Below are 230,686 nucleotides of genomic sequence, written 5' to 3'. Positions count from 1 at the left end.
TAAAACCGGCACCATGGAAATCAAAAAGATCTGCGTGAGCGATTCAATGGCCCGCATGATCAAGATCGACACCGTTAAGGTATCGCAGGTTAAGGATGAACTATCACTAACCGGAGAGGTATCATTTGACGAGAATAAGGTGGTAAAAGTATTCCCATTTGCCGGTGGGCAGGTTACCGATGTTAAAGTATCCCTTGGCGATAAGGTTAGCAAAGGCCAGGTGCTTGCCATACTGCGCAGTGCCGATGTAGCCGGTAACTATACCGATCTGCAATCAACCCGTGCCGATGTGGCTATCAGCAAACGCCAGTTGGAACAGGCCGAGTATCTGTACAAGAACGGTATATCAAGCGAGCGCGATTACACCGAAGCTAAGGAGAATTACGCCAAAGCCCAGGCTGCCGACGAAAAGGTAAAACAACAAATATCAATTAACGGTGGCGGCAATACCAGCTCAAACGGTACCCTGATTGTTCGTGCACCACGCGATGGCTACATTGTTGAGAAGAACATTGCCGCGGGCAACTTCATCAGGCCTGATAATAACGAGAGCTTGTTCACCATATCAGACATGAAGGACGTATGGATAAACGCCAACGTTTTTGAGAGCGATATCGCCAAAGTAAAGCAAGGCTACAGTGCCCGTGTAACTACCATCGCTTATCCTGATAAGGTATTTACGGGTAAGATAGACCTGGTAAACTCGGTACTCGACCCGGACAGCAAGGTAATGAACGTACGTATCTCGCTACCAAATAAAGACTTGTTGCTGAAGCCCGAAATGTTCACCAACGTAATTATTACCAATAACGAGAGTGGTACCGCCGTGGCGCTGCCTGCATCATCGGTAATATTTGATAACAGCAAGCATTACGTGGTAGTTTACAACAACCGTTGCGATATGGAGATACGTGAGGTTAACCCGGTAAAAACGGTTGATAGCGTAACCTACATAGCTGGCGGCCTGAAACCCGGCGAACGCATTATATCTAAAAACCAATTGTTTTTATACAACGCCCTATTAGCTGAATAATAGCTTGATGAGCACCACTGCCGCTGTATCAAAAACTCCGGCGTAATATTTACTACAATGAACAAATTCATTAAAAGCATCATATATTTTTCGCTGCGCAACCGGGCCATGGTGTTCTTTTTAACTGCCGTGCTTGCTGTTGTGGGTGTATGGAGCTATACCAATACCCCTATTGAAACATTCCCCGATGTTACCAATACGCAGATCATTATTATAGCGCAATGGCCCGGTCGTAGTGCCGAGGAGGTTGAAAAAATGGTGACCATACCCATGGAAACCGTTTTAAACTCGGTACAAAAAAAGGTGAACCTGCGTACCACTTCATCCTTCGGTTTATCATACGTACGTATCATTTTTGATGATGACGTTGACGATTCCTTTGCCCGCCAGCAGGTATTAAGCCGCCTGAGCAATGCCGAATTGCCCGACGGCGTTAAGCCCGAAGTTGAGCCGCCTTACGGCCCAACCGGCGAAATATTCCGTTACACGCTGAAAAGCCGTACCAAATCACTGCACGAGCTTACCGCTATTCAGGATTGGGTGCTTGACCGCCAGTTCAAAGCCATCCCCGGTGTTGCCGATGTTAACAGCTTTGGCGGTGAGGAAAAAGATTACGAGGTGAGCGTTAACCCATCGCTGCTGCAAAAATACGGCCTTACCTCGGTGGATGTTTATAATGCCATTAACCGCAGTAATATTAACGTAGGTGGCGATATCATTGAAAAAAACAATCAGGCCTTTGTTGTGCGTGGTATTGGTTTGATCAATAACATCAGCGAGATAGAGAACATCATTGTTAAAAATGTAAACAATGTACCTATCCTCGCCAAAAACATAGCTGTAATAAAAGAGAGTGGCTTGCCACGTTTAGGTCAGGTTGGTCGTGATAAGCAGGATGATGTTATTGAGGGCATCGTAGTTATGCGTAAGGGCGAAAACCCTGCTGATGTACTGGTTCGTATCAAGGATAAAGTGCAGGATCTGAACGAGAACATACTGCCAAAGGATGTTAAGATAGATACCTTTTACGACCGTACCACCCTGATGGAGTTTTGTACTGAAACAGTTATACATAACCTGTTAGAAGGTATTGTGCTGGTAACCGTGGTGGTACTACTTTTTATGGCCGACTGGCGCACTACGCTTACCGTATCCATCATCATCCCGCTGGCTTTATTATTCGCCTTTATTTGTATGCGGATAAAGGGCATGACCGCCAACCTGATATCAATGGGCGCGGTGGATTTCGGTATCATTATAGATGGTGCCGTGGTGATGGTTGAGGGCCTCTTTGTAGCGCTTGATCATAAGGCCAAAGAGGTTGGTATGGAGAAATTCAACAAGCTTGCCAAACTGGGTCTGTTTAAAAACGTAGGTTCAGAAATGGGTAAGGCTATCTTCTTCTCCAAACTGATTATCATTACCTGTTTAATACCCATTTTCGCTTTCCAAAAGGTAGAGGGTAAAATGTTCTCGCCGTTGGCTTATACGCTTGCCTTTGCGTTGTTGGGCGCTTTACTGTTCACCCTAACATTGGTGCCTGCGCTATCAAGCGTATTGTTACGCAAAAACGTTCGCGAAAAGCATAACCCGATTGTGTTATTCTTTGAGAATGGCATTAAGCGTATGTTCACCTTTACCTATCGTAACCAAAAGTTGAGCTTATTGGTGGCTATGAGCGCCATGGTGTTAACTTTTATGTCGGCCAAGTTATTGGGTACCGAGTTTTTACCGCAGCTTAACGAGGGTGCACTATGGGTATCAGCACAATTGCCAATGAGCAGCTCGCTCGAAAATTCGGTAAATGTTACTAATAAGATGCGCGCCATACTGGCCACCTTCCCCGAGGTTAAGCAAACCCTGTCGCAGGTTGGCCGCACCAATGACGGTACCGACCCGAAAGGCTTTTTTAACGTACAAATACAGGTTGACCTATTGCCCAAAAAGCAATGGAAACGCCACATCACCCAGGATGAACTGATAGCCGAAATAGATAAAAAGCTGAGCCAGTTCCCGGGCATCGTGTTTAACTACTCGCAGCCAATTATTGATAACGTATCTGAAGCTGTGGCCGGTGTACCTGCATCAATGGCGGTAAAAATATTCGGTGCCGATTTTGATGTGCTGGATAAAAAGGCGGATGCCGTTATGTCGGTACTGCAACATGTAGATGGCGTAACCGATCTTGGCGTACTGCGCAATCTGGGTCAGCCCGAGTTCAGGATAGAGCTTGATCAGCGTAAGATGGCCTTATACGGCGTATCAACCGCTGATGCTAACGCGGTTATCGAGATGGCCATTGGCGGTAAAGCAGCCACTCAGCTATATGAGGGTGAGCGTAAGTTCGATATCCGTATACGTTATCAAAAGCAATATCGTGCTACGCAGGAGAACATTGAAAGACTGATGGTACCAACCCTAAATGGTTCAAAAATATCTATTAAGGAGATATCAACCATCCGCGAGATCACCGGCCCGGCATTTGTTTACCGTGATAATAACTCGCGCTATATTGCCGTAAAATTCTCGGTTCGTGGTCGTGATTTAGGTAGCACCATTAAGGAAGCTCAAGCCAAAGTGGGCAAAGCTGTACAACTCCCCCACGGCTACTCATTTACCTGGAACGGTGAATTTGAAAACCAGATACGCGCCTCAAATACCCTGGCCAACGTAGTCCCGGTTTGTTTGCTGGTGATATTCCTGATATTGTTTGTAACCTTTGGTAACAGTAAGGATGCCATACTGGTATTGCTAAACGTACCTTTCGCCCTCATCGGCGGTATATTGGCACTGCATATTACCGGTATTAACTTCAGTATATCGGCAGGTATTGGTTTTATAGCCTTGTTTGGCGTGTGTATACAAAACGGGGTGATACTGATATCGGTATTCCGCAAAAACCTGATGGAAGGCATGCACCTTGACCAAGCCTTGCTTGATGGTGTAATATCAAGGGTACGCCCCGTAGTAATGACCGCCCTGATGGCAGCCATAGGCCTGATGCCTGCGGCCATATCAACCGGCATAGGTTCCGAAACTCAAAAACCTTTGGCTATAGTGGTAATAGGCGGTTTGGTTACCTCAACCATACTTACCTTGTTAATATTGCCTGTAATTTATGGCATAGTATACAAGCTTATCCACAAGCGTGAAAACCGCAAACTATTAAAAAAAATTGGCGCTATAAGTTCATAGTAATTTAGCGCCGGTAATCAGCAAAATACCCCACGCCATAGTGAAGTTCGCTATGGCGTTTTTTTACTTTTCATTTTCACTGCTCATGAGCACAGGGATATGCTTTATTAACCGTTAGTGGTTGTCACTTTCTTTTTTGCAGAAAAAAGAAAGTAACCAAAGAAAAACTGCCGGCTACGCCCTGCCCGGTGAAAGTTTCTGCGTTGGCAGGGCTTGTGCTGCTCCGGGCATTTCTGATGCCGGTAATAGAGGTTATTTGCGGTTTGTGCTTTTGGTGCTTAGATATTAATACCCTCCCCATGGGAGGGTTAGGGAGGGTTCGCCGACTGTTACTTCCTACTATTTAATTTCTTTCTCAAACTTGTCATATCGAGCGCCAGCGAGATATCTGCACACGTTCATAAACAAGCGGACAGATTTCTCCTCGTACCTCGTCGAAATGACATTAATGTTTAAAAGTCCTCACCCTCGGGGAGGATTTAGGAGGGGTATACAAAACAATTAAGCCGGGGTTCTGCAATTAAGCTGAACACCCGGCTTCTTTTTTAATTAACCCCTTAACTAAAAAAAGGTCTTTAAAACTCCCAGCGCACAAAGGCCTCAATGGCTTCGTATTCGGCAAGGCCAAGTTCGTCGTATGCGCGGGCAGTTTCGGCTGTGCGTTGCTCGGCACGTACCCAAAACTCGCGTGCATCATCACCCGGGAATACCGGCAGATCCTTTTGCGACTGGTGTTTAAATATGGCCAAACGTTTGCGCATCACCTCCTGCGGCGAAAGCGGAACGGCCATTTGTATTTCGTGTATCTCAAACTCGTGCCATGCACCGCGGTATAACCACAGCCAGCAATCGTCAACCCAGGCTTCAGTGCCTTTAAGGCGCTGTAAGGCAGCAAGGATCACATCAAAGCAAACTTTGTGTGTGCCATGTGGGTCGGCAAAATCGCCTGCGGCAAATACCTGTTGTGGTTTTACCTTACGTAATAACTCAATGGTTTGTTGTATGTCATCCTCAAAACTTACATTGCTGTTAGTTTTCTGTCTGTCGTAAAACGGCAGGTTTTGAAAGTGAATATTCTCATCAGGTAAACCCGCGAATCTTGCACCCGCGATAGCTTCGCCTTTACGGATAAGGCCTTTAACCTCACGTATAGCTAACTGATCGGGCTGATTTGGCAATTTTTTGCCAATAAATTCACGACTTACTTTATAAGTATTTTCAAGCGAAGCGGTATCAAGCCCTTGCGCCTTGTTGAAATCGATGGCAAACTCCATAAAACGCAGCACATCATCATCCCAAACGGCAGTATTGCCTGATGTTTGGTAGGCTACGTGTACCTCATGCCCCTGATCGGCCAGGCGAATGAAGGTACCACCCATCGAGATAACATCATCATCGGGGTGCGGAGAGAATATGATAGAACGTTTTTTAGCCGGGTCCTTACGTTCAGGGCGTTGGCTGTCATCAGCATTAGGCTTACCACCCGGCCAGCCGGTAATGGTATGCTGTAGCTTGTTAAATATATCAATATTGATGTTGTAAACCGGCCCTTTTTCGATAGCCAGTTGCGCCATACCATTGTTGTTGTAATCTTCTTCGGTAAGCTTTAATATTGGCTTGCCGGTGGTTTTTGAAAGCCAAACCACAGCTTTTTTTATCAGTTGTATATCCCAAACACAATCACGAACTAACCAGGGTGTATCAAAACGGGTAAGCTCGGCAGCAGCGTCCTGATCAAGGATGAACTCCACCTTGTCAGACAGTTGCAGGTATGTTGCCGGTACTTCAGATGATACCGAACCTTCAACCGCTTTTTTAATGATGCTGGCTTTTTTAAGGTTCCAGGCCATCAAAATGATCTCGCGGGCTTTGAATATAGTACCCACACCCATCGTAATGGCTTTGGTAGGCACATTCTCTTTACCACCAAAATCGCGCGAAGCATCGCGGCGGGTCAGGTCATCTAAGGTTACCAAACGGGTACCTGAGTTTGGCGCTGAGCCCGGCTCGTTAAAACCGATGTGACCGGTACGGCCAATGCCCAGTACTTGCAGGTCGAGCCCGCCGTATGAATTAATTTTTTGCTCGTAGTTGATGCAGAATTGTGCTACTTCATCCTCGGCCAAAGTACCATCAGGTATGTGGATGTTTGCCGCATCGATATCGATATGATCGAACAGTTGTTGCTTCATAAAAGTAACATAGCTCTGTTCGGCATCAGGCTGCATCGGGAAATACTCATCCAAATTGAATGTCACTACATTCTTAAAGCTTAAACCTTCTTCTTTATGCAGGCGAATAAGTTCTTTATAAACTTTTACAGGAGTAGCACCTGTTGCCAAACCTAAAACGGTGGTTTCTCCACGGCTTTGTTTGTCGCGTATCAGCGTGGCGATACGGGCGGCAACACTATTTGAGGCAGCTGTTGAATCAGGGAATACCGTAACGGGTAGTTTTTCGTAACGGGTTTCTTCAAGCAGATTGAGTCGTGACATATATTGGGGTTGTTGTTTGATTACTCTACAAATTAAACAAACTTACTTATATTTTTTAAATATGAAATAAAACTTATTAAATTTTTTACAAAGTTTTCAAACCGTATTATTCCCTTAAACGCAATACTTTATACTATGTTTTAGGAATATTATTTTAAGCTGAGGCTTTGGCACTTGCATCGTGCAGTTTGTTAAAACTTTCCATCACCAATATGGCCGCGCCTATCAGTTCGGCATCAAAACCAATGTCTGATATAAATAACTCAGTACCCTGGGCCAGCCTTGGTATACAGTATTTGTTTAACGCCTGCTGTATAGGCGCAAGCAACAACTTACCAACCTTTACTCCCCTGCCGCTTAACACAATAGCCTTGGGGTTAAGTATATGTATCAGGATAGAAAGGGCACGGCCTATCTTGTAAGCCGCGTCAGACAATAGTTCAATAGCATACTGATCGCCTTTGTTGGCGGCATCCATCAGGGCACTGCCTACAGCCAGGTTAGAGTGATCGTCGGTAATGTATTGTTGCAGGCTCGATTTCTGGCCGCTCTCTACGCCTTCAATAGCTTTTTGCGCTACAGCCATTAATGATGCCTCGGCTTCAAGGCACCCTTGTTTACCGCAGGCACATAGCGCGCCTTCCTCAGCAATGGGTATGTGGCTGAACTCACCGGCAAAACCGTTCTCGCCCCTAAATATCTGTCCGTTAATGATCATGCCCAGGCCAATACCCCAGCCGATGTTGATCACCATAACATCCTTAATTGACTTGGCTATTCCGAACTTAAGTTCAGATAGGGCTATCAAACTCGAATCGTTATCGATATAAACCGGCAGCTCAACCGCGTCAGACAAGTATTCGGTAAGCGATTTATCTCCCGCATCCAAATAAGTATAGTTAATCCCTTCGTTTACGTTAACAAAACCGGGCATGCCTATACCTACACCAATTATCTTCTCCTTATCAACATTAGAATTTTCAATGTGGATATTGATCAACCCTACCAGCGAGTTCAGTGCTTTAGGATTATCTTTCAATTTAAGACTGATGATCTCAATGGGCGAAACAAAGTTATTAAGCAAATCAACAATACCAATACGGGTTGAAAGCTGATCCATAGCCACGGTAACTATATGCAACCTATCGTGCCGTACCGAATACATTAAGGGCCTGCGGCCGCCGCTGGATGGGGCATAACCCTGCTCAACAACAAAACCGGCTTCTATAAGGTGGTTAACCGCTTTGGTAACCAATGGAATACTTTTATCAATACGCGCGCTAAGCTCGGCGCTTGATAGCTGCTCACCATAATACAGTTGTTGTATTATTTCGGCATAAAGCTTAGCTGTTTTTTTGTTGGCGTTAAACATAAAGGTTTAAAAATCTCAATACAAACGGTTCCGGCTTACAAAAATTACAATAGCGTACAATTGCAACCCTTTGTGCTTACATTAACAATAAATATATAATTAATATATCAGACGCTAATATACATACAGGCGTTACATATTTTATTAACTACTCATCAAAAATTATAAAACCCAAAAAATCTTTTTAAATAAATTTTAAAGTTTGCGCTGCTTTTTATTAGTTTTGGTTTAACTGACTACAATAAACTTAAGCTGTTTCTCATCTAAAAGATATTGTGTAGTAAGATATTAGGCTTATGCCCCGCTGGCATGGGCAGGTTACAAATTAATCAGAACAATAAAATGAAACTTATTGCAGACAGTGGCTCTACAAAAACCGATTGGTGCCTTTTAGGCGACAACAACTCGATAACTTATTTTGATACCGAGGGGTTTAACCCATATTATGTTGATGCCGATTATATATATAATACCATATTATCAAAACTGCCTGCAAATGTTGATAGCAGCAAGGTAAGCGAGGTTTATTTTTACGGTGCCGGTTGCAGTGGCGACAAAAACCATATACTTGAAAACGCGCTTGGTCGCATATTTACACAGGCACACGTTGAGGTTGAACACGATCTGCTGGCTGCCGCGAGGGCTGTTTTAGGTAACGATAAAGGCTTTGTAGCCATATTAGGCACCGGCTGCAACAGCTGTATATACGATGGTAAAACCATTACCCACCAAATTGATTCGCTTGGTTTTATGCTGGGCGATGAAGGCAGCGGCGCCTATATTGGCAAGCAACTACTGGTAAGGTACGGCCGTGGCCAATTACCTGAAGATCTGCGTGTGGAGTTTTGGAACGAATACGGCCTTACCCCTGATGATATTGTTGAACACGCGCACTCAAAACCGCTACCCAACAGGTTTTGCGCGAGCTTTGTACGCTTTATAGCCCCACGTATGGAGCACCCTTATATTGCCGCCATCATTAAAAAAGCGTTTACCGATTGCTTTGAGAACATGATCTCTCTTTATCCCGATTTTAAACTTTACTCGCTAAACTGTGTCGGATCAATAGGCTATATGTTTTCGGCAATACTTAGCGATGTAGCTAAAAGCTATGGCATGACCACCGGTAACATTATAAAAGCACCTATTGAGGGCCTGATAAATTACCATGCCAAAGCTGCCGTGCAACCCCTGGGGGATGTTAACGAAGCTTCGGTATAAAGGTATTTACAGCTTAAAGTAATTTATCGGCAGGTTTTTTGCGACTGCATATATTTACGCGTTTAAACCAGGGGCGTACTTGCCCCTAAATGTATTTTTATGAGAAAAACGGTTTTAATATTTTTTATTACCATGATGATGGCCGCCACAACCATGGCGCAAAGCAAAAATCCATTTAATGCTGCTGATGTAAGGCTTACCTGGCAAATTGTTGAAAACCCTTATGCCAACACTACACAAGCCCGTGCTAAGGTTACTTTGGTTAATAAAGGCGCCAAACCGGTACCAACCAAAGGCTGGAAGATATATTTTAACGCCACCACCACCCGTAGCGGTGGTTTGGATAAAAACCTGCTGGTTGATCGTGTTAACGGCGACCTGTTTATACTTTACCCGGGCAGTGGCTTTAAAACGGTAGCCACCGGCGATTCCATATCATCAAGCGTACTGCAAAGCCATGTGAAGGATATTACCGATTACCCGAAAGGCTTTTATATTGTATTTGATAGTGAGCCTGAAAAAGGCTATCCACTACTTACTGATATTACCAATAGGGTAAACATTGATAAGAACGAGAAGGCGCTGGCCGAAAAGATATATCACCAGAACCAGCTGATCACGGATATGCCTGTAGCCAATCTGTCGCCGATATTGCCTACACCGGTTACTTACAAACGTGCCGCGGGTAGCTTTAAACTTACTCCGCAGGTAAAGATCATTAACGACCCTGCCTTTATAAAAGAAGCCGGTTATTTTAAGGATGAATTGGCCAAGGTATTCGGCAGCAAGCCGCAAACCGGTTTTACCGAAAAGTATAATGTTATTGTGCTGCAAAAAGGTGGCAACAATGGCCCCGAAGGTTACCAGTTGCAGGTAGCGCCAGGTCGTATAACCATTACGGCTACCAATGGTTCGGGTATATTTTATGGCTTGCAGTCACTTAAAAACCTGTTGCCTGCCGCAGCATGGACAGGAACACAAAAGAATTTTGATATCCCCTGCATCAATATAACCGATGCGCCCCGCTTTGAGCACCGCGCGTTTATGCTGGATGTGGCACGTAACTTCTTACCAAAATCGCACGTGTTGAAGGTGATCGATCTGCTATCGTTCTACAAATTTAACGTACTGCACATGCACATGGTTGATGATGAGGGATGGCGCATTGAAATACCGGGACTACCCGAGCTTACCCAAACCGGCGCGACACGCGGCCATAGCAGTAACGAACTAAAAAGTATTAACCCTGCCTACGGCTCAGGCCCTGATACCACCAATCAGGCAGGCAGCGGTTACTTTAGCAGGCAGGAATATATTGAGATACTACGCTATGCTAATGATCGCCATATAAAGGTAATACCTGAGATTGAAACGCCGGGCCATGCCCGTGCCGCCATTAAGGCCATGAATGCCCGTTACGATCGTTTTATGAAGCTGGGCAAAAAAGCCGAAGCTGAGCAGTATTTGCTGCGCGATATCAACGATAAATCTGTTTACCGTTCGGTACAAGGCTTTAGCGATAACGTGCTGAATGTTGGTCAACCATCGGCCTATGCTTTTTTAGAGAAGATTGCCGATGAACTGATAGCCATGTACAAGGAGGCCGGCGCGCCGCTTGAAACCATCCACTACGGTGGCGATGAGGTACCTGCCGGTGTTTGGGAAAAATCGCCGGTGATCGCCGATCTGATGAAAAAGGATTCGAGCATTAAAAACACTTCCGACTTATGGTTCTATTACTTCGGTAAGATCAATACCATGCTGAAAAGCAAAGGTCTTTACCTCTCAGGCTGGGAGGAGATCGGGCTTACCAGCGGTGTGGTTAACGGCAAAAAACGTTTGGTTATTGACCCTCGTTTCGCTAACGAAAATTTCCATACCGATGTGTGGAATAACCTTGTAGGTAATGAGGATCTGGCTTATAAACTGGCCAATGCCGGTTATAAAGTAGTGCTTACCAATGTTACCAATTTGTACCTCGATCTGGCTTATAATACCAGCTTTTACGAGCGTGGCCAATATTGGGGTGGTTATGTTGATCTGAATAAGCCATTCGCGTTCATCCCGTACAACTACTATAAAAACCAAAAGGAGAACGAGATGGGGCAACCGCTTAAGCCGGGACATTTTGATGGCAAGGAGCAACTGACGGAAGCCGGTCGCCGTAATATTGTGGGTATACAATCGCCGCTATGGGCCGAGGTTATCACCTCGCCTGAAAAGCATGAGTACCTGCTGTTACCTAAAGTGTTAGCTGTTGCCGAGCGTGCCTGGGCTCCCGATCCACAATGGGCCACCGAGCCTGAAATAGCTAAAAGCGAAGCACTATACAACCAGGCTTGGGCGGCTTTCGCCAACAAGGTTTCAAAAACCGAATTACCTAAGCTCGATCATTATGCAGGCGGTTTTGAATACCGCATACCAACACCGGGTTTTGTAATAGAAAATGGCCTGGTAAAGGCTAATATACAACTACCCGGCTTCACCATCCGCTACACAACCGATGGTACCGAACCCGATGCTAACAGCAGCGTAATAACCGATAGTCTTAACTACACACCACAACTCAACCTCCGCGCCTTCAACACCGAAGGCCGTGGCGGCCGTACAGTTAAGGTGATTCAATAGTGAGCGGGGAATGGTGAATGGTCAGTAGTGAATGGAGGTTGGTGGTTAGAGAATAGTGGTTGGTGAATAGTGGTTGGTGAATAGTGGTTAGTGATTGAAGATAAGTATTTAGGATTTAGAATTTAGGGCTTAGAATTTTAGAGTTTAGATTTTAGTATTTATAACTTACCATTTAGTATTTAACACAAAGGGCGCTGTTTTTGATGAACAGCGCCCTTTGTGTTATTTGGCGTTTATGTCAGTTATGTACTGATTTTTGGTGCCCCAGGTTTTGTCGGGCTTGCTGCTTAGGGTAAGGTTAAGCGTACCGCCCTTGCGCAGCTCGGCATAGGTTAACCAGTTACGTTCAAGCGGCTTGCCGTTAAGCGTAGCCGAGGTGATATAAATGTTCTTTTCGGCAAAGTTGGTGGTGGTTATGTTAAACTTCTTTCCATCCGGAAAATTGAACTTTACGCCCGAAAATAATGGCGCGTTCAAATAAAACACCGGCTCGCCAACGCAGGCAGGCATAATACCGCACGCGGTAAATACATACCAGCCGGAAAGGGCGCCACCGTCATCGTCCATAGTGCGTACATAAGTATCAGGCTGATTGCGGTATATCTTGTTCACAAACGGATCGATACCACGGCTGTTATCATTAAAGTAATATTGCACCACGGTATCGGCGGCGTATTTATGCGCCAACTGTTGCGATTTCCAAGGCTGCGATGTCATGTTGTACATAAACGGCGCCTGTATATCGGGCTCGTTGGCATGGTTATAAAGGTCGTTAGCAAAAAAGTAATCTAATTGCTCAATGTACTTTTGCTCGCCACCTACCAGGTTTATCAAGCCCTTAACATCAAACGGAACAAACCAGCGATATTGCCAAATAGTGCCTTGATATAAACCACGTGCCTGCATACGGTCTACATCGCGCTTGGTAATATCCTTAAAATCCTTCTCCCAATAATCTTTATATTTCATGGCGATCTCACGGAATTTGGTGCTCTCTGCCTTACGACCAGCGATCTCCATCAGGTGCGATAGCGCCCAGGCATCATAGCTTGATTCCAGTGCCTTATCAGGCTTGGCAAAATCTAAGCGGTTGCCCTCAGCTATCAACGAATCGGCAATGCCTTTAATGTCGACCTTGAACCCCTTACGCCAGGCATCCAGCAATACAACTATGGCATGCTCGGTACGTACTGTGTTTGATGGCTCGTGCTGGGTAGCATAATCCTTTTTGCCGTATTTATAGATTGATGCGATGGAAGTAACCATATCGGCATATTTATCCGGATATAGCAGCGACATTAAAGGTAATTGCGTACGGTAATTATCCCATATTGACCAGCCATTGTACACCGTTTTATTGGTTTTTTGCAACGAACCATCGGTACCACGATAAGCGCCGTCGGCCTCAGAAATAAGGTATGGCGATTGCACCGTACGGTATAACAACGAGTAAAAAAGTTTTTGTGTTTCCGTATCGCCGTTAACCTCAACCGTGCCGAGGGTTTTATTCCATTCGGTATGGCTGGCGGTTTGTAAGGCTTCTGCTCCATTAGTTTTAGCCGATGCTTGCGCATGCGCCACATCAACAGATGATATACCAATGTTCAACAGCACCGTGTTATCTGCGCTCTCAACACGGGCTATCAGTTTATGATCAGCATCCTGTTCAAACTTTACAGGCGCGCTAAAATTAATGTAATAATACACCCTGTAAACACCCGCGCCACAGGTAGTTCGTGCGTCAACCCAACCACTCAAACTGTTGGTGCTGCTTTTATGCTCCTCGGCCACAAAGCCATTGGCCAGTGTATGGCTAAGGTTGATAAAGAAGCTATGCTTGCTGTTAGCCGGAAAAGTATAAGCTTCGGTACCTGAGTTTTTATTAACGGCTACATTTACGTTGATACCATTCTCAAAACCAATGCGGTAAAAACCCGGCCCGGCGGCTTCTGATGATTTTAGCAGTTCGGTATCATCAGCGTTATCGCCCAACAAGGGTTTAATAAGGATACTACCACCGCTGCCCATACAGCCTACACCCTCAAAGCGGGTATGGGTAAAGCCAAGCACTTTTTTGGCATTATGCTCGTACCCCGCATGCAGGTTAGGGTAGGTTTGCGGCGCTATGCTCAGCATCCCGAAAGGATAGGATGCCGCGGGCGATAGCTGCCCATGATCGCCGGATGTGCCCAAAAACACATTCACCGCACTCGCCGGATCGGTTGCAGCCGTACCTTGCTGTGCATTAGCGCCCCCGGCCTGCAACAGCGTTACAGCGCATGCCGACCAAAGGATAAGTTTTGTAGATTTTTTCATTAGAGCTTTCTAAATAGTTTGTGATGAGCTAAAAGCTTTTATTTTCCACAACAATAATAGGCAAGCCCAACTTAGCAAACAAAAAAGCAAAGGATATTTAACTTAAAGATTTTGTTACGGAACCCCTCCTAAAATCTTCCCCGAGGGGGAGGACTTTGAATATCACTTTAAAATCGTGTCATTTCGAACGAGGAACGAGGAGAAATCTATCGCTTTGCTATGAACGTGTGCAGATTTCTCCTACGTCGAAATGACAAGTTTGAAAAAGTAAATATAAAAAAAACGCGTCATTGCGAGGTACGAAGCAATCCTCGAGCAACCTATCTTGTAGAATATCCTAAAGAGATTGCTTCGTACCTCGCAATAACGCAATTAAAAAATAAGGTCAATAAACTCAATACAAGCCGTAAATAACCCTTTCTACCGGCATCAGGAATGCCTGGAGCAGCACAAGTTCTTTATGATCACATTGCCAAAACATAAAAAAGCAGCCTCCACTTTCGCGGGGGCTGCTTAAGAAAATTAACTATTGGGTGTGATCAGAATTTATCAAAGAACAGTTTTGTGCTTACCTCATCCCCTCCTATCGCCGCGGCGGCGGTCGCATAGTTGTTGCCGTTTACGTTCTGCTCAACCACTGGGTAAGTCATCCGTACCGGGAAATCACTAACCGGGTTTGCGGGTGGCGGCAGTTGAGGGTAGTCAAGTCTGCGGTTCTCTATCCAGGCATCCCAGCCACGATTGTATAGCGCACGCCATTTTTGCAGGCCTATTTTTTGTTTGTAAGTACCTGTAGCTGTTAGGTAATTGACAGTAGGCTTAGCTAAATAAACAGTTGCCTGTGCCTCGGTACCACCCCAGTATTCAATAGATGCGGTTATGGCATTATTATAATGGGTTTGCGCGGAACCACCACCTACGCTGTAGCCACGCTCAACAGCTTCAGCCAAAATAAATTCAGTTTCTGAGTAATCCAGAATATCACCCGGAAAATTAGGCGCGGTAATTTTAGTTCCCGCTTTAGAGAAAGCGCCAAAACTATTGGTTGTGCCCATTTCTCCGCCCACATATTGGTTACTTGTACTGTTATTAACTGTAAAATAATTACTAAGCCGAGGGTCAGCATCAGCCTTTAAAGCATCGATGATGGTTTTTGCGGCTACAAAATCCTGACGGCCACTTTGCACCAGGTCAACCCATACCGGGTTAGTATTAGGCGAGCTGCTATCAAACAGGTAATCGGCATTATCATCGTTACTGGTAAAAACACCCGCTTGTACGGCGCTTTCAATAGTAGTGCGCGCCAGTTGCGAATCATGATCGGCAATGGTGATACCTAATTTAAGTTTCAGGGTATTGGCAAATTTTATCCATTGGCCAATATCGCCTCCATAAATCCTGTCGGCACCGCCAAAACCCGGGTATGATGGATCAAGTGCCTCAATAGCCGCATCAAGCCGAACAAGGAGATCTTCATACACAGTTACCGCATCATCATACTTAGGTGTTATGCTTTCTTTAAGCGCCTCGCTGTACGGCAAATCACCAAACGTAGTAACCAGGTAATACCAGGTATATATCTCCATTATCTCAATTTGGGCGTCATCATTCTTGCGTTCGTTTTCATCCAGCACATATTCCGGTAAACGCAGGCGCGATTGCTCAAAGTTGTTTAGCACATCGGTGTATAACCTTGTCCACTGCTCGTCAGGTATGGCGTTATCTTTTATGTTATAATTACTTTCGGTGTAATAGGTTGTTTCTGTCCAGTACTGCTCAAACAACCTGAAGGTATTAACATATACGTTTGTTGAGTGCAGGTTGCTGGCCAATTGTCTTTGCGCCTGAGTAAACAACGTGGATGCCGGTACCTTCAACGGGTTCTTCGGGTCGTCATTTAAACTGGTTATATCTTTTTTGCAGGCCCCCAGCAATAGTAAAGGGAGTACTGCTACTAATATTTTTTTCATGATAAGCTTTTTCTTAGAATCTGAATTTGGCGTTTAATGCAAATGTTTTTATTGCCGGGTATGCACCGCTTTGGTAGCCGGTAATGTTACCTGAGCTTAAACCATCCTCCGGATCAGCATAAGGCAGGTTTTTGTGGATGATCCACAGGTTACGACCGATCAGTGAAAGATCAACACCCTTAACCGGGCCTAATTTTGACACTACCGAGCGTGGCAAACTGTAGCTTAACGAAACCTCGCGCAGCTTAACAAAGCCCGCATCGTAAACAAATGCCTTGTTAGGCAGGGTTTCGTACCCATACAAACCGGTGTAAACATTTTCAACACGCACATCATTAGGCTGGCCATTCTCCTTAACGCCCGGCAATATCACACCTCCACCCTGATCAAGCGGGTTACGTGATGGATTGCCCAGATCATTCAGCCCGGCTGATTCAGGATACAAGCCGGTGTCCTGCCCGTAGTATTGATCTAACGAGAATACGCTGCCGCCTTTTCTGATATCGATCAAAAAGCTCAAACCAAAATCCTTGTAGCGGAAACGGTTGTTGATACCACCTATCCAATCAGGGTTAACATCGCCTATTACGTTGTTTGATGTTGCTGTTTGCAGGTAGTAACCATCCTCGCCAATAACTTTTTCGCCGTTCTCATTATAAATAAAATCAGATCCACGTAAGGTACCCAAAGGCTGTCCGAGCGTAGCATTCAAGGTAATATTACCCTGGAACGCCGCGGTTTGCATATTGGTAATAGGTGTTCCGGTTGGATCGGTAAACAGATCGAGCACCTTGTTACGGTTACGTGAGAAGTTTACATCAATACGCCACGAGAAATCGTTACTTTGAATTGGCGTACCATTTAAAGACACCTCGATACCTTTATTTTGTACGATACCTGAGTTATAGAATTGCTGAACATAACCATAAGCAGGTGATGTTGTTACCGGAATGATCTGGTTAACAGTTTTGTTAACATAGTATGTTGCATCGAGCCCTAAGCGATTGTTAAAAAATGCCAGCTCGATACCACCTTCAGTACTTTTTGAACGTTCAGGCCTCAGATCAGGATTGTTGCGCACCGGACTGATATAGGCTTGCGGTTGTCCTTGTATTGGTGCTCCGAAACGGTAGGTAGTAAAGCGGCTGTAGATAGGCGCATCATTACCTACCTCGGCATAATTCACCCTCAACTTACCGTATGATAACCATTTTTTATCCTGCATCAGCTCTGAGAATACGAAGCCACCATTGATAGATGGATAGTAAAAGGTGTTATTACCCTTGCCCAGCGTTGATGATACATCACGACGCAGGGTACCATCGAGTACTAAGAACTTTTTCCAGGTAAGTGTGGCACCGGTAAACAAGCCATTAACCTGCCTGCGCTGATCTTCTTCAATTGGTGCAAGCGGTGGCGTGAATGAGTTGGTGAGCGAGTAGATGCCCGGCTCAACCAAACCATTATTGGTTGAAGCTGATATGCTCTGGTAATCCTGCTTACGGATGTTGGTACCCAATAATGCTTTCAAATTCAGATCGCTCGACAGGTTTTTATCCATATTGGCGATCAAATCAAAGTTGGTTTCTGTCCAGCCCAGATCGCGGCGGGTATAGCCTGATATACCGGTACTACCCACGGCACGGCGCTCCTCCTGCAACTGGTTCCAATGGTCAACCGTTACACGGCCCATCACATTTAACCAACCGGTTACCTTATAATTAGCATTTACGTTACCAAAATAACGATGGCGTGTATCGGTTTCGTAATTTTGATAGCGCACAAAGTATGGGTTATCCCAGTAGATAGGTGTCGGATCATCAATATCAGATAGGTTCCAGGTAATGTTTTTGCCGCCTGATGAAAAATAAGCATCTTTTAACTGCTTAACATCATTGTTTACCTGCCACCATTGGCGAAAGTTTGACATGAGGTTGTCTGAATCGTAACCTGTACCGTAACGGCCTAAACCATCAGTACGGGTGTAATCAATATTACCGCCTACTGTTAATTTAGAGGTTGGATTATAAGTACCGCCAAGATTAATATTATTTTTAAGCACGTTACTGTTCGGTAAAATACCCGAGTCGTTATTACGTGTATAACCTAACTTGAATGTGCTGTTATCGCCACCATTGGTTATGAATATGCTTTGGTTATTTGATACCGCGGTTTGAAAAAACTTACTCGGATCATTAGCCGCGGCTACCCAAGGCGTTGCTTTTTGATAGTTTGGCAGGCCTTCGTAAAACGAATCCCAGTGATAAACCAGCAAGTTAGGATCAAACGGTGCACCATACGAGGCATCCTCAGTAAGTGGCACAATCAGATCGTCCTGCCCATCGCCATTGGCATCACGGAACCAGAAAAAACCCGAGTCGTCCTCATAGCCAGGGCCGTAACCGCCACCATATTCCTTTTGGTATTTGGCAAAGGTTGATTTATCAACCTTACCAACCGTTACACCTGTATTTACCGTAACGCCCAGGCCTTTGGCTGCTTTTTTAGTGGTAATCAATATAACACCGTTAGCGCCCTGCGAACCATACAAAGCGCTACCCGCTGCGCCTTTCAGTACCGTAACCGATTCGATATCATCGGGATTAAGGTCATTCACGGGGCTACCATAATCATAACCACCACCGGCACTTTTTTGCCCCGATGAGTTTACGTTACCGCCTGCCAAATTACTGGTGCTTGATGGCGAACCATTGTTAAACGGCACACCATCAATAACAAACAGGGCCTGGTTATTGGTGAATATTGATTTGCTACCACGCAATACTACGTTGGTCGATCCGCCTATGCTGTTATTCTGGCGTATCTCTAAACCGGCTACTTTACCTTGCAGGCCATTAACAAAGTTTGATGAGCGCTGCTTGCTAACCTCATCGCCCCCTACCTGTTGGGCTGCGTAGGCCTGTTGGTTACGGGTACGCGTTAAACCCAACGCGCCGGTAACCACCACCTCGCCCAGTTGCTGGCTTGATGATGATAAAATAACGTTTAGTGTGTTACCCGCGGCGGCAAGCTCCTGGCCGGCGTAGCCAATAAAGCTAAATACAAGCACGGTGTTTGCATCTGTTACTTGTATTTTGTAACTGCCATTAACATCGGTTACTGTACCGCTATTGCTGCCTTTAATTAATACGCTTACACCGGGTAGTGGTAAGCCATCCTCTTTTGCGGTTACCCTACCGGTAACTGTACGGGATTGTGCATAAACCTGCGTTATAAACAGCAGATTGAGCAAGAAAATCGGGAGTAGAGTTTTCTTCAAAGCATTCATTTTTCGTAAGGTGTGTAAATAGATATTGCAATTATAGAATTTTTTTAACCAAAATTTAACAAAACAATATTTTATTTGCAATTTATGTAACTATTGCGATACATTTTTGCATATGCACCAAAATTGAAGAACGCTTCAGGTAAATTTTTAACTCATATACTAATTTTCGTTTTTATTAATGCTTGAAGGTTCTTCATTATTCAGCGCCTCATTAATTTTTATGTGGATGTTGTGCACAATCTCATCCATTTCGCGAATGCTGGTACCTAACATGGGTATTATTTCGTCCTTATCCTTTTCTGTTTCGGCAACCTCTATCAAATTCATCAGGCCGAGCATGGTAGCAACCGGCCTACGCATCTGGTGCGAACTTAGCCAGGCCAGCTCGCGCAAAAAGTTGTTTTGCCGCTGTATCTCATCCTCTTTCTCTTTACGTGATGTGATGTTTTGGTAAACAGCAATGTAACCGCTGTATTTACCATCATCATTGTAAAAAGGTGTGAACTCTACTGATACCCAGATAGCTTGCCTATTAGCTGTATAAACAACTAAATCGGTTGTAAATGGTTTTCGTTGTTTCAGCTTATTGCGAAATCCGGGGCCAAGAACTTTCTCAAAATCAGGTCCGTTGAGAATTTCGTAAGGGGTTTTACCCACAATTTTGTCCAGCTTATGTCCCGTATTTTCTTCAAAGGCGTTATTGACCCAGGTTATTTTGTCGGCAACATCGGTAACAATTATCATGTTATTAACACGGGTTATCAGGTCGGCCAGGCGCTTATTTTCCTGGGTCGATCGTTTCAAGGCATCAATATCGCGTATGGCACCAATCAGCCTGATAGGTTCATGGGCTTCATTAAACACAAAATACCCCTGATCCATTATATACTTATACTGCCCTTTGCCACAGTAAATACGGTACTCGCATTCCCAATTGGTTTTGCGCATGGTTTTAACCCGCTCCTGGCTCAATACTACCTCATTAGCATCATCAGGATGGATAAGCCTGCGCCACCAGCTAAGGTTATACTGTATCTGATCTACCGGAATATTGATAAGATGGGTTAAACTGGTATTATAAATGATGTTATCGTTCACAATATCCAGATCGTAAATAACATCATGCGTAGCCTGTGCAACCAGCTCGTAGCGTTCAATAGCTTCCTTTAGCTTAATGTCCTTAAGTTTATCCTCAGATATATCCGAAAAATAAACTGATACACCATCATCCGTAGGGAAGGCCGCCATACGTATCCATTTATCAAGCACTTCTGAGTAATCTTCATTTTTGGTGATCACACCTTCTTCCAAAGCCTTTTTGTAATGCTTGTAAAAACGGTTACGCTCTTTAGGGAATATCTTGAATATGCTCTCTCCTACCACTTCGCTCGTTGGCAAACCCGTCATCTGTTTAAAAGCTTCATTTATCCGGATGATGCGCATATCCTTATCCAGCGCGAAAAACGCGTCGGATATGCTGTTCAGCGTATCTTCAAAATTATAGAGGTACTTATTCTTTTCTATTTCGAGCAATTTGAGCTCGGTAATATCCTGCGCCGAACCTACCACCTTCACTTCGGGCGTAGCGGCTTCGAGCCGGGCAAGTTGGCGCACATAACGCTCGCTGCCATCCATAGCGGTAATGCGATGGGTAACGTCCATTTGCTTGCCCTGGGTTATCAGCGCCTGTAAACCGGCAAGCATCATATCCCTGTCGTCAGGAAAAATATGGTTCAGATATATCTCGAATGCCGGGCGCTTATCAGCTTTGCTTACGCCAAATATTTCGTAAAACTCGTCAGACCATACCAGCTTATTGGTAGCCGGGTAAAACTCCCAACCGGCCACTTTTGATATAAGCTGGGTTTCGCTCAGCTTTCTCTTTTCGGCTTGCAGATAACGGTTTATCCTATCCAGAGATCGTTCATAAAGTATTTGGTCGGTAGTATCGCGCACCATGGCCAACATGTGAGGCTTACCATTAAATTGTATGTTATGTACCGATAGGTTAACATAAAAAACCGAGCCATCAACCTTAATATGGCGCAAATTACCATCGGTTTTAAGGGCTTTACTTATAGCTTGATCCTGATCGCCTTCGGCCACACTATCATCAATATAGGTAATATCGGCCATGGTTTTGGTCAGGAATTGCTCGTGGCTGTAACCATACACTGATGTGGCCGCTTTATTTACTGATACTATTTTTAGGCTTACGGCATCGTATATCCACATGGGGGCGTGGTTGGTTTCGTACATCTCACGATACTGGATCTCGCTCTGTTTTAAAGCCTTATCATCAATACGTATCAATGTATACAAAAACAGCCCTGTGCATACAATAAAGAAATACCCTTTAAAGGTACTGAGCATTAGTATGAAGTGGGTGTTATTGTCGTTCAGGAAATAAACCAATAACTGGTCGCTAAATGTGATCCAGATCAGGCTTATTATCAAATATATCAGGGCAATTTTTAACGCACCATACCTCATACAACAAAAAATACGCTTACGGCTAAAGTGTACGCATAAGCAAGTTATTGGTTACAACAAATTGGCTACAGGTATTAATCTGTTATTATTTGCAGATTAATATATTATCTACAAACATTAACCGAATTTGCTTTTACAACTATTAAATATTTTATTACTTTAACCCCTAACCATTAAGTTTAACCTTACAGTATGAAAAACAGCTTGTTATTTATTTTTTCATTTTTATGCACCACTACCCTTTTCGCACAGGATAAACCCGCCGAAGATTTCAGGGATGACTGGGCCGACCTGCGCCATTATGCCGCCGAAAATAAAACCCTACCGGCACCCGCCGCCAACGAAAAACGGGTGGTATTTTTGGGCAGCTCGATATTTGAATTCTGGAAAACCCGCATGCCCGAATATTTTGAGAATAATAAGAATTACATAGACCGTGGCATTAGCGGACAGATATCTCCCCAACTACTTATCCGCTTTCAGCAAGATGTTATTGCCCTGAAACCCAAAGCGGTAATAATACTTGCGGGGAGTAATGATATTTCGGGCTCTACAGGTCATGTAACCAATGAATCGATCATGAACAACGTACGATCAATGGTTGAACTGGCGCAAAGCCATAATATAAAACCCATACTTTGCGCTTACCTGCCTATTTATGAATATCCGTGGAGAAAGGGCTACCCGGCCGCCGAAAAAATAATCGCCCTTAATAAAACCATAGCCGCCTATGCCAAACAAAAAAAGCTGGTGCTGCTTGATTATTTCACGCCGCTTGTTGATGAAAAAAATGGCCAAAGAGCCGATTTAACGCTTGATGGCGTACACCCAAACAAGCAAGGCTACGAAATTATGGCCAAAGTTACCGATGAGGCGATAAAGCGAGCGCTGAAATAAATATCATTAAGGTTAAAAAAATATTTAATATTTTCTTTAAAATATAAAAAAGCCGTAACTTCAAGTATTCTTACACACCTATGAAGCTGAAGGAAATTGAAGTTGTGGTTGACGCACAGCCTGTGCCGTGTTTGCTTATATCTGTAAACCAACCGTTTGCCGTAATATTTGCAAATAAGGCATTTATAAAAGGCATTGCTGTTACCGAGATGGCAACAGGCAGCACTAACTATGCCGATGTAGTATCTTCTTACTTTGATCGTGGTTCGCAAAAGAGCTTGCTTAAGGCCGTAAAAGAGGTTCAACACTCCCGGCAATCGCAACCGGATAAACTTGTAGTTAATACCGGCACCAGCAATAAACCGCTTGATGTTGACACCTACCCCATGTTTAATGGCAATAACGAGTTGGTGTGCCTTGCTCAAAACTTCAGCACGCATATTTGCAATGTTGAAAACAACTGGCAGGAGAGTTTTGAGCTGTTTAACTATAGCCCCTTACCTACCCTGGCTTATGATACCGCTTCGCTCAGGATATTAGCAGCCAACAAGGCTGCCGAAAATACATTTGGTTATACCATTGATGAATACCTTACATTAAACCTTAAGGATATGTGGTATGTGCCCGATGCTGTGGCACTGCAATACTCTATTGATACCAAAGCCCGTAAGGGTTTATGTAATAAGGAACTGATACGCCTGGTAACCAAGGACGGACGGGTGCTTAGTACCGAAATTACCTCAACGCCGTTACCGGCATGGGGGCCAAATACCCGGCTGATGATGGCACACGATGTTACCGAACAGGTACGATCGGCACATAATGCCAAACTTTTGCGCTCGCTGGAGCAATTGGAACGCCATATACTTGAGCTTAACTCGCAGCCTAACACCCCAATGGAGGAGGTGCTGAATAATTACACCCGGGGTATTGAGGCCATGTTTCCGGAAATGACCTGCTCGGTTATGCAGATTAAAAACAATAAGCTTTATAACTGGACAACATCATCATTACCAAAAAACTATACTGATGCCATTGAGGCCTTACCGATTGGTAACAATGTAGGCTCATGTGGTACGAGTGCCTATTTAAAGCAACCCGTAATTGTATCAGACATTGCTACCGATTTTCGCTGGGCAAATTACTATGAGATCGCTCTGGGAAATAACTTGCTGGCCTGCTGGTCGTACCCGATACTAAACAGTAAGAATGAGGTAGTAGCCACCTTTGGTCTGTATTATAATAAGGTACGCTCGCCCGAAGAATATGAGTTAAAGATAATTGACCGCGCGGCGGCATTGCTTAAGGTAATTATTGAGAACAGGCAATACGCCAGCGATTTGAAAGAGGCCATGCAACTAATGAGCCAGGGCCAGGAGCTGGCGCAATTTGGCAACTGGGCATGGGATATTGTTGAGAATAAGCTCAGCTGGTCGGACACGTTATATAAAATTTATGGCCACACCCGGTCAGAGCTTGTATCAACCTTTGATAATTACCAGGAACTGCTGCACCCCGATGACAGGGCGCGGGTTTGCGGCATTATAAAAGGTGTATTGGCCAGTGGCAAGGATGTTAGTTTTGAGGAACGCATCATCAGGCCTGATGGCGAATTGCGTTACCTGCGATCATGGGCTACGCTTAAGTATGACAGTAACGGCGCACCGCTTAAAATGATAGGCGCATCGCTTGATGTTACCGAAAGCAAACGCATACAGCGAGATATGGAGGCATTGAAAAACCGCTACAGCGATCTGTTTCAGCTAAGCCCTCACCCTATGTTTGTGTATGATGTAAACACTTTAAAATATCTGGATGCCAACAATGCCGCTACCGAGATATACGGCTACAGCAAAGAGGAATTTTTAAATATGAAACTGCCCGATATAAGACCTGTTGAAGATCTGCCTGCCTTTGAACGGGTAATGCGCGATGAGATACAAGCAGGCCTGCCACATACCGGCATATCAAGGCACGTTAAAAAAAATGGCGACATAATAAATGTGATGACACGCGGCAACTCCATCAATTATGATGGCCGGTCGGCACGTATAGTTATCGCTATTGATTATACTGATAAGTTTAATGCCGAGGATGCGCTGCGTCGAAGCGAAAGCCGTTTTAAGGCGCTGATTCAGGAAGGATCGGACCTGATATGTATCACGGACGATAACGGGAAATATAAATATGTAAGCCCGAACTCCATAATTGTTACCGGTGTTGATGCCGATGAACTGACCGGCAGAAACATAGCCGATTACATGACGCCGGAGGATGCATCATTTTTAAAACAGGAAATAGCCAAACTTAATGAACAACAACGGGTTGAGTTAAAGCCTTTGTTATTTAAAAACGCTAATGGCCGCGAACGCTGGCTGCAAACCGTACTTACCGACTTGCGTACCGACCCGGCCATTAACGGCATTGTATTCAACTCGCGCGATGTTACCCAGCGAGTACAGCAGGATAATACTATTAAAGAACACCTTGAACGTTACAACATCGTATCAAAAGCTACGAGCGATGCTATTTGGGATTATAATATTGTTGAAGGTACCATTACTTGGAACCAGGGCATTAACGCCATATTCGGGCATCATAACTTGAACACCACCTACCAGTGGTGGTTTACGCACGTGCATCCTGATGATATTGACGATGTGATAACCATTGTGAACCTTTGCATCCTCAAAAAACACTCGCGCTGGCAAAGTGAGTACCGTTTTTTATGTGCTGATGGCAGCTACAAATCGGTATTAGACCGCGGTTTCCTGATATTTGATGATAACGATCGCCCTGTACGTATGATTGGTGCCATGCAGGATGTTACCGAGCGCATGAATTACATTCACGATATTGAAAAGCATAACACCCGGTTACAAGAAATATCGTGGACACAATCGCACCTGGTAAGGGCGCCGCTGGCGCGCATGCTTGGCTTGCTTGATCTGCTTAATAAAGGGCAGTTTGATACCGATACCAAGATGATGCTCGAATACCTCAACATATCAGCCAGGGAGCTTGACGATATTGTTCAGAATATCATCGTAAAAAGCCAGCCTTACACCATTGATGTGCCCTCTTATTAATTTACTCCCTTAAAAAAGCATCAAGCGCGGCGGTTGGTTTACCCGAAACATCGAACGCGCCCAGGCCATACCCCTTCCAACTGTTGTAGGCTTGTGGTTCCCAGTAAAACACACCAAGGCCTTTGGCGGCGGTAACTGAATTTACTTTATCAATAATATCAGTTAAAAAAGCTTTAGAGGCGGTTACTTCTGTTGCGGGCATCCCTACCTCGCATACCATCACCTGGCTGCCGTAACGGGCAACCATATCGTTCATATTAGTAAGGCATTGCACATTCAGTACTTGCCAGTTAGCAGCTGTTGGGTATAACGATATACCGATCACGTCCCACTTTGCGCCGTTGGCTTTAAGGCCATCGAACATCCAGCGGTACATTTCATTATCAAACCCGTTGGACAAATGGACAATAATCTTACTACCCACGCTTACTGATTTTACTGCCATATAACCGGCCTGTATCAATTCGGCAAAGTTTTTCATGTTTACGGATGCCTTGCCATCATCCCAAAGCATGCCATTGTTGGTTTCGTTGCCTATCTGCACCCACTCCGGCGTGATACCTTTATCCTTAAGGGCATTCATTACGCTGATGGTGTAAGTACTCAATGCTGATTTAAGTTCGGCAAAGCTAAGATCTTTCCATGCGGATGGTTTGGTTTGCTTGCCGGGGTCGGCCCAATTATCGCTATAATGCATATCGAGCATAATGCGCATACCTGCCGCTTTGGCCCTTGTAGCTTTGTTCACCACATCGGCGGTATTATTCCAGCCATCGGCAGGGTTTACCCAGGCACGCAAGCGTATGGCATTCGTGCCCTTGCCTTTCAGTATGGTAAACAGATCCTGCTCAGTGCCCGCATTATTGTAGAATTTGATGTTGGATGCCTCCATCTCGGTCAACCAACTAACATCAGCCCCTTTGGCGAAACCGCCGTTAAGCGTTGCCTGGGGTTTAGCGGGTTCATCAGCCCGGCTATTATTTTTTGAACACGCCATCCACAACCCTGCAAACAGCAAGGTTACCCATACATACATCCTGGTCACTACTTTTTTAGGTTTGCGGGCAATATAAATTACCCGATTGGTTAAAATTGATTATGCCGCTAATTTAACACTATTTATGCGGATGAATTATCCTTACCATTCAATACATCAAAATAAAAAAGCGCGACCTTTTTAATGATCGCGCTTTCTATCAGGTAATATGTTTTACTTCAGCTCGCTAAGTATAGGCTTGGCTAAACTTGTAAGCTCGGTTTGGTCTGGTTTGATGAGTTCAAATACCACCACCTCGTTCTTGCCTTGTTTAAGCCACTCGGCAGGTACATATATGGTTTGCTGAGGGCCAATGCTCCAGTAACGGCCAAGGTTATGCCCATTTATCCAAACCACACCCTTACCCCACTTGCGCATATCCAGATAGCTATCCTGTGGCTTATCCAGGTTAAACTCAGCATACTTCAATACCGGCTGATCGGCAACTGGTTTATCACCACTTATTTTAGTGGCATCAACCTGATCAAACGGTAATTGGAACATTTTCCAATTATAAACCGGCTGGCCGTTAAGCAATACCGCTTCGGTAATACCTTTCTTATTTTTTAGCAGGTACGGGCCAAAATTGATACGACCCATGTTTTCAACCAATATTTCAAGCGTTACATCACCGGCAGGCAGAGTTACCTGCATACTGTCCTGCGCCAAACGTCTGTCGAGCATACCTACTTTTTTACCATTGATGAATACCACACCGTAATCGCGCAGATCCTTGATCTTCAATAAAGTCTTGCTGCCACCTTTTACCGTTGAGCGATACAGCACATAACCGTAAGGCTGGTTCATATCCTCAAATGTAAACGGGGTTTTATTCTCTTTAGGCGTACCCAAAACGTTGAACACACTAACCTGTTTCTGAATTTTAATGGCAGGCATAGCCGCTGATGGTTTGGCCGCAGGTACATCAGGCAATTGCTGATCGGCAGGTAAATTCTTTTTGATCACCTCCCTGAATTGCATGAATTTATCGGTAGCGTTACCGGCCTCATCCAACGGGGCATCGTAATCATAACTGCTTATCTGTGGCTCGTAAGGCGTAGTGTCCTTATAATTAGCGCCATTCATGAAACCACGCGTGGTACCACCATGAAACATATACATATTGATGGAGATGCCACCTTTTAAGGCTGAATCTAAACGATTAACATAATCCTTAGCCGGTACGGTATGGTGCGGTGTGCCCCACCAGTCAAACCAGGCCGGGTACCATTCGGCAACAAAATAAGGGCCTTTGCCTTTATTGTATTTGTTAACCAGTTCCTTAACCTGTTTAGGGTTATCAATACCATTAACGCCGGGCAGCAGACCAGGCAAATGGCCGCCTTCAAGCGCAGGCACCGGGTCGCAGGTTGAAAGTATGCCATCAAATCCGGCTTCGCGGAACATCTGCTCGTTTATTTTCAGATACTCCTTATCGCTACCGTATGATCCATACTCATTCTCCACCTGTACCATCAGGATGTTACCACCGTGATTTACTTGTAGCGGAGCAAGTTGTTTGCCTACCTCGTTAATGTACTCGCGGTATTCCTTTAAATATTGCTTTTCCTTGCTGCGTACTTCAAGGCCTTTTTCCTTTTGCAGCCAGTACGGGTAGCCGCCAAATTCCCACTCGGCGCATACGTAAGGGCTTGGGCGTAACACCACCCACAGGCCTTCCTCCTGCGCTATGCGTACAAATTCGGCAACATCGTTATTGCCGGTAAAATCATACTGATCCTTATTGGGTTCGTGCAGGTTCCAGAACACGTAGGTGCCAATGGTATTCAGGCCCATAGCCTTGGCCATCTTCATGCGCGAGCGCCAGGCCTCGCGCGGAACACGCGGATAGTGCATCTCGCCGGATATGATCTGGAATGGCTTGCCATCAAGTATAAAAGTGCTATCGCCTAATGCAAAGGTATGTTGCTGCTTTTTTTCGGTCGAGCATCCGCCCAGCAGCGAGGCGACAAGCAGGCACATTAATAACGAGCAGAAAGATCGCTTCATAAGTATCGGGTTAAAAAATGATGGAATAATTTAAATGGTTTTGTTTTTTATGCGGATGACACGGGTTGTCAAACAGGCAAAATAAAGGGCCGGAGCCTTGGCTCCGACCCTCATCCAACCAACTTACTAATACCCGTCGTTTTGCTGTAACTGACCACCCGAAGCCTGAATTTCAGTTCTCGGTATTGGCAACCAATAGTGCTTGGTTTCAAAGTGGCGGCCATCAAGGGCAACTTTAGGTGTGTAAGTAAATCCGGTACCGCTTTGGGTAATGGTTATACCGGCAGCAGGTGCATTTTCAGTAGTATTAGCTATCATCCAACGGCGAACATCGTAAAAGCGATGCTCCTCAAAAGCCAGCTCAACACGGCGCTCACGGCGAATGGCCTCGCGCATATCACCCTGGCTGATGCCAGCGGCAATATCAGGCATCACCACGCTTGGGCGCTGGCGTATCATGTTAACCGCCTGCCTTGCCGACATGGTAGCCCCGCTTGGTACCGCATCCGGTCCGTAAGCTTCGTTGGCTGCCTCGGCAAAATTTAGCAACACCTCGGCGTAGCGCATATATATCCATGGCTGAAAACCGGCATTACCCCATGGGTTTTGCAGCGGGTATTCATCATTCATGAATTTTTTAAGGTAATAGCCTGTTTTGGTGGTATTCCAGTTATCAATACCATCGCGGCTATCACGGCCGCCGGGTACAAATGTTTCGATATTACGTTCGCGATATGCTGCGCCATTGTATAAAATGGTGGCGTAAAAACGCGGATCACGGCCTACGTAAGGAGCCTGGGCATTGTAACCTGATGTAGCATCGGTAATTGGTTTACCATTGGCCATCTCATAATCATCAACCAGGTTTTGCACAGGTGTATTGCCCGCCCAACCGCCGTAGCCATTAGGGCCATTGGCAATTTCAAGGTGGGTATGGTTAGCATTCTTGGTAAATAAGCGCTCAAATATCACCTCGTTGGTTTCGTTGATCAGGAACATGTTACGATATCCGCCCGCGTAAATACCGTATTTATTAAGGGCGATAACATCCTGTGCGGCAGTAGCGGCAGCGGCCCAGGTACCGGTGTTATATAACGGACTTGCCGCATACAATAACAACCTCGCTTTTAATGCAAGCGCGGCGCCTTTAGTAGCACGGCCAAGCAGCCAGGTACCATCATTGTTCAATGGCAGTTCGGCGGCGGCTTCATCAAGCTGCGCTACGGCGTAGTCAATACCATCCTTTATAGCGGCACGCTGAAACAGGGTGGCATCCTGCAAGTCATCATTCAAATTCACTACCCTGTCGCCCATCAATACCACACGGCCATAATTACGTATCAAATCGTGATAACGGAATGCGCGGATGAATTTCAGTTCACCATCCAATCGTGTTTTGTGGCCCTCGCTCATTTGCAGTTTAGGTAAAATACTCAAGGCATAGTTACACTCGCGAATGCTGCGATAGCTACGGCCCCACAACGCGCCGGCGCTGCCCAAATTCTCAGGAGCCAGCTGCCCACGTTGTATCAACCAGCTACCATCATCATTATTATAGATGGATTCATCGGTATATGAACTCATCATGCTGTACTCAAAGCCACGGCCAAAACCGGGGTTCGAGCCATCAGCCTCTTTATCCTGCAATTTAGCACCTATATAGCGGTTGGTTACGTAAGCCTCAAACACAGCCGTGTCCGATTCGATGGATGATGTGGCTATCCTGTCCGTAGGCTGAATATCTAAAAAGTCTTTTTTACAAGCCGTGAACGCCGTTGCACATATGGCCATCCACAGCAATTTGTTATATCTTGATTTCATGTTGTACTGCATTAAAATTTAACACTTGCACCTAAATTGATAATTCGCTGTTGCGGATAGAACTGGCCGCTGCCGCTTGAGCCTTCCGGATCATAATCTTTCACCTTGGTGATGGTGAACAAGTTGAACGCGCTGGCATAGATCCTTAAGTTAGATATACTGATCTTTGACAGGAATGGTGCCTGCACATTGTAGCCTAACTCAACATTTTTAAGGCGCAAAAACGAAGCATTGTTAAGCCAGAAGGTACTGTTATACAAACCACCGCTTATAGCGTTTGATGCACGCTCGGTTACGCGAGGGAATGTGCCCGAAGTGTTTGTTGGGCTGTAACGGTTATCGGCCCAGCTGCTGTAAAAGTTACCTACGCTACCGGCCTCCGGCAATACGTACTGGCTAACCTGCGATTGCCCTGAGAACAGTAAGGACAGATCAAAGTTTTTGTACGACGCGTTCATGGTAAAGCCGTAAGTTATTTGCGGTATGTTACCGTATTTGGTACGGGTTTGGTCGTCGGCTGTTATCTGGCCATCATTGTTGTAATCCTCATAGATCAAATCACCAACCTTAGCGCCTGTAACGTGCGGATAGTTATCCAGATCAGCCTGGGTACGGAATATACCTATCGCGTTGTAAAGCAGGTAAGTATTCAAAGGCAATCCGGTTTGGCGCTGATAGTCCAGCGTGCCGCTTGCTTCGTCAATAAATATAATCTTGCTTTTGGCTAAGGTGATGTTACCTGATATGCCCCAGTTAAAATCTTTATTGCTGGAGTTGTAACCTAAAGTAGCCTCAAAACCGGTGCTGTTTACTTTACCTATATTTTCTGACGGTACCAGCGGATCAGCGCCAAATGGGTTTACTATACCTGATGTTGCCGGTACCGAAGCATTACGGTTAGCCAGTATTGACGAACGTTTTTGCTGGAAGTAAATAGCCTCAACCGTAAAGTTGTTGAATAATATGGCGTTAATACCAAGATCAAGCTTGCGGGCAACCTCCCAGGTAATGTTAGGGTTTGCCAGTTTAACCAGGTTTACGCCCGATTGTATGGTTGAGCTGCCACTACCCGGTACGCTGGCCACAAAGCCATTACCCACCAGGGTATAGTTATCAAAGTATTGGAAATTGTTAACGTTATCATTACCCAGCGAACCGTATGATGCACGGATCTTCAGATCGTTAATTGCTTTTACGTTGTTTTTAAACCAATCCTCTTTTGAGATACGCCATGCAGCTGATGCCGATGGGAAATAACCCCAGCGTTTGCCTTCAGGAAATATGGATGAACCATCAATACGTAACTGGCCTTCAAACAAATACTTTTCATCGTAATTATAGGCCAGGCGGCTTATCACGCTTCGGCGGGTATAGTTGGTGCTGTAGCCCGAGTTTAAATAATCGGTAGCAGCTGTACCACCTTGCGATAGCTCAGGCAATTGTGTTGACAGGAAGTTGAAACGCTGCGCGTCAAAATACTCCAAATGGTTTTTGCTTTCCTCATAAGCCACAAACGTATTCAGATCGTGCTTGCCAAATTTACGGGCAAAATTCAGTTTGATGTTGGATGTAATGAGCGATTGATTGGTATGACTTTCGGTAAGCATTGCCCTTTGGTTGTTACCACCCGTTATTACCGAGTTATAAGTATCGGTTGATGGGGTGTAACTGTAAAGCACGTAAGGCTTTGAGAAATTCTTATTAAAGATGTTAGATTTATCAACAGAGTAAAAACCATCTAATGATAAGCCTTCAACACCCGGTATCAGGAAACTACCACGAAGTATACCGTTAAATACCTGTGTTGGGTTATCAACCGTACCGCCAATATCAGTAACCTGCACTGCCGGGTTATTATTTTCGATACCGGTTGTTGGTAATCCGTTAGGGTAATAAGCCGCTATTATTGGCTTAGCGCGATATATTGAGCGAAATACATCTCCGGCCCCTACCTGCGGGAACAACCTGTTCTCCTGCCTGCCCGATAGTGATAAACCTACCTTTAAACGGCTTGAAATGTTCGCATCAACATTTGAACGGAAGTTGTACTGTTTGTACTTGGTAACACCTTCTTTGTAAATACCATCCTGATAGATAGTACCCAGTGAGGTATAATACTTCACATTCTCGTTACCGCCGCTTATAGATAGGTTTTGCTGGTTTTGCAAGGCAACCTTTTTAAGGGTTTGATCTATCCAATCCGTATTAGGGTATAGTAGCGGGTTTGAGCCATCCCTAAACATTTGTATCTGCTCCTCGGTGTACGACTGGTTAAGCCCGCCGGATGGATTAGAATCATAAACTATCTCATTCATGATCTGGGCGTAGGTTGCCGCGTCGGCCATTTTTGGTAAACGCGTTGGCGAGCTAAAGCCCTGATTAAAGCTATAGTTGATGGATGGCTTACCGGTTTTACCACGCTTGGTAGTTACCAATATAACACCGTTGGCCGCACGGTTACCGTATATGGCTGCAGATGCATCCTTTAGTACCGATACGCTTTCCACATCGTTAGGATCTAAACGCTCTAAACCACCTATCTGGCCCGGCACACCATCAACAACTACCAATACGCTGTTGCTGCCTGTTGTGGCCAAACCACGAATGTTAATGTTCGAGCCATCGTAACCCGGCTCACCACTGCGGTTATTGATAACCACACCCGAAAAACGACCAGCCAGTGAGTTTGAAAGGTTGGGCTGCGGGCTCTTTACCAGATCCGAACCTTTAACCTGCGAAATAGAACCCGTTAGGGTGGCTTTTTTTTGCGTACCGTAACCTACTACTACCACCTCGTTAAGCGCCTGGTTATCGGCAATAAGCTGCACGTTTAGTTTGGCGCTGCCGCCAATTGGTTTCTCCATACTCTGGTAGCCGATGAATGAGAACACCAGCACATCGCTTTCGCTATTGGCTTGTATGGTGTACTTACCATTAACATCAGTTACGGTGCCTATGGTTGTGCCTTTTACCGTAACGCTAACGCCGGGTAGCGGCGCGCCTTTTTCATCAGTTACGGTACCGCTTACGGCAAATTTGTTTACGGTGGCATTAACACGGTGTAGCGGGTTAATTACAGCGGCATGCACCGGCCTCACTGCTGCTACCGAAAGCGACAGGATGGCGATAGCCAAAGCTGCTTTTGACGATAAACATGGAGGCGATAACTGGTTCTGTAGATTTTTTCTCATGCTCATAAAAGGTTATTAAAAAATTAATAATTGGTAAAATATCCGCGCTAAAGCAGTGGCCGGGCTTAAGCCTGTAACTCATCATCTGCCAGAAAAAGCTTAGCGGTTATTTTAGGTTTATGAAGCTAAGTTGGTATTAAAAACGCTCCTCAAAAAGGGGACAATAAGCAAAAAAAAGGGGGTAAACTGATAATTTACCCCCTGCCTGTTTATTACGAAAAACAATATTAAACACTAACTATCAACACATTACCTATACCGAACCAAATCAGGATTAACAGCAAGGTTGTTTGAGAAATTTTTGCGGTACTTTTTTATGTACTGCGATGGATTCATGTTAAACAGTTTGTTGAACTGCTCCCTGAAATACTTAGGATCATTAATACCTACCAGGTACGAGGTTTCTAAAATGGTGTTATCGGTGTTGATGAATATTTCGGCGGCTTTACGCAGGCGGATGAACCGGATAAAGCTGTTGGATGATTGCCCCGAAATGGACTTGATCCTTTTAAACAGATTAGAGCGCGACATGCCTATCTCATCGGCCAATACCTGTATGTTAAAATCAGGATCGGTAATGTGCTTATCAACCACGCTGATGCAGTTATCCAGAAACTCCTTGTACTCGGCAGATATGCGCAGGTTGTTGGTGTTGAGGGTAACCTCGTTATAAAAATACTTTTGCAGGTGATTTTTACTTTTAAGTATGCTGGCTACACGCGCCTTTAATATCTCCTTTTCAAAAGGTTTGCTGATGTAATCGTCGGCACCACCCTCAATGCCTTTCAACTTAATTTCGGGCGATGAACTGGCGGTGAGTAGTATAATTGGGATATGCGAAATAGCTACATCCTCTTTCATCACGCTGCAAAGTTCAATACCGCTCATGCCCTGCATCATCACATCACTCACCACCAAATCGGGCAGGTATTCGCGCACTAAACGCAAACCATCCTCACCATTATCGGCTTCGTAAATGCGATATTCCAGTTTAAATATCTGTTTCAGATACTCACGCACATCGTCGTTATCATCGATCAGCAGAAGCGTTTTTACATCTGATGCCAGCTTATCATCAAACAATAATTCTTCGGCTGCTTCCACTTTTGCGTTAGCGGTTATCTCATCCTCTATCAGTTCTTTCAAAAACTCCGACCGGGTGTTTACATCCTCTATCACCTCACACTCAGCTAAATGCGCTTTACCTTTTGGCAGCATTATGGTGAATATTGTTCCCTTATCTACCTTGCTTTGGTAGTTGATGGTGCCTTTATGTTTTTCAATAAAAGTGCGCACAATGTATAAACCTATACCAAAGCCACCCTTTAGCGAGTTGTTGATGCCCGGCTCCTGGTAAAAACGATCGTATAGCTTTTCGCCCGTAGTTTCGGGGATGCCGCAGCCGGTATCGGCAATTTCAATCAGCACCTCGCTGCCCCTGTCTTTAATGGTAAAACCTACCCTGCCGCCATCGGGTGTAAATTTTATGGCGTTCGATAACAGGTTGAACAACACGATCTCCAGCTTTTCACGGTCGGCATACAGTTCAACAGCATCGGTATTCGTATTAAAATCAAAGCGGATATTTTTTGACCGTGCCTGGTGACTAAAGCATAAAAACACCTCCTTACTCAGGTTCACCGCATTCAGGTTGGATACTTTGAGGCTATCGGCTTTCAGATCGGCTTTTCTGAATAACAACAACTGATCAACCAAACCCAGCAAGCGCCTTGCATTGCGGTAAACCACGTTGAGGTTGGTGGTATCTACATTTTTATCATCACGGTACAAAAGCTCCTTTACCGGGTTGATAATGAGTGTTAACGGTGTACGAAATTCGTGCGATATATTGGTAAAGAATGATAATTTCTTTTCGTTAAGCTCTTTTTCCTTTTCATTCTCAATGTGCGATATTTTGATCTCGTACTCCAGCCTTGCCTGCCTGTCGCGGTAGGATATATAGGCGTAAATAGCCCCGATAGCCGCAAGGGTATAAGCCGCATAAGCCCACCAGGTGAGGTACCACGGTGGTAATATAGTGATGATCAGCCTGCTGCCGGCCTTATTCCAAACCCCATCATTATTTGAGCCTCTAACTAAAAGCGTATAAGTGCCGGGGTTAAGGTTGGTATAGGTAGCCTTACGCTGACGGCCTACATAATTCCATTTTTTATCAAAGCCCTGTAGTTTGTAGGCATACTCATTTTTTTCGGGATGGGTGAAGCTCAGCCCCACAAACTCTACCGAAAACACACTTTGATGATAGTTCAATCTCACCTCTCCTGCAAGGTTAAGGTTCTCTTTCAATGGCGCATCCGGGCCAGGGATAACGGTTTTATTGAACACCTGGAAGTCCGAAAAATATACCGGCGGCACATGGTCGTTATACCTTATCTTAAGCGGATCGAAGCAGATAACACCATCATTACCTGCCAGATAGATACCGTTGCGCTTATCGTTATACATTACGCTGTTCACAAACAGTCCATCGGCTTCGTCAAAATTCTTAACCTCCTTTTTTACAGGATCTAAAACCGAAGCCCCCTTTTCGGTTAGCACCCAAATATTGCCTGCCTTATCTTCAGTTATATCGTTAAAAACATTGCTGGCAAAACCATCGCGGCGCGAATAGACCTCGAATGTGCCTTTCTTTTTGTCAAACCGGTTCAACCCATCAGGCGTACACACCCACAGGTTACCCCGCGAATCGGGGAAAATAGTTTTGATGATGTTATTGCTGATATTACCCTTAACGTTGTTGTTAGCCGTGTATGAGTAAAAACGACCGCTACGCCTGTCGAACCTATTAAGGCCTCCCCCATAAGTACCTATCCAAACCGTGTTGTTACCATCCTTCAACAAGCTGTACACATGGTTATTGCTGATAGAATACTTGTTATTTTTTTGGTTATAGTAATGCGTGAACTTACCGGTGTTGCTGTTAAATATCTTAAGACCGGCATCAGTGGCCAGCCAGTACTCGCCCGGCTCTACCTCTATAATATCCCTGAAAACATCCTCATTAAACAGGCTGCCAATAGCAGAATGGTGTTCGTGGTGAATGAATTTATTAGCCTGCTGATCGTACCGGTCAAAGCCATTCTCAGTCAGTACCCATATTTGTCCTTTGCTATCGCGATACAATTTGATGATATCATCGCTATGCAACGCGCCATTGGCTTTTGAGTGGAAATAAGCTTGATCCTTTCCGTTACGGTAATCGTACCTAAATAAACCATTGTTGGTACCTATCCACAGGCTTGAATCGGCAACCAGCATGGCTTTAACCGGGCGCTGCCCTAAAGCCAGTTTGAACAGGTTGAATTTGTATTGCCCACGGTCTATTTTAGTTAACCCGGTATTTGAGCATATCCAGATTATGCCATTCGTATCAGTATAGCTGCTACCGTTGGAGAAATTAGCGATATCGGGCAGTAACTGCCAGGTTTTGTTAGTGGTATTCAACCAGTAATAATGTTCGGAGCCTCCTATCAGCAGACTATTTTTGCCTGCCGCCATAATGCTGAAAACCGATGAATTTTTGCCTGCCGTGCAGGAGTATGAGGTAAATTTTTCGGTTAATGGATCGAAGCAAAAAAGCCCTTTCCAATAAGTGCCTACCCATATGCGCCCCTGCTCGTCGTAACATAATGACCATACATCGTTCGGATTTTTGTCACCCGCCGTATAGCTTTGCTGATAGTTGCTGAACTTCTTGGTTTTAACATCAAACTTATTAAGGCCGCTGCTCCAGTTGCCCAGCCAAAGGTTGCCTTGCTTATCCTCAACTATAGCGTTGACAGACTTACCCTTCATGGCCGTAGCTGATGCCGCCTCCGGCTGGTAAACCGTGAACTTATGGCTCCCCTCGTTATACTGATTAAAACCATCATCGGTACCTACCCATATCCGGCCTTTGGTATCGGCCAGCAGGCTCCATATCTTATTGTTGCTCAACGAGTGCCCATCCTTATCATCATGGTAAAAACGCACGAATTTCTCTGTCAGCGGATCGAAAAGGTTCAGGCCATCCATAGTGCCTACCCAAAGGCGGCCTTTGCTATCCTCAACAATGGCATTTACATAATTGCTGGTAATGGTAGTGCTATCGCCGGGTATGGTAACAAAGGTTTTAAAGGTATAGCCATCAAACTTACACAGGCCGTTCTCTGATCCTACCCACAAAAAGCCCCGCTTATCGGTAAACGCACAGGTAGTGGTTTTTGATGGCAGGCCATCATTAGTAGTATACGTTTTTAAGGCGTAATTACCCGGGGCATTCACCTTGTTTAATGATGCACGCCAAACCTGAGCCTGCGCCGTAATGCAAAACACTAAAGCATGCACCAGGCATACAATACATGATAATAGTTTCCTCATTTACGTTTATAATTACCGTAAACCGATCAAATAAAATTAAAGCTACCGGCAGGTTTATGTGCCGGCTATGATGTTTATAATTGTGATGGTAAAAATATTAATTATATACCCATACTAACGTATTAATACATAATTAATTAAACACTATAGTAGTAACCGAACGCGCCTTTAAACCCACTGCGCCCTTTACCTGCTGCACTGCCGATGCCTTCAGATCATCAGCCGCCGAGGTGGTGTAGGTACGGTATGTTTTTGCCCCTTTCAGGTTACTTAAATTCAGTTTTAAAGCGGTTGGCTTTTCGGTGTAGTTGATGGCCACAACTACCAGCTTGCTTTTGCCACCGGTATATGCCGATACCATAACATCCTGCGCCTGCTTGTACAGGTCAAGGCCATCATTACGATCAACCTGTACCCTTTTCATTTCCGGACGGATGAACAGGCTGTAGTTGCCCATGGCCCACAGGTTTTTGGTGATAGCAAATTCGCCATCGGTATACTCCTTATTGGGTTGCAGGGCTATGAGATAGTAACGGGTATCAAACTCGGCATTACCCGGCTCGTACGAGTTCCATAAATGCCAGGCCGAAGCATTGCCTACTGTCAGGTCGTGATGTATAATTTTGGCCAAAAACAGGGCGCAATCAATAGCGCTGCGCTTGGCTTTGGTGCCCTCCCTAAAACCATCAGCCAGCATAGAGTATTCAGATTGCCAGTATTCCAATCCATATTTTTTAGCGGTGTCGGCTACGTTTTTGCGCACGTTTACAATGCTGCTATCGCCACTATCGGTAAAATAGCTGTGCCCGGCTACTACAGGCGGTACAAATTTCAGCTTACTTATGCTCAGCTTTGAGGTATCGGTATACAATTGCTGTATTTGTCTTGATGATGCCGTTTTGCCTCCGTACAGGTAAGTAAGCATACCCGCCTCGGTAGTTAATATTTTGGTTGATAGCTTGTTTTTATCCAGTTCGGTATTCAGCGAGCTGATCACGCGGTGTATTTCGGTATTCGTCCACGGGCTGCCCTCCTGGCTGGCCTTACCCGGCGGGTTCGACCAATCCCACTGCGGCTCATTTACCGGACTAATGTAGCTGAAATGCAAACCCTCCTTATCAAAGTGCTTGATCACCTCGGTTAAAAAAGCGGTATAGGCATCATATTTATCTTCTTTCAGGTTTGATATGTAATCCTTTTCCGTTTTAAAACCACAGCCGTTTTTAGTGAACTGCACCGGCGGCGTATTTGAAAAAGCGATCAAATTTTCAACGCCGTAGCTTTTAGCCTTACGCAAAAACCATTGATAGCCCGCCTGTTTATTCCAATCATATTTTCCATCGGGCGATAAAAAGCTTTCCACCCTTTTCCTGAAATCAACAATACCGCTACTGTCGCCCTGCTCTGTTGTGCCGCCGCCAATATTAAAGCGCCATGCTGAAAGACCAATGCCTTTAGGATTACCCTGCGCATCAACCTCACGACTAAACAGCAATTCGGCTATCTTTTCGCGCTTGGCGGCAGGCCAGTATTTACCTATACCTTCAGAGAACCAGCATCCCGAAGCGCCAATATTGTGTACGGTTTGGGCGGTGTTCTTTCCGTTGATAGTTATGGTAAGCTGCTTTTCGGCAGTTTGCGCCCGTGCGGTAAAAGCCGTGCCGCATACAAACAGGGCCGCGAGGGTTAGGGTATTGATCTTCATGGTATCAGAGGGGGTATTTGTTTTTAGGTGATGTTATTGTTTTTTTACGGTTACCGGCTTTATTCCGTTATGCGTAGGTACAACTTGTTTAATGGTGCCGTCGGCATTAAAGTACATCCTGTCAATACAAACCTCACGGTTATAGCCGGCGGCATCGCCCATGGTAATACCTTTGGGGTAGTTAAAGCGGTGATAAACCATATACCATTCGTCCGTACCCGGAATTTGAATAACCGAGTTATGACCTGTACCATAAATGCCCTGCGCAACATCCTTCTTCAATATCAGGCTGTTTTGGGGGATGGTTATTTCGCCCAGTGGAGAATCGGATACACCATAAGCAACCCTATAGTCAGGGCTACGAGTATCATCCTCCGACCACATAAAGTAATATTTACCCTCGCGATAGAACACATAAGTGCCCTCACGGTAATCCTTACCCGGCTTTAATACCTTGGTAGTGCCTGGTTTCAGCGATACCATATCGTCATTCAGCTCGGCACCGGCCATGTAGCCATTGCCCCAGTACAGGTAGCTTTTACCTGTTTTAGGATCGGTAAATACGTCAGGGTCAATCTGCTGTCCATCTTTCACGCCATCCGGAAAAGCATCTATCAGCGGCTTGCCCGAATCAACAAATGGCCCCGCCGGATCATCGGCCACGGCCACCCCTATCTTTTGCGCGGCGCAGAAATAATAGTAGTATTTATAAGCGCCGTTCACTTTCTTCTCGATGATGCAAGGCGCCCAGGCATTGCGCTTGGCCCATGTTATATCTTTTTGCAGATCGATAATTACGCCTTCGTCTTTCCAGTTCACCAGATCGGGCGATGAAAAGGTTTTAAAATACTTGCCCGACCATCCCGTAAAGCCATCACTGGTGGGGTACAGGTAAAACTTGCCTGTTTTTTCGGCATACAATATATCCGGATCGGCATAATAGCCTGCCAGTACTGGGTTGTGGTTTTCAACAGCGCTTACTTTGTATTTTACAGGTGTTTTGCCTTTTATACTAACGGTAAATTCTTTTGCTCCTGTTGACAGATCAGCTACCTTTGGCGTAACCGTTATACCCGGAAATATGGCGAACTGCGGATTGAACGCTTTTAACGATGTACCTGGTTTTACAGCTAACTCCAATACTTTCGCAACGGTATCTAACTTAGTATTGATGGTTTTAAGCGCAGGGTTAGCGGCCGATAATACCACATCATCAGCGCTCATCCATTTTGCGGATAGTCTTTGAGCTTCGGCATCTGTGATAGGCATTACGGTACCGTGGCGCGGGTGAAAATTCATGCTCACATCGCCATCCACCACCTTGAACGTTTTAAAATCGGTGCTTTTGGTGAACTGGTAGCGGCCGCTGGCATATACATCGTACATTAAAATATAGCCGCTGCCATCATTCAGCTTAAACACGCCCGAACCTTCAACCGGCTCCTTGGTTTGCTGTACATCAACGCTTTGCAATTTATAGCCTTCGGTTAATTTGGTTGATGTGGCTATGTTGATGCCCAGGTTGGCGCCCTCGGTTTTGTAGAACAGGTAAAACAAGCCATCCTTATTCACTATCTCACCATCAATGCACGAGCCTTTGTCGGGACTAAAGAACAATTGTTTCGGTTCGGTTTCCAGATCGGTAAAGGCGGCGTTGGCATAAGCGTAGTAAATAATATCGCGCCCTTTCATGCCATGTTTCATCGACCAGTAGATCATGTACTTACCCTTAGCAGCATCGTAAATGGTTTGCGGCGCCCAAACACGCATCAGGCTATCATTACCCTTAAAACGCTTTTGTATGTTCACAACTGATGATGACCAGTTAACCAGATCGGTTGATTTGAGCAGCACCATAGCACGGTTCGAGTCCCAGCCTTTGTCCGACATCATATCGGTAACCACCATATAAAATGTTTTGCCATCGGCGGCACGCATGATATGCGGATCGCGCACACCACCGGCCTCGCTTATTTTGGCCGAGCTGAGTATAGGCTCATCATGGTTTAATGCCCGGTAGTGATACCCATCATTACTTATAGCGAAATGTATGGCTTCCTCGTTTTTTTGATTGCCGGTGAAGTAGGCAAACAGGTAAGCCGAATATTTTTGAGCGGATTTTTTCGGCTGTGTATAACACGGGCTAAATCCGATGGAAAAAATAAGTGTTAAATTTACAATTCTAAAAAAGGACGTGTTTTTTGACATTATATTCAGGAATTTGGTCTATACTTCCGAAAGTTTGAAGTTAATACTTTCATTGAAGTTTCAAATCCTAAATGATAAAATATTTATCAACCATCTATAAAATAGGTGGCGATTGAACACTTATTAAAGGAAAAGGCGCATCAGGCAACCTGATCATTTAACGGATACAGCTTCATTACGGTTGTATCCACAACAGGTTCACCGGCCAGTGCCTCAAACCGTTGGCGGGTAGCAAACAGATCGTTATCTAATTTTTGCAGTTGGGTATGTAAGTTGGCAAGGCCTGCCTTGTATTGGTTTAAATTAGCCCGGTGCTTATCAGCCTGTGCCTTTAGCCGGTTCATCGCGTCACGTAAAAGTTCAGTATTCACAACACAAATATTTATTGTGAGGGATGAAGCAAATTCTATTCCAATACTCTATTAATAGGCATATATTTTTAATGGTGTATTTGTATGTAACGACTCCTTAAACAATTCATTCAAATTCATACACGTTGCTTCCATCATACCCGGCCGATCTTGAAAAGCATCACTATCATACAAACATATTTCACTTAAAAAACCTGTTTCGCTGTCGTACAAATCCAAAAACTTTTGTTTTCCATCATACATTTCCAATATTGGCTTTTCTTCTCTATTCAATGCAGGGCAGAGTACATTGTCTATAAAATATACAACCTGTACCAAATCATTAGGGTTGAAATGTCCAATTGGATCATCATATTCTATACCAGTTGTAGACAAATCTCTTTCTCTCCGATACAAAAATTCAGGTTGAGTAGCATTAAATAATTTTTCTGCTAAGATTAAATCCTGTGACTTAGCGTAATACATAATCAGACCATACGTACCAAAATCAATATGCATACTCAAGTCTGGATTTAATTCAAATACTTTTCTTCGTGCCATTTCTCCCCTACCCTTTTTTATGATGACGATGGTGTTTGGTCAGTTCCATCTTGGTTTGGTGGTTCTCGTTAGCCGCGTCAATGGAGTGTGTACACAAAATATCGTCCTCTTTTTCGGCCAGATCTGACAGTTGCTCGTAAAATTTATGCAGCTTATTCAGTTCGTCCTCGCTCAAATCCTCAATATCAACCATACGGTTGCTGGCACCCTGGTGCGAGGCTATCAGTTCGTTCAGCTTAAGGTGTATAGCTTTTGAATCCTTGTTCTGCGATTTCTGTATCAAAAAAACCATCAGGAAGGTAATAATGGTAGTACCCGTATTGATCACCAGCTGCCACGTATCCGAATAGCCGAATATCGGCCCCGTTATACCCCAAACCACTATCACCCCAAATGCGATAATAAACGCGGCCGAGCTGCCGGTAGCGGCGGTTGCCCAATTGGCAAAGCGCTCAAACATATTCCTATTTTTTCCTGCTGGCATAATATTTAAAACAAGTAGTTTATAAACTAAAAAAGAGCGCCAGGGTTTAAACCGGCGCTCTTTTTATATCTGTTGTAAAGCGTATTATAATTTGCTTGTCGCGTCGATACAGTTAAGATCGCCAAAGGCAACAGTTAACCTTTTTACAAAGTTCTCCTCAGCCTTACGTAACCAAACGCGCGGATCGTAGAATTTTTTGTTCGGAGAATCATCACCTTCAGGGTTACCTATCTGGCCTTGCAGGTAAGCTTCTTTTGATTGGTAGAAATCTTTAATACCTTCCCAAAAAGCCCATTGCATATCGGTATCAATATTCATTTTGATAGCACCGTATGAGATAGCCTCGCGGATCTCCTCCTGGCTTGAACCTGAACCACCGTGGAATACGAAGTTGATAGGTTTTTCGGCAGCGATACCGTGTTTCTTTTTCAGGAATTCCTGAGAGTTGTGCAGGATAACCGGTTGTAATTTTACGTTACCCGGTTTATAAACGCCATGCACGTTACCAAAGGCAGCCGCAACAGTAAAGCGGTGGCTAACTTTTGATAGTTCTTCATAAGCGTAAGCTACTTCCTCTGGCTGAGTATATAAGCGTGAGCTATCAACATCGCTGTTATCAACACCATCTTCCTCACCACCGGTTACACCAAGCTCAATTTCAACTGTCATACCCATTTTGGCCATGCGCTCAAGGTATTTAGCTGAAATTTCGATATTCTCCTCGATAGGCTCCTCAGATAGATCGAGCATGTGCGATGAGAACAATGGTTTACCTGTTTCGGCAAAGAATTTTTCGCCGTGCTCTAACAAACCGTCAATCCATGGTAACAGTTTTTTAGCAGCGTGGTCGGTATGCAAAATAACCGCTACGCCGTAGTGCTCGGCAAGCAGGTGTACGTGCTTAGCTGCCGATACGGCACCTAAAATGCAAGCCTGTAGTTTTGAATTATCTAATGATTTACCGGCGTAGAACTGCGCACCGCCGTTTGAAAGCTGAATAATAACAGGTGAATTTACCGCTTTAGCCGTTTCCATAACAGCGTTTACAGTGTTTGTACCTATAACGTTTACCGCAGGTAAAGCAAACTGGTGCTTTTTAGCTGCCTCAAATAGCTCCTGCACCTGATCGCCGTGCAGAACGCCTTTGTAATCTTTTAAACTCATTAATTATTTAACGTTTGGTTTGGGCTCCGAAGATATAAAATTAAACTTGTTATATGATGTAATTAGCTTAATTATATGCTGTTTTTTATAAACATAGTGTAATTACTACACCTATATAATATCAGCCCTTGAAAACTCAATTTATTAGAAACAATTAAGTAAGCTATTTTTTTTGTTTCTTTGCATCACATTGACAGACACAGAAAACGATATGGCGTGGTTTAAACGAGAAATCAAGGGGATAATTACGACTACTCAGGAAAAGAAAGAAGCACCGGATGGTATCTGGAATAAATGCCCTGAGTGTAAAAAACCCCTTCATTATTCGGAGCAAGTTGAGAACCAGTATGTTTGCCACTATTGCGGCTATCATCTGCGTATCGGCTCAAAAGAATATTTTTCAATTTTATTTGATAACAACGAATTTACTGAACTATTTGGCAACCTGCGTTCGGGCGACCCTCTGCACTTTGAGGATACCAAGAAATATACCGATCGCTTAAAGGAAACCACTAAAAAAACAGGCCTTACTGATGCCTTGCGCTCAGGCTATGGTAAAATTGACGGGCAGGACATTGTGATCGCTTGTATGGATTTTAACTTTATAGGTGGCTCAATGGGTTCGGTAGTGGGTGAAAAGATAGCCCGTTCTATCGATTATTGCATCCAGCATAAAATGCCTTTCCTGCTGATATCAAAATCAGGCGGCGCGCGCATGATGGAGGCCGCTTTCTCGCTAATGCAAATGGCTAAAACATCGGCCAAGCTGGCGTTGCTGAGCCAGGCTAAATTGCCGTTCATCTCTTTGTTGACCGATCCTACCACAGGTGGTGTTACTGCATCATACGCTATGCTGGGCGATATCAACATTGCCGAGCCGGGCTCGCTGATAGGTTTTGCAGGCCCAAGAGTTATTAAGGAAACTATCAAAAAGGATCTGCCTAAAGGCTTCCAAACGGCGGAGTTTGTTCAGGAACACGGCTTCCTCGACTTTATTGTTGACCGCCGCGAAATGAAAGAAAAACTGGCATCATTCATTAAAATGCTTGCCCCGGCAGCTTAATTGCCAACAAATAATATTCTATACAAAAGAGGCTGCTCAATTAATGGGCAGCCTCTTTTGTTTGGTGTTATATCAGCTTTTGCAGGTTTAACCTTAGCCGTTATAAGCCGGATCAAACTCTACAATCCATTCAATACCATATTTATCCCTGAACATGGCGGCATAGGTACCCCAGGGGCTGTCGCCGATAGAGCCTTCCACTTCTCCGCCTGCTGATAATCCGTTAAATATTTTATCCGCTTCCTCACGGCTTTCAGCGCTCACATATATTTTCGAGCGGTTCTCGTTTTCGTTCACCGTCCCCATAAACGCCGGTACGTCATTAGCTATCAGCACATTGTTTTTACCAAGCGGCAAGCCGATGTACATTATTTTATCAGCCTCATCATCGGGTACCTGAAACTCGGCACTGGCTAAATCCTTAAAACGGGTGACTTTAGTAAACTCGCCGCCAAAAACTGATCGGTAAAAGTTGAACGCTTCTTCGGCATTGCCGTTAAAGTTGATCCAGGGATTAATTGCTCTCATGGTGTTTATTTTAAAATTGATTAATACTTGTTATGATAAAGTGGCTAATAATTCTTCCAGGTTTTTCAAGGTCATGGTGAAACCGATCTTGAAGCCTTCCAATAGTTTCTCCAAACGCTCAAACGATTCGTTATAGATAACAATATCAACCCGGGTGATGCCATTCTCCTCGCTAAAATTATAGTCCCAGTCCGAACCGGGCAGCTCTCTGTTCTCATCCTTATCGGCAAAGGTATTGTACATCTTAAAATTGGTTTTCGGAATAATAGAAGTGAATTCCTGTACCGACCAGCGCTCCTGCCCATCGGGGCTTATCATCGCGTAAAACCTGCGCCCTCCTTCCTTAAAATCCATATACTTGGTTTGGGCACGCATGGGCGCGGGCGCTCCCCATTGGTCAAGCAGTTCAGGCTTGGTAAAGGCATCCCACACCAAATCAAGCCCGGCATTAAATTCTCTGGTGATGCATACCGTTTTGGCGGCCTTGTCAACATTAAAATCAAATAACAGATCGTTGTTCATTTTTTGGGTTCTTTAATGGTTGATAATAGTTTGTCGAGTTGGTTGAACTGAGTTTGCCAGTTTTGCCTGAATTGAGCTAACCAGTGGTCAAACTCCTGCATTTTTTGCGCGTTAAAATGATAGTATATCTCCCTGCCCGAGTGTTCGGGCTTGATCAGCTCACATTCGTGCAATACCTTAATATGTTTTGATACCGCCTGTCGGGTCATATCAAATTTTTCGGCCATTAGGTTCGGCGTCATGGCCTGTACTGCAAGTAAGGTTAATATGGCCCGGCGTGTAGGATCGGCTATGGCCTGGAATATATCCTGTTTCATTTTACTAATACAAATAAGCAACCTTCAGGTTGCAAATATATTCGCAACTTTTGAGTTGCGCAAATTTATTTGCAATTATTTTATTGAAAATGAATACAATGGATTTATTATCTGCTACTGCATAGCTTCATCCAACAGGTAAAGTATCGATTCATAATCCTCCCCTACAGCGTGCGACATGGCCATTTCACAGGTTTTAGTGGATGAATAGTAGCCCTCGTATTGTTTCTGTTTAACCTCCAATGCTTCGGGCAAAGTGGCTGAGCTGGTTAGTTCGGGTACCAAAAAACCACGGTCGCCTGCCATACCACAGCAGCCCGCATGTACGGGTACATCAACATGGGCGGCATAGTGTTGCGCCAGCGCTGTAAACTTGCCCTGTGTATTCATTTTTTGCAGCGAGCATACCGGGTGCAGCACCACCGTACCCTTTTTGCTGATGTTTTGCTGCTTAGGCATCACCACATCGTGCAGGTAATCCACACAATCCAAAATGGTCATGCGGTCGAATTTCACCTTATTATCTTCGCTTAAATGGTGGCGCATATTTTTGATAGCGTAGGCGCATGAGCTTACATCTATCACCATTTTTATTTTGCCCTCATTGCTTGCCTGCCATATCCGCTCAATAAAAACATTGGCTATGTATTTATTGGCATCGGCATAACCTTTTGAGGAGAATATCTGGCTACAACAACTACCAAACACATTTTTAGGTATTGAAACCTTGATACCAGCTTTTTCAGATACGCTGATGAACGTATCCATCACGCTTTTTTTACCTGATACCCCGCTGCCCAGCATGCGCGATATACAGCTTGGGTAATAGATCACCTCGGCATCTTGCGGCGCCTTGTTCCGGCTTTGTTTTATCAGGCTTAAATTGGGTGGCGAGGCTAATTGCTCCGTCCATAAAGGCATGGCGGGTATTACACGTTTAAAGGCCGTAGTAAGTTTGGTCATGGCTTTAGCGCCAAATACCCTGTTTACCACACTGCCTGACGAGAGGGCGAAGCGTGCCGCGCCCATAACTATACCAAAGTTGCGGGCCACGGTAAGCGCTACCTTATTGGCCAAAGGCGAATGATTTTCACGGCGCAGGCGTTTGATCAACTCGCCGGTATTAATATCAACCGGGCAGGCTGTAGCGCAAAGTCCGTCGACCGCGCAGGTGTCCATACCATCGTACTGGTACTGGTCGAGCAGTATTTTATGGTTGGCGGCATCACCACTGAGCTCCATCTTTTTCAATTCCCTGCGGATAACTATCCTGCGGCGTGGCGTGGTAGTAAGGTTACGGCTGGGGCATTTGTGCTCGCAATAACCGCATTCAATACATTTATCAACCTCGTGCTCCACCGTTGGCAAAGGCTTTATATTTTTGATGTGTACGTTACGGTCGGCATTGATAATTACACCGGGGTTAAGCAGATTAGCCGGGTCAACGGCCTCTTTTATCTGCTTCATGATGGCGTATATGTCATCGCCCCACTCGGTTTGCACAAAGGGTGCCATGTTGCGGCCTGTGCCGTGCTCGGCCTTTAGCGCGCCATCATATTTATCAACCACCATAGTTACCACCTCCTGCATAAAGCTATCGTAGCGGGTAACCTCATCAGGCGAATTGAACTCCGGCGTTATCAGGAAGTGGATATTACCATCCCGAGCGTGCCCGAAGATGATGGCATTATTATATTCATACTTTTTAAACAGCGCTTGCAGATCAAGTATCGCATCGCCCAGCACAGGTACCGGAAAAGCTACATCCTCCAATATAACCGTCGATCCACTGGCCCGCACCGCTCCTACCGACGGGAACAGCCCTTTGCGTATCTTCCAGTAATATTCCAACTCCTGTAGGTTCGAGGTAAATACCGGGGCATGCAATAAAGCTAATGTTTCTACCTGTTGCAAAAAGTCGTTAACCTTTAGTTCGATCTCAGCATAGGTATCCTCCTGAAACTCCACCAGCAGGCACGAAGCCTGCTCGGGCAAACCTTTTATTACCGCAGGCAAATTAGGCATGTGCTCAATGGCATATAACGATGCCCTGTCCATCAGTTCAATAGCGCGGGCACCAGCATCATTAAGCGGCACAATGGCCTGGCACGCGGTATATATATCCGGAAAGTACAGCAACGCTGCCGATTTATAGGGATACTCAGGCACGGTATTCATCACCGTTTCGGCAATAAAGGCCAGTGTGCCCTCGGCACCAATCAGCAAATGGGCTAAAATATCTAAGGGGTGTTCATGGTCTATCAGCGCGTTAACGGCGTAGCCAACAGTGTTTTTTATCTGGTACTTGCCGCGTATCTTATTATACAGGTCAGTATCTGCCAATAACTTTTCGCGGGTATTTTTAAGCAGATGATAGAGCGGGTTACATTCCTGTTCAAAGCGACTGTAGTCAGCCTCCTGCTCAGTGCTGAAAACCTTACCATCAGGCAATACAAAACGGATATGCTTTACGGTATGATACGAGTTTTGCTTTACCCCGCAACACATTCCGCTTGAGTTATTGGAGAGGATGCCGCCCATCATGGCCGAGTTGATGCTCGCCGGGTCGGGGCCTATTTTCTTTTTATGTTTGCGCAGATAACTGTTCACCATACCGCCGGTTATGCCGGGCTGCACACGCACCTCGCTGCCATTATTTTCAATACTGATCTTATCCCAATGCTGACTCAGATCGACCAAAATACCATCCGTTATGGATTGCCCCGACAAGCTGGTACCGCCCGTACGAAACACCAACGGAATGTTGTTAGCGTGCGAGAATTTGAACAATTCAATAACCTCGCCGTCATTAACCGGTTGCACTACGGCCTGTGGCGTAAGGGTGTAAAACCCGGCATCCGAGGCGTATGAAACCAGATCGATCAACCTTGTTTTTACACGGTTAGCCGGCAATATGGCCTCAAGCTTATTTTGTATATCTACTATCACTTGCATTTACCTTACTAAGGTGAGATATATTTTTTGCAAAAGCCATACCCCGGCGTTTTTTGGAATAATTCCAAAAAACTTTAATTAATTTCTAATTAATTTACATCCAACAGCAATTTGTATCACCCGTGTTACAAAATATCATTTATTTATACTAAATACAGGTAATAATATATGTAATCAAGCATAAAATATTATCTATATTTATTGCATATAGTATTGTATATATTAAATTTAAATCTACCTTTATAGGTAAATAATTAAATTCCTAATTTAATTCAGACAATCGTCTATTTCAGTTGCCTGTATTTTAACCGATTCGTTCAGGTATGAAAAATAGTGTTTTACTAATTGAGAATGATGCGGCAATAGCTGATATTGTTGATTATATTTTAACCGAAGCCGGTTATAACGTAGTACAAACCCCTGCTTATCGTTACATCGAGGCGGTTAAAAACCTTAATCCGGGTTTAATATTGCTCGATTATTCATTAAGCGGTGATATTACCGGCGCTTCTATCTGCTCAAACATTAAAGCAAACAAAGCTACCGCTGATATTCCGGTGATCATTGTTTCGGCAGTGGTTGGCCTTGAAGAAATTGCCAAAGATTGCCAGGCCGATGATATTTTAACCAAGCCATTTGATATTGCCGATCTGGAAACGGTAGTCACCAAGTGGTTTAATAACGATCGTATTGCCAGTTAAGGCATCATATTCCTGTTCTTAACACCAAACCCTTCGCTCTTTTTTAAGTTGAGTATATTAGTCCGCAGATACACTACGAACAATGAAAATATACCAGCAACATATACGCCTTGCCGCCCGCAGGCGGGGTTTTCACCTCATAACTAACGATGTTTTACAAGCCCTGCCACAGCTTAGCGATATAAAGACCGGCATGTTGCAGGTTTTTATTCAGCATACATCGGCATCGCTTACCATAAATGAAAATGCCGACCCTACCGTGCGGATGGATTTTGAGATGTATTTTAACAAAGCCGTTCCCGAGAACGATCCGGATTATGAGCATGATTACGAAGGATCAGATGATATGCCAGCCCACCTGAAAGCCGCCATGCTGGGCAGTTCGGTAACTATACCCATAACCAATGGCCGGCCCGCGCTGGGCACCTGGCAAGGCATTTATTTGTGTGAACACCGCAACCACGGCGGCAACCGCACAGTGGTAATAACCGCCTGGGGCGTGTAAAACCTGACAATACGCTAACTATTGTTTGCCCGGTTATCCCTTAAATTTGTTTTATGAGAGTAGATATCTGGTCGGACATTGTTTATCCGTTTTGCTATATAGGTAAGCGCCGCTTTGAAAACGCCCTTACCGGTTTTGATGATAATGTAGAGATTGTTTGGCACAGCTACCAGTTAGACCCCGAAGCTAAATACGAGGAAGGCCAAACCGTTGATCAGTACCTATCAAAACGCAAAGGCTTCCCGCTCGAAAAGGCTAAGGAAATGAACGCCTATGTAACCGCGCAAGCTGCCGAACTGGGTTTAGATTATGATTTTGATACAGCCAAAATAGCCAACACGCTTGATGCCCACCGCTTACTGCATCTTGCAGCTAAACATGGTGTACAAAATGAGGTTAAGGAAGCCTTGCTTGCCGCCTACTTTACCCAGGGCCAAAACATAAGCGACACCGACACATTAGTAAAAATAGGCGAAAGCAACGGCCTTAACGCTGATGATATACGCCAGGCCTTAACTGCTGATAATTACAAACAAGAAGTTGAAGAAGACATAAATCACGCTCGCCAGATTGGTGTACAGGGTGTGCCTTTCTTTGTATTCAACAATAAATACGCGGTATCGGGCGCGCAACCTACCGAGTTGTTTAAACAGGTGCTTGATAAGGTTAAGAGCGAAGAAAAGCCACAGGTATTAAATGCCGACGGTGATTTTTGCGGCCCCGATGGTAATTGCTAAAGCTGACACTTTAATATATGAATGAGAAAGGGCCGGTAATATTACCGGCCCTTCTCTTTTTGTATCAAAATATCTTATGCTATTGCTCCTGGTACACTACTGATAGGTAGCGTTCCTCAACCGTGCGGTAAAACAGGGCCATCAGGGCCAGTACCGCGCATATAAAGAAGGTTACAATATGGTAATCGGCATTGTAAATGTACAGTGCGCTACCAACAACCAGCATACGCAAAAACTCAACGGCAAACACCCATTTCTTTTGCTCCATTATGGCGCCGCAATTTATCAGCGTTAATACGGTAAATGCCGTGAACAGGAATTTTTCCATCGCACCCAACTCAAACTCGAACAGGATGAAGAAGAAAAGCGTTACCAGCATAAATATCACCTGCCAAACTACGTAATTGTTCAGCCTTTGCTGCATAGGCTCCTCGTGCAGTTTAATGCCGAATATACGTTCAGCCTTTTCGCGCGCGGCGGGGTCTATCAGGTTAGGGCTTCCGAATATCATACGGATTTTGCCTTTCAGTGTTTTTTCCTGCTTAACCATAATCCATAACTCAATAAAGAAATGGAAATGCTGCCACATAATGCTGTAAGTTTTTAATTGGTGCGTTAAACCGTAAACCGGTTTCTCATCCTCCTTTTTAAAGGTACCGAACAGTTTATCCCAAATAATTAACACGTCGCCGTAGTTCTTATCCAGGTATTCATCGTTACAGGCGTGGTGCACACGGTGATGTGATGGGGTAACTAAAAAGTACTCTAAAAAGCCCAGCTTACCTATTACCTGTGTATGTACAAAAAATGGGTATAAACCGTGTATCAGCAGCATTACTACTATCATTTCGGCAGGGAAACCCAATATAGGTAACACGCTCCAAAAGGCGGTACGTACTATAGCCTGCAATAAGGTAATACGCGCGGATACGGTATAATTAAAATCCTCGCTTTGGTGGTGTACCACGTGTACGGCCCAAAGCACGTTCATTTCGTGTGCAAGCCTGTGGTACCAGTACCAAATAAAATCGGTACCTAAAAACAGCAATATCCACATGGCTATGGTTGGCTTTATGTGGAACAGGCCGTAAGTTTTTTGCAGATAATCATACACCCCGTAAAATACTGCCGCGGCAAGTACGTCGGTTAGGCGCTCTAATATACCAATGCTCACATTGGCTATTGAACGGTGAAGATCAAACAGCTTTAATTTTTTTTGTTTTGCGACGAAGTACTCCAGTAGCATGAAAACCACAAAGAGCGGTATAGCAAAAGCGAGGATGTTATATTTCATGACTCGTTTTTATTGTTTGTTTTAATGCTTATTAAAACCAAAAAACACTCAAAGATAATCTTAATTGCCGAACAAACACAAAATTTATGCCCGAATTGGCCAAATGCGCAGATGAAACGGCCATTTGTATATATAATGCAGATGTAAGGCTTATAATGGTTACTCCTAATTTAAAGGCATATAGATACAACAAATATAATAACCGTTTGGTTATGATTACATAAATTTGTTACATGGGAAAATTTGAGGTGCCTGATAAAGTGCTGTACATGTGCACCGGCAGCAAGTGCGGAAAGCGCGGAGGAAAGGATGCTTACAAAATGGCTTCGAGCTTTGTGAAGCACACCAAAAGTAAGATAGAAATTGAAGTGGTACGTATTGAATGCACAGACCGGTGCAAGTTTGCACCGGTCTGTAACATACAGCCTGAAAATATATGGCTGAAAGAATATTCTGAACGGGAGGTTTTACGCCTGTTGGCGGGCCTCATGCAGCAGCAGCAGGATTAAGCCTCGCTGCCGTAATGAATTTTAGGGATGTGGCGGTCAATTTCCCAACGGCCGGTACCTTCTTCACCAATGGTTTCAAACAGCTCCAGCGCGCGGCGGGCTTTGTATTCCTCTTCGCGTTGCTCTTTAAAGAACCAGTTAAGGAATTCCAGGGTTACATAATCCTGCTCTTTGTAGCAACGGGTTGCAATGGCTTTGATTGATTCGGTTACGCTGATCTCCTGATCAAGAGCATCCTCAAATATCTCGCGGAATGAGTTGTATTCAATTTTAACATTGGTAACCTCCGGAGAGATAGCCGTACCGCCCATATCAAGCACGTACTTGAAGAATTTTAGCTGGTGTGTTCTTTCTTCTTCAGACTGTTTGAAAAAGTAGTCGGCTGAGTTATCAAAACCATTGCGGTCGCACCATGAAGCCATGGCTAAATATACTGACGCTGATTGCGCTTCTTTCTTAATTTGTTGATTTAAAACTTCTTCTATCTCGGTAGATAAAAGTGATTTTATACGGATGATATCTTTCATGATCTTTACTTGTTTTAATCAATTACAACAATGCAAAGATAATGCTATAAAAGCCCAAGCGGCTAAAAATTAGCAATATGGAAGCAATCTAAGTACACTTAACAAGCCATGCGATACAGGCGATTGTAGATGATGTGGTTGAGTTCCAACATCACGAAAGTGCCCTGTAAAAGCTCTTTGAAGTGTATGATCTGGGTGAGGGTTAACACATAGGTATCATCGCAGGCGCAGATGAAGATGATCTCCATATCAGGCGATTGGGCATCCATCAGCTTTTGCTCAATATCAATATTGTTGATAGCTTTTTTTAGCTTAAGCAGGCAACGGTAATCAAAGCGGGCCAGCTTACCGGCAAAATCAATATACCAGCAACCTTCGCTGTCTGATTGATAGATGGCGCCATGCTGTGTGGTGAAAACCTCTGTAAAAATTGGATTATCAATTACCTCTTTAACCTGCATCCCCTTGTGTAGAAGTGTATACCACAAAAGTAAAACTATTTAGATTAAATCCAAATACATATATAGAAATTTCTTATCGCCTATCTATAATAGTTATTAACATTTTAGCGCAATACCCCTTTAAAGTGTATACCAATAAGTACACCCTAAAACCTTTTTGATGGTATTGAGTTTACATTAGGATTTTATGTGAACGATCAATAAACATCACCTACTGTGCAAAAACAATTCATCCACAATAAATTACAATACATAGTATTAATAGTATTACTATGTTTTATAGCCCCTGCCGGCGCTTTGGCGCAGGTTCAGGCTACTACTGATTCGCTTAAAACCGACTCGCTAAGAGCAGATAGTATAGCAAAAACACAGGCTAAAAGCTACGCCGGGCAGTATGATATCGGCGATCTGATACAGACATTGATCCACCCGAGCAAAAAACCTGATTCGTTAAAAAAGAAATCGGGCATTACGCTGATGCCCAACGTAGCCTCGAACCCGAGTATCGGTTTTCAGATAGGTGTAAAGGCTGTTGCCGGTAAGGTATTGGGCAGCGAACCGGGTACGTTGATGTCGGTAGCGGCAACGTCGGCATCTATTACTACCAAGGGCATTATTTACTTTTACCTGAGCCATAACGTATTTACCCCCGGCAACCACTGGAACCTACAAGGTAGCCTGGTTGCCGCCAAAACCCTCACGCCTGATTTTGGTATGGGTATAGGCCGTGGCGCTACGGGTAATAATGATGATATGATACTGACCAACCCCGACCGTAAAGGCTATGTGCTGCACTCGATGTATTATAACCTGCGCGAAAAGGTTTATAAACAGGTGACAGAGAACCTGTTTTTAGGCGCGGGCTTATCGTTTGATATCAGGCGTAGTATTGAGGATAGGAATAACCCGGCTAATGAAACCCGCACGCCGTACTATATTTACAATGAGCGCAATGGCTTTAACAATGGCAATTACAGCTCGAACGGATTACTGTTTAACGCGCAGTACACCACGCGCGATAATCAGAACCGTGCTTACAATGGTATTTATGCCGATGCCGGTATTCGTGTTAACCAAACCTGGATGGGCAGCACCAAAAGCGCCACACAGTTAACTACCGATTTCAGGAAATACTGGAGCCTGTCAAAACGTAACCCCGAGCATGTTATCGCTTTCTGGAACTGGACATCATTTGTGATGGGCGGTGCCCTGCCCTACCTGGAGCTGCCGGGTACCGGTCGCGACCCAAGCTTTAGAAGCGGTCGTGGCTATACGGTTACTTACTTTAAGGGCACGCAATATGTTTACTCGGAGATGGAATATCGCTTCCCTATCACCCACAATAAATTTATCAGCGGGGTAACATTCTTTAACATTCAAACCGCTAATGACGATGTAGGCACCAAGATAGGCCAGGTATGGCAACCGGGTGGCGGCGCTGGCTTACGTGTACTGTTTAACAAGGCAACCCGTACCAATCTTTGTATTGATTACGCCTTTGGTAAATATGGTGCCAAGGGCTTATTCCTTGGGTTGAACGAGGCTTTTTAAAGTTTGGGGATGCTGATATTGAATACATCCTTAAGCGCGCGCTTGGCGGCATTGTAACCGCACATACCATGCACACCACCACCCGGAGGGGTTGATGACGAACAGATATACAGCCCCTTAGCTGACGTCCGGTACGGCGACCAGCGCAGTGCCGGACGGGTGTATAGCTGACCAATATCAATAATACCGCCGTTGATATCGCCACCGATATAGTTAGGGTTGTGCTCCTGCATTTGGGCGGTGTTAAAGGTATGGCGGGCTAATATTCTGTCCTTAAATCCGGGAGCGAAACGTTCCACCTGGTTCTCGATTATGGCAGTCATATCCCTGGTTGATCCATTGGGTACATGGCAATACGCCCATACGGTTTGTTTGCCTTCGGGGGCACGACTGGCATCAAATATACTTTGCTGAGCCAGCAACACATAAGGGTTTTCGGAATGCCTGCCCGCGGCGGATGCTTTTTCTGAGGCCTCGATCTCCTCAATGGTTCCGCCTAAATGCACAGTACCAGCCTTGCGGCAATCTTCGGCCTTGAATGGCACGGGGCCATCCAACGCCCAATCAACCTTGAAAACACCATCGCCATAACGATAACGCTCTAACTGCCATTTGTAGATAGACGAAAATTTATGCCCTGCTATCTGAAGCAGTTGCTTTGGGGTAACATCAAAAAACACTGCACGTGCCGATGGCAGTTGCGCCATTGATGATATATAAGTATTTACCTCGATTTTTCCGCCTAATGATGTAAAGTACGATGCCAGCGCATTGGCAATACTTTGCGAACCGCCCCTGGGTATCACCCATCCACCCAAATGCCCGTTAGCTAATAACACCATACCGATCGCCGATGTAGCCAAGTTACTTAGCGGCTGTATGGAATGCGCCGCCATCCCCGCGAATAGCCCTTTAGCTTTAGCGGTTTTAAACTTTTTTGCCAGCATAGTTGCAGACTGCAATGCCGATAGCCCAAAATGCGCCATAGCAAAGGGCCTGGCCGGTATATGCAAAGGGCCTAATACATCGGCAGCCATGCCCGGCCAGCTTTTTACCAGTGGACCGATGAGTTTACGATAAGCATCGGCATCAGCGCCAAGCAGGGATGCAGTTTCATCAACTGAGCGTTTTAGTACAGCGGCAGTACCATCATCAAAGGGGTGGGCGGCATCTACTTCGGGTGCTATATATTCCAACCCATGATGATGCAAAGGCAATGTCTTAAAAAATGGCGAACCGGCGGCTAAGGGATGAATGGCCGAGCAGATATCGTGCTTAAAGCCCGGCAATGTAAGCTCAGCCGTGCGCAGGCCGCCGCCGATGGTGCCTTTACCCTCAACAACTAATACCTGTAGGCCTTGCTGCTGTAGCAATATGGCAGCCGCGAGTCCATTCGGGCCCGAGCCTATTACTACCGCGTCGTAATCTTTTTTTTCGGTCATCATCCGCTTAAATGCTGGCTAAATATGCAAAATAAAGGGGGATAAACATTGGTTTACCCCCCTGGCACTTTAACCTACTTGAAACTAATTATATAAATACTTTTTTATTGAACAGCAGTGCTGAACTATACACCGCCGATATTAACTCGCTTACCGAAAAACCATCGGCCTGATTACGGTATACGTGTTTGTACGTTATTTCGCGGCGGGCATCGGCTACGTATACCGCCGGTACCAATACATTTTTGTTTAAGCCCGACGATAGCCCGGCATGTATGCCCAACCTGTTGGCCAAGGCATTTGCTTCATCAACATAAAAACTCAGCGTAAGGCTGTTGAGCCATGCCATCTGGTCTAAATGCTGCTCGCCCCGGGGTATTACCACCAGCAAGTTACCGCCGTTGGCCTTTACCTCTGCCTGTATGGTATTGAGCGAACGCAGCAGGTTTAAACCTGCACTCCCCCATTTACCTGAATAAAAAGCCACCACAAGCGGTTTATTATTGAACTTTTTAAGATCAATATAACCATGTGTAATAGCGCCGTTATAATACTCAAACCAACGATCGCTATCGGCCGATAAGCGCAGATCATTATAATTGCCTGACAGCGCGTTATCTGATATTTGTTTTTGATTGATAAGATTACCGGCTCCGTTTACCGGCACATCTTCAAAGATTTTATACGAGTTCATTTAAAATTAGTTGTTGCAAAAAATAAAGATCAATTGAGTTTGTTATCCGATTTTGATCAATGGCAACAACAACACATACCGGCACTTGGTTGGCAGGTGCTCATAATATTTTTAACCGGTGTAAATTTCAATGTGTTCATGGTATAATGATACAAATGTATATAATATCTATATACAAAGTAGAATATATTTAAAAATCGTTATAAATAATATTCAGAAATCTCATTATCAGATAGATAAAAAAATCAGTGTGATACCGAAGAAGAAAATAAATTCATGATGATAACCCCTACCACTATAAAACCTATGCCGATGCAGGCGGGTGCATCTAACGATTGCTTGAATATGAATACCGAAATAAGCGCGGTACACACGATGCCTAATCCGGCCCAAATGCTATAGGCCACCCCTAACGGGATGCTTTTGAGCGCAAACGACAGAAAATAAAAGCAGGATATAAATGCTATAACAGTAATTACCGATGGCACAAGTTTAGTGAACTGTTTAGAAGCCTGAAGGCACGATGAGCCGATCAACTCTGAAGCTATGGCTAAGCCTAAATAAACGTACTTCATAGATATTTAAGGTTTGCGGCAAAGGTAGCTATATATAAAGGCAGGTTCGGGCAACACAGCTTTTATTCAATTTTTTTACAGAAACTATGTATTTATAGTGTTTATATTTGTTAAGCTACTAACACACCACTAAAAAAATGACGATCACTATTTTAGCATTTGGCGTGGCCAAGGATATTTTTAATGCCCCATCAATACAATTGGAATTGATGAACGATGCTACCGTAATGAGCCTCAAGTATACTTTGGAGCAGGAGTATCCGCGCCTTAAGCAACTATCATCATACCTGATCGCTGTAAACAATGAGTACGCCCTGCCCGAAGATTATATTCACCAGCGTGATGAAGTAGCCATTATTCCACCAGTTAGCGGCGGGTAATGATGAGCAGCACCCCTACCACCAACATACTTATTACTGATGCGACGTTGAACATTGCCGAATGCAGCCAATGGGTTATGACACCCGAAAGCGGCGGCATTGATGTTTTTATAGGTACCGTGCGTAACGCTACCAAAGGCAAAGCGGTTTTAAGGTTGGAGTTTGAAGCTTATGCCACCATGGCCATTAAAGAAATGGAGAAGATCGCCGCGGAAGTATATACAAAATGGCCGCTGCAAAAAGTATTGATACATCACCGTACAGGCACATTACAGGTTGGAGAGATACCGGTTATCATAGCCGTATCTGCCGCGCACCGGGACGCCGCCTTTGAGGCCGGCCGATACATTATCGACACACTAAAGCAAACCGTCCCTATCTGGAAAAAGGAGATTTTTGAAGATGGCGAGGTATGGGTAGCCGCGCATCCATAACACATCAATTATCAACCATTCTCATCAAGCCATTCGCTCAGGCCGCCTTTAAGGGATGTTACCTTACTATCGGGCAAGGCACGGCGGGCTATTTTAACAGCTTCGGCACTGCGTTTACCGGTGGCGCAGTAAAACACATTGGTTTTGGCGGGATCAATCTCGTGCAATTGAGCTTCCAGTTGATTTAGCGGGATATGCTTGCCGCCTATATTATGCGCCTGGCGTTCTTCGGCGGTGCGTACATCTATCAACTGAATATCATTATTGCCAATAATATCTTTCAGTTCATCCTGATCAATATCGGCAACATCGTCCTCAGCTACAGGCAGCGTGGTAATATTTGTTTTAGTGAACGAGCCTATCTTAATTACCCGGCTTTGCAGTGTTTGGGCATCAAACACCAGCAGTTTACCGCACAACAAATCACCCGTTTCGGTGATGTATTTTATTACTTCGTTAGCTTGCAGGCAGCCTATTATACCGGCCAGCGTTGGTATTACGCCTCCCTCGGTACAATTGGGTATTTGCGCGGCATTCACTTTTGGATAAAGATCGCGGTAGTTGGTTGTATGGCCGTTGCCGCTTTTGTGCGCCACATTCCATACAGCAACGTGCCCCTCAAACTGGTAAATAGCGCCATACACCAGGGGCTTGCCGGCTATAACGGCGGCATCATTAAGCAGGTATCGGGTTTCAAAATTGTCGGTACAATCAACCACGACATCATACTTCGCTATTATTTCGATAACGTTGACGGCTGATATCTTTTGCTCATACGGTACAAACTCCACCTTTGGGTTTTGCTGTTTTAGCTTGCGGCACGCGGTGGTGGCTTTGTTACTACCCGTATCATCCGGACCGTATAATACCTGGCGGTGCAGGTTACCTTCGCTAACGGTATCAAAATCGGCAATACCAATGGTGCCCACCCCCGCCGATGTGAGATACAACGCTGCCGGGCAGCCCAGGCCGCCCATACCCACAATAAGCACGCTGGCCTGCTGCAAGCGCTGCTGCGCGGCCTCGCCAAAACCAGGCAAGGCTATCTGGCAATTGTATCGTACCCAATCGTTATTCATCGGTCGCTATTTTTTGGTGTAGTTGTCGTTTAATACGGTCAAGCTCGTCGGGAGTATTCACATTGCTAAGCGCATCCGGGTTGGCGGGCGGCACAAGTGAAGTATCGCTATTGATAAGCACCTTACGCGGGCAGCTATACCCTTGCCCCAAAAACGCCAGTAGTTGCGGGTAGCTTTTAGGCTCCCAAATGGCTATCAAAGGCTCGGGCAGTCCATCGGCACCACCGGCATAAGCCGTTGTCATAGCCGACGGATTACGCAGGGCGATTAAATGTTGTATGGTAATATCATCCAGCAAAGGCAGATCGGTGGCTACTACCAGCCAGGCACTATCCGGTTCGCTGCGGAATGCTGACAGAATTGCCCCATACGGCCCCAGATCGGTAAATGTATCTACCAATGTTGGATACGCCCCATCTATCTCAGCCACCTGCCCGGCACGGCACGATATATATACATCGCGGCAATGGCGGCGCAACATATCTGCAACGTAATAGCGCTGCTCCTTATCATGCCACTTAATGGCGGTTTTATCAAACCCCATGCGCTCGCTTTTGCCTCCGGCCAACACCAGGGCATTTAGTTTGGGCAAGTTTTGTATTAGTTTACTTTTAAAAAAGGTGACTATGCCTTGCGCATCATCCACCTTAAGCATGGGTATATCGCGCCAATGGGGTAAGGCGTCCTGTATAAAATCAAATACCTCGTTGGTATTATCGCTCACCAATATCAGCTCCACATTAGTTAATTGCGATACTCGCTTTTGCAGGGATGCCTTCCTGTTTTCATCCAACACCAAAACCTGTGCTTTGGCCTGCTGATGATTGCCGTTCACCAACACAATATCGGCCTGATAAAAATGCTGCTTTAATTGAACTGGGGATAATGGCGTGGCGTAGCTCAACTGCGAATATTGTATCTGATCGGTATATTCCAGCATGGCACCGGCATTCAACCGGCCCGGCGGCAGTATCATATCATCGGCATGGGTAGTATCAGCGTAAGCGCCTTTATAATCGGGCGCTAAGGCACGCAGTACATCATCAGCCAGTAGTTTTATTACGGTGCAGGGCGCGCCTAATATGGCCCACTCGTTACGCCCAAAATTACCCAGCGACGGACGCGCCAGTTTGGTGTGTTTATTATGCCCGTTTAAAGTCATGCTTCCCTCCTGTTTTTTCAACAAGCCGTGTTTCCTTTATCACGATGTTATGGCTCAAGGCCTTGCACATATCATAAATAGTAAGCGCAGCGATTGATGCGCCTACCAATGCTTCCATTTCTACCCCGGTACGCGCGGTTATGGCCGCGGTACACTCTACCACCACCTCATGCTCAGCATTAAAGCTGATGGTTACCGAACAATTATCTAACCCCAATGGATGGCAAAGCGGTATCAGCTCGACGGTTTTTTTGGCGGCCATTATGCCCGCGATAATAGCGGTTTGAAACACCGGCCCTTTTTTGGACCGCAGCTCATCGCCATCAAGTAAAGTTAAAACTTCATCGGGCAATAATACAATACTTTGTGCTACAGCTTTGCGGGCGGTTACCTGCTTGGCACCCACATCAACCATAGCGGGGTTGCCCTTGCTGTCAATATGCGTTAAGTCCATATTTTATTATAACGGGTTGATGAGGTGTACACGATATACTTCGCCCTTATTAAATAATGATCTATCAGCAGGTAATTCCATAAAGGCATTGGCATCGGCCAGGTTGGCAAAATCGCCGGAGCCGTTGCCGGCTATCGGTTCGGCTACTAATTGCGCCTGCTCATTCACCAATAATTTAACCTGTAAAAAGTATTTTAGTTCGGGTTTAAATTCCAGATCGTTATTCAGCATCGCGTAAACCGGCGCAGGTTGTGGCTGACCTAACGTAGCATATAACCAGGGCATAAAATACCGGTGCATGCACATATATACCGCCACCGGGTTACCCGGAAAAGCGAATACCGGCACACCATTGCCATGTTTACCAAACCAAAGCGGCTTGCCCGGCCTTTGCGCTACTTTGTGGAATAACTGTTCGACACCCAACTCATTCAGCACCTTTGGCAGATGATCAAACTTACCTGCGGATACTCCACCTGCTAATACAATGGCATCATAATACTGAAAACATTGCGATAGCTGATTGCTGATCACTTCCGGATCATCGGGCAAATGCAGCACCGATGCCTCGTAACCCAATGATTTAAGGATGGCTTGCGCCGTATAATTATTTGATCGACGAATTTGGTAAGGCGTTGGGCGTTTATGTACCTCAATTACCTCATCGCCGGTAGAGATAACCACTATGCGCGGCACCTTTTTAACCCGCACCTCGGCCTCACCTACCGACGCTATCAAACTCAAAACAGCCGGGGTAATTAACTGACCGGGAACGGCAAGCACATCGCCCTGTTTTTTATCAGCACCTTTCAGGTGGATACTTTGGCCTTGTTCAATTGCTGTTAGGTTGATGGTGGCAGTGCCATCGGCGATGGTAATATCCTCATAACGGATCACCGTGTTTAATGATGCGGGCAAGGCAGCGCCGGTCATTATTTCGATACATTCATCAATACTATCTACCTCAATGGGTTGTTCGCCAGCCGCTTGTACAGCCTTTATTTTGTATGTGCGGATGCCTTGCTCAAAGGCGCTATAATTTATAGCGATGCCATCCACCATAACCCTATTATAGGGGGGCAGATCTCGGTCGGCACGGATGGTTTCGGCCAGTACACGGCCTGCCGAGGTATCAAACATGGTGATCTCGGCACCGAGGTCGCTTTTATTATCAAGTATTATCTGTTCAGCTTGTTCAACTGTTATCATAGTAAAATTTTATCCGCCAATGGCGGCCATTGATTGGTGAATAGACGCGGTTGACTGTGCCGCACGCTCTGCTTCGTGTCCATCGGCAGCACGGTTATTAATTGCTTGTAATAGCGCTTGTTTAACCTGTTGGTCAGTATTACCCCCACGCAACATATCGCGCAGATTTAGCACACCATCATCATACAAACAGGTTTTAAGCACACCCGTAGGCGTAACCCTGATACGGTTACAGGTACCGCAAAAGGTACGTGAATAAGCCGCTATAACACCCACGCTACCTTTATGGCCAGGTATGTTATAGTTGTATGATGTTGAGTAAGGTTCATCAACGGCCTTGGTTATGTGCGGATGGTATTGCCTGATCTCGTCCATAATACGTACATGATCCCACGTTATACCGCTGAATTGATGCCCATCGCCATTAAAAGGCATTTCCTCAATAAAGCGTACGCTTACCGGCAGCTCGCGGGTAAGCTCAACCAGCGGCAGTATATCCTGCGTGTTTTGGCCTTGCATTACCACCGTATTTATTTTTACGTCGATGTCGTGCTTTAACAATTCTTCCAGCGTGTGCATTACGGCTGCAAATTCGTCACGGCGGGTAATTGCGAAGAAACGAGAAGCATCCAATGTATCTAAACTTAAATTCACTGAGCGTATGCCCAAACTTTTCAGCTCGTTAACATAAGGTGCCGTAAGTACGCCGTTAGTGGTAATGGTTAATTCGTCAAGTCCGTTTAGTGCGGATAATGATGATAGTAATGGCATTATATCCCGCCGTACAAATGGTTCGCCGCCGGTGATGCGTATCTTGTTAACGCCCATACTTACCAGTAAGCTGCTGATGCGCAGCAGTTCCTCATAGCTAAGCAATTCGGTGCGCGATAGCCAGTTGAGGCCATGCTCGGGCATGCAATAAAAACAGCGCAGGTTGCACCTGTCTGTCACCGCGAGGCGCAGGTAATTTATTGGCCGACCATGGTTATCTATAAGCAAAAGCGTTTGTTTTTATTTGTAAAAGTAACGATTAAACAGCCGCTATGTTACAAAAAAGTCCCGCCGGTTGCGCGGCGGGACTTCAATTGTTACAAGCGAATGCTTATTTCTTTACCGTAAACTTATATATGGTATGTGTTTTATAGGTTTCGCCCGGTTTTAACACCGTGGTTGGGAACGTTGGCTGATTTGGTGAATCAGGGTAATGCTGAGTTTCCAGCGCGAATGAGGTGCGGAAATCATCCTTCTTACCATACTTCATCTCGTTTTTTGATTGCATGAAGTTACCGCTGTAAAATTGCAGACCCGGCTCCTCAGTATAAATATCCATAGTGATACCGCTCTTGTCGCCGGTTATTGAGGCTACAGATTTGGTGATGTCATGCTTGTTCAGCACAAAGTTATGATCGTAACCTTTACCATTCTTTAATTGCTCGTTAGCATTGGTATCAATACGGGCACCAATTTCGGTAGGCTTGGTAAAGTCGAACGGTGTACCGGCAACCTTATCAATACGGCCAAACGGAATCAAACCACCATCAACCGGGATGTAAGTATCAGCATCAACCTGTAAGGTATGTTTCAGCACATCGCCGCTGCCACAACCGTTAAGGTTAAAAAAGCCGTGGCTGGTAAGGTTACAAACGGTAGTTTTATCGGTAGTAGCTTCGTATTTAATATCGAGGCTGTTATCATCAGTAAGCTGGTAAGTAACCTTAACGTTCAGGTTACCCGGGAAGTTCTCCTCACCATCTTTTGACAGGTAGGTAAGCACCAGGGTTGATGAATCGGGCTGTGAACCATCCCAAACCACATACTGAAAGCCTTTTTTACCACCATGCAGCGTGTTAACGCCGTTGTTGGTGAACAGGCTGTACTCCTTACCTTCCAGCTTAAATTTACCTTTGGCTATACGGTTACCGTAACGACCGATCAGCGCGCCGTAATATGGTTCGGTTGAGTTTACAAAACCTGTGGCACTGACGGGTCCAACAACCACGTCGGTTAGTTTGCCATCCTTATCAGGCACTTGCAGGCTAACCAAACGGCCACCATAATTGGTGATGCCAACCTCGGCACCGCTTTTATTTTTAAGGGTAAATAACTGAACTTTTTTACCATCAATGGTGGTATCAAACGCGGCGGCTTGTGGTGCCGCTGTAGCGGTAGTACTGTCGGTCATAGTGTCGGTTGAATTTTTGCTTGCTTGCTGGTTACAGGCCGACAAATATATTGCACAAACCGGTAATGCCATTGCGATAGAACGCAGAAAGTGTTTTTTCATATGTTTGGTTTATTGGTTTTATTTTCCGTTAAGCTTCTTGATCAGGTCAAGCTCGGCCTGTTTGTATGGCGTACCGTCTTTTCTGAATATATCATGAAACCATAATTCCGGCTCGCTGCCATCAGGCATCGGTTTCTCCCACGAGTAAATGGTATTGGTTTTGCCTGCTACAAAGCCCCAGTTTATAGCGGCTACATTTTGCTCCTTTAACATTGGTGTTACGGTTTCAAAGGTACTGTTATGCGTGCGGGCCATATATTCGGTACAAATTAACGGGCGAGCGTTAAACTTCAATATCTTAACCATAAACTCATGGTTCTCCAACGGTTTGTAGTTATGGTAAGTAACCACATCCGAGTTATTGGCCTGAAACGCGTTCAACTCATACAATTCCCATTTCCACATACCGGCACTTATTGGTTGCGATGGGTTTACCGCCCTCGCCCACTTAAATACCTCAACCAATAACTCCATTGATTGATTGCCTTTATCGCGATTGCCCGGTTCGTTATACAAATCCCAAAGCAATATACGCTTGTCGGCCTTAAATGTTGTTAGTATGTCTGTAACATATTTTTTAAGATAGGCAAAGTCTTCGGGCTTCTTCACAATAAAACCGGGGTCCTGCATCCATCCCGAATTGTGTACACCAACCTTTGGCTCAGGCTGTTTACCCGGCTTGGCGCCCGCGTTCCAGCAGTCATCAAAAAACACGAACATTATTTTAATGTGATGCTTATCGGCAATGGTTAAAAACTGGTTTATGCGTTTTTTAAAGCCGGGTGCATCAGCCTTCCAGGCCTGGCTGTGTAAAAACACACGCATCAGGTTAAAGCCTATCCCTTCGGCCCAGCCAAATTCTTTGTCGATGGTCGCCGGGTCGAATGTATCGGCCTGCCACATCTCTAACTGGTTAATGGCATTGGCAGGTATGTAGTTGGCACCGCTCATCCACGGGTATTGGGCATACCAAGCATTGGCTTTTTCCATTGTCCAGCGGCCGGGAATAACCGGTGGCGTGGTGGCTGGTTTTTTGGCGGCATCCTGCGCGTTAACTACCGATGCAACGCATAGCATTGCGGCGGCTAAAATACTTTTGATCTTCATAATGGGGATATTAGGTTTATTATTTAATTCCGGATGGTTTGGTTAAAGGCTTGCTGGCATTAAGCGGAACGCCAAAATTGGGCGAACCATCTTTATTCCAGGTGAATTTCTGGGCACGTGGCGAACGTTTGTTGCCGCAGCCATCGCCGGGGTTTGAGTTGGCATGGTATAATATCCAATCCTCCTTACCATCAGGCGACTTAAAGAATGAGTTATGGCCGGGGGCGTAAACTCCCGTTTCGGGCGATTGCTTGAATACCGGCTCGGGCGATTTTGTCCACGATTTTGGATCAAGCAGATCAGCTCCCGACTTTGCGCGCAGCATACCCAGGGCGTAATTATCCGTCCAGCAGGCACTGGCCGAGTAGATCAGGAATATATCCTTGCCGTGTATCAATATCTGCGGGCCCTCGTTCACATCGAGGTGTTTACCTCCGGGCAGATCGCCATCCTTTTCCCAGGCGTAGGTTGGGGTAGCTATCATTACCCGCTCGCTGCTGATGGTCCAGGGGTTGCTCATTTTAGCTATGTAGATGTTTTGCTTCTCGTTAACATCACCTTCCCAGCCTGCCCATATCATGTACAGCTGGCCTTTGTGTTCAAATACAGAACCATCGATTGCCCATTTACCACTGGCATCCTTTACCTGGCCTTTAAATGTCCACTCACCCTGCAATGGGTCGGCCGAGGCATTCTCTACCACATACATGCGGTGGTTATCGTTATTGCCATCATCGGCCGCGAAATACATGTACCATTTGCCGCGGATAAAATGCAACTCAGGCGCCCAAATTTCTTTGGAGTACATGGTGTCCGGCGGCGGTGTCCATATAGTTTTTTTCTCGGCTGATTTAAGATCGGTAATGTCCTTAGTTTTCCAGATGGCCAAATGGCTGCCCGTGGTGTGGGTGTAATAATAATAGCCATCCTTGTAGGTGTTCCACGGATCGGGTCCACCGGGTAATAACGGGTTAGTGAACGTACCCGTTTGTTGAGCAAAACCCGCAAAAAATGCAAGGCATAGCCCTAAACATAAAAGTGCTTTCTTCATCGAGTAATTTAATTGGTATAGGCAAATATAATTTTCTCGACCAATTAAAAAATGTAAAAGTTACATTTATTTTTAAGCAGAATGATTTATTAGCTTAAAAACCGAAGCCTCCATCCTCAACCACAGCACTTTGGCATATATAAGTAGGTACTATGCCGGTTGAGTGAATATTTGATTCGGCATCCCCGGGAAGGGTGTTTCCTGATAATACCAGAACAGTATCCAACCCGAATTTATTGCCGCCGATGATATCGGTAAACAAGGTATCGCCCACCATCACAATATCCTTTTTGTTGATAGTGCGGCGCTCGCGTATCATATCATAAGCGAACATGAACATTTGCGAATCGGGCTTACCAAAGCGAATAAACTCCTTGCCCACAATACTTTCAATCATGTTAGCGATACCACCAATGGCCACGGCAATATCGGTAGCGGTAAGCGGGTAGGCATAATCGGTATTGGCTACGATGGCCGGGATGGGGCGCTTGCGTAAAATATTTACGGCCTTGTTGATATCCTCAAACCAGTTAAAGCCTTCGTCGTCCATAAAAACGAGGGCGTTAACCTTGTCAATATTGGTACCGTCAACTTCAGATACGGGCAATGTATGCCTCCCGTTGTTTTCGATATAATGTGCCGACTCCGGCGTACCCATAAAAGCTACTATGCCATCCTTAACTTTAAGATCGAGATACTCCTTAGTAAGCATACCTGATGATATGATACGCTCCGGATCAATAACCGTTAACCCTTTTTTGTGGTATGACTGGGCCAGTTCGGCCGGGCTGCGCGAGGCATCATTGGTAACTATGTAATACTCCTTGCCCTGTTTTTCGAGATATTCAAAGGTACGCTCAATACCCGGAACAAGGCCTTCATAGTTCTTTAAAACACCAAAGGCATCAAAAAATACAATTTCGTAACGGTCAATTATCGATTTAAAGTTGTCAATACGCTGCATTAAGTAAGCTTTAAGGCATCAATTATCTTTTCGGCATTAAAATCCCTGTCAACTGATGGCAGGTAGATATCAAATGCTTCGGCCTGTAACTTCTTTGCATACTGTTCATGAAAAAAGTACTTGCCATCCTTAATTACATAATTAAGGATAAAAAACCGATAAACCTCCTTTAAAAAGCGAATTTCGTCTGCTTTTAGCGGGTTAACCTTATGATATTCCTTTAAAAAGAGGATAAAACGATCCTCCATCATGGTATCGATCACGTAGCTGAACACCGTACGATCGCCAATGGTTGATACTACGCGGCTAAAGAAATAAAAATCGAGTATACGGTAACTCATCCTAAACCAGTCATAATCCCAACGTGAGTACAGCTCCAGATCGGGCGTTACCGAGAAGTTGCCGATGTTCCAGTCAATAAATACCGGGATGATCTCGAACGAGTTGAGGTTATATTTCGACCTGTTTTTCAGGAAAAGCTCGCAGTGATACTTAATATAGTCGGCCTGCATGCGGCTGCCAAACTGCTTCTCGTTATTGGTTATCTGCTCCAGCAGAATGTTGATATCAGTTCGTAGTGTTTTTGATGATTTGGGCAGTACATTCTTCACCCTCGAGCATGCCTTGTGGAATTTACCTACCTGTTGGCCAAGTTTCATGATATGCTCCTCCTCTAACTGGCGGGGCAGGCGTGTCATGATGCGGGTAGGGTTATAAAATACTACCCAAACATCGTTTTTACCATGCTTGTAGCGGTAAGTATAAACACGGTTATTTTTTAATAGTGATTTTGAAAGCAGTGTTTCAAACGGGTAAAGCAGATTATTTGATAAAGAATGTATCAGCCGGTGATCTTCCTTAAAATGCTCGTACTTACCAAAATATGATAGTTTGGCGATGATGATGTCGTCATCATCAAAAGTAATGCGGTATACGTGATTGGTTGAAACCTTCGCACTGATGTCGTCGATCGTTTTGATCGTTTTCGACGCATCGTATCCCTCCCATGCGGCCTTAATAATAACTGAGTAGTCCATTTAGAATTTATAATTGTGCAAAGATTGGGAATAATTTTGAGTTTTGCTCACCTATTATTCCCATATCTGCTTCATTATAAATTCAAAATCATATAGCTTCAAAGTAGCGTTTCAGCTCCCAGTCGCTCACGGCTTTGGCATATTGGCGATGCTCCCATATACGGGTATTGGTAAAATGATCAACAAAGCCTTCGCCAAACAGCTCCTTAGCTACCGCTGAATTTTGCATGGCGATTGACGCATCATACAAATTACTGTGCAGCCTGCCATTACGCAAATCCTGGTAGCCGTTACCCTCGGTTGCCGGGATAGTCAACTCCAATTTGTTTTTGATACCATACAAGCCCGAAGCCAGCGATGCCGCAATAGCCAGGTACGGATTAGTGTCTGACCCCGGGATACGGGTTTCCAGGCGGGTATACTTCTCACTATCATTCAATATACGGATAGCTGTTGTGCGGTTATCAAAGCCCCAGGTAATGGTTGTTGGGGCCCATGCCCCTTCAACCAGTCGTTTGTAGCTGTTAATGGTTGGCGCGTACATAGGCAGCAAATGCGGGAAACAATACAACTGCCCGGCAAGGTAATGCTTAAGCAGATCGCTCATGTTATGCTCGTCGGCAGCATCGTAAAACAGGTTGCCTTTCTTGTCTTTATCCCACAAACTTTGATGTATGTGCCCGCTGCATCCCGGCAAATCGGCATTCCATTTTGCCATAAAGGTGGCGGTTATACCATGCCTTGAGGCTATCTCTTTTACCGCGGTTTTAAACAACACGGCTTTATCGGCAGCGGCAAGGGTTTCATCGTGCACTATGGCAGCCTCGTAAACACCCGGCCCTGTTTCGGTATGCAAACCCTCTATCGGTATATCAAACTGCGTTAGCAGATCGAACAGATCGGTATAAAAAGCATTTTGTTGCGATGTGCGCAAAATAGAATAACCAAACATGCCCGGTGTTAAAGGCTGCATGTTGGTAAAACCCTTTTGCTCCAGGCTGTGCGGTGTTTCTAAAAAGTTGAACCACTCAAACTCCTGCGCAAACTCGGCATGGAAACCCATTTCGGTACATTGCTTAACAATGCGCTTGAGTAAACTGCGCGGGCATGCTTCCAGATCGTTACCATCAGCCTTACTAAAATCGGCCAAAAAGAAAGGAATATTATCCTGCCAGGGGATGTTACGTTTGTTTGTCAGGTCTATACGGCAATCCTTATCAGGATAGCCGCTGTGCCAACCGGTAACCTTTACATTATCGTAAGCGGCATCATTAATATCCCAGCCAAAAACCACATCGCAAAAGCCATAGCCATCCTGCAAACCATCCAAAAACTTTTGCACATTGATTGTTTTTCCGCGCAGGGCACCGTCAATATCGGCAAAGGCGAACTTTATTTTGGTAACGTTATTATCTTTTATGTAGGCGAGTAACTGGTCTTTATTCATGGGTGCAAAGGTATAGCCAAAAGTGAAATTAGTAAAGTTTTTGCAAAGCCGGTTATTAACCAATAAATTGGGGTTAAATGACTGACAACCCAAGCTTGCTTTTTGTTTACGGCACCCTGCTTATAAAGCATAACCAGTTTGGCGCGTACCTGCAAAGCCATTGCACGCTACTGAACAAAGGCCGCATTAAAGGCACTTTGTATGATATAGGCGAATATCCGGGAGCAATTACCGATGATTTAGGCAACTACATTTACGGCAGCATTTATACCATTGATAAGCCCGATGAAGTACTACCCATATTGGATGAGTACGAAGGCATCTCCCCTAACGATTCGCAACCGCATGAGTATCTGCGCTTGTCGCTACCTGTTGAAACTGATACGGGAATGATCACCTGTTGGGTATATATTTATAACTGGCCCGTTAATGGTTTGAAGGTTATTGATGGAGGAGATTATTTGAACTATGCAGACCGCTCCCCATTGTAAGCCAGCATCATAAAATTCAACAGTTCATCATTAACGTCATCGGCATTATACATCCTGAAGTGATGATTATATTGTTCATCGCCGGGTACCCGGGCAATTTTCTGGAAGCATAAGTTATCTTGATAAGGTTGCTTAAACGGAAATACCACATGGATAAAATTCTTACCTAATTGCGTTACCCATGCTACGCGCTTTTGCCCGTTGCTGATACCGATCATGGTTTTGGCAGGATGCAATTCAACAACCCCAACTTCATTAAACTTTGCCATGAAGTGATGGAATAAGCCAAGTGTATACTCCGACTTGCCTGCAAGAAAATTGTTAAGTTGATCATCCGTCTGCATATTATAAAGATATTATTTACATACTGATAACTTAGCGCTTGGTAATAAATACTAATGATAAATATATACCTGTACAGAATTTCAAATAAACTTTCTTATCCTTTACAAAATCGTTTTATCTTAACCAAAAATTCACCGTTACACCCATCACAATGAAATTCTCAGCATCTAAATTTGCAACCACCTTTCTATTATTAATAATCAGCTTTTCGACTCTTGCGCAGAAAAGACCAAGTACCAAACCATTTCATGATGTGGTAGCTCAGCACAGGCAAATTTTTGATAACTCCTGCATCCCCATGTCGATAGAACTTGTACTGAAATACCACAACAAAGTTTCTCCAGACTTTTATGATCTACAAAAACAATGGCAAAACAAACTGGACGGCACCTTTAGCAACTTTGACGGCAAAACCATAAGAGGGTTAAAATTCAAGCGTCAGTTTGATATGCCAAGGGGCGATAGTTTTCCTTTCAACAAGCTTTTCTCCACTATTGACAATGAACTAAAAGCGGGCAGAAAGGTAATCGTTTCGCTACCCTCTGGCGGTGGCATGTGGCACATGTATGTAATTGACAGAAAAATTGAAGGCGGCGATTATCTTGCTTACTCACGCGCCAATAACATGAATACCCACCTAACACTCGAATACATTAAAAGGTGGATCTTCGGCGTTAAAGGCACCGATATCATGACTTATTCTATTGTTAATTAGGTTGGATGATGTCTATTTGAATAGTTCATTACCTGTCCTCAATTTCTTTTGAACGATCAAAAGAAACAAAAATCGCCGGCTACGCCCTGCCCGGTGAATGGTTATGCTTTAGCAGGGCTTGTGCTACTCCGGGCATTTCTGATGCCGGTTGGATAGGTTGTTTACGGTTTGTACTTTTGCATTTGGGGCTATATTAATTCCCTCCCCCACGGGAGGGTTAGGGAGGGGTTTCGCAAACTATTACTTCCTAATCATATTCCTTAGCCAGCGAGAAATCTACACGCGTTTATAATCAGTCGACAGATTTCTCTCTCGTACCTCGAGCGAAATGACAAAATTTAAAAAGCGATAAGAAAAGCTCTCCCTTCTTCGGAGATGATTAGGAGGGGTAAAAAAAAATCCCCCGATCTTTTCAAACCGGGGGATCAAATTTTATAAAAAGGCTACAGATTAGATCTTAGCTGATTTTACAGTTTTGATGATAACTGCTGCTACCTTGTATGGATCGGCAGCTGAGTTAGGACGACGATCTTCCAAATAACCACTCCAGTTGTGATCAACTGCGTAAAGCGGGATACGGATTGAAGCACCACGGTCAGATACACCGTAGCTAAAATCGTGAATTGAAGCGGTTTCGTGTTTACCGGTTAAGCGCTGATCGTTATCGGCACCGTAAACTGCGATACACTCTGCAACAGCCGGACGGAAGGCTTCGCAAACTGCCTCAAATTTCTCTTTGCTGTTAGCAGTACGTAATAAAGTGTTTGAGAAGTTAGCGTGCATACCTGAACCGTTCCAGTCAAGCTGACCAAGCGGTTTACAATGCCAGTTAATTGATACTCCGTATTTCTCGCCAATTCTCTCTAACAGGTAACGAGCGACCCAGATTTGGTCACCAGCTTCTTTAGCGCCTTTAGCGAAGATCTGGAATTCCCACTGACCGGCAGCAACCTCGGCGTTGATACCTTCAACGTTTAAGCCAGCCTCTAAACATACGTCTAAGTGTTCCTCAACAATTTCGCGACCGAAAGCGTTGTTAGCGCCTACTGAACAGTAGTAAGGGCCTTGCGGACCTGGGTAACCACCAGCCGGGAAACCAAGCGGTTTGTTGGTAGCCGGGTCCCACAGGAAATATTCCTGCTCAAAACCGAACCAGAAATCGTTGTCATCATCCTCGATATGAGCACGGCCGTTTGATTCATGCGGCTCACCTTTTGAGTCTAACACTTCACACATAACCAAGTAACCGTCTTTACGTTGCGGATCAGGAATAACGAAAACCGGTTTTAAGATACAATCTGACGAGCCGCCTGGTGCCTGCTCTGTTGACGAACCATCAAAGCTCCAGTTAGGAAGATCCTCTAATTTACCGCTAAAATCTTTTTCAATTTTTGTTTTGCTGCGCAGGCTTTGTGTTGGTTTGTAGCCGTCAAGCCAGATGTACTCAAGTTTTGCCATTGTTTTATTATTTCTTTTTTAAAATTGTTGGGGTGTAATACAGTTTGGTGTAAATCACAATCAATTATTGAGGCGAATTTAATTTATTTTTGTAGAATTCATAATAATATAATAAAAATTTTAACTTTTTCTTGAGAATAACGTATAAATGCAACTTAAAATAACAAATAGTTACAATTTAACTTACAAAGTTCACACATTAGCTAAACTGCAAAATAATTAGCCATCTATATTTTTCCATAGTTGTGAAAAACGCGCACCTAAAATTCAGGATTGTGTATAGGCGTTAATCCAATCAAAATATCATATAATTATAAAAATGTGTGTAAACGTATGGTTACGTTTTAACAGAATGCAATCGTTTGTTGTATTTTTTTATTAAAATTGCCATGATTTAAAAATGCTCACAGGCTAAAATGATCCGATAAAAACGTTTAGCCGCATTTTTTAAATCAAAAACCGTTTAGGTTTTAATCAGTTAATATTTTTGGTGCCCGGTTATTTAACAAAAGGGCTTTTGCAGATAGAATGAACAATACTAACAGTGTTGCAGGCAGCTATGCCGATGTTGTTTTGATAGGCGCGGGTATTATGAGCGCTACTTTAGGGGTAATGCTTAAAGAACTCCAGCCCGACCTTACCATCGAAATTTTTGAACGCCTTGATGTTATAGCCGCCGAAAGTTCGGACGCGATGAACAATGCAGGCACCGGTCACTCCGCATTTTGCGAGCTTAACTATACCCCGCAAAAGCCGGATGGCTCTATCGAGATAAAAAAGGCCATACAAATTGCCGATCAGTTTGAGGTTAGCAAGGAGTTTTGGGCGCACCTGGTTGAAACCGGCTATATATCATCACCAAAGGAATTTATAAGCAAAGTACCGCACATGAGCTTTGTTTGGGGCGATGACAATGTGGAGTATCTTAAAAAAAGACAGCAAGCATTGATAAAGCATCACTTTTTTAAGGATATGCTTTACTCAGAAGATGCCCAAAAAATAAAACAGTGGATTCCGCTGACTATGGATGGCCGCCAGGCTGACGAAAAGGTATCAGCTACTTACATGGACATTGGCACCGACGTTAACTTTGGCGCGTTAACCCGTTCGTTATTAGATAAACTCAAAGCACAGCCCGGCGTTAACCTTAGCCTTAACCACGAGGTTGATGATATAAAACGCAGCAAAAGCAATAACAACTGGCAACTAAAAGTTACTGATAACAACACCGGCAAAACACGCAAGCTCGAAGCTAAATTTGTATTTGTGGGAGCAGGTGGCGGCGCTTTACCCCTGCTGCAAAAATCGGGCATACCGGAGAGCAAGGGCTTTGGCGGTTTCCCGGTGAGCGGGCAGTGGTTGGTATGTACCAATCCGGCCATAGTAGCGCAGCATAACGCTAAGGTTTACGGCAAGGCATCGGTAGGTTCGCCGCCAATGTCGGTACCGCATTTGGATACCCGTATGGTAAATGGCAAGCGCGAGTTGTTGTTCGGTCCGTATGCCGGTTTTTCAACCCGTTTTTTAAAGAAAGGCTCACTGCTTGATCTGTTCAAGTCAATCAAGCTGCATAATATAAAACCATTGCTATCAGTAGGTATGCACGAAATGGCGCTTACCAAATACCTGATCAGCCAGGTAATGCAATCCCCTACCGATCGCCTTAAAGCCTTGCAGGATTATTATCCGCAAGCCAAACAAAGCGATTGGAAACTGGATGTTGCCGGTCAGCGCGTACAGATCATCAAAAAGGATGATAAACTGGGCGGCAAGCTTGAATTTGGCACCGAGGTAGTTACCTCAGCTGATGGCAGCATATCGGCTTTGCTGGGTGCATCGCCGGGCGCGTCAACATCAGTGCCTATCATGATACAGTTGATAGAGCGTTGCTTTAAAGACAAAGCCAAATCAGCCGCATGGCAGGCCAAGCTTAAGCAAATGATACCATCGTACGGGCAATCACTATCAAACAACGAACAATTGGCCGATGCTACCCGTGAGCGTACGGGTAGTGTATTGGGGATATTGTAAAATTACAAACAACTAAAAAGAGCGCTGTGGATTTCACAGCGCTCTTTTTATTTGTCGCTTTTACCTTTGCTAAAGTCAACAGGCTGCATAGTTCTGCCTATATTAAAAGCGATAGGCATAGTAAATGTTGAGGCTATAGCTTTACCGTTCCTGTATGCTGGTATCCATGGCGATGAAAGCTTAACCACGCGTACGGCCTCATCATTACATCCGTTTTTAATACCCTTAACAATTCTGAAATTACTTAACTCTCCGTTTGCTGATATGGTAAAATTAACAAACACCGTACCCGACGTACGTGTTTGTATGGCAGCACGGGGATAGCGTATTTGTTCGGCTAAGAATTTATATAAAGCCCTGCTTCCACCGGCATAACCAGCTCCTCTATATGTTGATGAATCAGCAAGCGGCACTTCAGTGTATTCCACCTTATTGTCTTGCTTATCAAAAATCTGCCACGTTTTCATTATTCCGCCCGAATAGGTTTCGACGTACTTTAGCGAATCTTGCAAATACCCGTTCCACTCACCAATTTTATGCCCGTTATTCACATTGCCCGATATATCGATGGTTTTAAGATCACCATCATATTCTATCCACAAGCCATCGCCTTTTTGGCATATCTGTTTTCCATCGGCATCATAACATTCCTCCAACTTTTGGGCGGGTCTGTTAGCATCATCGAAATAATTATCAACCACGGCATATAACCTGCCTTCCTGGAAATAAGTATATGCCTTTCCTTTAAGTTGCCCTTTCACAAAAAACATTTGACACTTACGCTTGCCGTTATCGTAAAATTCAATGTAATTACCATCAAATCTTGGCTTTAGCTCTTTATCCAGTGCTTTTGCAGATAGTTTGGGTTTGCCATTTTTATACATCTCCCGTATTACAAATAACTGAGGTTGCTCAGCATCCGGATAAACCAACCGTATGTATTCGGCACTATCCATGGTGTTAACCATTTCATTTCCGGCTCTAAAATAATAAATAAGCGTATCCGTTTTAGGTGGTGTGTTTTGCGCGGCCACCGATATGGCCATAATTATTGATAATAGTAAAGTGACAAGTGGTTTAAGCATGATGCAAATATAAACTACAAAGCAAATACATCAAACTTTGGTTAATAAAAACCGTTAACGTTTTTTTATATTTTTGCAACGCCTGTAAATATTGGCTTATTTAAATGGATATATCAGTAGTAGTACCTTTATATGATGAAGTTGAATCGTTACCGGAGCTTACCTCGTGGATAGCCCGTGTGATGGACGAGCATAAATTCAGCTACGAGGTAATACTGGTTGATGATGGCAGTAAGGATGGATCGTGGGAGATGATATGCCGCCTTAAACGTAGCAATCCGAATTTAAGGGGTGTTAAGTTCAGGCGCAACTATGGTAAATCGGCCGCGTTGAATGTGGGCTTTGAGGCCGCGCAGGGCAACGTTGTAATTACGATGGATGCCGACCTTCAGGATAGTCCTGACGAGATACCTGAGCTTTACCGCCGCATTGTTGAGGAACATTACGATCTGATATCGGGCTGGAAAGCCAAGCGTTACGATCCGCTTAGCAAAACCATACCAACCAAGCTGTTCAATTCGGCTACCCGCAGCATGTCGGGCATACATAATCTGCACGATTTTAATTGTGGCCTTAAAGCATACCGCAAAGCCGTAGTAAAAAACATTGAGGTATACGGCGAAATGCACCGCTACATACCTGTATTGGCCAAATGGGCAGGCTTTACCAAAATTGGCGAACAAATAGTTGAACACCGCGCCCGCAAATACGGCAAAACAAAATTCGGGCTTAGCAGGTTCATTAACGGGTTTCTGGATCTGTTATCGATATTCTTTGTAGGCAAGTTTGGCAAGCGACCGATGCACTTTTTTGGCAGCATGGGTGTATTAAGCTTTTTTACAGGTTTGGTGATGGCTTTGTGGATAATTTTTGAAAAGCTTTACCACATTGCCCGTAACGAGCATTATCGTGATACAACTGATAATCCGCTGTTTTATATAGCACTGGTTGCCATTATTTTAGGTTCGCAACTGTTTTTAACCGGCTTTGTTGCCGAACTGGTTTCGCGCAATTCAACCGACAGAAATAATTACCAGGTTGAGGAAACGGTGTGATTTTTTTGATGTGCAGATATTTTTTTGATATGCAGATGTGCAGATGTGCGAATTTGCAAATGTGCAGATCAAAAAAATCCAGATACAGGAATGAAAAATATTAGGGAATACTATCAATTAAGGTTACAAACAATTTAATCAAACTCATCTGCACATTTGCACACCCGCACATCTGCACATAAAACAAGCATGCACTATACCATTATAATCCCATTATACAATCGCCCGCAGGAAATAAAAGAATTGCTGGAAACGCTTACCCTGCAAACCTACAAGCAGTTTGATGTAATGGTGATAGAGGATGGTTCAAAAGATGATGCTGCGGATATTGTGGCAAGCTTTAATGATAAGCTCGACCTTACCTATTATGTAAAACCCAACGAGGGCCAGGGTTTTACCCGTAACTTCGGATTTGAACGTGCCAAGGGCGATTACTTCATTATATTCGATTCGGATTGCCTGATACCTGCCAATTATCTGGAAACGGTAAACAATGCACTTAGCAATAACTGGCTGGATATGTTTGGCGGACCGGATGCGGCGCATTCATCCTTCACCCCTATCCAAAAGGCCATCAGCTATTCCATGACCTCGCCTTTTACCACCGGGGGCATCCGTGGCAACAAAAAAAATATGGGCGGGCAGTTTCATCCGCGCAGCTTTAACATGGGGCTATCGCGCAAGGTGTGGGAAAAGGTGGGCGGCTTTATCATAACCCGTTTGGGTGAGGATATTGAGTACAGTATCCGCGTGCATACGGCTGGTTTCAAGATCGGCCTGATACCTGATGCCATTGTTTACCATAAGCGCCGTACCAACTTTAAACAGTTTTACAAGCAGCTGCACTTTTTTGGCAGGGCGCGCATCAATATCTATAAATTCTTTCCGCAGCAATTAAAGGCGGTACACTTCTTCCCGGCGGTGTTTACGCTTGGTTTAGGCTTTACGCTGATAGTCAATTTGCTGCAATGGCGTGTAGCATCGCTGTGCAATATTTTGTTAGGTGTTTATATATTGTTAATATTTTTTGATTCGTTAACTAAAAATAAATCTCTAAAAATCGCATTTTTGAGCATAATAACATCCCTCATTCAGCTGGTGGCCTATGGCTTCGGTTTTATGCAGGATTTTTGGAAACGAGTTATCATGAAAAACGCTTAGCATCTGTATATGTACCATCCGTTTTCTATTATAGAAACATTAAAATCTTCATGGGCTATACTGAGAAAGAACTTCATACCGCTGGTCATATATTCTGTTCTCTCGCTCATCATCTATAAAATAGTTGATGTGATCATGTTTGTGTTTTTTGCCGGTGCCGAAGAAATTGTTAGCGGGCTGATACAGTTTTTTTTGCAGGGCATTATACAAACCTATCTAACACTCAGCTTTTACAAACTTATTTTAACCCTTATGGACAGGGAGTATTATGAGTTTGAGTTTAAAGATATAGTACCATCATTACGCATGGCTGTAAACTTCATAGCCATTTGCATATTGTTCGGCATACTGGTATGTATTTTGGTTTTTATAAACCTTGTACTTGAACGCCAGGATAAGCTGTATTCTGAGATATTTACAGTTATAGCTGTGTTAGGCCTGCTGTATCTTTTATTACGTTCTGTTTTGTGTGTATGCTTTATAGTTGATGATGATTCAAAGCCTATTGAATCACTAAAGCAAAGCTTCGAAATAACTAAAGATAATTTCTTGAAAACATTGGGTATCGTTTTCAGCATTTTCGCTATAATGATCCTTACCCTTATCCCTATTAATGCTATCATCACCTTTTTACAACCCGAAAATGAAGATGATTATTTGTTTTTAATAGGGTACTACGCCTGGTTTGCCATTGCATTTCCGGCGGTACAGGTAATTATTATGGTAACCTACCGCAAACTGGTTTACAGCCACATGGATGTTGACGACAGCGTTGCCGAAACCGACTAAACTATGGGTTTAAAAGCCTCTCTGAGTAAAATATTTGCCGCCTACGTTAACCGCCAGCTAAATAAGCAGCGCAAAAACGCGGTGCCCCTGCAACATAAAACCTTTTTACAGCTGATAGCACAGGCTAAGGATACCGACTTTGGCAAGGCGCACAACTTTGACCAGATACGTACCTATGCCGATTTTAAGCGCCACGTACCCGTGCGCGATTATGAGGAACTACGCACCTACATTGAACGTATTGTAGCCGGCGAAGCCAACGTAACCTGGCCGGGCAAACCGCTGTATCTTACCAAAACATCGGGTACTACATCGGGGGTTAAATACATTCCGCTATCAAAAGAGAGCATGCCGGGGCATATCAAGGCTGCCCGTAATGCCTTGCTAAGCTATATTCACGAAACCGGGCGTGCCGAATTTGTGGATGGTAAAATGATATTTTTACAAGGCAGCCCCGAGCTGGCCGAAAAAAATGGCGTACCGGTTGGTCGCCTGTCGGGCATTGTGGCGCACCATGTGCCGGGCTACCTGCAAAAAAACCGGCTGCCAAGCTACACCGTAAATTGTATTGACGATTGGGAGCAAAAGGTAGATGCCATTGTTGAGGAAACCAGCCAGGCAGATATGCGCCTGATATCGGGCATACCGCCCTGGTGCCAAATGTACTTTGACAGGCTATCGGCCAAACATGGCGGCAAAAAAATAAAGGATATATTCCCGAATTTTAGGCTGTATGTATACGGCGGTGTAAATTATGAGCCTTACCGCAGCCGTATGGAAGAAAGTATTGGCTTCGCGATTGATACCATTGAAACCTACCCGGCATCAGAAGGCTTTATCGCTTTTCAGGATTCGCAAAAGGAACGGGGTTTGCTACTACAGGTTGATCTGGGTATGTTCTACGAGTTCATTCCCGCGGATGAGTATTTTAACGAGAACCCTACCCGCCTTAGCTTAGCGGATGTGGAACTGGATAAAAACTACGCCCTGATACTCAATACCAACGCCGGCCTTTGGGGTTACAGTATTGGCGATACGGTGAAATTCATATCGAAAGATCCGTATAAAATTATAGTAAGCGGGCGCATAAAACACTACATATCAGCCTTTGGCGAACACGTTATAGGTGAAGAAGTAGAGCATGCGCTAATGAGCGTAGCTAAAGAGGAAGGGCTTGACGTTGTGGAGTTTACCGTAGCACCGCAGGTTACGCCCGATGCCGGACAACTACCCTACCATGAGTGGTTTGTAGAGTTTGGCAAAGAGCCTGCCGACTTAAAGGCTTTTGCATTGAAGGTGGATAAGGCACTACAAAAGAAAAATATTTACTATTTTGACCTGATAGAGGGTAACATTTTACAGCCTTTGATAGTCAATAGTGTAAAAAAGGATACTTTTATAAATTATATGCGGTCGCAAGGGAAACTGGGTGGCCAAAATAAGCTTCCGCGCCTGGCAAACGACAGGAAGATAGCGGACGAATTGAAACAGTACATAAATTAAACGCTGCCGCGGATGTTATGCCGCACAGCGACAGATGATGTTTGATAATATAGCTCAAATAAAAAACATAGCCATTTTAGGCTCAACGGGCAGCATAGGCACGCAGGCGCTGGAGGTGGTTACCGAAAATCCCGACCGGTTCCAGGTAGTGCTGCTAACGGCTAATAGCAATGCCGACCTGCTGATACAGCAAGCGCTGGAATTTTACCCCGTACACGTAGCTATTTGCGATGAAAGCAAGTTTGGCTATGTAAAGGAGGCCTTATCAAAAACCGAAATAAAGGTACATGCCGGGCACAAAGCCATTACTGAGCTGGTTACCCTGCCCGAAATTAATATTGTGCTTACCGCCATGGTGGGCTTCGCGGGGCTTGAGCCTACTATTGCCGCCATTAAGGCCGGTAAAGATATCGCGTTAGCAAACAAAGAAACCCTGGTAGTAGCCGGTGAATTGATCACTGATCTGGCGCGAGAACACGGCGTAAAGATATTACCTGTAGATTCTGAACATTCGGCTATATTTCAATGCCTGGTTGGCGAGGAGCAAAACCCGATAGAGAAGATCATACTAACCGCATCAGGTGGCCCTTTCCGTGGCAGGGATGCCGCTTATTTGACCAATGTTACCCGCGAGGATGCCCTCAAACACCCCAACTGGGTAATGGGCGCCAAGATCACCATTGATTCGGCCTCGCTCATGAATAAAGGTTTAGAGGTGGTTGAGGCCAGGTGGTTGTTTGATCTGCAACCCTCGCAAATTGAGGTGATCGTGCATCCGCAATCCATCATCCACTCTATGGTTCAATTTCAGGATGGCTCCCTAAAGGCACAAATGGGCTTGCCTGATATGAAATTGCCTATACAATACGCCCTGGGTTATCCGCAGCGTATAGCCAATAATTACAAACGCTTTAGCTTTACCGATTACCCTTCGCTTAGCTTCGAGCAGCCTGACATAAAGACATTCCGTAATCTTGGTTTGGTATTTGATGCACTGCAAGCGGGCGGTAATATGCCCTGCATAGTTAACGCGGCAAACGAGGTAGCCGTAGCGGCCTTTTTAAACCGCCAAACCGGCTTTTTGGCCATGAGCGATATTATTGAGGCCTGCATGCAAAAGATGGAATTTATTGAAACCCCTACCTTGCAGCATTACCTTGAAACTGACAAGCAGACACGCCTGTTAGCACAAAATTTAATACAAACTTTGCCGTTAAAGGCTTTACAACTTGACACAAACTAATAAATGGACGTAATAGTAATGATAGGCCAGTTACTGCTTGGTCTTTCGATCCTGGTAATTTTACACGAGTTTGGGCACTTTATTGCCGCCCGCGCTTTTGGTATCAAGGTTGAAAAATTTTACCTGTTTTTTGATGCATGGAATTTCAGCCTGTTCAAATTCACTTACAAAGGTGTTGAGTACGGCATTGGCTGGCTGCCTTTAGGCGGCTATGTTAAAATTGCCGGTATGATAGATGAATCAATGGATACCGAGCAAATGGCAGGTGAACCACAGCCTTGGGAGTTTCGCTCGAAACCGGCCTGGCAACGCCTTATTGTAATGCTTGGCGGTATCATTGTAAACATCATAGTAGGTATATTCATCTTCTGGATGCTGACCGTGAAATACGGCGAAACCTATATCCCGAACAGCGAGATCAAGTACGGTATTGTACCCGGCAGCATCGGCGAAAAGATAGGTTTACGGGCAGGCGATAAGATATACGCCATAAACGGCAATACCGTTGAGCGCTTTGATGACGTCATCAGCTCAAAAGTATTGATTGACAACGCAACGCTGAACATTGATCGCAACGGCAAAAAACTGGACATTACCATTCCTGCTGATATTTTGAATGATATATCTGACCTGGGTATCGAACAGTTTATCAGCCGTATGCCGCGCACCAAAATATTGGTTGATAGCCTGGCTCCTAACAGCGGTGCTAAAAAAGCCGGTCTTGCCCATAACGATGTAATTACCGCTATTGACAACAAGCCTGTTACCTTTTTGGACGAGCTTCAAAAGGAGTTAAAACAACACAAAAACAGACAGGTTGCCCTTACCGTTGATCGTGAAGGTAAATCACTTACACTTAACCCGCATGTAAGTAAGGATGGCACTATTGGCTTCGCGAATAAATTAGATATCCCTGAAAAAACCATCAACTATAGCTTATTCGCATCTTTACCTATCGGTGCCGAAAGAGCTATCACTTCATTTAAGGATAACGCTAAAGGTTTAGGCAAGTTATTTACCGGTAAAGTAAAGGCTACCAAAGCCGTATCAAGCCCTATAGGTATTGCTACTCTGTACGGCGGCCAGTGGGAGTGGGCACGTTTTTGGAGCCTTACAGGTCTGTTATCAATGGTATTAGCCTTGATGAACCTGCTACCTATCCCGGCACTGGATGGCGGCCATGCCCTGTTCCTGCTTATCGAGATGATAAAAGGCAAACCACTAAGTGATAAATTCCTGGAGCGCGCCCAACTGGTAGGCTTCGTGATGCTGGTATCGCTGATGCTGTTCGCATTCGGTAATGATATTTTCAAGCATATACTGCCTAAGTAAAGGCCGTTTATAAAATAAACAAAAAGCGCTGATAGGATAACTATCAGCGCTTTTTGTTTGTGTGCTGGTTTTGTTGGATTATATATAATAAGTCGCGTAATTATTATACTCATAAATATCCCCCCTGTCATTTCGAGCGATAGCGAGAAATCTGTACGATTTGCTATAAACGTGTACAGATTCCTCTTCGTACCTCGTTCGGAATGACAGAATTTAAAACACAAACGCACAAACCGCAAATAATCTATCCTCCCGGCATCAGAAATGCCCGGAGTAGCACAAGCCCTGCCAAAGCACAAACTTTCACCGGGCAGGGCGTAGCCGGCGACTTTTGTTTCTTTTGATCGCTCAAAAGAAATTGAGGACAGGTAATGAAGCGATTTGAGTAAAGTGCTTTAGTTGAGAGATTGTGGTTTAATTATCGTCAGTCTGCTCTTGGGCGCAGGGCCCAGTTACTTTACCTTAGATGCAAAGTAACCAAACATCAAGGCAGAAAAAACCTTCAACCCACAGGCCATACTCCCTGGCCCGGTTTTCTGCCAGGCCTACGCGCTTTTTAAGAACTTAATTATTAAAGTCCTCCCCTTGGGGAGGATTTAGGAGGGGTTGTACGAGGAGAAATCTGTCGCTTGTTTATTGAACGCAGACAGATCTCTCACTACCGTTCGAGATGACAAGTATTAATTTATAAAAGCTCCTACTTCACCTTCCCCACAAAATCAACTATCCCGGTAACCAGTTCGGGTTTCAGGGGCAGTTCGGGGGCATTGTAGGTGGCCATGTTTTGCTTGGTATCGGCAGGGGCGGCTTTTAGTACATGGTTCATCTCGGGGATGATGGTTAGTTGCGCGTCCGATTTGCCTTTCTTTAGCTTTTCGGCCTGGGCGGTGGGCACTTGCAGGTCGGTTGTGCCTTGCAGTATCAGCACCGGCATTTTCAGTTTCTTGATCTCGCGCTGAGGGTCATACCTGCACCACGACATGATGTAGCCTTGTATGCTTGGGCGGGCTATAAAGTATAGCGAGGCATCCACATCGGGTGTTGTTTTACCACGCTTCAGGCTGTCGAGCACGCGTTTAAAACCATCGGCAATATACTTTGGCTGGGTTTTCATTTGTTCCGAAAGTATCTTCTCGGCAGGGTCGCCCGCGCCGGCTACGGATATAAAACCCTTTACCGGAGCTTCGGCAGAAGCAAGCATCCCTACTAATGATCCCTCACTATGGCCCAATACAATTATTTTTGAGAACTCACCTTTGTCGTTCACGTCGTTTATCAAACCAACGGCATCCTCCACCATATCCTCAAACTTCAATTCCGACTCCTTAGTAGTGCTTGTCGACTGGCCGATCAAACGTTTATCATATCTTAAAGTAGCTATGCCTTTTTTGCCCAGCTCATTGGCCAGCTGCATGTAGGCATTCGTATTAAGGCCAAGCTTGGCGCTATTGCCGTTACGGTCGGTAGGGCCTGAACCTGCAATAATCAACACTAATGGCACCTTGCCCTCGCCTTTAGGCTTTACCAACGAGCCTGATATATTGCCCGAAAATGTTTTGAGTGTATAAGGAGTTTCCGTAAGCGATGCGTCAATGGCTGCTGTGCTTGCTGCGGCCTCGCCCGGGGTTGCCTCATAAGGGCGTAATAGTAAACCTATGTATTGGTTTTGTGCGTTAACGGCTACGTTGAGGGTAAAGGTTGCTTTTTCAAAGTTGGCTTTGTAAACAGATACATTGCCTTCCAGCTTCAAAAAATCAGCATTCTTTAACATACCCAGCTGGTTTTTAAGCTGTATGGTAGTGGTACGAAACTGATCGGCCGGCAGTGCAGCCTTCATTTCGGTGCTAAAGCGGGTGTATACGCTATCGGGGTGGCCGGTATTGTATTGTTTAATAAAGTATTGTACGGCTTTCTTGTTGGCTTCAGGCTCGGCCTGGGCAAACAGGTTAATGGTAGTTAGGGTAAGTATTACTGCGGTAACAAGCGTTTTAAAAGCGGTCATTCTAAACGTTAGTTTTTATAATAGGATAATTAACAAATCTAATCAAAAAATCGTGGCGGTTGTACCCTTAATCGTAACAACATATTTAGGGCATTAGCGTAAAAAAGCTTATTATTGTGATACCATCATAGTTTTTTAAATATTTGATGGCTACTGCAAGGTTTACCCCTTATTATATTGATGAACTTACTGACCCGGTGCTTTTTTGTTGTGTTGCTTGCGTTTGCCTGTATGGCAGCGTTTGCGCAAACAAGTCAGAAAAGTATTGAGGGTAAGGTATTGTCAGAAGAATCTATGCAGCCGGCAGATGCTGCCACGGTAAGGCTGCTCCGCCACCCCGACTCTACACTTATAGCCACCACCATTAGCGATGTTAACGGCTTTTTTGAATTTAGAGATATTAAGCCCGGCAAATACTTTATCGCCATAAACAAGGTGGGTTATAACCGCTTTTACACCCTGCAATATGTTGTGGCCGATGGCACAGGCAAGATCAAGACGCCTGATGTTAAACTGGTTCCGCTAAACTATCAGCTTAAGGAAGTTAAGGTTACCGCCAAAAAGAATTTTATTGAAGTACGGCCCGATAAAACCGTTATCAATGTTGAAAAAAGCATTGTATCGGCAGGTAATAATATGCTTGATGTGCTGCGCAACGCGCCGGGCATAAAGGTATCGGGCGAGGAGGTGTTGTATAAAGGAGGCCAAAAGGCGTTGATTGCTATTAATGGCAAGGTTACCCAACTCACCGGCGAGCAATTGGCCGAGCTGCTTAAAAGCTATAACAGCAGCATGGTAAGCTCGGTCGAGCTTATCGCTAATCCATCGGCCAAGTATGATGCCGCGGGTGGTGGTTTGATCAACATTGTACTAAAAAAGAACCGCGACCTGGGCTGGCGTATAGGCGTGGTACAAGCCGCTTCCGTGGGAGAGAATTACAGGTTCACCTCAACCGTTAACCTGAACTATCGCGCTAAAAAGGTTAACCTGTTTGGCAGCTATGTATTCACCGCCAGCGAGGTGCCCCGTTTTTGGGATGTTGACCGTTTGATAACCATTGGCCAAAACACATCCGACTATAAGATGCGTTACAAGGGCACTACCCGCCTTAAAAACTATACGTTTAATACCGGTGCCGATTGGACTGTATCGCCTAAACAAAACATTGGCTTTATAGTGCATGGCTATGCCACACCTGCCGATATTGATAAGCGCAACACCACCAATATTGCCTACAACGGCGTTCCCGATTCGGTGATTACCACTAACTCGGGCATCGACAGGAATATTTATAACCTCAACTATAACCTGAATTATAAGGGCACTTTCGGTAGCGACGACCAGCATGTACTGTCGGCCGATCTGGATTATTCGGATTATGACCGACGGTCTGACGAAAATCTGCGTAACGATTTTTTCAATCCGGCAGGAACACAGGTACGCGATCCTTTGTTTTTCCAGGTAACTTCTCCGGCAGATATAAATGTTTATTCGGGTAAGATTGACTATACGCGGGTATTATCAAAAGAAAGCAGTGTTGAAGCGGGTATCAAGCTGAGCAAAGTAAACAGCGATAACCGTATCGACTTTAATGAGCAGGTTGATGGTAGTTATCAGCTGGTACCCAACCTTACCGATCATTTTGTTTATAAGGAGCGCATAGAGGCCGGGTACATTAACTACAACACCAAAATAGGATCAACCGATGTTTCGGCAGGTTTACGTGCCGAGCAAACACATGCCGACCGTACATCATTTAACCCGAACAGGCGTGCCGATACATCGTATTTTAACCTGTTCCCGAGTATACAGCTGATACGCGGTGTTGGCGATGAGCATCAGTTCACGCTATCGTATAATAGGCGTATAGCCAGGCCAAATTACCAGGATCTGAACCCTTTTGTGGCCTATATTGATCCGTACGCCTTCAGCACAGGTAATCCTTTTTTGAAGCCGCAGTACGTTAATTATTTTGAACTGGCTGATACCTACCTCATCAAATTCAAGGCAGCCCTGAGCTTTAGCGTTACTAACGATTTTTATACTACTATTTACGAGCAGAACAACGCGACAGGTGTGTATACCACCACCAAAAGCAATGTGGCCAACCGGCATGTGTACGGGTTAGAAATAACCACCCCGTTTGATATTACCCCCTGGTGGCAGATCAATAATTACATTGAGCTAAGCCATAGCCGCTATTTTTACAAGGATGCAGGCGCGGTAAACAAGCATGCTTACGATTTTTTGATACAGATGAACCAGGCGTTCAGCATTACCGAGAAATTTAAGGCCGAGGTGAATGCCAATTACGAAACGCCGACTTACTTCGGTATAAAAAATTACCGCGAGCAATACTACTTTAGCGCGGGTTTGAGCCACGTTATCATGCGCGATCAGGGTACTATAAGGCTGGCCATGAGCGATATTTTCAATACCCAGATAGACAGGTATGATACCCGCTTTTTGAACCTGAATATGCGCGGTCGTGAAAAGCCGGGAACACGTTTTGTTACCGTAACCTTTAGCTATCGCTTTGGTAATAACTCGTTAAAGGCGGCCCGTAAACGTACAGGTGGTTCGGGCGATGAGGTATCGCGTATGGGTGGCAGTACTAATGATAATTAAGGCTGCCGCTGCTCCGGGAATTTTCCTTTTATCTTGTTAACAAAAAATCGCCCTAAAGAATCAGCCTTAATAAATTTTTTGAACGCGGATGGCTTGAAGTTGAAGTATTGCCATACGTCGCCATTCTCCCTGAACTCGAGTTCGAGGGTTTGGCTGTCGGCATCGTAACCAATGCTTTCAAGGGCTGATGATTGTACGTGGACGCGTTTCATACACTATCCTGTAAACCATCAAAATATGTACCATGTTAATTAGCCAGCCTTGCCGGTAAGCATGCTGAAAAGTATAATGCCCAGCACCAGCACGGTAATGGCAGCGTAGCGGTAATCCTTTTCGGCAGCAAAGCCAATGGCCGAAAATATGAGGCGCACAACCGGCGTAGCTATCAGCAGCATAATACCCACCTGGATAATGGCCCTGCCGCGCAACTCAAACACACTGGTAAATATGTTGGATGGTTTTACATAATCGGGGATGCCCTTAAAGGTGGCGTAATCAACCACCTCGTGCCCGTGGCGGGTGAGGTATATAATGCCTCCTAAAAAGGCGATGCCTATTGATGTAAATACGCCTATGCGCAGTAGCTGACCTATTATTACCTGTATCCTCATGTTAATTAAACCCTCCCTAAAATTCCGTTATAGATCATCTGTATGGCCAGCACCAATATTATACCCGCAAACAGGTATTTTAACCATGCTGCCGATGCAGTGCGTACTAAAATTCTTGATCCGCTAAGGGCACCCAGCACCACGCCGATAACCACCGGCATACAAATACCCGGATCAATGTACCCGCGTTGCAGGTAAACCACGGCACTGGCGGCAGCGGTTACACCAATCATAAAGTTACTGGTGGTAGTTGATACCTTAAACGGTATGCGCATCACCCCATCCATAGCTACCACTTTAAGCGCGCCCGAGCCTATACCCAATATGCCCGATATGATACCGGCCACAATCATCATACAAAAACCACCGGCAACATTTATAACCCGGTAGGCTATAAAACCGCCGGCTTCGGGGTAATGTCCGTCGAGTTTTAGCTTATCGGCCAGGTAACTTTTTTTGAGGTTTACCTCGTTCGATTTCTTTTTTAGAGATATAATGGCCGAGAATATCAACACGGTACCAAAAAGTATGGCTATAAAATGCGCCGGTATAAAGGCTGCCAGCACCGCGCCCGTAAATGCGCCAATGGTAGTGGCTATCTCCAAAAATATACCCAGCCGCATGTTGGTGATGCCCTCCTTAACATAGGCCGCCGCCGAGCCGGATGAGGTAGCGATAGCTGAAACCAATGAGGCGCCTATTGCGTAATGAATATCAACCCCCAGGGCAAGCGTGAGTAGCGGTATGACCACAAACCCGCCGCCAAGGCCGGTAAGTGAGCCTAATAATCCGGCGGCATAAGCACCGGCAAGTAAGATCAGGGTAAACGTTAATACGGTCATAAGCACTATCCTCGCGAGCCGTAAAAGTACAGTTTTTGAAGCAAGATGAATGTTAGAATACCATTAAAAAAGCAGTTGCAACATTTATGCAGTTAAATGATGCGTATCTTTGCGCCCGAATTTGATAATATAACAATACCCCTGTTATGAAACATATATTAACGCTTACTTTAAGCCCCACCATAGACAAAAGTACATCGGTTGATACCATAGTTGCCGAGCACAAACTGGACTGTAACGAACCAAAATTTGAACCGGGCGGCGGCGGCATCAACGTATCGCGCGCCTTAAAGCGCTTAGGATTAAGCTCGACCGCCGTATTTACATCAGGCGGCCTTAGCGGCAAACTTTTGCAGGAATTACTGCATCAGGAGCAAATTGAACAACACCCCATTGAAACCCACAACCCAACCCGCGAAAACTTTATCGTAGTTAATCGTGGCTCAAACGAGCAATTCCGTTTTGGTATGCCGGCACCGGCGCTGATACCCGGCGAGGAGGAGAAAATACTAAAAGTAGTTAAGCAAATGGCATCACAAGCCAGCTATATTGTGGCCAGCGGCAGCATCCCGCAAGGTGTGAGTACCGATTTTTTAGCACAGATAGCCCGCATTGCCCATCAGGAAGATGCCCGTTTAGTAGTTGATACATCGGGCGAAGCGCTTGAACAAGCCATTGAGGAAGGCATCTACCTGCTTAAACCCAACCAAAGCGAACTGCGTAAGCTTACGGGTATGGATGTGGAGGACAATGAATCGTTAGAGGAAGCTGCCCGTGTGATCGTAAATAAAGGCCAGTGTGGTATCATCGTGGTATCATTAAGTCCGCAGGGCGCATATGCGGTAACTAAAGACAGGGCTGAATTTGTGAACGCCCCATCCGTAAAAAAACGCAGCACCGTAGGCGCGGGCGACAGCATGGTAGCCGGTATGGTTTACGGCTGCGTAAACAACTACGACCTGGGCCATATGGTACGCATGGGCATAGCCTGCGGCAGCGCCGCCACCATGAATCATGGCACCGAATTATTTAAGAAGGCTGATGTTGACCGTTTGTATGATTGGTTAACGAAGTAGAATCCCTGATTTATAAAAAACTGTCATTTCGACCGATAGCGAGAAATCTGAACGCGTTCATTGTCAAGCGACAGATTTCTCCTCGTACCTCGTTCGAAATGACATTTTTTTTTCAAAGCAATAAGTAAAGTCCTCCCTCTTGGAGAGGATTTAGGTGGGGTTCCTATCCTCAACTTCTTTTGTGCAGACAAAATGCCGGCTACGCCCTGCCCGGTGAAAGGTTATGCTTTGGCAAGTCTTGTGCTACTCCGGGCATTTCTGATGCCGGGAGGATAGGTTATTTATGGTTTGTGCTTTTGTTTTGTGGATTAATATTAATTCCCTCCCTACGGGAGGGTTAGGGAGGGGTTTCGCCGACTATTAATTTAAAAATCCTGTCATTTCGAGCGCCAGCGAGAAATCTTTACACGTTCATCACAAAGCGACAGATTTCTCCTCGTACCTCATTCGAAATGACATTTTTTTTATTTTAAAGTACTTTCTGAATACGAGGGTCTTATATGATGTCTACAACCACCCCTTCCTCCTAAACCAAAAATAAATCAACACCGTAATAATTACCATTACAGCCAACACGCCGGGGTAGCCGAACTTTTCGTGCAGTTCGGGCATGAATTCGAAGTTCATACCGTAGATGCCTACTATGAAGGTTAGCGGCATAAAGAAAACAGAGAACACGGTGAGTATGCGCACAGTTTCATTGGTGCGCTGCGCGGATACGTTGAAATACAGGTTGAGCAGGTGGTTTATATTTTCGGACAGGGTATCGTAAATACTTTGCAGGCGTACATACAGGTCGCGGGTGTCGCGGGTATTTACGTCGCCCTCCTCGGCATCAATGTTATCAATAATATCGTAGGCCAGCATCAGCATACGGCGTATCAGGTCAACCTTGCGTTTCAAAAAATACATGCCCTTTAATAATGGCGCTTTGCGGGTACGTAAAAATATCTGCTCCTCGTAATACTCCAAACTTCGCGACAGGTGGTTCGACGGATCATCATAGGTAAGCAAACAAGCCTTAATAATATTGTTCAGCAAATGGAAAGTGCTGCTGCACTTGCCTTTCTTTACTTCTTCGGCAAGTGTATCAATCAGTTTATGCGGCTTGCGATGGATGGTCACAATAAAATCCTTGGCGTAAAATATGGCTATTTTATGGGTGAGCTGCTGTACGGTATCAGCCTCGCGTGCCTTGGTATCGGTATGTATCCTGAATATGATGAAAGCGTAATTCTCCATCTGCTCGTACTTGGGCAGGTGATCAGGTTGCAGGCTGTCGTCTAACAGTTCCTCGTGCAGGTTATATTTTTCGGCGGTTTCATGTATCTCATCATGCTGTGGTTCGTAAATATCGATCCACTCAAAATCATTATCCTTTTTGGTAGCAAGTTGTCTAAGCATTTGTACAAGTAAAGTAACAGTTTAACATTGATCTGTAAAATAAGTTCGACAAGTTGATGACCGTTTATATTTGGATAATTACAAAAAGTTAATCTTAACCCTGCTGATTTAGAGTTTTTTTAACCTTGATTTTATTATTTGAACATACCCAAAACGCACCTTTGAATTAAGAAATTTAACTGAATATGCGAACGGAAAGTTTGATAGTAAAATTCCTTAAAACCGCCTTCCTGATACTACTTATCGGCGGCTTCCTCCCCTGCCGGGCACAAAACGCTCCCCTCCAAAACGGCTTCGCCCATAATGATTACTGGCACAAACGCCCCCTTCTTGACGCCCTCGATAACGGGTATACCCACATTGAAGCCGATATATTTTACATAAACGGCGAAATGGTGGTGGCGCACTTCTTCCCCTTTTTTCAGGGTAAGCGCACGCTCGAAAACCTGTACCTGCGCCCCCTGGCCGATCGCATTAAAAAACAAGGCAATATTTTTGATGGGTACGATACGCCAATTACGCTGATGATAGACATCAAGACCGGTGCTGAGGATACTTACCAGGCCCTGAAACCGCTGCTTAAAAAATACAGCTCCATACTATCAAGCTACGAGAATGGCAAACTGCACCAAAGGCAGGTAACTATAGTACTATCGGGCAATAAGCCGTACAACCTTATAAAACGCGAAAAGCAGCGCCTGGCCTTTATTGATGAGGACTTGCGCGATGTGGGTAAGGATAAATGCGACGCCAATGTTTACCAGATGGCCAGCTGCAAATACAGCTCGCTGATTGACTGGGACGGCGATGGTATAATGCCCGACAAGCAACGTAAGCTATTATGCAGTTACGTAAGCAAAGCGCACAGCATGGGCAAAAAGGTACGCCTGTGGGCATCGCCGGAGAAGGAGAGCGTTTGGAAACAATTGCTAAACTGCGGGGTAGACCTGATCAATACCGACGAGCTGGCCACGCTGCGAAAATTTCTTGTAACCAACACCTTAGTACATGAAAAGATCAATCTTGCAAGCAAACCTCGGGTTGCGTCTTTGTGATCTCCTCAAAACAATCCAGGTATTCCTTTACCATTTTATCCCAACCGAAGTGCTGCATCGTGTATGCCTTTATCTGCTCTGGCTGTAGGGTGTAGTGCGGTGGTTCGCTGTTCAGTTTGCTGAGGGCGTTTATCCAGGCGGTTTTATTAGCGGGTGGCAGCAGGTAGCCATTATGGCCATCAGCTATCACATCCTTTAAACCTTCAATGTTTGATGCGAATACCTTGGTGCCGCACAAACAAGCTTCAAGGCATACCAAACCAAACCCTTCCAGATCGCCGGGTACGCGTATGTTGGGCATAATGAATGCCTCGGCAGCTATCAGCAATTGCAATATATCCTCAAAGGGCAAACGGCCCAAGTGCTTCACCCTATCCGCCGCTCCCGACTTTTGCAACAGGCGGCGGATCTCCTCCTCATCTGTAGGCCAGCCTAAAAACGAGGTTACCTGCCTGCGCATTTTTGGCGGCAGCGAGCGTATCACCTTATCGGCCAGCGGGGCGCGTGGTTTAAAAGGACCTATCAACAACAACATGTAATCATCGCTCAGCGCGGGCATAACATGCTTTATTAGCCAGGCAAAACCCTTACGCTTTACCGCACGGCCCATACATATCAGTATCTTTTTATTTTCAATATCGATGTCATGCTGGGCGGCTATTTCTTTAACCTGCGCGGGTTGCGGCTGGCAATCGGCAATGGAGGCGTCCACACCATTGCTTATCACTATTATCTTTTCAGCCGGTATGCCGTACCTGATGCAAGCACCTGCCGTGGCATTACTCACGGCAAATATCTTATCAAACTTTTTATACTCAGGCAATACCGAACGGCGGTAGGTATTGTTAGGGAAAACCACATCCAGCCCATGCAGGGTAACCGTGCGCTTTAAATGCTCGTATCCCTTGTGCCGCATACAAATGGCGGCCATTAATCCATCATTATAATGTATAACGCTTATACCCGGATATTTGCGGCACATGGCCACTATACGCCTGTTAAGCGACATAAAGAAGCGCAGTTTACTTGTACCCGCCTTGTAAACAATGGCATGTACACCGGCATGCTTTTTCATACCACGCACCAGCTCGTAGCTTTGCTTTTCCATACCGCCGGTTGATGGCGGGTGTTTATGACTTACAAACAGGATCTCCATTTTGATAGCTTATAATTGTTCGTTTCCTGTCGATAAAAAAGTAGGCCACCAGCCCGGTAATTATCCAGAAAAGTTGGCGGGCACGGCGCAGCAGCGATGCGGTTACCCAGGTTTCGGTAGCGCTGAGGCCAATAGCGGCAAGCATCAGTTTATTGCCGTACTCCTCCACCCCAATTTGCGCGGGCACAAATGCCCCGGCCGATTTAAAGATGATCACGCTCATATCAACAAACATAGCCGGTATAAAACCTGCCCCGGTGCCCAGCAAGCGCAGTATTATATAAAGTTCGAGCGAACCTAATACCCAGTGCAGCATAAAAAAACAGCAGGCAATCAGCAGGTCTTTTTTGTTGGTATAATAAAATGCACGGAGGGCTGTATTCGCTTCGCTGATCTTAGCTCGCAGCTTTTCGGTACGGCAGGCAAACCAATTACCCAGGCGGGTTTTGCCCAGCCCTTTAAACAATAATATCAGCAGGTAAATAATTACTACCACTCCCGCCAGTATACCCAACACCATAACCGCTACGCTGAACGAAAAATGCAGCGCGGGCACAAACACAAAGGCCAGTATGGTGATGATCAACAACGAAAGCAGTTGCGTAACCATCATCAGCACCCGCGATAGCAGTACCGAGGTTATCACCACCGGTTTTTCGATCTGATGATCGCGAAGCAGGTATATTTTCATTGCCTCGCCAGCCACAATACTTGTGGGATTGATAACGCCCACTGTTTCTCCCACATGCCGAATCCAGAATAGCTGTGCAAGTTTAATGCGTTTACCATCGGCCCCCATGCAATAGCGCCAGGCCATTGTGCCGCATATATATGAGCATGCGCTGCTTAACAGCAACCATATAAAATGATAGCCCACCTGTTGCAGCGAGCTACCAACCTTGTTAAGATCGGTATGGCGAAGAAATACCCAGGCGCATATCAGTATGGCTACTATAATTAATATCTTCAGATATTTCATTCAGCAGGCAGTAGCTGGCTTTGGGTTTGTTTGGCCAGTTGGTTAACATCATTAAAATATATATCGGCAAGCTCATCCCAATCAAATGTGCTGCTGTATTTAAGTCCGGCCTGTATCACATCGTAACGCAAAGCATCATCATTAAGCAACAGCATTATTTTGCTGATGTACTGAGCCGAGTTATACGGATCGCACTTAAAACCATTAACCCCCTGCTCAATAAAATCGGCCGAGCCGCCGCCATCAGCAATTACACAGGGTAAGCCTGATGCCATGGCCTCCAACACCACATTACCATAAGCTTCGGATACGGATGGGAACACGAACACATCTGCCGAAGCATATAATACCGATAACGCTTCATGATCAACCCGGCCGGTAAAAAAGGCATCGGGCATACGTTCTTCGCAAACGGGTTTCTCCTTGCCATCGCCTGCTACAATCATATTAAAAGGCATGCCGGTGGCTTTTAGTCCGTCGTATATATCAAACAGGGTTTCCAGGTTTTTTTCCCATACCAACCTGCTTGCAAATAGTATTACCGGCGCGTTATTGCCTGTTATGTTGCGCAGCAGTGTAGCATCATACCTCGCGGGAGTGAACAGTCCCGTATCGATACCCCGCTTCCAGCTTTTCATTTTATCGGCATCTACACCTATACCGGTCAGCCAGCGGCCAATACCTTCGGATGGCATGTAGATCATATCGCAACCGTTATAAAAGTTGCGCTGCCCGTCTATCACCTTCGATCGTACAAAATCTATCAGGAAGGGTGTGTGCTTAAAGTAATAATCAATATATGATATAAAGTGCGTGTGGTAAATGCTGATCACCGGCAACTGTTCCTGTCGGGCATATTTAAGCGCGAACTCGCCCAATAACGATGGGGTTGCAATATGCACCACATCGGCATCAAATGTTCTTAATTTTTCCTTTAAGCTATTTTGCACTAATACCGGCAGGGCCAGTTTATAGTTGCGGTTAACGGGTACGGTTAAGGCTGGTACTTTAATGCATTCAAAGCCATAAAGTTCATCGGGGCCGGTGCCGCAAATAAATAAAAATTCAAAAAACTCCGGGTCAATACGGCTGATGAGCTGATACATGGTTCGCACAGCGCCATCATGCTCCTTATCCAATATTTCCGAAAAAAAGGCAACCCTTGTTCTTCTGCGGTACATCATACCCAAAGCTATGGCTGCCGTGTAATCTCATTATTAAAATAATATTGTTTATGGCTTTTAGCGCAAGTAATATGTGTTGGATAATGTTATCAAAATATGAACAACTGAGCTTGTTTTGTAACAATTTGCTTAGACATTTCAGTTATTTTTAAAAACAAGTTAATCAAGCGGTTCCAAGTATTTCTAAAATTTCTATATTAGCCCACCTCGATAAAAACGATTATGAGAAAAAACCTTTTACTAAAAACAACATCCCTGTTGTTCCTCTCGGCTGCCGCACTACCTTTTGGTGCCGCCGCGCAGGATACACAGGTGCCTCTGAGTGATCTGTCAGCATTTAAAAAACCGTCGGCCAACTGGTCTGTTGCCGGTTCGGTAAAAAGCGATTTTAACAAGAATGAGTTTCTGGAGAAAAAAGATGGTCAGGGTATACTGGTAACCATCCCCGGCAAGGGAAAGAATGAAGACATCTTCACCAATTTTGAGCACGGCGATATTGACTTTAGCGCTGATTTTTTGATGCCGAAAGGCTCAAACTCGGGTATTTACCTGCAAGGCCGTTATGAAATTCAACTAAGCGATGCCTGGGGCAAAAGCAACCTTACCTACCAGGATCTGGGCGCTGTGTACCCGCGTTGGGATGAAAGCCGCCCGCAAGGCCAGTTCGCTTACGAGGGTGTGGTACCACGCATTAACGTAAGCCGCGCGCCGGGCCTTTGGCAAAACATACGCATTGTTTTCCAGGCGCCTAAGTTTGATGCCGCAGGCAAAAAAACCGCCAATGCACGCATAGTTAAAATAGTATTGAACGGCGTTAACATTATTGAAAATGCCGAACTGCAAGGCCCAACCCGTGGCTCAGCATTCCCTAACGAAGCCGCTACCGGCCCTATCCGCATGCAAGGCGATCATGGTGCTGTAGCCTTCAAAAATATCAAGTACAACACCAAGGTTGATACCAGGGAAACCGACGGATCAAGACGCAGCTTTAGCGAGAAGCAAGTATTTGTTGCCGTTACCGACGAGCCTGTGTTACTACGCAGCTTTGTTGACATAAACGACAAAAAACGTGTAACCCACGCCATTAACGTAGGCTACCCGGGCAACATCAGCTACTCGTACGATCTGGGTACAGGCGCGCTGTTCCAGGTATGGAAAGGTGGCTTTGTTGATGGCACACCAATGTGGTTGTTCCGTGGCGATGGTAACACTACCGTTATCGGCAGTAAATTACCGTTGACCGATGCGCCATCAATTGCCGCGTTAGCATCAGAAACTGCCGCATGGCCTGATTCATTAACCGCCAGCCAGGCATTCCGCAGCAGGGGTTACGAGTTGGATGATGAAGGTTACCCAACCTTTAAATACGAGGTAAGCCAGTTAAAGGTTGATGATAAACTAACCAGCGATGGTGGCAGCAGCCTTACCCGTGTGGTAACGGTAAACGGCCCCGTTAAGGATAAACTTTACCTTCGCGCCGCTACAGGCAGCGATATTGTTGATGCCGGCAACGGCATGTACGCGGTAAACAATTACGAGTACTACGTACAGTTTGATAAAGGCACCAAGCCGGTACTGCGCACCGCGGGCAATGGCAAGGAGCTGCTTATCCCAATAAAAGATGCCGATAAAGGTGCTTCGGTTAAATACTCACTTATCTGGTAACTCAACAAATACTGTTATAAATGAAAGCTATAGTAAAAAATATATTACTCTCTTTATCTGTAACTGCCGTTGTTGGGTTTACAGCTAAAGCACAAAATAAAGAAGCAGGGGCAACCGAAAAGGATTTTTACCGCATTGTTACCCTGCCAATTCCTGAAGGTATTGAGCTTGAGGTTGGCGGTTTGGCCTTGTTGCCAAATGGCGATATGGCGGCATCAACCCGCCGTGGCGATGTATACATCATCGAAAACCCGTACATGCTTAACGGCACTACGCCATACTTCCGCAAGTTTGCTACCGGTATGCACGAGCTGCTGGGTTTGGCTTATAAAGATAACGCCTTATACGCCGTACAACGCGGCGAGTTAACCAAACTGGTTGACAAAAATGGCGATGGCAAGGCCGATGTTTACGAAACCGTTTTCGCATGGCCATTAACCGGTAACTACCACGAGTATTCGTACGGGCCAGTTATTATGCCTAACGGTAACTTTATGGTTAATGCCAACGTTGGCTTTGATGGTTTTGAGTGGTGGCGTGGTAAAAGCCATGTGCCTTGGAGAGCATGGACCATGGAGATCACTCCTGATGGTAAAATGATGCCTTACGCTACCGGTTTACGTTCACCTGCCGGCCAGGGTTTAATAGATGGCAAATACTTCTACTCTGAAAATCAAGGCGACTGGGTAGGTTCAGGCCACATGATGCAACTGAATAAAGGCGATTTTGCCGGTCACCCTGCTGGTTTGAACTGGGCTGCAACGCCTGAGTCGCCGGTTAAGGCACGCACGCAGGATATCTACTCACGTGTTGATCCACGCTTTAACCAGGGTAAGATAGAGGATGATGATCCGAACCGCCCTTACAAAACATTTTTTGAGGTAGCTAAAGAAGTACCTGGAATGAAATTACCTGCCGTATGGTTGCCGCACTCTATATTAGGTACCTCAACCTCATCAATGATACAGATACCTAATGACGACCGCTTTGGTCCGTTTGCAGGGCAGGTATTAATTGGCGATCAGGGTCAGAGCCGTTTGAACCGTGTTTACCTGGAGCAGGTTAAAGGTGAATACCAGGGCGCTGCTTTCACTTTCCGTGAAGGTTTTGAATCGGGCGTGCTGCGTTTGGCCTGGGGTAATGATGGCTCGCTGTTTGTTGGTCAAACCAATCGTGGCTGGGGCTCAAAAGGTCAAAAAGATTTTGGTTTGGAGCGCGTGGTTTGGAGCAAACGTACTCCGTTTGAAATGAAAGCCGTTAAAGCCATGCCTGATGGTTTCGAGATCGAGTTCACCAAACCGGTAAACAAAAAGGCCGCTGCCGATCCGGATGCTTATGCTATAACAGGCTTTACCTATAAATATCACCCGGTTTACGGTAGTAACACCGTGCGCGAGCAACAGCACGTGGTTAACGCGGCTATAGTATCTGAGGATGGTACAAAAGTTCGCCTGGTGATCGATGGTTTGCGCGAAAAATATGTTCACGAGATAACGCTTGACGATAAGATAGTTTCGGCCGATAGCGCTGCCAAGGTATTGCACCCTGTAGCTTACTACACGCTGAACAACATACCGGAAGGCGCTAAGCTGAACGTACCTAAGCGTACACCAAAAATGGCAGGCCATGACCACATGAACATGGGCAAACCTACTACTACCCCGGCTAAGGCATCGGCTGCTAAAACTCCGGAAGGCTCAGGCTTGAAGAAGAACCAGGTTACCCAGCCTGCCTCATGGACAAGTGCTGACCAAACCATTGTTATCGGCACAAAACCGGGCTTAAAGTATGATAAGAGCGAGCTTACCGTAAAAGCGGGCAGCAAAATAAAGCTTACCTTTAGCAATAATGATGATATGCCGCACAACTTTGTGGTGGTGCCTGATGGGCAGGCCGTAGCCGTAGGCGAACTGGGCATGAAATTGGGCTTGCAAAGCGTTAAGCTAAGCCACATACCAAATACGCCAAAGGTACTGTTCAATACCACATTGGTAGGGCCGGGCGGGTCACAAACTATTTACTTTGTGGCGCCAACCAAACCCGGAAAATACACTTATGTTTGTACGGTTCCGGGCCACTTCTACATAATGCAGGGCACACTAACAGTGAATTAACCAACATTACACCATATATAAACCGGTACTTAGTTACCGGTTTATTTGTTTTAAACCAATTTTAACTGTGAAAAGTACGTTTTATTTACGCTTATCGGGCTTTGCCATAATGGGCATTTGCATCGTGCTGTTTTTATGCGGAAAGATAGCGCCCAAGCCAAGGGTGCTGGTATTCGCCAAAACAGCGGGGTTCCATCATTCATCCATACCCAAAGGGCTTAATGCCATTATTAAACTGGGTACCGAGAATAATTTTGATGTGGATACCACCACCAATGCCAAAGCATTTACTGAGGATAACCTGAAAAAGTATGCCGCCGTTGTTTTTTTAAGCACCACCGGCGATGTATTGAATCAATACCAGGAAGCCGATTTTGAGCGCTACATACAGGCCGGAGGCGGTTTTGTAGGCATACATGCCGCAACCGATACCGAATATGGCTGGGGCTGGTATGGCCGCTTAGTGGGCGGTTATTTTAAAAGTCACCCGGCACCGCAGCAGGCTGTGTTGAACGTGGTTGATAAAAACCACCTATCAACCAAACACCTGCCTGATACATGGACCCGTACCGACGAATGGTATAACTTTAAAAAGCTGAACCCTGATGTTAAGGTACTGATCAACATCGACGAAAAAAGCTACAAAGGCGGCGAGAATGGCGCTAAGCACCCGATGGCCTGGTACCACGATTTTGATGGCGGCCGTGCATTTTATACCGAGTTTGGCCATACCGATGAGTCATACGCTGATCCGCAGTATTTGCAGCATGTTTTAGGAGGCATAAAATACGCTATTGGTGATAACCATGCAATCGATTACAGCAAAGCTAAAACCCAGCGTGTGCCTGAGGCTAACCGCTTTATAAAGAAAATGCTGGTACAGGGTGAGTTTTTTGAGCCTACCGAAATGGCCATACTGCCCAACTTTGATATACTGGTAGCGCAACGCCGCGGCGAACTGATGAAGTACGATGCCGTTAAAAAAACGGTGAAACAGGTTGGCGCGCTCAACGTGTACTTTAAAACCAAAGTACCCAACGTTAACAGCGAGGAAGGCCTGTTAGGTATAGCTGCCGACCCTGCTTACGCTACCAACCACTACATATACATGTATTACAGCCCGGCGGGCAGCGAATCTATCGATCGCTTGTCGCGCTTTGTGTTTAAGGGTGATACGTTGGATAACAGCTCCGAAAAAGTAATATTAGAAGTAAAAACCACGCGCGAAATATGCTGCCACACCGGTGGTTCCATCGCTTTTGGTAAGGATGATAACCTGTATGTTTCGGCGGGCGATAACTCTACCCCGTTTGATGAACCGGGCGAGAAATACCCGTCGCGCAGCTTTGGCCCGATGGATGATCGCCCCGGCCATGAACAGTACGACGCGCGCCGTTCGGCAGGTAATACCAATGATCTGCGTGGCAAAATTCTCCGCATAAAAGTAAATGCCGATGGCACGTATGATATTCCGGAAGGTAACCTGTTCCCGAAAGGCACAGCAAAAACCCGCCCCGAAATTTATGTGATGGGTAACCGTAACCCTTACCGTATATCGGTTGATAAAAAAACCGGCTACCTGTACTGGGGCGAGGTTGGCCCTGATGCTAATGTGGACAGCATTGGCACCCGTGGCCCGCGTGGTTATGATGAGGTGAACCAGGCACGCAAGGCAGGTAACTTTGGCTGGCCGCTGTTTGTGGGCGATAACTATGCTTACAACATCCACAACTACACTACTAATGAGAACGCCGCGCCGTCTGATCCGGCGAAGCCGATGAATAACTCGCGCAATAACACCGGTTTAACCGAATTGCCTCCGGCACAACCGGCATACATTTGGTACCCGTACGCGGTATCGCCTGATTTTCCGGAACTGGGCAGCGGCGGCCGTACCGCCATGACAGGCCCTGTATATTACACAGCCGATTACCCGGCAGCTACCCGCTACTCGGCTTACTATAATGGCAAACTCATCATCTACGATTTTGTGCGCGGATGGATCAAGGCCGTATCGCAAACAGCGGAGGGTGATGTGGATAAGATAGAGCCCTTTGTTGACGGCATGCCGTTTAACTCGATGATCGATATGGAAGCCGGGCCTGATGGCCGTATCTACGTATTGGAATACGGCAACGGCTGGTTCAACAAAAACCCCGACGCGGGTATATCACGTATTGATTATTTGCCGGGCAATCGTCCGCCTGCGGTGGCATCTATCAAGGTAAATAAAACAAGCGGCGCAACCCCGCTAACCATACAAGCCACCGTAAAAGCTACCGATCCTGAAAAGGATGTACTTACCTACGTTTGGCACATCGGCAAAACCAAAAAAGTAACCAGGGTGCCCGTGCTTAAACACATTGTAGCCACACCGGGCGAGTATGAGGTTAGCGTTGATGTTATTGACAGTAAAAAGGCGTCGACATCAAGCAGCAAGGTTACTGTTTACGCGGGCAACGCGCAGCCTGATGTTAATGTGAACATCAACGGAAACCGTAGCTTTTATTTCGCGGGCAAGCCGGTAAAATACAAGGTAAGCGTTACCGATAAGGGTGCCGCTGTAAACCTGGCCAACCTGTACGTTATGGCCGATATGCTGAAAGGCAGCGATAAGGCCGGTGCTAACCTTGGACACCAGGTGGTACAGGCAACAACAATTGGTAAAAATATTATGCTTACGCTGGATTGTAAGGCCTGCCACAAAGAGAACGAGGCATCAATAGGCCCGTCATTTGTAAAGGTGGCACAGAAATACAAGGATGCCGCTGATGCCAATACCTATCTGCCTGCCAAAATTATTAAAGGCGGCGCGGGTGTTTGGGGCGAAGTAGCCATGCCAGCCCACCCATCATTAAAAGAGGATGATGCCAAGCTGATAGTAGGCTGGATACGCTCGTTAGCGGATGATAACAAGCCTAAATCACTACCGGCAAGCGGCGCGGTAACACCAAAGGCTGAGGACGCCGGCAAGCAAAACATGGTATACACCATACAAGCCAACTATACCGACGAGGGAAGCAACGGCATCAGGCCATTATCAGGCTCAGGTGCTGCAACATTACGCAGCAACATTATTGAAGCCAATGAATTGACAGCTGTTAACGGCTTTGCGGCTAAGGATTCTGCCGGGACTAAATACCTGGTGTTCCCTGCTAGTGCGGGCAGCTTTAAGGCCGGTAAATTCGACCCTACAGGCGTCGCCTCGCTTGAGTTTAATGGTGTAGGCAACGGCGCAGCCGCAAGCTATACCATAACCGTTTACAACGGCAAAGGCGGTGTTAAAGTAGGCGGCGGTACCATTAGCTTTGCAGCGGGGAAAGAAACTGCTACGGCAAGCATACCGCTGGTGAAAGCAACCACCCCAGCCCTGCGCGACTACCACATTGAAGTAAAACAAACCACGGCGGGCAAAAACCCGCCACTGCTAAAATCTATACGGTTTGTGCCCTTATAAGCCGAACCATTGGTTATAAAAAAACGCCCTGTTAATAGCAGGGCGTTTTTTGTTATGGGGGTCGATCTAAAAAACGTAATCGCCGGCGGCATTTACTTTTATGGCGATTTCCTGCTGGCGGGTGGTGAATTGATCATAACCTTTTTTCAGTTTGGCCCAAAAGGCGATGGTGGCCTTATCATTAGCGTAAGGCGCCGCGAATATATCAGCCGAAATACTGTTGAATTTGTACGGAAAAATATATACAGGTATGTTGCGCTGTCCGCTTTGGTAGGCTTGCAGGGCCAGCAGGTATACCTCTTTTATATAATTGTCGGTTAGGGGCATGCAGCCTATGGTAACACATTTACCGTGGATAAATATGTCGTTTCCGGGGTCGGCAGCACCGCTTTTGATCTTATCAGCTTGATTAGGATAATTCACCCCTAATGACAAATAATAAGTGCTCGCCGGATTAAACCTATCTATATAATAAAACCCCTCCGGCACCTGCCTGTCGCCCGAGCAGCGTTTTGGCCCCAACAAACCCGACATGGAGCAAATATTATAAGTGGCAAACCTGCGGTACTTGGCCTCGGTTGGCGCTTTAATGTAAACGGTAAGCTCCTGCTCGGTTTTAAAAGCGGTTATTAAAATATTGATCTTACTGAGCGATAATTTGAGGGGTTTCAACTTTTGGGCGAGCAGTTTTTCCTTGTCGGCATAAGCCTGTTTAACCCGCAGGCTCTTTTTCTGATCGCGCATAAAAGCGACATCATCAATAAACGAAGTCGACACCGTAAGGGCAAATACAGCGGCAATAATAAAGGCAAGGCGTAGCATTAGTGATTAGATTTATGAATGGATAACGTTGAGGTTGGAGGGAAAGTACCTTTCAAACTAAATATTTAGTAGCAACCCCATACATAAAGCGAGAGCTTGTCATTTCGAACGAGGTACGAGGAGAAATCTGTCGCTTTGTGATGAACGTGTAAAGATTTCTCGCTGGCGCTCGAAATGACAGGATTTTTAAATTAATAGTCTGCGAAACCCCTCCCTAACCCTCCCGTAGGGAGGGAATTAGTATTAATCCACAAAACAAAAGCACAAACCATAAATAACCTATCCTCCCGGCATCAGAAATGCCCGGAGTAGCACAAGACTTGCCAAAGCACAAACTTTCACCGGGCAGGGCGTAGCCGGCGATTTTTGTTTCTTTTGATCGCTCAAAAGAAGTTAAGGACAGGTAATGAACTTTGCTTTATTGAGCGTTTGTATTTTTATTATCGTCAGTCTGCTCTTGGGCGCAGAGCCCAGTTACTTTACCTTAGATGCAAAGTAACCAAACATCAAGGCAGAAAAAACCTTCATCCGCACAGGCCATACTCCCTGGCCCGGTTTTCTGCCAGGCCGACGCGCTTTTTTTCAAATCCTCCTAAAAATAAAAATTGTCATTTCGAACGAGGTACGAGGAGAAATCTATCGCTTGATTAATGAATGCGTACAGATTTCTCCTTCGTCGAAATGACAAAAAAGAATAAAAAACACGTCATTGGTACGAAGCAATCTCTTTAGGATATACTTTAAGACAAGACGCTCGGGGATTGCTTCGTACCTCAATGACGTGATTATTAAAAGTCCTCCCCTCGGGGAGGATTTAGGAGGGGTTCTACGAGGAGAAATCTCTCGCCTTGCAATTGAACGCGACCAGATTTCTCGCTACCGCTCGAAATGACAAGTTTTCGGTATCGTTTAAACCAATCTTAACTCCATAAAAAAAGCGCCCAATTGAGCGCTTAATATAATATCGTTAAATAATTATGCTGTTGGATCAATTTTATCGGTAGCTACTACCGCATCATCAAAATCGTATGGTGAACGTTCTTTTTTGAAGATGGCTGCACCTATTAAACTTACAATCGCACCTATTACCGCTGTACCAATGGCAGCGAAGAAAGCGCCTATAATTTGGCCGTAGTTACGGGTGATGTTCATAGCAGTTTCAACTTGCTCATCGGTCATACCTTTTTCTATCATATCACTTTCAGCTTTATCAAGTGATCGTGCAAAAACATCCGGAGCTAATACTTTGGTGTAAAGAAATACAAATAATGCACCCAACAAACCTGCAAATACAGCAAAACGGAAACCTACAGAGAAGGCCTTACCGAAAGTTATAAAACCACCTTGTACATCACGATATTCCTTTTGCGTTAACAAGATGAACGCGATCAATAAAGCCATGCTTAAATAACGTACCGGCGATTCTTGCGCCAATCCCATCGCATCAAAAGCATAAGTAAGGATAACTGAGAATAAAGTGTAGATTAACGCCCACTTGGTAGCTACCGAGGTTGGCGATTTTACCTGATCTGCCATAATTATAATAGTTTAAGGTTTATTTAAAGTTGATTAATATCTCGTAAACAGGCACATCAAATTCGGCATCAACAGCGCTTTTGGCTACGGCTTCGCGCACACTGTCTGATGGTTCAATATCCTGAAAAAAGGCAAGTACCGGGTAAAACAACTCTTTCAATTCCGAATCGGCAGGCAATTTTTCAGCTACCTTTTTTATCTCGTCAAATGGTGCTTCTACCAATATCTGGTTGGCTATTATCGGCTCGTAAATGCGGTGCTCGTCCTGAAACTCGTCCTCATCAACCAGCAAAAACTCTTTCAGGTAGTCCTCTAAACCCGGTTCAATATCTTCGTCGGCACACTCGTTAAGGTATAACAGTACATTCAGCAGTTCGGTACCACGGTCAAGAGTTTCGTCCTCAATTTTGGCCCATTCGGGGCTGTCAAGGTAATCTTCTTCCAGCTTTTTAACGTCGGCGCTAAAAAAGTTGATCAGCAACAGGTCAAAGAAAACCTCACGCAGGGGTTCAAGCTGTGCATTGTCGTCAAACACGCCGTCTAACAATTCAACCTTGCCTAAAAAATCTTTGTCGGATGAAAACACCGTTGCAAACTCGCCCGAAAGCGTGGTGGCATCAAAACCGCCATGTTGCTTAAATGCCTTTAAAGCCGCATCAATGGCCGACTGTACTTTTGGAGCTATCATATTGCTATTTTGATTTATAAAATTGGTTATTGTTACAGGTTAATAACACTTTGCCTTTTAATGTTTGCCCAATGAACGGCGAATTGGCCGCTTTTGAGTAGTTATTAGCACGGCTATACTCCCACTCGGCTTCGGTATCAAACACCACAAAGTTCGCGGCTTCGCCCTCGGCTAATACAGGCAGATCAACCGATAATACCTTGCGCGGGTTGATGGACAGTTTCTCTACTATCGCCTCGGCAGACAAACCCGCTTTTACAGCTAAAGGCAATGCTGTCTGCAAACCGATGATACCGAACTCGGCTATTTCAAACTCTACATCCTTAAACTCGATCTCGTGCGGGGTATGTTGCGATACAATGGCATCAATGGTACCATCGGCCAGCCCCTCCAGCAGTGCGTCAATATCTTTTTGGGTACGCAGCGGCGGTTTAACTTTGTACAGGCTATCAAAGCCTAACAATACCTCGTCTGTTAATACCAGGTGATGCGCGGTTACATCGCAGGTTACGTTAAGGCCTTTCGCTTTTGCTTCGCGGATAAGCTTTACCGAACTACCGGCAGATATGGTGCTAAAATGTATGCTTGAATCGGTGTATTCAGCCAAATAAATATCGCGGGCTATCATCAGCTCCTCGGCAAGGGGTGGTATGCCCTTCATGCCCAGCAGTGTGCTAATGTGGCCCTCGTTAACCTTGGCTTTGCCCGCAATAGCGGCATCCTCGGGGTACGAGAATACTTTGGCGCCAAAACCGTGGGCGTAAAGCATGGCGCGCTCCATTAAACCGGCATCCTGCACGGGGCGGGTAGCATCGGTAAAGGCTTTTGCGCCGCTTTTAAACATATCGTACATCTCGGCAAGGTCTTTACCCTCACGCTTGTGCGATATGGTACCCAGCGGATAGATATCAACCAAATTACCTTTGGCACGATTGATCAGGTATTCAACCTCCGTTTTTGAATGTACGGGCGGTTGTGTGGCCGGCATCAGGGCAAGGGCGGTAAAACCACCGGCTGCGGCCGCGGCCGTTCCGGTACTGATATCCTCCTTGGTTTCGAGGCCGGGCTCGCCTATTTTACAGTTAAGATCTAAAAAACCGGGCGCTATAACGGCCCCTTTGGCATCAAATACCTCGGCCGAATCATCGGTAATGGTTTCGGCTATTTGTTTGATAATGCCACCGGCAACTAAAATGTCGACAGTTTTTTTATGAAATGCAGATTCGGGATATAATACGAGGGCAGATTTTATAAGCAAATTCATCAGCGTTGCTTTATTGAGTAGTTTGGGTTGATGTTACCTGGCTTGCTGCAATGCTACCACCGGTTTTATAGAACCTGATGAGCGCGATCTCGGCGGCCAGAAATATCAACGCCAAAATTATACAAAGTTTCCATAATTGTGTATCATAATTTGCCTCATTAATTACAGAAGCTATCGGCTTGTTAGCGCCAATTACCTTTCCGCTATTTGATGGCAGTAACTTTTGCAGTTCGGCAGGGGTAAAATAACTCAGATCCGATTCACGACGGTTATCATTAAAGGCCAGTATAGCGGCTGTGCTATCGCCTTTTTTAAGATTGTACAAACCGGGCTGCTGCAATTGGTCGGCCACGTAAAGACGGGTGCTTCCATCCTGCTGGCGAACATCAGGGATTATCTCATAACCATCACGACTGAGTTTCAATACTTCTTTTTCTGTTGAGCGTAACGGTACCGTTTCTACCGATTCGCCACTACCTAAAGTGTTGAACAATGGCAGATCATGACCGCTAAGCAAAGCTATACGATACAAAACAGGCACAAACAGCCCGTGGCGTTGCAGGTTACTAAAATCATCATTTAAAGGCACGGCAGATACGTAGACCGTACCTCCACCATTTTTATACCCCGACCAAAAGGCCTCACCACCGGGTAATGAAATAATACCTTCGCCCCGCCCTGCACCACTCAGATCATAATATTTTTTAGCCGATGGCAGATCAGGGTTTTGCGGCATGGCATCAAACACCTCCCTGAATAACGGGTTTTGCAGGTTCAATTTTGATGCCTTTACCTCGTTAGTTATTACACGCTGTGGCCAGGCCGCACCTAAAGGTTGTAGTAATATTTTATAGCTCGCCACATCTGCATCCACCGCCGGGAATATGGCTAAGGTGTTTCCCTTTTTCACATAAGCACCTAACTCCCTTGCCAGGCCTGCCGATATGCTTTTTACATCGGTAAGTACAACCAGTCCGTATTTATTGAGGCCGGTATAATCAACATTACCCTCGGGCACACGGTCGGCCTTAAAAAATTTATCAGCCCCTAAAGCGGCTTTTATGAATAGATTTTCGGTACCGTTATCAATAATGAGTACCGGCATCTGCGGGCTTACATTGAAGGCTAAATAAAAGCTGTTATCAAAGGTGATAGGGTTATCCTGCAATTGCAGTTCGCCCTGCTGCCAACCTGCTTTAAGACCCGAAAAGGTAAGTGTATCGGTAAGTGTGGCACGCGGCGCAATGGTAAAGCTGGCCAGCGCTTTTTGCTCTTTATTAATGAATAATTTTAGCGGGATGCCCGTAGCCTCACGATCCGCATAATTATGGAGCTTTACCACCAGCTTTTCTTCGTCGCCGGGTTTGTGTACGGCGCTTAGTAACCATACGGAATCAACCGCTACGTTGGGCAGGTTATTGGCCTTTAGCGGTATCAGGTTAATGTTGATGCTTTTATCGGCTCCTATTATTTTATTAATGGATGAATTTCGCTGAAAATCAGATACTATATAAACATCGCCACCACCCGGCGCATTGCTTTTTAGTAATTGCTGCTGGCGCGCTACTATCTGACTGAGATCACGGTTCTGGCCGCTCACCTTTACCTCATCAACTGCGTCAAAAAACTCATCGCGACTAAGTAAGCGCTGGTGTTTGCCCTCAAAATTGTGGGTGAGCAACTGAAAACGATCATTCATGCCATATTGGGCGGCTATCTCCTTTGCCTTTTGCTTGGCCTGATCGAGCAGGTTGCCCTCGCTGTTGAGGGTTTGCATGGAGTATGAGTTATCAACAAATATGCTTACGTTACGCTGCTGCCCGGCTACCGCGCCATCCTGCCTGCTGATGTATGGCCTTGCAAAAGCCAGCACCAGGAATAATAAAGCCAACAAACGCGAAGCTAATATTAAACGCTCCTTAATATTGCGGCGCGAGGCTTGCTGCTCCTGCAATTGTTTTAGGAACTGCACATTGCTGAACTGCACCTTTTGGTACCGCCTGAAATTGTACAAATGCACTATAACCGGTATGGCAAGCGAGGCTAAGGCAAACAAAAACGCGGGATATATAAAGTGCATATGTTACTTACAAATGTGCAAATTATAAACTGCCATACAAACCCGTATATTGCCCGTAGCGCTTAATTACGATGCCTGCGGCGCTTTTTTCTGCGTGATGATGACGACGATCTTTTCTTTTTAGATGATTTACTTACCGATGCTTTCTTTTCCTGCTGCGTGGGTTGGCTTACGGCAGCTACCGGTTCCGATTTATCGGTGGAATCCTTACTTAGCTGATCAACGGTAAAGCTGTTACCACGCAAACCGTACTCAAACACCCGCTTGGCACCTGTTGCCTTGGCGCCTATGCTATCACTCTCGTAAATAGGGAACTCGCGGATAAACTTACCCTCCTTAATATAAAAGTTATCCTTACCCTGATATCCTCGCCGTTGCTTTTTGGTCAATTTCGGGAAGTCGAGCTTGCGGGCGTCATTGCCATTAAACTCAAACGAGTAGATGTTCACAAAGTTGGTGGTATCCTTCGCATCGGCCTGAACCAGCAGTTCGGGGTTACCGTCGGAATCCATATCGGCATTGTAAACATCCACAATGGAGCCTTCCAGATCGCCGGTTGTGGTGGTATACTTCATACCCGCCGAATCAGAATGCAGGATGAGCAACGCGCCTACATCCTTAGCCCCGCGGCCCCAGCTGTAAACATCAAAATCATTCCCCGGCGCTACCTCCACATGCTTATGGTACCTGAAAGGCGCCGGCATTGCCGGTTTAGCGGTTTTTTTTACGGTTGTTTCCGCTTTTTTATCGTCGCCGCCACAGCCGCAAAGTATAGCGAGGCAGGGCAGCATGGCCAAATAAGTTTTTATGCTCATGGCTGTATCAATGTTTTTTTTAAATCAGTTTAATATTGATTCGGGCGAAAGTTCACCCTTTGGTTTACCCGGAATGGTCATGTACACCCTGAGTATAGCCGATGGGTTGATATTAAAATACTTCACCGTTATTTTATGAAATCCCTTTTGTAAGGCCACTGCCCCACCCTGTTCATACAGGTTATGGCGGCCATCGTTATCAACCACCGGCTGATCATCTATCAATAATACCGAGCCGTCATCGCTTGCGGTGGCAAAACCATAAACGCCGTCGTTATCAATTTTAATATAACCGCTGTAAATTACACCAAAATTGATGTTCTCTTTTTTGAAAAATAACGGACTAAATGTTTTTACCATGCCGGTATCTAACAAGCCACCGCTTTCAATACGCCCGGTGTTGCCGAACGCGCCCGCGTAAACCTGGTACTTTAAGCCTTTTGCCGTACCCTGAAACGGCACCGCAGGCAACGCGCCAATATTGTAAACCGTTGCTTTAGTAACCCTGCTGCTTTTGCCCGATGGCGAAATCACAATAGTTTGCAGATCGCGGTACTGACCCGGCGGCACAGTGTACGTTATGGGCGTGGTGTACAATATATCCTTATCAGACACAGCATAGCTATCAATATTATAATATACCTTGGCACCCGCAACCGGAGCTTTCAGGTTAACCGAAAGCTGCGAGCCAAACATAATGGTATCGGTAGCGCCTATTGCCGGGGGTACACGGTAATTGTACTTCAACTCATCCAGTCGTGCCAGGTGATGCGGCAGGCGCTGCTGCGAAAAGTTAATGAAATTCTTATTAGCCAACTGCGACCACGCGACTTCCGACAGAGCGATCAGCCTCGGGAACATCATGTATTCCAGTTTATTTTCGGTGCCGATGTACTCCGTCCATAAGTTGGCTTGCACGCCTATAATATATTTTTGCTGCTCAGGCGTTAACGCGCCCGGTGTTGGGTTATAGTTATATGTTTTGGCCAGCGGCGCATAACCGCCAATGCCGAATGGTTCGCGGTAAAGTTTATCCTGCGCGTGATCGAGATACAGGCCATTGGTACCCGGCGTCATGATCACATTATGCTTTTGCTGCGCCGCCTCAATACCGCCCGATTCACCTCGCCAGCTCATAACGGTAGCGTTTGGCGCAAGGCCGCCCTCTAATATTTCATCCCAACCAATAATGCTGCGGCCTTTGGTGTTCACAAACTTTTCCATACGCTGTACAAAGTAGCTTTGCAGCCCATGCTCATCCTTCAGTTTAAGGTCGCGGATAAGTTTTTGGCAAAATGCCGATCTTTTCCAGGCCTCCTTCGGCACCTCATCGCCCCCAACATGAATATACTTGCTCGGAAAAAGCTCTATAACCTCCGAAAGTACATCCTGTAAAAAGGAAAACGTTTTTTCACTCGGGCAAAAAACATTATCAAACACGCCCCATGTTTCGGCAACCTGGTAGGTTTTATTAGGGTCGCAGCTTAACTCGGGGTATGCAGCCAGGGCGGCCAGGGCATGGCCAGGCATTTCAATTTCGGGCACTACATTAATGTAACGGTCGGCAGCGTATTTAACCACCTCGCGTATCTCATCCTGCGTGTAATAACCGCCGTGCGGGGTGTTATCATATTGCTGGGGTGTACGGTCGTGAAAATTGCCTATAACCGTTTGCGCCCTGCGGCTGCCAACCTGCGTTAACTTCGGGTATTTCTTGATCTCGATGCGCCAACCCTGATCATCCGTTAAATGCCAGTGAAAGTTGTTCAGCTTATAGTAAGCCAGTACGTCAATGTATTTCTTAACCGCTTCTACCGTAAAAAAATGGCGGCATACATCCAGCATAAAGCCACGATAACCAAAGCGCGGATAATCATCAACCACTACCGATGGCAGCTTTACCGACCCTGCCCTATCATTAGGGAACAACTGGATGAATGATTGTATACCGTAAAACAACCCGGCCCCTTTACCGGCTATGGTCACCTTTTCGGGCGTGATGGTGAGGCGGTATCCCTCAGCGGGAATGTTTTCTGTCCCGGCGGAAGTAAGTACTATGCTGTTGCTTACATTATTGCCTTTATTTTGCTGTGGCTGGATGCTCAGCATGGCGCGATTCTTTAAAAAATCGGCCAGAAACTGCACGGCTTTATTGTTTACAGTATCGGCCAGCAGCGTGGTTTGCCTGCTCAGCACAAACTCCCCGGCAGTTTTACGTACCGAAACCGGCGCGGGAATAATATTAATATCGGTATTGGTTGTTGTTTGGGCAGATATCGGGTTTACAAAAGCACAAAAGGCAAGGGGCAGCAGTAACGATATTTTTTTATACATCAATTTTGAAAACGACTTGTTTAAATAATTATGATGTGGTGAATATAGTAGATTTTTAAAATAAAAAAGGCTCCAAGCACTCGCTGCTTAAAAGCCTTAGTTAAAAAACTGTATTTTATTAACCAAGGGGGTACTGTGCATTAAAATCAGCTTTATATACCTCAACGTTTATAAAACAGCCCTGCATAACAGGGCGTAGATCTGAATAGCAGTACTAACCTCACTCAATCGATTTCAGAACAGTGTATTCCATACCCTGTTTTAAATTATTGACTATTGAGAAAATTTGAGCAAAAAAGCCTTTATATCACAGAAAGCGATAAATAGATATCGAAATTCATAAGTTATAACAGAGGGGCATTAAAAAAAGAAATCCCTGGATACCCACTATCCGGGGATAACAAAAAATAGATGAATCTATAATCTTGAATCCGGCCTTTTACGCAAAACACATCCTTAATGTTTCAAGAAAAATAATAATTAGTAAATTTTGATGTACTGCAATAAGTACACATATGCACACATTTAGGACAATTCAAGTATACACATGCGTTATTTAATTAATAATGAATATTGATAACTAAAAATCATAATGCTTAAACTACAAACAATAAAATTTATAACGATTCCAGATAAGATTTATCAACATTTCGTTTATAGATAATAAGCTCTTATTTATTTATAAAATTGCTTTCTATTGCAATTAAATCAATTTTTAATATTTCGAATAAATTAATCCGGCACTTCAAGCTTTTTAGGTGCCAAAGATTTGTTAATAACTCATATTAGATGTTAAAAATTGTGGTGCTATAGTTGTTCAAATGTGATCCGAATTCGTGCAAACGAAAAAGGTTTGCACTTTTTTTAACACAATATGAATATTTATAAAAATGACAAATAAATCGCACCACGGAGAATTATTGGAACATGCTGTTCGCAGCCGGGGCATCAGCCTTACCGACCTTGCTAATGAATTAAATGTAAACAGAAGGACAATCTACAATTGGTTTGAATCGCCATTTCTTAAAAAGGCTATCATGTACCGTATCGGCCTTACAATCAACCATGATTTTTCAGCTGAATTTCCTCAGTACTTTACAAGTGAAGATTTCAGCAATGATAAAGTAAGGCATTCTAATAGCCTTGTTGCCAATAATCAAACTACCGAATGGAAGGATAAATACATTGATCTGCTTGAAAGATACAACCTTTTATTGTCTGATATGAGTGTGCCTATGAGATAGATATACCTAACAGGATAATACAGGAATTTAAAATCACCAATATATTTCCTGATAAACAAAAATCCCTCAAGCATTAGCTGCTGAGGGATTTTTTGTGATGACCCACTGTTTTTCAAGCAGGGCATTTATATTTTTATAAGATGATAATTACGCTGTAACAACGTGCTCTTTAGCGGCCAGGTAACGCTCGGCATCAATAGCTGCCATACAGCCCGAACCTGCCGCCGTGATAGCCTGGCGGTAAATATGATCCTGCGCATCGCCACAAGCAAATACACCTTCAATATTGGTTTCAGATGAATCGGGTTTGGTGATGATGTAGCCTGTTTCGTCCATATTGATCCAACCACGGAATATCTCGGTATTCGGGTGGTGACCAATGGCTACAAAGAAGCCTGAAACATCAAGGTTAGTTTCCTCATTGGTTTGGTTGTTGATTACCTTAACCGAGTTAACCACTTGGCCATCGCCCATTATCTCTTTGGTTTCGGTATTGTATAATACCTCAATGTTAGGCGTGTTCAATACGCGGTGAACCATAGCCTTTGAGGCACGGAACTCATCGCGACGAACGATCATGTATACCTTGCGGCAAAGCTTGGCCAGGTAGGTAGCTTCTTCGGCAGCGGTATCACCGGCGCCTACTATGGCCACATCCTGTCCGCGGAAAAAAAAACCGTCGCACACGGCACATGCCGATACGCCAAAGCCATTATATTTTTGCTCAGACTCCAAACCCAGCCATTTTGCCGAAGCACCGGTTGAAATGATCACCGTATCGGCCAGGATGGTCTTGCTTTCGTCAACAACCACCTTGTGCGGCAGGCTTGCAAAATCAACTGAGCTTACGTAACCAAAGCGAATATCGGTACCCAGGCGTGATGCTTGCTTTTCAAAGTTCTGCATCATTTCAGGGCCTAATATACCTTCGGGATAACCGGGATAGTTCTCAACCTCGGTAGTTTGGGTAAGCTGGCCGCCGGCAAGCATACCTGTGTATAAAACAGGTTTCAGATCGGCACGGGCGGCATATATTGCGGCAGTATAACCCGCCGGACCAGAGCCTATAATAAGGCACTTTACGTGTTCAAGTTCTTCAGACATCAATCTATATTGAATTAATATACAAATGTACAATTAAAGGCTGACAGGGTCAATATGGTATGGTCAACGCAGTGCAATTAGCTAATGGGGTTAACCAATACCGTTTACCCAATAATTAAATACTTCCCCAGTGCTTAAATTAACTTTCACTTGCCAATAATGGTGTCCACCATCATTTACATAACTATAAGCCTCGGTCCACTTTATTGTTTTATACCCTGCAATTGGTTGTTCAAAATACAACACACTCTCCTTCCATAAAGCATTAATATGAATTACCTTTTCACCTTTTTCATTGATGTATCCTGTGTACTGACGTAAATACTTTTGTAAGTTATTACGTATAAACTGATCATCGCTGTTGTTCAGTTTCTTTTTGTCATATATAAAATTCTTCAATATGTTTTCAGCTGATAACACATCTTTTCCCTTCGGAGTAAACCGCGTAAAATTGTTAAATTTCGAACCTGATTTGAATGTTCCATCAAATATCACGCCCTCAAACCCATCACCTATTACATAAACTGAGTAATCGGTAACACGCTTTTCAACTTTTAGCTTTTGCGTATGACTTGTAAAACATATTAGCAATAAACAGGTGCTGATAAGGTATAATTTCATTGCTTGGTCGATATAGATCCTTCAGTTACAATACACCTATAAAAATAACGTTTAACAATTGTGCATCTAACTTTTTATAAAATAATCTAAACCAGGGCTATCCTATTTTGTTAAAACTTAGAATCATCTATAAAAAAGAAAGACATGAAAGATCAATCAAAATTACTTGCCGCGTTATTAATTGGCGCGGCGGCAGGTGCGGCAGCAGCCTTACTGCTGGCACCGGATAGTGGTAAAGCAACCCGCGAAGATATTGCCGATTATTTTGGCGACCTGCTTGATGCCACTAAAGAGAAAGCAAACAAAGCGGCTTCAACCGTTAAAGATTACAGCAACAGTGTTGTTGATAAAGCTAAAGCTAAATTTCAGCATGCTAGCGAAAACGTATCCGACTATACCGATACCCTGGTTGATACCGCCAAAGCTAAAGGCAGCGAATATGTAGGCGAAGCCAAAGGCGCTGTAAAAGACACAGCCAACAACTGGAACAACGCAGTTCAGAACTCATAAAGTTAACCATATAAAAAGAAAAACCCCGACCATTTGATGGCCGGGGTTTTTCTTTTTCAGGGCTGATGCTATTATAATTTAAAAGTATTATCCTTTACGGTAGCATCCATAAATATGCCTCCATCAAGCGTTACGCTTTGTATGGTTTTGGTAGTTTTTATGGCGATAGATGTCTGCTTTTGATCAGCTTTCCAAACAGCGGCGGTTTGGTGTACGCTTTCAGTACTGCCATCAGCATAAGTAACCTTAACATCAAACGGAACTACAAAGCCGCCTACGTTTTGTACGGCTACACTGTAACCTCCATCGGCCTTGTTAACGCCTTGTACGGCCAGGTCAATGTAGTAATTAGTAAAATACCAGTTATTGAAAAACCAGTTCAGATCCTGACCTGATACATTGCTCATCGAGTTAAAATAATCCCACGGAATAGGGTGTTTACCATTCCAGCGATCCATATAGCCATGCAGCGCTTTTTTAAACAATTCATCGCCCAGCATATCCTTCAACGCTAAGTGACTTAAGGCCGGTTTGCCGTAGGCATTGTTACCGTAACCGCCACGCAACTCGCTTGATGGGGTAATGATCGGCAGATCCTGAACGGTTGATTTACTATTGATCCAACCCGCTACACGGAATTGCTTGAACAGGCTTTCGGCTTTTTGCTTGCCAAACTCGGCAGTGCCTATCAGCAATTCAAAGGTGGTTGCCCAGCCCTCATCCATAAAGGCATAACGGCTTTCGTTTATACCCATGTAAAACGGCATCCAGGTGTGCGCTATCTCATGATCCTGTACAAATTGTGTAAAGTCAAAGCTCTCGGTATGGCTATCATTACACATCATGGGGTACTCCATATCGGCAAAGCCCATTACTGATGTCATTTTAGGGAACGGATAAGGTACACCCGGCCAGTTTTGCGATAACCAACCCAGGCTGTGCCTGCCAAACTGCACTACCTTATGAAAATCGGCAGCCGAATCGGCAAAGGCGGCCTGCATACTGGCGCGGCGCTTTGTTTTCGGGTCTACTATCACACTGGCGGCATCCCACACATAATTATCGCTCACGGCCAGGGCCACGTCGCTAATGTTGGTGCTTGTCCATGTCCAGGTATTCAGATCGTTTTGCGCAGTAACCTTTTTCTTGGCAATATCATCGGCAGTGGCAACGTGTATGGTTGAATCGCTGGTGAATGATTTTTGCAGACGCTTGTAATACTCAGGCTGTAATACCTGCTTGGCATTTTGCAGCGTACCGGTTGCCCAAACTATAAAGTTTTTAGGCGCTTTTACGTTAAGGGTATAGTCGTTAAAATCGTTATAAAACTCCTGCGCATCTAAAAATTCGAGGGTATCCCAACCATTGTAATCATCGTATACGGCTACACGCGGGTAAAAATACGCCAGAAACATGGTTGATGGGTTAAGCATCCCCTCCCTGCCGCTTTGTACCGATGCCAGGAAATGCCAGTCGATATCCAATTTCAGTGAATCGCCGGGCATAAGCGGTTTGCTAAGCCTTAAACCACGGTTAGTGCCCGATGGCTCGTTGTTCCACTTCTGGGTATCGCCGTTAACCTGCATCTTATCAATCTGTATGCCTTCGGTAAGGTAATCCTGTTGTGTTGATGAAAAGCGGGCTGCCCCCGGGCGGTGCGTATTCAGTATAAACTTGAGGTTAAGCAAACGCAACGTGTCCGGGCTGTTATTAATATAGGTGATCTGCTCGGTACCCTTAACATTGCGCGTGGCCGGATCAACCGTTACGGTAATATTGTAACGACCGCGGTTTTGCCAGTAGTTTTTACCCGGCTTACCATTAGGCGAGCGGGTTTGTTTGGCGAAAGCCGCCTTAATATCGCGCGGCATGTAAAGGCTTTGTGCCTGGGTTTGGTAAACTGCGGCACCAAGCAATGTAGTGATGAGTAATTTTTTAAGCATAGTGTGAGGTCAGCAAGTTAATTTATGTAATTGCTGTAAAGCTATGCTAATATGCTTAATTATTCAACCCCAAGGTATTCTTTAGCTATCAGCGCGAACAGGCCATCGTTATCAACAGCCTCGTCAAAACATTCAATAAGCAGTTGCTTTACTTCGGGATGCTCCAACTTATCGGCCAGTAATTTAAGCATGTGGCAGGCGGTAATATTAATATGCTCCAGCATTTGCAGGTACAGCATAATGTCGCTGTCAACAAGCACCGGCATATCCTGCTTTTCATCCAAACAAAAATTATCGCGAACAATAGCTTTGATCGGGTTGCAATTAGCGTCTGATGGTTTTTCGTTGATGATGGTGTATATCAACTCCATCCTGTCCGTTTGCTTTTTCAGGTCGTCGGCAAATTCTTCCAGCGCTAACTTAAGTGAGTTAAAGGAGGCCAGTTCAACAAGGTCTTTTATTTTACCGGCAAGATAAGTTTTACCAAAATACAATCTGTTAAGGTTATGCAAAAACAGTTTGTTGAATTGGGCCATATTAGGTTGAGTAGCGAGCATGATTGTTTTTTTTTCAAATAGTTTAATATTGAACTTAACACACCAACGGCCAAATTGTATTTAAAAACCGCAAAAAAATGATGGTGCAACAACAAAAACAGCTTTTATATTTTTAGTTAAGGTAATATAATCTCTGTAAAAAACAGCAGATTAAATATACATAGTAAATTACCTCACCATGTTACTTATTGGCTGCTATTGCCTTAACTTTGCGGCATGAAGCACAAGTTAGGCGATTTTGTAAGGTTTATTGATGAGAAGCTGGAAGGCTATGTTACCCGTATTATTGATGAGCAGATGATCGGCGTTACCGGCGAGGATGGTTTTGAGATACCGGTTTTAGCCAGCAAGGTAACATCAGTATACGGACATATGGACACTGACGATAAGGACATTCCGAAAGCGGCCGCGCCTGTTTTGATACCTGCCGGTGAATTCATTAGCCGGGGTATTTACCTTGCCGCCGTGCCCGATTCACGTGCCAGTTCGGTAGCGCATTTTCATTTGATCAATACTACATCGTTTCAACTGCTGGTATCGGTTTATGGCGAGCAGGATAAAAAATTCAGGGGCGAGTACGCGGGTATCATCCAACCCAAATCAAGCGTACTGGTATATTCGGCTCAATTAGCCGACTTACAGGTTTGGCCTAAGCTGAGTTTCAGCATTATTTACCATACCACGCAAAACGTGCAGCCCCCTGCCCCGTTTGTATACACTGAAAAATTTAAGGCGAAGGATTTTGCCGGAGCCAAACAAAAGCTGCCTGTAACCGGTGAGCAAGGCTGGATGTTCAGGCTGGATGAGGATGAACTGGTAATTGATGCCAACAAACTAAAGGAAAGCTTTTTTAAATCTGCCGAAGAAAAAACTGAGGTTGTTGGCAAACCCGCCACCGAGGTTGACCTGCATATTGAAAAGCTGCGCGATGATCACCACTTTTTAGGCAGCGCCGAAATATTGAAGATACAGTTAGATCATTTCAACAAAAAGCTTGATGCCGCCATTGTACACCAACTGCCCGAGATAGTTTTTATTCACGGCGCGGGCAACGGCATATTGCGCCACGAGTTGCATAAGGCATTAGGCCGCAATAACAAGGTACAAACCTTTATGGATGCCCGTAAAGAGAAATTTGGTTATGGCGCAACCAAGGCCATTTTGAAATAGCGGTTTAGCTGAGGGTAGCGGCTTCAAGCTCGTTTTTTACAAAGCTGTCGCCGGTATGTATTTTAAGGCCGAGGCAAAAGGTAGTACCTTTGCCCGGCTCACTCGAAAACCATATTTTGCCGCCCTGTAGCTCGGTAAATTCCTTGCACAGCAGCAAGCCAAGGCCTACCCCCTTTTCGTTACGTGTGCCGTAGGTTGAGCGTGCCTTTAGCGAGAACATTTCGGTTTGCTGATCGGGCGGAATACCTATGCCGGTATCAATAATGCTGATGCAGCACTCCTGCTCATCATAAGCTGAATTAATCTCGATAGTATCGCCCGAATTACTGAATTTGATGGCGTTGTTAATAAGGTTGCGCACAATAAGCTGCAACATATCCGGGTCGGCTACCACGGGGGCTATATCTTCCAGGTTATTGATCAGGGTTATACCTTTACGCTGCGCCTCATTCTTTTGTATTTGCAGGGTGGTTTGCAAAACGTCGGTCAGTTGTATGGTAGCTAAGTTAACGTTCACGCCTTCCATTTGCGATTTTGTCCAGGTCAGTAAGTTAGACAGCATCTTCTGCGTATTCTGCGTGGCGTTGAGCAATTCCTTTTTGATGGACATGCGCTCATCCTCCTCCAGCTTAAATTGCGACAGTATCTCCAGGTAGTTTTGGATAGAACTCAACGGCGCCCTCAGATCGTGCGCCAGTATAGCGTAAAGCTTGTTCTTGGTAACGTTTGATTGCTCCAGCTCCTCGGCCTTATGTTCAACCTGTAAACGCTCAAAGTAATAACTCCGCCGTATGTAAGTGGTAACAATGGAGGTAATAACCGCCACTACCAGGTACGAGTACATCAGATCGATATACCGGCTTTCCCTGTCGGGATAGGTTATTGGTATGGCATCTTCATCAAAATACTCAATACCGGTTAGGGTGAGTACTATCAGTATATTGAGGCTTATCCAAAACCAGTATTGTTTTTTGGGCACTACCGATATATTGATAAAGCAGGCCAGCAAAAATATAAGCACCGTTGGCCCCTGGCTGCCCGAATTATTGAAGTAGTTAAATATGAGCAGACAATTACTCAAAATATTGTACATCACTATGCTGACACCAAAATGCCTGCTGAACCTCGACAAATAATATGCTACCCACACCAGCACGATGCTAACCATCATAAAAACGGCCAGGTATGGCATATCCAGCAAAAAGTTGAAGATGACGTTAAGAAACAGCGCGAACATGGTTACCACACACACGGTATGAAAAATACGCTGCTCCAGAATGAACTCCGCAGGCTCGCCGATCAATTTTTTGATTAAATCAGGTAGTTTATTCGGCATAACGCGGCAATAGTAGTAGTATTAATGTGGGGACGCTTACGTGAAGGTAATCGGCTTTACATTAAACAACCATAAAAAAAATACATTTTAATTAATAGTGACATTTTTTTATGTTAACGTTAAATAAACTTGCCATTTACTTACAAAGAGCTTTTAAGAGTAAGTTGTGCCAGGTACTGCCCGTACTCATCCTCAAAAATAACCTCGGCGTTCCAGCCTTCTTCGGCGGCAATTTTCAGCATGGTTTGCTCGTCAACATACAGCCAGCTAAACCAGTCAGTACGTTGCCCTTTATAGGCATATTGATACCATATCTGGCCATAATAATCACCTTCGGGAGTGCCGTCGGGGTATAAATAGCTAACGTCCGACGAATCAAAAAGCAGCTGCCCGTCATCATTTAACAGGGTTTTGGCATGGCGTAAAAAGCGGCGCATCCCATCCAGATCTCCGGCAAGGCCAATGCCGTTCATCAACAGCAGCAGTGTATCAAACTTTTTATCGGCATAGGTAAAAATATCAGCCTGTATTGCATTCTGCACACCGCGGGCGGTCATCACATCAACCGCTAATGGCGATATATCCATCGCGGTTACTTCCCGGCCCCATTGCTGTAAAATAAGGCTGTGGCTGCCCGCGCCGGCACCAACATCAAGCACGGTGCCGCGGCAATGGTTAAGGGCGCCCCACTCCAGGTCGGGCATACCATCCTCGTCCCTAAAATAGGTACGCACCGGCATCTCCTCCCTTGGGCCGTAGCGGTTGTATATCCAAAGTTTACTGCCTTTATCGCCCTGATGATGATCGTGAATGGCCTGCCCTAAAATATCGCTCATATATACCACAAAGTAAATAATTTATATTTGATGCCGAACCATGAGCAACACCACACAATACATTTTACTGGCTTTACTGCTAACATTGGGTGTAGTATTTGCCCTGTACAAACGCAAGCTTACGCCATTGGCTGCCATTACCGGTGTGGTTACGGCTTTACTGCTCTACATGGCGACGGGCTTTATCGGGGTGATATTGATGACGGCCTTTTTCATCATCGGCACCTTAGCTACATCGCATAAAAAGGCATTGAAACAAAAAATTGAGCAAACCGATGCCGCTCCGCGTGATGCCCGGCAGGTATTGGCCAATAGCGGTATGGCCACCTTATTAGCCCTAATGATACTGTTGATGCCTGAATATAAAGCTCTATTTATGCTGATGATAGCCGCCGCTTTCGCCACCGCCACGGGCGATACAGCATCGAGTGAATTGGGGATGGTGTATGGCAAGCGCTTTTACAACATCATCAGCCTGAAGAAAGATATTCGCGGACTTGATGGGGTGATCAGCCTTGAGGGCACTTTATTAGGTGTTGCAGGTAGTATGCTGATAGCCGCTATCTACTGCTTATATTTTGGCTGGGGATGGGCTTTCGCGGCAATTACCATGGGCGGACTTACCGGTAATTTAGCCGATTCGATATTAGGTGCCGTGCTTGAACGTAAGCACTATCTTGGCAACAATATGGTTAACTTTTTAGCTACGCTTATTGGTGCTGTAGCTGCCGGGTTAATGGCATAAAAAAAGCACCGGTATAATACCAGTGCTTTTGTAAACGATCAATAAAGGGTATATTATTATATAACTTTTACTTTTACCGCATTCAGACCTTTACGGCCGTTCTCAACCTCGAACTCCACTTTGTCGTTCTCCTGTATCTCATCGATAAGGCCGGTTGAGTGTACAAAAATTTCTTGCTCGCCGCTATCAGGCACTATAAAGCCGAAACCTTTTGTAACATTGAAGAATTTTACTGTTCCTTGTTTTTGCATTGTATTGTTATTAAAGCGCGCAAGGTAGGTATAATAATCGGCAATGCGCAAACTATTTAAAGCCACGCCCATTAGCTGACATTACAACCACTTTACTGTGATATATTCCTATTCAGAGTATACACTCTGTATGGTATCCCTTAAATTATAGCCCGATGCCATTACCTGTCCATAGGCACCGGCAGTACGTACAGCTATAATATCGCCACGGTATGATTGCGGCATCTCCACATCCTTACGGAAACAATCCGTGCTTTCACATATCGGGCCAACAACATCGTACTTAACCGCGTCTATCACATTTTCGGGCGTGCGGCTCAGGTTATCTATCTGGTGATAGGCCTGATACAACATGGGGCGTATCAGCTCGGTCATGCCGGCATCAAGCACCAAAAAATTCTTGCGCTGGCCGTTTTTAACATACAACACTCGGGATATTAATGCCGATGATTGCGCTACCAATACCCTGCCCAGTTCAAAATGCACTTCCTGACCGGGTTTAATGTTCAAAAAGTCGTGAAACACTTTGAAGTAGCTTTCAAAATCGGCTACGTTGTTATTGTCAGGGCTGTAATAATCAACACCTAAACCGCCACCGGCGTTAAGCACCTTGATTTGGAAGCCACGATCTTCAAACCACTCCTGCATTTCGTTAATGCGGATGCATAGGCTTTTGAAAACCTCCATATCCGTAATTTGCGAACCTACGTGAAAGTGTATACCGATGAATTCCAGGTTGGCGCTGCTACGTAGCTTTTCGGCCACATCATTTAGCTGCCAGGTATTTATACCGAACTTGTTTTCATCCAAACCGGTAGTGATGTAATGATGGGTATGTGCATCAACATTTGGGTTTATGCGGATAGCCACACGCGCTTTTTTACCGCGGGCTGCTGCCAGCTCGTTGATCACCTCCAACTCCTGTACCGATTCTACATTGAAGCAGAAGATATCGGCATCTAAAGCGGCGTTTATTTCTTTATCCGATTTACCTACGCCTGCAAAAACAACCTTATCCTTACTAAAGCCATGTTTTATGGCTGATAGTACTTCGTTACCGCTCACGCAATCGGCACCAAAACCGTATGATTGTATGGCACTTACCACTTTGCTGTCAAAATTGGCCTTCATGGCGTAATGCACATGGAAACCATATTTACCCGATGCCTCGCTGCATGCGGCCAATGTGCTACGCAGCAAATCAAGATCGTAGTAGTAAAAAGGTGTTTCCAGGTTTTGGAAACGATCTATAACTTTATTATTGAACATCTCTTTTATCAAAATTTAAATACCCAACAGTATGGTATATTAAAATAAGCGACTGTGCAAACTGCGCAGCGCCTCTGTTTTTTCGTCGGTTTTTAACAGTAACGATAGGTTGTGCTCGCTGCCACCGTATGATATCATCCTTAACGGGATATGCTTTACAGCCTCCAGCACGCGGGCGGCATAGCCATGTTTATCGGTACCAAAATCGCCCACTACACAAATAATGGTTTGGTGTGTTTCTATCTCTACGGTACCAAAGGTATTCAGCTCGGCTTCTATCTCCTTCAGGTAGCGGGTATCATCAATGGTTAATGATACGGCAACTTCTGATGTGGTGATCATATCGATAGAAGTTTTGTAACGCTCAAATACCTCGAATATGCGCCTTAAAAAACCATAAGCCAGCAACATACGGCTTGATTGTACGCGAATGGCGGTAATATCATCCTTAGCGGCTATTGATTTTATTTTGTTTTTTTCGCTCTCTATGGTGATCAGGGTGCCTTGCGCCTGTGGATCCATAGTGTTAAGCAGGCGTACCGGTATTTTATACTTTTGCGCCGGGAACACGCTTTGCGGATGCAATATTTTGGCGCCAAAATAAGCCAGCTCGGCAGCCTCATCAAATGATAGCTGTGCTATAGGCTGCGTACCTTTAACTATACGCGGATCATTATTGTGCATGCCGTCAATATCTGTCCATATCTGCACTTCCTCGCTGCGTATGCCCGCCCCTATTAGTGATGCGGTATAATCGCTGCCGCCACGGCGCAGGTTATCTATTTCGCCAAAGCTGTTGCGGCAAATATAGCCCTGGGTGATGAACAGGTTATTGTCCGGGTGTTTATCCAACAGCGGGGTTAAGTGCGAGGTGATATAATCAACCACCGGCTCGTTATCCTCATCTATCTTCATAAAATCGAGCGCGGGCAGTAATACCGATGGAACGCCAATATCCTTCAAATAAACATGGTATAGCGTGGTTGACAGCAACTCGCCCTGCGCCAGTATTACTTTATCCTCAATATTGGTGAACAGATCATTAGCGAAACCGCTAAGCAGGTTAAAATGATAATCGATTACCTCTTTACCTTGCGCCAGGTATTGTTCGCTGGCAAAAAGCTCTGTTATAAAAACTTCGTACTTATTTTTTAATGCAGCAATTAATGTGGCGGCCTTGGGCTTATCGCCAACAAGGTATGCCTGACTTATTTCAACTAAACTGTTTGTAGTGCCCGATACGGCCGATAGCACCACGATCTGACGTTGAGAAACATCAACAATATCAAGCAGCTTTTTCATCCTTTCAGGACTGCCTACTGATGTGCCTCCGAATTTTAAAACCTTCATCTTACGTAAATTGATTTAACTGAAAAACTGATCTTGCTGCACCAATTTTTGCGGCGCTAAAAATAGGATTTTTAAGCAGTTATAGGCGCTTTTAGCCGCATTAAATTCAGATTGAATAAGTAACCATCGTTATTATTCAAACAACAGTGTAAATATCATCTCTTGTTTACGGCTTATTAATAATAATATTTTTAACTGAAAATCAATAATTTATCAATAATTTATCAATAATTTAAAACAACAGGCAAAACCTTTGGCGGATTATTTGGTCTATACGCTGTAATTGTGTATTCACCAAGATACATAAACCTGAATTTAACTGAGGAATATTTGTGATCAAGAAAGCTTGATAGCAGCTATGCTAATTAAGCCGTGTTATTATTTACATTTTATGAAAACCGAAAAATCAACGTTAAGGTGCGGTTGTGGAGCGCCTTATCATTTCGAGAGTAAGTCAAATCCTCTCGGTGCGCTATTGTTCTTTTTGCCTATCCGCCGCTTTTTTTGCGCGCATTGCTTAAAAGATTGTTATGTATGGCTACCCGCAAAAGCAGCACGAAAGTATCACCGGGTATAAGTATGTATGGAGAAAATTTACTAAAAACCAAAAAAAGCCGCTTTAACAGCGGCTCTTTTGTTATAACATTTCCTTTTGTTTTGATACGGTGTGTATATCGGGGTTTTGATAATCCTTCTCTATCAAACCATCGCGCATACGCACAATGCGGTGCGCATGCTGGGCTATATCCTCCTCGTGCGTAACCAATATAATGGTGTTGCCTTTGGAATGTATATCCTCTATCAATCCCATTATTTCGATGGAGGTTTTAGTATCCAGGTTACCGGTAGGCTCATCAGCCAATATGATGGATGGATTGTTAATTAGCGCACGGGCTACCGCTACACGCTGCCTCTGCCCGCCCGAAAGTTCGTTTGGGCGGTGATCTGTTCTGTTACCTAAACCAACATTTTCTAAGGCCTTGTGCGCACGTGCCAGTCGGTCGGTTTTACTGATACCGGCATACACCAGCGGCAGGGCCACATTCTCCAGCGAAGTATTACGGGGCAATAAGTTGAATGTTTGAAAAACGAAACCTATCTCGGCGTTACGCACTTCGGCCAGGTCATCATCCGTCATGTGACTTACGTTGATGCCGTTCAATATATATTCGCCCTTGGTAGGCGTATCCAAACAACCCAAAATATTCATCAGGGTTGATTTACCTGAACCCGAAGGCCCCATCAATGCCACAAACTCGCCCTTATTTATACTCAACGACACCGATTTTAGCGCGTGGATAACCTCGGTACCAATAACATATTTACGGCCTATATCTTTAATACTAATAAGTGGCTGCATGCGCTTTTATTGGTTTGACTATGGTTAGTGGGTAATTGTTACACCGCTGATTGGATTTTGATTTCGTGGATTCCGCTGATGATTGTCTTGACCTTGATTTTAGGGGTTTTGGGATGGACTTGATTTTTTTCTGTACCATGATTTTAGGGATTTGAGGATTACCGTGATTGAATGATACTGATTGTTAAAATCAACGTCATCAGTGAAATCAAAATCTAATCAACTGTCAAAGACAAAAGAATCAAGAAATCCTCAAATCAAGTAAATCAAGGTTAAGAAAAGGTATCAACGGTCAATCACCTTAGCCACCAAAAAGTGGCTTTCATCGTGTTTGGGCGCGTTTAGTAAACCTTGCTCGGTGGTTATTTCTTGTTTTACTATGTCCTCGCGTAGGGCGTTGTCTTCGTTGGTCATGTATACCAGGGGCTCAACGCCCGATGTATCAACCTCGTTAAGTTTGGCCATAAAGTCGAGTATCTGGCTCATGTCCTTCATTAGCTCCTGCTTTTCGGTATCGGCCAGTTCAAGGCGGGCAAGGTGAGCTATCTTATCAACGGTTTCTTTATCAATGGTCATGATGCGGTATTTAGTTTTTGCTGGATGATGCTGTGAACCTGATCGCGCAGGGCATCGGTATCATCAACTGTTAAATGAGCCGTTTCAATGGGCTTATGTACAAATATATTACAAACACCCGGTTTGCTGCCATATTTAAGGCCATCATCCCATAAAATTTGCCAGGTATTAAGTGATGTTACCGGAATGATAGGTATTTTATGCTCAATGGCCAGCCTGAATGGACCATTCTTGAACGAGATCAACTCGGGCGGATAAATATCAGGAATGGTACCTTCGGGGAAGATGATCATGGTAACACCTTTCTGCAAACGCTCGGCAGTGGCTTTAAATGCCCGGAATGATGACATTTTGCTTTCGCGATTAACCGGAATATCAACCGTACGGAAAAATAAGCCGGTAACCAGCCCATCAAGCAATTCATCCTTACCCATAAAACAAATGTTGTTTTTTATGGCGATGCTCATGGCCGTAATATCGAGGTTGGAGGTATGATTGGGGCAAATGATGTAGGTGCGGCTCCAGTCTATCTTTTGTTCAATATCGATATTGTAGGTAATACCCGCTACCAGCGAGCTAACAAAACCCCATGCGCGGCGCACTTTATTCATGCTGGCATAACGCTCGGGCTTTCGGGAAAAATAGTATAGCAGGGGCCAGAAAACGAAGTAAAAAAAGCCTACACTGTACCTGTACAATCGGGCATGGGCCTTTCTCAAAAACATTTTCATCGATGCCAAAAATATAAAAATTCTTACTTTCGCCCCTATGGAAACAGTTGTTAGTGGAATACGGTCGACCGGAAATTTGCATTTGGGCAATTATTACGGTGCAATACAGAATTTTATAAAGATGCAGCACGAATATAACTGCTACTTTTTCATTGCCGATCTGCATTCACTAACCACACACCCTACCCCCGCCAACCTGCACAGCAATGTAAAACATGTTTTGGTAGAGTACCTTGCCGCGGGCATTGACCCGGAGAAGGCCACCATATATGTACAGTCGGACGTGCCCGAGGTTGCTGAGCTATACCTGTACCTGAACATGAACGCTTATTTAGGCGAGCTGGAACGCAGTACATCATTTAAAGATAAGGTACGCGCACAGCCCGATAATGTTAATGCCGGTTTATTAACCTACCCGGTTTTAATGGCGGCGGATATTATCATCCATAAAGCTACTAAGGTGCCGGTGGGTAAAGATCAGGAGCAGCACCTTGAAATGGCACGCACCTTTGGCAACCGCTTTAACAGGCTTTATAATAACGATTACTTCCCAGAGCCGTATGCCTTTAGCTATGGGAGCAACCTGGTAAAAATTCCGGGATTGGATGGTAAGGGCAAAATGGGCAAATCAGAGGGTGAGGCCAATGCCGTTTACCTGTCTGACGCGCCGGAGATTATCCGCAAAAAGGTAATGCGTGCCGTTACCGACAGCGGCCCTACCGTTGAGAACCAGGAAAAACCGCAGGAGATACAAAACCTGTTCGATTTGATGAAAGTAGTATCAACCGAAGATACTTACCAGCACTTTGATAACCTGTACAACACCATGCAGGTGCGCTACGGCGACCTCAAGAAACAACTTGCCGAGGATATGGTGAACGCCACCGCCCCTATTCGCGACCGTATTAATGAAATAGCCAATGACTCGGCCTACCTGAGCCGTGTGGCCAGTCTTGGTGCCGAAAAGGCGCGCGAAAGCGCCACTAAAACCATACGTGAAGTACGCGAAATAATAGGCTTCCGTAAGTTTTAGCGGCAAGCCAGTTACGCTGCTAAACAGCAATACCTTACAACTTTTTTGACACTTAGTGGTTGTTGGTGTATATTTATTGGTTCATAGTTAATGGTTGATGGCTTATGGCCTTAAGCATTTGAACTTAGCCTTAAATATCATTCATGAACTATGAGCTATCAACCATGAACTTTTAACTACACCAAACGCACATGCACATTGCTATTGTAGGAAACATAGGAGCCGGTAAAACTACCCTCACCGAAATGCTGGCTAAAAATTACGGCTTTGAGCCGCTTTTTGAGGCCGTTGATAACAACCCTTACCTTGAGGATTTTTACAGCGACATGAAACGCTGGAGCTTTAACCTGCAAATATACTTTTTGAACAGCCGCTACCGCCAGATACTGGAAATACAAAAGAGCGGTCGTAATGTGATACAGGATCGTACCATTTACGAGGATGCCTTTATTTTTGCCGAAAACCTGCACGATATGGGCCTCATGACCACGCGCGATTATGAGAACTACCGCTCTATTTTCGACAATATAACCTCGTTCATCAAACCGCCCGATCTGCTGATTTACCTTAAGGCATCGGTACCCACGCTGGTAAACAACATACAGCGCCGTGGCCGTGAATACGAAAGCGGCATCAGGCTCGATTACCTATCAAAACTGAATGAAAAATACCAGAAATGGATAACCGGTTATGAACTCGGTAAGCTACTGGTGCTGGATAAGGATAACCTCGACTTTGCCAATAATACTGAGGATATGGCCACCATTGTGCAGATGATAGAGAGGGAGATACACGGGTTGTTTTAGTGGCCCCCTAAATCCCCCCGAAGGGGGACTTAATAATATCTTGTTAAATATGTCCGATATATCAAATATGCAAAACATCACCTCCCCTTCAGGGGAGGCCGGGAGGGGCTCTGTTCTTGGTATTATACCTGCACGCTACGCGTCGAGCCGATTTCCGGGCAAGCCATTGGTTGACATCGCGGGCAAGAGCATGATACAGCGTGTTTACGAGCAGGCATCCAAATGTGCCGACCTTGCCGCCATAATGGTAGCTACGGATGATGAGCGCATATTTGACCACGTTACCAACTTTGGCGGCCTCGCCGTAATGACGGGCAGTGACCACCAAAGTGGCACCGACCGTTGTGCCGAAGTAGCCTTACAACACCCGCAGTACCAGGTGATCATCAACATTCAGGGTGATGAACCGTATATTGACCCGGAGCAAATTAGCAAGCTGGCGAATTGCTTTGATAATGCCCAAACCGAAATAGCCACCCTCGTTAAACGCATAAAAAACGAGCAGGAGCTGCTGAATACCAACTCGCCCAAAGTGGTGATCAATAAACTATCTGAGGCTATATATTTTTCACGCTCGCCCCTGCCCCATCTGCGCGGCGAAGAACCTGAGAACTGGCTGGAATTCCACACCTATTTTAAACACATAGGCATCTATGGCTATCGTGCCGATGTATTGCAGCAAATAACCAAACTCCCGGTATCATCACTCGAAACCGCCGAAAAACTTGAACAACTCCGCTGGATAGAGAATGGCTACCGCATACAAGTTGCCGAAACAGAGCTGGAAACTCATGCTATTGATACGCCGGAAGATTTGAAGTTGTTGAATTTGTAAGATTGGTGTCGTTTCTTTAAAAAAGTAAAAGCATACTGACATAGAGAGGAAATAATAGTTCGCTAAACCCCTCCCTAACCCTCCCATGGGGAGGGTATTAATATCTAAGCACCAAAAGCACAAACCGCAAATAACCTCTATTACCGGCATCAGAAATGCCCGGAGCAGCACAAGCCCTGCCAGAGCACAAACTTTCACCGGGCAGGGCGTAGCCGGCAGTTTTTCTTTGGTTACTTTCTTTTTTCTGCAAAAAAGAAAGTGACAACCACTATCGATCAATAAAGCACATCCTTGTGCTCATTAGCAGTGAAAGTGCTTTAATGAAGATGCTGTATTTTATTATCGTTAGCCTGCTCTTGGGCGCAGAGCCCAGTTACTTTACCTTAGATGCAAAGTAACCAAACATCAAGGCAGAAAAAACCTTCCACCCGCAAGGCCATACTCCCTGGCCCGGTTTTCTGCCAGGCCACCGCGCTTTTTTATTATACTTTTTGTCATTTCGAACGAGGTACGAGAGAGAAATCTCTCGCTTAGCATGAACTCGTGTAGATTTCTGCTTTGTCGAAATGACAAAATTGATAAAGTTCCATAAAAGTCCTCCCCTCGGGGAGGATTTAGAAGGGGTTAATCTATACCATACAATAAACGCGTACAGATTTCTCGAATGACAAAGTTGAAAAAATCATTCCCACTCCACTATCAACCAATAAATTATACACCTGCACATTTCAACATCACCCAATTTCTCAACAACCACAAAAAACTGTTAAAATTTCTTACCTTTGTATCCCGTACACAAACAATTTGGTGGCAGGTTAAAACTGTCGCTAAAATTCAAAAAACAACATGACCAAGTATATTTTTGTTACGGGCGGCGTTACTTCGTCGTTAGGGAAAGGTATTATTTCCGCATCATTAGCTAAACTCTTACAGGCACGTGGTTACCGCGTAACTATCCAAAAGTTCGACCCTTATATTAACGTCGATCCGGGTACGCTGAACCCTTATGAGCACGGCGAATGTTACGTTACCGAGGATGGTGCCGAAACCGACCTTGACCTTGGCCATTACGAGCGTTTTTTGAATACCCCAACCTCGCAATCAAACAACATCACTACCGGCCGTATCTACCAAAACGTTATTAACAAAGAGCGTGAAGGTGCCTTTTTGGGCAAAACCGTACAGGTGGTACCACACATAACCGACGAGATAAAACGCAACTTCCGCATTTTGGGCGAGAGCGGCGATTATGATATCGTGATCACCGAAATTGGTGGTACCGTTGGCGATATTGAATCGTTGCCGTTTGTGGAGGCTGTGCGCCAGTTCCGCTGGGAAGTTGGCTCAAGCAACTCACTGGTTATTCACCTTACCCTGGTGCCGTTTTTGGCTGCCGCGGGCGAACTGAAAACCAAACCGACACAACACTCTGTTAAAATGTTGCTGGAGTATGGTATTCAGCCTGATATATTGGTTTGCCGTACCGAACATCACTTAACCCAGGAGCTGCGTAAAAAGATAGCCCTGTTCTGTAACGTGAACATCAACGCGGTTATTGAATCAATAGATGCATCAACCATTTATGACGTGCCTTTGCTGATGCTTAAAGAGCAGCTGGACAAAACGGTACTGACAAAATTCAAACTTCCGCATAAAAACGAGCCTGCCCTTGAAAGCTGGAAAGACTTTTTAGGTCGCCTTAAAAACCCTACATCTGAAGTGCGTATTGGCCTGGTAGGTAAATACGTTGAACTTCCAGATGCTTACAAATCAATTACCGAAGCCTTTATACATGCCGGTGCTAAAAACGAATGTAAGGTTAAGGTTGAGTACATTCACTCAGAACAATTAACTCCCGGCAATGCCGTTGAGCGCCTTAAAGGCCTGCATGGCGTACTTGTTGCACCGGGCTTTGGCGAGCGTGGTTTCGAAGGTAAGATAGAAGCCATCCGTTACGTACGCGAAAACAATATACCTTTCTTCGGTATATGTCTGGGTATGCAATGTTCGGTTGTTGAGTTTGGCCGTAACGTGCTTAAGCTTGAAAGCGCCAACAGTACCGAAATGAACCCTGATACTAAATATCCGGTGATCAGCATGATGGAGGAGCAGAAAAACATTACCGCCAAAGGTGGTACCATGCGTTTGGGCGCCTACCCTTGCGATTTGAAAAAGGGCTCAAGAGCGGCAACCATCTACGGAAAAACACATATCAGCGAGCGCCATCGTCACCGTTACGAGTTCAATAACGAGTACCTTAAAAAGTACGAAGAAGCGGGTATGATACCATCAGGCATCAACCCTGAAAACGGTTTGGTTGAGATAGTTGAACTTAAAAATCACCCATACTTTGTAGGCGCGCAGTTTCACCCCGAATTAAAATCAACAGTTGCTAATCCGCACCCACTTTTTATTAACTTTGTCGCCGCTTCGCTGGCCTATGCCCGCAAGAATTAATTATTGTTCGATTTTAAATAATGGATAGAAATACATTCACAGGATTATTCCTGATCATGCTGATAATGGTTGGCGGGTTTTACCTGATCAAACCATCGCCAGAAGAAATAAAGAAAGAAAAAGAGCGCACCGAAGCTGCCTCGGCAGCAAAAAGCGGCAAAAAATCGGCTGTTGCCAAAAGCACAGCACCAGTTGCAACACCGGCTGTTGATTCTGCTGCTATGAAAGGCCCGTTCGGTGCCGCGATAGCCGGCAAAGCCCAGCAAATTGTTCTGGAAAACAGCGATGTTAAAGTTGACTTAAGCACCCTTGGTGGTAAAGTTGAATCGGTAGAGCTTAAAGGCTACAAAACCTTTGATAAAAAGGCCCTTGTTTTATTTGATGGCGATGGCAACAGCTTTGGTACTACGATAAATGCTGCCGGTCGTGGTTTTAACACGGCTACGCTTTACTTTGCACCGGTACAAGCTTCAAAAAACAATGTAACCCTGCGTTTAAGCTACAGCCCAACACAGTACATTGACTACACTTACACCCTTGCCGACAAAGGCTTTAAGCTTGACCTAAGCATTAAGCCTACCGGTATGGATGCCCTGATAGGTAACAACGGTTTGCTAAACCTTAACTGGACGGCCAGCCTGCACAAGCAGGAGAAGGACATGAAGCAGGAGCGCCAGTACTCTACCGTGTACTATAAATTTGTTGATGCCAATGTTAACAACCTGAGTGTTAGTGAAGATGAGCAGAAGAACGTTATTGAGGATAATAAAAAAGTACAGTGGGTATCGTTCAAGCAACACTTTTTCTCGAACGTACTTATCAGCAAAACCGGTTTTGATAAGGCTACATTAGCGGTAAATACCGATGTAAATACCCAAACCGATGTTAAGCAAATGAAGGCCGATTTGGCAGTTGCTAAGGATGCAAGCGGTGTTTACCCATTAGAATTCTACTTTGGCCCTAACCGTTTCAGCACCCTTAAAGATCAGGGTTATGATTTGCAGGATCAGGTTGATATGGGCTGGGGACCGCTTAAATACATTAACCGTTTCGCGGTATTACCAATATTTAACCTGCTTAACACCTTTAACTGGAATTACGGTATAATTATATTGGCCCTTACCATTTTGTTGAAGGTGGTATTGTCGCCACTTACTTATAAATCATACCTATCAATGGCTAAAATGCGTGTGCTTAAGCCTGAGATGGATGAGATTAAAACAAAAGTTGGTGAAGATAACCCTACGCTATTACAACAGGAATATTTAAAGCTTTACAAAAAGGCAGGTGTTAATCCGCTGGGTGGTTGTTTGCCGCTATTGCTGCAAATGCCTATCGTTATCGCGTTCTTCCGCTTTTTCCCGAGCTTGTTTGAACTGCGTGGCGAGAGCTTCCTGTGGATGAAGGATCTATCGACTTATGATGCAGTGCTATCATTTTCGCCACTGCCGTTGATCGGTTGGACGCACATCAGCTTAATGTGTTTGCTGATGACCATCTCTACGCTGATCTACACCTACTTTAACAACCAACTTTCAGGTGCTACCGGCCAAATGAAGTATATCGGTTATATTACACCGCTTATCTTTTTCGGTATGCTGAACAGCTACCCGGCAGGTTTGAATTACTATTACTTCCTTGCCAACATGTTAACATTCGGTCAGCAATACCTTATCCGTTTAATGGTTGACGATAAAAAGATCCACGCCAAAATTCAGGAGAATAAAGCCAAGCCCGAGGATGCCAAAAAGAAAAAATCAGGCTTCTCTGCCCGTTTGGAAGAGATGATGCGCCAGCAACAACAAGCGCAACAGAAAAAGAAATAAAAAAACGTGAGCTTAACTATCTCACAAAGCCCTTCTCCTGATGGAGAGGGGCTTTTTTGTTTTTAAATGTATTATTGTCATTTCGAGAGATAGCGAGAAATCTGTCGCTTTGCTAATGAACATGTGCAGATTACCCCTTGTACAACCCCTCCTAAATCCTCCCCGAGGGGGAGGACTTGAATACTACTTAATAATTATGTCATTTCGACGAAGGAGAAATCTGTACACGTTTATTAATCTGGCGATAGATTTCTCCTCGTACCTCGTTCGAAATGACAAGAGTTTTTTAAGTCCTCCCAATGGGGAGGATTTAGGAGGGGTTAAAAGCGCGTAAGCCTGGCAGAAAACCGGGCCAGGGAATATGGCCTTGTGGGCGGAAGTTTTTTTCTACCTTGACTTTTGGTTACTTTGTGTCTAAGACAAAGTAACTGGGCCCTGCGCCCAAGAGCAGACTAACGATGATTAAAAAACAACCCTTAATCAAAGCACTTCTCAAAATCGCTTCATTACCTGTCCTTAACTTCTTTTGTGCAGACAAAAGAAGCAAAAACTGCCGGCTACGCCCTGCCCGATGAAAGGTTATGCTTTGGCAAGGCTTATGCTGCTCCGGGCATTTCTGATGCCGGTAATAGAGGTTATTTACGGTTTGTGCTTTTAATATGGTTGGCTTTTTATAAGATACTATTAATTCCCTCCCCACGGGAGGGTTAGGGAGGGGTTTCGCCGACTATTAATTAAAAAAATCATGTCATTTCGACGTAGGAGAAATCTGTACGCGTTCATAACCAAGCGACAGATTTCTCCTCGTACCTCGGTCGAAATGACAATATTTTAAAATTGATTGTTAAAAGTCCTCCCCTATCGGGGAGGATTTAGGAGGGGTTATATAATCCCTGCCTTCTCCAACTCAACTTCCATTTGCTTTTGCAAGTTCTGGGCTTCGGCGCGGGCGGCTTCGGCGAAGTCATGACCGTTGGAGGCGTAGATGATAGAGCGTGACGCGTTAACGATCAGGCCGCAATCTTTGGTGATGCCGTATTTACAAACATCTTCCAGGCTGCCACCCTGGGCGCCTACTCCCGGTACTAGCAAAAAGTTGTCGGGCGCGTATTGGCGTATGTTGGTAAACTCGGTGCTTTTGGTTGCCCCTACCACAAACATCAGCCTGTCGGCACCGGCCCAAGTGTTAGCCTTTTTAATTACGGTTTCAAATAAATGACCGTCCGGTGTTTCCAGATACTGAAAATCCTTACTACCTACCGATGAGGTAAGCGCCAGCAGAATTATCCACTTGCCATCATACTTTAAATAAGGCGTAACACTGTCATTACCCATGTATGGGGTAACGGTGATGGCATCAAAACCCATTTCGGTTTCGGCCTCATCAAAAAAGGCACGGGCATACATGTCAGATGTATTGCCGATGTCGCCACGCTTGGCGTCAATAATACTCAGGGTATCCTTGGGTATATATTTATAGGTGTCTATCAGGCTTTGCAGGCCCTTAACGCCACGGCTTTCGTAAAAGGCAGCGTTGGGTTTGTAGGATATACAATGGTCCTTAGTAGCATCAATTATACGCTTGTTGAACTCAAATATCGGGTCGGGGTATTCCTTTAAAAATTCGGGGATCTTGTTAATATCCGTATCAAGGCCAACGCATAAAAAGCTGCGCTTTAATTTTATTTGTTCAATAAGCTGTTCTCTCGAAATCATGCAAAATAATTTAAGGGTCAAAAAAACTAAAAATTAATAAAACTGTTAGCCTTAAACACGATAAATATTTTTGAGAATTTGCTATTTGAAAATATTTAAGTAACATTGCACTGTTTTCCTCTTTGAATTTTTCTTGCACTAAAGAAACAATTTAAAATTCCGGGTTATTTAATAATATTATAACAGTTGCATAAGTTACGAAAGTGCTGCGTAGGGATGCGGGGATAACCTGTCAAACAAAATAATTCTTTTGAACTATAATCCAAATCATGTCTGATAAGATTGAATTGAACGACAAGCTCGTATCTGAGCTGCGTGAGATCGCAAAGAGCTTAGGTATAGGCGAAGCCGATGAACTTAGAAAAGCCCAGCTTGTAACACGTATAAAAGAGCAGCAGCAACTTATTGAAGTGGCCAAAGCTCAGCAAAGTATTGTTGAACAAAACTATACTGAAAAAAATGCAGCACCCCAGGCGGAAGCTGATGCCGATACTGCCGAAAGGCCCCGTAAAAGAACACGTACTGTAAAAACAGCCAACCCATCGCCTGCCCGCAGGCAAGAGGTGCCGCTTAATGATACCAACTTGTTTGATTTACCGGAAGATGAAACACCTGCTACCGAAGAAACTGAGGAAGCACCTGTAGAAGCCGCCGCCCCGGTACAGGCCGAAGCCCCTGTTGTTAGACAAGAAGCCCCTGCCGAGCCACGCCCGCAAAAATTTGAGCGCCGCATTAACCCTAATCAACAAAAACAGCAGGAAGCCATCAACCTTGATTTTGATAACGTTATTATTAACGAGGGTGTATTGGAGATAATGCCTGATGGTTACGGTTTCCTTCGCTCGTCAGACTATAACTACCTGACTTCGCCTGATGATATTTATGTATCGCAATCGCAAATAAAACTATTCGGCTTAAAAACCGGTGATACTGTGCGTGGTAGCATACGCCCGCCAAAAGAGGGTGAAAAATACTTCCCGCTGGTACGTGTAGAGGCCATTAACGGCCGTATACCTGCCGAAGTGCGCGACCGTGTTCCGTTTGATCACTTAACGCCGCTTTTCCCGTCGGAAAGATTGAACCTGTTTACTGACGCTAACAACTACTCAACCCGTATAATGGACCTTTTCTCGCCTATTGGTAAAGGTCAGCGTGGTTTGATCGTAGCTCAGCCAAAAACGGGTAAAACCATGTTATTAAAGGATGTTGCTAACGCCATCGCCAAAAACCACCCGGAGGTATACCTGATCATCCTGTTGATTGACGAACGCCCCGAGGAGGTTACCGATATGGCCCGCAGCGTACGTGCCGAAGTGGTATCATCAACATTTGATGAGCCTGCCGAAAGACACGTAAAAATCGCCAACATTGTATTAGAAAAAGCTAAGCGTATGGTTGAGTGCGGTCATGACGTAGTTATACTGCTCGACTCAATTACCCGCCTTGCCCGTGCTTACAACACCGTTGCCCCGGCATCAGGTAAAATACTTTCTGGTGGTGTGGATGCTAACGCGTTGCACAAGCCTAAGCGCTTTTTTGGCGCGGCCCGTAACATTGAGGATGGCGGCTCGCTTACCATTATAGCTACAGCGCTTACCGAAACAGGCTCGAAAATGGACGAGGTTATCTTTGAAGAATTTAAAGGTACCGGTAACATGGAGCTTCAGTTGGATCGTAAGCTATCAAACAAACGCATATTTCCGGCTATTGATATTACCGCATCAAGCACCCGCCGCGACGATCTGTTGCTTGACCGCGACGCGTTGCAGCGTATATGGATACTGCGTAATCACCTTGCTGATATGAATTCGCAGGAATCAATGGAGTTTTTGCAAAGCCAGATACGTGGCACAAGAACCAACGAAGAATTCCTGATCTCAATGAATTCCTAATAATAATTTAATAATCGCGAAGTTTATAAGTTAGCAAAAATTAACTTGTAACTTCGTGATTATTGATTTATTGATACCTTCATGGCTTGAAATGAAGCAAAGCGTCAGAAAACACCTTCCGAATTTTATTACCTGTGCTAACCTGTTTAGTGGCTGTATAGGGATAGTATTAACCTTTACGGCTGATAATCTGATATTTGCATCGTACGCTATATTCCTATCGGCCATATTTGATTTTTTTGACGGCCTGGCCTCACGTGTGCTTCAATCCTATTCAGGGATAGGTAAGGATCTGGATTCGCTGGCCGATATGGTGAGCTTTGGCGTATTGCCATCGGTAATTTTATACGAATTTTTTCAACAAGGCCCGCAAATGGGTGTGGTGAGTGATTACCTGCCGTTCGTTGCTTTCCTGATACCGGTATTTTCGGCGTTGCGTTTGGCCAAGTTTAACAACGATACCCGCCAGGCCGAAAGCTTTATTGGGCTGCCAACACCGGCAAACGCCATATTGATAGCCTCGTTCCCGCTTATTTTACAACAAATACCCGAGGTTAGCGAAATATTATTTAACCCCTACGCTTTAACTGTATTTATACTGGTTATGTGCGCTTTACTGGTGGCCGAGCTGCCTCTGATGTCGTTAAAATTCAAGAATCGCGACTTCAATAAAAATATTTACCGCTATTTACTGTTGCTGCTTTCGGCAATATTGATACTATTTTTTAAATTTGCCGCTGTTCCGGTGGTTATCATATTTTATATCACCCTATCATTAATTCAATTCAAATTAGCAAATGATAAAGTTTCAGGCTGAGATCGATGTAATGCCAAAAAAAGAAATATTGGACCCTCAAGGTAAAGCCGTAACCGGCAGCATGAAAAACCTTGGTTTGGCCGAAATTCAGAACGTGCGCATTGGCAAACACATTACTTTAGAGATCGAGGCTGAAAGCGAAGCAGCAGCTACCGCTAAGGTTGACGAAGCATGCAAAAACCTGCTGGCCAACCTTATTATGGAAAGCTACTCGTTCACATTGCGCCAGGCTTAATTAAAGCCCTGCTTCTTTTTCCTGTTTTACCCTTTCAAGCTCAACAAGGTTTACTGTAAGTGTATCGCTAACGGTTTTAAATTTTTGTAACACATCGGCAGCATCAGGCGTGCCTGTTTTGCATTGCAATTCAATGTCCTGCAATAGTGCCTGGCTGTTAAGCATTCCAAAAAAACCAAGATTAGGCTTTAACTTATGGGCAGCGCTCGCGGCATTAGGCCAATCGGCGGCAGCTATGGCAATGCTTATATTTTCAAGCAGTTCGGGGGTTTGCTGTAAGAACATCCCTACAGATTCAACAATAAATTCATCACTTCCATCAGCAATCTCGTACAGGAATGAAAGGTCAAGGTCTTGATCAACTGGCATACAACTAAATTCTAATTCACAAATTTATAATTTTTTAACTATCAAGTTGTCATGCAGCTCATTTAGTAACTGCAAAACATCTTTATTTAATACCGGGTGTATAAAGCCGGGCGCAATCTCAGCAAGGGGTTCAAGGGTAAAACGGCGTTCGTGCAGGCGCGGGTGCGGTATTTGCAGTTTCGGGGTGTTAATCACCTCATCGCCATAAAACAAAATATCTACATCAATAACCCGTGCGCCCCAGCGTTCGCGTCGCTCCCGCCCCATCTCGTGTTCAATATTCAGCAGGTTATCTAATAATTTTTCAGGCACTTCATTAGTATACAGCATAATTACCTGGTTCAAATAATCAGGCTCATCCGTTTTTCCCCACGATTGTGTTTCATAAACAGCCGATGCCGCCGTAAGCGGGCCAACACGCTGCTCAATAAGTTGTATGGTTTGTGCTAAAAGCGCCTCGCGGTCGCCCAAATTACTTCCCAGCAATAAAAATACCTGTGTCATTGTAACAAAATATAACCCGATAGCTCTTAATGTTATATGCACCGAATTATTAAGTTTGCATAGATAAAAAGATTAAGCGTATTTAATGAAACAATTCTTCAAATTTGTGCTCGCTACGGTGGTTGGTATTTTCGCGGCCACTATAATTTTAGGCGTTCTGTCGGTAATATTCTTTGTTGGAATAATATCTTCAGCATCTGAAAATAAAACTCCTGTTGAAGCAAATTCAATACTCACCCTCGAATTCAGGAAACCCATAGCCGAGCGTACACCATACAACCCGTTAGCCGAATTTAACTTTTTAGGCTTTGAGGATAAAAACCTTGGTTTGAACGATATTTTGGCCAACATTAAAAAAGCCAAAACTGATGATAATATTAAAGGCATCTTTTTAAACGAGAGCTACCTGATGTCGGGCCAGGCCACTACCGAGGAGATCCGCAACGCGCTGATCGATTTTAAAAAGTCAGGCAAATTCATTGTGGCCTATGGCGAGGTGTACACACAATCGTTCTACTATCTGGCATCAGTTGCCGATAAGGTATACATCAACCCGCAAGGGTATTTTGAGTTTAGCGGCTTTAGCTCAGAGGTTACTTTTTTAAAGGGAACGCTTGATAAGCTGGGTATTGAGGCGCAGGTTATAAAGGTAGGTACCTATAAAAGCGCTGTTGAGCCGTTTGTGCTTACCAAAATGAGCGATGCTAACCGCTTGCAGGTTACCTCGTACCTAAACTCAATGTTCGGGCATTTTTTGGATGGCATCAGCAAAAGCAGAAAGGTTAACCGCGATTCGCTGTTCACTTATGCCGATAACATGCGCATTCGTTACCCGGAAGATGCCGTTCGCCTGAAATTGGTTGATGGTGTAAAATATAAGGATGAGGTATTGGATGATCTGAAAAAACGCACCAAAACCGATCTTAAGGATGACCTGAACGCCGTAACCATGAACGAGTACAACGGCGCGGCTACCAACGGCGGTGCCGATAAGGATGAAGAAGAATCAGGCTCGTCACGCAACCGTATCGCCATGATCTATGCATCAGGCGAGATAACCGGCGGTGATGGTGACGATAATACCATCGGTTCCGAAAGAATATCAAAAGCTTTACGTAAGGCCCGTATGGACGAAAAGATCAAGGCCGTGGTTTTACGTGTTAACTCACCGGGTGGCAGCTCATTAGCATCAGATGTGATTTGGCGCGAGGTTGCGCTGACCAAAAAAGCCAAGCCTATTATCGTATCAATGGGTGATGTTGCGGCATCAGGCGGTTACTACATATCGTGCGCGGCCGATTCTATTTTTGCTGAGCCTAATACCATCACCGGTTCAATAGGCATATTCGCGGTGTTACCCAACATGCAAAAATTCTTTAATGATAAGCTGGGCATGACGTTCGACAATGTAAAAACCAGCAAATACGCCGACTTAGGCGATATATCACGCCCCCTCACCCCTGCCGAGCGCGAGATACTGCAAAACCAGGTTAACCATGGTTACGATGTATTTACCGGCGTGGTGGCCAAGGGTCGTAAAAAATCGCAACGTTATATTGACAGCATTGGCCAGGGCCGTGTATGGACAGGTAAACAAGCCCTTAAAATAGGCTTGGTTGACCGTTTAGGTAATATTGATGATGCCGTAAAATCGGCAGCTAAAAAGGCTAAGATCAAAAACTATAAGGTGATAGCCTATCCTGAGCAGGAAAGCGAACTGAAAAAATTTGGTTCGACATTTAGCGCCGAGGTTAAAACCCGCCTGATAAAATCAGAACTGGGCGATGATTATCATTACTACGATCAGATAAAACAAGTAAAAAGCATTATGCGTGTGCCGCAGGCCCGTATGCCTTTTAACGTGGTTATAAAATAAAACTGAAAACATTTTTTGTGCAAGCCGCCTTGTTACAGGGCGGCTTTTGTATTTTTACAGCTGTAATTTCTACATGGAAAATAAACCAATTGCCCGTACCCTGCGCCTGCTGTCGCAACTGATGGAACTGCACGAAGAAAACAGTTTCAAGATACGTTCTGTAGCGAATGCATCCTTCAAGGTTGATAAACTGCCTTTTAACGTGGCCGATAAAACCCCGGCCGAGCTTGAAACGGTTGATGGCATTGGCAAAAGCACGGCAAGCAAAATAACCGAATTGCTGCAAACAGGCACTATAAAAGAGCTGCAAACCCTTATTGAAAAAACGCCCGAAGGTGTTATGGAGATGATGGCCATCAAAGGCATCGGCCCCAAAAAGGTGGGTGTTATATGGCGCGAAATGGGCATTGAAAATACCGGCGAACTACTCTATGCCTGTAACGAAAACCGCCTGATTGAATTAAAGGGCTTTGGCGCTAAAACTCAGGCCGAAATAATTAAGGCCATTGAATTCAGGATGGCCAGCAACGGCAAATTCCTGTTTGCACAGGTTGAGCAGCAAGCGCATGATTTTATGGGTCAGCTAAAGGCTGTTTTTCCTGAAGCGTTGAAACATATAGCAGGCGAATTCAGGCGTTATAACGAGGTGATCAGCGAGTTAAGTATTGTTATAGGTAACAATAACCGCGAGATGGCTTTGGATACACTCGAACAATCTGACCTGCTTAAATCGGTAAAGATGATAGATAACCATGTTACCGGCGAACTGGAGAATGGTCTGCTGGTTGATATTACCTGCGTTGAAAAGGGCGAATATTTTAAAACGCTTTTCTTAAACACCGGTACCGACGAGCATGTACAAGCGGTGCTCGACCGATTATCTGAACCTTTGGATCAGCCTGAAAGCGAGGAGATGATCTACAAAAAGGCCGGTTTACAGTGGATACAACCTGAACTGCGCGAAGGCGACACCTATATTGAAAAAGCCGCTCAGGATGCTTTGCCTAAGCTGATAACCCTTACTGATTTGAAAGGTTCGCTGCATAACCACAGTACCTGGAGCGATGGGGTGCATACGGTTGAAGAAATGGCTTTATACTGCCGTGATGTAATGAAGCTGGAATATTTGGGTATGTGCGATCACAGCCGTACAGCGGTTTACGCCAAGGGGCTGAATATTGAGCGGGTATTACAACAACATGAAGAAATTGACCATCTGAATAAAAAGCTGGATGGTTTCCATATATTTAAGGGTATTGAATCGGATATATTGAATGATGGATCATTAGATTATCCGGAGGAGATACTGCAACGGTTTGATTTTATAGTGGCATCAGTACACTCCAACTTAAAAATGGATATTGATAAGGCAACTACACGCCTCATCAAAGCTATTGAAAACCCATACACTACCATATTGGGCCACCCTACCGGCAGGCTTTTGCTGAGCCGTAACGGTTACCAGATAGATCATAAAAAAGTGATAGATGCCTGCGCGGCAAACAACGTGGTTATAGAGATCAATGCCAACCCACTGAGGCTCGACCTTGATTGGCGCTGGCAGCAGTACGCGCTGGATAAAGGCGTTTGGCTATCAATAAACCCCGATGCGCACCGCAAGGAAGGCCATCATGATATGCAATTTGGTGTATATGCTGCCCGCAAAGGCGGTTTATATAAAGAAAGATGTTTAAATGCTTTATCATTGCAACAAATTCAGGAGGTGTTTAAACAAAAACGAGCCTGATATTACCCTACGAGCCCATGTTGATCGATAAAATAACACAACTACAGCAAACAGGCAGTAAACCCAACATATTAGTAGTGGGCGACCTGATGGTTGACCATTATATTACAGGCAGCGCCAGTCGCCTATCGCCGGAAGCACCTGTGCCTATTGTTAACCTGAAGGGCGAAAGCACCACTTTGGGTGGCGCGGGCAATGTGGTACAAAACCTGATAGCGCTGGGTGCCGGGGTAATGGTTTGCGGTATTATCGGCAATGATATTTATGGCGAGCAACTCACCAAAATTTTGCATAATGATGGTGTTACCACCGATGCTTTAGTGGTTGATAAAGGCCGTACCACCACGGTTAAAACCCGTGTTTTGGCCGGTGGCCACCAACTGTTGCGTATTGACCGTGAGATAACCTACCATTTACCGCCCGAGCTTGAAAGTGAGGTTATTACCCGCCTTGAGCCACTTATTAGCGAAGCAGATATAGTTATACTGAGCGATTACAGCAAGGGTTTATTCTCGTACGATCTTACCCAGAAAATAATCGCGCTGGCTAATACCCTCGGCAAAAAGGTGATCATCGATCCTAAAGGGTTGGATTACAGCAAATACAAAGGCGCTTTCATGATCAAGCCTAACCGTAAGGAGCTTGGCGAGGCCGCGCGTACCGAGAAAATCAGTACCCTGGATGATGTAAAGGCCGCGGCCAAGGTTATCTTCAATCAAACCGATGCTGAGTACCTGGTAGTTACCTTATCCGAAGAAGGTATGATGATACTGAGCGAATTAGCACATAAACTGCTCCCTGTTAAGGCTACATCGGTATTTGATGTTACCGGCGCGGGCGATACGGTGCTGGCAACCATAGCTTATTTTATGGCTTCAGGCTTTGAAATTGATGAGGCTTGCGAGCTGGGCAACCATGCAGCGGCCATCGTTATAAAGGAAATTGGCAGCGCCACTACTACAGTTGAACAAATAAAAGACCATTTAATTTTACGCCAATAATTTATGGTGATAAAGGAACTATTAGAACACCAGCAAACCGTACAAAAGGTTATTGATACGCTGGAGAATGATATAAATGCAGCCTGCCAAATGGCTGTGGCCACCTTAACCAGCGGCAAAAAAATATTACTCGCGGGCAATGGCGGCAGCGCCGGCGATGCCCAGCATATAGCTGCCGAATTAACCGGCAGGTTTGTAAAGGAGCGCATATCCCTGCCGGGAATAGCCTTAACTGTTGATACATCGGCACTTACGGCCATAGGTAATGATTATGGTTACGACCGTGTTTTCGCCCGCCAGCTGGAAGGCCTTGGTCAGCCCGGCGATTTGTTTATCGGTATATCAACCAGCGGTAACAGCGAGAGTATTTTGCAGGCCTTTGAAATGGCTAAACAAAAAGGCATAAAAACGCTTGGTCTGTCAGGTCGTGATGGAGGAAAAATGAACGGAAAGTGTGATGTGAACATCATTGTACCATCAAATGTTACCGCCCGTATACAGGAAATGCATATACTTATAGGCCATATAATATGTACGGCCATTGATGATGCCTTTTAACCCAAACACATACAAAATACTATGCGTATCGATCTTGAAAAAACACTGGTAAACAAAATATGCAGCGATATTAACGCTGCCAAAACACTTGTTGCAGGCTGGCAGGCCGATGGTAACAAGGTGGTTTTTACTAACGGCGTGTTCGATTTGCTGCACATTGGCCACCTCACTTATATGGCTAAAGCTGCCGATCAGGGCGATAAATTGATTATCGGCTTGAACAGTGATAGCTCGGTAAAACGTATAAAAGGCGAAAGCCGCCCCATTAACGATCAAAACAGCCGTGCCGCGCTGCTTGCCGCATTGTTTTTTGTGGATGCCATTATTATTTTTAACGAAGATACCCCGCTTAACCTGATCAGTACCCTACTGCCCGATGTACTTATTAAAGGTGCCGATTACTCGGTTGAGAACATTGTTGGCGCTAAGGAAGTGATAGCCAATGGTGGCGAAGTGCGCACTATTACCTTTGTTGAAGGCTACTCGTCAACCTCTATCATTAACAGGATAAAAGACCAAAACAAGGCCGGTTAAGTATGAAGATACTGGTGATCCGCTTTAGCTCAATGGGCGATATTATTTATACCACGCCTGTTGTGCGCTGCCTCAAAAAGCAACTGCCGGACGCCGAAATTCATTTTTTAACCAAACCCGCCTTCAAATACATCTATAATAACAACCCTTATTTAGATAAGCTACTGTTATTAAAGAGCACCCTGAGCGAAACCATACAGGATATAAAGGCCGAAAAGTACGATCATATTATTGATCTGCACAATAACCTGCGTACCTCTATCATCAAGTTGCGCACGGGTATACCGGCATCAACCTATAAAAAGCAACGCCTCCGTAAGTGGCTGAGCCTTAAGTTTAAGCTTGATTTGGTTCCGCATGTGCATTTGGTTGACAGGTATTTAAAAACCGTAAAGTTTTTAGGTGTGGTTAACGATGGTGAGTCCATTAATTATTACATCAACGGGCAATATAATCTAACTGATCTGCTGCCTGCATCGCATCAAAATGGCTACGTAGCATTTGTAATTGGCGCAACACATTTTACTAAACGGATGCCTAATCATAAGATAATCAGCCTTTGTAAGCAGATAGATCAACCCATTATATTACTGGGCGGCAGTGATGTAGCTGCCAATGGCGATGAAATAAGCGTGGCTGTTGGCGAGCGTGTTATTAACCTTTGCGGCAAAACCTCGCTTGATGAATCTGTTTTCCTGGTATCTAATGCTAACAGCATCATAGGTTTTGATACCGGACTGACCCATATTGCCGAGGCTTTCAATAAACCTATTGCCTCAGTTTGGGGAGGTACCACACCCGATCTGCTTGGAGTGCAACCTTACCAGGTTGATAAAACCCTGATAGCCGGGGTTGATCTCTCCTGCCGGCCATGCTCAAAATTCGGCTTACCCAAATGCCCGCTTGGCCATTTTAAGTGCATGAATGATATGCCCGAAGCATCGATTGTTGATTTCGTTAACGCCTGATCATGCCCGGCGTTAATAATTGATCTCAACAAAACAAAAGCAATTATTGGTAGTTAAAATCAACATACCAAGCTATTAAGCCATGAAAAAACTGCTACTTATACGCCACGCGCAAGCTACCCATGAGGGCGGCTTTACTGATTTTGAACGCCCGCTAACCCCTAAAGGCATCCGCGAGGCTACCACTATGGCCGAGCGCATAAAGGCGAAAGGCATTTTGCCGCAGTTACTGGTATCGAGTTCGGCGTTACGCACTATGGGTACGGCTGATATTTTCACACAGCATTTACCTGTAAATAAACCACTTACCAATAAGGATATTTATGATGCCAGCCCGAAAACATTGCTAAAAATAGTAAGCCAGTTTGCAGACGTGGCCGATTTTATTGCCTTGGTAGGGCACAATCCCGGTATTAGCGAAATATTGTATTACCTCACCGGCTCACCGCAACAAATGGATACATCGGGCGTAGCCTTGATTGAACTTGATATTGAAAGCTGGGCCGAAATTACCGAGGATGCCGGTAAGCTGTTGCTATACGATGCTCCCTAACCCAGCCGGTAAACCTTACCCGGCAACGAGGTAATATAACCCTGCATTTCCATATTTAACAGCGCCATAGCCAGTTGACTCATGGGCATATTGGTTTTGATGGTCAGTTCATCAATGGCCAGGGTTTTATGCTCCTGCAATATATTTAATATCAGGCGTTCATCATCAGGCACATCAATAGGTATGGCTAATTGTCGTTTTGGTTTGGTGCTGCCATTCTTCTCCCAACCCAGGCTAAAAGCAACATCGGCCATGCAGCTTATCAAAGCGGCTTTATTGTTGCGTATCAAAAAGTTACACCCTTCCGAAAACTCATCCCCCAGCCTGCCCGGAAAAGCGAAAACATCCCGGTTGTAAGAGTTAGCTATCTCGGCGGTGATCAGCGCGCCACCTTTTATACTGGCCTCAACCACTATAGTAGCATCGGCCATGCCGGCAACAATACGGTTGCGCGCCGGGAATTTCTCCCTATCCGGCCGTGTACCCGACGGATATTCGGTCAGGATGCCGCCCTGCTCTAACATTTTTTCGGCTACCTGGCGATTTTGGCTCGGGTAAAGCCTGTCGTGCCCGTGGCCTAAAACGCCTATAGTTGGTACATTAAGGCGCAGGCATTCCTTGTGGGCGGCAACGTCAATACCTAAAGCAAGTCCGCTAACTATCAGCACGTTGTATTGCTGCAATTCTTCTATCAGTTGTTTGCATAACTGCCTGCCATAATCGGTAGCGTTTCGGGTACCTACAATGCTGATAACATGCTGGGTATTCAGGTTGGTATTACCCTTGCTATACAATAACAAAGGTGCATCATGGCAATTCTTCAACCTTTTAGGATACCGCGGATCGGTATATAAAAGCACATCAACCCCATGCTTTTCAATAAACTTAAGTTCAGTTTCGGCCTTGTGCAGAGCCTCGGTAAAGTTAAGTTGGGCTACCGTTTTTTCGCCGATGCCGGGTACTTTCTTCAAGCGTTGTTCATTGCCGGCAAATACCCTTTCGGCATCGCCAAAGTAAGCAACTATAGTTTTTGATAATGTGGCACCAATATTTTTTAAATTGGTAAGGGCAATTTGATGTAGTAGCGACATGGTTATTAAGTGCCCGAAAATAATTATTTGACCGCCATCCTCCTAATAATTTTAGCATTTATAAAAAAACTATAAAAATAGTTTGCAAACTATTTTTATAGTTGTATGTTTGTAACTATAAATGTAGTTTACTTTTAAAGATGAAAGAATTAACCAAGGCCGAAGAACAGATAATGCAGATACTGTGGCAATTAAATGAGGGTATTGTAAAGGATATTATTGAGCGCATGCCCGAGCCTAAGCCTGCTTACAACACTGTATCAACCGTGGTGCGTGTGCTGGAGGGCAAAGGACTTGTTGACCATAAGGCGTATGGAAACTCGCATGTGTACTTTCCGCTGATGAGTGAGGATGAGTATAAAAAATTCAGCCTCAATAAAATAATGAACAACTATTTTGATAACTCCTACAAAAGCCTGGTATCATTCATCGCCGATGAAAAAAAACTGGGTGTAAAGGAGTTAGATGAACTGGCCGAACTTATTGAAAAACTTAAACAACAAAAAAAATGAACTGGCTGTATTACCTGTTAGAAGCCAACTTGTACCTGGCTATATTTTACGCGGTTTACCTGCTTATACTACGTAACGAAACCTTTTACACCGCCAACCGCTGGTACCTGATTATCACCAGTGTACTTGCTTTTGTGTTGCCGGTTGTACAGATAGGCTGGCTAAAACCGATTGAGGCCATTACACAGGTGATCACCATAGTACCCAACCAAAACCCTGACTCAGCCAACGCTATCACCAAGATAAACATGCCCTCCCCCGCTATAGATATTGATTGGGCCGATGCGGTGTTGATGATGTATGCACTTGGTATTACCCTAACTATCATACTGTTTACTATTAAACTTACAAAGCTTTACAGGCTTATCGGCAAAAGTTTAAAAACGGATATTGATCAGTATAAACTCATAGAGCTTGATGAGCAAAACACGGGTTTTTCGTTCTTCAACTACCTGTTTATCGGTAAAAACCTGGCCGAAAGAGATACCATTATTACGCACGAGATGGTGCACATCAGGCAAAAACATTCGGCTGATATTGTTTTTGTGGAGCTGCTGAAGATAGTTAACTGGTTTAATCCGCTGGTTTATATGTTGCAAAACAGCCTTAAAACCGTGCACGAATACATTGCCGACGAGCATACCGCCGCTACCGAAACCGATAGCCTAACCTATTCATCCTTTTTGCTGAGCAATGCCTATGGCTTGCAGGGCCCGGCGGCTACCAACTCGTTTTTCAACTATAATCTATTAAAAAACCGTATAGTTATGTTAAACAAACCACGTTCAGGTAACGCAGCAAGGCTGAAGTACCTGATGATCATGCCGCTTACAACCGGTATGTTATGCCTATCCACATTAGCATTTAGTAAAAGTTACAAAACGTTCGATCTGTTGGCAAAAGAGAGCAGTACAGCATTCGAGCTTCCGGCCCCTCAAGCCAAAGTTAGCCAACCCGATACCGGCTTTAAGTTACCGGCGCCGGATGTGGTGAAAAACGACTTTACTACCTTAACCACCTACCTAAGCAATCACATTAAGTTCCCTTCATCAGAAATTAACAATACTAAATTTGCAGGTTTACATGTAAGTTTTGATGTAGATAAAACCGGCGAGGTGGGTGATGTGAGATTGTTAGCACCGGCAAAAAATGTTTTGGGTAACGCTGCCGTAAGTGCTTTTAATACATTTTCGGGTAAGTTGAATGTTAAACCCGGCACTTATATAGTTGGGGTAAATTTTGTTACCCTTGCTAAAAACTATGTGCGTTTTCCGGAGCCATCAATAACTAAAAACGCCAACTTTATAGGCACCGTTACCGTTTTAGGTTTAGATGCCAAGCAGGAACAAAAACTCAAAGAGCAATCTGAACCTGCTAATGCTAAAAAACAAAATACGCAAAAACTATCTGCTAAAGTACCAGAGCCCAAAATTGAGCAGATTAAAATGCCTAAAACAGATAATCCTGACATAAAAGCATTTAACATGCACCTTAGTCGTAATGTTCGCTATCCAGCTGCTGATCGCGATAATAAAGTTACCGGAAGGGTATTTGCTGAATTAGATTTGAATGATGATAATACGATAAAAGACGTGAAAATATTAAGGGCACCAAGCAAAACTCTTGAAAACGAAGTTGCAAGGGCTATCAAATTCTACAAAGGCAAGCTTCATGTTGTTAAAAGCGACCATGCTAATTATACAATTCCTATATCTTTTCGCTTAGAGGAAAAAGATGGTAAGGTATTATCCGTAGATGCCGTATCAACAAATAAAAATGAAAACAAAAATTCGCAAAAAGAAGCTCCAAAAAACAACAATGCAGCCGGTAAAGTAAGTTATATGCTTGACGAAGTTGTTATTGTAGGTTTTCTCTAAAAACTAAACCTTAACATATATCACCTGCTTAGTTTCAAAAAACTCCTCATCAAAGTAGTTTTTGAGATAGAATTGCTGAACGGCTAAGCCCGACTCGGCAATTTCTTCGTTTAGGTCGCCCCCCTTTAAGTAGAGTATGCCGTTAGGTAATACATTGGCTGATTGCTTATTAAATTTATCCTTAACCCAAGGGTAAAACTCCTTTAACCGCGTTACCGCGCGCGATACCACAAAGTCAAACTTATCATTGATCTGCTCGGCACGGGCATGGGTAGCCTGTAAATTTTGCAGACCTAAAGCGCTGGCAACCTCGGTTACTACCTTAATTTTTTTGCCGATAGAATCAACCAAATGAAACTGCGTTTGCGGAAACATAATAGCCAGCGGCACACCCGGAAAGCCGCCGCCGGTACCTACATCAAGCACCTTTTCGCCGGGTTTAAAGGTCATTACCTTGGCTATACCTAACGAGTGCAGCACGTGGCGCTCATACAACTGATCAATATCCTTTCGGGATATTACGTTGATCTGGTTATTCCAATGTGTATACAGATCGGGCAGTTGTTCAAATTGTTGTAACTGCTCAGGGGTAATTTCAGGAAAATATTTCAGTAGAATTTCAGATGTCATCCCGGTTATAACGGTTAATAATATTGCCCAGCAGGTAGCGGGCCCTAAATAGCTGTGCCTTAACCGTACCCAAAGGCAGGTCGAGGTTTTGGGCTATCTCCTCGTACGATAGTTCATCAAAATACCGCAACGTAATCAGGTTACGATAACGCACAGGCAAGCCTTCAATCAATTGTTTCAGCTCGGTTGTTTGCTGTTTTTTTATGGATGATTCTTCCGGGTTTAGTGTATCGGCCTTAATTTGCAGCGGTTTTTCTTCGCCCTCCTCATCCAGCATGCCGTGTATCGACATGGTATTGAGCTTCTTTTTACGGATAAAATCGATACAATTATTGGTAGCTACCCTAAACAACCAGGTACTAAAGGCATAGTCGGGTTGGTATTTTTCCAGCTTTTCAAAGGCTTTGGCAAAGGTTTCAACCATGAGGTCCATGGCATCTTCCTTGTTATTCACCATCTTAAGTATCATAAAATAAATGGAATCCTTATAGCGCACCATAAGGTCAGCATACGCCTTTTGATCACCCTGTCTTGCTTTTACAACCAGGTGAAAATCGTTCTTAGCGTTTTCGGTAAAGTTGGTATTCACTTCCATTGGGTAGTTTTTATAAAGGTCCCAATCAGGCCAAACACATTCAAATATACGTAATAAATGAGGTCAAGGATTGGTAAATACATTAACAAATCTTTCGCGCGTAAGGTTTTTAGGATTTTATTATAAATTAAAATTTTCGTTAAAATTCCTAAAACGTATAAACTAAGCACTAAAACGGGCTCAACTTTAAATACCAAACACAATGCCAAAGCAATATAAAATAAAAATCCACTCATGGCATCCCAGCTTAACATGCGGCGGTGTTTGTTTTTGTATAGTTTACCCACGCCCATGTGTCGCTTTTTTTGCCTGTACCAGCCACCAAATGTAGTTTTTGAGGTGGTATACATAAACGTTTCTGGGTTTATTTCGATGATGGTATTATCGGCAGTAGCGTTCTGGTTCACAAACAGATCATCATCGCCCGGCAAAACGTGCATGTGCGCCGCGAAGCCTTTGTTACTAAAAAACAAGGTTTTGGTATAAGCCAGGTTACGCCCTATGCCCATATAAGCATCGCCGCGCAAAGCTGCCGATAGGTAGCTGATGGCTGTTTTCACGGTTTCAAAACGGGTAAAGGTATTGATCAGTCCACCGGTTTTATTGTAGGGCGAGTAGCCTAAAACTATTTGCGCGCCGGTAGTAAAGTTCGCGGCCATGCGGGTTATCCAATTGTCTGACGATGAAGTGCAATCGGCATCAGTAAATAATAAATGTTCGTTTTTGGCGGCCTTTATACCCAGAGTAAGGGCGAATTTTTTGCCGGTTTTAAAGCGGGCATGCTCGGTTATGGTAACTACACGCAGGTGTTTATAAGTGTTTTGCAGCTCGAGCAGTAGCAGATCCGACTCATCAACCGAGCAATCATTAACTACCACTACTTCAAAATCCGGGTATTGTTGTTCGAGGATAAGCGGCAGGTTATACTTTAAATTATCGTACTCGTTACGTGCGCTAATGATAACAGAAATCGGGATGTTTACCTGCGGTAAGGCTTCCAAAGGTTTATAACCGGCAAGTTTGCTGTGATAATTAACTAAATAATAAAGCTGACTGATAAAGCAGATCTGAAAAAACAGGAGCAGCGCGTCGAGTAAATATGTTTCCAACTGAAAAAATTATAACTGCAAAGTTGTTAAAATCAGCCGATATAAGGCCTATATCCCACTAAAAATAAACAAATATTTAGTATACAGTTATTTGTTAATTTTGCATTCTCATAATGAAATTTACTTTAGCAGCACAAGATAAGTTTTCGAAAGCCCGGGCGGGCGAGATAACTACCGATCACGGCACTATACAAACCCCCATTTTTATGCCTGTAGGCACCGCGGGAACTGTAAAAGCCGTACATCAGCGCGAATTGGTTGATGATATTAAAGCACAGATTATATTAGGTAATACTTACCATTTATACCTGCGGCCGGGCCTTAACACCATTGAGCAAGCCGGCGGTTTGCATAAATTTAATGGTTGGGAAAAGCCTATTTTAACTGATAGCGGTGGCTACCAGGTGTACTCGCTTACCGAGGTACGCAAAATAAAGGAGGAGGGTGTAACCTTTCGCTCGCATATTGATGGCTCAAAACACCTGTTTACGCCCGAGAATGTGATGGATATACAGCGCACCATTGGCGCCGATATTATTATGGCGTTTGATGAATGCACGCCCTACCCTTGCGATTATAAATATGCCAAACACTCTATTGAGATGACGCACCGCTGGCTTAAACGCTGCTGTGATCGTTTTGATAGTACTGAGCCTAAGTATGGTTACAGCCAAACGCTGTTCCCTATTGTGCAGGGTTCGGTATATAAGGATCTGCGGGTACGTTCGGCCGAAGTTATCGCCTCTTTTGAGCGTGAGGGCAACGCTATAGGCGGCCTGTCGGTAGGTGAACCGGCCGAAGAAATGTATGCCATGACAGAAATTGTGTGCGACATATTACCGGAGCAAAAACCACGTTATTTAATGGGTGTAGGCACACCGGTTAACATACTCGAAAACATTGCCCTTGGTATAGATATGTTTGATTGTGTAATGCCTACGCGTAATGCCCGCAATGGCATGCTTTTCACAAAAAACGGCATCATCAACATTAAGAACGAGAAGTGGAAGAACGACTTTTCGCCCATTGAGGCGGATAGCGATCTGTATGCCGATAAGGCTTACAGCAAGGCCTACTTAAGGCACCTCATCCACTCGGGCGAAATGCTGGGCGCGCAGATAGCCACGCTGCACAACCTGCACTTTTATTTATGGCTGGTTGAGCAGGCCCGTGAACGCATAATTGCAGGCGATTTTTATGATTGGAAGAATAAAATGGTCAAAACTCTGGGGCAACGTTTATAAACTGTGAAGAAAATCATCAGGAAATATTTGCCGGTTATTGACCGGTATATCATCGGTAAATACTTAGGTACATTTACTTTTACGCTGATGATATTTATCGTGATAACGGTAGTGTTTGATATATCTGAACACATTGATAACTTCCTGCAATCGGGCAGTTCGGTGTACGAGATAGCTACCGATTATTACGGCGGCTTTATTCCGTTTTACATGAACATGCTCTCGCCGCTGATCAACTTTTTGGCCGTAATTTTCTTCACCGCCAAGATGGCCAACCAGACCGAGATCGTGCCGATACTGAGCAGCCGCGCGAGTTTTAACCGCTTTTTAAGGCCCTATTTTATATCGGCTACCATAGTGTTCATTGTATCATTATACGCCAACGTTTACCTTATACCTTATACCAACAAGCTCAAAATTACCTTTGAGAATGAGAACGGTTTTAACGGCAGCGGCGACCCTACCCGTAGCGATGTACACATGCAGATAGACAAGAATACCTACGTGTATCTGCAAAATTTTGATAAGACCATTAACACCGGTTACACCTTTATTTTGGAGAAGTACGACGGTGATAAACTGCGCGAAAAACTCACATCAGACCGTATTGTGTACGACTCGCTGAAACGCAAATGGAGCATCATGAGTCCTGACATTAGATACGTGGATGGCCTTAAGGAAAGCATGGTGATACGCGGCCCCCAAAAGGACACCGTGCTTGATATGCACCCTACCGATTTTATTAAGATTGACAACGAATATACGGCCATGCCGATGCACGATTTGAACGTTACTATAGACAAAGAAAAGCTGCGCAGGCCCGAAGTTTTACCCGCTATTTACTACGAAAAATATCGCCGATTTGTATACCCGCTGTCCACCTACGTGCTCACTTTAATAGGCGTGGCGCTATCCTCGCGCAAGGTTCGCGGGGGTATTGGTTTGCCATTGGGGATAGGCATTTTTCTGTGCTTCGCCTACATTGTGGTTGATAAATTCGCCACCGTTTTTGCTATCCAGGGCGGCGTTCCGCCGCTAATTTCGGTGTTTATACCAAATGCTTTATTCGGTGTTTTGGGCTATTATTTATTGCTAAAAGCACCCAAATAATCGCCGTAAAAACAGAACAAAATACTTCAAAAAACAGCGTCAAAATCATCATATTTTGACGCTATTTTTTTGCCCTTACTTTATCAATTTCTGAGGAAAATTTCCAAGTAGATAAAGGCACGTAATCTGTATAAAAATCGCTGTGACATGAGGCCAAAACATTGATGGATCGATCACCTGTTTACATCAAATTACTGATGAAAATATCAAAGAAAACCGAGGCGATTTTTGTCAATTTGATCGACCCAATAGCAACATGAATGAATCAGTTTTTTTGGAGTAGAACGTAGTTTGATTTGGGTGATCTTTTGAATGATCCCAAATACTATCGCGTTTTATGGTTAATTACACCTTTCGTGAGATAACACGAAATACTCTCTGAAAGCCTTTGAGCATTTAAGGGAAACATTTATCTAAATCAAAAAACCCATAATAAAAAAAATACAATTTCATTACACTAAGCAATCCATCAGGATTTCAAACCGCACACAATTCCTACAAAAAAAGTCACAGAACAGCTCTTATCAGCCAAGAAAAAACGGAGGTCCACATCGCAGATTTTACTATTTTTTGATAGTTCACTTCCATACATTTTTTCAATTTTCGTGATAGCATCAGCATTCATTTTTGGCGATAGACAAGGCTCTCTATCTGGCCCAGCATTCATTCAAACCTGATGTAAACATCCAACTATCGCCACCCAAATTGACGAGCAATCAATTTTGAAAACACCACCAACCTTATGCCCGGATAAAAAAACGGCATATAATATTGGCCGGCTCGTCATAAAAATCACTGTCGAAAATCAGAGCATCGCAATAATTTTTTGCCGGATATAATTCTTCTCCCGGCGATAAAAATTAACAATCAGACCTGCCATTTAGAGGGTGTTATTTTTGAAAATCCGGCACCTTGAAAAACATCGGATAGGCTGATTTACACCATTCAATTTAAGGCCATTTTTAAGCCCTCTGAGCCATTCTGATTTTTAGACATAATCTGCATGCTTAAAATGCATTTCGCGCTCGCACACCAAAATTCAAAAATTCAGTTAGTGTAACATCAATCTCAAACTAAAAGCTGATTAAAAGCTTCAAAAAACATTTCCATCTAAATATTAATTTTGATATACGTACTTAAAATAAATAAAGTATAAGTATTAAAATCAGATACTTATGATATTTACATAAACAATCAATACAACAAATATCAATAATCCTATATTGTCAAATACTAAATAAATTAGCATTAATAATTATAGATTTATATATGTATACTTAATAAATTATTTATCAGATATTTAAGCTACTCTATTTAAACAAAAATTACGAATACAATTATTTGAGAGCTATTTTTTGATAGTGTAATGAACACCATTTTCAGGAATTGAAATAATTTGGCTCAGTACTGCTGTTTGTATACAGGCACGAAGATTTTGACAAGAATTCGCGCGGGATTTTCGATGCAAAACAAGAGTGATTTTTCCAAAAAAGCCGCTGATGAATCTGACGCAATACTACTCCGCTCCTCCTCCATCGGGATGATTTTAAATGACCTTAAATATGGAAGAATATGATGCGCAGATACCACCGCGCGACAGGGTAGTCAAATTATGAGGATGACGAAACACGCCAGGATAATGACGACCAACACCACCGATCACTTTTTATAAAAACACATAAAATGCGGATATTGGTTATATACATAAACCAGGCACAACATGAGCTTTAAAACTATCGTGGCGATCATCATCGCTGTACTGCTTACCGTCGTCATTATGCAAAACCGCGACGAGGTTCCGTTCACCATTTTGTTCACTTCTATGTACGCGTCAAAACTGGTGGTAATGGCCGGGGTGGCGGTGTTCGCGTTCATCCTGGGCCTGATAGTTGGCAGGCCTAAAAAACAGAAGTACGATATTGAACAGTATCACGACACCATGTACAACAAAAACAAACCCGATACACTAAGCGATGAAGATCGCGATTACATCAGCTAAATTATCATGAACAAAAAGATCGCATTTATAGGCCTCGGAAACTTAGGTATCCCGATGGCGAAAAACCTTATTGCCGCCGGTTACCATTTGCAGGTTTACAACCGCACGGCGTCAAAAGCGCAGGAGCTTGACCAGGCATCTATAACCGTTTGCAGCACCCCTGCCGAGGCTGCCGCAGAGGTAGAATTTGTCATTACCATTTTGGCCGACGACGCGGTTTTAACAGAGGTAACAACCGGCGCCAATGGCATTTTAAAAACCATGCAAAAAAGTGCGCTGCACATCTCCATGAGTACCATTTCGCCACAAACATCTGAGGAGCTTTTAGCAGCCCACCAAGAGGCCGGAACGGGCTACCTTGCCGCCCCTGTTTTTGGCAGGCCGGAAGCAGCCGCGGCAAAGAAGTTATGGATATGTGTTTCGGGCGATGCGGAGGCTAAAAAACCGGCCGAGGATATCCTGAACGCGATGGGTCAGGGAATCATTGATTTTGGCGAAACCACAGGTGGTGCCAATGTTGTAAAACTGACGGGCAATTTCATGATCATGGCATCGCTGGAGATGATGGCCGAGGCCTACACCCTGGCCGAAAAGAACGGGCTCGATCGCCAGCAGGTGGCCGACTTTTTTAGCTCCACACTTTTTGCCTGCCCTATATTTCAGAATTACGGAAAATTCATCGCCGCCAAAAATTATGAGCCCGTTGCATTCAAGGCAAAACTGGGTTATAAGGATGCGCGACTGGCACTGGCGTTAACGCAAAAAAGCGAGGTTCCGGCACCGTTGGTATCGCTGGTAAATACCCGCCTGCTCACCCAGGTGGCCAAAGGCAAAGGCGACAGCAGTGATTGGATAGCGGCGTTTGGTGAAGGGGTGTCGGAGGATGCGGGGGTATAGAAATTTGCAAGAATAACCCCTCCCTGCCCTCCCCGAGGAGGGAATTAAAAATTCTAAATTACAATATGCAAAATTCCCTCCCTGGGGAGGGCAGGGAGGGGTTTAGCATTTTTTAAAGATAAAACACCTGGTTATCCTTCTCCAACATCCCCAGCTCCGGCAGGCTCTCAAATATGCCGAAAACTGATGCTCCACTGCCGCTCATACTGGCGTATAATGCGCCGGCTTCGTACAGGCTTGCTTTTACGCCACGTATAACGGGATGATTTTTAAATACCGATTCCTCAAAATCATTTTTGATGTGGCGGCGCCATTCGGCTACCGGCAATTGCACCAGCTCCTGTAATGATGCCTCCGAGCGTTTTGGTCGCACGCCACGGTAGGCCTCACCGGTTGATACGTGGGCGGGTGGCATCACCAAAACAATTTTATAGGCCGTTAGATCGAGCTGAACTGGTTTAAAAACGTCGCCCTTCTCGTGCGCGTATACCGGCTTGTTTTGGATGAAGAAAGCACAGTCGGCACCGAGCTGCCGGGCATAGCCTTCCATTTGCTCAATAGTTAAGTTCAGACCAAACTGTTGATCGAGTAATTTGATGAAAAAAGCAGCATCTGCCGAGCCGCCGCCAAGGCCTGCGCCTATTGGAATATGTTTATGCAGATGAATGCTCACAGGCGGCAGGTCATGATCTTTTTTGATGAGGTGGTAGCCCTTTACGCAAAGGTTATCCTCCACCCTGCCGGGTATGCCGATGCCCGATACCTCGAACGTTAATTCACCGGCCTCCGCAATTTCCAGCACGTCCTTTATCCCGATAGGGTAAAAAACGGTTTCGAGGTTGTGGTAACCATCGGCACGGCGTTCGGTAATGTTGAGGCCAATGTTTATTTTTGCATTCGGAAAATTGATCATAGAAAAAGATTAACAACAACCATGGTTTTATTCACAATCGTAGGTTTCCAAAAATAGATTATTTTTATTTGCAGCAAACGCCGTAAAGGCCAACAACCCATAAAACGATGAAACAGTATTTAGACCTGATGCGCCATGTGATTGAGAACGGAACCCAGAAGCACGACCGCACAGGCACGGGCACTATCAGCGTTTTTGGCTACCAGATGCGTTTTAATTTACAGGATGGCTTCCCGATGGTAACCACCAAGAAGCTGCACCTAAAATCGATAATTCATGAGTTGATATGGTTTTTGCAGGGCGATACCAACATTAAATATTTAAAAGATAACGGCGTGCGCATTTGGGATGAGTGGGCCGATGCCAATGGCGACCTGGGGCCGGTATACGGGCACCAATGGCGCTCATGGCCTACACCTGATGGCGGGCACATCGATCAGATCAGCCAGATCATTGATCAGATCAAAAACAACCCTGATTCGCGCCGCATCATGGTTTCGGCATGGAACGTGGCCGAGGTAAATAAAATGGCGCTGCCGCCATGCCACAGCCTTTTCCAATTTTATGTGGCCGATGGTAAGCTATCATGCCAATTATATCAGCGCAGTGCCGATATATTTTTGGGGGTGCCGTTCAACATTGCATCGTACGCGCTGCTTACCCTGATGGTAGCACAGGTGTGCGGCCTGCAACCCGGCGATTTTATCCACACCTTTGGCGATGCCCATATTTACAACAATCACCTGGAGCAGGTAAACCTGCAACTAAGCCGCGAACCGAGGCCACTACCAACCATGCGCATAAACCCCGATGTAACCAATATTTTTGATTTTAAGTACGAGGACTTCAGCCTGGAGAATTATGACCCGCATCCGCATATAAAAGGCATAGTGGCCGTTTAATGAATAGATTTGCGTAAATTTGACATTATGAGCATTGCCGAATTAAAAGACGAGATACACAAGGCGGTTGAAAAAATGCCGGAGCGCGATTTAAAGGAATTGCTTGACTTGATCAATAAAAAGCAATATTGGGATGATGCTGCCCTTGATGCCCATGTGGACGCAATAATTTCAGAAAACAAGGAATTGCTCCAAAAATTAGCGCAATGATCAGTTTTCAATCCGCTGTCCGCATTCATAATAGATTGATTGATGAATTTGGCGGAAGCAAAGGTGTTCGTGAAGATATTTTACTTGAATCGGCATTAAGCCGCCCGTTCGCAACATTTGATGGCACCGACCTCTATCCTACTGCCATTGACAAAGCCTCAGCTATTTTTGAAAGCCTCATCATCAATCATCCTTTTATGGATGGCAACAAACGTATTGCTTATATGATGCTGGAGATATTACTCCGCACAGATGGTTTATATATTCATGCACCTGAGAGCGAAAAATATCAATTCGTGATCAGCGCGAGTACAGGCGACATCCGGTTTGACGAGATCAAGGAATGGATAAAAGCCAATATAAAACCTATTTCCAAATAAATGACCACATCCATCATAGTAGCCATAGCGCAAAACAACGCTATCGGCATTAACAACCAGTTACTCTGGCATCTGCCTAATGATCTGAAACATTTTAAGAACACCACCAGCGGCCATACGGTTATTATGGGGCGAAAGACCTTTGACTCGGTGGGTAAGCCGTTGCCTAAGCGCCGTAATATTGTTATCACCCGCCAAAACATCAGCATTGAAGGCTGCGAGGTGGTTAACAGTGTTGAGGCTGCATTGGCTTTATGTGCCGATGAAGATGAGGTGTTTATTGTTGGTGGTGCCGAAATTTACAAGCTGGCCATGCCGCTTACTGATAAGATCTACTTAACCATTGTTCACCACGATTTTGAGGGGGATACCTATTTTCCGCAGATAGATTACAGCCAATGGAACGAAACCGCGCGTACCGATTATGAGGCTGACGAAAAGCATGCTTACACATACTCCATCATCACGCTTGAAAGGCGCTAACAAAGTGCATTTTATTTTGTTTTAATTTAAAATTTCTTGCTGTAGAAATTTTATTAGATTTGCCGTCTTATAAAAAAACGCTGTAAAGACTAAATTATAATATATTCAATAGTTACACTTCACGATGCAAGGTAAAGGGATCATCAAATTTTTTGCAATAGTGCTGGCTTTGCTCAGCTTCTATTATTTTTCGCTAACATGGGTTGTTCAGAAGGTTGAAGGCGACGCCAGCGAGTACGCTAAGGGCAACCCCGAAAAAGAGAAAGCTTACCTCGACTCGGTAGAGCAACTGCCTGTTTACCCTGTTTTAAACCATACTTATCAGTATTGTAAAAGTCATGAATTGGCTTTGGGTTTGGACCTGAAAGGCGGCATGAACGTTACCATGCAGGTATCACTGCGCGAGCTGGTAAAAAAATTAGGCAACAACAATCCTGATGCTGCTTTTAACCAGGCTTTGCTGAATGCAGAGAAAGCACAGGTAAACAGCCAAAAAGATTACATTACCCTTTTTGTTGACGAATATGAAAAGCTTAACCCAAGCGGTAAGCTGGCCACCATCTTCTCAACTCAGGATAATCAGGCTAACCTTAAATTCAACGCCAGCAATGATCAGGTAAAAACTTACCTGCAAGATCAGGCTAATGCTGCCGTTAAACAATCGTACACGGTATTGAATACCCGTATCGATCAGTTTGGCGTTGCTCAGCCTAACATCCAATTGCAACAAGGTACAAACCGTATCCTGATCGAGCTACCGGGTGTAAAAGACCCTGAACGTGTACGCAAGCTTTTACAGGGTACCGCTAAACTGGAGTTCTACAAAACTTTCGATAATCAGGAGGTATACCCTATCCTGACCAATATTGATAAGCTGATTGCGGCCAAAAACAAAACAGCAGCCAAAACTGCCGATACCGCTAAAGCCACTACTACTACTGCTGCTGCTGCTGCTAAAGATACAGCCAAAGGCGATGCCTCGTTATTAGGCAAACTGGGTAAAGGCGCAGGTAAAGACAGCGCCGCTGCCAACAACAAGTTAAAACAGCAAAACGCTAACCCGTTATTCGCAGTGCTTACTCCGGCTGTATACCAGGGCCAAAACGGCATGCAATTGCAGCCTGGTCCTGCGGTTGGTATAGCTCGTTTACAGGATACCGCCAAGGTTAATGATATGCTGAGAAGCGCCGAAGCAAAAAGCGCTACTCCAAGCAATATTAAATTCCTGTGGGATGTTAAGCCACGTACTGATGCTAAAGAAAAAGCATTTACACTATACGCCATCAAACTATCGGGTGCTGAAAACGGCCCTGTATTAACCGGCGACGTGATAACCGACGCGAAAGCTGACGTTGACGAGAAAGGCCGCCCTGATGTTCAAATGATCATGAACTCAAGCGGTGCCCAATCATGGAAAAATATTACTGCCGAAGCGGCCCCATCAAAAGCAGCTATCGCCATAGTCCTTGATGATAACGTATACTCTGCCCCTAACGTGCAAAACGAGATCTCAGGCGGTGTATCATCAATATCAGGTAACTTTACTGTTGAAGATACTAAGGATTTAGCCAACGTGTTAAAAGCAGGTCGTTTGCCTGCCCCTGCACGCATTGTTAACGATGCTGTTGTAGGTCCGTCATTAGGTCAGGAAGCTATCAGTGCCGGTTTATTATCATGTGTGCTTGGCTTTGTGGTAGTATTGGTGTTCATGGTTGTTTACTACAACCGTGCAGGTAGCGTAGCGGTAGTTGCGGTATTGATCAACGTAGTGTTCCTGATGGGTGTATTGATCAGCTTCGGCGCGGTATTAACCCTGCCTGGTATAGCCGGTATCGTGCTAACCCTGGGTATAGCGGTTGATGCCAACGTACTGGTATATGAACGTGTACGTGAGGAGATGGCCTTGGGTAAATCATTAAAACAATCAGTTGCTGATGGTTTTAAACACGCCCTGTCATCAATTCTGGATGCTAACATCAGTACCTTCTTAACAGCTACTATCCTATTGATCTTCGGTTCAGGCCCTATCAAAGGTTTCGCCAGCACGTTGATGATCGGTATCGTAACCTCATTGTTCTGTTCACTATTGATCTCAAGGTTGATATTTGAATGGATGCTTGAAAAAGGCTGGGATGTTAAATTCTCGCACGCATGGAGCGCGCATACCTTTAAAAATGCCAACTTCGCGTTCGTTAAAAACCGTTTCAAATTCTACGCATTCTCAGGTATATTCATCGCGGCAGGTATCGTATCTATCGTAACCCGTGGCTTTAACTACGGTGTGGATTTCCAGGGTGGCCATAACTACATTGTTCAGTTTAAAGATTCAAAGATCGATGCTGAGCAAACCCGTGAGGCTGTTACCAAATACCTGGGTGTTGGTAAGGCTGAGGTTAAAACCTTTGGTGAAGATAAACTGAGCATCACTACCAACTACTTGCTTGAAGATAAATCAGAAGATGCTGACGCTAAGGTTGAAAGCGCTTTAACAAAAGGTTTACAGGAAGTATCGCCAAACTATACCATAGTTGGCCGTACCAAGGTTGACCCTACCATATCAAACGACTTAAAAACTTCGGCTACGCTGACCGTAGTATTCGCTATATTGGTTATCGCGGCATACATCCTGATTAGGTTCCGTAAGTGGCAGTACAGCCTTGGTGCATTGGTTGCTACCGTGCACGATGCCTTGCTGGTAATGTCATTCTTCTCACTGTTTAAGGATGCCCTGCCATTCTCGCTTGATATTGACCAGGCGTTTATCGCGGCTATCCTTACCGTTATTGGTTACTCAATTAACGATACCGTGGTTGTGTTTGACCGTATACGTGAGTACCTGAAATTCCATAACAATAAAGGTGAAACTACCGAGGTAGTTATCAATAACGCAATCAACAGCACTTTAAGCCGTACAATAATTACTTCACTTACGGTACTGTTTGTTTTGATCGTATTGTTTATCTTTGGCGGCGACGTGATCAGAGGGTTCTCTTTCGCCCTGCTTATCGGTATCACATTTGGTACATACTCGTCCATCTGTGTGGCAACACCGGTAATCATCGACTTTGGGAAAAAAGGTCTTAAATAAAATTTGACAAAAATTTAAGAAAGCCCCAAAGAACATTTGGGGCTTTTTTGCTTTATACATACATCAAACTTTTAACATAAATATATACCATAACACATGGATTTCGAAAATTCAAAATTTCCATTAGTAGTAATTGTAGGCGGAGGCTTTGGCGGCATTGAGGTAGCCAAAAAGCTAAAGAACAAGCCGGTTAATGTATTAATGCTCGATAAAAACAACTACCATGGCTTTTGGCCCCTGTTATATCAGGTTGCTATGGGCAGTTTGGAGTGTGAATCCATAGCCTTCTCTATCCGTAAAAAATTTGACGATCAAAAAAACTTCCGCTTCCGTATAGCCGAAGTAAAATCAATAAACAAAGAGGCTAATTACGTTGAAACCAGCATTGGCGATATCAACTACGATTACCTGGTAATTGCTACAGGCTCAACCACCAACTTCTTTGGTAATAAGGATATCGAGCGTTTTGCCATGCCAATGAAAACCATCCCCGAGGCGCTTAACATTCGTTACCTGATATTACAAAATTTGGAGGCCGCTGTATTGCAGCCATCAAAAGAGGCGCGTGAGCCATATCTGAACTTTGTACTGGTAGGCGCGGGCCCAACCGGTGTGGAGCTTGCCGGATCATTAGCCGAGATACGTAACCACATACTGACCAAGGATTACCCTGAGCTGCGCAAAGAGGAAATGAAGGTTTACCTGGTCGACTTTTTGCCGAGGGTATTAGGCCCAATGTCAGCAGAGTCATCAAAAGCGGCCGAAAAATCATTACGCGGTATGGGTGTTGAACTGTTATTAGGCACTAAGGTTGAAAGCTACGATGGCGAGGTGATCAACTTTGAGGGTGGCAAAAGCATCAAAACCAAGAGCGTTATATGGTCGGCCGGTGTAATGGGCCAGGTACCGGCAGGTATTGATAAAGATAACATTGTACGCGGTAACCGCATCAAAACAAACGGCATTAGCCAAATTGAAGGTAGCACCAACATATTCGCCATTGGCGACGTTGCGGCCAGCATTACCGAGGCTACACCTAACGGGCACCCGGGCGTTGCGCAAGTGGCCATGCAGCAAGGTGTTAAGGTTGCCGAAAACATACTGAATATTATTGAAAATAAGCCAACCGAGCAGTTCAGCTATTTTGATAAAGGCTCGATGGCGACAATTGGCCGTAACAAAGCCGTTGCCGATATTGGTAAGATAAAAATGAGCGGCTTTTTTGCCTGGATGACCTGGATGTTCATCCACTTAATATCGCTGATGGGTGGCCGTAACCGTTGGGTTGTGTTTATTAACTGGGTTGCCAGCTACGTAAGCTACAACGGCGGTAACAGGCTGATCATCCGTAAATTCATCAAAGAAAAATCGGACGCGCAGCTTAATGCCGTTACCAAAGCCGATCAATAATATTTTACTGATATAGCTAAAACGAGAAAGCTCCTGCACATAAGCGGGAGCTTTCTTTATTTTATTTGCTTTTGATAACCGTCTGTACCTGCCCTATCCAGTCACTATCCGGGTTGAGGTATTGGTCGGGTTTTATGCCGATATCCTCATATTGCAGATAGTTGCCATCATCGCGCATATCGGTAAGGTAGAGGCGGTATTTGCCGCTGGGCATGGTGGCTGTTTTGCCGTAGTTGCTGCCATAGGTTAACATGCCCTTGGTATCGGTACCTAAAACCGTTACGTTTTTTTGCCCCTTCAACTTTAAGGTGAACTGCTCGGCATTGCTTACCGTTGAGTGATTGATGAGTACATATACCTGTGCCTTTTTGCTGTGTTTCATTGCCAGATCGAGGTACTTTTTAGATGCCTTCCATCCACCGCCGCCATTATTGCGCAGATCGACAATGAGGCTGCTACCGGCATTTACCAGGGTTTTAACGCTATCATAAAAACGTTGCGTTTCGGCCAAATCTATATTGCTGGTTCCAAAGCTGCCTAAGCGCAGGTATTGTGTTTTTTCGTCAATGGTTTTAAACTGAAACTTAGGTGTACCGGCAGGTATGCTGATATGGTCGGCTTCGGCGGGATACTTGTCCCACAGATAATACAGGTTAAGCTTATTGGCGGCAAATTTTATGCGATGATTGTATTGAAATATCTTGTAAGACGGCTCAACGCACACACCCTCAAAGTTATTGGGAGATACCTCGTTAAAAACAGCCAGCAACTGCCCCCGCTGCCATATACGTTGTTTGGATGATAGCACCACAGCCACCAGGCTATCAGGTTTGCTTGTTCTATAAACACCAGCCTTTAAAACATTGGTGAGGTAATATATACCTTCTACCCCGTTTCGTGGCTTGCCGGTCAGGGCTTGCTCCAATGAGTCAACATTTACATTGCTTTTGGGGAAGTTTTTAAATGCGTCGGAATTTACGTAAGTACTTACGTAAGTGCTATCGGATAATTTTGTATGATCCAGTTTTGTATCACCCCACTCATAAAAACCCAAATGATTATCCCTTAACGTTTGTACAAGCCGCGTAAGCAAGTAAAACTCCTGCAACTGTGTTGTGGGCTGCTGAGTGCGCAAATTTTGATACAGAGCCTCATATCGTGTTTTAGCGTCGCCCTTTATTTGATCCTTGTAGGATGGAGTGCTTTTAAGTGTTGAATAAACCCCGTCGAGGTCGGCCTGATAGGTTGATGAGGTTTGAGCCGCCGCGCCAAACGAGCACAGCGATGCCAATAAGATTGTGTATAGGTTTTTCATAAGTGATATATCAACAATTGACTATCAGGCCAGCCAATGGATTAACCGGGGCAGCAATTATCGGCTACCCTTGAATACCATTTTGTAATGCTGAATACCTGCCTCCTCAAACTGAGGCCCCTGCGGCTCAAACCCTAACTTGCTGTACAAGCCCATAGCCTGTACCTGCGCGTTCAGGTAAATGTAATCAGCATCAGCAGGCAGATCATCAAGTACGGCTTGCACCATAGCCTGCGCTACGCCCTTGCCCCTGAATTGCTTGAGCACGGCAAAGCGCTCTAGCTTGTAACCGTTCGCGGTTTTGCGCCAGCGCGCTGCGGCGGCAGGTTCGCCGTTAAGCGTACCTAAAAAATGTATCGACTCGTCCTCGTACTCCCACTCAATCTCGGGCGGGCAATTTTGCTCAACCACAAACACCTCGCGCCTGATGGCATGCACCGTATCCAGATCGGCCTGAGTAGTAACCTTAGCTACTTTTATATCATTATTCATCGTCAGCAAAAATAAATATTATGGCTTACCGGTAAAGGCATCCATAATTTTCATCAGCGTAACAGCCTCCTCAATGGTGCAGGGGTTGCTTGTTTCGCCGTTAAAATACCGCACAATATCGGCAATCATGGGTTGTTGTATATGCTCGGGGTGTACAAATTCTTCGGTATGATGCTCCCTGTCGCTATGCCATTTTATGTAATTGCCAAAGCAGGCAAACGTGATACGGCCACGGGTGCCCACAATCTCAATGCTATCAATCTGTTCGTCATCGCCCACATTAAAACTCCACGAGCCATTGAACACAATATTGTTTTTGAACAGGATTGTGCCGCACACATGATCATCAGCCGGGGTGGTGCCTGCCTGGTTAAGCGAGTAGCCCGAATATTGAGCAGGCTCGCCAAAGTAATACAACATCAGATCGAGCTGGTGAGGTGCCAGGTCGTGGAAATATCCCCCGCCCGAAAGTTCGGGGTTAACACGCCAGTTATCGGTTACTTTGGCTACTAACGCGGGCTTGCGACTTTGCCACATGCGTAACTGCACGGTGCGCACATCACCCACCACGCCATCATCAAGCAATTGCTTGATCCTTAAAAACAACGGCACACGGCGGCGATAGTGAGCAACCACCAATTTACCTCCGGCAGCCTTTGCAGCAGCGGCCATAGCCTCGGCTTCGGCGGCGTTAAGGGTAACGGGCTTTTCTACATACACATAGCGGCCTTTTTTAAGCGCATCCAGCGCATAAGGCAGGTGCGATGATGGTGGCGTGGCAATATATATCGCGTTCAGTTCAGCATCGTTTAAAAGCTCAGCGGCATCGCTGTACCATTTGGGTACACCATGCCTGCGGGCATAATCCTCAGCCCTGGCGGCATCGCGGCGCATAACGGCGGCCAACCTGCTGCCCGGCACCTTGTTAAACGCCGGACCACTCTTTTTCTCAGTAACATCGCCGCAGCCTATAATTCCCCAAACTATGGTTTCCATATAGCCAAATATAATTGTTGCGGCGTGGTTTATGGTATGTTAGCCCTAATCTTTTCGGCCTTTAATTGCTCACCGGCTTCCTGTAACCGGGCACGCTCCGCTTCGGGCAATTCAGGGAATTTAAGGTTGAGCTGGCTCAATGTATCAAGCACTATGGTTGATATGGCAATGCGGGTGAACCATTTTTTATCGGCAGGCAGCACATACCAGGGGCTGTCATCGGTAGCGGTTTCGGCTATGGCCTTTTCGTAAGCCTTCATGTAATCATCCCAATACTGGCGCTCGTGCACATCAGCCTGCGAGAATTTCCAGTTTTTAGCCGGGTCGTCAATGCGTTTTAAAAAGCGTTCCTTTTGCTCCTTTTTCGATAGGTTTAAAAAGAATTTGATCACCACTGTACCATTGGCAGCCAAATGCTTCTCGAAATTACGGATGCTTTGATAGCGTTTTTTCCAGAAATCATCGTCAATATCCTTCACGCTGTTGATGCCGGGCAAATTCTCCTTCAATATATATTCGGGATGTACCTTGGTGATCAGCACATTCTCGTAGTGCGAGCGGTTATGTATACCTATGCGACCACGCTCGGGCAGGGCACGGTAATGTCGCCATAAAAAATCATGATCCAACTCCTCGGTACTGGGCTGCTTAAAGCTGTACACCTGGCAGCCCTGCGGGTTAATGCCCGACATGGTATGCGCTATGGCACCATCCTTACCGGCAGCATCCATAGCCTGAAAAATGATGAGTAACGATTGTTTATTGGCCGCGTAAAGCTCGGTTTGCAGTAGTGCAATTTGCGATTTCAGATCGCTCAGCACGCCATCGGCATCGGCTTTAACGTAATCGCCGGTATTATCGGTACTGTAATCGGCCAGTTTGAATTTACTGCCATCGGTAACTTTAAAAAGCTCGGTTATTTTTTTCATAGATGATGTTTAAGCTAATATAATGATGGTTTGTTAGATAAGGTTTTAAAATACTGCGCTACCGGGCATTTTAAGGCTTACTGTAATTAGCTTACCTTTGCGCCAAAAAAGTTTTGTACTCAAGGGAAGAAGCATCACAAATAAGGCAGGCATTCTGGACGGCATTTGGTAAGTATATGTCGCCCCAGCTATCGGCAGATGGGTTAAAGGTGAACTGGATAAACTATAAAACAGGCATACGTAACCTGTTTTTTAAGATGGATACCGATAATCGCTCGGCCACTATCATGGTTGAATTCGCCCACCCTGATGCTGAGATACGTGAGCTTTTTTACGAGCAATTCCTGCAATTTAAACGCCTGTTTACCGACCAGATGCAGGAGGAATGGGACTGGCAGCCCGACCACATGGATATCTATAGCAAATACACCGTTCGCATAAGTTATACCCTGCACAAGGCCAGTATTTTTAACAGAGATGATTGGCCGGCATTGATATCATTTTTAAAACCACGCATTATTGCCCTGGATGAATTTTGGAGCACCGCGCAATACAGTTTCGAGATATTTAAGTAAGTACTTACGTAACTATTTACGTAAGCGCTTACTTATGTACAATTATTTTTTAGCATTCAGCTCATCTAAAAGCGCGTAGCGTTTGGCGGTATCGTCGGGGTTGGCAACGGTTTGGGCAGATAGTACCTGCACAGGTGGCTTGCCGCTTTTCACCTCGTTCCACACGGGTAAACCGGTGCCGTTAGGGTCGCCGGTTTTAATGAAGTTGGCAAAGTAATCCTGCGTAATTTGCGATGCCTTGTAGTCGGCTGGCGTCCATTTAAAGGTAGTTACCAGGGGCAGGTTACCGAGAGAATATTCAATATCTGATGCATGCGGCGCGCCAACTAATACTTGGGTTGTGTCCGGTCGTTTTTGCGAAAACAGGTAGCGGTACACATTCTTTTTGCTTGACTTGCTGTGCATATCCACAATTTTCCAGGTGGAGTAAGCGATAAACCTGTCGGATGCCAGTTCGGTAGCGGCTTTTATCACCTCATCATCCGTAGTGGCCGGATAGGCTTCAAGCATACGGGGCGCGTTACCCTCGTACAAAGTTTGTATGGCATCCTTATAAACAGACAATGTAGGCGGATGGTTACCCAATAAGCCCTGGAAACCCACTTCGGCAGATGTCCAACCGGCCATTAGCGCGACGTCCATTTGTTTGCCTGTGGTAAAGGTATTTTCGGGTTTTTCGGTTAAAAAGTAACCATCAATACTATGCGCAAAACGGCCACCGGCTGATAGTTCGAGCAATTTATCGGCAGATAGCTTACGCAGATCGGCCAGGTTAGCGGCCCCCGCGGTGGTAGCGAACTTTACTCCCAACTGCTCGGCCTGATCGTGCGGCATAGGTGTGAGGTTACCTAAAATGGCCCCGCTTTGGCAGATAGCGCCACGGAACAAACCCTTTGACAATGGCGATGCCATTTGCGCGCTAACCGACATGGAACCTGCCGACTCGCCCGCTATAGTTACTTTTGATGGATCGCCGCCGAAAGCCGCGATGTTCTTTTTAACCCACTCTAACGCGGCATGCTGATCAAGCAAGCCATAATTGCCCGAAGCATGGTTTGGCGATTCGGCCGTTAACTCAGGGTGCGCCATAAAGCCAAACACGCCTAAACGGTAATTCACCGTAATGCTTACAATGCCTTTTTTGGCCATGTTCTCACCATCGTAACGCAGTTCAGAACCGTCGCCCGCTACAAAGCCCCCGCCGTAAAAATAGACCAGCACAGGTAGCTTTTCATTGCCTTTTTTGGCGGGAGTCCATACGTTGAGGTACAGGCAATCCTCGCTTTTGCCATCGCTGCGGAACACCATATCGCTGAATATGAACTTTTGCATAGCCTGCGGACCAAATTTATCGGCCTTGCGTACGCCCGTCCAGTTTTTGGGTGATTGCGGGGCTTTCCAACGCAAATCGCCAACCGGTGGCTGCGCGAACGGGATGCCTTTATATGATCGGATGCCGCTGGCTTCGGTAACACCCTCCAGCAAACCGTTGGCGGTTTTAACTTTTGTTTTTTGGGCGATAGCGGGCAGCACACTAATTAATAGCAGCAAAAGGAATACGTTTTTCATGAAGTTTAGAATTGATATACAATGCTATACATTATATCAACAATCTGCAAGTTAAAGGCGGTAAGCTTTTTACGACTGCACAATGCCCGGGTCCATATTTACCGGCGGGAAGCCCCCTACCCGGCCGAAATGGCGCTCGTGCTCAATACCTGCCTCGGGGCCGAACGGGTGCCCGCCAAAACCATTACGCATCATGGCGATGGCCTTGGGCGCTATGTTAGCCGAATCGCGCGAAGCGATCAATTGCATTACCGATTGCGCTATAACAGGTATGGCTACTTCCATGCTCATGGCATCGCTCACCAGCCAGTTCACCTCGCCCGTATCTTCTACGTACGATGGTACGTTGTAGCCCTCCTTTTCATCATACAATTGCTTCATCAGCTCCACCAGCCACGAGCGTACTACCGAGCCGTGGTTCCAGGTATGGAGTATATCGCTCACGTCCAGCTTTTCGCGGTAGCCCGCTAACAGGGCCATGCCCTCGCCAATGGCTTGCAGCATGCCAAACTCAATGCCATTGTGCACCAGCTTAACAAAATGCCCTGAGCCGGAGTTACCGGTGTACGAGTACCCATGCGGCACAGCCAGATCGCGCAGTAAACCTTCTATCTGGCTCACGGCATCCTTATCGCCGCCTACCATAAAACAGGCGCCGTTACGTGCGCCGTTTATGCCGCCGCTGGTACCGCAGTCTATCAGGTGCAGGCCTTCTTCCTTCAGCTTTTCGGCACGGCGAATGCTGTCGCCCCAGTAGGAGTTTCCACCGTCAATAATGATATCGCCCCCATCAAGCAGGGGTTTTAGCTCGGTTATCACACTATCAATAGCCGGGCCGGCGGGTATGTAAATAAATATCTTTCGGGGGCGTTGTAAACCGGCAACAAGGGTGGTAAGCTCATCAACTATTTGCAGGTTTTCCTGCTCGGGTATAAGCGGAACGAATTTATCATAACCCAGTATGGTATATCCTTTTTCGGCAGCTTGCAAAGCAAGGTTAGCACCCATTTTACCCAAGCCTATTATTCCGTATTTATTATTTTCCATAATTTTTGGTGTGCCGACATTGTAGCATCGGCCAATAGTTTAAACAATGAATTTCAGGTACAAATAAACATATCATCACTGATAACATTTGAGCGAATGAATGTGTTATATTAACTCATAAAAGCTTTTAAAAGCATAACCCCGCCAAGCCCAATTATAGCTATAAGCGACTCCATGGCCGACCACGACCGGAAGGTATCTTTCATACTCAAATTAAAATACTCCTTAAACAGCCAAAAGCCCGAATCGTTAACGTGCGAAAAGGCCAGACTGCCCGCGCCTATCGCCAGCACCATCAGGTTAGGATCGGCGTGACTGTGTATAACCAGCGGAGCCACAATACCTGCGGCCGTAAGCCCAGCCACCGTTGCCGACCCCAAACTGGCGCGGATAATGGCGGCTATCAGCCAACCTAATATTAACGGATCTAAGGGTAATTGTTGCAGGGCATGGCCTATCTGTTTATCCACACCGCTATCGGTAAGTACCTGCTTAAACGCGCCCGAGCCACCTATAATGAGCAGGATCAGCGCTACATCCTTAACAGCATCGGTATAAATAGTGTTCAGCTCGCTCATGCTGCGGCCTTGTGCCGTACCTAAAAAATAAGAGGCCACGCCAAGTGTAATAAGCATTACTACGGATGGATCACCGATAAGAGTAAGCCATTTAATGCCGTTGGCAGACAGATTGAACATGGCAGGCAGCACGGCCGTACCCATCAGCAAAAATACGGGCAACAAGGCTATACCGAAGCTACGGAAAGCGCCGGGTAATTTATCGGCAGGTATATCCTCGGGTCTGAAAGTGGCTAAGGGGTTTGATGGAATGCGTTTTAGCGTTTGGGCGAATACCGGTCCGGCTAAAATAATGGTAGGTATGGCGATGATGAGCCCATACATCAGCGTAATACCCATATTGGCATTAAACTGCACCACCAGTGCCGCGGGCGAGGGATGCGGCGGTAAAAAACCATGCGTTACCGATAGCGACGCCAGCATAGGCAAACCAATGAACACCGCCGGAATTTTATACTTATATACTACCGAAAATATAAGCGGCACCATCAGCACAAAGCCGATACCGTAAAACAGCGGGATGCCTATAATAAAGCCCGTAGCTACCAGCGCCCATTGTATATACTTTGTGCCCACCGCGTTTACCAGTACCGATGCTATTTTTTGCGCCGCCCCGCTAACAGCCACCAGTTTGCCCAGCATCGCCCCCAGGCAAATAATAACAGCTAATGAGCCAAGGGTATCGCCCAAGCCTTTTTGTACGGACGAGAGCAAATTCATGACCGGTATTTGCAGCAGCAAACCCGCCACTATTGATACAATGAGGAAGGCTATAAATGGGTTAAGCTTGAACCAGCTTACCAAAACAATAAGCAGTATAATGCATAATAAAACTACAAGCATGGGCAGGTTATAGTTGAGTATTAAGTAAATAATTGATTGCGGTTGCCACTAAAGTAGCATTTTAGGCAGGCAAAAAAACGGCTTTTACAAACTTGAATAAAAACCGCACTATTTTGTTAATATACCACACAGCGGGTTAGTTAATTTAGTACACCAATTTTGCTAAACCGTTATAACACCGTGTATTATATTTTGTATTATATTGACAGTGAATATTTCTTTACTATATTAGAATAACCATTTATAATACAAAACCAATACTGTTTTACCTGTTACGACAAACCTGTACAACTAACCATTGTGTAGCATGTTAGCGCTATTGTTACTGTTGTAATATACCCAACAATGCCCTTACATTAACCTGCTGTGTAACATGTTGACCTAAAACCAAAACCCTGAGTTATGAAAGCTATCCTTAAAAAAGCCACGCCAACGCCCGACCACTCCTTTAATATACACAAGGATGTAGGCGAAGCCATGCTGAGCTCGTGGCACTATCACCCGGAGATAGAGTTGCTGCTGATAAAGCGCAGCTCGGGTACCTGTTTAATTGGCGACCATGTAGGCCCGTTTAAAAATGGCGATACCTTTTTATTTGGATCAAACCTGCCCCACACCTTCAGGCACGAGCGCAAGTATATGCAGCGTACGGATGAACGGATAGGCGAATCGGTAGTGGTACTGTTTCAGCAGGAATTATGGGGCAACCATTTGCTCAGTTTACCGGAACTTAAAAATATTACCCGCTTGCTGGAACATGCCAAACTTGGCCTGCGTATTCATGGTGAAACCCGCAAAAAGGTAGCACGTGTAATAGATGATATGCTGAACGAAGCGCCGGGGAAACGCATTGTACACTTACTTACCGTGCTGGAACTCATCGCCTCGGCGCAGGAGTACTCTACCATATCAAGTAACGGCTTTAACCATGAGGCCAATAACATCGATAAATCGCGCATCAATAAGATATTTGAGTATACATTCAATAACTTTCAAAACAAGATAACCATTGAGGAGGTGGCCGACCTGATAGCGATGGGTAAGCATTCGTTTTGCCGTTACTTTAAATCAAAAACCAAGAAAACCTATTTCGATTTTTTGATAGAGGTGCGCATAGGCCATGCCTGCCGCCTGCTGGCCGAGCAGGATTTGAATGTGGCCGAAATTGGTTATGCCTGCGGTTATAACAACATATCGCACTTTTACCATCAGTTTAAGGCGGTAACCAATAAGCACCCGCTGGAGTACCGGGCCAATTACATCCATATTGAGCATGTGGCTTAAACATATATCAAAGCATGAATAAAACCTTACTACTTCTACTTATAGCGATAATACTTTGGTTGCCCGGCCGGGCACAACAGCAACCCGGCTGGTGGAAACGTAATAACTTAAGGGCCATACAAACCAACCTGCCCGATTACGAGGCCGCAACCCTCAACCCCGACTCGCTGGTTGCTGACCTGGTGAAGTTTTCGGCCAATACGCTTATCATCAACGCGGGTGGCATTATGGCATTTTATCCAACCAAATTGCCTTACCAGTACCAAAACCCGTATGTAAAACGCGATTTTTTGAAGGATGTGGTGGCCAAATGCCATAAGCAGGGTATTAAGGTTATTGTTCGGTTTGATTTTAGTCGTGTACACGAGAGTATTTACAAAGCCCATCCCGATTGGTGCTATATATCGCCAAAAGGTGAGCGGATGACCAACCCGGGCATGTATACCGTATCCATCAACGGGCCGTATGTGCAGCAGTGCGCCTTTGGTATTGTTACCGAGGTAATGGACAACTACCCTATCGACGGTATATTTTTGAACATGCCCGGCTACCAAACAAATAACACCTACGAGGGCCGCTACATGGGCATCGACCAAAACGAATATGATAAAAAACGTTTTGCCGAGTTTAGCGGCGGCAAGGCGTTACCACTTGAGGAAAATAAGACCGACACCCTGTATCAACAATACCTTAAATTCAAAAAGTTCACGCTGGATGATTGGGCTAAGCGGCTATACACCCTTGTAAAAGGCAAAAACCCGCAGACGGCCATTTGTACTTATACCGATCAGTATGTAGACATTATTCGCCACGAAACACAGGCTGTACCCTCGTTACCCTTGTGGCCTTACAGCGCGGCCGATAATGTGAATAATGCCGGTACTACCTTCCCCGATCATGTAATAAGTAATGCCAGCATTCAGCAGATTTCCTTTCAATCGCGCTATAACGCTATTGAGCCGGAGGAGATTTCTATCCGCCTGTACCAGAATATGGCGCACGGCTCCGGTCTTGACCTTAGCATGATGGGTGATACCCGTGGCTATGAGGACGAACGTAATTATAAGGCGATCAGTAAAATATATGGTTTGCATAAAAAGCACGAGCCTTATTTTGGCAGGTATACATCCATAGCTAAAATAGCTGTGGTAGCGCCCGGTTCATGGCCTAATGGCACACCCGCGCAGGAATATCGGGGAATACAGCAAATATTGCAGGAGGCGCACATACCCTTTGATATCATTGAGGACAATCAACTACAAAACCGTGGCGACAAGCTCAAAAACTACAAGGTAATTATACTGCCCGATATTACCTTTTTAAACGATGGCAGCGTAAAACAATTAAAGGCCGCCATTGCCAATGGCACCAACATTATAGCCACCAACATAGCCTTGAATGATAATGCCGCTTTGTTAACTGAACTATTCGGCGCAAAATTAAAGAGCCTTAGTACTGATGCGGCAGGTAATTATATGGTACCCGAGGACAGGGCTATCTTTAAAAATTTCAAGGGACAGACCATGCTTTTTATGAAGTACAACCTGGCTTTGTATGATCTGTCGGGCGCGGATAAAACCGGCCTGCCGCTGCTGGCGAAAGGCCGTACCGGTCCGCCGGAGATTATTGGCGGGCACGATATTACCGGCGATAAAATGCTGGCTATTAAACAGCATGGCAATGCTAAAGCGGTATTGATGTCTTTTAATGTTGGGCGCTTGTATTACAATAACGGCTATCAGGAACATAAGCAACTATTGCTTGATATGCTGAACAACATTTATCCTGATGCCGAAAAGCAGCTCATTACCAACGCGCATGCCAAGGTTGAAACAGTATTACAGCTATACGCTAAAAATACAGCGACAAATAAAAGCGATAATGATGGCATGATATTACATCTTATTAACCTTACAGGTGTAAGTTCAACCAGCTACCTGCCTGCGCTGCCGGTGTACAACATCAGCTTAAAAATAAAAAGCGGGTATAAACCCGCTCGTGTAACCGACCTGCTGAGTGGCAGGCCGGTTAAATTTACTTATGCCGATGGCTATGTAACTTTTACTGCCGACCGGTTGGATGATTATAAAATTATGCTAATTGACCGTTAGGCGCTTCCTGCGCGGCGGCTTCGGCGGCAATATCCTCCGGTGGTATTTTGCCGTGCCACCAGGTAGCTAATGATGAGCCGGTAATGTTCATCATCGGGCCAAATATGGCAGGTGCCAAACCTATAGTTGCCAGGCCGCCCATCAGCAAGGCAAGTCCGGAGGCTAAACCACCGTTTTGCATACCTACTTCTAATGATATGGTACGGCAATCCTTTTCGGCAAAGCCCATTAATCGGCCCAGCCAGTAACCTAATGTATAGCCCGATACGTTGTGGATAAATACCGCCACTATCAGCATCAAGCCTACATTCAGTAAACTTTGATGCCCTGCCGAGGTAATAACCACGATGATCAAACCGATACCGATCATGGAGATCAGTGGCATAATACTATCAAGCCATTTAACCTTGCCACGCACCAGGGCATGGAATAAGGCACCGGCAATGATAGGTAATAGTACCACTTTGGTAGTATCCCAAGCCATATCTAAAAAATCAACCTCAACCAATCTGCCTGCCAACAAGCGCATTAACAGCGGTGTAAATACAGGAGCCAGTAATGTTGATACGGTTGTAATAGCGATAGATAGCGCCAGGTTAGCCCTCGCCAGATACGACATTACGTTGGATGCCAAACCGCTTGGACAGCAACCTACCAATATAATACCGGCAGCAATTTCGGGCGGAAAGTTAAAGGTATTGGCCAGCAGATAGCCTACCAACGGCATCACCGTATAATGGCATATTACGCCAATAATGATGGTTTTGGGTTGCTTTAACACCAGGGCAAGCTCCTTCATGCTCAACTCGCTGCCCATGCCGAACATGATGATCTGCAACAGCGGAACAATCAGGCGCGACAATTTAAAATCGCCAACCTGTACAAAATACTGCGGGTAATACATGGCCAAACTCACCGCCGCGAATATCATGATGGTGAACGAGAAGCCCTTGAGCTTTGGGTGCTGCCTGAAGGCCATGGCAAGGGTGATGAACAAGATCATCAGTAACCAGCCGCCCCATTGCGGATGACCGGTTACTGATACAATAATAAAACTCAATAAACTGAGTGCTGAGAAAGCATAATAAACTTTAGCTGGTACCATAAGTTTTGTTTAAAATTGATTAATTAACTCCACAATCTATCCCACGATCGTTTCTCATCCCACTCCTTGGTAGGCACAAACCATGATTTATCTTTCGGGTCGAGGTGTTGTTTAAGCACCTCCTCATTAAGCTCAATGCCCAGCCCCGGCGAATCGGGTACCAAAGCAAATCCTTTTTCGATCAACGGCTTTTTGTCTACCGTTTTCACGTAGCTTTCCCAATAAGGCAAATCAATATTGTGATGCTCAAGCGCCAAAACATTCTGCGTAGCGGCAGCGCAATGCACATTGGCCATAAAGGCCACCGGTGTACCGGCAAAGTGCATAGCCATGGCAACGCCATGTTCTTCCGCGTAATCGCCTATCTTCTTGGTTTCGAGCAACCCACCCGACGATGAAAGGTCAGGGTGGATGATATCAACCGCGTGATTGTCGACCAATTTAATGAATTCTTCTTTAAGATAGATATCTTCACCTGTAACTGTTGGTGTTTCAATAGCGGTGGTTATCTCTTTCCACTGCTGGGTGAACTCCCAGGGCACCATATCTTCCATCCAGGCCAGGCGGTATGGTTCCAGCTTTTTGGCCAGCCTGATGGAGTTATTGATATCAAAATGCCCAAAATGGTCTGACGATAGCGGGACATCATACCCCACCGCGCTGCGCACCTTATCAACATATTTGGCTATTTCATCCAAACCCTTCTCGGTTATCTGTATCTGTGTAAAAGGGTGTTTGGTATTACCCAACGACATTGGCTTATCATTCCACTGGCTGCCTTTCCAAAAACCGGAGTTAACAGTGGTACCGGGAATATCCTTGATCAGCTCAATACCCAGGTCCATTTTTAACCAGGTGTAACCTTTGGTCACCAGCCTATCCTTTACTTTGGCGCTAAAAACGGTCATGTCTTCTTCTTCCGGGGTATCGGCATAAAGCCTTACGGTATCACGGTATTTACCGCCAAGCAATTGGTAAGCGGGTACGTTGTAAGCCTTACCCGCCAGATCCCAAAGGGCCATTTCAACCGCGCAAACACCGCCCGCCTGCCTGCCATGAAAACCAAATTGCTTAATGGCCTTGAACACCATCTCCACACTGCATGGGTTCATGCCTAAAATGCGGCTTTTCAGCAACAAGGCATAGCGTGGGTCGGCACCATCGCGCACCTCGCCCAGGCCATAAATACCCTGGTTAGTTTCAATGCGGATAATGGGGCAGCGGCCTACTGTGGTCATGGGCACGATGTACCGCATATCGGTTATCTTTAGTTCTGATGGGGAGCTGTTGCGGTTAACTTTTGAGGTTGATTGCGCCAGCGTATCCTCGGTTGATGAGAACAACATACCACCCAGCGCTAAACCACCGCCTAATGCCGATTTCTTTAAAAAATCGCGCCGGGCCGAGCCCTTGGTTTCCTCCGGCTTATTTGGCGTAAGTGATTCCCTTGATTGTTTATCTAATTGCTTGCCGTTAGCTAACAGCTTGAGTAATTCGTTTTTCATATCATTATTTAGGTTTGATTTATTACCAGGTACGGTTCTTCATGTAATCGTCGAGTTGTTTGCGGGTCATGGGCAGTTTGCCGGGGTAGCTGTTAAGCCATTTGATGAAATCGTTTTTGATCTCCTCTGTCCATTGGCTGTCAATTTGTCCGGGGGTGTATTTGCCTTCGCGCAGGCGTTGATGGCCGTATTCATCGCGCAGCACAATAAATTCGGCGGTAATAACGGCTTCATCAGCCAGCGAGGCAGGGATAAAAAGTGTACCACCACGCTTGGCCAACACCACATCGCCGGGCAAAACAGTTGCCCGCCCTATGCGGATGGGCACGTTGATACCCGCCAGCATTACCTGTTGCAGGTACGATGGATCGACCGCCTTTATCCAGCCGTTAAAGCCCTTGATCTCATTTAACCCTTCCAGATCGCGCACCGAGCCGTAGAACACCACCCCGCGTTTGGTTTTGGCGTATATGGAGTTGCCCAGGTTATCGCCTATCAGCGTACCATCAACTACCTTGTTAAAGCCATCGGCTACGTATACATCACCATTCTTAAGCACATCAATAGGCCATGAGTTGGTTGGCCCAACACGGCCTTCGGTTTTGCCTTTATCCTTGATCACCTTATCTACATCGGGGCGCAAGGGCATGTACTGGGCTGTTACCGCACGGCCAACCATTACGCTATCGGGGTGCAGTATCATCCAATCGCCCTCAAACTGGTTTTGGTAGCCCTTGCCGCGCAAAAAGCCCCAAACATCCTCAATACCTACATTCTTGAATCGCTCCAGCACATCGTCAGATACCTTTGGCCGGCCATCAGCTGTGCGTTCGCCTTTCCAGTCGGCGGTAAGCAGTTTTATTTGATCGGGTGTGAGGGTTACCTGCTGAGCCTTTAAGTGCAGCGTTGCCAATAGCAACGCTGCAAATATTATCGTCCTTTTCATCATAATGCCGGTGTTATTGTATGTCCCAAAAAACACGTGTAGCTAAATTATCGGGACCGTTATGCGCAATGGCAGCCTGGTAATTGGTAGCATTTACCGTTTGCTCGCGTAGCGGATAGGTAAGCCTGCGGATGAACGCCCCTTGTACCGATGCATCAGCCGTTGGGTATGGGTTTGGTGTTAACACCGGGAAACCACTACGCCTAAAGTTGGCCCAGGCCTCGTTTCCATTCAAAAATGATGATATCCAGTATTGTGTATTGATTTGCTGCAAGGCGGTAGCCGGGTTAAACGGATTGGCCAGCAGGTAAGCATTCTGATCGGCTGTGCTGATGGTTGCCGTAGCATCATACTGCGCAAGCTGATCCATGTGGGCCTTTACAGCATTCTCGTACAAGGTGGCCACGGTACCGGTTGCCCAGCCGCGCTGCACAGCCTCGGCTAACAACAGTGATGTTTGCGAGTAGGTTACATAAAATTCCGGGATATCAATTTTACCCAGCGTACGGCGGTTAACCTGCGAGTAAGCATACCCCGCCCCCAACCTGCCCGGAAAGCCCGGCGCGGTGCTGATGGTCGACTCATTATAACCAAATGGCATCCCTTCCTGATCGGCGGGGTTGGTATTCTCGGTACCTACCGTAGCCAGCGGATTGGCAGGCATAGCATACTTAACCGCTATAACACGCAGGCGCGGGTCTTCAGTATCCTGCAAATACTCCACAAAAGGTGCACCCAGGTAAATATTACCACGCTCGGTAGCCTGAAACCAGCTGCCTGTAGGGCTATTAAAGGTACTATTGAACTGTATAAAAGCATTATCAGCATTTGACTGCATCAGGCCGCCGTTTACCGCTATGGTAACATATTGCTGTGCCTTATTAGCATCCAGCTTGCTGTAACGCATGGCAGCACGCAGCAGCAGTGAGTTGCCCAGCTTTTTCCATTTGGCAATATCGCCTTTATAAAACAGGTCGCCCGCCTCAATGGCTTTTGATGCATCGAGGGCTTTGGTGGCCTCGTTAAGCTCTTTCAGTATATCGGTATAAATATCCTGCTGGTTATCATATTTAGGCAAGTTTATGCCATCAATATAACCCCGGCCAGCCTCGCTGTAAGGCACATCGCCATAGGTATCAACCAGTATCATAAATATATACGCCCTAAAAATGCGGGCCATGTTATACAGGTTGCTACGCAGTGGCTGATCCTTTAACTGATCGAGCACGGTGGTTAGTAACACTACCGGGCCTGTTACCGCGCCACCGGTATTGCTGGTACTGCGGTACAAATAATTAAAGGTGATGCTGGCATTAGGGTCATAACTTACGTTGTGGTTGCCGCCCTCTAACACCCCTGTATTGGGTGTAACCAGTTGCTGCACTATCATGGGTTGATAGTAGTAGTTGGGCAACGCGGCGCTGAATTCGGCATTGGAGAACAGGTAAGCCGGATCAAGATTGGATGGCAATACCGGGTTTACGTTGATCTCCTCAAAATTCTTTTTACAGGCACCAAGCGTTATCATGGTTGCCAGCAGGGTAATAATATATTTCTTTTTCATGATGATTTCGGGATAGTTAGAGTTTAACATTTACGTTGATACCATAGCTGCGCGTGGTTGGCAGCGTGTGCGATTCGATGCCTTGCAGGTTATCAGACGCCGAAACGCTGGCCTGCGGATCGAGGTTATCAATGTATTTCTTGATCATCAGCACGTTGTTAACCAGCAACGATACATTCAGGCCTTTAACAAAGGTTTTTTTCATGTATTTGCTGAAATCGTACCCTACTGATAAGGAACGCCACCTTACAAATGCCGCGTTATAAATAAATGGTGTGGCTATGTTTGTGGTGCGATAGTTTGAGTAAAAAGTTTCGGCCTCAACGGCGGTGGTATTAGGTGTGCCATCAGGATTTACGCCATCAAACACAACACCTCCTTCACGACCGACCAATGATTGTTTTGATAAACCCTCGCGCAAAAAGTTAAGGTTCGAGTTTGACATCAGCGTGGCACCGGCCTTAAAATCAACCTGTGTAAATACGCGGAAGCCCTTGTAGCGGAAGGTATTTGTCCAGCCGCCTACCCATTTAGGTATGGCGCTGCCAAAGGTGGTCAGGTCACCACGCTGAGGTAGGCCGTTTATGGTAACTATACGACCCTGTGCATCGCGGCGGTAATCAAAGCCACGCAGTGATGCCAGCGGCAAACCTATCTCGTGCGATACGGTACCGAAAAACTCGCCGGTGCCCACGTCAACACGCGCCTGCCCGTTTGCCAGTTCCATTACCTTTGATGCATTGTACGATCCATTAAAGGCGGTTTCCCAGTTAAAGCCTTCCTTTTTTATCGGCACAATGGTCAGCAAGGCTTCAACGCCACGGTTACGCAGCTTACCAATATTCACCTTGGTTGAGTTAAAGCCTGATGCTACCGAAACATCTACGTTCAATATCTCATCTACGGTATTCTTTTCATAGACAGACATATCCAGATTCAGACGGCTGTTAAACGTTCTTATCTCTAAACCGGCCTCTTTTTCCTTCACCTTCAACGGGCGCAAGCCTGAATTCGGACTAACATCACTATTTATAGAACCCAGCGCCGTGCCGCCAAACGGATTAGAGTTAAGCGAGTAATACAACGTATTGGCATACGGGTCGGTATCGCCACCCACCTCGGCGTAGGCTACACGTACCTTACCATAATCAATCCACGATGGCATGCGTATAGCATCGCTAAACACAAAGCTGGCGCTTACTGATGGATAGAGGTAGCTGTTGGAGTTGATATTAAGGGTTGAGAACCAATCGTTACGGGCGGTTGCGGTTATGTACAAAAAGTTTTTGTACGATACCTCGAACGATCCATAAACCGAGTTAACCCGCTTTTCAAAATAACTGTAGTTCGGGTTTTTAACCTGCCCGTTGCTGATAGTGTACAGATCGCGCACAAAGAAGTTGGTAACCGCTGTACCCATTACATCGCTTACCTGTTTCATGGCGTTGCCACCCAGGGTAAGGTCAAAGCCAAAGTCTTTAACTTTTTTGTTGGCACCGATCAGGAAATCCATATTACGCTCCCTGAAGGTGGTTACATCCTGGTAGTAATAGCCATTAAAGCCCGTTGTTACCGCGCCTATAGAGCGGGTACCTGTAGGGCGGTTATAATTGTACGGGCGGGTAAAGTAATCCTGCCCTATACGAGCCTGCAAGTACAACCAATCGGTAAACTGGTAACGCAGCGAGGCGTTACCGAAAATACGGTCGCGGCGCACATTCTCAAACCTTTGCAGGGCCACCCAGTAAGGGTTGTTACGGTTGGTGAAGCGTGATAGCGGCATCTCGTTACCGTTGGCATCCTTGTAATTCTTCAGCCAATCGGTATTAATGCTGTTGGCCAACGTATAAATGGTGGTGTTGGCGTTCATATCCTGAATACCTATTTGAGGCGGATTGTGGTTATACTCGTTAGAGTAGTTGGCGTTTAATTGCAAACTAAGCTTTGGCGTAACCTTATAATTAAGGCCAAGGTTGAGTATCTTTTTATGGTAATCAGAATTAGGCATAATGGCATTCGCATCGTTATTAGCGAACGATAAGCGGAAGCTTCCCTTTTCGCTACCACCTGATATGGCTACCGAATTGGAGAAGTTGCGGCCGGTACGATAAAACCTTGATATACGATCCTTATGCGGCGAGTAAGGTTGCATAGATCCATCGAACTGGATGGTTGGCACGCCATCAAAGCGTTCGCCAAAGGCATGTACACCAAATGTTTGTGCTTCGGCAAGGGTGGTTTGGCGTTTGCCGTATTCACCCTGACCGTACTCGTATTGAAAATCGGTATAATCCAGCGCCTGGTCGGCCTGATAGTTGGAGTTTAGTTCGATACCTATACCCTGTGTTTTACTGCCCGATTTGGTAGTGATAATAATTGCGCCATCCTTTGCACGGAAACCGTACAGCGCGGCAGCGGCAGCACCTTTCAGTACCGTCATTGATTCGATATCGTCCTGGTTTATACTTTGCAAACCGTCGCCCTGGTCAGACGAGCCGCCGGTTACGTTGCCCGCGCCATTGCCCGCGAAACCACCTGCCGAAACAGAGGTATTGTTGATAGGAATACCGTTAACAATAATTAATGGTGAGTTATTACCGCCAAAGGATGACTGCCCCCTGATGCGGATCTTGGTTGACCCACCCGGGCCACCGGCAGGCGGCGTAACGTTTACACCCGCTATTTTACCCTCGAGGCTGTTACCTACGTTGGTGGTACGGTTAACCGTAAGCAGATCGGTATTTACGGTAGCGGTTGAGTAGCCCAGCTTTTTTGATTCGCGCTTAATGCCGAGGGCGGTAACAACAATATCGCTTAGCTGGTTGCTGTTCTCCTCCAAAACAATGTTGAGCACATTGCCTGCCCCTACGGGTATTTCTTTAGTAGCGAAACCGATGTACGATATTTGCAGTATGGCCGATCGGTTAGGCACACGCAGGGTATACTTGCCGCTGGCATCGGTTACGGCACCGGTTGTGGTGTTCTTTATCCGTACGGATACCCCTGCAAGTATTTCGCCCTTGTCGGTTTTTACGGTGCCGGTAATTTGCACCGCCTCCTGCGCGTAAACTTGCAGGCAGCAAAGGCACATAAATGCCAGCAGCCATGCAATTGGTTTGTAAAATTTCAGGTTCATATTATTGAGGTTATTATTGGTTTCAATCGATTTCATACAATAAATCATTAATTGTACAGCACCCCTAAAGGGCCACTCAAAAAAGCTTAATTAAAAATTTATTCTACCTGGTTTATAATTGGGGCAATTGTAAGGCCCGGTGCTTATCCGCAAAACAGAATGGAAAAGCATGAAGCAAATAAAGGCATTAACTAAGTCACCAAAATTCATTATCATAGCATTTTGATGTAATATATTAACCTGAAAACATGCACTTTATCAATTAAAACACAATAGCCCTAAAACAGCAAAGGCACCCCTATCGGAGTGCCCTTGCATATATAAAAGCAGCGAGTATTAACAAGAAGTGTTAGGGTACTTTATACGCTTGCCGTGCTAATAAGATCCATTGTTTTTGCTGTTTTTTCCAAATTAATAATATTCCGAGCTTAACTGTGCCCGGTTTGCCGCCATCAAGTATCTCGCCGTTTAATATATGCCTTACTATGGCAACATCCTTGGCAATGGTTATGGTTTGGTTGCTTGTTTTAATACTCGTAAAGTCAGATGCGCCGCTGGTCAGGGCCTCAATAAAGGCGGCCTTATCCTCTACCTTACCGCTGGAATGGCCAAAACTGAGTTGAGGCGCGGTGAGTTTGCTTAGCGTGATTTTGTTGGCATCAACCACCGCTTTATACAGGGTATCAACAGCATCGGCAACCTGCTTTTCGGCTGCTGTTTGGGCAAAACCGGTGGCAGGCATTGCCAGCGCGAAAAAACTTATCAGTATAAAAAAACAGTGTTTTATCTTCATCATGTATTCTCCTTTAGTTCAGTTTATACGCCACTACCGAATTACCAAAAAACGTGGGCACGTAAATTATCCTCTTTTTAGGGTCGTAGCCAATATCGGCAGTTTTACTTTTACTTTCATGCGTATCCAGCAAAATTTGCTTTTTACCATCAGGAGTAACATAATACAGGTAACCTACCCAGGCCGTTATCAGCAAGTCGCCGTTGCCAACGGGTTCAATACCATCGCCGCCATGTTCAAGGTCGCAAATTTTGGTCAGCTTTTTATCCGGACCGGCCTTGTATGCCGCTTCGGAGGTGAGCACATACAGATCGTTACCGATGCTTTTTACACCGTTAACGCCCTTTAAATTCTCCAGGTAAACCTCCTGCTTATCGCCCTCAAAGCGAAACACACGGGCATTTTTAGGGTCGGATACATAGATCACACCTTTGGGATCAATACTCACATCATTCAGTCCGGCATTTTCATCGATCAGCTTTTTGTTAACCTTGCCCGTTTTCAGATCTACCGATACCAATTCGCTCAGATCAGCCACATACAGGGTATTCTTGTAAATGCCCATGCCTTTTGGCGCGTTAAGGCCGGTTACCCAGGCGGTATCTATCACCTTTCCTTCCGGCGATACTTTGGCAATGCCGCCTATACCATCTTTTTCGTTACCGTTAATAAGCGATACATACAGTACCTTACCGGCAGGCAATACCGATTCGGGCGTGGCCAGCACGCTATCAGTTTGCCAAATTTTTTGTACGGAGTGTTGCGCGAATACGCCAAATGGCAGCATCAGCAATAGCAGGGAAGCGGTTATCTTCATCATTAAGGCAGATTTTTGGTTTGATGTAAAGCTACAACACAGTTTTAATACTATTTGTTGCCAAAACATACAAACTATCAACAGGTTAATATAGCACACAAATTGGTTAACTTATCCAAATACCCTGCCGTGCTTAACAAAACCTTTACATGGCATACCCTCCATCATTAAAACAAAAAGCGGATATTGCCCGGCTTATGAAGCACTTACTTACTGCACTGCTAAGCTGCACTTTATTAGCAGCATCGGCTCAAAATAAAATTGATCTGCAAGCCCACCGTGGCGGCCGTTCGCTAATGCCCGAAAACTCTATAGAAGCCATGCTGCACGCCGTTGATCTTGGCTCGCGCACGCTGGAGCTGGATGTAGTAATATCAAAGGACGGGCAGGTTGTGGTATCGCACGATACGTATATGAATGCCGATTTTATGCTGAAACCCGATGGCAGCGAGATAACTAAAGATGAGCAGAAAAGCCTGTTGCTATACACTATGCCTTATGATAGCATTCGCAAATATGATGGCGGCAGCAAAGTGCACCCCGGTTTTACCGCGCAAAAAAAGATGCGTACCTACAAGCCCCTGCTTGCCGAAATGATTGATAGCGTTGAGCGTTACGTAAAGCAAAAACACCTTAAACCCATCAATTATAACATCGAAATAAAATGCTCGCCCAAAGGCGATAATGTGGAGCACCCTACGCCGGATGTAATGGCCGATAAGGTAATGGCCCTGCTTAAACAAAAACGCATTTTAAAACGCTGCAACATACAATCGTTTGATGAGCGCCCGCTGCAATACCTGCACACCAAATACCCGAAGGTGGTGCTGGCGTATTTGATATCGAACAAAAAATCGCTAAAAGAAAATCTGGATAAGCTGGGCTTTCAGCCGCAGATCATCAGCCCGGAATATAAACAGATAGATGCCACCTTTGTGAACGACGCGCACGAGGCCGGCCTTAAAGTAATACCCTGGACGGTAAACGATGCCGAAGGCATGAAACAGTTAGCCGCCATGAAGGTAGATGGCATTATATCCGACAATCCGGACATATTGGTGGAACTGTTCGGCAGTTATCAAAATAAATAAGCTTCCCCTCGTATAAAACAACAAGCCCCGCTACTATACGGGGCATTGCTGACTTTTTTTAATTATTGTTTTGCAAGGTAGATGCTGATCAGTTCCTGGTCGGCTGTGTATTGTTTTTGGTTAACCATTACCACCAGTATTTTATTTAGCGCTTTTTGCACGCGCTTATCGCTAAGCTTTATTTTGCTGTTCACCGTTTCCTGGTACACCAGGTGGTTGGCATCATTATAAAACTTAACCGTGTTTAGCTTTGGGGTTTTAACATTGCTTTCAATAACCCAGTAGCCTTGTAGTGAGTCGGTAGTAGCTTTTGCTACGCTTTGGGTAAAGGCCATAACTGTTAAGGCCATTACAAGTATCATTTTTTTCATAACTGTGATGTATTTAAATTATGCATCAAAAGTATTTGCCCGCTACTCCTTAATAAAACAGTTACGATACTCGTGGCTTGAACAACCACAGGCTACCTAAAAACCATTGCTAATGCCGTTTAACCGTTTTTAATCACGCTTGATGTACCGAAACATGCTGTTCGTCATGCTTAACTTGCATTTCGTCGGCTATTCATCTATCAATCAAATATTTGCTATAATTTAGTATATGGCAAAGGGCATAAACATACAGGGCATTGCAAATAACCGGGTGGCGCAGCATGTGGTGTTTTGGCTTGTTGTATGGTTATTTTATTTGCTGATGTACTCGTTTAAAAGTACCTGGCAAATAGCGCTGCACAACAACGTATTTTTTATGCCGTTGCACATTGGGCTGTTTTATGCCATTGGCTACTGGCTAATTCCCCGTTACCTGCTAACAGGCAAATACGTACAGTTCGGGTTGATGCTGTTGCTTACCAATTTGGTATTGGGCATGGCATCGCGGTTGGTTGATATTTATATCGCCTTCCCCTACCTGGCACGGCATTTTTTAGGCAAGTTTCATGACCCGTATGATGGCCATTCTGTTGGGTATTTGCTTACCAATCCGGTATATTTTTTCAATGCATTTAAAAGCCTTAACCTGGTGGCCTGGTTTGGCATCGGTGTAAAGTACTTTAAAATGTGGCACGAGCGTAAACAAGCCGCCCTTAAAGCCGAGCTGGATGCACTGAAAGGACAACTGCACCCGCATTTTTTGTTCAACACTTTGAATAATTTGTATTCGCTTACGTTGCAAAACTCGCCTAAATCATCAAACACGGTATTGGGCCTGTCGGAGATGCTACGATACATGCTGTACGAGTGTAATACCGACCTGGTGCCACTCACCAACGAGGTACGTATGCTGAAACACTATACCGAACTGGAAAAGCTGCGCTATGAGGAACGGCTCGACCTGACCTTTAACATTACCGGCGACCTGAACGGCTTGTACATTGCCCCCCTCTTGCTACTCCCCTTTATTGAAAATACTTTTAAGCACGGCGCCAGCGAAAAGCTTGGCCACAACTGGATCAACATCAATTTATCGGTTATTGGTAACGTATTGAAAATTAAAGCGTCTAATAGTAAACCGGAACAGGTTACCGATGATGCCGATAAACACTTTGGCAACATTGGCCTGCAAAATGTACAAAAGCGACTGGAGCTTTTATACCCGCAGCAGCATAGCCTTAAAATTCTGGATGATGATGAAGCTTTTTTAATTGTGCTTGAACTGAGGCTTACCCGCCGCGAACAGGCCTTACCTACCGCCAAACCACATGAAGATACGTACACTTATAGTTGATGATGAACCGCTGGCCATTGAGATAATAAGCAGTTACCTCGAAAATTTTAGCGATGTAGAGATAGCCGGCAAGTGCGGCAATGCTATACAGGCATTCCAGCTGTTGCAACAAAAACCGGTAGACCTGATGTTTCTGGACATCAAGATGCCCGGCCTTAACGGTACCGATTTTTTGCGTAGCCTTAAAAATCGACCTAAAACCATATTTACCACCGCCTACAGCGAGTACGCGTTGGAAGGTTTTGATCTTGACGCGGTTGATTACCTGATGAAACCCATATCGTTCGATCGTTTTTTGCGGGCGATGGATAAAGTATACCAGCTGTATGATAACCGCGCCACTACACGTATTGCCCACGAAACACCGGTTGGCGATCAGGAAGCGTTTTTGTACATTAAGGTTGACCGCAAAACCATCAAACTCAACATCAACGCCATTTTATGGATAGAGAGCATACGCGATTATGTAAAGGTGGTTACTGCCGATCAGGTGTACATCAGCAAGCAAAAAATTAGTTTTTTAGAGGAGATGCTACCCGACAGGCATTTTGTGCGCATACACCGGTCGTTCATAGTATCGCTATCAAAAATCAATTCGTTTTATGCCTACAGCCTCGAAATTAACGGCCACGAATTACCCATTGGCCGCAATTACAAGCAGGATGTACAAAAGAAATTAAAGACAGAGCAGTTGTTTTTTAACTGAAAAAGCCCGGCATAACCGGGCTTCAAGTCAGTTCTAAACTTTCTTATCTCCTTTCATCAAACACCTGGAATTCGGCTATTGATGGGGCGTCTTTGTAGCCCTCTATCTGGATGCGTACTTTGCTGCCCCAAACACGATCAAAACGGTGAAGTTTTACACGCTCGCTATTGTCACCGCTGAATATTTGTTTCCAGGCAGCTCCATCCCAGTATTGCAGTTTGTATTTGCTGATGTTGGCCTTTGACTCGAACACTACAATTGTGTTAAAGCTTTTATCCTTTTTAAAATCAATCTCGAACCAAGGCTCCTTAACGCGCGGGTTTGACTGCCATGATGAATGGTAATCATCATCATTAGCAAAATCCATAATGTTCATATCATCGCTCCAGCTTGAGTTTGATGGCGCATTTTTGGCAATGTTGCTGGCTATGATCGGGTCCTCCAATGGCGATAGCTTAGTGGTAGCACCTTCGTTTTTCCAAAGCTTGCCTACTTCTTTCAGGCTGGCCAGGGCGTTATCGTCAATCAAACCATCTCGGTTGGGCGCTACGTTGAGGATAAAGTTACAGCTGGCCTCGTTTAACGGCTTTATCAGCTCGTTAACTATTTTTTGCGGCTCGCGCACCGGCACGGTCGGGAAATCTTCTTTCCAAAACCAGGCGCTGTTGATAGGCAAACAAGCCAGGGTTGGCATACGCTTAACGTCTTTTGACATACGCTGCCCTGCACCCATCTCGTAGGTTTTGATATCGGTATAATACAAACCATCACCCGGATATTTAGCTCCGTTCAAATCCATCACCAAACAATCAGGCTGTAGTTTCTTGATCAGGTTATAGATATCCTCAAACGGCACATCATCATATGATATACGCGACCACGGAGCATCCCAACCATCAATAATCAGCGCTTCTATCTTACCGTATTTGGTCAGCAACTCGGTAAGCTGGGTTTTGATCATCTCAATATCTTCGGGCTCTATCTGGTGAGGGCGAATCTTGTGGTGGGTATCTAAAATAGAGTAGTACAGCATTACCTTCAATCCGTTGGCGCGGAAAGCATCAACAAACTGCTTTACCACATCCTTTTTGTACGGACTGTTCATTACGCTGTAATCGGTACTCTTGGTATCCCAAATACAAAAGCCGCTATGGTGCTTGGTAGTTAAACAGCCATAGCTCATATTAGCCGATTTAGCGGCCTTAGCCCATTGGTCGGCGTTTAGTTTTTTAGGGTTGAATAATGCCGGAGAAGCTTCCGGGTCGGGCCAGTCGGCATTCCAATAGGTTGGCATGTTAAAGTGGATGAACATACCAAAACGCAGATCAACAAACTGTTGCTGCAACTGGTTAAGATTGTTGGCTTTAGTAGTGGCCGTTTGCGCGCGCAGCACAACAGGCAGCATCAGCACAAATAAAAGTGTGAAAATGGATTTAACTTTGGTGTATCGCATTTTTTAGTAAAGGTTAATAAAAACCTAAAGTACCTCAAATTGCGCACTGCACCATTAAGTATTTTTGGCAAATTGATAAACCCTTTTACCACAACTTGCCAATATATGTAAAAGCCCTCCCCCTCGGGGTGGGTTGGGAGGGGTTTATTTGCTAAACGGCGGCCTGCCGGTCAATTGCTTATACAGCGGCAGATCGTCGCGCTGTTGTGCCGGCAAATGGAATTTTTTGCAGTAATATACTTGTAAATGCAATTCATCAACCCCGTTACGCATAATGGCAATATCAGGCAATTGCTCTACCGAATCAAAAAATGGCTTAACATCATTATCCACATTTACCTGGTGGCGCTGGCCTATTACCACGCAATCGTACCCTAACAATTTGTTCGGGTCTACAAGGAAAGCCATATTACGTGGATCATTATTAAAGCAGATGATATCCTTTTTGCCTTTTAGCGCCCAGTCAACCTTGCCGGTTAACCACCAGCGTGGGGCACCTGCAAACAAATGGTCGTTATTGAACCAGCCCTCTTTTTCAAAGCGCTTGTAAATATCGTCGTAATCAATACCCTGAATAGTTGGGTCATCAGTATCACCGGCCAGGCCTACTACCCATTTAGGGCCGTAGCTTTGCCAAAAACCGGTAACCATGTGCAAGCTAAGCACCGTAATTACAATCACCGTAAAGCCGGTTGAAAAGCGCAGCCAGCGGCGTGTAGAGCGGGCTTGTTCTACCGCGCCATTCAGTTTTTTATCGATAACATAACCCAGCGGCATAAACAGCATCATGTAACCCGGAGCCTGCCAATGGAAATGATATTGCAAATCGGCCCACAGGGTTACCACGGTAAAAAATACAATAGGTAATACCGAAGTCCAGAAAACGAAGCTGTAGGCTATGGATGTATTACGATCCTTATACGAGCGGATGAACTGACCGATAACGGGTACCCAAACCCAAGGCAGCAGCCACAAGGCCTGCCCGCCAATGCTGCGCAAAAACCACTCGGGATGCAGCTGGAATTTACCGCCATCGCCCGCGCGTGAACCCTGGAACACGAATGATGCCCAGTCGTTTTTATAGTTCCACCAAATAACCGGGAAAGCGATGATCAGCGTTAACAACACCGCCAGATAAGGCCCCGGATGGCGTAGCCAGTGGCGCTGATCTTTATTAGCCACCACAAATAAAAACACCCCCGCGAACAGGAACAGCACATGGTATTTGCTCAGCGTAGCCAACCCCATCAGTACCCCTATCCAAAGCCAGCCCATATACGCGTTGCTCGATAGGGCTTCGGCCTGGTTTATACCCATTACCCGGACTATATAGTATGCCGCCGCCATCCAAAAGAACATCAACGGCGCATCGGGCTGAAACCAGCAGGCAATGGCCACGGTAAATACCGCGCTTAAATTCATGATGGCTACCGCCCAAAAGCCTGCCTTGGCATTAAACAATTTTCGCGATAGCAAAAACAAGAACCAGCTTGTACCCGCGAACAATATAACCGCCGGGAAACGCAGCGCGAAAGTGCTCAGTCCTAATACCTTTATGCTTAACCAGCTTAGCCAAAAAAACAAGGGCGGTTGGTCAAAGTAACTCATTTCGAGCGTTAGCGCGCCACGAAAATAGTATGATTCGCCGATGCCTAAACCGGTGTAGGCGGCAATCAGTATACGTACAACAAAGGTTATGGCTATCAACACTAAGGTGTACCGCGCGGCATTCTGTTCAGTAAGCTTTTTCATGTATGTGAGGAGCAATGGGTGTGATGGTGTCCTGCTGTTTTAAACTGCAATATTAGCAACTTAATGTTAAACTAAATGTAAAATAACCGGGTTACCCGCATGTATTTAACATCAACATTAAAAAAAAATTAAATTAGCGGGTGATAGTTGGCCGGCCAATTACACATCATAATAAAAAGCGATAATATGGCAGCGTTTAATAACACAGCTCAAAAACGGGAACAGCTTTTTAGTAAGCTGTATCAAAACGCCTTTCCGGCGGTGGCCGCCTATGTAAGCAAAATGGGCGGCAGTTTTGATGAGGCTAAGGATGTTTTTCAGGATGCGCTTATAGCTTATTATGAAAAAGTATTGGTGAACAATACCGCTATCCACAATACCGAAAACGGTTACCTGTTTGGCACCGCCCGCAACCTGTGGCTGCAACGCTATCGTAACAAAAGCAAACAATTGCCTTTGGATGGCTACGGTGATGATGTTACCGATGATGAGGAAGCCGCACCATCTGCAAACAAGCTATTGGCTTACCTGGCCACAGCCGGTAAAAAGTGTATGGATATGCTAAAGGCTTTTTATTACGATAAGTTAGATACGGAGGAGATTGCCACAGCGTTCGGCTACTCGGGTGTACGCTCGGCAACAGTACAAAAATATAAGTGCCTTGAAAAAGTGCGTAATACCGTTAAACAACAATCATTACAGTATGCGGACTTCATTGAATAATATAAAACTGGCCGAGGACTACCTTAACAAACAGCTGCCAACCGGCGATAAGCTGTTGTTTGAAGCCCGCATGCTGCTGGACCATGATATGCTTACCAATGTAAAAGCCCAACGCCACGCCGTTGAACTGGTTAAACAATACAGCCGCGAGCAATTACGTACCGAGATTGAGGCTGTACACCAAACGCTTTTTAATAATAAACAGCACCGTACGTTTGCCCAACGGGTGTTGAGCTTTTTTAGATAATTACCCACACCCAAACAAAATCCTTTGTCATTTCGAACAAGGTACGAGGAGAAATCTGTCGCCGGACTATGAACGCAGACAGATTTCTCGCTACCGCTCGAAATGACAGGAATTACTAACACAGTTTAAAAAAACACAACTTTATGAATTACACTAACGAGTTCCGCAGTTATGCGGTGGGGCATCGCCGTGCCCAAAGTTTGGGGGTTGATGCTTACATTAACCATATTAACACCATGCAGTTACCTATGGCTACCACTCCTTATATTATGGAGGAGCGCCAGCTGAATGTTGCGCAAATGGACGTTTTTTCGCGCCTGATGATGGATCGTATCATCTTTCTGGGGTCGGCTATTGACGATCAGATCGCTAATATTATACAGGCGCAATTGCTGTTTCTGCAATCAACCGATACCAAGCGCGATATACAGCTGTATATTAATTCGCCGGGCGGTTCGGTTTATGCCGGATTGGGTATTTATGATACCATGCACTTTATAGCGCCCGATGTGGCTACCATTTGTACCGGTATGGCGGCATCCATGTCGGCCATATTGCTATGCTCGGGCGCGCCTGGTAAGCGTGCTGCACTGAAGCATTCGCGGGTAATGTTGCACCAGCCATCGGGCGGGGTACAGGGTACACAGGCCGATATTGAAATAACCGCACGCGAAATAGCCAAGATCAAAAAAGACCTGTACACCATTGTTGCTAATCACAGCGGCCAAACCTACGACAAAGTGCACCAGGTATCAGACCGCGACTACTGGATGATAGCCCAGGAAGCCAAAGAGTTTGGCGTTATTGATGAGATTTTGGGCGAGGGTAAATAACACCGGTATTCCATTATATTTGGTTACCCGAATATGAAGAATGCCCTTACCATATGTACGCTGATATTTTGCTGGCTTTGCCTGTCGTGCAATAATTACGGCGGGCAAACAACCGGCACTAATAAGCCCGATTCTGTCAGGTTAACCAACATAGCCTTTAATGGTCCTGCCAAAAGCATACATGTATTTGTAGCCCTGTGCGATAATAAATACCAGGGCATTGTACCCGTGCCCGAAAAGATAGGCAATGGCGATGATATGAATAACAACCTGTATTGGGGTGGTATTTACGGCGTGCGATCATTCTTTAGCCGCAGTAAGGAGTGGAAGTTGGTTAAACAGTACGGTATAGATTCGGTACGGCTTGAGCGACTGGTTTATCGCCATACATCAAAAAATGTATACCTGGTGGCCGATGCCTATCGTGGCAGGAATATTAAGGAATGCACTATTGATTTGTTAAACTCGTGCGCCGTTAAATTGGCTGATACCATCAATGTAAAAGGCGCTACAATAGGTATAAATGGTAATGCCCGGCTGCTGGCCTACATTGGCCATGATGGGTTGATGGATTTTTCGCTGCCTGATGATTTCATCAACAAAACCAAACAAAAACGTGATGCTATCATTTTGGCTTGCTTCAGCAAAAAGAATTTCGCCTTTTACCTGGATGGAGCAAAAGCGAACAACACCCTGCTAACAACCGGCCTGATGTGCCCCGAAGCTTATACCTTGCACAATGCGCTATCGGCCTTTGTAAACAATGAGCGTGATTGGGCAAGCGTGCAGGGAAACGCGGCCAAAGCCTATGCGCAATACCAGCACTGCTCCTTAAAATTCGCGAACCAACTATTGGTAACAGGCTTAAAATAAGAGCCGGATGCGATAAAATGGCACCATACTTGTTATTATCTATATAACAAATACATATTACCATGAATGTACTTAAATTTATTGCAATAGGTGCAGCTGTAGCTTATGGTGTAAGCTACCTTACCAAACGTGATGCCAACGGGCACTCCATAGTCGATGATGTTTTGGATAAGGCGCCCGATTGGGCCAATAATCTAAAAAAATATGGCCAGGATGCCCTCGCGAAAGTTAAAGTAAAGGCATAAGTAAGCGTCATTATAAAAACAAACAAGCCCCGGAATTATCCGGGGCTTGTTTGTTTTTATACTTTTTATTTTGCTGATACCGAGAATGGTTTATCATTCTCACTCACCCCTCTTGATGTATTGGGTTTGCTATCCATCGATAGGTTGAATGTGCCGCCCTTCATCATATCGCCATAAGTAATATAATTTTGCGGATGATCAGCACCGTTCAGTTTAGCTGATTGGATGTACACATTGGCCTGGCTGTTGTTGGTAGCATCGATCACGAATTTCTTACCATTTTCGAGCGTGATAGTAGCCTTTTTGAATACCGGGCTACCTACTACGTACTGATCGGTACCGGGGCAAACGCTGTATAATCCTAAAGCGCTCAATACGTACCATGATGATGTTTGACCCTGATCCTCGTCGCCGGGATAACCATCCTCGGTAGCATTATACAGCTTGCTCATGATGTTGCGCAGGTGATATTGCGATTTCCACGGCTGGCCGGCATAGTTATACAGGTAGGCCATGTGTTGTATAGGCTGATTGCCATGCGCGTACTGCCCCATATTGATCATCGCCATCTCGGTCATCTCATGTATCGGGCCGCCGTAGGTACCTACCTTGAATTTGTTGGGTTCGCTAAATACCGAATCGAGCTTGGCTACAAACTTCTGGTCGCTGCCGATGAGGCCGGTCAGGCCCTTAATATCATGAAAAACCGACCATACCCAATGCCACGGCGCACCCTCGGTAAATGGGCCGCCCCACTCTATCGGGTCAAAATTGCCCGACCATTGTCCATCATTATCTCTGCCCTGCATAAAGCCGGTTGTCGGGTTAAATACATTTTTGTAGTTATACATCTGCCTTGCAAAAACGCCTTCGTAAAAAGGGTTATCGGTCATTTTAGCTAACTGGTAGCCGCAAAAATCATCGTAAGCATATTCAAGGGTTTTGGCTGTTGCCTCGCGATATTTTGGATATGGCACGTAACCCAGCTCAAAGTACTCCTTCCAGCCATCGCGACCGTTTGCCGGGCCCCATGGGCCTTTGTTGAATGCCTCGTGGCGATAGGCTTCCAGCGCTTTTTTAGGGTCGAACGTGCGGATGCCCTTCGCCCAGGCATCGGCAAATAATGATATGGCGTGATTACCGATCATGCTACCCGCCTCGCCGGGAAACGACCATGACGGCAGCCAACCACACTGATCGTAAGCGGCCAGCATGGCCTGCATGTATTGGCCGTGCATTTTAGGGTACATTAAAGCATTTAGCGGAAACTGCGCACGGAAAGTATCCCAAAAGCCGGTATCGGTATACATGTAGCCCTTGTTCACCTTACCATCATACGGACTAAAATAATATGGCTGCCCATCCTTATCATACTCAAAAAACTGGCGCGAAAATAAACTCGCCCTAAAAAAGCATGAGTAAAAAGTAGCCTTTTCATCCTCGGTACCACCCTCAACCAAAATACGGCTCAGGTGCTTGTTCCATACCTTTTGAGCGGCAAGCTTGGTAGCTTCCAGGTTTTTATCCTTACCCAGTTCGCGTTGCAGGGTTAGGTCGGCTTGCTCAGGGCTTACGTATGATGATGCCGCTTTGGCCTGCACCGCGCGTTTGCCGCTTTTAAATTGCACGTACACGCCCACCTTTTTGCCTTGTATGGCTGTTTCGGATGGGTTTATCTTATCGTTCTCCTTTGTCCAGGTACCGCAGGCTACTATCGGCGAATCAAATATCACCTCAAAATAGCTCTTAAAATTATCGGTTAAGCCACGGCCGTTGTGTACCCAGCCGGTTATTTTTTTGTTTTTAATATCTACCTTGATGTCGCTTTCCTCTGTATAGCCATCCAACACCAAAAAGTTATCACCCTCACCCGTAAAGCTGAAACGCAGGTGCGCGCCACGCTCGGATGGTGAAATTTCGGTAGTGATGCCGTTATCAAACTTAACCTTGTAGTAGTTAGGCTTAGCTACCTCGTTGGCATGACTAAACTTTAACGCGCGGGCATCTTCATTAACCACCAGCTTACCGGCCACGGGCATAAGCGAGAACACGCAGTAATCATTAGTCCACGAGCTGCATTGGTGAGCCTGTTGAAAACCGCGTATGGTTTCCTTTTTGTACTGATACTTCCAGCCATCGCCGTTGTTACCGGTTTGGGGTGTCCAGGTGTGCATGCCAAAAGGCAGGGCTGTTGTTGGGTAGGTGTTTCCGCGGGTAAGCCTGTGTTCAGAATTGGTACCTTGCAGGGTGTTTACGTACTTCACCAGATCGGCATTTTGCGCGTATGCCGTGTTTACGGCACATAGCGCTAATATGCCGGCTTTAATAAATTTCATAAAAAGAGTGATTGGTTTTGAGCGTATAGTTTAATTGCCCTAAAATACAGCTATCGCCCTTAAAACCACTACCCCAAACGTAAAATATTGATGACGGAAGTTAAAAACCATTTATCACAGCACCTTCACAAAACCCATAAAGTCTATATTTTTTATAGATATTTTTTGAATTATCAGATCAGCCCCTTACATTTGCTCCATCTGATATGAATAGTCAATATATCATAGGTTCAATAATGCGAATGCCTCTTTGTAAAGGGGTCATGTGTTGCTGTTGTTAATTCTCACCCCGGCTATCTGCCAAAACAGCATTTTTCCATTACAACTTATTGATATTTTTCCATGTTCGCTTCTTCTTCCCGTCTACACGTATATCTTCTTCGCCTGGCTTCGCTTGTGCTGTTAGCATCAACCGCGGTAACTATTTTCAGTTCGTGGGGCGCGGCATCACGCAGTATAACATTTGCCAACGCTGCCGGTGCACAGGCGCTTGTAACCACTGCATCAAACCATACGCTTACGGTTAAAGGCAGGCAGATAAGCTATACCTCAAAGGCGGGCTACCTGCAAGTTGCCGATGGCCGTTTTGGAGCGAATATATTTTACACCGCCTACTCGGTAAATAACAGCAAGGCTCAGCGCCCGGTAACCTTTGTGTTTAATGGTGGGCCGGGTTCATCATCTATATGGCTGCACATGGGCGCGTTCGGGCCGGTGCGCAGTGTGCCGGGCAAGGCAGGTTACCAGCCCAACCAGGATACCTGGCTAAACTTTACCGATCTGGTTTTTATTGATCCAGTAGGCACAGGCTACAGTCGCCCGGTGGATGGTACCAACGCGACCCGTTTTTATGGTTATAATGAGGATGTGCGTATAATAGGCAACTTTATTAAGCAATATCTTGCCGCCAATAACAGGCAGCAAAGCCCGCTGTATTTAACCGGCGAAAGCTATGGCGGGGCACGCGCGGTAGGCTTAGCCACTTACCTTGCCGATGAGCACCGTATTGACGTAGCCGGACTAACCCTGATATCGCCCGCGTTAGATTATAAGCTGGTAAGCTTTCGCGATAAAAATACCGCGCCATATCCGCTTTATTTACCGGCCTACGCGCTTGCGGCAAAGTATCATAACAAACTAAACGGCGAATGGCAAAACCTGCCTGCCGATCAGCTTTACACCAAGGCCACAGCGTTTGGCAATAATACCTACAGTCGCTTTTTAAACAACGGTAGCACTATAACTCAAGCCATTGCCGACACCCTGCATTACCTTACCGGTTTGCCCGATGCAACCATAAAACAATACAACGGCCGCATACCCGACCATCTGTTTACACGAAGCCTGTTAAGTAATAACCGTGTAGGTATTTTTGATGCCCGGGTAAGCGGCAATGCCGATCAGGCCGATCCAAGTTCGGCGCAGTTGAGGGCCGTGTTTCCGCAAGCCTTTAAGCAATATATTGAGGGTGAGCTTAACTATCATAACAACCTGCCCTACCTGGCTACCACAGCCACCGCCAACTGGAACTACGGCACCGGCGATGGCTATTTGAATGTATTGCCTGCATTAACAAATCTGCTTAACAAGCATAAACAGCTAAAGGTGAACATTGTAGCCGGTTATTACGATCTGGCTACGCCTGCGGCAACCATAGGCAGCGCGGTTAAAACACTGAACAGCGATCGTGTTAATGTACAGTACTATCAATCAGGTCACATGCCTTATATTGATGATGCGGTTAACGCCCGGTTTAAAACAGACAGCGAGGCATTTTACAAGAACATCTAAAACATCTACCTATAAAAAACAATTCCTATGTCAGCAACCAACATTCAACAACAAGTACTGGCCGCAAATGATGGCTATGCTAAAAACTTCGGCGACAAGGGCAACCTTGCATTATCGCCCGCACGGCAGTTTGCCATACTCACCTGTATGGATGCACGGTTAGACCCTGCTAAATATGCAGGGCTGGCCGAGGGCGATGCCCACGTGATACGCAACGCGGGCGGCAGGGCGAGTGATGATGCCATCCGCTCGCTCATTATATCGCATAAATTACTGGGCACTAAAGAGTGGTTTGTTATTCATCATACCGATTGCGGTATGGAACTATTTACCAATGATATTATCCAGGATCTGCTATCAACCAGTTTGAGTACGGCCACTGTTGATGATTCAGGATGGCATAATCAGCAGAAAGAAGGCGGATCGGACGAAGGCCGGTACATCAACTTTTTAACATTTAAAAACCTTGAGCAAAGCGTTCGTGATGATGTTAAACGCATCAAAACCCACCCATTGGTTAATAAAACCATACCGGTACATGGTTATATATATGATGTACGCTCCGGCAAGCTTATCGCTGTAAACGGTTAGCTCGGTAAATAAAAATTAAGGCGGAGTGGCCGAGTGGTTAGGCGGGCGTCTGCAAAACGCTCTACAACGGTTCGATCCCGTTCTCACGCCTCGTGATAAATAGTAAAGGCAAGCTTGGTTAAGCTTGCCTTTGTTAGTTTATAAAGATTTTGTTTATCAGAATAACAGCATCGCTATTACCAGTGTAACTACAATGTTAAAGCCCTGGGCTATCAGGAATGCGTAAATTGGTTTCTTGCTTTCGCGATTAAACAGGTCGCGGAAGTTGGTTTCGAGGCCGATGCTGGTAAAGGCGAGCGCGAACCACAGGCCCTGCAAATTCTTTAAAGTGCCTTTAACAAAACCTGCCTTCTCCGGCGATACAAAGAATGAGAATAACAACGATGCCGCTATAAAGCCGATAACGAATTTAGGGAAACGCTCCCAAATAACTTTTAAAGTCGGCTTGCTATCAGCATCCTGCGCTGATGGGTGTTTGGTATACGTCCAGTAAACGGAGATGGCAAAGGCCGCGATGCCCAGCAATACGTTTTGAGAAAACTTTACGATAGAGCTGATCTTTAACGCTGTTTCGCCAACCAAGCTGCCCGAGGCCACTACCGCCCCCGTTGTATCAATACTACCACCCAGCCATGCGCCCGTAACCTCTTGCGACAGGCCTAATACCTTAGCAACGTAAGGCATAAAAACCATCATGGGTACGGCCGTAATCAGCACTAATGATATTACCAGCGACAGCTTTTTGGGGTCACCTTTAATGGCGCCTGAGGTAGCTATGGCTGCTGATACACCACAGATAGATACCGCGCTCGAGAGCATCATGGTGAGTTCTGAATCTATCTTGAGCCTTTTACATACCCAGTACGAGAAGTACCAAACCGATACCACTACCACCAAAGCCTGTATAAGCCCCAGCGATCCGGCTTTTAATATATCCGAAAATATGATGCTTGTGCCCAGCAATACCAGGCCTATCTTCACATAAAATTCAGATGCCAGCGCATCCTTAAACCATTGCGGCAGCTTGAAAAAATTACCTATCAGCAAACCTATCAGCAAGCTAAAAATAACCGCCTCCAGGTTAAGCGCCTTTGCCTGGCTGCTACCCGCTATTATAAGCGCCACTATGGTAAGCAAATAAACCGCCGGAAAAACCCTTAATACTCCCGAAACTGATTTACCGGTAAGCACCGCGCCAACAGCGGCTATAACAAGCACATAAATTAATTGAATTACAATATTTAACAGGTTAGCGCCACTAAGCACCTTGGTGGTAAGGTCATTGGCAGTGGCCCAGTTAAACTCAGGGGCGGCAAGCAATACGCCCCCTAACGATAATAAGATGATAATAAAACCCAGTACTACTACGGTCCAGTCTTCCGTTAAAATGCTTTTGTTCATAGTTGTTTTTTGGTGGTTGAAAGATCGACAGATCTTTTGATAATATAAATTGTGTTTTTGATTTTACGTTGTGATCATTTTTTGCATCCCGATAAACATTAAAGAAGCGACCGAATGGCATCCGGTCGCTCCAACAGTGTTTTTTTACACCCCAACACTGTTTTGAGGCATGGGTACGGAGTTGAACCGTTAACGCAGGTATCCTAAAACCTGCGTTTGCCGCCCGGCCGCCCAGCCTTTGTCCGGGTACTATCGCAGCAGCCGGATGAATTAATAGTCAGTTAATAGTTAAGATCTTTTTTTGAAGTAAGGCCCGGCGCAGGTGCGCCAGGGCCATCTTCAGCAGCACAAAGAACCACCACTTGTGCTAAGAGAGGTTGGGAACGGATTCGAACCGTCGTAAAAGGTGTTGCAGACCTCCGCCTCACCGCTCGGCCACCCTACCTGCTGTAAATTACTTTGTCCCGGTGCTTGCGGTGGTTGTTCCTTTATCGGCATTATATATCTCACCCAGCTTGGCCGAAAGCTTATCGCCGGTGAGGTTTTTAGCTACTATTTTACCATCAGGCCCTATCAAAAAGTTTTGCGGTATGGCCCTTACGCCGTAAAGTTCAGCAGCTTCGTTCTTCCAGTATTTCAGGTCAGATACCTGCGTCCATTCCAGGTGATCATCTTCAACGGCCTTTAGCCAGGCCTCCTTCTTGCTATCCAGCGATACACCGAGGATAGTAAAATTCTTATCCTTATACTGGTTATAGGCCTTCACCACGTTCGGGTTTTCGTTACGGCAAGGGCCGCACCACGATGCCCAAAAATCAACCAGCACATATTTGCCTTTAAATGATGCCAGCGCGATGGGTTTGCCATCCTTATCGGCTTGTGAAAATTGCGGAGCGGTAGCGCCAACGGCCGTTTTTTTCCAGCCATCAAGCCATTTTTGGTATTGGGCGCCCGCCTTAGTATTCTTTATCGCTTTTGAAAAACCAGCGTACAATGGCTCAACATCGCCCGCCTCGGGAAAGTAACCGCCATAGGTTTTAAGGGCATCTAAACCAACCAATGAATTTGTGTGCTTTTTGATGAATGGCGACAGCACTAATTTTTGCTCGGCCTCAATAGCCTCCACACGGCTGTCAAGCTCGGCCTCGGCCTGGCTGGTTTGCTGGTGTTTAGGCAGACTACTATAAGCCCTGTACTCGGCGCGCAGCCTGTCGTTATAAGGTTTTAATAAAGCGGTTAGTTCGGTATTGTCCTTGTTGATCTGCCCGGCTTCAACAGTGGCTTTAGCTACAGAGTCGGCAGCTTTAAGGTTGATATTGCCGTTTTCGAGGTAGAACTGAATCCTATCGGCATTGCGTTGCTGCTGGTAATTCTCCCCTTCACGTGTTACTATAAGCGAGGCCTTAACTGCCTCGGGCAAACTACCCTTAAAGGCGAAGCTGCCTTGCTGTACAGTAGCCGAATCGGTTATGTTACCGGCATCGGTACGGTATTGCAAATAGGCTTTGCCGGTGCCTTTAAACCCTGATATATTACCTTTTATACTATAATTTGCTTGCTGAGCTAACAAAACTCCGGGCAATGCAATGCCCAGCGCTATAAGCGTATATGTTTTCATGATGATTGATGAATAAATTAATGGATATTTAACCGGATGATCTGATTTTTAAACAGGCATCAACAACAACAATAAAAATAGGCTTTAGGTAAGCGATGTGTTGCAGCTAATAAAGTTAAATGAGGCGTTTCCATTATTCGTTTTGATTGAACAGTGCAAATATACTATAATATCTATAGTTTTAGTAGTATATTTTATTAAATCAACAAACATCATTATATAGCACTGATTATCAATAAAATAATTTTGAATTTAAATTCAAGCCGATAATTTTAACCATGCGGAAGATATTAGGTTTCGACATAAAAACTATAATATAAAACCTATTGACAATGAGGATATAACAAGCCTCTCTCCTATTTCATCATGTAACTTTTTAAACTAACAATTGATACTCTCATAATAAAACAACATTTTTGCTGCGATGATGAAAAGAAAAATAAACAAGCCATCAAAAAAGTGGGCCGTAATGGTATCACTGCTTATGGCGTTTGTTTTTATGGCCATCACTGCTGTACAGGCATTCCACAAACACACTTACCCATCGCTTGCCGATAATGACGACGATACGGAATACGTTTACTCATCCGAGAAATGTGCCGTGTGCGATTACATTGTGCACAAGCAAACCAACCATGCTCACCTGAGCTATCCACCGGTTATGGGTATTCCGGTTACCAAAGCCGTTACTTTACTGAGCAAAAGCTTTGCCGGTACCTACAAATTCACCTTACAGGGCTTTACCAATAAGGGTCCTCCTGCATTTTACTGCTAAGCGTTCGCTGTAAATTTTAATTGCTGTTTATTTATTGCTTTGTATTGATATGCTTTTACGCGCATATAATAAATTCGTAATAAACTAACATTCAACAATTTACCTTTCGTTCGCTTTTCTATCCGTGCCCGGGCATTCTGCATCCGGGAGAGTAATTAATTCATTGTATTCAATCTCAATTAATTAATAATCATGCCTTTACGGGCATAACAATTCCATTTATAGTTTTGATACCAAGCAACCATCCTGCCGGCTGGTTTAACAGGCTGCGTAAAGCGCTGACCATTAGCGGCACTCTCATTGTTGGCATTGTACTGCTTTGCCAGCAGGCATTCGCGCAAAATTACCGGGTAAACGGCCGGGTTACCGACCACGCCGGGCAAGCCCTGCCTGCCGCCGTTGTGCAACTGAAAAGCACCGGGCAATCTACCATTACCGACTCTGCCGGGTACTTCAGCCTTACCGCTCCCGAAGCAGGGAGCTATCAGTTGCTGGTATCCAGCATCGGTTTTAAAACCGAAAAAAAGTCGGTTAAAATAAGCAGTGAACCCTTAACCATAACCATTGTACTCCACCCGCAAAACCATGAGTTGGAGGAGGTAATGGTGCAAGACAGGTATGCCGCGCAGCGCAAGCAAACCGAATCGCTAAATGTGGAGGTAGTTAATGCCGATTTTATACAGCGCAATCTGGGTGGTAGTTTAATGGCTACCATGTCGCGCCTGCCGGGGGTTAAAACCATCGGTATAGGTTCGGGGCAATCAAAGCCGCTTATACGTGGGCTTGGTTTTAATCGTGTGGTGGTAGTTGATAAGGGCGTAAAGCACGAAGGCCAGCAATGGGGCGCCGATCACGGCCTGGAACTTGACCAGTTCGCGGCCAATGAGGTTGAACTGGTAAAGGGCGCGGCATCGTTCATCTACGGCTCGGATGCTATTGCCGGGGTTATCGACGTGAAGCCTGTTCCTCCGCCTACGCCTAACTCTTTAGGCGGCACGGTTGATATGATCGGCAAAACCAACAATAACCTGTTCGGCACCTCGGTAAACCTGTATGGCCGCAAGCAAAAATGGTTTTTCGATTCGCGCTTTACCTACCAAAACTACGGCGACTACACCGTACCTACCGACAGGGTTTACGTGTACGATTATGCCGTTAAACTACGCGATAACCAGCTACGCAACACCGCGGGCCGCGAAACAGGGCTGCATTTTAATACCGGTTATGTTGGCGAGAAGTTCCGCTCTATATTCTATGTATCAAACGTTTATACCCGCAGCGGCTTTTTTGCCAACGCGCACGGTTTGGAGCCACGCTGGGTTGATACTTTGCTGCACGATAGATCGAGCCGTGATATACAGTTGCCCAGCCAGGAGGTTAACCACTTTAAGTTGATTAACCGCAGCCAGTACCAGGCAGGCAAACACTTGCTACAGGCCGAGGTGGGGTATCAGCACAATTTTAGGCAGGAGTTTAGCCAGTACGTTAACCACGGCTACATGCCGGCGGTTTATCCTGATAGTATGCGTGTTTCGGCTGACCTGGAAAGGGAGTTTGACAAACGGGTATACTCGCTCAACCTGCGCGATCAGGTTCAGTTTGGCGATCATGAACTCACCTTTGGCATTAACGGCGAACATCAGGATAACAACATTGGCGGCTGGGGCTTTTTGGTTCCAAAGTTTGATCAAACCACCGCCGGGGCCTTTGTGTACGATAAATTCAGGCTGAATGATGAGGTTTTGCTGCATGGCGCTTTAAGGTATGATCATAGCCAATTAAGCACATCAAGCTATACGGATTGGTTTGAAACCGAGGGCGAAAAACTTACCCGTGCCAATGCGCTTACCCGCAGCTTTAACAGCCTGGTGTGGTCGGCCGGGGTAAACTACACACCCGAGGGGCACTTTAGCCTGAAAGCAAACATTGGCAAAAGTTTCAGGATGCCGATAGCCAAGGAACTGGCGGCCAATGGCGTTAACTACCATTACTTTAGTTACGAGCGTGGTAACCCGGCGCTGGATGCCGAGCAATCGTACCAAGCGGATATAACACTGGGTTGGGACACCGAAAAGTTCTCGGTACAGCTGAGCCCGTTTTATAATTATTTCCCTAACTACATCTATCTCAACCCCACTGCCGAGCACGATTATTATTACGGCGCGGGCAACCAGGTATTTGTATATGCCCAAAGCCGTGTTGCCCGCTACGGCGGCGAGTTGCAAATGCGCTACCTGTTTACGCAGGAGCTAAGCTCGGAGATATTAGCGGAGTATCTGTATTCCAGGCAACTATCGGGCGATAAAAAGGGTTATACCCTGCCCTTTTCTCCGCCGCCATCGGTATTGCTTAATCTTACTTATGAGCCGCATCATATTGATAGGTTGAAGCATACCTACTTCTCGGTTGATTACAGCATTACCGGCGCGCAAAACAACATCGTACCACCCGAGCTGAAAACCCCGGGTTACCAGGTATGGAACATTCAGGCCGGTACCAAACTGCGCTTTAACAAAAGGCCGCTAACGGTAAGCCTGCAAGTGCAAAACGTGTTTAACACGCGCTACCTCAACCACACCAGTTTTTACAGGCTTATTCAACTGCCCGAAGCCGGGCGCAACATCATCCTGTCGGTAAAGATACCGTTCGGTACCGGCTCAAATATTTAACAAGCATTTATTCACCCAATTTATTAATAACGTAAAACATGAAAACAACAAAACAATTGATCTGCCTGCTGCTTGCAGGTGTAACTCTGTTCTCGGCCTGCTCAAAGGACAATGACGAAACTCCTGCTGGCGCGCCAACCATTGAAGGTTTGGAAGTTGGCAGCGGTAACAACCTGATTGCCCACCCGGGTAACGACCTGCACATTGAGGCACAGGTAACCGCGCCCGGTAATGTTAAGGACATTGTATTGGAGATTCACCCCGAAACCGGCAGCGGCTGGGAGGTGAACACCACCTATACCGATGGCTACGCGGGCACCAAGAACACCGAATTCCATGAGCATATTGATGTACCTGCCGATGCTGCAACCGGCCACTACCACGGCCACCTGAAAGTAACCGACCAAAACGGCCGCGTTACCGAAGCTGAGTTTGAACTAAGCGTTGAAGCTGACCCTACCCTGCCATCAGTAACCGGGTTTGAGGTTGGTTATGGTAACGACTTGCATGTAGAGGCTACCGTTAACGCGCCTAATAAAATAGCGCAAATAGCGGTTGAGGTACATGGCAATGGTTTTGAAAAAGAGGTGGTTTATACCGATGCCGCCATGGTTGGCCAAACTACCTACAACCTGCACAAGCACGTTGATGTTGCCGCAGCACCTGCCGGTCATTACCATGTGCACCTGAAAGTGGTTGACCAGGCGGGTAAGGAGATCGAGTTTGAAGAACATTTTGACAAACCCTGATCTGCATCAGCCTTAAATATTAACATATAATTTTAAAACCACGGGCGGGCCAAAATTGGCCTGCCCTTAATTGCTTTATAACCCAATGAGGAATTTTATAAAACACACGACCTGCCTTTTAACGGTGATAGCGCTCGCGGCAGGTTGCAGCAAAAACAATGATGAACAGGTTGATACCGAATACCCGGTGATCGATCTGTCGGCAAGTAACGCGTTCCCGCAGCAGTGTGGTGTGGTTAAACGTGGCGAGAGCTTTACCTTTCGGGCTAAGTTGAGCGATAACATACAGCTGGGATCGGTAAGTGTGGATATACATAACAACTTTGACCACCACAGCCACAGTACCGAGGTTGAGGAGTGCCAGATGGAGGCTGTAAAAACACCGGTAAACCCATACCTGCTTATCCGCAGCTTCCCGATTGCCGGGGGCTCAAAGGAAGTGGAGATCAACCAAACCATTGCCGTACCTGCCGATGTTGACCCCGGCGATTATCATTTCCTGATACGCCTTACCGATAAGGAGGGCTGGCAAACGCTTAAAGGCATCAGCATAAAAATTCAGTAAAAAGCAAATCGCCTTATAACATTATGCTATAAGGCGATTTACTTTATATCGTTATTATTTACTACCGCAGATCAACCACCTCAACACCGGGATATTTTTTAGGGTCGAAGCTAAAATAAGCATCGGCAACAGGGGCGTTGGGTGTGGTGGTTTTGAGGGTATAGTTGTAGCGTGAGCCATTGCGATCAAACACCAGCACATTATATATCTGCTTTTTAACTTTGTCTATCATCAGCCTGATCTTGAAGAACTGGCTTTTTTCGGCTTCGGGGGTCAAATCAATAACCTGGTAGATTTTACCGCCCTGCTTTTGCAGGCCGTTGTATACATATTTATAGCCTTTCTCGTAAATGGTAAATATTTGCGCGGGGTTAAAGGCATCATCGCCCTGGCCTGCATCATTTACCTGTACCTCTTTTTCATCAACCATATAGCTCCACTGGGTTTTACCATCGCTGATGATCTCCTGATCAATAACCTGTTTCTTTCCGTTGGTTTGGTATAAACTCACCCTGAATTTATTGCCTTGTATTTTTGATACCAGTGTACCGGTTTGTGTATTCATCACTCCGGCTTGCTTGTTATCAACGGTTAATACAAAATCTGTTTTTATGGATGAGTACGAGCGGTATTTCTTGCTCAATTCGTTTAATATAACTTTAGCATCGCCATCCTTTTGGGCAAAAGCGCCATAAACCTGGCCGGTGATAAGCAATGCAAGTACGATCAGTTTTTTCATGTATATATTTTAGTTATACCCTAACACAAATTTGCCTTAGGGGTTTTAGCTTTTAGAGTGATTATTGTGTCGATGGTTTAATTACTTAACGGTTAGCTTCAGTTCGGCCTTAATGCGTTTTGATGGTTCGCGCGGTGAGAGCAGGAATAGCAGTTCATCCAGTTTACCGGCTTTCCAGGTGGCCAGCATATCGTCATAATAATAACTCCCCGGGTTACCCGATTGCCCACCCGGAATAATACCATAGCCCTTTACCTGCGGCCCGGTTTGCACCACCATTCGCCATGATGGGCCGTGCCCGTCAACCAGGGCATTAACGGTTAAACCCGTGCCCGGTGTTGCAAAATTGCCCGAGCCAAGGCCATCCAGCCCGGCAAGGTGTGCTACCTCAAACGGTTTAACCTGCGCCCTTGTCCAGCTTTTGCCCGGCTTACCATGCAGGCGCACCAAATCATCAACAGTAAGTATAAAGGCCCGGTTAACTACATCGGCAGCGGTTTCAACAACCGGGGTACGCTCATTATCAAACCATTTTGATTGGGGTTGTTTGATGAGCAACTGCTCGGTAATATCGCGGTTGGGTGTGCGTAAGGGAATCTCGCGGTTGTTAAACTGATCGTTCCAGGTCAGGGCCATGAACTTGCGCCACCAGCCATCAAAAATGCTTGGCCCTGCCGAGTTTACGGCGTAATGCCTGTCCCATTGTTTCAGTATTTGGTAGGCTTCCATCTGGGCGTCATCCAGCTTGGTAGTATCCAGGTAGGTTAGCATGCTACCCAATACATCCTGCGCCACTATGCTGTAATCATCCAACTGTAGCAGGCGCAAACTATCAACGGTGGCCTTTTGCATAACCCCCAACCTATCATTAATGCGCTTGCCACGCTCGTAACCGCCAAACTGCCAGTTCATATAATACGGGTAAGTTTTATCGGTACTGAACTGGTTTGCCGAGCTTACAAAACCACGCGGCGGGTTTTTAACCGTTGGATTATGGGTATAAGGAATAAAGCCATGCCAATCGTTCCCGGCATCGCTGCCATCCATAATGTATTTGCCCTGCTCGGCATACTTAAGCGGAATTTTGCCATTAGGTGTTATGGCGATATCCTTGTTAACATCAGCAAAAATAAAGTTCTGCGCCGGTGCCGAGTAGTATTGCAAGGCCTTACGGTAATCGGCATAATTAGCGGCGCGGTTAAGCAGGTAAAAGGTCTTGAACTCGTCCGACTCATCATGCGCTATCCACCGCAGCGCATTACCTACGGGGATATATTCCGGCGCCTGCTTGTTCTTTTTATCGGCACTTTCATAAACTACCGGGCCGTGGTGGGTGTATAAAACGGTATCGTAAATGGTGGGTTTGCCTTTAACGGCTATTTCCTCAATGCGGCGGGTTACTTTATTCCAGCGGTTTTTGTACCAGTATTCGGTCTTTTTAGCATCACGAAATTTTATCTGATACCAATCCAGCACGGCGGCATCAACATTGGTTACACCCCAGCTCACCTTATTGTTAAAGCCGATAACCACACAGGGCGCTCCCGGTAATGATACGCCGTAAACATTTACCCCCGGCGCGCTCATTTGTATTTGGTACCAAATGGAGGGAAAGGTCAGGTTCAGGTGCGGATCATTAGCCAGAATAGGATAACCATTGGCCGATTTACTGCCGCTGATAGCCCAGTTGTTACTGCCAATGCCTTCTACCTTTTGCTGCGGTTTTGCGGCGGCATTAATTTGCGCTACAAAGCTTTTTGAGGGCTGCGGTACGGTAAGCGGTTTAAAGTTCCATTTTGTACCCGCGGGGATGATGGGTTCATCGTGCACCGGCCTGTCGGGGAACAGTTCACGCATTACATCGGCACCAAAAAGCTGTAATGTGTTGGTCATGGCAAACTGATCAGACCCACCCGCTAAGGTTTGCGACATCAGCTTTAATAAAAAAGCGCAGTTAATAGGTTTCCAGGGTTCGGGTTTGTAGCCCATCAGCTTAAACTCAAGGGGGTAATCCTTTTCTTTTAAACCGGCTATGTGAGCGTTAATGCCTTCGGTGTAAGCGTTGATCACCTTGCTCATTACGCTATCCTTCATGATGCATTTGAGCGTATTTTCGGCACCGTAGGCCATACCCATGCGGCGTGCGGTACGGTCGCGCTCCAGGGCCTTATCCCCCACAACTTCTGATAACCGGCCGGCCGCGCTGCGGGTTTGGATATCCATTTGCCACAGTCTGTCGCGCGCGGTGATGTAGCCCTGCGCATAATACAGGTCGTGGCTGTTTTTAGCGAAGATGTGCGGTATGCGGCGCTCATCAAACTTAATGGTTACCTCATCGGTAAGGCCGGGCAGACTCAGCTCATCATTGCCTATCTCGGTACGGCTCTCGGCATTTTGCCAAAAACCGCTTACCGGGTTAAGCAAATTACCCACCGGCGGAATATCGCCAAAATTAGTTTGCAGCGCCCATAGCAGGCCAACGGTTACAGCGAGTGAAAGTAAAGCTTTAAAAAACTGCATCAGGTATGTTGTAAAGGCTAACTAAAGATACTACTTCCTGTTTATGCCTACGCTTTTTACGCGGTTTTTTGTTTTTGTTCTTTGATCTGTTACGGCGAAAGTTCCACGGTTCAACCGGGTTTTCATCCTGCCATAAACCTAAACGGTTTTCACGGGCATATTGTTCAAGCCCGGCCAGCTCAGGGTCTTTCGAGTAGGCTTTATACTCCCACGCGTAACCATTTCTTACCAACTCATGGTTCAGGTTGCGGCCATCGGGCAGTATTACATAGGCTACCGTACGCCCGTAACGGTCCTTATCGCTGCCATTAAGCGTAACATTTTGGCCAAAGCATAGTTGCGCCGTGTATTGCCTGGCCGCGGTGCCAAAGTCCTGGGCCTTCTCGGGGCAGTCAATACCCGCAAGGCGCACGGTTATATTTTGCATATCTCGGCTTAATATCTCAATGGTATCTCCATCCTTTATCTTGATAACCTTGTAGGTATCTTCGGGCATAGGGTCGCAACCGGCAAGGGCTACCAGGCAGAATATGATGAGCAGGCGTATCTTTTTCATAGCATTTAAAGGGGGGCTAAGGTAGTGAATAGTGATTAGAGATTGCTGGTTGGAGATTAGTGAGCGGTTAATGGTGAGTGATGAATAGTGAGCAGTGAATGGTTAGTGTTTAGTATTTGATGGTGAGTAGTGAGTTTTCTTTTAGGGTTTGAAACGTGGGAGTAAACACACGAATCATTCAAAAAACATATCTTAGCGATGCGATACAAAATACCCCCAATCTGTCATGAGCGATCATAAACTCACCATATACCAGCTGCTGCCGAGGTTATTCGGTAATGCCAATACCACGCGCAAATTTTACGGTTCGATACAGGAAAACGGTTGCGGCAAGCTGAACGATATTAACGAAAAGGCGCTCATCGAGATAAAGAAAATGGGGTTTACCCATGTTTGGTATACGGGGTTAATTGAGCATGCCACCATGACCGACTACTCGGCCCACGGCATAGCGCCCGACGACCCGGATGTGGTGAAAGGTCGTGCCGGTTCGCCGTATGCCATTAAGGATTATTATGATATTGATCCCGATCTGGCGGTTAACGTACCCAACCGTGTGCAGGAGTTTGAGGAACTGATAGCACGAACCCACACATCCGGCTTAAAGGTAATTATGGATTTTGTGCCCAATCACGTAGCCCGCACCTATCACTCGGATATGAAACCCGACGGTGTGCGCGATTTTGGTGAGGATGATGATAACACGGTAGCCTTTTCGCCCGCTAACGATTTTTATTATATACCGGGCCAGCCGCTGGTTATTCCGGGTGGATATAATCCCGGCGGAGATGAATTTACCAGCGAGCTAAAGGATGGCCGCTTTGACGAAAACCCTGCCAAAGCCACCGGCGACAATGTTTTTAATGCCTACCCATCCATCAACAACTGGTTTGAAACCATCAAGCTGAACTACGGCGTTGATTACGTTGCCGGATATAAAACTTACTTTAACCCTGTGCCTCCATTGTGGCATAAAATGCTGCACATACTATCGTACTGGGCCGACAAGGGTATTGATGGTTTCCGTTGCGATATGGTGGAATACGTGCCCTTTGAGTTTTGGGGCTGGCTGATAGCCGAAATGAAGCAGCGCTACCCCAACGTGATATTTATTGGCGAAGCTTATAACCCGCATGAGTATTATAACTACCTGTTTAATGGCAAGTTTGATTATTTGTATGATAAGGTGGGGCTGTACGATGCTGTAAAACGGCTAACGCGTAACGAATGGCATTCATCAACCTGGGATATTAATGCCGTGTGGAACCACCATAGCAAGGGTTTTGACGAGCGTATGCTACGCTTTATGGAAAACCATGATGAGGAGCGCATTGCCTCCGCCCCTTTTGCGGGCGATGCCTGGCTGGCCGTGCCGGGCATGATAGTAAGCGCTACGCTTTCAACCGGTCCGGTGATGATCTACTTCGGGCAGGAGGTTGGCGAACCGGCACATGGCGCATCGGGCTTTAGCGGTGATGATGGCCGTACCACCATATTTGATTACTGGGGTGTGCCCGATCACCAGAAATGGGTGAACAACCACGCTTACGACGGCGCTCAGCTACACGAAAGCCAGGTACATCTGCGCCAATTCTACAGCAAATTACTCAACGCCGTGCGCGATAACGAAGCCCTGCGTGAGGGGGAATTCTATGAGCTGATGATGGCCAACGAGCATCAACCGGGCTTTAGCAACCGCCTGTATATTTACCTGCGCTATACAGCCAATGCCAGTGTACTGGCAGTAGTGAATTTTAACCGCCACACGGTTGATTTAACGGTAAAACTACCGCATGATATTATAGAAAACCTCAACATACCGGCTGAAGTTAATTTTGAGGATATACTTACCGGCAAACATTTTAACAGCGCCGATATACAACAAGGCCTGCCATTAAATATACCGGCCATGCAAGGATATTTGTTAGCGTTTTAACATTACTTATTGGTTTTCCATTTAATGGTTTGAGTAGCGAAAAGCGGTTTCATCTCGCCGGTTATGCCCTCAACAACTATACGGTAATCTTTAATAGATGTTGAGGTGATAGGCACTTCAACATAGGCATCGCCTTTTTCATCAGTATAAATATTAGGCTGCCAGTAAACAGTGGTACTAAAGCCATCAATATTGGTCTTATCAAATTCGAGGGGAACGGAGATATTTTTAACGATCTTATTTAATGGCTCCCGGGGCTTTAGCAACGGCTTTACACAACCCCAATAAGTAGTAGGCCAACCCTGATAAATATATTCAACACCTATTTGCGGCCTAACTGCCTCAGGTGGCGATGGCACATGCATCAGGCAGTTTAACCAATTGAACTGGCACACATAGTCGGCACAATCAATGGGGTAATCAGCCTTGGCCTTGGCTATTCGTTCCATGCGGTCCATCGTTTTTACAGCAGTAACATTTACTACTTTTAATGCAATTACATCCTTTAAACCCGCCAATGGCTTTTCGGCGGCGGCATAGCTTATGGTATTGGGTTGCATTAAATTATAAAAACCACCTATCACTTTTTTATCGAATGCGCCGGCATAGTCTTTTACCTCGATGGTGTAATCGTATTTTATCCTGCTTTCTAAAAAAAGATTGTTGCTGCCATCGTGCGTAGTGATCAACATTTCTGCCGGAATTGAAAACCTGCCATTGCGGTCTAACTTAATGATCTGTAAGCCCTCGGAGTTCTTTAAAAAGATATTCTTTATTTTGATGGGCTTATTTTTTTTATGATGCACAACACCCCATACACCCGAGGTGTTACTGTAAGTGCTTATACTGCCACGCGGGTTGTAGCTCAATATATCATTCCAACTATGTAATGTATTGGGCCTTGCCGATGCGGGGTTTATAGATCTGTAACTGTTAGTATCAATAACCTGCTTAGCCACAACAGCTACCGACAGATTGCCCGGCAATGACTTATCCTGATTTGCTGTAGCTAATTTAATGGCCATAAAGCTTTTACCATCTTTATCAACCTTGGTTACCTGCATATTAAGCACGTTACTGCTGTTGGCTATTATTTGCTCGGCAACCAGCTTGCTTTGCGTATTAAACAACGCCAAACTTAGCAGCTGGCTGTTGGTATTTACGGCCGGTATAGCTACCACCAGCGAATCCTGCCCCTCAAAATTTAGCATCCGGCTCCAAAGTATATCCCGCTCCGAGCGGAGTATGATGGCAAGCTCATCCGGCGAATTGCGTTTGTTGATGATAGCAACACGGCCACCATCCTTTTGCATTACATTCAGGGTATAACCCGCTGGGTTAACATCAATTTTTAAGGGGAATAACTGCTTTTGATCTTGCTGCTGTACCAGCAGTGTATACGTATTTGCTGCCTGTGCATTTAATTGCAAAGCCCCCTTACCTTTTACTGCGGTTACGTTTTGTTTAATAGCATTATTTTGCAGCAACGTTAGTTTCGCGTTAGCGGGTTCGCCATTCAAATCAGTAACATCAAAGTTTATTCGGCATGGAACACCGGCAATGCAACCCTGCCCGTTGATGTTGTATGATAGATGAAAATATTCGCTCCTTTTAGGTAAAACATAACTCAGCCTGCTTTCAGTTTTACCTTTATTAAACAGGATGTTGAGTGTTAAGGGGGCATCGGCTTTTAAGTGTTTGGCCGGTAGGTTAAACATAGCGCCCCCAATGTTATTGGTGTTGGTTTTGCCTTCAAACAGTACATTGTTTGCACTATCTAACAATACATAGTTGCATTTAGCATCAGCAATGCTTACCCCATCACGTGTTAGCTTACAAACTACATCAACATCCTTACCTTGCGATAAGGCGGCAGTATCAGCCAAAAATGCCGTAGCTTCCAGCGCTATGGATGAATTATCAACCACCGTTATCTCCCGGTTAAAAACCTCACGGGGAGAGAAGTTGATCATTTTATCGGTATAGGCATACAGGCGGTATTTGCCCTCGGTCAGGTCATCGGGCAGGGTGATGTTGCCATGTGCCCTAACATCATACATGGCGAATTCCTTTTTCATCACGGGCTGATTGTTCTGGTCAACCAGGCGTACATAAAGCACTTCATTTTGCAGGGTGGTATCGCCGGTCAGGTAAGCTTTAAGCCAAATGATCTCACCGGGCACGTAAATGTTCTTATCGGTATGCACATACAGCCCGAAACTTACATTCTCGCTGAAATAAGCATTCATTTTGGCGAACAGGTCGTCCTCAATACTAACCCGTTTATGGCTAATAAGTGTTGTTAACGAAATAACAAGGCACAGGCATAACAAGGCTGATCTTGCTTTCATTGGTGGTATAGGTAGCGTGATGGTTTATAATTGGCGTGTTATGATAAAGTTAGGAATAATGATCCATAAAATGCAACCATCTTTTTCATTGTTTATTTGGCTACTCATCACACACAAAACACTACCATAATAATATCTTAAAATTGTATTAACTGTAAGCCAAAAAATTTAATTGATTGCCCCCAAAATTTAGGGTTAAGCGTATAAAACCCTATATTGCGATTAAGTTATGCAATCAGCATTTTTGTAGCACTTACTAATTGATTTAAATGGAAGATAACATACTTAACCCGAAAGAGATACTTAACGATTTTGTTGAGGAGGAAGAAGGGTTCAGGCACCTTAACAACCCCGCCGACGGCATTAAGCCCATTACAAAAAAATATTTGGGAGTACCTACTCATGGCGTAGGCTCGGGCAGTAAATATTACTTTACCGATGGCGATGCCAAGGTTGAACTGATAGTAGTAACCGAAGAAATTATGCGTGTGAGGCTTGCCCCGCACGGAGTTTTTCTGGAAGATTTCTCGTACGCGGTACCTAACCTTAACCCTAAAAAAATACCGGTTGCTTTTACCGAGGATGATAAGGAGTTTCGCGTATCAACCGAGAAGGTAAACTGCCACATTCGCAAGGCCGACTTTTTTATATCATTCTCTGACCATAACCACGTAATTACCAGCAGCGATGCCAAGGCCATGCACTGGGAGGAGAACACCCAGTTTGGCGGTTACTACGTATTCAGCACCAAGGAATGCCACCCCGACGAAAACTTTTTTGGCCTGGGCGATAAACCTACCGAGCTTAACCTGCGCGGTAAACGCCTGATGAACTGGAATACCGATGCCTACTCGTTCGCCTGGAACCAGGACCCGCTGTACCGCAGCATACCTTTTTACATCAGCGTAAATGAGGGCATTGCGCACGGTATTTTCTTTGACAATACCTTTAAAGCGCACTTTGATTTTGGTGGCGAGGATAAAACCAAAACCAGCTTTTGGGCTGATGGCGGCGAAATGCAATACTACTACATTCACGGCCCGCACATGATGGACGTAGTGAAAAGCTACCACCTGCTTACCGGCACCCACCCTATGCCACCACTTTGGGCATTAGGCTACCACCAGTGCCGCTGGAGCTATTACCCTGAAGCAAAATTCCGCGCGGTGGCCAAAGGTTTCCGCGAAAATAAGATACCATGCGATGCCATCTATCTGGATATAGATTATATGGATGGATACCGCTGCTTTACCTGGAACCGTCGCTACTTCCCTGATCCGAAGAAGATGATTGCCGACGCGGCCGAAATGGGCTTTAAAACCGTGGTTATTGTTGACCCGGGCATACGCGTTGATGATAACTACCCAGTGTTTAAGGAGGGTAAGGAGAAGAAATATTTTTGTCGCCGTTGCGATGATTACTTTATGGAGGGACATGTTTGGCCGGGCCGTTGCCAGTTTCCTGATTTTACCAACCCCGAAGTACGCGAGTGGTGGGGCAGTTTGTTTGACGAACTGATTGATTACGGCGTTGCCGGTGTTTGGAATGACATGAACGAGCCTGCCGTTTTTGGTTCGGGCACCTTCCCTGCCGATGTAAGGCACGATTATGATGGCTACCGAGGTTCGCACCGCAAGGCACATAACGTATATGGTATGCAAATGGTACGCGCCACTTACGAGGGTATGCGCAAAATATTAAAGAACAAACGCCCGTTCACCATTACCCGCGCGGGTTACTCAGGCCTGCAACGTTACGCCTCGGTATGGACGGGTGATAACGTAGCTTCATGGGAGCATTTGCGCTTGGGCAACATACAATGCCAGCGCTTGTCTATGTCGGGCATACCGTTCTGCGGTACCGATATTGGCGGCTTTAGCGGCGAGCCTGATGGCGAATTGTTTACCCGCTGGATACAGCTGGGATCGTTCTCCCCTTTCATGCGCGCCCACTCTGCCGGTGATACCAAGGAACGTGAACCATGGAGCTTTGGCGAACCATTCACGGCCATTAACCGTAACTTTATTGAGCTGAGATACCGCCTGTTGCCGTATATGTATTCGGCATTTTGGGAGCATCACCGTTATGGTTTCCCTATACTGCGCCCGGTGGTAATGCAGGAGCAGGATGTGCTGAAAAACCACTTCCGCCAGGATGAGTTTACCTATGGCGATAAGATACTGGTTTGCCCGGTGCTTGAGCCAGGCCAAAAAAGCCGCAAGGTGTATCTGCCTAAAGGCAAATGGTACAACTTTTGGACCAACGAGGTAGAAACAGGTGGTGACGAGGTTGAGGTACCAACTCCGTTGGAAACCATCCCGATTTTTGTTAAGGCCGGTTCAGTAATACCTGAATACCCGGTGATGCAATACGTAGGCGAAAAACCTATTGAGGAAGTTAAACTGAATGTTTACTACAGCGATTACGAAGCCAACTCTTTCTTCTTTGAAGATCATGGCGAATCATTCGCTTACGAGCAGGATATTTACTCCGAGAAAAAGTTTGTAGTTAATGGCGACGAAAGCTCGTTAACCCTTAATCAAAGTATGGAAGGTTTGTACACTCCACGTTACGATGGCTACCACTTTAAGGTGATTGGCCTGCCGTTTGTACCTACCCGCATCACCATTGATGGTAAGGAGATAACTGATTTTGTGATCAACAACGAAAAAGTTTTAGAATTTAAATACACTAAAACTTTCAATGCTTTACAAATAAGTAAATAACAATATCAAATAAGTGAAAAAGCCGGTATTAACCGGCTTTTTTTAATTATAAGTGGTTTATTTATCCGCATTGTTAAAATGTAATATCAATGTATAAATAGCCTTTTAAAACATTATGGCATAATATTAGTTGATTAATATTGTTTAATATTTTTATCACAAAATAATATACCATGAAACTAACATTAACAGCAATCCCGGTACTGCTTTTCGCAGCGGTAATTGGCCAGGGTTGTGTAAGCAGCAAAAAATACAAACAGCTGCAAACAGATTATAACCGTTTGGATAGCAACACAAAATCCATGCGTGTAAAATACCTCACTACTGAGCGTAACCTGGCCGTGGCCACCAACAAGGTTGAAAACCTTACCGACCAGATCAATACCGAACGCGCCAATAATAGACAACTGCAATCGGCATTAGATAAGTGTTTAACCTCAAGCGGGCAGGGTAACCTCAACATATCAAAACTGGTTGACGAGATCAATGCATCAAACCGCTATATACAGCAATTGGTTAACGCCAAAAACAAAAGCGACTCGCTTAATATGGTGCTTACCAACAACCTGACACGCTCATTAAACCAGCAGGAAATGCGCGATGTTGATGTACAGGTACTAAAAGGTGTGGTTTACATCTCCCTGTCTGATAACATGCTGTACAAATCAGGTAGTTTTGAGATCTCTGATAAATCAAGCGAAACATTGAGCAAGATTGCCAAGATCATTAAGGATTACAGTAATTACGATGTGTTGATTGAGGGTAACACCGATAACGTGCCTATCTCGCAAAAAAACATACGTAACAACTGGGACCTGAGTGCCCTGCGTGCATCATCAGTAGTGCAGGCGCTGCAAAACAACTACGCGGTTGATCCTAAAAGATTAACAGCCGGTGGTCGTGGTCAGTACAACCCAATTGCTGATAACAATACCGAGGCCGGTAAAACCAAAAACCGCCGTACGCAGATCATCATTACACCAAAACTGGATCAGTTTATGGATTTGATAGGCAAAGCGCCTGATCAGCAAAATCAGCAAGGTACTACAACGCCTGCTACGCCTCAGCAAACACCGCAACAATAATTTAATTATAACGCGCTTATACAAGGAGTTATCTGCATAAACAGATAGCTCCTTTTTTATTTTAGGCATATACTATAAGGTATTAAAACAAAGCCCTTTTAAGTATGTTCAATTATGATATATTTGAGCATAAATCACTCCGCCTGTTACCGGGTATAACCGCCTTAAAAAGGCATTTTAATATGGCAAAGCAAACCAAGAGTACCGAAACCGAGATAACCGAAATTACTACCGAAAAAGTTAAGAAGGCAACAAAAGCAGGCGCCAAAGCCGCCCCTGTTAATGATGCTGAAACTACCGACGTTGCCGCGCCTAAAAAACCGGCAAAGGCAAAAAACGCCGCCATGCCCGATGTACCCGTACCGGCAGCTACGCATACCTTTAAAGCCGTAGAGCCATATAGCCGCTTTACGGAGTTTGATATATCACTATTCAGGGCGGGTAAGCATTACAAGCTGTACGAAAAATTTGGTTCGCACGTGGTGGAGCATCATGGTGTGGTGGGTACTTACTTCGCCGTATGGGCGCCAAATGCGCAGTATATTTCGGTAATAGGTAATTTTAACGGCTGGAACCGTGGTTCGCACCAGTTATTGGTACGTTGGGATAGCTCAGGTATTTGGGAGGGTTTTATACCCAATGTTGGCGTTGGCGAAACTTATAAATACTTCATCAAATCATCATCGGGCGAGGAGCTTGAAAAAAGCGACCCTTTCGCCCTGCGCTGGGAGTTACCGCCGCATACGGCATCTATAGTGGCCGATACTTATTATGAGTGGACGGATAAACAATGGATGACCAATCGCCATGAAAACAACGCGCTGGATAAGCCTTATTCGGTTTACGAAATGCACGTGGGGTCATGGGCACGCAGTCCTGAAAGTCCCGACGAGTTTTTGAGCTACACACAGCTGGGTGATAAGCTGGTGCCTTACTTAAAGGAAATGGGCTTTACCCACGTAGAGTTTATGCCGATAATGGAGCACCCCTATTATCCAAGCTGGGGCTACCAGGTAAGTGGTTACTTTGCGGCATCATCGCGCTATGGCACACCGCAGCAACTGATGGAGCTGATAGAGCGCCTGCACAACGAGGGTATTGGTGTTATACTGGATTGGGTACCATCGCACTTTCCGGGTGATGCGCATGCCTTGTACCGCTTTGATGGCTCGCATTTATATGAGCATGCTGATACCCGAAAAGGTTATCATCCCGATTGGAAATCGTTTATATTTAACTATGGCCGCAACGAGGTAAAATCGTTCCTGATCAGTAACGCGCTGTTTTGGCTGGATCGTTACCATGCTGATGGTTTACGTGTGGATGCTGTGGCCTCAATGCTATACCTCGATTATTCACGCAACCACGGCGAATGGGAGCCTAACATTTATGGTGGCAACCAAAACCTCGAAGCTATAGCATTTCTGAAAGAATTTAACGAGGCCGTATACGCACACTTTCCGGATGTGCAGACCATTGCCGAGGAGTCAACAGCTTTCTCGGGTGTAAGCAGACCAACCTTTAACGGCGGTTTAGGCTTCGGCATGAAATGGATGATGGGCTGGATGCACGATTCGATAAAATACTTTTCGAGCGACCCGGTGTATCGTAAGTACCATCACGGGCAAATAACCTTTAGTACCATATACGCCTTTACCGAGAACTTTATGCTGCCTTTCTCGCACGATGAGGTGGTGTACGGCAAGCAATCAATGCTGAACAAAATGCCGGGCGATGAGTGGCAAAAATTCGCTAACCTGCGTTTGCTGTACAGCTATATGTTTAGTCACCCCGGTACAAAGCTGCTGTTTATGGGGGCTGAGTTTGGTCAGGGTCGTGAATGGAATTATCAGTATTCACTGGATTGGCACGTGCTGGAATACGCTTGCCATCAGGGTGTAAAAGAAACCGTAAAGGCCCTTAACCACGTTTACCGCACCGAGCCCGCCCTGTACGAAAAAGCTTTTGACTGGAGCGGCTTTGAATGGGTAGATGGCGGCAATGCTAACGATTCGATATTGGTTTACGCCCGTAAGGGTCATGATCCGGCTAATGAAGTTGTTATTGTCTTGAACATGACGCCTGTTGTTCGCCATAATTACCGCATTGGCGTACCATCAGCAGGTACGTGGCGCGAGATATTTAATTCGGATGCCCAGGAGTTTTGGGGCAGCGGCTCAACCCATAATGGTGAGCTACACACCGAAGGTATTGCATGGCATGGCAAACCACAATCTGTAAACCTGGCCTTACCTCCATTAGGGGCGGTATATTTAAAAAGAGTAGGATAATTTCATCCTCTATATAACAAAAAGCGGATATTGCTGTTGAATTGCAGATATCCGCTTTTTACGTTTTATATGTTCAATATTATTTATTTAAGTACAGCCAACCATTTATTTACCGATTTTGAATTGGCCGAAATACTATCGGTTAGCAGGGATAATAATGTGGCTAATGAGCTTACGGGTATGCTGATGTACGCGGGTGGCACCTTTATGCAGGTGCTTGAGGGCGAGCGCGAAGCCGTAATGGCAACCTACCACAAAATACTGCTTGATGACAGGCACCGCAACGTGATAGAACTTGCCGCCGGTCCTTTACAAACCCGTAACTTCCCTGACTGGAGCATGGGTTTCGCATCCGTTAATGCTGATGTATTGGAGGAATTTGAGGGTTATGTTGACCCGCAAAGCCAAAGCTTTTTAAACAGTGAAAAAGTGAATGCCGCCATTATTATGCTCAAAGGCTTTGCCGAGAATAATAAGATGAATTGAGGCTGATAAGCTTAATTTTTATAATTGATCGTGAATTCCTGCACAGCTAATGTATCGCCTTGCTGTAGGTCACGCAAACTGCTTTTGTTTATTTCGTTGTATAATCCGCCTTGGGTTATGGAGAAATTATAACCATCACTACGTTTAATTTTATATAACAAGAAACTAAGCCTGAAGTTATTGTTGTTACCATAAGCTACCCTTACATCTTTTCTGCGCGGATCATATCCTGACGTCGCGTCAATTGGAATGATCTCTGATGTGTAGGCTAAATATGGGTCCATAGCACGCTCAATGCCTAAAAAAACCGGGTACTCTGAATAAAACAGAAATCTATCTCCTTTTCGTTGTACCGAATACTTTAGATTACTTGTGCCAAATGTTATGGTATCCTTACTTGAAAAAGTAATTATATCTACTCCGGGATTGTAATCCGCAACCGGATCAGACCATTGATTTGTGAACTGTTGAATAACTGATTTATTCTTAATTTCTGCACCTCCTGTGGTATATAAACGTATATCACCTTTTTGAGAGATCTTTACTCCCTTCAATACATGCGGAAAGCTCTCAATGTCATCCTTTTTACAGGCTGATAATGCAACAAAGAATGCGAGGATATAAAATATGCGTAGTTTCATGTGATATGTTTAAGCGGCGGCAAATATAACATAATTGTTATTTCAAATTAACTGCTATGGCAATGCTGTTTATACTCATTTAAGTATTTTTGTTGTACATGAAATACTTTTTGGCCATACCCCTCATGCTGCTTTTTTTGAGCAGCTACGCCCAAACTGATACCACGCAGCAGATCATCGCCGGTCGTAAAAACAGCAAGGCTCAGCAAAAAAAGCCTTATGTTATACTGATATCATCAGATGCTTTCAGGTACGATTTCGCTAAGAAGTATAACGCGCAACACCTGCTTGCTTACAGTGATAGCGGCGTACGTGCCGATGCCATGATACCATCATACCCATCGCTTACCTTCCCTAACCATTACACCCTGGTAACGGGCATGTACCCGGCACATACCGGGTTGGTACATAATAACTTTTACGACCCGGCAACGAAAAAACACTATGACAATAGCGATAAAAAAGCCGTTGCCGATAGCTCATGGTATGGCGGTACACCGCTATGGGTATTGGCCGAAAAACAGCAGATGCTTTCAGCCAGCTTTTACTGGGTAGCAGCCGAAGCGCCCATACAAGGCACAAACCCTACTTACTATTACAATTACAACAAACAAATACCCATTAACACCCGCATACAAAAGGTTGGCGAATGGCTGCGGCTGCCCGAAGCTGAACGCCCGCACCTGATCACCTTCTATATGTCGAACGTGGATGATGCCGCGCACAAATATGGCCCCGACTCGAAAGAAGCAGGCGCGGCGGTACAGTATGTTGATTCGGTGGTGAATGAGTTGGTTAAGGTGAGTAAATCGACGGGACTGGATGTGAATTTCGTTTTCGTATCCGACCACGGCATGACCCGCGTTGACAACGAGCACCCTATACAATTACCCGCCATTGATACCTCAAAATTTGTTATTGCCGGTGATGGCATATTGGTTGAGTTGTACGCCAAACCCGGTGCCGATATACAAAGCACCTATAAAGCACTGAAAGCACAGGCAAAGGATTACCAGGTGATATTAAAGCAGGATATGCCCGCGCGCCTGCATTATGGCTCAAAGGATGATAAGTATAACCGCATAGGTGATATATTGTTAAAGCCCGACTGGCCGCACGTGTTCAAATACATAGGCAAGACAAACATTAACCCCGGCTGGCACGGGTTCGATCCGTTTTTGGTGAAGGATGTGCACGCCACCTTTATGGCCTGGGGACCGGCCTTTAAAAAGCACCAACAGATTAAGGCTTTCAGCAACGTAAATGTATATAACATCATCACCCAAATACTGGGCCTTATCCCGCAACAACAAACCGACGGCAACAACAAAATAGCCAATGAAGTGTTGTTGAATACAAAATGAATAACCCGCAAGTAAGTTACCTGTTAGCACGCCTGCCCATAGCCGTGAGTATGCTTGGCCATGGTTTGGCACGTATGCCCAAGCTCGATAAATTCAGCGGCTGGATGGTAGGTGAATTCAGCCAGTCGGTATTTCCGCAAGGTATGGTTCATGCCTTTGCTTATTTGTTGCCCTTTGCCGAATTATTGGTTGGTGTATTACTGCTTATTGGGCTGTTTACTCGTTACGCCATTGTTGGCGGGGCGGTAATTATGCTGATGCTCATCTTTGGCTCAAGCACGATTGAGCAGTGGAACAATGTTTTTATACAAATGCTCTACGGCTTATATTTCGCGGTTTTGTATTATTTTTTGCCTTATAACAGCTACGCCATTGATAGCACATTGCGCAAGCACTAAACATGGTTTAAGGCATCAGTAAACCGATTTTTTGAGCATCATTATCTTTCGCTTTTAATAAATTATTGGTATTTATTATCATTCTATATAATAGTATTTCATATTAGTTTTTAATGTTCTTAAGTTTTCTTAATAGATTAAAACATTTATCAATATGTAAATAAATACTATTATAATAAGTTTTTTACAAAAGTTTGGTGTATATTCTACACCATTTTATTAGATTTGCAGCTTAAGTAAGTTTCACTACTTACTAATGTGATAAGGTTTAGGTTTGAAGCCCCCAAACAGCGAGTGTAAGGGGGCTTTATTTTTGCCTTTCATCGTCAAAAAAAGCAGCCAAAAATCGGCATTGTCAATTCCATTAATAATTAGCATATTTGCACCGCGAAATAAAAACGCGGTACGGTCCCGTAGCTCAGCTGGATAGAGCAACTGCCTTCTAAGCAGTAGGTCTTTGGTTCGAATCCAAACGGGATCACTCATTGGGACAAACGAAACTCCTATCGTTTGTCCCCTTTGTTTTTACCTACCAAAAATCACTCATTATAAAATTACAATTATCTTTATTCTAACGGTTCAGCTTTTCAATCCTTAGCCATAGTCGTTACGCACAATTAAACTATTGATAACGATTCCAGAGGATGGTATTTTTCATTATATTGCCTTGAGAAACACGTAGTAAATCCTCTAGTAACGGATTAAAGACAGATAATTTCCATTCCTTTCTGATATTTTGATACCTTACAAGTCGGCCATGGAGAATATTGATCAATTTATTTCTGCTTTGCCAGAAATTGCTAAAGAACCATTAGCTGTTGTTGCCTACATTATCTTGTTGTTTGTTTGGCTTTTTGCTTATAATAGAAAAATCAAATCAAAAGATATTGTAAAAATTATTGATAGACTGCCGGAGAATGAGCGAGCGGAGTTTGCTAAAAAAGCCGGTTACAATTACGATGAAATATCTCAACTCAGTCATTCTCAACGTATGAAATATTTATCAAGAAAATATTTCTTGCTGGCCTACATCGTAACTTTAATAACTATAATAATAATCATTCTTTCAGCAATGCGTTATAATTCAAATGGGAAAGCAACTTCCATTTTGATTAGTACTATAGAAACCAAAAACAAACAATTTGAAGATAGTTTAGAAATAGAAAGACATCGATCAAATTATTACATCAGAAATATTGAGAAGTTATATGGGAAGACCTTAACCTTATCAATCGTCCAAAATAATAG

At 45.1% G+C, this 230,686-nt stretch carries 186 protein-coding genes and 3 tRNA genes (1 of these 189 cut by a window edge); 87 read left to right on the top strand and 102 right to left on the bottom strand.

Annotation, left to right across the window (positions count from 1 at the left end; all coding sequences use genetic code 11):
* Window positions 1–1,033 carry the 3' portion of an efflux RND transporter periplasmic adaptor subunit gene (locus tag IM792_RS00945; RefSeq protein WP_194099805.1) on the top strand. The gene continues 65 nt to the left of window position 1, outside the view, so only the last 1,033 of its 1,098 coding nucleotides appear in the window; its start codon lies beyond the left edge, outside the window; it ends in the stop codon at window positions 1,031–1,033.
* A gap of 57 nt (window positions 1,034–1,090) precedes the next feature.
* The gene (locus tag IM792_RS00940) at window positions 1,091–4,228 is read left to right on the top strand and encodes a CusA/CzcA family heavy metal efflux RND transporter (protein WP_194099804.1); all 3,138 of its coding nucleotides are present in this window, start codon (window positions 1,091–1,093) and stop codon (window positions 4,226–4,228) included.
* Window positions 4,229–4,803: 575 nt separating this feature from the next.
* On the opposite strand, the gene nagB is transcribed toward IM792_RS00940, so the two are convergent.
* Both nagB and IM792_RS00930 read right to left on the bottom strand, forming a co-directional pair.
* On the bottom strand, window positions 4,804–6,744 hold the full coding sequence (gene nagB, locus IM792_RS00935; protein WP_347343794.1) for a glucosamine-6-phosphate deaminase: 1,941 nt from the start codon (window positions 6,742–6,744) through the stop codon (window positions 4,804–4,806).
* Between the two features lie 133 nt (window positions 6,745–6,877).
* Window positions 6,878–8,095 (bottom strand): ROK family transcriptional regulator, encoded by a 1,218-nt coding sequence (locus IM792_RS00930; protein WP_194099802.1) that lies wholly within the window; start codon window positions 8,093–8,095, stop codon window positions 6,878–6,880.
* A gap of 342 nt (window positions 8,096–8,437) precedes the next feature.
* Here IM792_RS00930 and IM792_RS00925 point away from each other — a divergent pair, with 342 nt between their 5' ends.
* Complete coding sequence (locus tag IM792_RS00925) at window positions 8,438–9,316, top strand: N-acetylglucosamine kinase (protein WP_194099801.1); 879 nt, start codon at window positions 8,438–8,440, stop codon at window positions 9,314–9,316.
* 99 nt (window positions 9,317–9,415) lie between these two features.
* Window positions 9,416–11,944 (top strand): family 20 glycosylhydrolase, encoded by a 2,529-nt coding sequence (locus IM792_RS00920; protein WP_228084874.1) that lies wholly within the window; start codon window positions 9,416–9,418, stop codon window positions 11,942–11,944.
* Between the two features lie 222 nt (window positions 11,945–12,166).
* On the opposite strand, the gene IM792_RS00915 is transcribed toward IM792_RS00920, so the two are convergent.
* The 4 genes from IM792_RS00915 to IM792_RS00900 form a co-directional block, all read right to left on the bottom strand.
* A complete protein-coding gene (locus tag IM792_RS00915) occupies window positions 12,167–14,260 on the bottom strand; it encodes a glycoside hydrolase domain-containing protein (protein WP_194099800.1) in 2,094 nt (697 codons plus the stop codon).
* Window positions 14,261–14,799: 539 nt separating this feature from the next.
* The gene (locus IM792_RS00910; protein WP_194099799.1) at window positions 14,800–16,230 is read right to left on the bottom strand and encodes a SusD/RagB family nutrient-binding outer membrane lipoprotein; all 1,431 of its coding nucleotides are present in this window, start codon (window positions 16,228–16,230) and stop codon (window positions 14,800–14,802) included.
* 13 nt (window positions 16,231–16,243) lie between these two features.
* Entirely contained in the window at window positions 16,244–19,519 is a 3,276-nt protein-coding gene (locus IM792_RS00905; protein ID WP_194099798.1) for a SusC/RagA family TonB-linked outer membrane protein, read from the bottom strand.
* 159 nt (window positions 19,520–19,678) lie between these two features.
* On the bottom strand, window positions 19,679–22,012 hold the full coding sequence (locus IM792_RS00900) for a PAS domain S-box protein (RefSeq protein ID WP_194099797.1): 2,334 nt from the start codon (window positions 22,010–22,012) through the stop codon (window positions 19,679–19,681).
* A gap of 192 nt (window positions 22,013–22,204) precedes the next feature.
* On the opposite strand from IM792_RS00900, the gene IM792_RS00895 reads away from it, so the two are divergent.
* On the top strand, window positions 22,205–22,909 hold the full coding sequence (locus tag IM792_RS00895) for a GDSL-type esterase/lipase family protein (protein WP_194099796.1): 705 nt from the start codon (window positions 22,205–22,207) through the stop codon (window positions 22,907–22,909).
* 80 nt (window positions 22,910–22,989) lie between these two features.
* Window positions 22,990–25,998, top strand: a complete 3,009-nt coding sequence (locus IM792_RS00890) for a PAS domain S-box protein (protein WP_194099795.1) — start codon at window positions 22,990–22,992, stop codon at window positions 25,996–25,998.
* A 1-nt stretch (window position 25,999) separates the two neighbouring features.
* On the opposite strand, the gene IM792_RS00885 is transcribed toward IM792_RS00890, so the two are convergent.
* The 11 genes from IM792_RS00885 to fbaA form a co-directional block, all read right to left on the bottom strand.
* Complete coding sequence (locus IM792_RS00885; protein WP_228084935.1) at window positions 26,000–27,034, bottom strand: glycosyl hydrolase 53 family protein; 1,035 nt, start codon at window positions 27,032–27,034, stop codon at window positions 26,000–26,002.
* A gap of 174 nt (window positions 27,035–27,208) precedes the next feature.
* A complete protein-coding gene (locus IM792_RS00880; RefSeq protein ID WP_194099794.1) occupies window positions 27,209–29,044 on the bottom strand; it encodes a beta-galactosidase family protein in 1,836 nt (611 codons plus the stop codon).
* Between the two features lie 126 nt (window positions 29,045–29,170).
* Complete coding sequence (locus IM792_RS00875; RefSeq protein WP_194099793.1) at window positions 29,171–30,865, bottom strand: RagB/SusD family nutrient uptake outer membrane protein; 1,695 nt, start codon at window positions 30,863–30,865, stop codon at window positions 29,171–29,173.
* Window positions 30,866–30,876: 11 nt separating this feature from the next.
* Window positions 30,877–34,056, bottom strand: coding sequence for a TonB-dependent receptor (locus tag IM792_RS00870; protein WP_194099792.1), 3,180 nt, complete (start codon window positions 34,054–34,056; stop codon window positions 30,877–30,879).
* A gap of 249 nt (window positions 34,057–34,305) precedes the next feature.
* Window positions 34,306–38,436: a two-component regulator propeller domain-containing protein gene (locus tag IM792_RS00865; RefSeq protein ID WP_194099791.1), complete on the bottom strand. Its 4,131-nt coding sequence runs from the start codon at window positions 38,434–38,436 to the stop codon at window positions 34,306–34,308.
* 133 nt (window positions 38,437–38,569) lie between these two features.
* A complete protein-coding gene (locus tag IM792_RS00860; protein ID WP_194099790.1) occupies window positions 38,570–40,141 on the bottom strand; it encodes a glycoside hydrolase in 1,572 nt (523 codons plus the stop codon).
* A 33-nt stretch (window positions 40,142–40,174) separates the two neighbouring features.
* Window positions 40,175–42,349, bottom strand: a complete 2,175-nt coding sequence (locus IM792_RS00855; protein WP_194099789.1) for a family 43 glycosylhydrolase — start codon at window positions 42,347–42,349, stop codon at window positions 40,175–40,177.
* A 140-nt stretch (window positions 42,350–42,489) separates the two neighbouring features.
* Entirely contained in the window at window positions 42,490–42,720 is a 231-nt protein-coding gene (locus IM792_RS00850; protein WP_194099788.1) for a hypothetical protein, read from the bottom strand.
* A gap of 51 nt (window positions 42,721–42,771) precedes the next feature.
* On the bottom strand, window positions 42,772–43,260 hold the full coding sequence (locus IM792_RS00845) for a hypothetical protein (protein WP_194099787.1): 489 nt from the start codon (window positions 43,258–43,260) through the stop codon (window positions 42,772–42,774).
* Window positions 43,261–43,267: 7 nt separating this feature from the next.
* Entirely contained in the window at window positions 43,268–43,744 is a 477-nt protein-coding gene (locus IM792_RS00840; protein ID WP_194099786.1) for a low affinity iron permease family protein, read from the bottom strand.
* Between the two features lie 84 nt (window positions 43,745–43,828).
* Window positions 43,829–44,908 (bottom strand): class II fructose-bisphosphate aldolase, encoded by a 1,080-nt coding sequence (gene fbaA / locus IM792_RS00835; RefSeq protein ID WP_194099785.1) that lies wholly within the window; start codon window positions 44,906–44,908, stop codon window positions 43,829–43,831.
* Between the two features lie 211 nt (window positions 44,909–45,119).
* Between fbaA and accD the strand changes: the two genes are divergently transcribed.
* Window positions 45,120–45,971 carry an acetyl-CoA carboxylase, carboxyltransferase subunit beta gene (gene accD, locus IM792_RS00830; protein WP_194099784.1) on the top strand — a complete coding sequence of 284 codons (852 nt, stop codon included), beginning with the start codon at window positions 45,120–45,122 and terminating at the stop codon, window positions 45,969–45,971.
* A gap of 93 nt (window positions 45,972–46,064) precedes the next feature.
* Here the strand turns inward: accD and IM792_RS00825 are convergent, their stop codons facing one another.
* From IM792_RS00825 to IM792_RS00810, 4 genes are all read right to left on the bottom strand, one after another.
* Complete coding sequence (locus IM792_RS00825; protein WP_194099783.1) at window positions 46,065–46,499, bottom strand: VOC family protein; 435 nt, start codon at window positions 46,497–46,499, stop codon at window positions 46,065–46,067.
* A gap of 30 nt (window positions 46,500–46,529) precedes the next feature.
* On the bottom strand, window positions 46,530–47,021 hold the full coding sequence (locus IM792_RS00820; RefSeq protein WP_194099782.1) for an SRPBCC domain-containing protein: 492 nt from the start codon (window positions 47,019–47,021) through the stop codon (window positions 46,530–46,532).
* Complete coding sequence (locus IM792_RS00815) at window positions 47,018–47,338, bottom strand: metalloregulator ArsR/SmtB family transcription factor (protein ID WP_194099781.1); 321 nt, start codon at window positions 47,336–47,338, stop codon at window positions 47,018–47,020. Before IM792_RS00815 ends, IM792_RS00820 begins: the two co-directional genes overlap by 4 nt.
* Before the next feature lie 114 nt (window positions 47,339–47,452).
* Complete coding sequence (locus IM792_RS00810) at window positions 47,453–50,293, bottom strand: FAD-binding and (Fe-S)-binding domain-containing protein (protein ID WP_194099780.1); 2,841 nt, start codon at window positions 50,291–50,293, stop codon at window positions 47,453–47,455.
* Between the two features lie 323 nt (window positions 50,294–50,616).
* Here IM792_RS00810 and IM792_RS00805 point away from each other — a divergent pair, with 323 nt between their 5' ends.
* The 3 genes from IM792_RS00805 (at window position 50,617) to IM792_RS00795 (ending at window position 52,236) form a co-directional block, all read left to right on the top strand.
* The gene (locus IM792_RS00805; RefSeq protein WP_194099779.1) at window positions 50,617–50,994 is read left to right on the top strand and encodes a response regulator; all 378 of its coding nucleotides are present in this window, start codon (window positions 50,617–50,619) and stop codon (window positions 50,992–50,994) included.
* An 82-nt stretch (window positions 50,995–51,076) separates the two neighbouring features.
* On the top strand, window positions 51,077–51,499 hold the full coding sequence (locus tag IM792_RS00800) for a secondary thiamine-phosphate synthase enzyme YjbQ (RefSeq protein WP_194099778.1): 423 nt from the start codon (window positions 51,077–51,079) through the stop codon (window positions 51,497–51,499).
* 53 nt (window positions 51,500–51,552) lie between these two features.
* Entirely contained in the window at window positions 51,553–52,236 is a 684-nt protein-coding gene (locus tag IM792_RS00795) for a DsbA family oxidoreductase (protein WP_194099777.1), read from the top strand.
* A 79-nt stretch (window positions 52,237–52,315) separates the two neighbouring features.
* On the opposite strand, the gene IM792_RS00790 is transcribed toward IM792_RS00795, so the two are convergent.
* A complete protein-coding gene (locus tag IM792_RS00790) occupies window positions 52,316–53,530 on the bottom strand; it encodes a sterol desaturase family protein (RefSeq protein ID WP_194099776.1) in 1,215 nt (404 codons plus the stop codon).
* A 233-nt stretch (window positions 53,531–53,763) separates the two neighbouring features.
* Here IM792_RS00790 and IM792_RS00785 point away from each other — a divergent pair, with 233 nt between their 5' ends.
* Window positions 53,764–54,039: a (2Fe-2S) ferredoxin domain-containing protein gene (locus IM792_RS00785; protein WP_194099775.1), complete on the top strand. Its 276-nt coding sequence runs from the start codon at window positions 53,764–53,766 to the stop codon at window positions 54,037–54,039.
* Here IM792_RS00785 and IM792_RS00780 read toward each other — a convergent pair.
* Both IM792_RS00780 and IM792_RS00775 read right to left on the bottom strand, forming a co-directional pair.
* The gene (locus IM792_RS00780) at window positions 54,036–54,566 is read right to left on the bottom strand and encodes a ferritin (protein WP_194099774.1); all 531 of its coding nucleotides are present in this window, start codon (window positions 54,564–54,566) and stop codon (window positions 54,036–54,038) included. The two genes, IM792_RS00785 and IM792_RS00780, sit on opposite strands and share 4 nt — an antisense overlap.
* A gap of 98 nt (window positions 54,567–54,664) precedes the next feature.
* A complete protein-coding gene (locus IM792_RS00775; RefSeq protein WP_194099773.1) occupies window positions 54,665–55,027 on the bottom strand; it encodes a hypothetical protein in 363 nt (120 codons plus the stop codon).
* A gap of 216 nt (window positions 55,028–55,243) precedes the next feature.
* Between IM792_RS00775 and IM792_RS00770 the strand changes: the two genes are divergently transcribed.
* The gene (locus tag IM792_RS00770) at window positions 55,244–56,578 is read left to right on the top strand and encodes a BamA/TamA family outer membrane protein (protein WP_347343783.1); all 1,335 of its coding nucleotides are present in this window, start codon (window positions 55,244–55,246) and stop codon (window positions 56,576–56,578) included.
* On the opposite strand, the gene IM792_RS00765 is transcribed toward IM792_RS00770, so the two are convergent.
* From IM792_RS00765 to IM792_RS00755, 3 genes are all read right to left on the bottom strand, one after another.
* Window positions 56,575–58,023, bottom strand: a complete 1,449-nt coding sequence (locus IM792_RS00765; RefSeq protein WP_194099772.1) for an NAD(P)/FAD-dependent oxidoreductase — start codon at window positions 58,021–58,023, stop codon at window positions 56,575–56,577. The genes IM792_RS00770 and IM792_RS00765 overlap by 4 nt on opposite strands.
* 85 nt (window positions 58,024–58,108) lie before the next feature.
* Window positions 58,109–58,714: a redoxin family protein gene (locus IM792_RS00760; RefSeq protein WP_194099771.1), complete on the bottom strand. Its 606-nt coding sequence runs from the start codon at window positions 58,712–58,714 to the stop codon at window positions 58,109–58,111.
* Between the two features lie 245 nt (window positions 58,715–58,959).
* On the bottom strand, window positions 58,960–59,289 hold the full coding sequence (locus IM792_RS00755; RefSeq protein ID WP_194099770.1) for a multidrug efflux SMR transporter: 330 nt from the start codon (window positions 59,287–59,289) through the stop codon (window positions 58,960–58,962).
* Window positions 59,290–59,426: 137 nt separating this feature from the next.
* Here IM792_RS00755 and IM792_RS00750 point away from each other — a divergent pair, with 137 nt between their 5' ends.
* Together IM792_RS00750 and IM792_RS00745 are read left to right on the top strand one after the other, a co-directional pair.
* Window positions 59,427–59,669, top strand: a complete 243-nt coding sequence (locus IM792_RS00750) for a MoaD/ThiS family protein (RefSeq protein ID WP_194099769.1) — start codon at window positions 59,427–59,429, stop codon at window positions 59,667–59,669.
* A complete protein-coding gene (locus tag IM792_RS00745; protein WP_228084873.1) occupies window positions 59,669–60,103 on the top strand; it encodes a molybdenum cofactor biosynthesis protein MoaE in 435 nt (144 codons plus the stop codon). Before IM792_RS00750 ends, IM792_RS00745 begins: the two co-directional genes overlap by 1 nt.
* 11 nt (window positions 60,104–60,114) lie before the next feature.
* Here IM792_RS00745 and IM792_RS00740 read toward each other — a convergent pair whose 3' ends face one another.
* From IM792_RS00740 to IM792_RS00690, 11 genes are all read right to left on the bottom strand, one after another.
* Window positions 60,115–61,182, bottom strand: a complete 1,068-nt coding sequence (locus IM792_RS00740; protein WP_194099768.1) for a HesA/MoeB/ThiF family protein — start codon at window positions 61,180–61,182, stop codon at window positions 60,115–60,117.
* On the bottom strand, window positions 61,175–62,344 hold the full coding sequence (locus IM792_RS00735; RefSeq protein WP_194099767.1) for an NTP transferase domain-containing protein: 1,170 nt from the start codon (window positions 62,342–62,344) through the stop codon (window positions 61,175–61,177). Before IM792_RS00735 ends, IM792_RS00740 begins: the two co-directional genes overlap by 8 nt.
* Entirely contained in the window at window positions 62,325–62,798 is a 474-nt protein-coding gene (moaC, locus tag IM792_RS00730; protein WP_194099766.1) for a cyclic pyranopterin monophosphate synthase MoaC, read from the bottom strand. The genes IM792_RS00735 and moaC overlap by 20 nt, the downstream gene beginning before the upstream one ends.
* 6 nt (window positions 62,799–62,804) lie before the next feature.
* The gene (locus tag IM792_RS00725) at window positions 62,805–64,007 is read right to left on the bottom strand and encodes a molybdopterin molybdotransferase MoeA (RefSeq protein ID WP_194099765.1); all 1,203 of its coding nucleotides are present in this window, start codon (window positions 64,005–64,007) and stop codon (window positions 62,805–62,807) included.
* A gap of 9 nt (window positions 64,008–64,016) precedes the next feature.
* Window positions 64,017–65,006 (bottom strand): GTP 3',8-cyclase MoaA, encoded by a 990-nt coding sequence (moaA, locus tag IM792_RS00720; RefSeq protein ID WP_194099764.1) that lies wholly within the window; start codon window positions 65,004–65,006, stop codon window positions 64,017–64,019.
* A gap of 103 nt (window positions 65,007–65,109) precedes the next feature.
* Window positions 65,110–66,291 (bottom strand): aldose epimerase family protein, encoded by a 1,182-nt coding sequence (locus IM792_RS00715; RefSeq protein ID WP_228084872.1) that lies wholly within the window; start codon window positions 66,289–66,291, stop codon window positions 65,110–65,112.
* 18 nt (window positions 66,292–66,309) lie between these two features.
* On the bottom strand, window positions 66,310–67,398 hold the full coding sequence (locus tag IM792_RS00710) for a glycoside hydrolase family 2 TIM barrel-domain containing protein (protein WP_194099763.1): 1,089 nt from the start codon (window positions 67,396–67,398) through the stop codon (window positions 66,310–66,312).
* 19 nt (window positions 67,399–67,417) lie between these two features.
* Complete coding sequence (locus tag IM792_RS00705) at window positions 67,418–68,449, bottom strand: glycoside hydrolase family 43 protein (protein ID WP_194099762.1); 1,032 nt, start codon at window positions 68,447–68,449, stop codon at window positions 67,418–67,420.
* Between the two features lie 94 nt (window positions 68,450–68,543).
* Window positions 68,544–69,413, bottom strand: coding sequence for an HAD-IIA family hydrolase (locus IM792_RS00700; RefSeq protein ID WP_194099761.1), 870 nt, complete (start codon window positions 69,411–69,413; stop codon window positions 68,544–68,546).
* Window positions 69,413–70,450: a hypothetical protein gene (locus IM792_RS00695; RefSeq protein WP_194099760.1), complete on the bottom strand. Its 1,038-nt coding sequence runs from the start codon at window positions 70,448–70,450 to the stop codon at window positions 69,413–69,415. Before IM792_RS00695 ends, IM792_RS00700 begins: the two co-directional genes overlap by 1 nt.
* A gap of 88 nt (window positions 70,451–70,538) precedes the next feature.
* A complete protein-coding gene (locus IM792_RS00690) occupies window positions 70,539–71,897 on the bottom strand; it encodes a glutamine synthetase family protein (protein WP_194099759.1) in 1,359 nt (452 codons plus the stop codon).
* Between the two features lie 77 nt (window positions 71,898–71,974).
* On the opposite strand from IM792_RS00690, the gene IM792_RS00685 reads away from it, so the two are divergent.
* The gene (locus IM792_RS00685) at window positions 71,975–72,388 is read left to right on the top strand and encodes a gamma-glutamylcyclotransferase family protein (RefSeq protein WP_194099758.1); all 414 of its coding nucleotides are present in this window, start codon (window positions 71,975–71,977) and stop codon (window positions 72,386–72,388) included.
* On the opposite strand, the gene IM792_RS00680 is transcribed toward IM792_RS00685, so the two are convergent.
* On the bottom strand, window positions 72,364–72,657 hold the full coding sequence (locus tag IM792_RS00680) for a DUF5655 domain-containing protein (protein ID WP_255521424.1): 294 nt from the start codon (window positions 72,655–72,657) through the stop codon (window positions 72,364–72,366). The genes IM792_RS00685 and IM792_RS00680 overlap by 25 nt on opposite strands.
* A gap of 227 nt (window positions 72,658–72,884) precedes the next feature.
* On the opposite strand from IM792_RS00680, the gene IM792_RS00675 reads away from it, so the two are divergent.
* The gene (locus tag IM792_RS00675; RefSeq protein ID WP_194099756.1) at window positions 72,885–73,448 is read left to right on the top strand and encodes a hypothetical protein; all 564 of its coding nucleotides are present in this window, start codon (window positions 72,885–72,887) and stop codon (window positions 73,446–73,448) included.
* A 450-nt stretch (window positions 73,449–73,898) separates the two neighbouring features.
* On the opposite strand, the gene IM792_RS00670 is transcribed toward IM792_RS00675, so the two are convergent.
* Entirely contained in the window at window positions 73,899–74,906 is a 1,008-nt protein-coding gene (locus tag IM792_RS00670; RefSeq protein ID WP_194099755.1) for a glutamine synthetase beta-grasp domain-containing protein, read from the bottom strand.
* Window positions 74,907–75,434: 528 nt separating this feature from the next.
* On the opposite strand from IM792_RS00670, the gene IM792_RS00665 reads away from it, so the two are divergent.
* Window positions 75,435–76,937 carry a malate:quinone oxidoreductase gene (locus IM792_RS00665; protein ID WP_194099754.1) on the top strand — a complete coding sequence of 501 codons (1,503 nt, stop codon included), beginning with the start codon at window positions 75,435–75,437 and terminating at the stop codon, window positions 76,935–76,937.
* A 47-nt stretch (window positions 76,938–76,984) separates the two neighbouring features.
* On the opposite strand, the gene IM792_RS00660 is transcribed toward IM792_RS00665, so the two are convergent.
* On the bottom strand, window positions 76,985–78,022 hold the full coding sequence (locus IM792_RS00660) for an energy transducer TonB (RefSeq protein WP_194099753.1): 1,038 nt from the start codon (window positions 78,020–78,022) through the stop codon (window positions 76,985–76,987).
* A 104-nt stretch (window positions 78,023–78,126) separates the two neighbouring features.
* Here IM792_RS00660 and IM792_RS00655 point away from each other — a divergent pair, with 104 nt between their 5' ends.
* The 6 genes from IM792_RS00655 to rseP all read left to right on the top strand — a co-directional run bounded on the left by IM792_RS00655 (window position 78,127) and on the right by rseP (window position 85,105).
* On the top strand, window positions 78,127–79,077 hold the full coding sequence (locus tag IM792_RS00655) for a glycosyltransferase family 2 protein (RefSeq protein ID WP_194099752.1): 951 nt from the start codon (window positions 78,127–78,129) through the stop codon (window positions 79,075–79,077).
* A 189-nt stretch (window positions 79,078–79,266) separates the two neighbouring features.
* The gene (locus tag IM792_RS00650) at window positions 79,267–80,238 is read left to right on the top strand and encodes a glycosyltransferase (RefSeq protein ID WP_194099751.1); all 972 of its coding nucleotides are present in this window, start codon (window positions 79,267–79,269) and stop codon (window positions 80,236–80,238) included.
* A 9-nt stretch (window positions 80,239–80,247) separates the two neighbouring features.
* A complete protein-coding gene (locus tag IM792_RS00645; protein WP_194099750.1) occupies window positions 80,248–81,027 on the top strand; it encodes a hypothetical protein in 780 nt (259 codons plus the stop codon).
* A 3-nt stretch (window positions 81,028–81,030) separates the two neighbouring features.
* Window positions 81,031–82,530 (top strand): GH3 auxin-responsive promoter family protein, encoded by a 1,500-nt coding sequence (locus IM792_RS00640; protein WP_194099749.1) that lies wholly within the window; start codon window positions 81,031–81,033, stop codon window positions 82,528–82,530.
* Window positions 82,531–82,564: 34 nt separating this feature from the next.
* Window positions 82,565–83,773 (top strand): 1-deoxy-D-xylulose-5-phosphate reductoisomerase, encoded by a 1,209-nt coding sequence (locus IM792_RS00635; protein WP_194099748.1) that lies wholly within the window; start codon window positions 82,565–82,567, stop codon window positions 83,771–83,773.
* Window positions 83,774–83,776: 3 nt separating this feature from the next.
* Complete coding sequence (gene rseP, locus IM792_RS00630) at window positions 83,777–85,105, top strand: RIP metalloprotease RseP (protein ID WP_194099747.1); 1,329 nt, start codon at window positions 83,777–83,779, stop codon at window positions 85,103–85,105.
* A gap of 697 nt (window positions 85,106–85,802) precedes the next feature.
* Here the strand turns inward: rseP and IM792_RS00625 are convergent.
* The gene (locus IM792_RS00625; protein ID WP_194099746.1) at window positions 85,803–87,107 is read right to left on the bottom strand and encodes an alpha/beta fold hydrolase; all 1,305 of its coding nucleotides are present in this window, start codon (window positions 87,105–87,107) and stop codon (window positions 85,803–85,805) included.
* A gap of 231 nt (window positions 87,108–87,338) precedes the next feature.
* Between IM792_RS00625 and IM792_RS00620 the strand changes: the two genes are divergently transcribed.
* A complete protein-coding gene (locus IM792_RS00620; RefSeq protein ID WP_194099745.1) occupies window positions 87,339–89,735 on the top strand; it encodes an outer membrane beta-barrel family protein in 2,397 nt (798 codons plus the stop codon).
* On the opposite strand, the gene IM792_RS00615 is transcribed toward IM792_RS00620, so the two are convergent.
* From IM792_RS00615 to IM792_RS00605, 3 genes are read right to left on the bottom strand one after another with little or no spacing between them, the layout of a single operon-like run.
* Window positions 89,732–89,947, bottom strand: coding sequence for a KTSC domain-containing protein (locus IM792_RS00615; protein ID WP_194099744.1), 216 nt, complete (start codon window positions 89,945–89,947; stop codon window positions 89,732–89,734). The two genes, IM792_RS00620 and IM792_RS00615, sit on opposite strands and share 4 nt — an antisense overlap.
* A gap of 39 nt (window positions 89,948–89,986) precedes the next feature.
* Window positions 89,987–90,346 (bottom strand): DUF1634 domain-containing protein, encoded by a 360-nt coding sequence (locus IM792_RS00610; protein WP_194099743.1) that lies wholly within the window; start codon window positions 90,344–90,346, stop codon window positions 89,987–89,989.
* Between the two features lie 5 nt (window positions 90,347–90,351).
* Window positions 90,352–91,188 (bottom strand): sulfite exporter TauE/SafE family protein, encoded by an 837-nt coding sequence (locus tag IM792_RS00605; protein WP_194099742.1) that lies wholly within the window; start codon window positions 91,186–91,188, stop codon window positions 90,352–90,354.
* A 146-nt stretch (window positions 91,189–91,334) separates the two neighbouring features.
* Between IM792_RS00605 and IM792_RS00600 the strand changes: the two genes are divergently transcribed.
* Window positions 91,335–92,264, top strand: a complete 930-nt coding sequence (locus IM792_RS00600; protein WP_194099741.1) for a 1-phosphofructokinase family hexose kinase — start codon at window positions 91,335–91,337, stop codon at window positions 92,262–92,264.
* 507 nt (window positions 92,265–92,771) lie between these two features.
* Here IM792_RS00600 and IM792_RS00595 read toward each other — a convergent pair.
* Window positions 92,772–93,668, bottom strand: a complete 897-nt coding sequence (locus IM792_RS00595; protein ID WP_194099740.1) for a CorA family divalent cation transporter — start codon at window positions 93,666–93,668, stop codon at window positions 92,772–92,774.
* Window positions 93,669–93,853: 185 nt separating this feature from the next.
* Between IM792_RS00595 and IM792_RS00590 the strand changes: the two genes are divergently transcribed.
* A complete protein-coding gene (locus tag IM792_RS00590) occupies window positions 93,854–94,723 on the top strand; it encodes a phosphatidylinositol-specific phospholipase C/glycerophosphodiester phosphodiesterase family protein (RefSeq protein WP_194099739.1) in 870 nt (289 codons plus the stop codon).
* Here the strand turns inward: IM792_RS00590 and IM792_RS00585 are convergent.
* The 3 genes from IM792_RS00585 to IM792_RS00575 are packed head-to-tail and all read right to left on the bottom strand — an operon-like array spanning window position 94,686 to window position 98,042.
* Window positions 94,686–95,879, bottom strand: a complete 1,194-nt coding sequence (locus IM792_RS00585; protein WP_194099738.1) for a glycosyltransferase family 4 protein — start codon at window positions 95,877–95,879, stop codon at window positions 94,686–94,688. The genes IM792_RS00590 and IM792_RS00585 overlap by 38 nt on opposite strands.
* The gene (locus IM792_RS00580) at window positions 95,854–96,858 is read right to left on the bottom strand and encodes a lysylphosphatidylglycerol synthase transmembrane domain-containing protein (RefSeq protein WP_194099737.1); all 1,005 of its coding nucleotides are present in this window, start codon (window positions 96,856–96,858) and stop codon (window positions 95,854–95,856) included. Before IM792_RS00580 ends, IM792_RS00585 begins: the two co-directional genes overlap by 26 nt.
* On the bottom strand, window positions 96,855–98,042 hold the full coding sequence (locus IM792_RS00575; protein ID WP_228084871.1) for a glycosyltransferase family 1 protein: 1,188 nt from the start codon (window positions 98,040–98,042) through the stop codon (window positions 96,855–96,857). Before IM792_RS00575 ends, IM792_RS00580 begins: the two co-directional genes overlap by 4 nt.
* Before the next feature lie 222 nt (window positions 98,043–98,264).
* Here IM792_RS00575 and IM792_RS00570 point away from each other — a divergent pair, with 222 nt between their 5' ends.
* The 3 genes from IM792_RS00570 (at window position 98,265) to IM792_RS00560 (ending at window position 105,278) form a co-directional block, all read left to right on the top strand.
* The gene (locus IM792_RS00570) at window positions 98,265–99,707 is read left to right on the top strand and encodes a DUF1080 domain-containing protein (RefSeq protein ID WP_194099736.1); all 1,443 of its coding nucleotides are present in this window, start codon (window positions 98,265–98,267) and stop codon (window positions 99,705–99,707) included.
* Between the two features lie 20 nt (window positions 99,708–99,727).
* Window positions 99,728–101,821, top strand: coding sequence for a plastocyanin/azurin family copper-binding protein (locus IM792_RS00565; protein ID WP_194099735.1), 2,094 nt, complete (start codon window positions 99,728–99,730; stop codon window positions 101,819–101,821).
* A 67-nt stretch (window positions 101,822–101,888) separates the two neighbouring features.
* Window positions 101,889–105,278 (top strand): ThuA domain-containing protein, encoded by a 3,390-nt coding sequence (locus tag IM792_RS00560; RefSeq protein WP_347343782.1) that lies wholly within the window; start codon window positions 101,889–101,891, stop codon window positions 105,276–105,278.
* 66 nt (window positions 105,279–105,344) lie between these two features.
* Here IM792_RS00560 and IM792_RS00555 read toward each other — a convergent pair whose 3' ends face one another.
* The 7 genes from IM792_RS00555 to IM792_RS00525 all read right to left on the bottom strand — a co-directional run bounded on the left by IM792_RS00555 (window position 105,345) and on the right by IM792_RS00525 (window position 114,817).
* A complete protein-coding gene (locus IM792_RS00555) occupies window positions 105,345–106,100 on the bottom strand; it encodes a L,D-transpeptidase family protein (RefSeq protein ID WP_194099734.1) in 756 nt (251 codons plus the stop codon).
* A gap of 975 nt (window positions 106,101–107,075) precedes the next feature.
* Window positions 107,076–107,636, bottom strand: a complete 561-nt coding sequence (locus IM792_RS00550; RefSeq protein ID WP_194099733.1) for a DUF4199 domain-containing protein — start codon at window positions 107,634–107,636, stop codon at window positions 107,076–107,078.
* 19 nt (window positions 107,637–107,655) lie between these two features.
* Window positions 107,656–108,324, bottom strand: coding sequence for a hypothetical protein (locus tag IM792_RS00545; protein WP_194099732.1), 669 nt, complete (start codon window positions 108,322–108,324; stop codon window positions 107,656–107,658).
* A gap of 4 nt (window positions 108,325–108,328) precedes the next feature.
* Window positions 108,329–109,588, bottom strand: coding sequence for a dihydroorotase (locus IM792_RS00540; RefSeq protein WP_194099731.1), 1,260 nt, complete (start codon window positions 109,586–109,588; stop codon window positions 108,329–108,331).
* 10 nt (window positions 109,589–109,598) lie between these two features.
* On the bottom strand, window positions 109,599–111,668 hold the full coding sequence (locus IM792_RS00535; RefSeq protein WP_194099730.1) for a BatA and WFA domain-containing protein: 2,070 nt from the start codon (window positions 111,666–111,668) through the stop codon (window positions 109,599–109,601).
* Window positions 111,669–111,730: 62 nt separating this feature from the next.
* The gene (locus IM792_RS00530) at window positions 111,731–112,483 is read right to left on the bottom strand and encodes a hypothetical protein (protein ID WP_194099729.1); all 753 of its coding nucleotides are present in this window, start codon (window positions 112,481–112,483) and stop codon (window positions 111,731–111,733) included.
* A gap of 24 nt (window positions 112,484–112,507) precedes the next feature.
* Window positions 112,508–114,817 carry a family 20 glycosylhydrolase gene (locus IM792_RS00525; RefSeq protein ID WP_194099728.1) on the bottom strand — a complete coding sequence of 770 codons (2,310 nt, stop codon included), beginning with the start codon at window positions 114,815–114,817 and terminating at the stop codon, window positions 112,508–112,510.
* Between the two features lie 890 nt (window positions 114,818–115,707).
* On the opposite strand from IM792_RS00525, the gene IM792_RS00520 reads away from it, so the two are divergent.
* The gene (locus tag IM792_RS00520; protein WP_194099727.1) at window positions 115,708–116,061 is read left to right on the top strand and encodes an HTH domain-containing protein; all 354 of its coding nucleotides are present in this window, start codon (window positions 115,708–115,710) and stop codon (window positions 116,059–116,061) included.
* 147 nt (window positions 116,062–116,208) lie between these two features.
* Here the strand turns inward: IM792_RS00520 and trxB are convergent, their stop codons facing one another.
* Both trxB and IM792_RS00510 read right to left on the bottom strand, forming a co-directional pair.
* Window positions 116,209–117,165, bottom strand: a complete 957-nt coding sequence (gene trxB, locus IM792_RS00515) for a thioredoxin-disulfide reductase (RefSeq protein ID WP_194099726.1) — start codon at window positions 117,163–117,165, stop codon at window positions 116,209–116,211.
* A 90-nt stretch (window positions 117,166–117,255) separates the two neighbouring features.
* Window positions 117,256–117,786 carry a hypothetical protein gene (locus tag IM792_RS00510; RefSeq protein WP_194099725.1) on the bottom strand — a complete coding sequence of 177 codons (531 nt, stop codon included), beginning with the start codon at window positions 117,784–117,786 and terminating at the stop codon, window positions 117,256–117,258.
* A gap of 144 nt (window positions 117,787–117,930) precedes the next feature.
* On the opposite strand from IM792_RS00510, the gene IM792_RS00505 reads away from it, so the two are divergent.
* Window positions 117,931–118,296: a YtxH domain-containing protein gene (locus tag IM792_RS00505; protein ID WP_194099724.1), complete on the top strand. Its 366-nt coding sequence runs from the start codon at window positions 117,931–117,933 to the stop codon at window positions 118,294–118,296.
* A 71-nt stretch (window positions 118,297–118,367) separates the two neighbouring features.
* On the opposite strand, the gene IM792_RS00500 is transcribed toward IM792_RS00505, so the two are convergent.
* The gene (locus IM792_RS00500) at window positions 118,368–120,239 is read right to left on the bottom strand and encodes a M1 family metallopeptidase (protein ID WP_194099723.1); all 1,872 of its coding nucleotides are present in this window, start codon (window positions 120,237–120,239) and stop codon (window positions 118,368–118,370) included.
* A gap of 59 nt (window positions 120,240–120,298) precedes the next feature.
* Complete coding sequence (locus IM792_RS00495) at window positions 120,299–120,796, bottom strand: DUF892 family protein (RefSeq protein ID WP_194099722.1); 498 nt, start codon at window positions 120,794–120,796, stop codon at window positions 120,299–120,301.
* A 216-nt stretch (window positions 120,797–121,012) separates the two neighbouring features.
* On the opposite strand from IM792_RS00495, the gene IM792_RS00490 reads away from it, so the two are divergent.
* Window positions 121,013–121,966 (top strand): Smr/MutS family protein, encoded by a 954-nt coding sequence (locus IM792_RS00490; protein ID WP_194099721.1) that lies wholly within the window; start codon window positions 121,013–121,015, stop codon window positions 121,964–121,966.
* A 4-nt stretch (window positions 121,967–121,970) separates the two neighbouring features.
* On the opposite strand, the gene IM792_RS00485 is transcribed toward IM792_RS00490, so the two are convergent.
* Entirely contained in the window at window positions 121,971–123,302 is a 1,332-nt protein-coding gene (locus IM792_RS00485) for a HAMP domain-containing sensor histidine kinase (protein WP_194099720.1), read from the bottom strand.
* A 140-nt stretch (window positions 123,303–123,442) separates the two neighbouring features.
* Window positions 123,443–124,138, bottom strand: coding sequence for a class I SAM-dependent methyltransferase (locus tag IM792_RS00480; protein ID WP_194099719.1), 696 nt, complete (start codon window positions 124,136–124,138; stop codon window positions 123,443–123,445).
* 40 nt (window positions 124,139–124,178) lie between these two features.
* Between IM792_RS00480 and IM792_RS00475 the strand changes: the two genes are divergently transcribed.
* Entirely contained in the window at window positions 124,179–124,883 is a 705-nt protein-coding gene (locus IM792_RS00475; protein WP_194099718.1) for a DUF92 domain-containing protein, read from the top strand.
* A gap of 56 nt (window positions 124,884–124,939) precedes the next feature.
* Here IM792_RS00475 and IM792_RS00470 read toward each other — a convergent pair whose 3' ends face one another.
* The 6 genes from IM792_RS00470 to IM792_RS00445 all read right to left on the bottom strand — a co-directional run bounded on the left by IM792_RS00470 (window position 124,940) and on the right by IM792_RS00445 (window position 130,300).
* Complete coding sequence (locus IM792_RS00470) at window positions 124,940–125,134, bottom strand: cold shock domain-containing protein (protein ID WP_194099717.1); 195 nt, start codon at window positions 125,132–125,134, stop codon at window positions 124,940–124,942.
* A 108-nt stretch (window positions 125,135–125,242) separates the two neighbouring features.
* Entirely contained in the window at window positions 125,243–126,403 is a 1,161-nt protein-coding gene (lysA, locus tag IM792_RS00465; RefSeq protein ID WP_194099716.1) for a diaminopimelate decarboxylase, read from the bottom strand.
* Window positions 126,404–126,442: 39 nt separating this feature from the next.
* A complete protein-coding gene (locus IM792_RS00460) occupies window positions 126,443–127,753 on the bottom strand; it encodes an aspartate kinase (RefSeq protein WP_194099715.1) in 1,311 nt (436 codons plus the stop codon).
* A 637-nt stretch (window positions 127,754–128,390) separates the two neighbouring features.
* On the bottom strand, window positions 128,391–129,113 hold the full coding sequence (locus IM792_RS00455; RefSeq protein ID WP_194099714.1) for an ABC transporter ATP-binding protein: 723 nt from the start codon (window positions 129,111–129,113) through the stop codon (window positions 128,391–128,393).
* A gap of 285 nt (window positions 129,114–129,398) precedes the next feature.
* Window positions 129,399–129,689: an Asp-tRNA(Asn)/Glu-tRNA(Gln) amidotransferase subunit GatC gene (gene gatC / locus IM792_RS00450; RefSeq protein WP_194099713.1), complete on the bottom strand. Its 291-nt coding sequence runs from the start codon at window positions 129,687–129,689 to the stop codon at window positions 129,399–129,401.
* A complete protein-coding gene (locus IM792_RS00445; protein WP_228084870.1) occupies window positions 129,686–130,300 on the bottom strand; it encodes a lysophospholipid acyltransferase family protein in 615 nt (204 codons plus the stop codon). The genes gatC and IM792_RS00445 overlap by 4 nt, the downstream gene beginning before the upstream one ends.
* A gap of 157 nt (window positions 130,301–130,457) precedes the next feature.
* On the opposite strand from IM792_RS00445, the gene trpS reads away from it, so the two are divergent.
* From trpS to yidC, 5 genes are all read left to right on the top strand, one after another.
* Window positions 130,458–131,453, top strand: a complete 996-nt coding sequence (trpS, locus tag IM792_RS00440) for a tryptophan--tRNA ligase (protein ID WP_194099711.1) — start codon at window positions 130,458–130,460, stop codon at window positions 131,451–131,453.
* A 191-nt stretch (window positions 131,454–131,644) separates the two neighbouring features.
* The gene (locus tag IM792_RS00435; protein ID WP_194099710.1) at window positions 131,645–132,259 is read left to right on the top strand and encodes a deoxynucleoside kinase; all 615 of its coding nucleotides are present in this window, start codon (window positions 131,645–131,647) and stop codon (window positions 132,257–132,259) included.
* 67 nt (window positions 132,260–132,326) lie between these two features.
* Entirely contained in the window at window positions 132,327–133,094 is a 768-nt protein-coding gene (kdsB, locus tag IM792_RS00430) for a 3-deoxy-manno-octulosonate cytidylyltransferase (protein WP_194100756.1), read from the top strand.
* 846 nt (window positions 133,095–133,940) lie between these two features.
* The gene (locus IM792_RS00425) at window positions 133,941–135,551 is read left to right on the top strand and encodes a CTP synthase (RefSeq protein ID WP_194099708.1); all 1,611 of its coding nucleotides are present in this window, start codon (window positions 133,941–133,943) and stop codon (window positions 135,549–135,551) included.
* Between the two features lie 20 nt (window positions 135,552–135,571).
* On the top strand, window positions 135,572–137,377 hold the full coding sequence (yidC, locus tag IM792_RS00420) for a membrane protein insertase YidC (protein WP_194099707.1): 1,806 nt from the start codon (window positions 135,572–135,574) through the stop codon (window positions 137,375–137,377).
* Window positions 137,378–138,259: 882 nt separating this feature from the next.
* Here yidC and pyrF read toward each other — a convergent pair.
* Window positions 138,260–139,090, bottom strand: a complete 831-nt coding sequence (gene pyrF, locus IM792_RS00415; RefSeq protein ID WP_194100755.1) for an orotidine-5'-phosphate decarboxylase — start codon at window positions 139,088–139,090, stop codon at window positions 138,260–138,262.
* A gap of 272 nt (window positions 139,091–139,362) precedes the next feature.
* On the opposite strand from pyrF, the gene rho reads away from it, so the two are divergent.
* The 3 genes from rho to purS are packed head-to-tail and all read left to right on the top strand — an operon-like array spanning window position 139,363 to window position 142,037.
* Window positions 139,363–140,985, top strand: coding sequence for a transcription termination factor Rho (gene rho / locus IM792_RS00410; protein ID WP_194099706.1), 1,623 nt, complete (start codon window positions 139,363–139,365; stop codon window positions 140,983–140,985).
* A 55-nt stretch (window positions 140,986–141,040) separates the two neighbouring features.
* On the top strand, window positions 141,041–141,802 hold the full coding sequence (locus IM792_RS00405) for a CDP-alcohol phosphatidyltransferase family protein (RefSeq protein ID WP_347343781.1): 762 nt from the start codon (window positions 141,041–141,043) through the stop codon (window positions 141,800–141,802).
* Window positions 141,783–142,037 (top strand): phosphoribosylformylglycinamidine synthase subunit PurS, encoded by a 255-nt coding sequence (purS, locus tag IM792_RS00400; RefSeq protein WP_228084868.1) that lies wholly within the window; start codon window positions 141,783–141,785, stop codon window positions 142,035–142,037. Before IM792_RS00405 ends, purS begins: the two co-directional genes overlap by 20 nt.
* Here purS and IM792_RS00395 read toward each other — a convergent pair whose 3' ends face one another.
* Both IM792_RS00395 and folK read right to left on the bottom strand, forming a co-directional pair.
* On the bottom strand, window positions 142,038–142,406 hold the full coding sequence (locus IM792_RS00395; RefSeq protein ID WP_194099705.1) for an Hpt domain-containing protein: 369 nt from the start codon (window positions 142,404–142,406) through the stop codon (window positions 142,038–142,040).
* 24 nt (window positions 142,407–142,430) lie between these two features.
* Window positions 142,431–142,910: a 2-amino-4-hydroxy-6-hydroxymethyldihydropteridine diphosphokinase gene (gene folK, locus IM792_RS00390; protein ID WP_194099704.1), complete on the bottom strand. Its 480-nt coding sequence runs from the start codon at window positions 142,908–142,910 to the stop codon at window positions 142,431–142,433.
* An 85-nt stretch (window positions 142,911–142,995) separates the two neighbouring features.
* Here folK and sppA point away from each other — a divergent pair, with 85 nt between their 5' ends.
* From sppA to IM792_RS00355, 7 genes are all read left to right on the top strand, one after another.
* Window positions 142,996–144,786, top strand: coding sequence for a signal peptide peptidase SppA (gene sppA, locus IM792_RS00385; RefSeq protein ID WP_194099703.1), 1,791 nt, complete (start codon window positions 142,996–142,998; stop codon window positions 144,784–144,786).
* Between the two features lie 73 nt (window positions 144,787–144,859).
* Window positions 144,860–146,533, top strand: a complete 1,674-nt coding sequence (locus tag IM792_RS00380) for a helix-hairpin-helix domain-containing protein (RefSeq protein ID WP_194099702.1) — start codon at window positions 144,860–144,862, stop codon at window positions 146,531–146,533.
* Window positions 146,534–146,550: 17 nt separating this feature from the next.
* A complete protein-coding gene (rfaE1, locus tag IM792_RS00375; RefSeq protein ID WP_194099701.1) occupies window positions 146,551–147,534 on the top strand; it encodes a D-glycero-beta-D-manno-heptose-7-phosphate kinase in 984 nt (327 codons plus the stop codon).
* A 3-nt stretch (window positions 147,535–147,537) separates the two neighbouring features.
* Window positions 147,538–148,092, top strand: coding sequence for a D-sedoheptulose 7-phosphate isomerase (locus IM792_RS00370; RefSeq protein WP_194099699.1), 555 nt, complete (start codon window positions 147,538–147,540; stop codon window positions 148,090–148,092).
* A 21-nt stretch (window positions 148,093–148,113) separates the two neighbouring features.
* Complete coding sequence (rfaE2, locus tag IM792_RS00365; protein WP_194099698.1) at window positions 148,114–148,626, top strand: D-glycero-beta-D-manno-heptose 1-phosphate adenylyltransferase; 513 nt, start codon at window positions 148,114–148,116, stop codon at window positions 148,624–148,626.
* 2 nt (window positions 148,627–148,628) lie between these two features.
* Window positions 148,629–149,594, top strand: coding sequence for a glycosyltransferase family 9 protein (locus IM792_RS00360; protein WP_194099696.1), 966 nt, complete (start codon window positions 148,629–148,631; stop codon window positions 149,592–149,594).
* An 82-nt stretch (window positions 149,595–149,676) separates the two neighbouring features.
* Window positions 149,677–150,147, top strand: a complete 471-nt coding sequence (locus tag IM792_RS00355; protein ID WP_194099695.1) for a histidine phosphatase family protein — start codon at window positions 149,677–149,679, stop codon at window positions 150,145–150,147.
* On the opposite strand, the gene dprA is transcribed toward IM792_RS00355, so the two are convergent.
* Entirely contained in the window at window positions 150,144–151,238 is a 1,095-nt protein-coding gene (gene dprA / locus IM792_RS00350) for a DNA-processing protein DprA (protein WP_194099694.1), read from the bottom strand. The genes IM792_RS00355 and dprA overlap by 4 nt on opposite strands.
* 140 nt (window positions 151,239–151,378) lie before the next feature.
* Between dprA and IM792_RS00345 the strand changes: the two genes are divergently transcribed.
* Together IM792_RS00345 and IM792_RS00340 are read left to right on the top strand one after the other, a co-directional pair.
* The gene (locus tag IM792_RS00345; RefSeq protein ID WP_194099693.1) at window positions 151,379–151,750 is read left to right on the top strand and encodes a BlaI/MecI/CopY family transcriptional regulator; all 372 of its coding nucleotides are present in this window, start codon (window positions 151,379–151,381) and stop codon (window positions 151,748–151,750) included.
* A complete protein-coding gene (locus IM792_RS00340; RefSeq protein WP_194099692.1) occupies window positions 151,747–153,627 on the top strand; it encodes a M56 family metallopeptidase in 1,881 nt (626 codons plus the stop codon). Before IM792_RS00345 ends, IM792_RS00340 begins: the two co-directional genes overlap by 4 nt.
* A 3-nt stretch (window positions 153,628–153,630) precedes the next feature.
* Here IM792_RS00340 and rsmG read toward each other — a convergent pair whose 3' ends face one another.
* From rsmG to IM792_RS00325, 3 genes are read right to left on the bottom strand one after another with little or no spacing between them, the layout of a single operon-like run.
* Window positions 153,631–154,257: a 16S rRNA (guanine(527)-N(7))-methyltransferase RsmG gene (gene rsmG / locus IM792_RS00335; RefSeq protein ID WP_194099691.1), complete on the bottom strand. Its 627-nt coding sequence runs from the start codon at window positions 154,255–154,257 to the stop codon at window positions 153,631–153,633.
* Window positions 154,247–154,852 (bottom strand): sigma-70 family RNA polymerase sigma factor, encoded by a 606-nt coding sequence (locus IM792_RS00330; RefSeq protein WP_194099690.1) that lies wholly within the window; start codon window positions 154,850–154,852, stop codon window positions 154,247–154,249. Before IM792_RS00330 ends, rsmG begins: the two co-directional genes overlap by 11 nt.
* Window positions 154,843–155,961 carry a glycosyltransferase gene (locus IM792_RS00325; protein WP_194099689.1) on the bottom strand — a complete coding sequence of 373 codons (1,119 nt, stop codon included), beginning with the start codon at window positions 155,959–155,961 and terminating at the stop codon, window positions 154,843–154,845. Before IM792_RS00325 ends, IM792_RS00330 begins: the two co-directional genes overlap by 10 nt.
* Before the next feature lie 113 nt (window positions 155,962–156,074).
* Between IM792_RS00325 and tgt the strand changes: the two genes are divergently transcribed.
* From tgt to IM792_RS00305, 4 genes are all read left to right on the top strand, one after another.
* A complete protein-coding gene (tgt, locus tag IM792_RS00320; RefSeq protein ID WP_194099688.1) occupies window positions 156,075–157,205 on the top strand; it encodes a tRNA guanosine(34) transglycosylase Tgt in 1,131 nt (376 codons plus the stop codon).
* Between the two features lie 3 nt (window positions 157,206–157,208).
* Window positions 157,209–158,315, top strand: coding sequence for an LptF/LptG family permease (locus tag IM792_RS00315; protein ID WP_347343780.1), 1,107 nt, complete (start codon window positions 157,209–157,211; stop codon window positions 158,313–158,315).
* Between the two features lie 1,720 nt (window positions 158,316–160,035).
* Window positions 160,036–160,314, top strand: a complete 279-nt coding sequence (locus tag IM792_RS00310) for a hypothetical protein (protein ID WP_194099687.1) — start codon at window positions 160,036–160,038, stop codon at window positions 160,312–160,314.
* A 6-nt stretch (window positions 160,315–160,320) separates the two neighbouring features.
* Window positions 160,321–161,211 carry an NAD(P)-dependent oxidoreductase gene (locus tag IM792_RS00305; RefSeq protein ID WP_194099686.1) on the top strand — a complete coding sequence of 297 codons (891 nt, stop codon included), beginning with the start codon at window positions 160,321–160,323 and terminating at the stop codon, window positions 161,209–161,211.
* Between the two features lie 112 nt (window positions 161,212–161,323).
* Here IM792_RS00305 and ispE read toward each other — a convergent pair whose 3' ends face one another.
* Window positions 161,324–162,124, bottom strand: a complete 801-nt coding sequence (gene ispE, locus IM792_RS00300) for a 4-(cytidine 5'-diphospho)-2-C-methyl-D-erythritol kinase (protein ID WP_194099685.1) — start codon at window positions 162,122–162,124, stop codon at window positions 161,324–161,326.
* A 107-nt stretch (window positions 162,125–162,231) separates the two neighbouring features.
* Between ispE and IM792_RS00295 the strand changes: the two genes are divergently transcribed.
* The 6 genes from IM792_RS00295 (at window position 162,232) to IM792_RS00270 (ending at window position 168,597) form a co-directional block, all read left to right on the top strand.
* Window positions 162,232–163,026, top strand: a complete 795-nt coding sequence (locus IM792_RS00295; protein WP_194099684.1) for a thymidylate synthase — start codon at window positions 162,232–162,234, stop codon at window positions 163,024–163,026.
* A 27-nt stretch (window positions 163,027–163,053) separates the two neighbouring features.
* A complete protein-coding gene (locus IM792_RS00290) occupies window positions 163,054–163,236 on the top strand; it encodes a hypothetical protein (RefSeq protein ID WP_194099683.1) in 183 nt (60 codons plus the stop codon).
* Entirely contained in the window at window positions 163,233–163,616 is a 384-nt protein-coding gene (locus IM792_RS00285) for a type II toxin-antitoxin system death-on-curing family toxin (protein WP_194099682.1), read from the top strand. Before IM792_RS00290 ends, IM792_RS00285 begins: the two co-directional genes overlap by 4 nt.
* Window positions 163,617–164,099, top strand: a complete 483-nt coding sequence (locus IM792_RS00280) for a dihydrofolate reductase (RefSeq protein WP_194099681.1) — start codon at window positions 163,617–163,619, stop codon at window positions 164,097–164,099. It begins immediately after the preceding gene.
* A 124-nt stretch (window positions 164,100–164,223) separates the two neighbouring features.
* Complete coding sequence (gene secDF, locus IM792_RS00275) at window positions 164,224–167,187, top strand: protein translocase subunit SecDF (protein WP_194099680.1); 2,964 nt, start codon at window positions 164,224–164,226, stop codon at window positions 167,185–167,187.
* A 96-nt stretch (window positions 167,188–167,283) separates the two neighbouring features.
* Window positions 167,284–168,597 carry an NAD(P)/FAD-dependent oxidoreductase gene (locus IM792_RS00270; RefSeq protein WP_194099679.1) on the top strand — a complete coding sequence of 438 codons (1,314 nt, stop codon included), beginning with the start codon at window positions 167,284–167,286 and terminating at the stop codon, window positions 168,595–168,597.
* 61 nt (window positions 168,598–168,658) lie between these two features.
* On the opposite strand, the gene IM792_RS00265 is transcribed toward IM792_RS00270, so the two are convergent.
* The 4 genes from IM792_RS00265 to IM792_RS00250 are packed head-to-tail and all read right to left on the bottom strand — an operon-like array spanning window position 168,659 to window position 172,329.
* The gene (locus tag IM792_RS00265; RefSeq protein ID WP_194099678.1) at window positions 168,659–169,912 is read right to left on the bottom strand and encodes a S41 family peptidase; all 1,254 of its coding nucleotides are present in this window, start codon (window positions 169,910–169,912) and stop codon (window positions 168,659–168,661) included.
* Between the two features lie 57 nt (window positions 169,913–169,969).
* Window positions 169,970–170,404: a GNAT family N-acetyltransferase gene (locus IM792_RS00260; protein ID WP_194099677.1), complete on the bottom strand. Its 435-nt coding sequence runs from the start codon at window positions 170,402–170,404 to the stop codon at window positions 169,970–169,972.
* An 18-nt stretch (window positions 170,405–170,422) separates the two neighbouring features.
* Window positions 170,423–171,400, bottom strand: coding sequence for a Gfo/Idh/MocA family oxidoreductase (locus IM792_RS00255; protein WP_194099676.1), 978 nt, complete (start codon window positions 171,398–171,400; stop codon window positions 170,423–170,425).
* Window positions 171,401–171,429: 29 nt separating this feature from the next.
* Window positions 171,430–172,329 carry a polyphosphate kinase 2 family protein gene (locus tag IM792_RS00250; RefSeq protein ID WP_194099675.1) on the bottom strand — a complete coding sequence of 300 codons (900 nt, stop codon included), beginning with the start codon at window positions 172,327–172,329 and terminating at the stop codon, window positions 171,430–171,432.
* 113 nt (window positions 172,330–172,442) lie between these two features.
* Between IM792_RS00250 and IM792_RS00245 the strand changes: the two genes are divergently transcribed.
* A complete protein-coding gene (locus tag IM792_RS00245) occupies window positions 172,443–172,904 on the top strand; it encodes a DUF4268 domain-containing protein (RefSeq protein ID WP_194099674.1) in 462 nt (153 codons plus the stop codon).
* Window positions 172,905–172,946: 42 nt separating this feature from the next.
* On the opposite strand, the gene IM792_RS00240 is transcribed toward IM792_RS00245, so the two are convergent.
* The 3 genes from IM792_RS00240 to IM792_RS00230 form a co-directional block, all read right to left on the bottom strand.
* Window positions 172,947–174,473 carry a carboxylesterase family protein gene (locus tag IM792_RS00240; RefSeq protein ID WP_194099673.1) on the bottom strand — a complete coding sequence of 509 codons (1,527 nt, stop codon included), beginning with the start codon at window positions 174,471–174,473 and terminating at the stop codon, window positions 172,947–172,949.
* A 69-nt stretch (window positions 174,474–174,542) separates the two neighbouring features.
* Window positions 174,543–175,520: a phosphogluconate dehydrogenase (NAD(+)-dependent, decarboxylating) gene (gnd, locus tag IM792_RS00235; protein ID WP_194099672.1), complete on the bottom strand. Its 978-nt coding sequence runs from the start codon at window positions 175,518–175,520 to the stop codon at window positions 174,543–174,545.
* Between the two features lie 110 nt (window positions 175,521–175,630).
* Window positions 175,631–176,941 carry a gluconate:H+ symporter gene (locus IM792_RS00230; protein WP_228084867.1) on the bottom strand — a complete coding sequence of 437 codons (1,311 nt, stop codon included), beginning with the start codon at window positions 176,939–176,941 and terminating at the stop codon, window positions 175,631–175,633.
* 402 nt (window positions 176,942–177,343) lie between these two features.
* On the opposite strand from IM792_RS00230, the gene IM792_RS00225 reads away from it, so the two are divergent.
* Together IM792_RS00225 and IM792_RS00220 are read left to right on the top strand one after the other, a co-directional pair.
* The gene (locus IM792_RS00225; RefSeq protein WP_194099671.1) at window positions 177,344–178,225 is read left to right on the top strand and encodes an AraC family transcriptional regulator; all 882 of its coding nucleotides are present in this window, start codon (window positions 177,344–177,346) and stop codon (window positions 178,223–178,225) included.
* Between the two features lie 14 nt (window positions 178,226–178,239).
* Entirely contained in the window at window positions 178,240–180,336 is a 2,097-nt protein-coding gene (locus IM792_RS00220; protein WP_194099670.1) for an alpha-amylase family protein, read from the top strand.
* On the opposite strand, the gene IM792_RS00215 is transcribed toward IM792_RS00220, so the two are convergent.
* From IM792_RS00215 to IM792_RS00185, 7 genes are all read right to left on the bottom strand, one after another.
* The gene (locus IM792_RS00215) at window positions 180,317–181,441 is read right to left on the bottom strand and encodes a bile acid:sodium symporter family protein (protein ID WP_194099669.1); all 1,125 of its coding nucleotides are present in this window, start codon (window positions 181,439–181,441) and stop codon (window positions 180,317–180,319) included. The genes IM792_RS00220 and IM792_RS00215 overlap by 20 nt on opposite strands.
* A gap of 23 nt (window positions 181,442–181,464) precedes the next feature.
* Complete coding sequence (locus tag IM792_RS00210; protein WP_194099668.1) at window positions 181,465–182,946, bottom strand: mandelate racemase/muconate lactonizing enzyme family protein; 1,482 nt, start codon at window positions 182,944–182,946, stop codon at window positions 181,465–181,467.
* 22 nt (window positions 182,947–182,968) lie between these two features.
* Window positions 182,969–183,895 (bottom strand): RraA family protein, encoded by a 927-nt coding sequence (locus IM792_RS00205; RefSeq protein ID WP_194099667.1) that lies wholly within the window; start codon window positions 183,893–183,895, stop codon window positions 182,969–182,971.
* A gap of 10 nt (window positions 183,896–183,905) precedes the next feature.
* The gene (locus IM792_RS00200; protein ID WP_194099666.1) at window positions 183,906–185,456 is read right to left on the bottom strand and encodes a SusD/RagB family nutrient-binding outer membrane lipoprotein; all 1,551 of its coding nucleotides are present in this window, start codon (window positions 185,454–185,456) and stop codon (window positions 183,906–183,908) included.
* 16 nt (window positions 185,457–185,472) lie between these two features.
* Window positions 185,473–188,628 carry a SusC/RagA family TonB-linked outer membrane protein gene (locus tag IM792_RS00195; protein ID WP_228084866.1) on the bottom strand — a complete coding sequence of 1,052 codons (3,156 nt, stop codon included), beginning with the start codon at window positions 188,626–188,628 and terminating at the stop codon, window positions 185,473–185,475.
* A gap of 313 nt (window positions 188,629–188,941) precedes the next feature.
* Window positions 188,942–189,388, bottom strand: coding sequence for a nuclear transport factor 2 family protein (locus tag IM792_RS00190; protein WP_228084865.1), 447 nt, complete (start codon window positions 189,386–189,388; stop codon window positions 188,942–188,944).
* Window positions 189,389–189,398: 10 nt separating this feature from the next.
* The gene (locus IM792_RS00185) at window positions 189,399–190,205 is read right to left on the bottom strand and encodes an ATP-binding protein (protein ID WP_194099664.1); all 807 of its coding nucleotides are present in this window, start codon (window positions 190,203–190,205) and stop codon (window positions 189,399–189,401) included.
* Window positions 190,206–190,351: 146 nt separating this feature from the next.
* Here IM792_RS00185 and IM792_RS00180 point away from each other — a divergent pair, with 146 nt between their 5' ends.
* Window positions 190,352–191,293 (top strand): glycerophosphodiester phosphodiesterase family protein, encoded by a 942-nt coding sequence (locus IM792_RS00180; RefSeq protein ID WP_228084864.1) that lies wholly within the window; start codon window positions 190,352–190,354, stop codon window positions 191,291–191,293.
* Window positions 191,294–191,355: 62 nt separating this feature from the next.
* Here IM792_RS00180 and IM792_RS00175 read toward each other — a convergent pair whose 3' ends face one another.
* On the bottom strand, window positions 191,356–191,664 hold the full coding sequence (locus IM792_RS00175) for a hypothetical protein (protein ID WP_194099663.1): 309 nt from the start codon (window positions 191,662–191,664) through the stop codon (window positions 191,356–191,358).
* A gap of 229 nt (window positions 191,665–191,893) precedes the next feature.
* On the opposite strand from IM792_RS00175, the gene IM792_RS00170 reads away from it, so the two are divergent.
* Both IM792_RS00170 and IM792_RS00165 read left to right on the top strand, forming a co-directional pair.
* The gene (locus IM792_RS00170) at window positions 191,894–193,018 is read left to right on the top strand and encodes a histidine kinase (protein WP_194099662.1); all 1,125 of its coding nucleotides are present in this window, start codon (window positions 191,894–191,896) and stop codon (window positions 193,016–193,018) included.
* Entirely contained in the window at window positions 192,993–193,724 is a 732-nt protein-coding gene (locus IM792_RS00165) for a LytTR family DNA-binding domain-containing protein (RefSeq protein ID WP_194099661.1), read from the top strand. The genes IM792_RS00170 and IM792_RS00165 overlap by 26 nt, the downstream gene beginning before the upstream one ends.
* A 43-nt stretch (window positions 193,725–193,767) precedes the next feature.
* On the opposite strand, the gene IM792_RS00160 is transcribed toward IM792_RS00165, so the two are convergent.
* Window positions 193,768–195,177 carry an alpha-L-fucosidase gene (locus IM792_RS00160; protein ID WP_194099660.1) on the bottom strand — a complete coding sequence of 470 codons (1,410 nt, stop codon included), beginning with the start codon at window positions 195,175–195,177 and terminating at the stop codon, window positions 193,768–193,770.
* Between the two features lie 144 nt (window positions 195,178–195,321).
* Window positions 195,322–196,929 carry a glycosyltransferase family 39 protein gene (locus tag IM792_RS00155; RefSeq protein WP_194099659.1) on the bottom strand — a complete coding sequence of 536 codons (1,608 nt, stop codon included), beginning with the start codon at window positions 196,927–196,929 and terminating at the stop codon, window positions 195,322–195,324.
* Between the two features lie 186 nt (window positions 196,930–197,115).
* Between IM792_RS00155 and IM792_RS00150 the strand changes: the two genes are divergently transcribed.
* From IM792_RS00150 to IM792_RS00130, 5 genes are all read left to right on the top strand, one after another.
* Window positions 197,116–197,652, top strand: coding sequence for a sigma-70 family RNA polymerase sigma factor (locus IM792_RS00150; protein ID WP_194099658.1), 537 nt, complete (start codon window positions 197,116–197,118; stop codon window positions 197,650–197,652).
* Window positions 197,633–197,899 (top strand): hypothetical protein, encoded by a 267-nt coding sequence (locus IM792_RS00145; RefSeq protein ID WP_194099657.1) that lies wholly within the window; start codon window positions 197,633–197,635, stop codon window positions 197,897–197,899. The genes IM792_RS00150 and IM792_RS00145 overlap by 20 nt, the downstream gene beginning before the upstream one ends.
* A 143-nt stretch (window positions 197,900–198,042) precedes the next feature.
* Window positions 198,043–198,732 (top strand): ATP-dependent Clp protease proteolytic subunit, encoded by a 690-nt coding sequence (locus tag IM792_RS00140; protein ID WP_194099656.1) that lies wholly within the window; start codon window positions 198,043–198,045, stop codon window positions 198,730–198,732.
* 33 nt (window positions 198,733–198,765) lie between these two features.
* Complete coding sequence (locus IM792_RS00135; RefSeq protein WP_228084863.1) at window positions 198,766–199,605, top strand: hypothetical protein; 840 nt, start codon at window positions 198,766–198,768, stop codon at window positions 199,603–199,605.
* Window positions 199,606–199,667: 62 nt separating this feature from the next.
* Entirely contained in the window at window positions 199,668–199,850 is a 183-nt protein-coding gene (locus tag IM792_RS00130; protein WP_194099655.1) for a YtxH domain-containing protein, read from the top strand.
* Window positions 199,851–199,915: 65 nt separating this feature from the next.
* Here the strand turns inward: IM792_RS00130 and IM792_RS00125 are convergent, their stop codons facing one another.
* The gene (locus IM792_RS00125; protein ID WP_194099654.1) at window positions 199,916–202,186 is read right to left on the bottom strand and encodes a GH92 family glycosyl hydrolase; all 2,271 of its coding nucleotides are present in this window, start codon (window positions 202,184–202,186) and stop codon (window positions 199,916–199,918) included.
* A 342-nt stretch (window positions 202,187–202,528) separates the two neighbouring features.
* On the opposite strand from IM792_RS00125, the gene IM792_RS00120 reads away from it, so the two are divergent.
* From IM792_RS00120 to IM792_RS00110, 3 genes are all read left to right on the top strand, one after another.
* Window positions 202,529–203,977: an alpha/beta hydrolase gene (locus IM792_RS00120; RefSeq protein ID WP_194099653.1), complete on the top strand. Its 1,449-nt coding sequence runs from the start codon at window positions 202,529–202,531 to the stop codon at window positions 203,975–203,977.
* A gap of 27 nt (window positions 203,978–204,004) precedes the next feature.
* Window positions 204,005–204,568 carry a carbonic anhydrase gene (locus tag IM792_RS00115; protein ID WP_194099652.1) on the top strand — a complete coding sequence of 188 codons (564 nt, stop codon included), beginning with the start codon at window positions 204,005–204,007 and terminating at the stop codon, window positions 204,566–204,568.
* Between the two features lie 19 nt (window positions 204,569–204,587).
* Window positions 204,588–204,659 (top strand) — tRNA-Cys (locus tag IM792_RS00110).
* 65 nt (window positions 204,660–204,724) lie between these two features.
* On the opposite strand, the gene IM792_RS00105 is transcribed toward IM792_RS00110, so the two are convergent.
* The 3 genes from IM792_RS00105 to IM792_RS00095 all read right to left on the bottom strand — a co-directional run bounded on the left by IM792_RS00105 (window position 204,725) and on the right by IM792_RS00095 (window position 207,587).
* Complete coding sequence (locus IM792_RS00105) at window positions 204,725–205,969, bottom strand: putative sulfate exporter family transporter (protein ID WP_194099651.1); 1,245 nt, start codon at window positions 205,967–205,969, stop codon at window positions 204,725–204,727.
* 373 nt (window positions 205,970–206,342) lie between these two features.
* Window positions 206,343–206,415, bottom strand: a tRNA-Cys gene (locus IM792_RS00100).
* Window positions 206,416–206,423: 8 nt separating this feature from the next.
* On the bottom strand, window positions 206,424–207,587 hold the full coding sequence (locus IM792_RS00095; RefSeq protein ID WP_194099650.1) for a TlpA disulfide reductase family protein: 1,164 nt from the start codon (window positions 207,585–207,587) through the stop codon (window positions 206,424–206,426).
* Window positions 207,588–208,011: 424 nt separating this feature from the next.
* Here IM792_RS00095 and IM792_RS00090 point away from each other — a divergent pair, with 424 nt between their 5' ends.
* The 4 genes from IM792_RS00090 (at window position 208,012) to IM792_RS00075 (ending at window position 212,345) form a co-directional block, all read left to right on the top strand.
* On the top strand, window positions 208,012–208,362 hold the full coding sequence (locus IM792_RS00090) for a hypothetical protein (RefSeq protein ID WP_194099649.1): 351 nt from the start codon (window positions 208,012–208,014) through the stop codon (window positions 208,360–208,362).
* A gap of 227 nt (window positions 208,363–208,589) precedes the next feature.
* Window positions 208,590–211,031: a TonB-dependent receptor gene (locus IM792_RS00085; RefSeq protein ID WP_228084862.1), complete on the top strand. Its 2,442-nt coding sequence runs from the start codon at window positions 208,590–208,592 to the stop codon at window positions 211,029–211,031.
* 38 nt (window positions 211,032–211,069) lie between these two features.
* Window positions 211,070–211,780, top strand: a complete 711-nt coding sequence (locus IM792_RS00080; RefSeq protein ID WP_194099648.1) for a DUF4625 domain-containing protein — start codon at window positions 211,070–211,072, stop codon at window positions 211,778–211,780.
* An 85-nt stretch (window positions 211,781–211,865) separates the two neighbouring features.
* Complete coding sequence (locus tag IM792_RS00075; protein ID WP_194099647.1) at window positions 211,866–212,345, top strand: DUF4625 domain-containing protein; 480 nt, start codon at window positions 211,866–211,868, stop codon at window positions 212,343–212,345.
* 61 nt (window positions 212,346–212,406) lie between these two features.
* On the opposite strand, the gene IM792_RS00070 is transcribed toward IM792_RS00075, so the two are convergent.
* The 3 genes from IM792_RS00070 to IM792_RS00060 all read right to left on the bottom strand — a co-directional run bounded on the left by IM792_RS00070 (window position 212,407) and on the right by IM792_RS00060 (window position 216,160).
* On the bottom strand, window positions 212,407–213,084 hold the full coding sequence (locus IM792_RS00070; protein ID WP_194099646.1) for an outer membrane lipoprotein carrier protein LolA: 678 nt from the start codon (window positions 213,082–213,084) through the stop codon (window positions 212,407–212,409).
* A gap of 81 nt (window positions 213,085–213,165) precedes the next feature.
* On the bottom strand, window positions 213,166–215,604 hold the full coding sequence (locus IM792_RS00065) for a penicillin acylase family protein (protein WP_194099645.1): 2,439 nt from the start codon (window positions 215,602–215,604) through the stop codon (window positions 213,166–213,168).
* Window positions 215,591–216,160: a thermonuclease family protein gene (locus tag IM792_RS00060; protein ID WP_194099644.1), complete on the bottom strand. Its 570-nt coding sequence runs from the start codon at window positions 216,158–216,160 to the stop codon at window positions 215,591–215,593. Before IM792_RS00060 ends, IM792_RS00065 begins: the two co-directional genes overlap by 14 nt.
* A 226-nt stretch (window positions 216,161–216,386) precedes the next feature.
* Between IM792_RS00060 and IM792_RS00055 the strand changes: the two genes are divergently transcribed.
* Window positions 216,387–218,096 carry an alpha-amylase family glycosyl hydrolase gene (locus IM792_RS00055; protein ID WP_194099643.1) on the top strand — a complete coding sequence of 570 codons (1,710 nt, stop codon included), beginning with the start codon at window positions 216,387–216,389 and terminating at the stop codon, window positions 218,094–218,096.
* 2 nt (window positions 218,097–218,098) lie between these two features.
* Here IM792_RS00055 and IM792_RS00050 read toward each other — a convergent pair whose 3' ends face one another.
* Entirely contained in the window at window positions 218,099–220,447 is a 2,349-nt protein-coding gene (locus IM792_RS00050; RefSeq protein WP_194099642.1) for a hypothetical protein, read from the bottom strand.
* A gap of 269 nt (window positions 220,448–220,716) precedes the next feature.
* Here IM792_RS00050 and IM792_RS00045 point away from each other — a divergent pair, with 269 nt between their 5' ends.
* The 4 genes from IM792_RS00045 (at window position 220,717) to IM792_RS00030 (ending at window position 227,035) form a co-directional block, all read left to right on the top strand.
* Window positions 220,717–223,173 (top strand): glycoside hydrolase family 31 protein, encoded by a 2,457-nt coding sequence (locus IM792_RS00045; protein ID WP_194099641.1) that lies wholly within the window; start codon window positions 220,717–220,719, stop codon window positions 223,171–223,173.
* Between the two features lie 173 nt (window positions 223,174–223,346).
* Complete coding sequence (locus IM792_RS00040) at window positions 223,347–224,258, top strand: OmpA family protein (RefSeq protein ID WP_194099640.1); 912 nt, start codon at window positions 223,347–223,349, stop codon at window positions 224,256–224,258.
* Between the two features lie 344 nt (window positions 224,259–224,602).
* Complete coding sequence (glgB, locus tag IM792_RS00035) at window positions 224,603–226,549, top strand: 1,4-alpha-glucan branching protein GlgB (RefSeq protein ID WP_194100746.1); 1,947 nt, start codon at window positions 224,603–224,605, stop codon at window positions 226,547–226,549.
* Window positions 226,550–226,618: 69 nt separating this feature from the next.
* Entirely contained in the window at window positions 226,619–227,035 is a 417-nt protein-coding gene (locus tag IM792_RS00030) for a BLUF domain-containing protein (RefSeq protein ID WP_194099639.1), read from the top strand.
* An 11-nt stretch (window positions 227,036–227,046) separates the two neighbouring features.
* Here the strand turns inward: IM792_RS00030 and IM792_RS00025 are convergent, their stop codons facing one another.
* The gene (locus IM792_RS00025) at window positions 227,047–227,676 is read right to left on the bottom strand and encodes a hypothetical protein (protein ID WP_194099638.1); all 630 of its coding nucleotides are present in this window, start codon (window positions 227,674–227,676) and stop codon (window positions 227,047–227,049) included.
* A 98-nt stretch (window positions 227,677–227,774) separates the two neighbouring features.
* On the opposite strand from IM792_RS00025, the gene IM792_RS00020 reads away from it, so the two are divergent.
* From IM792_RS00020 to IM792_RS00005, 4 genes are all read left to right on the top strand, one after another.
* Window positions 227,775–229,040, top strand: coding sequence for an ectonucleotide pyrophosphatase/phosphodiesterase (locus IM792_RS00020; RefSeq protein WP_194099637.1), 1,266 nt, complete (start codon window positions 227,775–227,777; stop codon window positions 229,038–229,040).
* Window positions 229,037–229,438 (top strand): DoxX family membrane protein, encoded by a 402-nt coding sequence (locus tag IM792_RS00015; protein WP_194099636.1) that lies wholly within the window; start codon window positions 229,037–229,039, stop codon window positions 229,436–229,438. Before IM792_RS00020 ends, IM792_RS00015 begins: the two co-directional genes overlap by 4 nt.
* 407 nt (window positions 229,439–229,845) lie before the next feature.
* Window positions 229,846–229,919, top strand: a tRNA-Arg gene (locus tag IM792_RS00010).
* 276 nt (window positions 229,920–230,195) lie between these two features.
* A partial coding sequence (locus IM792_RS00005) for a hypothetical protein (protein WP_194099635.1) occupies window positions 230,196–230,686 on the top strand: 491 nt, incomplete at its 3' end.

It is taken from the genome of Mucilaginibacter sp. JRF (assembly GCF_015223065.1).
Lineage (GTDB): Bacteria > Bacteroidota > Bacteroidia > Sphingobacteriales > Sphingobacteriaceae > Mucilaginibacter.
Note: the sequence above shows the minus strand (reverse complement) of the source record. Positions and strands in the feature narration are given on the sequence as shown.

What these genes read in the sequence shown, in the direction of transcription:
- IM792_RS00875 (WP_194099793.1), bottom strand. Translation starts at nt 30,865, where the DNA reads ATGAAATCAAGATATAACAAATTGCTGTGGATGGCCATATGTGCAACG.
- IM792_RS00570 (WP_194099736.1), top strand. Translation starts at nt 98,265, where the DNA reads ATGAGAAAAAACCTTTTACTAAAAACAACATCCCTGTTGTTCCTCTCG.
- IM792_RS00685 (WP_194099758.1), top strand. Translation starts at nt 71,975, where the DNA reads ATGACTGACAACCCAAGCTTGCTTTTTGTTTACGGCACCCTGCTTATA.
- IM792_RS00165 (WP_194099661.1), top strand. Translation starts at nt 192,993, where the DNA reads ATGAAGATACGTACACTTATAGTTGATGATGAACCGCTGGCCATTGAG.
- IM792_RS00055 (WP_194099643.1), top strand. Translation starts at nt 216,387, where the DNA reads ATGAGCGATCATAAACTCACCATATACCAGCTGCTGCCGAGGTTATTC.
- IM792_RS00535 (WP_194099730.1), bottom strand. Translation starts at nt 111,668, where the DNA reads ATGCACTTTATATATCCCGCGTTTTTGTTTGCCTTAGCCTCGCTTGCC.
- IM792_RS00610 (WP_194099743.1), bottom strand. Translation starts at nt 90,346, where the DNA reads ATGAGGATACAGGTAATAATAGGTCAGCTACTGCGCATAGGCGTATTT.
- IM792_RS00130 (WP_194099655.1), top strand. Translation starts at nt 199,668, where the DNA reads ATGAATGTACTTAAATTTATTGCAATAGGTGCAGCTGTAGCTTATGGT.
- IM792_RS00910 (WP_194099799.1), bottom strand. Translation starts at nt 16,230, where the DNA reads ATGAAAAAAATATTAGTAGCAGTACTCCCTTTACTATTGCTGGGGGCC.
- IM792_RS00480 (WP_194099719.1), bottom strand. Translation starts at nt 124,138, where the DNA reads ATGAGCGATATTTTAGGGCAGGCCATTCACGATCATCATCAGGGCGAT.
- IM792_RS00740 (WP_194099768.1), bottom strand. Translation starts at nt 61,182, where the DNA reads ATGAATAACGATTGGGTACGATACAATTGCCAGATAGCCTTGCCTGGT.
- IM792_RS00485 (WP_194099720.1), bottom strand. Translation starts at nt 123,302, where the DNA reads ATGCCGAATAAACTACCTGATTTAATCAAAAAATTGATCGGCGAGCCT.
- IM792_RS00860 (WP_194099790.1), bottom strand. Translation starts at nt 40,141, where the DNA reads ATGAAGATCAATACCCTAACCCTCGCGGCCCTGTTTGTATGCGGCACG.
- IM792_RS00120 (WP_194099653.1), top strand. Translation starts at nt 202,529, where the DNA reads ATGTTCGCTTCTTCTTCCCGTCTACACGTATATCTTCTTCGCCTGGCT.
- IM792_RS00785 (WP_194099775.1), top strand. Translation starts at nt 53,764, where the DNA reads ATGGGAAAATTTGAGGTGCCTGATAAAGTGCTGTACATGTGCACCGGC.
- IM792_RS00140 (WP_194099656.1), top strand. Translation starts at nt 198,043, where the DNA reads ATGAATTACACTAACGAGTTCCGCAGTTATGCGGTGGGGCATCGCCGT.
- IM792_RS00280 (WP_194099681.1), top strand. Translation starts at nt 163,617, where the DNA reads ATGACCACATCCATCATAGTAGCCATAGCGCAAAACAACGCTATCGGC.
- IM792_RS00210 (WP_194099668.1), bottom strand. Translation starts at nt 182,946, where the DNA reads ATGAAAAACGAATTACTCAAGCTGTTAGCTAACGGCAAGCAATTAGAT.
- IM792_RS00885 (WP_228084935.1), bottom strand. Translation starts at nt 27,034, where the DNA reads ATGTATGTATGGGTAACCTTGCTGTTTGCAGGGTTGTGGATGGCGTGT.
- IM792_RS00940 (WP_194099804.1), top strand. Translation starts at nt 1,091, where the DNA reads ATGAACAAATTCATTAAAAGCATCATATATTTTTCGCTGCGCAACCGG.
- IM792_RS00505 (WP_194099724.1), top strand. Translation starts at nt 117,931, where the DNA reads ATGAAAGATCAATCAAAATTACTTGCCGCGTTATTAATTGGCGCGGCG.
- IM792_RS00435 (WP_194099710.1), top strand. Translation starts at nt 131,645, where the DNA reads ATGCACATTGCTATTGTAGGAAACATAGGAGCCGGTAAAACTACCCTC.
- IM792_RS00045 (WP_194099641.1), top strand. Translation starts at nt 220,717, where the DNA reads ATGGAAGATAACATACTTAACCCGAAAGAGATACTTAACGATTTTGTT.
- IM792_RS00525 (WP_194099728.1), bottom strand. Translation starts at nt 114,817, where the DNA reads ATGTATAAAAAAATATCGTTACTGCTGCCCCTTGCCTTTTGTGCTTTT.
- IM792_RS00670 (WP_194099755.1), bottom strand. Translation starts at nt 74,906, where the DNA reads ATGGCAAAACTTGAGTACATCTGGCTTGACGGCTACAAACCAACACAA.
- IM792_RS00890 (WP_194099795.1), top strand. Translation starts at nt 22,990, where the DNA reads ATGAAGCTGAAGGAAATTGAAGTTGTGGTTGACGCACAGCCTGTGCCG.
- IM792_RS00180 (WP_228084864.1), top strand. Translation starts at nt 190,352, where the DNA reads ATGGCATACCCTCCATCATTAAAACAAAAAGCGGATATTGCCCGGCTT.
- IM792_RS00790 (WP_194099776.1), bottom strand. Translation starts at nt 53,530, where the DNA reads ATGAAATATAACATCCTCGCTTTTGCTATACCGCTCTTTGTGGTTTTC.
- IM792_RS00710 (WP_194099763.1), bottom strand. Translation starts at nt 67,398, where the DNA reads ATGAAGATCAAAAGTATTTTAGCCGCCGCAATGCTATGCGTTGCATCG.
- glgB (WP_194100746.1), top strand. Translation starts at nt 224,603, where the DNA reads ATGCCCGATGTACCCGTACCGGCAGCTACGCATACCTTTAAAGCCGTA.
- IM792_RS00735 (WP_194099767.1), bottom strand. Translation starts at nt 62,344, where the DNA reads ATGACTTTAAACGGGCATAATAAACACACCAAACTGGCGCGTCCGTCG.
- IM792_RS00070 (WP_194099646.1), bottom strand. Translation starts at nt 213,084, where the DNA reads ATGAAAAAACTGATCGTACTTGCATTGCTTATCACCGGCCAGGTTTAT.
- IM792_RS00040 (WP_194099640.1), top strand. Translation starts at nt 223,347, where the DNA reads ATGAAACTAACATTAACAGCAATCCCGGTACTGCTTTTCGCAGCGGTA.
- IM792_RS00780 (WP_194099774.1), bottom strand. Translation starts at nt 54,566, where the DNA reads ATGAAAGATATCATCCGTATAAAATCACTTTTATCTACCGAGATAGAA.
- IM792_RS00595 (WP_194099740.1), bottom strand. Translation starts at nt 93,668, where the DNA reads ATGCTTAGACAACTTGCTACCAAAAAGGATAATGATTTTGAGTGGATC.
- IM792_RS00145 (WP_194099657.1), top strand. Translation starts at nt 197,633, where the DNA reads ATGCGGACTTCATTGAATAATATAAAACTGGCCGAGGACTACCTTAAC.
- rsmG (WP_194099691.1), bottom strand. Translation starts at nt 154,257, where the DNA reads ATGACATCTGAAATTCTACTGAAATATTTTCCTGAAATTACCCCTGAG.
- IM792_RS00150 (WP_194099658.1), top strand. Translation starts at nt 197,116, where the DNA reads ATGGCAGCGTTTAATAACACAGCTCAAAAACGGGAACAGCTTTTTAGT.
- IM792_RS00695 (WP_194099760.1), bottom strand. Translation starts at nt 70,450, where the DNA reads ATGGACTACTCAGTTATTATTAAGGCCGCATGGGAGGGATACGATGCG.
- IM792_RS00775 (WP_194099773.1), bottom strand. Translation starts at nt 55,027, where the DNA reads ATGCAGGTTAAAGAGGTAATTGATAATCCAATTTTTACAGAGGTTTTC.
- secDF (WP_194099680.1), top strand. Translation starts at nt 164,224, where the DNA reads ATGCAAGGTAAAGGGATCATCAAATTTTTTGCAATAGTGCTGGCTTTG.
- IM792_RS00185 (WP_194099664.1), bottom strand. Translation starts at nt 190,205, where the DNA reads ATGATGAAGATAACCGCTTCCCTGCTATTGCTGATGCTGCCATTTGGC.
- IM792_RS00345 (WP_194099693.1), top strand. Translation starts at nt 151,379, where the DNA reads ATGAAAGAATTAACCAAGGCCGAAGAACAGATAATGCAGATACTGTGG.
- IM792_RS00260 (WP_194099677.1), bottom strand. Translation starts at nt 170,404, where the DNA reads ATGAATAATGATATAAAAGTAGCTAAGGTTACTACTCAGGCCGATCTG.
- IM792_RS00715 (WP_228084872.1), bottom strand. Translation starts at nt 66,291, where the DNA reads ATGAAAAAACACTTTCTGCGTTCTATCGCAATGGCATTACCGGTTTGT.
- IM792_RS00840 (WP_194099786.1), bottom strand. Translation starts at nt 43,744, where the DNA reads ATGCCAGCAGGAAAAAATAGGAATATGTTTGAGCGCTTTGCCAATTGG.
- IM792_RS00135 (WP_228084863.1), top strand. Translation starts at nt 198,766, where the DNA reads ATGAAGAATGCCCTTACCATATGTACGCTGATATTTTGCTGGCTTTGC.
- rseP (WP_194099747.1), top strand. Translation starts at nt 83,777, where the DNA reads ATGGACGTAATAGTAATGATAGGCCAGTTACTGCTTGGTCTTTCGATC.
- IM792_RS00915 (WP_194099800.1), bottom strand. Translation starts at nt 14,260, where the DNA reads ATGAAAAAATCTACAAAACTTATCCTTTGGTCGGCATGCGCTGTAACG.
- IM792_RS00030 (WP_194099639.1), top strand. Translation starts at nt 226,619, where the DNA reads ATGTTCAATATTATTTATTTAAGTACAGCCAACCATTTATTTACCGAT.
- IM792_RS00565 (WP_194099735.1), top strand. Translation starts at nt 99,728, where the DNA reads ATGAAAGCTATAGTAAAAAATATATTACTCTCTTTATCTGTAACTGCC.
- purS (WP_228084868.1), top strand. Translation starts at nt 141,783, where the DNA reads ATGATAAAGTTTCAGGCTGAGATCGATGTAATGCCAAAAAAAGAAATA.
- IM792_RS00805 (WP_194099779.1), top strand. Translation starts at nt 50,617, where the DNA reads ATGAAAAATAGTGTTTTACTAATTGAGAATGATGCGGCAATAGCTGAT.
- IM792_RS00645 (WP_194099750.1), top strand. Translation starts at nt 80,248, where the DNA reads ATGTACCATCCGTTTTCTATTATAGAAACATTAAAATCTTCATGGGCT.
- IM792_RS00725 (WP_194099765.1), bottom strand. Translation starts at nt 64,007, where the DNA reads ATGATAACAGTTGAACAAGCTGAACAGATAATACTTGATAATAAAAGC.
- IM792_RS00215 (WP_194099669.1), bottom strand. Translation starts at nt 181,441, where the DNA reads ATGGTACCAGCTAAAGTTTATTATGCTTTCTCAGCACTCAGTTTATTG.
- IM792_RS00310 (WP_194099687.1), top strand. Translation starts at nt 160,036, where the DNA reads ATGAGCTTTAAAACTATCGTGGCGATCATCATCGCTGTACTGCTTACC.
- IM792_RS00155 (WP_194099659.1), bottom strand. Translation starts at nt 196,929, where the DNA reads ATGAAAAAGCTTACTGAACAGAATGCCGCGCGGTACACCTTAGTGTTG.
- IM792_RS00475 (WP_194099718.1), top strand. Translation starts at nt 124,179, where the DNA reads ATGAGCAACACCACACAATACATTTTACTGGCTTTACTGCTAACATTG.
- IM792_RS00675 (WP_194099756.1), top strand. Translation starts at nt 72,885, where the DNA reads ATGAAATTCTCAGCATCTAAATTTGCAACCACCTTTCTATTATTAATA.
- IM792_RS00060 (WP_194099644.1), bottom strand. Translation starts at nt 216,160, where the DNA reads ATGAAAAAGATACGCCTGCTCATCATATTCTGCCTGGTAGCCCTTGCC.
- IM792_RS00905 (WP_194099798.1), bottom strand. Translation starts at nt 19,519, where the DNA reads ATGAATGCTTTGAAGAAAACTCTACTCCCGATTTTCTTGCTCAATCTG.
- IM792_RS00175 (WP_194099663.1), bottom strand. Translation starts at nt 191,664, where the DNA reads ATGAAAAAAATGATACTTGTAATGGCCTTAACAGTTATGGCCTTTACC.
- IM792_RS00195 (WP_228084866.1), bottom strand. Translation starts at nt 188,628, where the DNA reads ATGAAATCGATTGAAACCAATAATAACCTCAATAATATGAACCTGAAA.
- IM792_RS00680 (WP_255521424.1), bottom strand. Translation starts at nt 72,657, where the DNA reads ATGGCAAAGTTTAATGAAGTTGGGGTTGTTGAATTGCATCCTGCCAAA.
- IM792_RS00925 (WP_194099801.1), top strand. Translation starts at nt 8,438, where the DNA reads ATGAAACTTATTGCAGACAGTGGCTCTACAAAAACCGATTGGTGCCTT.
- IM792_RS00080 (WP_194099648.1), top strand. Translation starts at nt 211,070, where the DNA reads ATGAAAACAACAAAACAATTGATCTGCCTGCTGCTTGCAGGTGTAACT.
- IM792_RS00920 (WP_228084874.1), top strand. Translation starts at nt 9,416, where the DNA reads ATGAGAAAAACGGTTTTAATATTTTTTATTACCATGATGATGGCCGCC.
- IM792_RS00340 (WP_194099692.1), top strand. Translation starts at nt 151,747, where the DNA reads ATGAACTGGCTGTATTACCTGTTAGAAGCCAACTTGTACCTGGCTATA.
- IM792_RS00820 (WP_194099782.1), bottom strand. Translation starts at nt 47,021, where the DNA reads ATGAACAACGATCTGTTATTTGATTTTAATGTTGACAAGGCCGCCAAA.
- IM792_RS00700 (WP_194099761.1), bottom strand. Translation starts at nt 69,413, where the DNA reads ATGCAGCGTATTGACAACTTTAAATCGATAATTGACCGTTACGAAATT.
- accD (WP_194099784.1), top strand. Translation starts at nt 45,120, where the DNA reads ATGGCGTGGTTTAAACGAGAAATCAAGGGGATAATTACGACTACTCAG.
- IM792_RS00160 (WP_194099660.1), bottom strand. Translation starts at nt 195,177, where the DNA reads ATGCGATACACCAAAGTTAAATCCATTTTCACACTTTTATTTGTGCTG.
- IM792_RS00470 (WP_194099717.1), bottom strand. Translation starts at nt 125,134, where the DNA reads ATGCAAAAACAAGGAACAGTAAAATTCTTCAATGTTACAAAAGGTTTC.
- IM792_RS00305 (WP_194099686.1), top strand. Translation starts at nt 160,321, where the DNA reads ATGAACAAAAAGATCGCATTTATAGGCCTCGGAAACTTAGGTATCCCG.
- IM792_RS00765 (WP_194099772.1), bottom strand. Translation starts at nt 58,023, where the DNA reads ATGATGACCGAAAAAAAAGATTACGACGCGGTAGTAATAGGCTCGGGC.
- IM792_RS00170 (WP_194099662.1), top strand. Translation starts at nt 191,894, where the DNA reads ATGGCAAAGGGCATAAACATACAGGGCATTGCAAATAACCGGGTGGCG.
- IM792_RS00795 (WP_194099777.1), top strand. Translation starts at nt 51,553, where the DNA reads ATGAGAGTAGATATCTGGTCGGACATTGTTTATCCGTTTTGCTATATA.
- IM792_RS00495 (WP_194099722.1), bottom strand. Translation starts at nt 120,796, where the DNA reads ATGCTCGCTACTCAACCTAATATGGCCCAATTCAACAAACTGTTTTTG.
- IM792_RS00650 (WP_194099751.1), top strand. Translation starts at nt 79,267, where the DNA reads ATGCACTATACCATTATAATCCCATTATACAATCGCCCGCAGGAAATA.
- lysA (WP_194099716.1), bottom strand. Translation starts at nt 126,403, where the DNA reads ATGTTCAATAATAAAGTTATAGATCGTTTCCAAAACCTGGAAACACCT.
- IM792_RS00550 (WP_194099733.1), bottom strand. Translation starts at nt 107,636, where the DNA reads ATGGCAGATCAGGTAAAATCGCCAACCTCGGTAGCTACCAAGTGGGCG.
- IM792_RS00745 (WP_228084873.1), top strand. Translation starts at nt 59,669, where the DNA reads ATGATGAGCAGCACCCCTACCACCAACATACTTATTACTGATGCGACG.
- IM792_RS00370 (WP_194099699.1), top strand. Translation starts at nt 147,538, where the DNA reads ATGGTGATAAAGGAACTATTAGAACACCAGCAAACCGTACAAAAGGTT.
- IM792_RS00540 (WP_194099731.1), bottom strand. Translation starts at nt 109,588, where the DNA reads ATGAATTTGCTTATAAAATCTGCCCTCGTATTATATCCCGAATCTGCA.
- IM792_RS00355 (WP_194099695.1), top strand. Translation starts at nt 149,677, where the DNA reads ATGAAAAAACTGCTACTTATACGCCACGCGCAAGCTACCCATGAGGGC.
- IM792_RS00200 (WP_194099666.1), bottom strand. Translation starts at nt 185,456, where the DNA reads ATGAAAAAGAAATATATTATTACCCTGCTGGCAACCATGATAACGCTT.
- IM792_RS00555 (WP_194099734.1), bottom strand. Translation starts at nt 106,100, where the DNA reads ATGCTACGCCTTGCCTTTATTATTGCCGCTGTATTTGCCCTTACGGTG.
- fbaA (WP_194099785.1), bottom strand. Translation starts at nt 44,908, where the DNA reads ATGAGTTTAAAAGATTACAAAGGCGTTCTGCACGGCGATCAGGTGCAG.
- IM792_RS00230 (WP_228084867.1), bottom strand. Translation starts at nt 176,941, where the DNA reads ATGCTTGTAGTTTTATTATGCATTATACTGCTTATTGTTTTGGTAAGC.
- IM792_RS00750 (WP_194099769.1), top strand. Translation starts at nt 59,427, where the DNA reads ATGACGATCACTATTTTAGCATTTGGCGTGGCCAAGGATATTTTTAAT.
- IM792_RS00895 (WP_194099796.1), top strand. Translation starts at nt 22,205, where the DNA reads ATGAAAAACAGCTTGTTATTTATTTTTTCATTTTTATGCACCACTACC.
- IM792_RS00845 (WP_194099787.1), bottom strand. Translation starts at nt 43,260, where the DNA reads ATGGCACGAAGAAAAGTATTTGAATTAAATCCAGACTTGAGTATGCAT.
- sppA (WP_194099703.1), top strand. Translation starts at nt 142,996, where the DNA reads ATGAAACAATTCTTCAAATTTGTGCTCGCTACGGTGGTTGGTATTTTC.
- IM792_RS00380 (WP_194099702.1), top strand. Translation starts at nt 144,860, where the DNA reads ATGGAAAATAAACCAATTGCCCGTACCCTGCGCCTGCTGTCGCAACTG.
- IM792_RS00545 (WP_194099732.1), bottom strand. Translation starts at nt 108,324, where the DNA reads ATGATAGCTCCAAAAGTACAGTCGGCCATTGATGCGGCTTTAAAGGCA.
- dprA (WP_194099694.1), bottom strand. Translation starts at nt 151,238, where the DNA reads ATGTCGCTACTACATCAAATTGCCCTTACCAATTTAAAAAATATTGGT.
- IM792_RS00105 (WP_194099651.1), bottom strand. Translation starts at nt 205,969, where the DNA reads ATGAACAAAAGCATTTTAACGGAAGACTGGACCGTAGTAGTACTGGGT.
- IM792_RS00250 (WP_194099675.1), bottom strand. Translation starts at nt 172,329, where the DNA reads ATGAAAAAAATAACCGAGCTTTTTAAAGTTACCGATGGCAGTAAATTC.
- IM792_RS00520 (WP_194099727.1), top strand. Translation starts at nt 115,708, where the DNA reads ATGACAAATAAATCGCACCACGGAGAATTATTGGAACATGCTGTTCGC.
- IM792_RS00635 (WP_194099748.1), top strand. Translation starts at nt 82,565, where the DNA reads ATGATGTTTGATAATATAGCTCAAATAAAAAACATAGCCATTTTAGGC.
- IM792_RS00690 (WP_194099759.1), bottom strand. Translation starts at nt 71,897, where the DNA reads ATGAATAAAGACCAGTTACTCGCCTACATAAAAGATAATAACGTTACC.
- folK (WP_194099704.1), bottom strand. Translation starts at nt 142,910, where the DNA reads ATGACACAGGTATTTTTATTGCTGGGAAGTAATTTGGGCGACCGCGAG.
- gnd (WP_194099672.1), bottom strand. Translation starts at nt 175,520, where the DNA reads ATGGAAAATAATAAATACGGAATAATAGGCTTGGGTAAAATGGGTGCT.
- IM792_RS00445 (WP_228084870.1), bottom strand. Translation starts at nt 130,300, where the DNA reads ATGAATAAAGTGCGCCGCGCATGGGGTTTTGTTAGCTCGCTGGTAGCG.
- IM792_RS00855 (WP_194099789.1), bottom strand. Translation starts at nt 42,349, where the DNA reads ATGTCAAAAAACACGTCCTTTTTTAGAATTGTAAATTTAACACTTATT.
- IM792_RS00870 (WP_194099792.1), bottom strand. Translation starts at nt 34,056, where the DNA reads ATGAGAAAAAATCTACAGAACCAGTTATCGCCTCCATGTTTATCGTCA.
- IM792_RS00255 (WP_194099676.1), bottom strand. Translation starts at nt 171,400, where the DNA reads ATGGAAACCATAGTTTGGGGAATTATAGGCTGCGGCGATGTTACTGAG.
- IM792_RS00605 (WP_194099742.1), bottom strand. Translation starts at nt 91,188, where the DNA reads ATGACCGTATTAACGTTTACCCTGATCTTACTTGCCGGTGCTTATGCC.
- IM792_RS00095 (WP_194099650.1), bottom strand. Translation starts at nt 207,587, where the DNA reads ATGAAAACATATACGCTTATAGCGCTGGGCATTGCATTGCCCGGAGTT.
- IM792_RS00620 (WP_194099745.1), top strand. Translation starts at nt 87,339, where the DNA reads ATGGCAGCGTTTGCGCAAACAAGTCAGAAAAGTATTGAGGGTAAGGTA.
- IM792_RS00425 (WP_194099708.1), top strand. Translation starts at nt 133,941, where the DNA reads ATGACCAAGTATATTTTTGTTACGGGCGGCGTTACTTCGTCGTTAGGG.
- rho (WP_194099706.1), top strand. Translation starts at nt 139,363, where the DNA reads ATGTCTGATAAGATTGAATTGAACGACAAGCTCGTATCTGAGCTGCGT.
- IM792_RS00880 (WP_194099794.1), bottom strand. Translation starts at nt 29,044, where the DNA reads ATGAAGCGATCTTTCTGCTCGTTATTAATGTGCCTGCTTGTCGCCTCG.
- IM792_RS00665 (WP_194099754.1), top strand. Translation starts at nt 75,435, where the DNA reads ATGAACAATACTAACAGTGTTGCAGGCAGCTATGCCGATGTTGTTTTG.
- IM792_RS00050 (WP_194099642.1), bottom strand. Translation starts at nt 220,447, where the DNA reads ATGAAAGCAAGATCAGCCTTGTTATGCCTGTGCCTTGTTATTTCGTTA.
- IM792_RS00575 (WP_228084871.1), bottom strand. Translation starts at nt 98,042, where the DNA reads ATGATGTACCGCAGAAGAACAAGGGTTGCCTTTTTTTCGGAAATATTG.
- IM792_RS00125 (WP_194099654.1), bottom strand. Translation starts at nt 202,186, where the DNA reads ATGAAATTTATTAAAGCCGGCATATTAGCGCTATGTGCCGTAAACACG.
- IM792_RS00330 (WP_194099690.1), bottom strand. Translation starts at nt 154,852, where the DNA reads ATGGAAGTGAATACCAACTTTACCGAAAACGCTAAGAACGATTTTCAC.
- IM792_RS00600 (WP_194099741.1), top strand. Translation starts at nt 91,335, where the DNA reads ATGAAACATATATTAACGCTTACTTTAAGCCCCACCATAGACAAAAGT.
- IM792_RS00760 (WP_194099771.1), bottom strand. Translation starts at nt 58,714, where the DNA reads ATGAACTCGTATAAAATCTTTGAAGATGTGCCGGTAAACGGAGCCGGT.
- IM792_RS00090 (WP_194099649.1), top strand. Translation starts at nt 208,012, where the DNA reads ATGATGAAAAGAAAAATAAACAAGCCATCAAAAAAGTGGGCCGTAATG.
- gatC (WP_194099713.1), bottom strand. Translation starts at nt 129,689, where the DNA reads ATGACCATTGATAAAGAAACCGTTGATAAGATAGCTCACCTTGCCCGC.
- yidC (WP_194099707.1), top strand. Translation starts at nt 135,572, where the DNA reads ATGGATAGAAATACATTCACAGGATTATTCCTGATCATGCTGATAATG.
- IM792_RS00295 (WP_194099684.1), top strand. Translation starts at nt 162,232, where the DNA reads ATGAAACAGTATTTAGACCTGATGCGCCATGTGATTGAGAACGGAACC.
- moaC (WP_194099766.1), bottom strand. Translation starts at nt 62,798, where the DNA reads ATGGACTTAACGCATATTGACAGCAAGGGCAACCCCGCTATGGTTGAT.
- IM792_RS00015 (WP_194099636.1), top strand. Translation starts at nt 229,037, where the DNA reads ATGAATAACCCGCAAGTAAGTTACCTGTTAGCACGCCTGCCCATAGCC.
- IM792_RS00395 (WP_194099705.1), bottom strand. Translation starts at nt 142,406, where the DNA reads ATGCCAGTTGATCAAGACCTTGACCTTTCATTCCTGTACGAGATTGCT.
- IM792_RS00585 (WP_194099738.1), bottom strand. Translation starts at nt 95,879, where the DNA reads ATGGAGATCCTGTTTGTAAGTCATAAACACCCGCCATCAACCGGCGGT.
- IM792_RS00205 (WP_194099667.1), bottom strand. Translation starts at nt 183,895, where the DNA reads ATGATGAAAAGGACGATAATATTTGCAGCGTTGCTATTGGCAACGCTG.
- tgt (WP_194099688.1), top strand. Translation starts at nt 156,075, where the DNA reads ATGAAATTTACTTTAGCAGCACAAGATAAGTTTTCGAAAGCCCGGGCG.
- rfaE1 (WP_194099701.1), top strand. Translation starts at nt 146,551, where the DNA reads ATGTTGATCGATAAAATAACACAACTACAGCAAACAGGCAGTAAACCC.
- IM792_RS00290 (WP_194099683.1), top strand. Translation starts at nt 163,054, where the DNA reads ATGAGCATTGCCGAATTAAAAGACGAGATACACAAGGCGGTTGAAAAA.
- IM792_RS00240 (WP_194099673.1), bottom strand. Translation starts at nt 174,473, where the DNA reads ATGAAAAACGTATTCCTTTTGCTGCTATTAATTAGTGTGCTGCCCGCT.
- IM792_RS00490 (WP_194099721.1), top strand. Translation starts at nt 121,013, where the DNA reads ATGAAGCACAAGTTAGGCGATTTTGTAAGGTTTATTGATGAGAAGCTG.
- trpS (WP_194099711.1), top strand. Translation starts at nt 130,458, where the DNA reads ATGGAAACAGTTGTTAGTGGAATACGGTCGACCGGAAATTTGCATTTG.
- IM792_RS00460 (WP_194099715.1), bottom strand. Translation starts at nt 127,753, where the DNA reads ATGAAGGTTTTAAAATTCGGAGGCACATCAGTAGGCAGTCCTGAAAGG.
- ispE (WP_194099685.1), bottom strand. Translation starts at nt 162,124, where the DNA reads ATGATCAATTTTCCGAATGCAAAAATAAACATTGGCCTCAACATTACC.
- IM792_RS00755 (WP_194099770.1), bottom strand. Translation starts at nt 59,289, where the DNA reads ATGAAGTACGTTTATTTAGGCTTAGCCATAGCTTCAGAGTTGATCGGC.
- IM792_RS00590 (WP_194099739.1), top strand. Translation starts at nt 93,854, where the DNA reads ATGCGAACGGAAAGTTTGATAGTAAAATTCCTTAAAACCGCCTTCCTG.
- IM792_RS00615 (WP_194099744.1), bottom strand. Translation starts at nt 89,947, where the DNA reads ATGAAACGCGTCCACGTACAATCATCAGCCCTTGAAAGCATTGGTTAC.
- IM792_RS00075 (WP_194099647.1), top strand. Translation starts at nt 211,866, where the DNA reads ATGAGGAATTTTATAAAACACACGACCTGCCTTTTAACGGTGATAGCG.
- IM792_RS00640 (WP_194099749.1), top strand. Translation starts at nt 81,031, where the DNA reads ATGGGTTTAAAAGCCTCTCTGAGTAAAATATTTGCCGCCTACGTTAAC.
- IM792_RS00655 (WP_194099752.1), top strand. Translation starts at nt 78,127, where the DNA reads ATGGATATATCAGTAGTAGTACCTTTATATGATGAAGTTGAATCGTTA.
- IM792_RS00360 (WP_194099696.1), top strand. Translation starts at nt 148,629, where the DNA reads ATGAAGATACTGGTGATCCGCTTTAGCTCAATGGGCGATATTATTTAT.
- trxB (WP_194099726.1), bottom strand. Translation starts at nt 117,165, where the DNA reads ATGTCTGAAGAACTTGAACACGTAAAGTGCCTTATTATAGGCTCTGGT.
- IM792_RS00530 (WP_194099729.1), bottom strand. Translation starts at nt 112,483, where the DNA reads ATGAGCATAAAAACTTATTTGGCCATGCTGCCCTGCCTCGCTATACTT.
- IM792_RS00660 (WP_194099753.1), bottom strand. Translation starts at nt 78,022, where the DNA reads ATGCTTAAACCACTTGTCACTTTACTATTATCAATAATTATGGCCATA.
- IM792_RS00705 (WP_194099762.1), bottom strand. Translation starts at nt 68,449, where the DNA reads ATGAAGAAAGCACTTTTATGTTTAGGGCTATGCCTTGCATTTTTTGCG.
- IM792_RS00810 (WP_194099780.1), bottom strand. Translation starts at nt 50,293, where the DNA reads ATGCAAGTGATAGTAGATATACAAAATAAGCTTGAGGCCATATTGCCG.
- IM792_RS00900 (WP_194099797.1), bottom strand. Translation starts at nt 22,012, where the DNA reads ATGAGGTATGGTGCGTTAAAAATTGCCCTGATATATTTGATAATAAGC.
- kdsB (WP_194100756.1), top strand. Translation starts at nt 132,327, where the DNA reads ATGCAAAACATCACCTCCCCTTCAGGGGAGGCCGGGAGGGGCTCTGTT.
- IM792_RS00020 (WP_194099637.1), top strand. Translation starts at nt 227,775, where the DNA reads ATGAAATACTTTTTGGCCATACCCCTCATGCTGCTTTTTTTGAGCAGC.
- IM792_RS00800 (WP_194099778.1), top strand. Translation starts at nt 51,077, where the DNA reads ATGAAAATATACCAGCAACATATACGCCTTGCCGCCCGCAGGCGGGGT.
- IM792_RS00225 (WP_194099671.1), top strand. Translation starts at nt 177,344, where the DNA reads ATGAAAGCTATCCTTAAAAAAGCCACGCCAACGCCCGACCACTCCTTT.
- IM792_RS00625 (WP_194099746.1), bottom strand. Translation starts at nt 87,107, where the DNA reads ATGACCGCTTTTAAAACGCTTGTTACCGCAGTAATACTTACCCTAACT.
- IM792_RS00865 (WP_194099791.1), bottom strand. Translation starts at nt 38,436, where the DNA reads ATGAGGAAACTATTATCATGTATTGTATGCCTGGTGCATGCTTTAGTG.
- IM792_RS00500 (WP_194099723.1), bottom strand. Translation starts at nt 120,239, where the DNA reads ATGCTTAAAAAATTACTCATCACTACATTGCTTGGTGCCGCAGTTTAC.
- IM792_RS00220 (WP_194099670.1), top strand. Translation starts at nt 178,240, where the DNA reads ATGAATAAAACCTTACTACTTCTACTTATAGCGATAATACTTTGGTTG.
- IM792_RS00190 (WP_228084865.1), bottom strand. Translation starts at nt 189,388, where the DNA reads ATGATGAAGATAAAACACTGTTTTTTTATACTGATAAGTTTTTTCGCG.
- IM792_RS00510 (WP_194099725.1), bottom strand. Translation starts at nt 117,786, where the DNA reads ATGAAATTATACCTTATCAGCACCTGTTTATTGCTAATATGTTTTACA.
- IM792_RS00580 (WP_194099737.1), bottom strand. Translation starts at nt 96,858, where the DNA reads ATGAAATATCTGAAGATATTAATTATAGTAGCCATACTGATATGCGCC.
- IM792_RS00815 (WP_194099781.1), bottom strand. Translation starts at nt 47,338, where the DNA reads ATGAAACAGGATATATTCCAGGCCATAGCCGATCCTACACGCCGGGCC.
- IM792_RS00025 (WP_194099638.1), bottom strand. Translation starts at nt 227,676, where the DNA reads ATGAAACTACGCATATTTTATATCCTCGCATTCTTTGTTGCATTATCA.
- IM792_RS00115 (WP_194099652.1), top strand. Translation starts at nt 204,005, where the DNA reads ATGTCAGCAACCAACATTCAACAACAAGTACTGGCCGCAAATGATGGC.
- IM792_RS00265 (WP_194099678.1), bottom strand. Translation starts at nt 169,912, where the DNA reads ATGAAAAACCTATACACAATCTTATTGGCATCGCTGTGCTCGTTTGGC.
- IM792_RS00270 (WP_194099679.1), top strand. Translation starts at nt 167,284, where the DNA reads ATGGATTTCGAAAATTCAAAATTTCCATTAGTAGTAATTGTAGGCGGA.
- IM792_RS00930 (WP_194099802.1), bottom strand. Translation starts at nt 8,095, where the DNA reads ATGTTTAACGCCAACAAAAAAACAGCTAAGCTTTATGCCGAAATAATA.
- IM792_RS00065 (WP_194099645.1), bottom strand. Translation starts at nt 215,604, where the DNA reads ATGCAGTTTTTTAAAGCTTTACTTTCACTCGCTGTAACCGTTGGCCTG.
- rfaE2 (WP_194099698.1), top strand. Translation starts at nt 148,114, where the DNA reads ATGCGTATCGATCTTGAAAAAACACTGGTAAACAAAATATGCAGCGAT.
- IM792_RS00825 (WP_194099783.1), bottom strand. Translation starts at nt 46,499, where the DNA reads ATGAGAGCAATTAATCCCTGGATCAACTTTAACGGCAATGCCGAAGAA.
- IM792_RS00285 (WP_194099682.1), top strand. Translation starts at nt 163,233, where the DNA reads ATGATCAGTTTTCAATCCGCTGTCCGCATTCATAATAGATTGATTGAT.
- IM792_RS00455 (WP_194099714.1), bottom strand. Translation starts at nt 129,113, where the DNA reads ATGCAGCCACTTATTAGTATTAAAGATATAGGCCGTAAATATGTTATT.